At 63.4% G+C, this 229530-nt stretch carries 203 protein-coding genes, 2 other RNA genes and 3 pseudogenes (2 of these 208 only partly in view); 138 read left to right on the forward strand and 70 right to left on the reverse strand.

All coding sequences use genetic code 11. The annotated features are described in order from the left end of the window. The 3 genes in view from EJ079_RS20340 to EJ079_RS20350 are tightly spaced (at most 2 nt apart) and all read left to right on the forward strand, a layout consistent with a single transcriptional unit that may run on beyond the window. Window positions 1–463 carry the final stretch of an ABC transporter permease gene (locus tag EJ079_RS20340; RefSeq protein WP_127396019.1) on the forward strand. 518 nt of this gene lie to the left of the window's left edge, so 463 of the gene's 981 nt are visible here — the last part of the coding sequence; the start codon falls outside the window, past its left edge; it ends in the stop codon at window positions 461–463. Next, complete coding sequence (locus tag EJ079_RS20345) at window positions 460–1446, forward strand: ABC transporter permease (protein ID WP_127809939.1); 987 nt, start codon at window positions 460–462, stop codon at window positions 1444–1446. The genes EJ079_RS20340 and EJ079_RS20345 overlap by 4 nt, the downstream gene beginning before the upstream one ends. A 2-nt stretch (window positions 1447–1448) precedes the next feature. Beyond that, window positions 1449–1994 (forward strand): gluconokinase, encoded by a 546-nt coding sequence (locus EJ079_RS20350; RefSeq protein ID WP_127809940.1) that lies wholly within the window; start codon window positions 1449–1451, stop codon window positions 1992–1994. Here the strand turns inward: EJ079_RS20350 and EJ079_RS20355 are convergent. Both EJ079_RS20355 and EJ079_RS20360 read right to left on the reverse strand, forming a co-directional pair. Then, window positions 1989–3140, reverse strand: coding sequence for a hypothetical protein (locus EJ079_RS20355; protein WP_127809941.1), 1152 nt, complete (start codon window positions 3138–3140; stop codon window positions 1989–1991). The two genes, EJ079_RS20350 and EJ079_RS20355, sit on opposite strands and share 6 nt — an antisense overlap. Window positions 3141–3358: 218 nt before the next feature. Beyond that, window positions 3359–4264, reverse strand: coding sequence for a LysR family transcriptional regulator (locus EJ079_RS20360; protein WP_127809942.1), 906 nt, complete (start codon window positions 4262–4264; stop codon window positions 3359–3361). A gap of 119 nt (window positions 4265–4383) precedes the next feature. On the opposite strand from EJ079_RS20360, the gene EJ079_RS20365 reads away from it, so the two are divergent. Together EJ079_RS20365 and EJ079_RS20370 are read left to right on the forward strand one after the other, a co-directional pair. Next, window positions 4384–4806, forward strand: a complete 423-nt coding sequence (locus EJ079_RS20365) for a DoxX family protein (protein WP_127270225.1) — start codon at window positions 4384–4386, stop codon at window positions 4804–4806. A 43-nt stretch (window positions 4807–4849) separates the two neighbouring features. Continuing rightward, a complete protein-coding gene (locus EJ079_RS20370) occupies window positions 4850–5719 on the forward strand; it encodes an NmrA family NAD(P)-binding protein (protein ID WP_127809943.1) in 870 nt (289 codons plus the stop codon). A gap of 116 nt (window positions 5720–5835) precedes the next feature. Here EJ079_RS20370 and EJ079_RS20375 read toward each other — a convergent pair whose 3' ends face one another. Together EJ079_RS20375 and EJ079_RS20380 are read right to left on the reverse strand one after the other, a co-directional pair. Further along, the gene (locus EJ079_RS20375) at window positions 5836–6285 is read right to left on the reverse strand and encodes an Rrf2 family transcriptional regulator (RefSeq protein ID WP_013530871.1); all 450 of its coding nucleotides are present in this window, start codon (window positions 6283–6285) and stop codon (window positions 5836–5838) included. Window positions 6286–6542: 257 nt separating this feature from the next. Next, window positions 6543–7529, reverse strand: a complete 987-nt coding sequence (locus EJ079_RS20380; protein WP_127809944.1) for a sulfate ABC transporter substrate-binding protein — start codon at window positions 7527–7529, stop codon at window positions 6543–6545. Between the two features lie 227 nt (window positions 7530–7756). On the opposite strand from EJ079_RS20380, the gene EJ079_RS20385 reads away from it, so the two are divergent. Next, window positions 7757–8029, forward strand: coding sequence for an antitoxin (locus EJ079_RS20385; protein ID WP_127271402.1), 273 nt, complete (start codon window positions 7757–7759; stop codon window positions 8027–8029). Beyond that, complete coding sequence (locus EJ079_RS20390) at window positions 8030–8428, forward strand: type II toxin-antitoxin system VapC family toxin (protein WP_127809945.1); 399 nt, start codon at window positions 8030–8032, stop codon at window positions 8426–8428. A 15-nt stretch (window positions 8429–8443) separates the two neighbouring features. On the opposite strand, the gene EJ079_RS20395 is transcribed toward EJ079_RS20390, so the two are convergent. The 7 genes from EJ079_RS20395 to EJ079_RS20430 all read right to left on the reverse strand — a co-directional run bounded on the left by EJ079_RS20395 (window position 8444) and on the right by EJ079_RS20430 (window position 21108). Continuing rightward, window positions 8444–9484 carry a sulfate/molybdate ABC transporter ATP-binding protein gene (locus EJ079_RS20395; protein ID WP_127381770.1) on the reverse strand — a complete coding sequence of 347 codons (1041 nt, stop codon included), beginning with the start codon at window positions 9482–9484 and terminating at the stop codon, window positions 8444–8446. 13 nt (window positions 9485–9497) lie between these two features. Continuing rightward, entirely contained in the window at window positions 9498–10382 is an 885-nt protein-coding gene (cysW, locus tag EJ079_RS20400; RefSeq protein ID WP_127809946.1) for a sulfate ABC transporter permease subunit CysW, read from the reverse strand. Continuing rightward, window positions 10375–11226 (reverse strand): sulfate ABC transporter permease subunit CysT, encoded by an 852-nt coding sequence (gene cysT / locus EJ079_RS20405; RefSeq protein WP_013530875.1) that lies wholly within the window; start codon window positions 11224–11226, stop codon window positions 10375–10377. Before cysT ends, cysW begins: the two co-directional genes overlap by 8 nt. A gap of 21 nt (window positions 11227–11247) precedes the next feature. Next, complete coding sequence (locus tag EJ079_RS20410; RefSeq protein ID WP_127271865.1) at window positions 11248–12273, reverse strand: sulfate ABC transporter substrate-binding protein; 1026 nt, start codon at window positions 12271–12273, stop codon at window positions 11248–11250. 220 nt (window positions 12274–12493) lie between these two features. Next, window positions 12494–13246 (reverse strand): M15 family metallopeptidase, encoded by a 753-nt coding sequence (locus EJ079_RS20415; protein WP_127809947.1) that lies wholly within the window; start codon window positions 13244–13246, stop codon window positions 12494–12496. 60 nt (window positions 13247–13306) lie between these two features. Continuing rightward, window positions 13307–15397 carry a penicillin-binding protein 1C gene (gene pbpC, locus EJ079_RS20420; RefSeq protein ID WP_127395669.1) on the reverse strand — a complete coding sequence of 697 codons (2091 nt, stop codon included), beginning with the start codon at window positions 15395–15397 and terminating at the stop codon, window positions 13307–13309. A 212-nt stretch (window positions 15398–15609) separates the two neighbouring features. Next, window positions 15610–21108 (reverse strand): alpha-2-macroglobulin family protein, encoded by a 5499-nt coding sequence (locus EJ079_RS20430; RefSeq protein WP_127809948.1) that lies wholly within the window; start codon window positions 21106–21108, stop codon window positions 15610–15612. 272 nt (window positions 21109–21380) lie between these two features. On the opposite strand from EJ079_RS20430, the gene EJ079_RS20435 reads away from it, so the two are divergent. The 7 genes and pseudogenes from EJ079_RS20435 to EJ079_RS20465 all read left to right on the forward strand — a co-directional run bounded on the left by EJ079_RS20435 (window position 21381) and on the right by EJ079_RS20465 (window position 36421). Then, window positions 21381–23309, forward strand: a complete 1929-nt coding sequence (locus tag EJ079_RS20435; protein WP_127809949.1) for an autotransporter assembly complex family protein — start codon at window positions 21381–21383, stop codon at window positions 23307–23309. A 3-nt stretch (window positions 23310–23312) separates the two neighbouring features. Next, window positions 23313–29366 (forward strand): translocation/assembly module TamB domain-containing protein, encoded by a 6054-nt coding sequence (locus tag EJ079_RS20440; RefSeq protein WP_127809950.1) that lies wholly within the window; start codon window positions 23313–23315, stop codon window positions 29364–29366. 266 nt (window positions 29367–29632) lie between these two features. Then, window positions 29633–31285, forward strand: coding sequence for an ABC transporter substrate-binding protein (locus EJ079_RS20445; RefSeq protein WP_127331805.1), 1653 nt, complete (start codon window positions 29633–29635; stop codon window positions 31283–31285). A gap of 226 nt (window positions 31286–31511) precedes the next feature. Next, entirely contained in the window at window positions 31512–32546 is a 1035-nt protein-coding gene (locus EJ079_RS20450; RefSeq protein WP_027035014.1) for an ABC transporter permease, read from the forward strand. A 12-nt stretch (window positions 32547–32558) separates the two neighbouring features. After that, on the forward strand, window positions 32559–33716 hold the full coding sequence (locus tag EJ079_RS20455) for an ABC transporter permease (RefSeq protein ID WP_027035013.1): 1158 nt from the start codon (window positions 32559–32561) through the stop codon (window positions 33714–33716). Between the two features lie 65 nt (window positions 33717–33781). Beyond that, the gene (locus tag EJ079_RS20460; protein WP_127809951.1) at window positions 33782–36130 is read left to right on the forward strand and encodes an ABC transporter ATP-binding protein; all 2349 of its coding nucleotides are present in this window, start codon (window positions 33782–33784) and stop codon (window positions 36128–36130) included. A 71-nt stretch (window positions 36131–36201) separates the two neighbouring features. Continuing rightward, window positions 36202–36421: pseudogene (locus EJ079_RS20465) on the forward strand (CopG family transcriptional regulator). A gap of 392 nt (window positions 36422–36813) precedes the next feature. On the opposite strand, the gene EJ079_RS20470 reads toward EJ079_RS20465, so the two are convergent. Next, window positions 36814–37404, reverse strand: a complete 591-nt coding sequence (locus EJ079_RS20470; protein ID WP_127809952.1) for a transglycosylase SLT domain-containing protein — start codon at window positions 37402–37404, stop codon at window positions 36814–36816. Window positions 37405–37620: 216 nt separating this feature from the next. On the opposite strand from EJ079_RS20470, the gene EJ079_RS20475 reads away from it, so the two are divergent. Continuing rightward, window positions 37621–39159 carry a trimethylamine methyltransferase family protein gene (locus EJ079_RS20475; protein WP_164873828.1) on the forward strand — a complete coding sequence of 513 codons (1539 nt, stop codon included), beginning with the start codon at window positions 37621–37623 and terminating at the stop codon, window positions 39157–39159. A 57-nt stretch (window positions 39160–39216) separates the two neighbouring features. Then, window positions 39217–41643 (forward strand): FAD-dependent oxidoreductase, encoded by a 2427-nt coding sequence (locus tag EJ079_RS20480; RefSeq protein WP_127809954.1) that lies wholly within the window; start codon window positions 39217–39219, stop codon window positions 41641–41643. Window positions 41644–42100: 457 nt separating this feature from the next. Here EJ079_RS20480 and EJ079_RS20485 read toward each other — a convergent pair. Next, a pseudogene (locus tag EJ079_RS20485) lies at window positions 42101–42492 on the reverse strand (DoxX family protein). Window positions 42493–42689: 197 nt separating this feature from the next. On the opposite strand from EJ079_RS20485, the gene EJ079_RS20490 reads away from it, so the two are divergent. Continuing rightward, window positions 42690–43178 carry a hypothetical protein gene (locus EJ079_RS20490; RefSeq protein WP_127399239.1) on the forward strand — a complete coding sequence of 163 codons (489 nt, stop codon included), beginning with the start codon at window positions 42690–42692 and terminating at the stop codon, window positions 43176–43178. An 81-nt stretch (window positions 43179–43259) separates the two neighbouring features. Here EJ079_RS20490 and EJ079_RS20495 read toward each other — a convergent pair whose 3' ends face one another. Next, the gene (locus tag EJ079_RS20495; RefSeq protein ID WP_127809955.1) at window positions 43260–44036 is read right to left on the reverse strand and encodes a VOC family protein; all 777 of its coding nucleotides are present in this window, start codon (window positions 44034–44036) and stop codon (window positions 43260–43262) included. A 165-nt stretch (window positions 44037–44201) separates the two neighbouring features. Here EJ079_RS20495 and EJ079_RS20500 point away from each other — a divergent pair, with 165 nt between their 5' ends. The 11 genes from EJ079_RS20500 (at window position 44202) to EJ079_RS20550 (ending at window position 55917) form a co-directional block, all read left to right on the forward strand. Beyond that, on the forward strand, window positions 44202–44885 hold the full coding sequence (locus EJ079_RS20500; protein ID WP_127397545.1) for a gamma-glutamylcyclotransferase: 684 nt from the start codon (window positions 44202–44204) through the stop codon (window positions 44883–44885). Window positions 44886–45060: 175 nt separating this feature from the next. Continuing rightward, the gene (locus EJ079_RS20505) at window positions 45061–46425 is read left to right on the forward strand and encodes an NAD(P)-dependent oxidoreductase (protein ID WP_127272618.1); all 1365 of its coding nucleotides are present in this window, start codon (window positions 45061–45063) and stop codon (window positions 46423–46425) included. Between the two features lie 2 nt (window positions 46426–46427). Further along, window positions 46428–47741, forward strand: coding sequence for an NAD-dependent dihydropyrimidine dehydrogenase subunit PreA (preA, locus tag EJ079_RS20510; protein WP_027035003.1), 1314 nt, complete (start codon window positions 46428–46430; stop codon window positions 47739–47741). Between the two features lie 333 nt (window positions 47742–48074). Then, on the forward strand, window positions 48075–48578 hold the full coding sequence (locus EJ079_RS20515; protein ID WP_127809956.1) for an Rrf2 family transcriptional regulator: 504 nt from the start codon (window positions 48075–48077) through the stop codon (window positions 48576–48578). Window positions 48579–48620: 42 nt separating this feature from the next. Further along, complete coding sequence (locus EJ079_RS20520) at window positions 48621–49079, forward strand: carboxymuconolactone decarboxylase family protein (protein WP_127269912.1); 459 nt, start codon at window positions 48621–48623, stop codon at window positions 49077–49079. A 62-nt stretch (window positions 49080–49141) separates the two neighbouring features. Further along, complete coding sequence (locus EJ079_RS20525; RefSeq protein ID WP_127382848.1) at window positions 49142–49519, forward strand: DoxX family protein; 378 nt, start codon at window positions 49142–49144, stop codon at window positions 49517–49519. Between the two features lie 114 nt (window positions 49520–49633). Continuing rightward, a complete protein-coding gene (locus tag EJ079_RS20530) occupies window positions 49634–50695 on the forward strand; it encodes a glycosyltransferase family 4 protein (RefSeq protein WP_127809957.1) in 1062 nt (353 codons plus the stop codon). Between the two features lie 50 nt (window positions 50696–50745). Then, on the forward strand, window positions 50746–52908 hold the full coding sequence (locus EJ079_RS20535; RefSeq protein ID WP_127809958.1) for an amylo-alpha-1,6-glucosidase: 2163 nt from the start codon (window positions 50746–50748) through the stop codon (window positions 52906–52908). Between the two features lie 139 nt (window positions 52909–53047). Further along, window positions 53048–54829, forward strand: a complete 1782-nt coding sequence (locus tag EJ079_RS20540; RefSeq protein ID WP_127382850.1) for a trehalose-6-phosphate synthase — start codon at window positions 53048–53050, stop codon at window positions 54827–54829. Beyond that, complete coding sequence (gene otsB / locus EJ079_RS20545; RefSeq protein WP_127809959.1) at window positions 54826–55608, forward strand: trehalose-phosphatase; 783 nt, start codon at window positions 54826–54828, stop codon at window positions 55606–55608. Before EJ079_RS20540 ends, otsB begins: the two co-directional genes overlap by 4 nt. A 60-nt stretch (window positions 55609–55668) precedes the next feature. Continuing rightward, window positions 55669–55917: a hypothetical protein gene (locus EJ079_RS20550; protein ID WP_127809960.1), complete on the forward strand. Its 249-nt coding sequence runs from the start codon at window positions 55669–55671 to the stop codon at window positions 55915–55917. A 30-nt stretch (window positions 55918–55947) separates the two neighbouring features. Here the strand turns inward: EJ079_RS20550 and EJ079_RS20555 are convergent, their stop codons facing one another. Continuing rightward, the gene (locus tag EJ079_RS20555) at window positions 55948–56670 is read right to left on the reverse strand and encodes an SDR family oxidoreductase (RefSeq protein WP_127809961.1); all 723 of its coding nucleotides are present in this window, start codon (window positions 56668–56670) and stop codon (window positions 55948–55950) included. Continuing rightward, on the reverse strand, window positions 56667–57512 hold the full coding sequence (locus tag EJ079_RS20560; RefSeq protein WP_127809962.1) for an SDR family NAD(P)-dependent oxidoreductase: 846 nt from the start codon (window positions 57510–57512) through the stop codon (window positions 56667–56669). Before EJ079_RS20560 ends, EJ079_RS20555 begins: the two co-directional genes overlap by 4 nt. Window positions 57513–57615: 103 nt before the next feature. Between EJ079_RS20560 and EJ079_RS20565 the strand changes: the two genes are divergently transcribed. Further along, the gene (locus EJ079_RS20565) at window positions 57616–58503 is read left to right on the forward strand and encodes a helix-turn-helix transcriptional regulator (protein WP_127809963.1); all 888 of its coding nucleotides are present in this window, start codon (window positions 57616–57618) and stop codon (window positions 58501–58503) included. 4 nt (window positions 58504–58507) lie between these two features. Here the strand turns inward: EJ079_RS20565 and EJ079_RS20570 are convergent, their stop codons facing one another. After that, window positions 58508–59137, reverse strand: coding sequence for a TetR family transcriptional regulator C-terminal domain-containing protein (locus EJ079_RS20570; protein ID WP_127331170.1), 630 nt, complete (start codon window positions 59135–59137; stop codon window positions 58508–58510). Between the two features lie 227 nt (window positions 59138–59364). On the opposite strand from EJ079_RS20570, the gene EJ079_RS20575 reads away from it, so the two are divergent. The 4 genes from EJ079_RS20575 to hydA all read left to right on the forward strand — a co-directional run bounded on the left by EJ079_RS20575 (window position 59365) and on the right by hydA (window position 64019). Then, window positions 59365–60693, forward strand: coding sequence for an aspartate aminotransferase family protein (locus tag EJ079_RS20575; protein ID WP_127398930.1), 1329 nt, complete (start codon window positions 59365–59367; stop codon window positions 60691–60693). 112 nt (window positions 60694–60805) lie between these two features. Beyond that, complete coding sequence (locus EJ079_RS20580; RefSeq protein WP_127809964.1) at window positions 60806–61252, forward strand: endonuclease domain-containing protein; 447 nt, start codon at window positions 60806–60808, stop codon at window positions 61250–61252. Window positions 61253–61255: 3 nt separating this feature from the next. Beyond that, window positions 61256–62506, forward strand: a complete 1251-nt coding sequence (locus EJ079_RS20585; protein ID WP_127809965.1) for a Zn-dependent hydrolase — start codon at window positions 61256–61258, stop codon at window positions 62504–62506. 61 nt (window positions 62507–62567) lie between these two features. After that, window positions 62568–64019 carry a dihydropyrimidinase gene (gene hydA / locus EJ079_RS20590; RefSeq protein WP_127321629.1) on the forward strand — a complete coding sequence of 484 codons (1452 nt, stop codon included), beginning with the start codon at window positions 62568–62570 and terminating at the stop codon, window positions 64017–64019. A 326-nt stretch (window positions 64020–64345) separates the two neighbouring features. Here hydA and EJ079_RS20600 read toward each other — a convergent pair whose 3' ends face one another. Beyond that, window positions 64346–64750, reverse strand: a complete 405-nt coding sequence (locus EJ079_RS20600; RefSeq protein ID WP_127270638.1) for a cupin domain-containing protein — start codon at window positions 64748–64750, stop codon at window positions 64346–64348. A gap of 157 nt (window positions 64751–64907) precedes the next feature. Between EJ079_RS20600 and EJ079_RS20605 the strand changes: the two genes are divergently transcribed. The 4 genes from EJ079_RS20605 (at window position 64908) to EJ079_RS20630 (ending at window position 69150) form a co-directional block, all read left to right on the forward strand. Next, a complete protein-coding gene (locus tag EJ079_RS20605; RefSeq protein ID WP_127272369.1) occupies window positions 64908–65699 on the forward strand; it encodes an ABC transporter ATP-binding protein in 792 nt (263 codons plus the stop codon). 409 nt (window positions 65700–66108) lie between these two features. Continuing rightward, a complete protein-coding gene (locus EJ079_RS20620; protein ID WP_127809966.1) occupies window positions 66109–66987 on the forward strand; it encodes an ABC transporter permease in 879 nt (292 codons plus the stop codon). Continuing rightward, complete coding sequence (locus tag EJ079_RS20625) at window positions 66984–68138, forward strand: ABC transporter permease (protein ID WP_127809967.1); 1155 nt, start codon at window positions 66984–66986, stop codon at window positions 68136–68138. The genes EJ079_RS20620 and EJ079_RS20625 overlap by 4 nt, the downstream gene beginning before the upstream one ends. A gap of 40 nt (window positions 68139–68178) precedes the next feature. Next, the gene (locus EJ079_RS20630; protein ID WP_013894623.1) at window positions 68179–69150 is read left to right on the forward strand and encodes an ABC transporter substrate-binding protein; all 972 of its coding nucleotides are present in this window, start codon (window positions 68179–68181) and stop codon (window positions 69148–69150) included. A 45-nt stretch (window positions 69151–69195) separates the two neighbouring features. On the opposite strand, the gene EJ079_RS20635 is transcribed toward EJ079_RS20630, so the two are convergent. After that, entirely contained in the window at window positions 69196–69654 is a 459-nt protein-coding gene (locus EJ079_RS20635) for an Lrp/AsnC family transcriptional regulator (RefSeq protein WP_127809968.1), read from the reverse strand. A gap of 125 nt (window positions 69655–69779) precedes the next feature. Between EJ079_RS20635 and EJ079_RS20640 the strand changes: the two genes are divergently transcribed. Both EJ079_RS20640 and EJ079_RS20645 read left to right on the forward strand, forming a co-directional pair. After that, complete coding sequence (locus EJ079_RS20640) at window positions 69780–71063, forward strand: cystathionine gamma-synthase family protein (RefSeq protein WP_127809969.1); 1284 nt, start codon at window positions 69780–69782, stop codon at window positions 71061–71063. Between the two features lie 138 nt (window positions 71064–71201). Next, window positions 71202–71645 carry a CHRD domain-containing protein gene (locus EJ079_RS20645; protein WP_127809970.1) on the forward strand — a complete coding sequence of 148 codons (444 nt, stop codon included), beginning with the start codon at window positions 71202–71204 and terminating at the stop codon, window positions 71643–71645. Window positions 71646–71698: 53 nt separating this feature from the next. Here EJ079_RS20645 and EJ079_RS20650 read toward each other — a convergent pair whose 3' ends face one another. From EJ079_RS20650 to EJ079_RS20660, 3 genes are all read right to left on the reverse strand, one after another. Then, a complete protein-coding gene (locus EJ079_RS20650) occupies window positions 71699–73348 on the reverse strand; it encodes a thiamine pyrophosphate-binding protein (RefSeq protein WP_127398277.1) in 1650 nt (549 codons plus the stop codon). Then, the gene (locus tag EJ079_RS20655; RefSeq protein WP_127272545.1) at window positions 73345–74520 is read right to left on the reverse strand and encodes a CaiB/BaiF CoA-transferase family protein; all 1176 of its coding nucleotides are present in this window, start codon (window positions 74518–74520) and stop codon (window positions 73345–73347) included. The genes EJ079_RS20650 and EJ079_RS20655 overlap by 4 nt, the downstream gene beginning before the upstream one ends. A gap of 99 nt (window positions 74521–74619) precedes the next feature. After that, on the reverse strand, window positions 74620–75552 hold the full coding sequence (locus tag EJ079_RS20660; RefSeq protein WP_127809971.1) for an alpha/beta hydrolase: 933 nt from the start codon (window positions 75550–75552) through the stop codon (window positions 74620–74622). Window positions 75553–75734: 182 nt separating this feature from the next. On the opposite strand from EJ079_RS20660, the gene EJ079_RS20665 reads away from it, so the two are divergent. Then, complete coding sequence (locus EJ079_RS20665) at window positions 75735–76742, forward strand: ribonuclease (RefSeq protein WP_127809972.1); 1008 nt, start codon at window positions 75735–75737, stop codon at window positions 76740–76742. Window positions 76743–76822: 80 nt separating this feature from the next. Further along, window positions 76823–77434 carry a hypothetical protein gene (locus EJ079_RS20670; RefSeq protein WP_127809973.1) on the forward strand — a complete coding sequence of 204 codons (612 nt, stop codon included), beginning with the start codon at window positions 76823–76825 and terminating at the stop codon, window positions 77432–77434. Between the two features lie 4 nt (window positions 77435–77438). Here the strand turns inward: EJ079_RS20670 and EJ079_RS20675 are convergent, their stop codons facing one another. After that, window positions 77439–78725 carry a GGDEF domain-containing protein gene (locus EJ079_RS20675; protein ID WP_127811377.1) on the reverse strand — a complete coding sequence of 429 codons (1287 nt, stop codon included), beginning with the start codon at window positions 78723–78725 and terminating at the stop codon, window positions 77439–77441. Window positions 78726–78999: 274 nt separating this feature from the next. Between EJ079_RS20675 and ettA the strand changes: the two genes are divergently transcribed. The 4 genes from ettA to EJ079_RS20695 all read left to right on the forward strand — a co-directional run bounded on the left by ettA (window position 79000) and on the right by EJ079_RS20695 (window position 83658). Then, complete coding sequence (gene ettA / locus EJ079_RS20680; protein WP_027034974.1) at window positions 79000–80649, forward strand: energy-dependent translational throttle protein EttA; 1650 nt, start codon at window positions 79000–79002, stop codon at window positions 80647–80649. 42 nt (window positions 80650–80691) lie between these two features. After that, window positions 80692–81459, forward strand: a complete 768-nt coding sequence (tam, locus tag EJ079_RS20685; RefSeq protein ID WP_127398949.1) for a trans-aconitate 2-methyltransferase — start codon at window positions 80692–80694, stop codon at window positions 81457–81459. 186 nt (window positions 81460–81645) lie between these two features. Further along, the gene (locus EJ079_RS20690; protein WP_127272443.1) at window positions 81646–82767 is read left to right on the forward strand and encodes a beta-ketoacyl-ACP synthase III; all 1122 of its coding nucleotides are present in this window, start codon (window positions 81646–81648) and stop codon (window positions 82765–82767) included. Window positions 82768–83040: 273 nt separating this feature from the next. Beyond that, on the forward strand, window positions 83041–83658 hold the full coding sequence (locus EJ079_RS20695; RefSeq protein ID WP_127809974.1) for an MOSC domain-containing protein: 618 nt from the start codon (window positions 83041–83043) through the stop codon (window positions 83656–83658). Between the two features lie 56 nt (window positions 83659–83714). Here EJ079_RS20695 and EJ079_RS20700 read toward each other — a convergent pair whose 3' ends face one another. Both EJ079_RS20700 and EJ079_RS20705 read right to left on the reverse strand, forming a co-directional pair. Beyond that, window positions 83715–84560, reverse strand: coding sequence for an SDR family oxidoreductase (locus EJ079_RS20700; protein WP_127272444.1), 846 nt, complete (start codon window positions 84558–84560; stop codon window positions 83715–83717). A gap of 132 nt (window positions 84561–84692) precedes the next feature. Then, a complete protein-coding gene (locus EJ079_RS20705; protein WP_127809975.1) occupies window positions 84693–85655 on the reverse strand; it encodes a D-amino acid aminotransferase in 963 nt (320 codons plus the stop codon). A gap of 150 nt (window positions 85656–85805) precedes the next feature. Here EJ079_RS20705 and EJ079_RS20710 point away from each other — a divergent pair, with 150 nt between their 5' ends. Beyond that, window positions 85806–86309, forward strand: coding sequence for a hypothetical protein (locus EJ079_RS20710; protein ID WP_127809976.1), 504 nt, complete (start codon window positions 85806–85808; stop codon window positions 86307–86309). Between the two features lie 6 nt (window positions 86310–86315). Here EJ079_RS20710 and EJ079_RS20715 read toward each other — a convergent pair whose 3' ends face one another. Both EJ079_RS20715 and tsaA read right to left on the reverse strand, forming a co-directional pair. Continuing rightward, entirely contained in the window at window positions 86316–86630 is a 315-nt protein-coding gene (locus EJ079_RS20715; RefSeq protein ID WP_127322835.1) for a DUF2293 domain-containing protein, read from the reverse strand. After that, window positions 86627–87166: a tRNA (N6-threonylcarbamoyladenosine(37)-N6)-methyltransferase TrmO gene (gene tsaA, locus EJ079_RS20720; RefSeq protein ID WP_127397162.1), complete on the reverse strand. Its 540-nt coding sequence runs from the start codon at window positions 87164–87166 to the stop codon at window positions 86627–86629. Before tsaA ends, EJ079_RS20715 begins: the two co-directional genes overlap by 4 nt. Window positions 87167–87288: 122 nt before the next feature. Between tsaA and EJ079_RS20725 the strand changes: the two genes are divergently transcribed. Next, window positions 87289–88296: a metalloregulator ArsR/SmtB family transcription factor gene (locus EJ079_RS20725; protein ID WP_023813166.1), complete on the forward strand. Its 1008-nt coding sequence runs from the start codon at window positions 87289–87291 to the stop codon at window positions 88294–88296. Further along, window positions 88296–89213, forward strand: a complete 918-nt coding sequence (gene metF, locus EJ079_RS20730; RefSeq protein WP_023813165.1) for a methylenetetrahydrofolate reductase [NAD(P)H] — start codon at window positions 88296–88298, stop codon at window positions 89211–89213. Before EJ079_RS20725 ends, metF begins: the two co-directional genes overlap by 1 nt. 474 nt (window positions 89214–89687) lie before the next feature. On the opposite strand, the gene EJ079_RS20735 is transcribed toward metF, so the two are convergent. Beyond that, window positions 89688–90605: a DMT family transporter gene (locus EJ079_RS20735; protein ID WP_127809977.1), complete on the reverse strand. Its 918-nt coding sequence runs from the start codon at window positions 90603–90605 to the stop codon at window positions 89688–89690. 200 nt (window positions 90606–90805) lie between these two features. Between EJ079_RS20735 and EJ079_RS20740 the strand changes: the two genes are divergently transcribed. Then, a complete protein-coding gene (locus EJ079_RS20740; RefSeq protein WP_013530936.1) occupies window positions 90806–92026 on the forward strand; it encodes an alanine racemase in 1221 nt (406 codons plus the stop codon). Between the two features lie 164 nt (window positions 92027–92190). Here the strand turns inward: EJ079_RS20740 and EJ079_RS20745 are convergent, their stop codons facing one another. Together EJ079_RS20745 and EJ079_RS20750 are read right to left on the reverse strand one after the other, a co-directional pair. Then, window positions 92191–93372, reverse strand: a complete 1182-nt coding sequence (locus tag EJ079_RS20745; protein WP_127809978.1) for a lytic murein transglycosylase — start codon at window positions 93370–93372, stop codon at window positions 92191–92193. Between the two features lie 240 nt (window positions 93373–93612). Continuing rightward, window positions 93613–94413: a GH25 family lysozyme gene (locus EJ079_RS20750; RefSeq protein WP_127809979.1), complete on the reverse strand. Its 801-nt coding sequence runs from the start codon at window positions 94411–94413 to the stop codon at window positions 93613–93615. 228 nt (window positions 94414–94641) lie between these two features. Here EJ079_RS20750 and EJ079_RS20755 point away from each other — a divergent pair, with 228 nt between their 5' ends. After that, the gene (locus EJ079_RS20755) at window positions 94642–96021 is read left to right on the forward strand and encodes a serine hydrolase (protein ID WP_127809980.1); all 1380 of its coding nucleotides are present in this window, start codon (window positions 94642–94644) and stop codon (window positions 96019–96021) included. A gap of 17 nt (window positions 96022–96038) precedes the next feature. On the opposite strand, the gene EJ079_RS20760 is transcribed toward EJ079_RS20755, so the two are convergent. The 5 genes and pseudogenes from EJ079_RS20760 to EJ079_RS20780 all read right to left on the reverse strand — a co-directional run bounded on the left by EJ079_RS20760 (window position 96039) and on the right by EJ079_RS20780 (window position 102519). Next, window positions 96039–96347, reverse strand: a complete 309-nt coding sequence (locus EJ079_RS20760) for a HigA family addiction module antitoxin (protein WP_023813159.1) — start codon at window positions 96345–96347, stop codon at window positions 96039–96041. 9 nt (window positions 96348–96356) lie between these two features. After that, a pseudogene (locus EJ079_RS20765) lies at window positions 96357–96652 on the reverse strand (type II toxin-antitoxin system RelE/ParE family toxin). 107 nt (window positions 96653–96759) lie between these two features. Then, window positions 96760–97425, reverse strand: coding sequence for a class I SAM-dependent methyltransferase (locus EJ079_RS20770; RefSeq protein WP_127809981.1), 666 nt, complete (start codon window positions 97423–97425; stop codon window positions 96760–96762). Further along, a complete protein-coding gene (locus EJ079_RS20775; protein ID WP_127809982.1) occupies window positions 97422–98720 on the reverse strand; it encodes a DUF3419 family protein in 1299 nt (432 codons plus the stop codon). Before EJ079_RS20775 ends, EJ079_RS20770 begins: the two co-directional genes overlap by 4 nt. A gap of 31 nt (window positions 98721–98751) precedes the next feature. Beyond that, a complete protein-coding gene (locus EJ079_RS20780; protein WP_127809983.1) occupies window positions 98752–102519 on the reverse strand; it encodes a hydantoinase B/oxoprolinase family protein in 3768 nt (1255 codons plus the stop codon). A 194-nt stretch (window positions 102520–102713) separates the two neighbouring features. Between EJ079_RS20780 and EJ079_RS20785 the strand changes: the two genes are divergently transcribed. The 7 genes from EJ079_RS20785 to EJ079_RS20815 all read left to right on the forward strand — a co-directional run bounded on the left by EJ079_RS20785 (window position 102714) and on the right by EJ079_RS20815 (window position 106758). Next, a complete protein-coding gene (locus tag EJ079_RS20785) occupies window positions 102714–102974 on the forward strand; it encodes a hypothetical protein (RefSeq protein WP_127811379.1) in 261 nt (86 codons plus the stop codon). 164 nt (window positions 102975–103138) lie between these two features. Then, window positions 103139–103858: a DnaJ family molecular chaperone gene (locus EJ079_RS20790; RefSeq protein ID WP_127268668.1), complete on the forward strand. Its 720-nt coding sequence runs from the start codon at window positions 103139–103141 to the stop codon at window positions 103856–103858. Further along, entirely contained in the window at window positions 103855–104610 is a 756-nt protein-coding gene (locus EJ079_RS20795; RefSeq protein WP_127809984.1) for an N-acetylmuramoyl-L-alanine amidase, read from the forward strand. Before EJ079_RS20790 ends, EJ079_RS20795 begins: the two co-directional genes overlap by 4 nt. A 210-nt stretch (window positions 104611–104820) precedes the next feature. Beyond that, on the forward strand, window positions 104821–105549 hold the full coding sequence (locus tag EJ079_RS20800) for a transglycosylase SLT domain-containing protein (RefSeq protein WP_127809985.1): 729 nt from the start codon (window positions 104821–104823) through the stop codon (window positions 105547–105549). 50 nt (window positions 105550–105599) lie between these two features. Beyond that, window positions 105600–106009, forward strand: an RNA gene (gene rnpB / locus EJ079_RS20805) — RNase P RNA component class A. Window positions 106010–106183: 174 nt separating this feature from the next. Then, window positions 106184–106459, forward strand: coding sequence for a type II toxin-antitoxin system ParD family antitoxin (locus EJ079_RS20810; protein ID WP_027034949.1), 276 nt, complete (start codon window positions 106184–106186; stop codon window positions 106457–106459). Beyond that, window positions 106456–106758: a type II toxin-antitoxin system RelE/ParE family toxin gene (locus tag EJ079_RS20815; protein ID WP_127809986.1), complete on the forward strand. Its 303-nt coding sequence runs from the start codon at window positions 106456–106458 to the stop codon at window positions 106756–106758. Before EJ079_RS20810 ends, EJ079_RS20815 begins: the two co-directional genes overlap by 4 nt. Window positions 106759–106767: 9 nt before the next feature. On the opposite strand, the gene EJ079_RS20820 is transcribed toward EJ079_RS20815, so the two are convergent. Then, window positions 106768–107883 (reverse strand): cystathionine gamma-lyase, encoded by a 1116-nt coding sequence (locus tag EJ079_RS20820; protein ID WP_127809987.1) that lies wholly within the window; start codon window positions 107881–107883, stop codon window positions 106768–106770. A gap of 410 nt (window positions 107884–108293) precedes the next feature. Between EJ079_RS20820 and mraZ the strand changes: the two genes are divergently transcribed. The 24 genes from mraZ (at window position 108294) to EJ079_RS20940 (ending at window position 136928) form a co-directional block, all read left to right on the forward strand. Beyond that, the gene (gene mraZ, locus EJ079_RS20825) at window positions 108294–108752 is read left to right on the forward strand and encodes a division/cell wall cluster transcriptional repressor MraZ (RefSeq protein WP_013530948.1); all 459 of its coding nucleotides are present in this window, start codon (window positions 108294–108296) and stop codon (window positions 108750–108752) included. Further along, the gene (gene rsmH, locus EJ079_RS20830) at window positions 108749–109798 is read left to right on the forward strand and encodes a 16S rRNA (cytosine(1402)-N(4))-methyltransferase RsmH (protein ID WP_127809988.1); all 1050 of its coding nucleotides are present in this window, start codon (window positions 108749–108751) and stop codon (window positions 109796–109798) included. Before mraZ ends, rsmH begins: the two co-directional genes overlap by 4 nt. Before the next feature lie 4 nt (window positions 109799–109802). Then, on the forward strand, window positions 109803–110198 hold the full coding sequence (locus tag EJ079_RS20835) for a hypothetical protein (RefSeq protein ID WP_127809989.1): 396 nt from the start codon (window positions 109803–109805) through the stop codon (window positions 110196–110198). After that, window positions 110195–111904: a penicillin-binding protein 2 gene (locus EJ079_RS20840; protein WP_027034944.1), complete on the forward strand. Its 1710-nt coding sequence runs from the start codon at window positions 110195–110197 to the stop codon at window positions 111902–111904. The genes EJ079_RS20835 and EJ079_RS20840 overlap by 4 nt, the downstream gene beginning before the upstream one ends. A gap of 54 nt (window positions 111905–111958) precedes the next feature. Beyond that, window positions 111959–113413 carry a UDP-N-acetylmuramoyl-L-alanyl-D-glutamate--2,6-diaminopimelate ligase gene (locus tag EJ079_RS20845; protein ID WP_127399080.1) on the forward strand — a complete coding sequence of 485 codons (1455 nt, stop codon included), beginning with the start codon at window positions 111959–111961 and terminating at the stop codon, window positions 113411–113413. After that, on the forward strand, window positions 113410–114867 hold the full coding sequence (locus tag EJ079_RS20850) for a UDP-N-acetylmuramoylalanyl-D-glutamyl-2,6-diaminopimelate--D-alanyl-D-alanine ligase (RefSeq protein WP_127809990.1): 1458 nt from the start codon (window positions 113410–113412) through the stop codon (window positions 114865–114867). Before EJ079_RS20845 ends, EJ079_RS20850 begins: the two co-directional genes overlap by 4 nt. Window positions 114868–114886: 19 nt before the next feature. Next, window positions 114887–115969: a phospho-N-acetylmuramoyl-pentapeptide-transferase gene (gene mraY, locus EJ079_RS20855; RefSeq protein ID WP_013530954.1), complete on the forward strand. Its 1083-nt coding sequence runs from the start codon at window positions 114887–114889 to the stop codon at window positions 115967–115969. Between the two features lie 8 nt (window positions 115970–115977). After that, the gene (murD, locus tag EJ079_RS20860) at window positions 115978–117378 is read left to right on the forward strand and encodes a UDP-N-acetylmuramoyl-L-alanine--D-glutamate ligase (protein ID WP_127397483.1); all 1401 of its coding nucleotides are present in this window, start codon (window positions 115978–115980) and stop codon (window positions 117376–117378) included. Continuing rightward, complete coding sequence (gene ftsW, locus EJ079_RS20865) at window positions 117378–118529, forward strand: putative lipid II flippase FtsW (protein ID WP_127270939.1); 1152 nt, start codon at window positions 117378–117380, stop codon at window positions 118527–118529. The genes murD and ftsW overlap by 1 nt, the downstream gene beginning before the upstream one ends. Before the next feature lies 1 nt (window position 118530). Continuing rightward, window positions 118531–119658 carry an undecaprenyldiphospho-muramoylpentapeptide beta-N-acetylglucosaminyltransferase gene (gene murG / locus EJ079_RS20870; protein WP_127809991.1) on the forward strand — a complete coding sequence of 376 codons (1128 nt, stop codon included), beginning with the start codon at window positions 118531–118533 and terminating at the stop codon, window positions 119656–119658. Then, entirely contained in the window at window positions 119655–121061 is a 1407-nt protein-coding gene (gene murC / locus EJ079_RS20875; RefSeq protein ID WP_023813140.1) for a UDP-N-acetylmuramate--L-alanine ligase, read from the forward strand. The genes murG and murC overlap by 4 nt, the downstream gene beginning before the upstream one ends. Then, window positions 121058–122023: a UDP-N-acetylmuramate dehydrogenase gene (gene murB, locus EJ079_RS20880; protein WP_127809992.1), complete on the forward strand. Its 966-nt coding sequence runs from the start codon at window positions 121058–121060 to the stop codon at window positions 122021–122023. The genes murC and murB overlap by 4 nt, the downstream gene beginning before the upstream one ends. A 446-nt stretch (window positions 122024–122469) precedes the next feature. Next, on the forward strand, window positions 122470–123396 hold the full coding sequence (locus tag EJ079_RS20885) for a D-alanine--D-alanine ligase (protein WP_127809993.1): 927 nt from the start codon (window positions 122470–122472) through the stop codon (window positions 123394–123396). Beyond that, window positions 123384–124325, forward strand: coding sequence for a cell division protein FtsQ/DivIB (locus EJ079_RS20890; protein ID WP_127809994.1), 942 nt, complete (start codon window positions 123384–123386; stop codon window positions 124323–124325). Before EJ079_RS20885 ends, EJ079_RS20890 begins: the two co-directional genes overlap by 13 nt. Beyond that, window positions 124322–125629 carry a cell division protein FtsA gene (gene ftsA / locus EJ079_RS20895; RefSeq protein WP_127328878.1) on the forward strand — a complete coding sequence of 436 codons (1308 nt, stop codon included), beginning with the start codon at window positions 124322–124324 and terminating at the stop codon, window positions 125627–125629. Before EJ079_RS20890 ends, ftsA begins: the two co-directional genes overlap by 4 nt. 68 nt (window positions 125630–125697) lie before the next feature. Next, complete coding sequence (ftsZ, locus tag EJ079_RS20900) at window positions 125698–127380, forward strand: cell division protein FtsZ (RefSeq protein ID WP_127809995.1); 1683 nt, start codon at window positions 125698–125700, stop codon at window positions 127378–127380. Between the two features lie 281 nt (window positions 127381–127661). Beyond that, a complete protein-coding gene (gene lpxC, locus EJ079_RS20905; RefSeq protein WP_023813134.1) occupies window positions 127662–128612 on the forward strand; it encodes a UDP-3-O-acyl-N-acetylglucosamine deacetylase in 951 nt (316 codons plus the stop codon). Between the two features lie 264 nt (window positions 128613–128876). Then, window positions 128877–129746, forward strand: a complete 870-nt coding sequence (locus tag EJ079_RS20910; protein WP_127809996.1) for an outer membrane protein assembly factor BamD — start codon at window positions 128877–128879, stop codon at window positions 129744–129746. Between the two features lie 118 nt (window positions 129747–129864). After that, entirely contained in the window at window positions 129865–131538 is a 1674-nt protein-coding gene (gene recN / locus EJ079_RS20915) for a DNA repair protein RecN (protein WP_127809997.1), read from the forward strand. A gap of 111 nt (window positions 131539–131649) precedes the next feature. Next, the gene (gene ligA / locus EJ079_RS20920) at window positions 131650–133854 is read left to right on the forward strand and encodes an NAD-dependent DNA ligase LigA (RefSeq protein ID WP_127270946.1); all 2205 of its coding nucleotides are present in this window, start codon (window positions 131650–131652) and stop codon (window positions 133852–133854) included. Further along, the gene (locus EJ079_RS20925; protein WP_127811380.1) at window positions 133854–134546 is read left to right on the forward strand and encodes a TIGR02453 family protein; all 693 of its coding nucleotides are present in this window, start codon (window positions 133854–133856) and stop codon (window positions 134544–134546) included. Before ligA ends, EJ079_RS20925 begins: the two co-directional genes overlap by 1 nt. A 111-nt stretch (window positions 134547–134657) precedes the next feature. Further along, complete coding sequence (locus EJ079_RS20930; protein ID WP_127809998.1) at window positions 134658–135386, forward strand: AzlC family ABC transporter permease; 729 nt, start codon at window positions 134658–134660, stop codon at window positions 135384–135386. Continuing rightward, window positions 135383–135679, forward strand: coding sequence for an AzlD family protein (locus tag EJ079_RS20935; RefSeq protein ID WP_127809999.1), 297 nt, complete (start codon window positions 135383–135385; stop codon window positions 135677–135679). Before EJ079_RS20930 ends, EJ079_RS20935 begins: the two co-directional genes overlap by 4 nt. A 352-nt stretch (window positions 135680–136031) precedes the next feature. After that, window positions 136032–136928 (forward strand): LysR family transcriptional regulator, encoded by an 897-nt coding sequence (locus EJ079_RS20940; protein ID WP_127396438.1) that lies wholly within the window; start codon window positions 136032–136034, stop codon window positions 136926–136928. Here EJ079_RS20940 and EJ079_RS20945 read toward each other — a convergent pair. From EJ079_RS20945 to EJ079_RS20955, 3 genes are all read right to left on the reverse strand, one after another. Beyond that, complete coding sequence (locus EJ079_RS20945; RefSeq protein ID WP_127810000.1) at window positions 136918–138762, reverse strand: aminopeptidase P family protein; 1845 nt, start codon at window positions 138760–138762, stop codon at window positions 136918–136920. The two genes, EJ079_RS20940 and EJ079_RS20945, sit on opposite strands and share 11 nt — an antisense overlap. 138 nt (window positions 138763–138900) lie before the next feature. Then, window positions 138901–139773 carry a 50S ribosomal protein L11 methyltransferase gene (locus tag EJ079_RS20950; protein WP_127810001.1) on the reverse strand — a complete coding sequence of 291 codons (873 nt, stop codon included), beginning with the start codon at window positions 139771–139773 and terminating at the stop codon, window positions 138901–138903. A 10-nt stretch (window positions 139774–139783) separates the two neighbouring features. Further along, window positions 139784–140362, reverse strand: a complete 579-nt coding sequence (locus EJ079_RS20955) for an SCO family protein (protein ID WP_127810002.1) — start codon at window positions 140360–140362, stop codon at window positions 139784–139786. A 187-nt stretch (window positions 140363–140549) separates the two neighbouring features. Here EJ079_RS20955 and EJ079_RS20960 point away from each other — a divergent pair, with 187 nt between their 5' ends. The 3 genes from EJ079_RS20960 (at window position 140550) to EJ079_RS20970 (ending at window position 142582) form a co-directional block, all read left to right on the forward strand. Then, a complete protein-coding gene (locus EJ079_RS20960; protein ID WP_127395906.1) occupies window positions 140550–141068 on the forward strand; it encodes a CreA family protein in 519 nt (172 codons plus the stop codon). Between the two features lie 142 nt (window positions 141069–141210). After that, on the forward strand, window positions 141211–141852 hold the full coding sequence (locus EJ079_RS20965) for a DapH/DapD/GlmU-related protein (RefSeq protein ID WP_127810003.1): 642 nt from the start codon (window positions 141211–141213) through the stop codon (window positions 141850–141852). Window positions 141853–142156: 304 nt separating this feature from the next. Continuing rightward, window positions 142157–142582 carry a low affinity iron permease family protein gene (locus EJ079_RS20970; RefSeq protein ID WP_127810004.1) on the forward strand — a complete coding sequence of 142 codons (426 nt, stop codon included), beginning with the start codon at window positions 142157–142159 and terminating at the stop codon, window positions 142580–142582. Window positions 142583–142586: 4 nt separating this feature from the next. Here the strand turns inward: EJ079_RS20970 and EJ079_RS20975 are convergent, their stop codons facing one another. Then, window positions 142587–143453 carry an SDR family NAD(P)-dependent oxidoreductase gene (locus tag EJ079_RS20975; RefSeq protein ID WP_127810005.1) on the reverse strand — a complete coding sequence of 289 codons (867 nt, stop codon included), beginning with the start codon at window positions 143451–143453 and terminating at the stop codon, window positions 142587–142589. Window positions 143454–143641: 188 nt separating this feature from the next. On the opposite strand from EJ079_RS20975, the gene EJ079_RS20980 reads away from it, so the two are divergent. Further along, window positions 143642–143926 (forward strand): hypothetical protein, encoded by a 285-nt coding sequence (locus tag EJ079_RS20980; RefSeq protein WP_127320440.1) that lies wholly within the window; start codon window positions 143642–143644, stop codon window positions 143924–143926. Window positions 143927–144187: 261 nt separating this feature from the next. Next, window positions 144188–144586: an SH3 domain-containing protein gene (locus EJ079_RS20985; RefSeq protein ID WP_127382106.1), complete on the forward strand. Its 399-nt coding sequence runs from the start codon at window positions 144188–144190 to the stop codon at window positions 144584–144586. An 85-nt stretch (window positions 144587–144671) separates the two neighbouring features. Here the strand turns inward: EJ079_RS20985 and EJ079_RS20990 are convergent, their stop codons facing one another. After that, entirely contained in the window at window positions 144672–146174 is a 1503-nt protein-coding gene (locus tag EJ079_RS20990) for an MATE family efflux transporter (RefSeq protein ID WP_245481714.1), read from the reverse strand. 142 nt (window positions 146175–146316) lie between these two features. Here EJ079_RS20990 and EJ079_RS20995 point away from each other — a divergent pair, with 142 nt between their 5' ends. Continuing rightward, window positions 146317–147102, forward strand: coding sequence for a L,D-transpeptidase (locus tag EJ079_RS20995; RefSeq protein WP_127810006.1), 786 nt, complete (start codon window positions 146317–146319; stop codon window positions 147100–147102). 85 nt (window positions 147103–147187) lie between these two features. Here the strand turns inward: EJ079_RS20995 and EJ079_RS21000 are convergent, their stop codons facing one another. Then, on the reverse strand, window positions 147188–148672 hold the full coding sequence (locus EJ079_RS21000; RefSeq protein ID WP_127810007.1) for an esterase-like activity of phytase family protein: 1485 nt from the start codon (window positions 148670–148672) through the stop codon (window positions 147188–147190). Window positions 148673–148914: 242 nt separating this feature from the next. Between EJ079_RS21000 and EJ079_RS21005 the strand changes: the two genes are divergently transcribed. Further along, window positions 148915–151326, forward strand: coding sequence for an FAD-dependent oxidoreductase (locus EJ079_RS21005; protein ID WP_127810008.1), 2412 nt, complete (start codon window positions 148915–148917; stop codon window positions 151324–151326). A 12-nt stretch (window positions 151327–151338) separates the two neighbouring features. Beyond that, complete coding sequence (locus EJ079_RS21010; protein ID WP_127810009.1) at window positions 151339–152892, forward strand: trimethylamine methyltransferase family protein; 1554 nt, start codon at window positions 151339–151341, stop codon at window positions 152890–152892. A 142-nt stretch (window positions 152893–153034) separates the two neighbouring features. Here EJ079_RS21010 and EJ079_RS21015 read toward each other — a convergent pair whose 3' ends face one another. Continuing rightward, window positions 153035–154060, reverse strand: coding sequence for a LacI family DNA-binding transcriptional regulator (locus tag EJ079_RS21015; protein ID WP_127810010.1), 1026 nt, complete (start codon window positions 154058–154060; stop codon window positions 153035–153037). A gap of 197 nt (window positions 154061–154257) precedes the next feature. Between EJ079_RS21015 and EJ079_RS21020 the strand changes: the two genes are divergently transcribed. The 5 genes from EJ079_RS21020 to EJ079_RS21040 all read left to right on the forward strand — a co-directional run bounded on the left by EJ079_RS21020 (window position 154258) and on the right by EJ079_RS21040 (window position 159242). After that, a complete protein-coding gene (locus EJ079_RS21020) occupies window positions 154258–155289 on the forward strand; it encodes a Gfo/Idh/MocA family oxidoreductase (RefSeq protein WP_127810011.1) in 1032 nt (343 codons plus the stop codon). Further along, window positions 155286–156194 (forward strand): sugar phosphate isomerase/epimerase, encoded by a 909-nt coding sequence (locus EJ079_RS21025; RefSeq protein ID WP_127810012.1) that lies wholly within the window; start codon window positions 155286–155288, stop codon window positions 156192–156194. Before EJ079_RS21020 ends, EJ079_RS21025 begins: the two co-directional genes overlap by 4 nt. A gap of 103 nt (window positions 156195–156297) precedes the next feature. After that, complete coding sequence (locus EJ079_RS21030) at window positions 156298–157311, forward strand: substrate-binding domain-containing protein (protein WP_127810013.1); 1014 nt, start codon at window positions 156298–156300, stop codon at window positions 157309–157311. Window positions 157312–157398: 87 nt separating this feature from the next. Beyond that, window positions 157399–158196 (forward strand): ATP-binding cassette domain-containing protein, encoded by a 798-nt coding sequence (locus EJ079_RS21035; RefSeq protein WP_013530993.1) that lies wholly within the window; start codon window positions 157399–157401, stop codon window positions 158194–158196. Continuing rightward, window positions 158193–159242, forward strand: a complete 1050-nt coding sequence (locus EJ079_RS21040; RefSeq protein WP_127810014.1) for an ABC transporter permease — start codon at window positions 158193–158195, stop codon at window positions 159240–159242. Before EJ079_RS21035 ends, EJ079_RS21040 begins: the two co-directional genes overlap by 4 nt. Window positions 159243–159344: 102 nt before the next feature. Here EJ079_RS21040 and EJ079_RS21045 read toward each other — a convergent pair whose 3' ends face one another. Next, on the reverse strand, window positions 159345–160568 hold the full coding sequence (locus tag EJ079_RS21045; protein ID WP_210214648.1) for an SIR2 family protein: 1224 nt from the start codon (window positions 160566–160568) through the stop codon (window positions 159345–159347). Window positions 160569–160918: 350 nt separating this feature from the next. After that, window positions 160919–163624 (reverse strand): UvrD-helicase domain-containing protein, encoded by a 2706-nt coding sequence (locus tag EJ079_RS21050; RefSeq protein ID WP_127810015.1) that lies wholly within the window; start codon window positions 163622–163624, stop codon window positions 160919–160921. A 251-nt stretch (window positions 163625–163875) separates the two neighbouring features. On the opposite strand from EJ079_RS21050, the gene EJ079_RS21055 reads away from it, so the two are divergent. Further along, window positions 163876–166191 (forward strand): glucose/quinate/shikimate family membrane-bound PQQ-dependent dehydrogenase, encoded by a 2316-nt coding sequence (locus EJ079_RS21055; RefSeq protein ID WP_127810016.1) that lies wholly within the window; start codon window positions 163876–163878, stop codon window positions 166189–166191. 138 nt (window positions 166192–166329) lie between these two features. On the opposite strand, the gene EJ079_RS21060 is transcribed toward EJ079_RS21055, so the two are convergent. Both EJ079_RS21060 and EJ079_RS21065 read right to left on the reverse strand, forming a co-directional pair. Next, window positions 166330–166764 carry a hypothetical protein gene (locus tag EJ079_RS21060; RefSeq protein WP_127810017.1) on the reverse strand — a complete coding sequence of 145 codons (435 nt, stop codon included), beginning with the start codon at window positions 166762–166764 and terminating at the stop codon, window positions 166330–166332. A gap of 8 nt (window positions 166765–166772) precedes the next feature. Continuing rightward, window positions 166773–166928 carry a hypothetical protein gene (locus tag EJ079_RS21065; protein ID WP_164873690.1) on the reverse strand — a complete coding sequence of 52 codons (156 nt, stop codon included), beginning with the start codon at window positions 166926–166928 and terminating at the stop codon, window positions 166773–166775. Window positions 166929–167197: 269 nt separating this feature from the next. On the opposite strand from EJ079_RS21065, the gene EJ079_RS21070 reads away from it, so the two are divergent. After that, window positions 167198–168085 (forward strand): dienelactone hydrolase family protein, encoded by an 888-nt coding sequence (locus EJ079_RS21070; protein WP_127810018.1) that lies wholly within the window; start codon window positions 167198–167200, stop codon window positions 168083–168085. Between the two features lie 9 nt (window positions 168086–168094). Here EJ079_RS21070 and EJ079_RS21075 read toward each other — a convergent pair whose 3' ends face one another. Continuing rightward, window positions 168095–168949 carry a DMT family transporter gene (locus EJ079_RS21075; protein ID WP_164873976.1) on the reverse strand — a complete coding sequence of 285 codons (855 nt, stop codon included), beginning with the start codon at window positions 168947–168949 and terminating at the stop codon, window positions 168095–168097. Window positions 168950–169092: 143 nt separating this feature from the next. Here EJ079_RS21075 and EJ079_RS21080 point away from each other — a divergent pair, with 143 nt between their 5' ends. Further along, on the forward strand, window positions 169093–169572 hold the full coding sequence (locus EJ079_RS21080) for an Lrp/AsnC family transcriptional regulator (RefSeq protein ID WP_127810019.1): 480 nt from the start codon (window positions 169093–169095) through the stop codon (window positions 169570–169572). Window positions 169573–169588: 16 nt separating this feature from the next. Here the strand turns inward: EJ079_RS21080 and EJ079_RS21085 are convergent, their stop codons facing one another. After that, window positions 169589–169786, reverse strand: coding sequence for a hypothetical protein (locus tag EJ079_RS21085; RefSeq protein ID WP_013531006.1), 198 nt, complete (start codon window positions 169784–169786; stop codon window positions 169589–169591). Between the two features lie 236 nt (window positions 169787–170022). Next, the gene (locus EJ079_RS21090) at window positions 170023–170502 is read right to left on the reverse strand and encodes a thioesterase family protein (RefSeq protein WP_127810020.1); all 480 of its coding nucleotides are present in this window, start codon (window positions 170500–170502) and stop codon (window positions 170023–170025) included. Between the two features lie 102 nt (window positions 170503–170604). On the opposite strand from EJ079_RS21090, the gene EJ079_RS21095 reads away from it, so the two are divergent. From EJ079_RS21095 to EJ079_RS21105, 3 genes are all read left to right on the forward strand, one after another. Next, window positions 170605–172023 carry an FAD-linked oxidase C-terminal domain-containing protein gene (locus EJ079_RS21095; RefSeq protein ID WP_127810021.1) on the forward strand — a complete coding sequence of 473 codons (1419 nt, stop codon included), beginning with the start codon at window positions 170605–170607 and terminating at the stop codon, window positions 172021–172023. A gap of 4 nt (window positions 172024–172027) precedes the next feature. After that, window positions 172028–172585, forward strand: a complete 558-nt coding sequence (locus EJ079_RS21100) for a hypothetical protein (RefSeq protein ID WP_127810022.1) — start codon at window positions 172028–172030, stop codon at window positions 172583–172585. Between the two features lie 102 nt (window positions 172586–172687). Next, a complete protein-coding gene (locus EJ079_RS21105) occupies window positions 172688–173209 on the forward strand; it encodes a hypothetical protein (RefSeq protein WP_127810023.1) in 522 nt (173 codons plus the stop codon). Window positions 173210–173274: 65 nt separating this feature from the next. On the opposite strand, the gene EJ079_RS21110 is transcribed toward EJ079_RS21105, so the two are convergent. Next, window positions 173275–174237 carry a Dyp-type peroxidase gene (locus EJ079_RS21110; RefSeq protein ID WP_127810024.1) on the reverse strand — a complete coding sequence of 321 codons (963 nt, stop codon included), beginning with the start codon at window positions 174235–174237 and terminating at the stop codon, window positions 173275–173277. 131 nt (window positions 174238–174368) lie between these two features. Here EJ079_RS21110 and EJ079_RS21115 point away from each other — a divergent pair, with 131 nt between their 5' ends. Next, entirely contained in the window at window positions 174369–178337 is a 3969-nt protein-coding gene (locus EJ079_RS21115; protein WP_127810025.1) for an AsmA family protein, read from the forward strand. Between the two features lie 33 nt (window positions 178338–178370). Here EJ079_RS21115 and EJ079_RS21120 read toward each other — a convergent pair whose 3' ends face one another. The 3 genes from EJ079_RS21120 to EJ079_RS21130 form a co-directional block, all read right to left on the reverse strand. After that, complete coding sequence (locus EJ079_RS21120) at window positions 178371–179252, reverse strand: sigma-70 family RNA polymerase sigma factor (RefSeq protein ID WP_127396242.1); 882 nt, start codon at window positions 179250–179252, stop codon at window positions 178371–178373. A 16-nt stretch (window positions 179253–179268) separates the two neighbouring features. Beyond that, entirely contained in the window at window positions 179269–179574 is a 306-nt protein-coding gene (locus tag EJ079_RS21125) for a hypothetical protein (protein ID WP_127810026.1), read from the reverse strand. 120 nt (window positions 179575–179694) lie between these two features. Beyond that, window positions 179695–180126 (reverse strand): helix-turn-helix domain-containing protein, encoded by a 432-nt coding sequence (locus tag EJ079_RS21130; RefSeq protein ID WP_127396241.1) that lies wholly within the window; start codon window positions 180124–180126, stop codon window positions 179695–179697. A gap of 157 nt (window positions 180127–180283) precedes the next feature. Between EJ079_RS21130 and EJ079_RS21135 the strand changes: the two genes are divergently transcribed. Further along, window positions 180284–182086 (forward strand): chloride channel protein, encoded by a 1803-nt coding sequence (locus tag EJ079_RS21135; protein ID WP_127810027.1) that lies wholly within the window; start codon window positions 180284–180286, stop codon window positions 182084–182086. Here EJ079_RS21135 and EJ079_RS21140 read toward each other — a convergent pair. The 4 genes from EJ079_RS21140 to EJ079_RS21155 all read right to left on the reverse strand — a co-directional run bounded on the left by EJ079_RS21140 (window position 182083) and on the right by EJ079_RS21155 (window position 183855). Next, the gene (locus tag EJ079_RS21140) at window positions 182083–182307 is read right to left on the reverse strand and encodes a ribbon-helix-helix domain-containing protein (RefSeq protein WP_127328907.1); all 225 of its coding nucleotides are present in this window, start codon (window positions 182305–182307) and stop codon (window positions 182083–182085) included. The genes EJ079_RS21135 and EJ079_RS21140 overlap by 4 nt on opposite strands. Then, entirely contained in the window at window positions 182304–182501 is a 198-nt protein-coding gene (locus EJ079_RS21145) for a DUF4169 family protein (RefSeq protein ID WP_127396239.1), read from the reverse strand. The genes EJ079_RS21140 and EJ079_RS21145 overlap by 4 nt, the downstream gene beginning before the upstream one ends. A 9-nt stretch (window positions 182502–182510) precedes the next feature. Then, entirely contained in the window at window positions 182511–183047 is a 537-nt protein-coding gene (locus EJ079_RS21150; RefSeq protein WP_027160604.1) for an SspB family protein, read from the reverse strand. Between the two features lie 118 nt (window positions 183048–183165). Further along, complete coding sequence (locus EJ079_RS21155) at window positions 183166–183855, reverse strand: TetR/AcrR family transcriptional regulator (RefSeq protein ID WP_127396238.1); 690 nt, start codon at window positions 183853–183855, stop codon at window positions 183166–183168. Between the two features lie 187 nt (window positions 183856–184042). On the opposite strand from EJ079_RS21155, the gene EJ079_RS21160 reads away from it, so the two are divergent. Next, window positions 184043–185248 carry a multidrug effflux MFS transporter gene (locus tag EJ079_RS21160; protein ID WP_127810028.1) on the forward strand — a complete coding sequence of 402 codons (1206 nt, stop codon included), beginning with the start codon at window positions 184043–184045 and terminating at the stop codon, window positions 185246–185248. Between the two features lie 45 nt (window positions 185249–185293). On the opposite strand, the gene EJ079_RS21165 is transcribed toward EJ079_RS21160, so the two are convergent. Both EJ079_RS21165 and ssrA read right to left on the reverse strand, forming a co-directional pair. After that, window positions 185294–185848: an AAA family ATPase gene (locus EJ079_RS21165; protein ID WP_127810029.1), complete on the reverse strand. Its 555-nt coding sequence runs from the start codon at window positions 185846–185848 to the stop codon at window positions 185294–185296. Between the two features lie 112 nt (window positions 185849–185960). Further along, window positions 185961–186320: a transfer-messenger RNA gene (ssrA, locus tag EJ079_RS21170) on the reverse strand. A 170-nt stretch (window positions 186321–186490) separates the two neighbouring features. Here ssrA and EJ079_RS21175 point away from each other — a divergent pair. Then, entirely contained in the window at window positions 186491–186802 is a 312-nt protein-coding gene (locus EJ079_RS21175; protein ID WP_127271793.1) for a DUF2853 family protein, read from the forward strand. A gap of 158 nt (window positions 186803–186960) precedes the next feature. Next, window positions 186961–187755 carry a thymidylate synthase gene (locus EJ079_RS21180; RefSeq protein WP_027160597.1) on the forward strand — a complete coding sequence of 265 codons (795 nt, stop codon included), beginning with the start codon at window positions 186961–186963 and terminating at the stop codon, window positions 187753–187755. Between the two features lie 11 nt (window positions 187756–187766). Here the strand turns inward: EJ079_RS21180 and EJ079_RS21185 are convergent, their stop codons facing one another. Beyond that, window positions 187767–187976: a molybdopterin-binding protein gene (locus EJ079_RS21185; protein ID WP_024501417.1), complete on the reverse strand. Its 210-nt coding sequence runs from the start codon at window positions 187974–187976 to the stop codon at window positions 187767–187769. Between the two features lie 160 nt (window positions 187977–188136). Between EJ079_RS21185 and modA the strand changes: the two genes are divergently transcribed. The 4 genes from modA (at window position 188137) to EJ079_RS21205 (ending at window position 191182) form a co-directional block, all read left to right on the forward strand. Next, a complete protein-coding gene (gene modA, locus EJ079_RS21190; protein ID WP_127810030.1) occupies window positions 188137–188931 on the forward strand; it encodes a molybdate ABC transporter substrate-binding protein in 795 nt (264 codons plus the stop codon). 15 nt (window positions 188932–188946) lie between these two features. After that, window positions 188947–189651, forward strand: a complete 705-nt coding sequence (gene modB, locus EJ079_RS21195; RefSeq protein ID WP_127810031.1) for a molybdate ABC transporter permease subunit — start codon at window positions 188947–188949, stop codon at window positions 189649–189651. Then, window positions 189648–190760, forward strand: a complete 1113-nt coding sequence (gene modC, locus EJ079_RS21200; RefSeq protein WP_127810032.1) for a molybdenum ABC transporter ATP-binding protein — start codon at window positions 189648–189650, stop codon at window positions 190758–190760. The genes modB and modC overlap by 4 nt, the downstream gene beginning before the upstream one ends. An 80-nt stretch (window positions 190761–190840) precedes the next feature. Further along, window positions 190841–191182: a winged helix-turn-helix domain-containing protein gene (locus EJ079_RS21205; protein WP_127271788.1), complete on the forward strand. Its 342-nt coding sequence runs from the start codon at window positions 190841–190843 to the stop codon at window positions 191180–191182. A 52-nt stretch (window positions 191183–191234) separates the two neighbouring features. On the opposite strand, the gene cobF is transcribed toward EJ079_RS21205, so the two are convergent. Beyond that, window positions 191235–192020 (reverse strand): precorrin-6A synthase (deacetylating), encoded by a 786-nt coding sequence (cobF, locus tag EJ079_RS21210; protein WP_127810033.1) that lies wholly within the window; start codon window positions 192018–192020, stop codon window positions 191235–191237. A gap of 131 nt (window positions 192021–192151) precedes the next feature. On the opposite strand from cobF, the gene EJ079_RS21215 reads away from it, so the two are divergent. The 6 genes from EJ079_RS21215 to EJ079_RS21240 all read left to right on the forward strand — a co-directional run bounded on the left by EJ079_RS21215 (window position 192152) and on the right by EJ079_RS21240 (window position 197772). Continuing rightward, window positions 192152–193153: a DUF4424 domain-containing protein gene (locus tag EJ079_RS21215; protein WP_127398801.1), complete on the forward strand. Its 1002-nt coding sequence runs from the start codon at window positions 192152–192154 to the stop codon at window positions 193151–193153. Continuing rightward, window positions 193153–193671, forward strand: a complete 519-nt coding sequence (locus EJ079_RS21220) for a dihydrofolate reductase (protein WP_127810034.1) — start codon at window positions 193153–193155, stop codon at window positions 193669–193671. The genes EJ079_RS21215 and EJ079_RS21220 overlap by 1 nt, the downstream gene beginning before the upstream one ends. Before the next feature lie 168 nt (window positions 193672–193839). Next, the gene (hflK, locus tag EJ079_RS21225; RefSeq protein WP_023813074.1) at window positions 193840–194964 is read left to right on the forward strand and encodes an FtsH protease activity modulator HflK; all 1125 of its coding nucleotides are present in this window, start codon (window positions 193840–193842) and stop codon (window positions 194962–194964) included. Next, window positions 194964–195932 (forward strand): protease modulator HflC, encoded by a 969-nt coding sequence (locus tag EJ079_RS21230; protein WP_127810035.1) that lies wholly within the window; start codon window positions 194964–194966, stop codon window positions 195930–195932. Before hflK ends, EJ079_RS21230 begins: the two co-directional genes overlap by 1 nt. A gap of 6 nt (window positions 195933–195938) precedes the next feature. After that, window positions 195939–196127, forward strand: a complete 189-nt coding sequence (locus EJ079_RS21235) for a DUF2065 domain-containing protein (protein WP_023813072.1) — start codon at window positions 195939–195941, stop codon at window positions 196125–196127. Between the two features lie 127 nt (window positions 196128–196254). Next, window positions 196255–197772, forward strand: coding sequence for a DegQ family serine endoprotease (locus EJ079_RS21240; RefSeq protein WP_127271780.1), 1518 nt, complete (start codon window positions 196255–196257; stop codon window positions 197770–197772). A gap of 49 nt (window positions 197773–197821) precedes the next feature. Here the strand turns inward: EJ079_RS21240 and EJ079_RS21245 are convergent, their stop codons facing one another. Next, window positions 197822–198394: a GNAT family N-acetyltransferase gene (locus EJ079_RS21245; RefSeq protein WP_127810036.1), complete on the reverse strand. Its 573-nt coding sequence runs from the start codon at window positions 198392–198394 to the stop codon at window positions 197822–197824. Further along, window positions 198391–199278 carry a phosphoserine phosphatase SerB gene (gene serB / locus EJ079_RS21250; protein ID WP_127810037.1) on the reverse strand — a complete coding sequence of 296 codons (888 nt, stop codon included), beginning with the start codon at window positions 199276–199278 and terminating at the stop codon, window positions 198391–198393. Before serB ends, EJ079_RS21245 begins: the two co-directional genes overlap by 4 nt. On the opposite strand from serB, the gene miaA reads away from it, so the two are divergent. Then, the gene (miaA, locus tag EJ079_RS21255; RefSeq protein WP_127810038.1) at window positions 199268–200236 is read left to right on the forward strand and encodes a tRNA (adenosine(37)-N6)-dimethylallyltransferase MiaA; all 969 of its coding nucleotides are present in this window, start codon (window positions 199268–199270) and stop codon (window positions 200234–200236) included. The genes serB and miaA overlap by 11 nt on opposite strands. A 105-nt stretch (window positions 200237–200341) precedes the next feature. After that, window positions 200342–201133, forward strand: coding sequence for a GGDEF domain-containing protein (locus EJ079_RS21260; RefSeq protein WP_127810039.1), 792 nt, complete (start codon window positions 200342–200344; stop codon window positions 201131–201133). Window positions 201134–201352: 219 nt separating this feature from the next. Here the strand turns inward: EJ079_RS21260 and EJ079_RS21265 are convergent, their stop codons facing one another. Further along, window positions 201353–203182: an ATP-binding protein gene (locus EJ079_RS21265; protein WP_127328926.1), complete on the reverse strand. Its 1830-nt coding sequence runs from the start codon at window positions 203180–203182 to the stop codon at window positions 201353–201355. Between the two features lie 154 nt (window positions 203183–203336). Between EJ079_RS21265 and EJ079_RS21270 the strand changes: the two genes are divergently transcribed. From EJ079_RS21270 to EJ079_RS21280, 3 genes are read left to right on the forward strand one after another with little or no spacing between them, the layout of a single operon-like run. Continuing rightward, complete coding sequence (locus EJ079_RS21270) at window positions 203337–203900, forward strand: XRE family transcriptional regulator (protein ID WP_127395416.1); 564 nt, start codon at window positions 203337–203339, stop codon at window positions 203898–203900. 4 nt (window positions 203901–203904) lie between these two features. Further along, window positions 203905–204213 carry a hypothetical protein gene (locus EJ079_RS21275; protein WP_127268618.1) on the forward strand — a complete coding sequence of 103 codons (309 nt, stop codon included), beginning with the start codon at window positions 203905–203907 and terminating at the stop codon, window positions 204211–204213. A 44-nt stretch (window positions 204214–204257) separates the two neighbouring features. After that, window positions 204258–204785 (forward strand): N-acetyltransferase, encoded by a 528-nt coding sequence (locus EJ079_RS21280; protein ID WP_127810040.1) that lies wholly within the window; start codon window positions 204258–204260, stop codon window positions 204783–204785. Window positions 204786–204789: 4 nt separating this feature from the next. Here EJ079_RS21280 and EJ079_RS21285 read toward each other — a convergent pair whose 3' ends face one another. Beyond that, window positions 204790–205668 carry a LysR family transcriptional regulator gene (locus EJ079_RS21285; RefSeq protein WP_127810041.1) on the reverse strand — a complete coding sequence of 293 codons (879 nt, stop codon included), beginning with the start codon at window positions 205666–205668 and terminating at the stop codon, window positions 204790–204792. Between the two features lie 122 nt (window positions 205669–205790). On the opposite strand from EJ079_RS21285, the gene EJ079_RS21290 reads away from it, so the two are divergent. Then, window positions 205791–206942, forward strand: coding sequence for a gamma-butyrobetaine dioxygenase (locus tag EJ079_RS21290; protein WP_127395419.1), 1152 nt, complete (start codon window positions 205791–205793; stop codon window positions 206940–206942). Beyond that, on the forward strand, window positions 206939–207529 hold the full coding sequence (locus EJ079_RS21295; protein WP_127395420.1) for an HD domain-containing protein: 591 nt from the start codon (window positions 206939–206941) through the stop codon (window positions 207527–207529). Before EJ079_RS21290 ends, EJ079_RS21295 begins: the two co-directional genes overlap by 4 nt. 72 nt (window positions 207530–207601) lie before the next feature. On the opposite strand, the gene EJ079_RS21300 is transcribed toward EJ079_RS21295, so the two are convergent. Beyond that, window positions 207602–209422 carry an NAD(P)/FAD-dependent oxidoreductase gene (locus tag EJ079_RS21300; protein WP_127395421.1) on the reverse strand — a complete coding sequence of 607 codons (1821 nt, stop codon included), beginning with the start codon at window positions 209420–209422 and terminating at the stop codon, window positions 207602–207604. Between the two features lie 420 nt (window positions 209423–209842). On the opposite strand from EJ079_RS21300, the gene EJ079_RS21305 reads away from it, so the two are divergent. The 10 genes from EJ079_RS21305 (at window position 209843) to EJ079_RS21350 (ending at window position 221999) form a co-directional block, all read left to right on the forward strand. Continuing rightward, complete coding sequence (locus EJ079_RS21305) at window positions 209843–210988, forward strand: DUF6600 domain-containing protein (protein WP_127810042.1); 1146 nt, start codon at window positions 209843–209845, stop codon at window positions 210986–210988. Window positions 210989–211245: 257 nt separating this feature from the next. Then, window positions 211246–213027, forward strand: a complete 1782-nt coding sequence (locus EJ079_RS21310) for an acetolactate synthase 3 large subunit (RefSeq protein WP_127810043.1) — start codon at window positions 211246–211248, stop codon at window positions 213025–213027. A gap of 85 nt (window positions 213028–213112) precedes the next feature. Beyond that, window positions 213113–213685 carry an acetolactate synthase small subunit gene (gene ilvN, locus EJ079_RS21315; RefSeq protein ID WP_023757090.1) on the forward strand — a complete coding sequence of 191 codons (573 nt, stop codon included), beginning with the start codon at window positions 213113–213115 and terminating at the stop codon, window positions 213683–213685. A gap of 82 nt (window positions 213686–213767) precedes the next feature. Further along, on the forward strand, window positions 213768–214364 hold the full coding sequence (locus EJ079_RS21320) for a LysE family translocator (RefSeq protein ID WP_127271476.1): 597 nt from the start codon (window positions 213768–213770) through the stop codon (window positions 214362–214364). Between the two features lie 242 nt (window positions 214365–214606). Next, entirely contained in the window at window positions 214607–215863 is a 1257-nt protein-coding gene (locus tag EJ079_RS21325) for an efflux RND transporter periplasmic adaptor subunit (RefSeq protein ID WP_127811382.1), read from the forward strand. Next, entirely contained in the window at window positions 215860–219021 is a 3162-nt protein-coding gene (locus EJ079_RS21330; protein WP_127810044.1) for an efflux RND transporter permease subunit, read from the forward strand. The genes EJ079_RS21325 and EJ079_RS21330 overlap by 4 nt, the downstream gene beginning before the upstream one ends. An 80-nt stretch (window positions 219022–219101) precedes the next feature. Then, entirely contained in the window at window positions 219102–219725 is a 624-nt protein-coding gene (nthA, locus tag EJ079_RS21335; RefSeq protein WP_127810045.1) for a nitrile hydratase subunit alpha, read from the forward strand. Then, the gene (gene nthB / locus EJ079_RS21340; RefSeq protein ID WP_127810046.1) at window positions 219722–220381 is read left to right on the forward strand and encodes a nitrile hydratase subunit beta; all 660 of its coding nucleotides are present in this window, start codon (window positions 219722–219724) and stop codon (window positions 220379–220381) included. The genes nthA and nthB overlap by 4 nt, the downstream gene beginning before the upstream one ends. Continuing rightward, window positions 220368–220727, forward strand: a complete 360-nt coding sequence (locus EJ079_RS21345) for a nitrile hydratase accessory protein (RefSeq protein ID WP_127810047.1) — start codon at window positions 220368–220370, stop codon at window positions 220725–220727. The genes nthB and EJ079_RS21345 overlap by 14 nt, the downstream gene beginning before the upstream one ends. A 144-nt stretch (window positions 220728–220871) precedes the next feature. Next, a complete protein-coding gene (locus tag EJ079_RS21350) occupies window positions 220872–221999 on the forward strand; it encodes an ATP-dependent RecD-like DNA helicase (protein ID WP_027034850.1) in 1128 nt (375 codons plus the stop codon). Here EJ079_RS21350 and EJ079_RS21355 read toward each other — a convergent pair. Then, window positions 221992–222414 carry an STAS/SEC14 domain-containing protein gene (locus EJ079_RS21355; protein WP_127271116.1) on the reverse strand — a complete coding sequence of 141 codons (423 nt, stop codon included), beginning with the start codon at window positions 222412–222414 and terminating at the stop codon, window positions 221992–221994. The genes EJ079_RS21350 and EJ079_RS21355 overlap by 8 nt on opposite strands. A 135-nt stretch (window positions 222415–222549) precedes the next feature. Here EJ079_RS21355 and EJ079_RS21360 point away from each other — a divergent pair, with 135 nt between their 5' ends. After that, window positions 222550–223290 carry a pyridoxine 5'-phosphate synthase gene (locus EJ079_RS21360; protein ID WP_127811383.1) on the forward strand — a complete coding sequence of 247 codons (741 nt, stop codon included), beginning with the start codon at window positions 222550–222552 and terminating at the stop codon, window positions 223288–223290. A gap of 104 nt (window positions 223291–223394) precedes the next feature. After that, the gene (locus EJ079_RS21365; protein ID WP_127272417.1) at window positions 223395–225314 is read left to right on the forward strand and encodes a potassium transporter Kup; all 1920 of its coding nucleotides are present in this window, start codon (window positions 223395–223397) and stop codon (window positions 225312–225314) included. Between the two features lie 58 nt (window positions 225315–225372). Here EJ079_RS21365 and EJ079_RS21370 read toward each other — a convergent pair whose 3' ends face one another. Next, a complete protein-coding gene (locus EJ079_RS21370; protein WP_127810048.1) occupies window positions 225373–226266 on the reverse strand; it encodes an SDR family oxidoreductase in 894 nt (297 codons plus the stop codon). Between the two features lie 135 nt (window positions 226267–226401). Here EJ079_RS21370 and EJ079_RS21375 point away from each other — a divergent pair, with 135 nt between their 5' ends. Together EJ079_RS21375 and EJ079_RS21380 are read left to right on the forward strand one after the other, a co-directional pair. Next, window positions 226402–226812: a helix-turn-helix domain-containing protein gene (locus EJ079_RS21375; protein ID WP_127269397.1), complete on the forward strand. Its 411-nt coding sequence runs from the start codon at window positions 226402–226404 to the stop codon at window positions 226810–226812. A gap of 135 nt (window positions 226813–226947) precedes the next feature. Then, the gene (locus EJ079_RS21380) at window positions 226948–228129 is read left to right on the forward strand and encodes an NAD(P)/FAD-dependent oxidoreductase (RefSeq protein WP_245481715.1); all 1182 of its coding nucleotides are present in this window, start codon (window positions 226948–226950) and stop codon (window positions 228127–228129) included. Here the strand turns inward: EJ079_RS21380 and EJ079_RS21385 are convergent. After that, complete coding sequence (locus tag EJ079_RS21385; protein WP_127810050.1) at window positions 228077–228802, reverse strand: glutathione S-transferase family protein; 726 nt, start codon at window positions 228800–228802, stop codon at window positions 228077–228079. The two genes, EJ079_RS21380 and EJ079_RS21385, sit on opposite strands and share 53 nt — an antisense overlap. A gap of 94 nt (window positions 228803–228896) precedes the next feature. On the opposite strand from EJ079_RS21385, the gene EJ079_RS21390 reads away from it, so the two are divergent. After that, entirely contained in the window at window positions 228897–229355 is a 459-nt protein-coding gene (locus EJ079_RS21390) for a MarR family winged helix-turn-helix transcriptional regulator (RefSeq protein WP_127398663.1), read from the forward strand. A gap of 147 nt (window positions 229356–229502) precedes the next feature. After that, window positions 229503–229530: the 5' portion of a TetR/AcrR family transcriptional regulator gene (locus EJ079_RS21395; RefSeq protein WP_127810051.1), read on the forward strand. It continues 626 nt past the right edge of the window; 28 of the gene's 654 nt are visible here — the first part of the coding sequence; the start codon lies at window positions 229503–229505; its stop codon lies beyond the right edge, outside the window.

Consider the following 229530-nt stretch of genomic DNA (forward strand, 5'->3'; position numbering starts at 1 on the left):
CGTCGTGCTGGTGATCTGGGTGCCGTTCAGCCGCTCGGTGCTCGGCCGCGCCGCCTACGCGGCAGGCTCATCGGAGACGGCGGCCTACATGTCCGGCGTGCCGATCCGGCGCGGCAAGTTCGCCGCCTACACGCTGGCCGGCCTGCTGGCGGCGATCGGCGGACTGTTCCTGACTTTCTTCACCTATACGGGCGAGGCGGCCTATGCCAGCGGCAACTCCTACACGCTGTTTTCGATCGCAGCCGTGGTGCTCGGCGGCGTCTCGCTGTTCGGCGGCAAGGGCAGCGCCATCGGCGCCATCTTCGGCGCGCTGGCCTTCCGCACCATCGGCGACCTGTTGTTCGTCTTCGATTTCGATCCGCTCTGGCAGCCGCTGTTCCAGGGCGTTATCCTGCTGGTCGCCGTCAGCCTCGGCGCCTTCGCCCTGTTTCGGGTCCGCAACCGGCTGGAGTGGTTCCTGTGAGCGAAACGACGCTTGGCGGTATTGCCGGCCGCATGCCCAGATTCATCCGCCGCGCCGATCCGGCGGTGCTGACGGCCTTTGCCTGCATCGTTCTCTTGCTGTTCCTGGGCAGCCTCTATTCCAGAAGCTTCCTGTCGCCTGAATATCTTCTGCAGCAGCTCAAGGTGGCTTCGTTCCTCGGCGTCATCGCAACCGGCATGATGCTGGTCATCCTGCTCGGTCAGATCGACCTGTCGGTGCCATGGGCGGTGGCGGCGGGCGCCATGATGGCCTGCGCTGCGGCGGCGTACGGCCCGGTCGGCGTGGCGCTGGCCATTCCGTTCGGTATTTTCTGCGGCATGCTGATCGGCGTCGTCAACGGCATCGGCGTCGCCTATCTGCGCATCCCCTCGATGATCATCACATTGGCCACCAACGCTGTCGCGCAAGGGCTGATGGTGGTCTACACCGGCGGCTTCTCGCCGCAGGATTCGGCAACGGGCGCGATGCGCTACCTGGCGACCGGCTTCGCCATTCCGGGCGTGCCCAACGCGGTCATCATCTGGGCGCTGATCGGAGCCGCGATGGTGTTCGTGCTGACCCGTACCAGCTTCGGCCGCACCGTCTACGGCATCGGCAACCGCGAACGCGCGGCGTATCTCTCCGGCATCGATACGCGGCGCGTGGTGATGGTCGCCTTCGCCGTCTCCGGCGGGCTCTCGGCTTTCGGCGGCGTGCTTCTGGCTGGCTATGCCTCCAAGGCGGCGCAGTCGATGGGCGACGCTTATCTGCTGCCGTCGATCGCCGCGGTGGTGCTTGGCGGCACCTCGATCCTGGGCGGGCGCGGCTCTTATCTCGGCACTGTCGCCGGTGTCATCCTCATCACGCTGCTGCAGTCCATCCTCTCCGTCATGCAGATGCCGGAGGCGGGGCGGCAGATCATCTATGGCGTCGTCATTGTCGCCATGCTGCTGCTCTACGGCCGCGCGCCGGCAAGCCGCTGACCGTGGACGGAGCGGCAGCACAGGCGCCGACGAGCGCCCCCGGCTCGGTGCCGGCCATCGTGGTGATGGGCGTCGCCGGCTGCGGTAAGTCGGCCGTCGGTATTGCGCTGGCGGCCGCGCTGGGCGTTACCTTCATCGAGGGCGACAGGCTGCACCCGCCGGAAAACGTCGCACGCATGGCAAGCGGCGAACCGCTTACCGATCAACTGCGCGAAGGCTGGCTCGACGCGATCGGCGAGCGCATCGCGGAGTCTGTGGGCAGCGGACAGGGCGTGATTGCCGCCTGCTCGGCACTGAAGCGCAGCTACCGCGACCGGTTGAGCGGCTTCTGCCCGGAAATCGTCTTCCTCTATTTGAAGATCGACCCTGCCACGGCCAGGCAGCGTGTCGGCAGCCGCAAGGGCCATTTCATGCCGGCAAGCCTGGTCGACAGCCAGTTCGCCATCCTCGAGCCGCCGGCTGCGGAAGAGCGCGCCTCGACACTCGATGCCACACGCCCGGTCGGTGAGCTCGTCGCTGCCGCGGTCCGCCTGATACGCCGGTCATGAGCCTTCATCTGTGCCGATTTCGGTGCCGTCCTGGGCCTCGGTCAGCCGCTGCCGGCGGGACCACGTCAGCATCTGCTCGGGGTAGAGCCTCAGCGCTTCCAGCAGGCGGTCGCGCTTGAGCAGGATGTAGTGCGCCTGCACAGCCATGTTCTTGGCGCCATCCCTGGCGGTGTCCTTTGCCGGGGTGACAGACGCCTCCGGCGTCAACTCGGGGCTGAGCACGGCCTGGTACTCAATGAAGGGAACCACTTCGAAGGTCGACATGGCAAACAGGGCGGTTCGGCCCCTGGCGGCAAAATTCGCCGGCGCCGAGGCGAGATGCGTCCAGCCGCTTTCGCCCATGGCTGCCTCGGTGAAAGTCGTGCCGGCATGGACGGTGTTGGTCATCGTCACCACGCCATTCTGCTTCAGGATCTTCTGGATGCGGATGGTGACCTGATAGGCGTCGTCGCGATCAAAGACGACCCGGCTTTTCAGGAACCGGTTTTCGACATTGACTAGCGGCGGGTTGAGGAAACGCAGGCCGAACGCGCTTTCGGAAATACCGTGGGTGTTGACGCTCACCTGATGCGCCTCGACACCGGCCTCGTATAGCGCGCGCTTGCCGATGATGGTCTGGGCGGTGAATTGATCGCACCAGAGGATGGCGCCGTGGCCGCGCTGCAAGGCCGACCGCAGCCCCTCCAGCCCCTCCAGCCGGATCGTCGGCGACCAGCGGCCAGCCACCAGATGTGCGGCAAGTTGCAGGCGGCGCCGATGGCGCGCCGCCAGCAATCCCTCGAACAGCTTGCATGTATCGATGCCATCGCCAAGCACCGCGCGTGTCGCGGCCGCGTAGGCCGGGAATTCCTTGCGCATATGGCGCTTGAGGCGAACCCTCGATATGCGGCCGCAGATCGGCGCCCACCAGCGCACCGGCAGCGCCGCTGCCACCACGAGATAGAAGACGGACAGCAGGCCTTCCCGAAGGTCCTTGTTGGAAAAACGGCGAAGCCGGCCGGGGTGAACCAGCTTGCGGCTGAAGAAGCGGACGTCCTCCGCCCGTTCCGGGACGAAGACGTCGGCGATGATTTCAGTGCGGAAACTGGCTGCCGATGGCAGCTTGCGGGCGGCCTTGCGGGATTTTGCGAACCACCACAGCCTCATCGGTCCAGCCCGTTCTTCGACCCCCGCTTTACTGCGTCGGCTTGGGCCGTGCAAGGTCGTGTCCGCGCTCAAGATTTCTGCAAATTCCGGTTGCCCTATATCTGGGCCAGGCGCGTTGCTTACGTCATCGGCATCCGACACAAGAGGATTATCAGCTCTTTCGTGCAGCGCGAGCTGGCGCCCGCGACGCCGGACCGCTGATCGCTGACCGGCAGTCGCTATTCCATATACGGCGTCAGCACATCTTCGATCCATTTCATGAACGCGCGGACTCGGCGCGACAGATTGCTCCGATGTGCAACGACGAGGGATACGGCGAGCGCCCGTCGACGAAAATCGGGTATGATTTCGACAAGCGCTCCACTCTCCAAGTATCGGCCAATGCCCAAAAGTGGCGCCTGAATCACACCAAGGCCGGCGAGGGCGGCGGCTTCGTAGGTCTGCGCGCTGTTGACGTGCAGCGCACCTGGCAACTGAAGCGTCGCGTAGCTGTCGCCGTCCGGATATTCCCATCCATAGGGTCTCGCGCCCAGCACCGTCGAAAAGTGAATTGTCCTATGTTCCTGACGCTGGAGATCTTCCAGCGACCGAGGGACGCCATGGCGCGCCAGATAGGCGGGACTGGCAGCGTTGGCCATGCGCAACAGGCCCAACGGGCGGGCGATCAGCGTTTCGTCGCGAATGGGTCCAAGCCGCAATACACAATCGAACCCCTCTTGAACCAGATCGACTTGCCGGTCCGTACTCGACACCTCCAGCTCCAATTGGGGGTGCGCCGCCATGAAATCCGGCAAGGCCGGCACGATCGTTGTGCGCGCCACTTCGGTCGGAAGGTCGACTCGCAAACGCCCGCGAAGTGCCACGCGATCGCCTGCGAACATCGAGTGCAGATCATCGACTTCAGCGAGCAGATCGCGGGCACGGGCATGAAATGCACGTCCGTCTTCCGTCAACCGCACGCTGCGCGTCGTCCGGTGCAGGAGCCTGACACCGAGATCTTCTTCCAGCTTCCGGACCGCCGTTGAGGCTCTCCCCTTTTGGATGCCAAGGCTGTCGGCTGCGCGGGTGAAGCTCCCCATTTCCGCTACCGTTATGAAAATGAGGATGGGTTCGAGATTTTGTATTTTCGTGCCCCGGTATTGTTCCCCAAAAAGAGAACAGTCGGTTCATTTCCTCGGTGTTTATCACGCCTGAGAGGCACAGTAAGCTTCGAATATGGGATCTCCCCATCGGAGAATGACAAGTGTCCGAAACTGTGAACCCGCATCAGACACCTGAAACTATGACCTTGCATCGCGCCCTGTGGGCCGGCCGGATAATGAGCGCGTTTGTCGTTATCGCTTTGATGACAGACGGCACTGTTCAGCTTTTCGCGCCGGCACGGGTCGCGAGCATGTTGCAGGAAACCGGGTTCGCGATGGATCTGACGCGCGTCGTGGGTCCGATCATCCTCGCCTGCGCCATCCTCTACGCCATCCCGGTCACCGCCGTCCTCGGCGCGATCCTGGTGACGGGCTTTTTGGGAGGTGCCATCTGCGCCCATCTCCGCATCGGTGAGTTGGGATCGCCGCCGGAAATCATTTCCCTGCTTTTAGGCGCGATGACCTGGGGCGGCCTCTATCTGCGCGATCCCCGTATCCGGGCCATTCTGCCGCTCATCCATTGAACCAACAGGGGCAGTTCTGTCCCTCAACATCAGGAGAAAACACATGTTCTTAGTAATGGGAATCACGGGAAACGTGGGCGGCGCGACGGCAAGGCATTTGCTAGCGCAAGGCAAAAAGGTGCGCGCGCTGGTCCGCGACCGTGAGAAAGCGTTGAGCTGGGCGAACCGGGGCGTGGAGCTGGTTGACGGCGATTGGAATGATTCGGCAGCCATCGAGCGGGCGCTCGAAGGCGTCGAAGGCGCGTTCGTCATGCTGCCCCCTGTCTGGGCGCCGTCGCCCGATTACAAGGAAGCAAAGGGCGTGATTGCAAGCTATGTCGAGGCGCTCACCAAGGCAGCGCCGCCGCGAGTGGTTGCGCTTTCGTCGATGGGCGCGAACAGAACCAGCGGGCACGGGGTGATCGCGGCCTTGTCCCTTCTGGAGCAAGGTTTTCGCGACCTGAGATCGCCAGTTGCTTTTGTGCGCGCAGGCGGATTCTTCGAGAATTTTCTTTTCGGGTTGCAGGTCGCGCAGGGCGGAACGCTGCCGGCTTTCTACAATCCGACAAACCGGAAATCGACCATGGTCGCGACGAACGACATCGGCGCGGAATTCGCAACGCTTTTGACCGGGCCAACGTGGTCAGGGCAGCGCATCGTCGAGCTTGGTTCGATGGTCAGCGCGGATGAAGTCGCGGAGCAGTTGGGTGAAGTCCTGAACCTCGACGTGAAAGCCTTTGCAATCCCGCGTGCAGGGTGGGCGGAAGCGCTCGAACAATTCGGCATCCCGAGGGGCCACAGCGGACCTGCCGAAGAAATGTACGAGGCCGTGAATGCAGGATGGATGGACCTCGGTGTGGCGGGTACGGAGCATGTAGCGGGTACGACGTCCGCACGCGCTGTATTCGAGGCTGCGTCAAATGTGAACGGGTAGGCCAAAACTGCATGGGGTTTTCCGTGATTTCGAGCTTCGAAACCCGAGATTCGGAGAACTCCCTCCTTCAACGCACGAATCTCACATCTGTCTGAGCGCGGTCAGCTTGCAGTGGTTTATATCTGCGACGTCAGTTCAACCGGGAAATCGTCATTGTCGGCGTCGCGCATGGCGGCAAGGCTGCGATTGTCCAGCACTTCGGCGATCGCCTGCCGCACCTCCAGCATCATGTGGCGGACCTGGCAGGTCGCCTCGTCGCAATCCTCGCAGCGCTGATACTGCGTGCGGCTGGCGCAAGGGATCGGCGCCAGCGGCCCATCAAGCACGCGCACGACGTGGCCGATCTTGATTTCGGAGGCCGGCCGGGCGAGGCGATAGCCGCCTTCCTTGCCCTTGCGGCTCTGAACGAAGCCGGCATTGCGCAACTCGCCAAGGATGGCATCGAGGAATTTCTTCGGGATGTTGTTGGCCACCGCGATGTCATTGACGAAAGCCAATTGGCCGGCCGGCAGGCCGGACAGATGCACTAGGGCCTTGAGGCCGTATTTGCCTTTTTTCGTCAGCATGCCCAGATCAACCCATTGAAGCCCCAACCACTCGCATCTGGCGACTGTTTGTGTGCAAATAATGACGTTTTCGCCGCGCGATGATGTTTCGCGAAAACAAGCCGCCGGATTGCAGTTAGGCACAAACGCGTTGATTCTTTGTAACGTTTTGCACTGAGAAGGCGGATATTCCGCTGATAACCAGGTTTTCGGCGTTCAAAACGAAAAAAGCCGGCAGGGCGCCGGCTTTTCCGTCAACTGCGCAGATATCGCGGCCTTCAGCGGCTGCCGTAGGTCTGGTCGAGCAGGCCGCCAGCGGCGAAATGCGCTTTCTGCACTTTGTCCCAGCCGCCGAAGACGTCTTCCACCGTCAGCAGCCGGATATCGGGGAAATCGGCCTTGTATTTTGCCGCCACAGCGGCGTCGCGGGCTCTGAGGCCGTTGCGGGCGGCGATGTCCTGGCCCTCCGGCGTGTAGAGGAAGTCGAGATAGGTCTTGGCCAGATCGCGCGTGCCGTGCTCGTCGGCAACCTTGTCGACGATCGCGACGGGGAATTCGGCCAGCAGGCTGACCGTCGGAGTGACCTGCTCGAATTTGCCGTCGCCATACTCCTTGCGGATGCCGCGCGTCTCCGACTCGAAGGTGATCAGCACATCACCGATCTCGCGCTGCACGAAGGTGGTGGTCGCGGCGCGGCCGCCGGTGTCGAAAATCGGCACGTTGTTGAAAAGCTTGGTGATGAACTCCTTCACCTTGGCCTCGTCGCCCTTGAAGGCTTCCTTGGCGTAGGCGGTGGCCGCCAGATAGGTGTAGCGCGCATTGCCGGAGGTTTTCGGATTGGGGAAAATCACCTGCACGTCGTCGCGCACGAGATCGTTCCAGTCCTTGATATGCTTGGGATTGCCAGCGCGTACCAGGAAGGACGGCAGCGAATAGAAGGGCGAGGCGTTGTCGGGAAAATCCTTCTGCCAGTCGGCCGAGACGAGATCCTTCTTGACCAGGAAGTCGATGTCGGTGACCTGGTTGAAGGTAACGACATCGGCGCCAAGGCCCTCGGCGATGGCACGCGCCTGCGCCGAAGTGCCGGCATGCGACTGATCGACCGTGACGCCCGGATGCTGCGCGATGAAGGCCTTGTTCACCTGCACGAACAGTTCGCGGCCGACGTCATAGGACGCATTGAGCAGTTTGTCGGCCGACCAGGCTTGGGAGGATGCAAGGAACAGGCTTGCGACGGTGGCAAGCCCGAGGAAAAATCGTCTCATGAAACAGGCTCCGATGCAATTTATGGTGGGACCATAGCCGGGGTGCGTGGTGTGCGACGAGGCATGCGCCGTAGGTTCGTGGCCTCATCGTAGGAAAATATGTCGCCTAAGTCGATGAATGTTGGAATTCTGTTCCAGGAGAATGCTACCTTCGTCGGAGTTTTTCTGCGCCTTGTTTTGCGGCGCTGCATGGCATATACAAAAGGCATATACAAAAGAGCTGCAACATGCCCCAGAGCCGACATTCAACAACGCCGCCCAAGGAGGCGAAGCTGTTTCGCAACAACCGCAGCCAGGCGGTGCGCATTCCTGTCGAGTTCGAGCTTCCCGGCGAAAAAGTCCTGATCAGCCGGGAAGGCGATCGTCTTGTCATCGAGCCGGTTCGCAAACCTGGCCTCACCGCGTTGCTCGCCCAGTGGGCGAAAGAGCCGCCGCTCGATCCTGAAGATGACTTCCCCGAGATCTACGACACGCCAGTCAAATCCGAGGACATTTTCTAGATGCGGTTCATGCTGGATACGAACATTATCAGCGACATGATCCGAAACCCGGCTGGCAAGGCCGCGAGGGCAATGTCGCGCGAGGGAGATGACGCCGTTTGCACCAGCATCGTGGTCGCCTCGGAATTGCGATATGGCTGCGCCAAGAAGGGATCGGCCAAGCTGTTCAAGAAGGTTGAAGACTTGCTGGCCGAGATTCCTGTCTTGCCGCTCGATGTGCCGGTGGATGCCGAGTATGGCGGACTTCGCGCCGAGCTTGAAGCCGCGGGCCAGACCATTGGCCACAACGATCTTTTTATCGCCGCTCATGCCTGTGCATTGGGCACCACGCTGGTGACCGCCAACACGGGAGAGTTCAACCGGATCAGGGGCCTGAAGGTCGAGAACTGGCTGGCGTAGCCATAGACCAGAGGATCAAGCCGCCGGAAAAAGCTTCCAGCGTCCGGGGCGGAACGCCACCCGGCTTTTCTGCGCCGCGGGGTGATCGACCGGCAGTTCGATTTCGACCCGCTGGCGCTCTCCGCCTATCTCAAGCTCGACCCGGCGCGTGCCGGCGACGCGCCGGCTGGCGGCGACCGTGCCGGCGATGCAGCCGCTGCAGCCGTCCAGCAATTCGACATCGTGCGGGCGGAAGTAGAGCGTCGCATCGCCCGAGGGCTCGTTGGGCGCGGCAAGCCCGATCGGACGGTCGGCGAGCCAGATTTCGCCATTCTCGACCTTGACGGGAAGCGAGCTCGATTCACCGATGAAGCCGTAGACGAAGGGCGAGTTCGGCGTGTCGTAGATATCGTCGGCGGTGCCGACCTGCTCGATGCGGCCCTGGCTCATCACGACGACGCGGTCGGCAAGCTCCAGCGCCTCTTCCTGGTCGTGGGTGACGAAGACGGTGGTGTGGCCGGTGGCGTCATGGATTTCGCGCAGCCAGCGGCGCAATTCCCGGCGCACTTGCGCGTCAAGCGCGCCGAACGGCTCGTCGAGCAGCAGCACCTTGGGCTCGATCGCCATGGCGCGGGCTAGCGCCACGCGCTGCCTCTGGCCGCCGGAGAGCTGCGCCGGATAGCGCTTTTCGAGTCCTGAAAGCTGGACGAGGTCCAGAAGCTCGGAGGCGCGACGGCGGATCTCCTGCGCCGGCGGGCGCGACGGTCCGTGCCGGACCTTCAGGCCGAAGCCGATATTGTCCGCCACCGTCATGTGCCGGAACAGCGCATAGTGCTGGAAGACAAAGCCGACATTGCGCTCCTGGATGGACTTGTGCGAGGCGTCCTCGTCGCCGAAGAATATCTTTCCCCGTGTCGGCCGCTCCAGCCCGGCAATCAGCCTGAGCAGCGTCGTCTTGCCGGAACCGGACGGTCCCAGCAACGCGATCAGTTCGCCCGACTTGATGTCGAGCGACACGTCGTGAAGCGCCGGAAACCGGTCAAACTCCTTGCGCACGTTGGCAACGCGAACTTCCATAGTGGTCCCTTTGTCAGTGCCCGCGTGTCGCGGCGATCTCGGCGCCGTAGCGCATCTCGAGAAGTGTTTTCAAGACCAGCGTGACGAGCGCCAGGCCCGCAAGCAATGAAGCGACGGCGAAGGCACCGACGGCGTTGTACTCGTTGTAGAGGATTTCGACATGCAGCGGCATGGTGTTGGTCAGGCCGCGTATGTGGCCCGACACCACCGATACCGCGCCGAACTCGCCCATGGCACGCGCATTGCACAGGAGCACGCCGTAGAGCAGCCCCCATTTGACGTTGGGCAAGGTCACGTACCAGAAGGTCTGCCAGCCATTGGCGCCGAGCGAAAGCGCTGCCTCCTCGTCGCCATTGCCTTGCTCCTGCATCAGCGGGATCAACTCGCGGGCGACGAAGGGGAAGGTGACGAAGATTGTGGCCAGCACGATGCCCGGCACGGCAAACAGGATAACGATGCCATGCGCTTTCAGCCAGGTGCCGAGCAGCCCCTGGGCGCCGAACAGAAGCACATAAACGAGGCCTGATATGACCGGCGAGACCGAGAAGGGGAGGTCGATCAGCGTGGTCAGGAAGGCCTTGCCCTTGAACTCGAACTTGGCGATCGCCCAGGCGGCGGAGATGCCGAAGACGATGTTGAGCGGCACCGAGATCGCCGCCACCAGCAGCGTCAGCCGGATCGCCGAGCGCGTGTCGGCACTGCTGAGCGCTTCGGTGTAGGCACCGATGCCCTTGGCGAAGGCTTCGTTGAAGACGATGATCAGCGGCAAGAGCAGGAAAATGCCGAGGAAGGCGAAGGCGACGGCCATCAGAGCCAGGCGCGCAGGGCGGCTTTCCGTGACCGCCGCCGACTGGCTTTCATGATGCGGTTCGTAGGATTTGATCTCCGGGTCAGCCATAGCGCTTGCGGCTCCATGACTGTGCGAGATTGACGACCAAAAGCATGATGAACGACAGAGCGAGCATGATCGCCGCGATCGCTGTCGCCGCCGGATAATTGTATTCCTCCAACCGAATGACGATCAGCAGGGGTGCGATTTCTGATTTGTAGGGCAAGTTGCCGGCGATGAAGATGACCGAGCCGTATTCGCCGACGCCACGCGCGAAGGCGAGGGCGAAGCCGGTGACGATGGCCGGCGCCAGGCCCGGAAACAGGATGCGGGTGATGATCTGGAAGCGATTGGCGCCAAGCGTGGCGGCGGCTTCCTCCACTTCCTTGTCGATCTCCTCCATGATCGGCTGCACGGTGCGCACGACGAAGGGCAGCCCGATGAAGATCAGCGCGATGACGATACCGAGCGGCGTATAGGCGACCTTGATGCCGAGCGGCATCAGCAATTTGCCGATCCAGCCGTTCGGCGCGTAGAGCGTGGTCAGCGCGATGCCGGCCACAGCCGTCGGCAGGGCGAAGGGCAGGTCGACCATGGCATCGACGATGCGGCGGCCGGGGAAACGGTAGCGCACCAGCACCCATGCGACCAGCGTGCCGAAGACGACGTTGACCGCAGCCGCGACGAAGGCGGTGCCGAAGCTGATTCTCAGCGCATTGATGGTGCGGCGATCGGTGGCGATCGCCCAGAATTCAGGCCAGCCAAGGGCGGCCGAGCGCCAGAGCAGCCCGGATAGCGGGATGAGGATGATGAGGGTGAGGTAGGCAAGCGAGAAGCCGAGCGTCAATCCGAAACCCGGAATTACGCTCGGCTGCCTGAATCGCCACCCCGCCTGGGCGGGTGCTGTGGTCATGTCGTCCTGAATATCGACTGCTTACTGGGGCTTGTAGATCTGGTCGAATATACCACCATCGCCGAAATGATAAGGCTGTGCTTTTTTCCAGCCACCAAACTGTGGATCGTCGATGGTTACGAGCTTGATCGGCGGCAGCTTGGCGAGGTCCTCGGCCGGCACCAGATCGGGCTTGGCAGGACGATAATGGTTCTTGGCGATGATCGTCTGCGCTTCTTTGGAATAGAGCCAGCTCAGATAGGCCTCGGCGACCTTGCGCGTGCCCTTGGCATCGACATTGGCGTCGACCACCGCCACCGGCGGTTCTGCCAGGATGGAGGTCGGCGGGTAGACGATGTCGAAATTATCGGCACCGAACTCGTCGAGCGCCAGATAGGCCTCGTTTTCCCAGGCGATAAGCACATCGCCAAGACCCTTTTGCGCGAAGGTCACGGTCGAGCCGCGCGCGCCGGTGTCGAGCACCGGAGCATTGGCGTAGAGCTTGCCGACGAATTCCTTGGTCTTGGCCTCGTCGCCGCCGTCATTGGCGTTGGCGTAGGCCCAGGCGGCGAGATAGTTCCAGCGCGCGCCGCCGGAGGTTTTGGGATTGGGCGTAATCACCTGGACACCGTCCTTGACGAGGTCGCTCCAGTCGTGAATGCCTTTGGGATTGCCCTTGCGGACGAGGAAGATGATGGTCGAGGTGTAAGGCGCTGAATTGTTTTCGAATTTGGTGCGCCAGTCCGGATTGATCTTCTTCGCCTTCGAGACGATGGCGTTGATGTCGCCTTCAAGTGCCAGCGTCACCACATCGGCGTCGAGGCCGTCGATCACGGCGCGGGCCTGGGCGCCCGATCCGCCATGCGACTGCTGGACGGTGACGGTCTCTCCGGTCTCGGCCTTCCAATGCGCGACGAAAGCTTCGTCATAGGCCTTGTAGAGCTCGCGTGTCGGATCGTAGGACACGTTGAGAATGGTGGTATCGGCAAACGCGAAACCGAGCGTGCCGAACTGGACAGATGTGGCGACCAGTGCGCCGAGCAGTTTCCTGAAATGAGGTTTGGTCATTTCTGCCTCCGTTGAACCCGCGCCAAATCTACCGAATTGGTAGAAATTAGATGCATTCAATGTTGCCTTTTTTGCCCCTCTTGAGAAAATGTTCGACGCTATTTCGCCGTTAGGAGAAATATTTTCCTCTTGCGGCCTAAGGAAGAATCCATGGCCCGGCCACTCAGCCTATCTAGCAAGGGGCGGTGCCGAGGCAAGGTGTGGAATTTGGTCGGGTGGATCAATCTGCGGTGATGGGAAAGTCGAAACGCTGTCTGGCGAACGGTTCGCTTTTCAGCGTGAAGTGCCACCATTCCCTTGCATAGTTCTTGAAGCCGCCGGCGCGCATGGCGTCGACAAGCATCTTGCGGTTTGCCGCCGCTTCACTGGCAAGGCCGCGGTGGGCGGTTTCGCTCATCGGATCAAAGCAGTCGAAACCGGTGCCGAAATCGAGCGTGTCGGCATCGCCCGCGCCGCAGGCCTGGTTCGGGCTGGACCTGCGGTCCGTCCGGGCGACGGCGACATCGACGGTCGAGCCACGTGAATGGGTCGATAGTTCTCCGACATAACCCTTGGCGATCAGCTCACTGCGCCTGACCTTCGGATACCATTGTGGATCGGGCGACCCGCCATCGCGCGTCCATTCATTCATGTCGGCGACGGCGCGGGCAGGGCGGTAGCAATCGAACAACACCAGGGTCAGGCCTTTGGCGGCGATCGCTTTCTGGACGGCGGACAGTGCCTTTGCCGCCTGCTCGGTGAGGATGCAGGCCGGGGCGTCATAGCCGTCCACCTTGCGATGCAGAAAATTGTCCGATCCGGCGTAGCGTATGTCCTGGCGGATCGAGGGATCGACATCGGCGAGCCGGACGAAGCCGGCGGGCAGGGCATCGGCCAAAGCGGGGAGGGTGGTTGCCGTGACAAAGATTGTTGCTGCCAGTGCTGAGGCTGCCGACAAGAACGGATTGCGCGAGGGGTGCCTTGGAACAACCATGGGCAAGTGTCTGCTATCCTCTGCCTTGGAAAGCTAAGCCTATGAATCGCTTGCAGCCGTCTATTCGACAAACACCTTCACACTCGCCGCACGCCCTGCGGCGTCGATGACGGTCAGCGTCGAATAGCCGGCGCCGTCGGGCTGCCAGGTCGCGGTGCGGCGACGATCGATGCCTGCCAGCGGCTTGCCGTTGGCGAGCCAGCGGAACGGCGCACGGCCGCCTTGCAGCTTCAGCACCAGTGGCGAGGCGTCGGCCGAATTGGTGCCGAGATCGACGCGGGCGCCGTCGGGCGGGAAGATGATGGTCGGTGCGGGTTCGCTCACCGTCGCCTGCACCAGGCCATCCGACCCGGCGCCGAAGCGGGCGAGCGTCACCGGCAGGTCCTCGCGTCTGGGGCTGAACATGCCGGGCGGTTTGCCCGGCAAGGGGACGGTGGCGAGGCCCGAGCGGACAAAACCCTCGAACAGGATGGGAGCGGCCGAGACATAGCCGGAAAGGCCGGGCACCGCGCCGGCATCGGGGCGGCCGACCCAGACGCCCAGCACGTAGCGGCCGTCGAAGCCGACCGACCAGGCGTCGCGGTATCCGTAGGACGTGCCGGTCTTGTAGGCGATGCCGCGCTGCAAGGCCCCCTCGGGCGGCTTGACGCCTGACAATATGTCGATGATCTGCCAGTTGGCCTGACCGTCGAGGATGGTGGCGCTGGTGCGCTCGGCATCGGCAGGCTCGGTGCCGTCATGCAGCGTGTGCGTCTTGCCGCCATTGGCGAGCCCTGTGTAGAGCTGGACGAGGTCGCGCAATGTCACCCCGACGCCGCCCAGACCGATGGCCAGGCCCGGGGCTTCGTTGACCGGCAGTATGGGGCTGACGCCGGCCTGGCGGAAGCGCGCCATCAGCCGCGTTGGCCCGACCGCGTCGAGCACGCGGATCGCCGGCACATTGAGCGACAATTGCAGCGCTTGCCGGATGCTGACATCGCCCTGGTAGCCCATATCGAAATTCTTCGGCCGGTAGCCGGAGAAATCGACGGGGCTGTCGTCGATCAGCGTTTCCTGCGCCACCAGGCCCTGTTCGAAGGCCAGGCCGTAGATGAAGGGCTTCAGCGTCGAGCCGGGCGAGCGGACGATCTTTGTCATATCGATCCAGCCGGAGCGGCTGGCGTCGAAGAAATTGGCCGAGCCGACTTCACCAAGGATGTCGCCGGTGCGGGAGTCGGCCAGCACCATGGCGACCGAGAGGCGGGGGCCGAGCTTGGTGGCCGCGTCCCTCGCCACCTGTTCCAGCCCCTCCTGGACGCTCTTGCGGATCGTCAGCTGCAAGGGCTGGCCGGGGACGGCCTTGGGCAACATCGCATAGGCGGCGTGCGCGGCGAGCGCCGGCAGCGTGCGGCGCAGGTCCGAGACATCGTCGAGGGCGGCCCGTGCGGCCTCGCGCTCGCCGAGCAGGCGGGAGGAGACCATTCGGGTCAGCACCCGGTCGCGGGCGGCGTGGGCGATCTTCAAATTGCGGTCGGGCCGGCGCTTTTCCGGCAGTTGCGGCAGAGCGACGAGCAGGGCGGCCTCGGAAACGGTGAGCCGTTTCGGCTCCTTGCCGAAATAGGCGAGCGAGGCGGCGCGCACGCCTTCCAGATTGCCGCCATAAGGCGCCAGCGTCAGGTAGCGTTCGAGGATCTCGCGTTTCGACAGCCGCCGCTCTATCTGGATGGCGCGCAGCATCTGCTTGACCTTGGAGCCGAGGCTGCGGCTTTCGCGCGGCTCGATCAGCCGGGCAAGCTGCATCGAAAGCGTCGAGCCGCCGGAGACGATGCGGCCGCTGGTGGCGAACTGGCCGGCGGCGCGGGCCAGCGCCAGCACGTCGACACCTTCATGGTCCCAGAAACGCTTGTCTTCGTAGGTGACCAGCATGTCGACGAACTGCTTGTCGACCTGGTCGAGGCGGGTTTCGAGCCGCCAGTAGCCGTCCGGCGTGGCGAAGGCGCGCAACAATTCGCCGTCGCGGTCCTGGACTTCGGTGGAGACCGTGAGTTCGGCTGGAAGCGGGGGTGGGAAGGCACGGTCGAGCGCCCAGAGGGTGGTGGCGGCAATTGCGGTGAGTCCAATGAGGGAGGCTCCTGCAACGGCCGTGCGACGAAGGAACTTCTTGGAAAGCATGGCGCCGCCCCTCATCCGGCTGCCGCCACCTTCTCCCCGTATAGTGATGGGGAGAAGGGTGCTGTCATGGCCCTTGGCGCTTTTCCAGCAACGTTCAAAGTTGGCGAAAGCTTTGTTGCAGGCCTCTTTCTCCCCGTCACTATACGGGGAGAAATGCCCGGCAGGGCAATGAGGGGCAGCACAAGCCTCACTTTCATATTCGCCAAGGCGCCTTACGGCGCCTTGACCTCCATCATGCCGGTGGCGGTGCGGGCCGAATATTGCGGCCGGTACATGTCCTCCACCGTTGCCGCCGGGTGCGCATAGGTACCAGGCGTCACCGCGCGCACGACATAGGCGAGCGTCAGATTGTGGTCATGATCGCCGTCGGCCGGGTTGAACGCCGCGACGAAACGGTCGTCGCGGAATTCGAGATGCGCGGCATCGGTCTGCGCCAGCCACGAGAAGTTCGTCAACTGGGCGCTGGAGACCAGGCCGGGATTGTCGATCTCGAAGCCGGCCGGCAACAGGTCGGTGACCAGCAGGCGCGACGGCCATTTGTTCTGCTCGTTGACCTTGAGCACGACGACATAGCGTTCGTTCTGCGTCGCCTCGGTGACATTGGCCTCGGTGCCGTCGAGCTTGTAGTAGGTGCGGTTGATGGTGAAGCCGTCGCCGCCGGCCGGCAAGGGCTGGACCGGCGACGCCACGGTGGTGACGACGGCCTGCAGCGGGGTTTTGCCGGTGTTGGCGATGGTCAGCGGGCTGTCGGCCAGGTCAGAGCCTTCCACCTGGTTGGAGTAGCCGCCGGAATGCGCCGCGCCATTGACGGCCAGCGTGATCGTATCATTGCCCTCCTTCAGCGCGCGGGCCGCCAGCAGCATCCAGGATTCGTCCTGGGTGGTGGTCCAGCGGGCTTCCGCGCGTTCCCTGGTCACCAGCTTGATCAGTTCCGGCACGATGGTCGGCACCGGCTTCGATTCCGCCGCCAGCGCCAGCATCGCTGCGCCATCACGCAGCCCCGAACCGTAGTCGGAGCGGTAGTAGTCGTAGTCGGTGGTGGACTTTGCCAACTGCAAGGCGGTCTTGAAGGTGGCTTCGGCGCGCGGTGTATCGCCGTAGAGCGCCAGGCTTGCCGCCAGCTGGGCAACGGCCATCGGGCTTGAGAAAGCTTCGAGTTGGGTATCCGCATAGTAGCGCAGGTCGCCGATCGAGGCCTTCTTGTTGCGGGCCAGAACGTAGAGGGCGTAGGCGATCTCGCTGCCACGGTCCTGCACGCTCTGGTCGTAGCCGAGCGAGTTCTGCAAATTGCTCAGCGCCTGGTTCATGGCCAGGCTCGGCACGTCGTATTTCTGCTCGCGCGCCCTGGTCAGGAAGTCGGTGACATAGGAATCAAGCCACAGATCGCCGGAGCCCGGACCCCACAGGCCGAAGCTGCCGCCCGAGGCCTGATAGCTCAGAACCTTATAGATGGCGTCCTGGATGCGGCCATGGATATCGGGATCGCTGGCCATGCCGACGCCGGAAGCCAACTCATTGACGTAGAGAAGCGGCATGGCGCGGCTGGTGGTCTGCTCGGCGCAACCATAGGGGTAGCGGTCGAGCGTCATCAGCAGCGACGGCACGTCGAAGGCGGCGGCCTGCGAAACGCCGACACTGACGGAGGCGCCGTTGAGCAGGCTGGCTGCCAGCAGTTCCTTGTCGACGCGCAGCGCGCCGCCATTGCCCTTGAGGTCGACCACCAGCCGGGTGGTCACCGGCAATTGCGCCGGGCGCACCGGCACATAGAGCGTCTGCTCGACCCTGGTGCCGTCGGCATGGGCAAGCTTGATGGTGAGCGAGGCATTGCCGGCCGTCTGAGCGACCAGCGGCACGGTCAGCGTCTGGCGCTTGCCCTGGGCGAGCGTCAGCTTCTGGGGCAGGGGCTTGTCGCCGGTCGACAGGTCACCCGTTGTTTCGATCGAGAACGCATAGTCGCCGGCCGGACCATCGGTGTCGGCGACGTCTAGGCGCATGACGGCGGCGTCACCAGGCGCCAGGAAGCGTGGCAGGCCAGCGGTGATCACGATGGGATCGCGCACGATGACATCGGACTGGGCGTGGCCGACCGCATCCTTGGTCCAGGCGACGGCCATGACGCGCACGGTGCCGTTGAACTGCGGGATGTCGAAGTCGACGCGCGCCTTGCCGTCGGCATCGAGTTCGACGATGCCGGAGAAGAAGGCGACCAGTTTTTCGGTCGGCGGGTTGCCTTGCGCCTGCATGTTGGCGCCGTCGCCGCCGGTCCGGAGCTTGCCGGTATTGCCGAGCGAGCCATCGATCAGGCGGCCGTATATGTCGCGGATTTCCATGCCCAGCATGCGCTGGCCGAAGAACCAGTTCTCCGGATCCGGCGCCTTGTAGTTGGTCAGGTTGAGGATGCCGACATCGACGGCGGCAACCATGACGTAGGCATTGCTTCCCGGCTGCACGCCGGCGACCGAAACCGGCATCGACAGCTGCTGGCGCGGCATGGTCTTGTCCGGCGGCGTCAAGGTGATGGCGAGCTTCTTCGAGCCCGGATCGACCTTCAGCCATTTCACGCCGATGGCGCGGGCCGGCATGCGCGTTTCCTGCGCATCGCCCGGCCTGAAAAGCGTTGCCGTGACATAGGCACCGGCACCCCAATCGTCGCCGACCGGTATGTCGACCGTGCTGCCGCCGGCCGGCACGGATGCCGTGACGGTCTTCAACAGTTTGTCGGAACCGATGTTGATCAGAAGTTCGCCGGCAAAGTGCGGCGAGACTTTCAGCTTGGCCACTTCGCCGGCGGCATAATTGTCCTTGTCGAGGGCGATTTCGAGACCGTCGGGCGTTTCGGTGGTGGTCGAGGAGACATACCAGCCGGCATCGAACTCGTAGCTTGTCGCCGGTCCCTCGGGATCCGATGTCTCGACCTCGAGGCGGTACTGACCCCAATCGACCGGCACGGAGACCGTCGCGTCGCCGTCGGCGCTAAGGTCGACCTGGCCGTTGGCGATCGACTTGGTGAAGGTGACCGGCTCGTAGTTCCAGGAATTGTTGGAGCGGTACCACTGGTAATTGCGTTCGACCTTGACCAGCGTCCACTGCGCGCCTTTCAGCGCCTCGCGCTTGCCGTCGGGATCGACGGCGATCAGGCTGAACTTGGCGGTGCCGCCCTGCGGCACTTCATTGTCGGCGAAATCCGGACGGATGCCGATCATATGGCCTTGCGGGCGGATGCCGATGTTGAGCGAACGCTCGATGGCGCGGCCGCCGGTTTCGCGCATCCTCACCGTCACCTTGGCGTCGACCAGCTTGGTGGTCGAGGGCAGTTGGTCGACGGAGACCGGGAAGGTCACCTTGCCGTCATCGCCGACCACCGGCAGATCGGCGAGGGGAGTGACCGTGGGTTCGGCCGACTGCTCGTCGGCGAGACCGAAGGAAAAGCCCTGGAAGCGGTCCCAGTCGCGCGACGTCGACAGCGTCAGTTCGCCTTCCAGCGCCAGGCCCGCCGCCGGCGCGCCATAGAGGAAGCGGCCGTCAATGTCGATGTTGGCGGTTTCGCCCTGGGCGATTTCCTGCTTGTCGGCCTTCATGTCGAATTCGATGCGATCCGGCACGAAATCCTCGACCAGGAACATGTGGCTGGCCACGGCCGGCTGCTTGGGATCGGTGTATATCGACACCGACCAGGTGCCTCGCATGGCGTTGGGTTCGAGCGGCAGGTCGACGGCATGGCCACCGGCCGAAGCGCCGTCACTGACGATGCGGCGGCTTTCGACACCGTCGGGGCGCGAGAAGACGAACGTCAACGGCAGGTTCTCGACCGCCTTGGCGGCGCCGTCGCGGGCAAGCGCCGCGACATGAACATCTTCGCCGGCGCGGTAGATGCCGCGTTCGGTCCAGGCATAGACGTCCAGCGCACCTGGCGCCGCGCGCCCGGTGACGCCGCGGTCGGACAGGTCGAAGCCGGCCCGGCCCATATCTAGAAAGACGAAATCATTGTCGCCCTGCTTGGCCATCAGCACGGCCGGCACCATGCCGCCGTCGCCGCGCGTCAGGCCGGGGTTGAAGACGGCATGGCCGTCGGCATCCGATGTCGCCGTGCCGAGAACCTCATTGTTCCTGGCAACCAGCGTCAGTTCGGCGCCGGCTATCGGCTTGGCGCTGCCCAGTGAACGCGCAAAGACGTTGAGCCCGTCCTGCCCCGTATAGGTCGACAGGCCGATGTCGGAGACGACGAACCATTGCGTGGCCATCGAATTGTAGTTGTCGCTCTTGTCGTTGACGGCCTGCGCGGTCAGCACGTAGACGCCGGGCTTGCGCTGCGGCACCGCCTCGTCGACCGGGAAGGAGGTGGTGACCTCCTTGTTGAGATCATTGGCGATGTCGAGCTGGCCTTGCCAGACCGGCGCGCCCATCTGCTCGGAAATGTTGGAGATGTCGTAGCCGTCGAGCTGGTGCAGGAACTGGTAGCCCGACAGAAGCTGGGCCAGCGAACGATCGCCGACGCGGTAGAGCTTCATTTCGGCGGCATTCATGTTGACGGTGACGATCGGAATGCCGCGGCGCGCGCCGGCCGGCAGCACGAAGCTGTCACCGGTGAAGCGGGCGGACGGTGCGCGGTCCTGGACATAGATCGACAGCACCACGGGGGCCGCGGTCACTTCGCCGATTGCCGCCGGCAGGCCGGCGCGGAAGGTGACGTCGTAATGCTGACCATGCTCCAGCCCTTCGACGCAGATTTGCTTGTCCTTGGCCTCGACGCCCTTGGGTGGCGCGTTGTCGACGGTGACGAACGGCGCGTAGTCGACGCCGGTCTTGACCAGATCCTCGGAGAATTGCGCGCAGATGCGCGGCGCGCTGGTGTCGGCGTCGATGGTGTGATCGACAACGCGGAAACCCTTGCGGGCCTTGAGATCGGCATAGTCGGCCTGGACCGCCGGCGAAGGGTTCAGCGCAAGGCTGGCCTCATAGGCCTGCAGCGCCGGCCGGTAGAGATCGCGCTTGTCGAGCCCGTTGCCGAGCAGCGCCAGCACTTCGGCGCGCGTCTTGGTGGTGCGCAGCAATTTATAGGCATTGAAAGCGGCCGACGTGCCGTTCGCCGGCAAAGTGGAGGCTTCGGAGGTGCTGGCGGCGGGCTGAACGGCCAGCGTTTCACGCGCCAGGTTGAGCCAGAGCGGACCATCATCGGGCAGCACCGAGACCGCGGCCTCGTATTTCAGCATGGCGGAGCGGTGATCCCCGGTCAGCACGGCCTGTTCGGCGGCGTTCAGCAAGGCAGCCATGCCTTCGGTCGGCTTGTCATAGGCCGGGCCGAGCAGCTTGTTGCGGTATTGCTGGGCCTGATCGGCCATCCAGTTGGGGAAGAAAGCGAGTTCCGGCGGCGCGCCGATATCAGGATCGCCATCGATGTTGACGACCTTGCCCGCGACCGCGCCGTTGAAGGTTTTCAGCTGGTTGTAGTCGGATTTGAGGAAGCACCATTTGGCTTTTTTGTTGTAGGTGAAGGCGCGGCAGGCCGGGTCTCCCAGGCATGTCGTCTTGCACTGGTCGATTGTCACATTCTGGTCGGACCTGAGATCAAAGCCGAAATAATCGGAATTGTCCGTTGTCGCGATCCGCCGGGCCTCGGCCGCTTGCGCGGCGCTGCTCCAGGCCAGGACATTGGCCCAGGCGAAAAACAGAAGAATCAGGATAGACAGACCACGAGCCGCGCGCATTGCCATAACACCCCTCCAGACACAGCTGACGTCCGGGCATGATCAAGCTTCAGTCAGGCTTGTCAACACAAGGACGCGGCAGGGTTCCGCCTGCCAACGGTTTCCTTTCCGGCCGATCACCGGTAGTACCTCCATAGGACAGGGGATCACGCTTTCTTGCGGCGACGCAAAAGGTGTGAATTCCAAGCCCGCCCTATTTCAGACAATTGGATTGTGGCCCCTTTACGAGCGCTTCAGAACTTCATTCCAATTTTAGTTTTGTAAACTAGGTTGTCTTAATGCCGGCGCATGAAGAGCAGATGTCAGGAGGTCGCGCGCCAGGGCGTGCGCTTCCGCGCGCCCTGCTGTTGGCCATGATGTGCTCGACCGTGCTCGTCGCCGAATCGCGCCCGTCGGTCGCTTTCGAGCTTTTCGGCATCAAGCTGTGGGGGTCGTCCAGCGACGAGGATGCCGATATCGTCGATCCCCTGCGTTACGCCGTGACCATTTCCGCCCCCGACGCCGACAAGGATCTGGTCAAGAAGCTCGAAAATGCCTCTGCGCTGAAGAGTGACGAGGAGCGTCCGGTTTCCGGTTCGCTCGGACTGATGGCCAAGGCGCGCAGCGACCGCGAACAGCTTGTCGCCGCGCTCTATGCCGATGCCCGTTACGAAGGCGTCGTCACCGTCACCATCGACGGCAAGCCGCTCGACGATTTGCCGCCGGATGCCGAATTCAACGGGCCGCAGCCGGTTCCCGTGGTCATCGACATTGCCAGCGGGCCGAAATTCACCTTGGGCAATATCCACCTTGAGGGCGACGCAGCGGGGCTGATGAGCGCCGATTACGGCTTGATATCAGGCGGCGATGCGGGATCCGGCGCTGTGCTCAAGGCCGAGGCGCTGATCGTGCGGACGCTGAAGGAGCAAGGCAGGCCGCTGGCAGAGGTGACGGACCGGCAGATCGTCGCCGACCACGCTACTTCGACGCTGGACGTGACGCTGACGGTCGCCGCTGGGCCGGTCGCCGGCTATGGCGACACAACGGTGGAAGGCACCGAAAAGGTCGACCGCGACTTCACCGAATACATGACCGCCCTCAAGCGCGGCCGGCAGTACTCGCCGCAAGAGATCGATGACGCGCGCGACCGGCTGCTGGCGCTCGAGGTCTTCAACAGCGTGACGTTCAAGGAAGCCGACACGCTCGATGCCGACGGCAACATTCCGATCGGCGTCCAGGTCAGCGAGCGCAAGCCACGCTATTTCGGCGTCGGCGGCACCTTCTCCAACACCGAGGGGCTGGGCCTGGAAGGTTATTGGGGCCACCGAAATTTGTTCGGCCGGGCCGAGAAGCTGCGCATCGACGGCAAGATCAGCGGCATCGGCAGCAACGATCTCGGCGAGCTCAACTACAATGCCGGCATCATGTTCGAAAAGCCGGGCGTGATCGGGCCGGCATCGAAGTTCTTCGCCGGCGTCAAGACGGTACTCGAACATCCTGACGCCTATGACCATTTCTCGGTCAAGGGCAGCACCGGGCTGTCCTACGAGCTGACCAAGAAGCAGACGGTTTCCGCCGAGGTGGCGCTCGACTATTCCCGCATCCACGACGCTTTCGGCAAGCACAAATACCTGATCGCCAGCATTCCGCTGCAATATGTCTATGACAACCGGGACAACCGGCTGAACCCGACAAGCGGCTTCCGGGTGCTGGCCTATGCCGAGCCCAGCTACGACATTTTGAGCGGTGCGGCGTTCCTGAAGCTGAGGGGCGAAGGGTCGGCCTATCAGTCGCTGGACTCGGCTTCGAAGTTCGTGCTGGCCGAACGTGTCGCCCTCGGTTCGATCGTCGGCACCAGCCTCGAACATGTGCCAGCCGACCGGCGCTTTTATTCCGGGGGCGGTGGCTCGGTGCGCGGCTATGCCTATCAGGGCATCGGACCCAAGGACTTCACCGGCCAGCCGATCGGCGGCCTGTCCTTCTTCGAAACCTCGGTCGAGATGCGCATCGCCATCACCGATACGATCGGCATCGTGCCGTTCGTCGACGCCGGCACCGTATCGACCAAATCGGTTCCCGATTTCTCCGATGTCAAGGTCGGCGCCGGCGTCGGCCTGCGCTATGTCACGCCGTTCGGGCCACTGCGCATCGATGCCGCCGTGCCGCTCAACCGCGATCCGGGCGACCCGCGTTTCGGCATCTATGCCGGCATCGGGCAGGCATTCTGAGCGATGAAAACAGTCTGGCGCGTCCTCCGCATTGTTCTCTACACGCTGCTGATCGTGGTTGCGGGAGCGATCGGCGCGCTCGTGGTGCTGACCAAGACCGAGCGCGGCCGCGACAATCTCGCCGGCATCATTTCGCGGCTGGCTTCGAACGACGACCGCAAGATCACGGTCAGCGGCATAGACGGCATCTGGTCCGGAGCGCTCAGCGTCGACCATGTCGTGCTGGAGGACCGCGAGGGCGCCTGGCTGGTGGCGCGCAAGGTCGCCGTGGACTGGTCGCCGCTGGCGCTGCTGTCGAAAAACTTCAACGCCGACCGTATCGCTGCCGAGCGTATTGAACTGGCGCGATTGCCGGTGGCCAGCACGCAGCCAGCGCCGAGCGGGGGCACGACGACGCTGCCGGTTTCCATTGACATCAAGCAGATCGATCTGCCCGAGATCGCGCTTGGCCAGCAACTGGCCGGCAGCGGCATCGCCGAGCTTGCGGCCAAGGGATCGGTCAAGGCCGATGCCGCGCCACTGGCGGTCGAGACGGTGCTCAACATCACCCGCCATGACGGCAAGCAAGGGGATGTAGACGCCAAGATCCACTTTGCGCCGGCGGACAACAGGCTCGATCTCGACCTGAGGGCCTCGGAGCCGGCAGGCGGCATCATCGCCAATCTGCTCAAGCTGCCCGATACGCCACCGGTCGACATAAATGTCTCGGGCACGGGGCCGCTCGCCAATTGGAACGGCATCGGCACGTTCTCAGTCGACGGCAAGATCGTCACCCAGCTGACGGGTCGCCACCAACTGACCGACAAGGGCAATCATATCGAGGCCAAGGGCGACGGCGATTTCGCTCGCTTCCTGCCTGAGAATCTCAAGCCGCTGTTTGCCGGCAAGACCAGTTTCGACGTTGCCGGCACCGCCACATCGGCCGGTGGCGTCAGTGTCGACCGCGCGAACATCGACAGCGATGCGGTGCACGGCACCGCGACCGGCATTGTCGATCCTGCCGGCGCCAGCGACCTCTCGGTCGAACTCGCCGCCAAGGGGCCGCCCGTGGTGATCAGCGTCGGCAGCAAGGCGCAGCCGATCACGCTGGCGATCAGCAATGCCACCGCCCGGGCCTTCGGCGACGGCAAGGCGCCGATCATCGACATCGGCGCCTCCTTCGTCTCCATCGTCGCCGGCGGCACGCGGCTGGACGATCTGGCGGCCCAGATCCATTCCGACGGTTTTGACATCCAGAACCGCGCCGGGCCGGTCACCGTCAAGCTGGAGGCGGGCGGCCTCAACACCGACGTGGCGACGCTGGCGCCGCTGATCACCGGCAAGATCGATGTCGATCTGGCCGGGTCGGTCAGCAAGGACGCCATTGCCGTCGACCAGGGCACGCTGCGTTCCGACGCGCTCAACGCCTCGCTGACCGCGACGGTGGCGCTTGCCGACCTGTCGATGCAGCTGAAGATGAACGCGGATGCCGTGGCGACGGCCTTTCCGCCGCAGATCGCCTCGGTGCTCGGCGCTAGGGTGAAATTCTCGGCCAGCGCGGCCCGCGATCCGCAGGGATCCTTCGCCGCGAATTCGATCGAATTCACCTCCGGCACGCTCAGCGCCGCCGGCACGGCCAGCATGCAAGGCACCGACATCCAGGCCGACATCAAGGGCAAACTGGGCGACGTTTCCGTGCTGTCGCCGACAGTCGGCGTGCCGGTTGCGGGTGGCGTCGATTTCGCGCTGTCGGCAAGCGGCGCCATGACGGCGCCGGATTTCACGGTTACCGCCGATAGCGACAGCCTGACGGCATCGGGCCGCACGGTGAAGAGCATCAAGCTGACGGCTAGCGGCAAGGCCGATATCACCAGTCCCGCCGCCAATGTCTCGCTGACCGGCTCCGTCGACGACCAGCCGCTCGACATCAAAGCAGCGCTGGTGACGAGCGAAGGCAAGCGTTCGATCAATGGTTTTCTGGTCTCGCTCGGCGACAACAAGGTCTCGGGTGATCTCGCGCTCGACGACAAATTCATGCCGCTCGGCACGCTGACGCTCGATGCACCTGCCATTGACCAGCTGGCCGCACTTGCCGGCCAGGCGATAACGGGAGACATCGACGGAACCATCCGCTTCGCGGGGGATCGCGACGCGCCCTCCGTTGCGATCGATGCGAAGAGCACATCGATCGCGCGTGGCGAGGTGACGGCCAAGGCCATCACCGTCAATGCGCTGATCGCCAATTATCTCAAGGCGCCGGCGATCGCGGGTACGATCAAGGCCGACAGCGTCACCTCCGGGACCACGGAAATCGGCGGCATCGGCGTCGACCTGAAGCGTGATGGCGACTGGACCAATTTTACCGGCGGCGCCACCATAGCGGGCATTCCGGCGACCGCTGCCGGCCGGGTGAAGATCGCCGACGGCACGACGAGCATCGAGATTGCCTCGGGCGAGGCGACGGTTCGCGGCATCAAGGCGGCAATCGCCCAGGCGTCGACACTAAGCATCGCCAACGGCACGACCAGCATCGAAAGGCTGGCGCTCGACGTCGGCGGCGGCTCGGTGACCTTGTCCGGGACAGCTGGCCAGACGCTCGATCTCGCGGCGCAATTTTCGGCACTGCCCGCGGCGCTCGCCAATGGATTTTCGCCCGGCCTCGATGCTGTGGGCACGCTCAGCGGCACGGCTGGTGTGACCGGACCGCCGGCCGCTCCCGATGTCCGCTTCAATGCGCAACTGGCCGGTATCGAAACCAGCCAGACCCGGCAGGCCGGGCTCGGACCGCTCGCCGTCGATGCGGCCGGCAGCTACACGATTGCCGGCGGCGTGGTGCTCGATCAGGTGACGCTGACCGGCGACAAGGTTTCCGGCAAGGCAACCGGCACCCTCAACCCGAACGGCGCCAGCGATTTTGTGCTCGATCTCATCTCATCCGGCCCCAGCCTGCCCCTGACTGTCGGCAGCGCCGAGAGCCCGGTCAAGATCGAGATCCAGTCCTTGTCGGCAAAGGTGGCGGGCGAGAGCACGCGGGCCCGCCTGGATGTCTCGGCGATCCTGCCCTCGATCGTCACCAGCCCGGCGAGGGTGGAGGGGCTTGCCATGGCGTTGCATTCGGATGCGTTCGATCTCAAGAACCGTGCAGGGCCGGTTTCCGGCACGGTGTCGGTGGACAAGGTCGGTCTCAACAATCCGGTGATCGCGCCGCTGATCGCCGGCAAGGTCACGGCAGCCGTCAGCGGCCTCCTGACGGCCGACCTGTTTGCCATCGACAGCGGCTCGCTCAAGAGCGATGCGCTGAACAGCCAGGTCGCCGGCCAGGTATCGCTGCGAGACGGTGCCATAGACCTCAACCTGAAGGCGGATGCCCCATCGTCGGCCTTGCCGGCGGCGGCGCGCGGCATGCTTGGCGAACGCGCTGAGATCAGCGCCACGCTGAAGCGCGACCCCAACGGCAGCATCAACATAGGCGGATTGAAGTTGACCTCGGGTGCGCTGACCGCCGACGGGCAAGCCAGCCTTGCCGACAACAAGGTGGCCGCCGACATCAAGGGCGCGCTGAGCGACATCTCGCTGCTGTCGAAGGATGCCAAGGGCGCCATCGCCTTTGCGTTGAACGCACAGGGGCCGGCCACTGCGCCGGATCTGTCACTGACGGTCGACAGCGACCGCCTTCTCGTGGCGGCGCGAGAGATCACCGGGTTGAAGCTGACCGCCACCGGCAAGGCCGACGCCGCCAATCCGGCGGCGAATGTGCAACTGACCGGCAATGTCGCCGGCCAGGCGCTGCAAGGCAGTGCGGTGCTGGCGACGGCGGACGGCAAGAGCGCCATCAACGGCCTGCTGCTGTCGCTCGGCAAGAACAGGATTTCCGGCGATCTGGCGCTGGACGAGAAGTTCGTGCCGGTCGGCACCATCGCGCTCGACCTGCCCGATATCGGCCCGCTGGCGGCACTTGCCCTGGAAAAGGCCGAAGGCGACGTGCGCGGCACGATCGCCTTTTCGAAGAACGGCACCGCACCGCAGGTCGCCATCAAGGCGGCGACAGCGTCGATCACGCGCGGCGACCTGCAGGCGAAAGCCGTCTCGATCGATGCGCTGGTCGCCAACTATCTGGCGGCGCCCGTGATCTCCGGAAAGATCCGCGCCGACACCGTCATTTCGGGCGGCACCGTGATCAGCGGCATCGATGTCGACTTAAAGCGCGACGGCGACTGGACCGGCTTCGCCGGCGGCGCAACCGTCAAGGGCATTCCGGCGCGGGCCGCCGGCCGGGTGAAAGTGGCCAACGGCACGACAACTATCGAGCTTGCCTCCGGCCAGGCGACCGTCCAGGGCATCAAGGCGGCCATTGCCCAGGCCTCGACCGTCAGCATCGCCAATGGCACGACGACGCTGGACCGGCTGGTGCTCAACCTTGGCGGTGGCACGGCGACGGTGACCGGCAAGGTCGGCACGGCGCTCGACATCAATGCGACGCTGGCGCGGGTGCCGATGTCGCTCGCCAACAGTTTTTCGCCGGGGCTCGATGCCGCCGGCTCGATCTCAGGCACGGTCAAGGTGACGGGCGCGCCGGCAAATCCCGCCATTGCCTTCAATCTCGACGCGGCGGGCGTGCAGACCTCGCAGACCCGCGGTGCCGGTGTCGGTGCGGTCAGTGTCTCCTCGTCGGGCACCTTCGGCGCCAACAAACTGACCTTCAATGCCAATGTCAGCGATGGAGCCGGCCTTGGCGTCAAGGGCGGCGGCACCGTGACGACGGCCGGCACGCCGGCACTGGTGCTCGACTTCAATGGCGTCGTGCCGTTCGGCCTGCTCAGCCAGAAGCTTGCCGCGCAGGGCCTGTCGCTGTCCGGAACCGCCAATGTCAACGTGCAGGTGCGCGGTCCCGCGACATCGCCCGTCATCGGCGGCAGCGTCAGCACCTCGGGTGCGCGCCTTGTCGATGCGCGCTCCGGCCTCGCCGTCAACGATCTCGCCGCCGATGTCTCGATTGCCGGCGGCGTCGCCAGGATCAACCGGTTGACCGGAACGCTGTCGACGCGCGGCAGCCTGTCGGCCAGCGGCACGGTCGGCATCAACCCGGCGCAGGGTTTTCCGGCCGATTTGTCGATCAAGCTGGTCGACGGCCGCTATACGGACGGAAGGGTGGTGACCGCCAATCTCGGCGGCGACCTTACGATCAAGGGACCGCTGACCTCCGCACCGGTCATTGCCGGCACCGTCAATCTCGCCAAGACGGTGATCACTGTTCCGGACAAATTGCCGGGCTCGCTGGCGGCGCTCGACGTCAAGCACAAGAACGCGCCAGGTGCGGTAAAGGCGCAGGACAAGGCGCTGCGGCCGCCGACGACCAGCGGCAAGGGCGGCGGTAGCGGCCTTGCGCTCGATGTCACGGTCAACGCGCCGAACCAGATCTTCATCCAGGGCAGGGGCGTCGATGCCGAACTTGGCGGCTCGCTGAAGCTGACCGGCCCGGCCTCGTCGCCGCAAGCGGTCGGCACCTTCACCCTGCAGCGCGGACGGCTGTCGATTCTCGGCAAGCGGCTGACCTTCACCGAAGGCACGGTCGGATTTTCCGGCTCGCTGGTGCCCTATCTCAATTTGACGGCGACTACGACGACGACCGGCGCCACCGTCACCATCGTGGTGTCGGGCGAGGCGACCAATCCGAAGTTCACCTTCTCCTCGGTGCCGGCGCTGCCCGAGGACGAGGTGCTGGCGCAATTGATCTTCGGGCGCTCGATGTCGAACCTGTCGCCGCTGCAGATCGCCCAGTTGGCCGAGGCCGCCGGGCAACTGGCCGGCGTCGGCGGCTCGACGTCGCTGCTGGAAAACCTGCGCAGCGCCATTGGTGTCGACGACCTCGACGTCACCACCGACGACCAGGGCGGCACGGCGGTTTCGGCGGGCAAATACCTCAACGACCGCACCTATGTCACGATCCAGAAAGGCGACAAGCCGGGCTCGGGCAAGGCTACGATCGACCTCAATGTCGGACGCGGCGTCAAGCTGCGCGGCGAGGCCAACGATGCCGGCGAAGCCAAGGGCGGCATCTTCTACGAGAAGGAATACTGATAGTTCGGCAGGACTTTTGGCCTCATGATGGATCGATTCTGGCGCTGTCCGGGCTGGAGTAAATGTCTCAGTTTAATCGACTACCGAGATTCCAGAAGAATCCGTCGGACAGTAGCAAATTTGCGCCAAGACTGTCGTTATCACGCGAACCGCTCCCCTTTCAAAGTTGCACATTCCCTAACATGTTCTCAATCCACGCCGTCTTTGACATCATGGCCTGGATGCGGAATGTTAAAAGGCGGAAAGCCAACAATGGGAGTTAAGTCATGACAATTTATAAGAGTAATGGCGATCGCGTTCCGGATCACATCCTGGCCATGGCCGAAGAAGCCAAGGCAGGCAAGGTGGATCGCCGCGAATTCCTGGCCATGGCCAGCGTCTTCGGTGCATCGACGGCAATGGCTTACGGCTTGCTCGGCCTCGCCGATCCGACGCCGGCGAAGGCCGAAGAGGTAAAGGGCAAGAAGGGCGGCACGCTGAAGATCGCCCAGTGGATTAAGGATCCCAAGGACCCGCGCAAGGCCGACTGGTCGGAAATCGCCAATGCCGAGCGCCAGGCGCTCGAGCCGTTGGTCAAGTACACGTCCGAATACACGTTCCGACCTTATCTGCTGGAAAGCTGGGACGTCAACGACGATGCCACGCAGTACACGCTGCATGTGCGCAAGGGCGTCACCTGGTCGAATGGCGATGCCTTCACCTCCGCCGACGTCGTCTTCAACCTGAAGCGTTGGGCCGACAAGAAAGCCGAAGGCAATTCCATGCCAGGCCGTCTTGGCTCGCTGGTCAAGGACGACAAGCTCGACGAAAGCGCCGTGACCATGCCGGACGACCACACGGTCGTGCTGAAGCTCACCAAGCCGGACATCGCGCTGATTCCGAACATGTGCGACTATCCCGGCCTCATCGTCCACAAGACCTTCGATGAGAAGGGCGGCGACTTCAAGGCCTGCCCGATCGGCACCGGTCCGTTCGAACTCGTCTCCTACGATGTCGGTCAGAAGGTGGTCTACAAGCGCCGCACCGACGACAAGTGGTGGGACGGCGAAGTGTTCCTCGACGGCCTGGAATTCATCGACTACGGCACCGATCCGGCGGCCATGGTCAGCGCTTTCGAAGCCGGCGAAGTGCACACCAATTTCGAGACTTCGGCCGACTACGTGTCGATCCTCGACGGCATGGACCTGGTGAAGTCGGAAATCGTCACCGCGTCGACCATCGTCTGCCGCACCAACGTCAACAACAAGCCCTATGGCGACCAGAAGGTGCGCAACGCGCTGCAGCTTGCGGTCGACAACAATGTCGTCTTGCAGCTCGGCTACGGCAATGCCGGTTCGGTCGCCGAAAACCACCATGTCTGCTCGATCCATCCGGAATATTACGAGCTGCCCAAGGTTGCCCGTGATCCGGCCAAGGCAAAGGCGCTGATGGCGGAAGCCGGCCAGGCCGACTTCGAACACGAGCTGATCACCGTCGATGAAGACTGGCACAAGAATACCGGCGATGCGATCGCCGCCCAGCTGCGCGACGCCGGCATCAAGGTGAAGCGCACCGTTCTGCCGGGTTCGACGTTCTGGAACGACTGGACGAAGTATCCGCTGTCGATGACCAACTGGAACATGCGCCCGCTCGGCGTCCAGGTTCTGGCCATCGCCTATCGCACCGGCGAGGCCTGGAACGAGGCCGGCTGGTCGAATCCGGACTGGGACGCCAAGCTCAATGCGGCGCTCGCCGTTGCCGACGCCGCCAAGCGCAAGGAAATGATGAAGGACATCGAGCAGATCCTGCAGGATTCCGGCATCATGATCCAGCCGTACTGGCGCAAGCTCTACAGCCACTCGGTCAAGGCGGTGCAGAACTACAAGATGCACCCGACCTTCGAACGCGACTACGGCAAGGTCTGGCTCGAGCAGGCTTGATCGCATCGACATGGGGGAAGGGGATCGCTCCCTTCCTCGCTCTTCGCATCGTCCGTCCCTGCTGGTCCGCACTTTCTCAAAAAAGTTGCGGACTCGCGGGCAAGGCCATGCAACAAAAACAGGGTTGATCGCATCCGAAGGCCTGTTTGACAGCCAGCCCCGCCGGTTACGGCAGGGTTGGCTTTCATAGCCGGCTCAAACCCCAACCCATCGGCAGGGGGCCGCCATGCTTTCCTTCGTTATCAGGCGTCTTGGCACCATGGCATTGACGATGCTGTGCCTGACCATGGTCGTCTTCTTCCTGATCAACCTCGAACCCAATCTGAAGAAGCTGGCGATCAGCCAGACCGAAATGCATACGTCGGCCGAGCAGCTCGAGAGCTGGCTGGTCAACCATGGCTACCGGCAGAACTTCTTCGTCCGCTATGGGCAGTGGCTGGGTGTGGTGCCCAAGCAACCTGTTACAGACCCGGCGACCGGCAAGCCGGCGCAGCGTTTCTCCTTCTGCAACGATCCGCTCGTGCCGACCTTCGCCGGCGTTTTCCAGGGCGATTTCGGCTGCTCGACCAAGTTCAAGGCGACCGTCGCCTCAAAGCTGTTTCCGGCACTCGGCGCTACCGGCATCCTGATGTTCTGGGTGCTGGTGGTGATGGTGCCGATCTCGCTGCTGATCGGCATTCTGGCCGGCATGCGCGAGGGGTCGCGAACCGACCGGGTGCTCTCCGTGGCGTCGATCGCCTCGACGGCGACGCCTGAATATGTGTCGGGCGTTATCTTCACCGTCATCTTCGCCTCATGGCTAGGCTGGCTGAACGGCTCGGCGGCTTCGGCCAGCCAGGGCATCACCTTCTACAATTTCACTTTGCCGGTGATGACGCTGGCGATCTACGGCATCGGCTATATTGCGAGGATGACCCGCGCATCGATGGTCGAAGTGATGACGCAGCAATATATCCGCACTGCCAGGCTGAAGGGTCTTTCCTTCGGCAGCGTCGTGGTCAAACATGCCTTGCGCAACGCGCTGATCGCACCGTTCACCGTCATCATGCTGCAGTTCCCATGGCTGCTCACCGGCGTCGTCATCGTCGAGGTGATGTTCCGTTACCAGGGCTTCGGCTACACGCTGGTCGAGGCGGCCGGCAACAACGACATCGACCTTTTGCTCGGCTGCTCGCTGGTCTCGGTGTTCATCGTCCTGATCACGCAGCTCATTTCCGATGTCGGCTACGCATTTCTCAATCCGCGTATCAGAGTTCAGTAGGGAGCGAAGCGGATGCCGGTTCAATACATCAGTGGCTTCACCATCGTTCTCGAAGTGCTGTCGCGCTTCTGGCCGGTCTGGATCGCGCTCGTCATCGTCATGGGCGCGAGCTTCGCCTACAAGAAGAAGCTGGCGCTCTACGGCCAGCTGTTCGACAGCGGCGTCGGCATCGTCGGCGTCGGCATCTGCCTGTTCTGGCTGTTCACGGCGATCTTCGCCGCGACCATTTCTCCCTTCGACCCGCTGGCCCAGATTCCCATCATGAAGGATGTGCTGCCGGGCGCCGTCGAACCGAAATCGGGGCTGACTTATCTGTTCGGCGGCGACAAGCTGGCGCGCGACGTGTTTTCGCGCATGGTCTATGGCAGCCAGATCGTGTTGATCATCGCGCCTGCGGCAACCGGCTTCGCGCTGATGGTCGGCATCACGCTCGGCCTGCCGGCCGGCTATTATGGCGGCAAGATCGACACCGTACTGTCGTTCCTGGCCAACCTCGTGCTGGCCTTCCCGGTCATCCTGCTGTTCTACCTTTTGGTGACGCCGGGCATCATGGACACGCCGATCCCCTATGGCATGGCCGGCGTCTTCTTCCTGTTCCCGATCATCTTCTTCAGCGTGCTGTTCTGGACCCGCTACAAGAACCGGCCCGACCGGCTCTACATCCTGCTCGGCATCACCCTGATCCTCGGCGGCTGGATCTATGCCGGCCTGGTCTTCGACGCCGATCCGCTGAAGATCGTGCATATCGACCCCAACCAGCTCAATATCTTCGTGGCCGTGGTGTTCGCCTCCAGCCCCGGCGTGTTCCGCATCGTGCGTGGCCTGGTGATGGACATCAAGACGCGCGATTATGTGGCGGCGGCGCAGACGCGCGGTGAATCGCCCTGGTACATCATGCTGTGGGAGATCCTGCCCAATGCGCGCGGGCCACTGATCGTCGACGCCTGCCTGCGCATCGGCTACACCACGATCCTGCTCGGCACGCTCGGTTATTTCGGCCTTGGCCTGGCGCCGGAAAGTCCGGACTGGGGCACCGCGATCAAGGACGCCAGCCGCCTGCTGCGCTCCTTCATCCACCCGGCGTTACCGCCGACGATCGCACTGATGTCGTTCGTGCTGGGCTTGAACCTGCTCGCCGACTCGCTGCGCGAACAATCGATGAAAGACTGATCTCGGGTTTCGACCCGATGCGCCTGAGAGAAACAGGCCTAGAAGAACCAGGATTGGAGCGACCCATGAACGAGGCAGTTCGAAATCCCGCCACGCCAACCAATGGGCCGGCCAACGCGCCGATCATCGAGATCGAGAACCTGTCGATCTCCTTCTTCACCCGCAAGGGCGAGATTCCGGCGGTCATGGATTTTTCCTGCACCGTCATGCCGGGCGAGGCGATGGGCATCGTCGGCGAATCCGGCTGCGGCAAGTCGACCGTGTCGCTCGGCATCATGCGCGACCTCTCCAACATCGGGAAGATCGTCGGCGGCAAGATCAAGTTCCAGGGCAAGGACATGGGCGAGCTCTCCGACGAGGAGTTGCGCTCCATTCGCGGCAACAAGATCGCGATGATCTACCAGGAGCCGATGGCCAGCCTGAATCCGGCGATGAAAGTCGGGCAGCAGTTGATGGAAGTGCCGCTGATCCACGACAAGGTGTCGAAGGAAGAGGCCTATAAGCGCGCGATCGAAATGGTGCGCTCGGTCAAGCTGCCCGATCCCGAGCGCATGATGCGCTCCTATCCGCACCAGCTTTCGGGCGGCCAGCAGCAGCGTATCGTCATCGCCATGGCGCTGCTGTCGAAGCCGGCGCTGCTTTTGCTCGACGAACCGACGACGGCGCTCGACGTGACGGTGGAGGCCGGCATCGTCGATCTGGTCAAGGGGCTGGGCGAGAAGTTCGGCACCTCGATGATTTTCGTGTCGCACAATCTCGGCCTGATCCTCGAAACTTGCGACCGCATCACGGTGATGTATTCGGGTGAAGCGGTCGAGACGGGCAAGATCAAGGATGTGTTCGACCGGATGCGCCATCCCTATACGCAAGGGCTGTTCCGCTCGATCCCGCTGCCGGGCGCCGACAAGAACTCACGGCCGCTGATCTCGATTCCCGGCCAACTGCCGCTGCCGCACGAGCGGCCCAAGGGCTGCAATTTCGGCCCGCGCTGCCACCATTTCGTCGAGGGCGTCTGCAACGCCGCCGAAATCCCGATGATCGAGGTCGCTGGTCACGAAGGCCATTTCTCGCGCTGCGTGCGCTTCAATGAGATCGACTGGGAGGCGCTGCCGCCCGGCGCCAAGAAGGTCAATGAGCGCGTCGTGCCCGGTGCGCCGGTGCTCAAGATCGAGGACCTCAGAAAATACTACAGGGTCGGCGGCAACGAGGTGTTCGGCTCGAGCGAGGGCCGCGTCGTCAAGGCCAACGAGACGATCTCGTTCATGGCGCGCGAATCCGAGACGGTTGCCATCGTGGGCGAATCCGGCTGCGGAAAGTCGACGCTGGCCAAGGTGCTGCTCGGGCTGGAGACGGCAAGTGCCGGCACGGTGACGCTGGGCAACACGGAAATCCAGTCGACCGGCATCGAGAAACGGAGCGTCGACACGGTGTCGTCGATCCAGATGGTGTTCCAGAATCCGTTCGACACGCTCAATCCCAGCCATTCGGTCGGTTCGCAGATCATCCGCACGCTGGAGAAGTTCAACGTCGGCAAGACGGTTGCCGATCGCCGCAAGCGCATGCTGGAACTGCTCGACCTGGTGAAGCTGCCGCGGGCATTCGAAACCCGCAAGCCGCGCCAGCTATCGGGCGGCCAAAAGCAGCGCATCGGCGTGGCGCGCGCCTTTGCCGGTGACGCCAAGGTGGTGGTGGCCGACGAGCCGGTGTCGGCGCTCGACGTTTCGGTGCAGGCGGCGGTGACCGAACTGCTGATGGACATCCAGCGCAAGAACAAGACGACAATGCTGTTCATCAGCCATGATCTGTCGGTCGTGCGCTACATCGCCGACCGCGTCGTGGTCATGTATCTCGGCTATATTGTCGAGCAAGGCACGACCGACCAGATCTTCGCGCCGCCCTACCATCCCTATACCGAGGCACTGCTGTCGGCGATCCCGATCGCTGACACCAGCGTGGTCAAGCGGCACATCGTGCTGGAGGGCGACATTCCCTCGGCGATGAACCCACCGTCCGGCTGCCCGTTCCAGACCCGCTGCGGCTACAAGAAGCTGGTGCCTGACAATCTTTGCGAGACCAAGGTGCCACCGGTCAAGCATCTCGGCGGCGGCCATATGAGCCTGTGCTGGCTCTCCGACGACGTGCTGGCCAAGATGGAGCCGGTGATCAAGTTCGACAAGGAACACGCCGCGCATGAGGGTTTGCCGGAAGACGCGCCGCATGGCGACGGCCCCGGTTTTGCCGGCACGCCACCGAAGCGTCCGCGCGGCAAGACGGGCAGCGCGGCAGCCGATGCGGTGGGGCAGGCTGCCGAGGAGGCCGAAGCCGTTTCGAAAGCCCGCCGTCACGAGGTCCGCGACGAGGTTTCGGAAACCGGCCGTTCTCCAAAGCCGGGCAAGCCCAGGAAATCGAACTGACCGGCATCACGCAATTTCATATGCTGCGCCATGTGATGCGTGATGTTTGATGCTTGGAGGGAGGGCGAATTGTGAGAACGACACTTGCAATCGATGACGATGTCCTTCTTGCCGCCAAAGCTATGGCGCGGCAGCAGGATCGCAGGTGTGGGCGAAGTCATTTCCGATCTGGTTCGCCGTTCGCTGCGTCCGCCGCAGGCGGGCGGGGAGCGCAACGGCATTCCCTTGCTTTCGTCGCGGCCCGGCGGGCCGATGGTCGATCTCGAAACGGTCAATGCGCTTCGCGACTAGCCGCGCTGGAACAGAGGATTTGGCAGGGTTGGGGATCTGTCGGCAGCAAGATGTCTTCCCTCGGTGGACCATCGCTGGCATTCGGGATTGGCTGGAGCCTCCCCAAACTTCGTCATCCTAGGGCGTAGCAGGAGCGAAGCTCCGTCGCGGAGACCCCGGGATCCATGCCGCGACCTCAGCCGAGGGCGCAGCGGAGCACAATTTCTGCCCGCGGCGGCGATTTGAAGTCGCGGCATGGATCCCTTGGGCTGCGGAGCAGCTCCAGGGGTCTGCGCTGCGTCGCTGCGCTCCTTGCTCCGCCCGTGGATGACGAAGCGATGAGCGTTTACCGCTAGTCGGCAAGGCATGCCGTCCATCAGCGGGTGGTTGAAATGCTCATGCCCGGAATTAGTTCAGTTGCCGCACTCGCTCAGTTGCTGCGCGTAGTCCCGCGCCATCTTGTCGGTGGCCCGGGCATAGCCCTGGACGCCGGCATCGCCCCGGTTGCCGCGGCCATAGGCGGTCCAGCCGAGATAATAGGCGAGATAGAGGTTGTAGGTGTCGTTGCGGGCGACGCCATACGTGTCTGCCGTTTTGGAATGATACCAGCCGACAAAGTCGACGGCGTCGGCGAATTTCGACCGCCGGGCCGCCCAGTTGCCGGTCTCGCGCTGATATTGCGACCAGGTGCCGTCCAGCGCCTGCGAAAAGCCGGTGGCCGACGAGACATGCTTCCACGGAATGAAACCGAGCAGTTTGGTGCGCGGCGGCCTTGCATTGCTCTTGAAACCGGATTCCTTGCGCACCGTCGCCATCAGCACGGGAACGGGGATGCCGTATTTCTGCTGGGCGCGCTCGGCGGCCGACTGCCAGTTGTCGAACCAGCCGTCATTCTGGTCGAAGACGGCACAGACATTGTTGATGTGGCTGGGCGGCGTGGCGCAGGCCGAAAGCGCCAGCAGCACGCAAACCGCACCAATTTTACTAAAACTCGAACTACGCATTGGCGCAGCAATAGGCCGAAATCATAAAGGGAATCTTGCAGCGTCCGTTAACGCTTCGCCCAGGCAGTCGCTTGAGGGAATTTGTGTCAGTAATCCGACGTGTTTCGTCGCTTTCTCTAAATAGATATTGCAGAAATGCCGCCGTGGCTAAAATCACGCCCGCAAACGGCGTATTTCTGACAGCTTGCCCGGTTTGCCGGGGCTTTGATGCCGGGCATGAACGAACCAAGACGCAAACGCGGCGCCGAGCGCACCAGCAACAGGGGCCCGTCGGCCATCCCGCAACTGCCGCTCAGGCGGGTGACAAATCCCTATCCGCCAATGGCCATGCTGTCGCCCGACCAGATCGAGCAGATCCATCAGGCGTCGATGCACATATTGGAGAATTTCGGCATCGAGGTGATGAGCCCGCGGGCGCTGTCGCTGTTCGAGACGGCCGGCGCCAGGGTCGATCATGCCTCAGCGAATGTCCGCATCGATCGCGGCCTGATCGAAGACGTGTTGAAGACCACGCAGTCCAGCTATGTGTTGACGCCGCGCAATCCGGCCAACGCGGTTCATCTGGGCGGCAACACCATCAATTTCACGCTCGTTGCCGGGCCGCCGAATGTGCACGATATGGAGCGCGGCCGCCGCGCCGGCAATTTGCGCGACTATGCGGATCTGACCCGGCTGGCGCAGCATTTCAACTGCATCCACATGCTGGGCAACCAGGTCTGCGCACCGGTCGAACTGCCGGCCAATTCCCGCCATCTCGACACCTACTTCACCAACCTGACGCTGACCGACAAGAGTTTCCACGTCTCGGCGATCGGCCGGGGCAGGGCGCTTGACGGCATCGAGATGATGGCGATTTCGCGGGGGCTGACCCTCGACCAGTTGCGCGACGATCCCGGCATCACCACGATCATCTCGGTCAACTCGCCGCGCCGCTTCGACGAGATGATGGCCGAAGGACTGATGACCATGGCCGAGTTCGGCCAGTCGGTGGCGGTGACGCCGTTCACGCTGATGGGGGCGATGAGCCCGGTTACGCTGGCCGGCGCGCTGGCGCAGCAGAATGCCGAGGCGCTGTTCGGCGTCGTGCTGACGCAGCTTGTCCGTCCGGGCGCGCCGGTGATGTACGGCGCCTTCACCTCCAATGTCGACATGAAGTCCGGCGCGCCGGCCTTCGGCACGCCTGAGAACACCAAGGCCAACATTGCATCGGGGCAACTGGCGCGGCGCTACGGGCTGCCCTACCGCACGACGCCGGGCTCGGCTTCCAACGCCGCCGATGCACAGGGCGCCTATGAGACGCTGATGGCGCTGTGGGGCGCGGTGCTTGGCCACGGCAACCTCGTCTACCACGCCGCTGGCTGGCAGGAGGGCGGGCTGACGGCGTCGTTCGAGAAGCTGATCATCGACGTCGAGATGATCCAGCACATGATGGAGTTCTTGCGCCCGATCGAGGTCAATGAGGCGGAGCTTGCCGTCGAGGCTCTGGGCGCGGTGCCGACCGGCGGCCATTTCTTCGGCGAACCGCACACGCTGGAGCGCTACGCCACCGCCTTCTACCAGCCGATGCTGTCCAACTGGCAGAATTACGAGGCCTGGCAGGAAGCCGGTGGGCTCGACGCGACGGCGCGCGCGACGCGGCTGTGGAAGAAGGCGCTGGAAGACTATGTCGAGCCGGTGATGGATATCGCCGTGCGCGAGGCGCTGGAGGCTTACATGGCCAGGCGCAAGGAAGCGATCGGGCAGGGCGAGCCGTGATCGTTCCCAGCTTGAATCCACTCACCCATCCAACTCACTGATAACAGAGCAAAACTCATGAAATCGCATGCAAAGGTCGTGGTCATTGGCGGTGGCGTCGTCGGGTGCTCCGTGCTGTTCCATCTCGCCCGCCACGGCTGGACCGATGTTGTCCTGCTGGAGCGCGACGAATTGACGTCCGGCTCGACCTGGCACGCGGCCGGCGGCATGCACACCATCAACGGCGACCCCAACGTCGCCAAGCTGCAGAAATACACGATCAACCTCTACAAGGAGATCGAGGAGCTTTCCGGCCAGGCGACCGGCGTGCATCTGACCGGTGGCGTGCTTTTGGCGGCAACCGAGGCGCGGCTGGACTGGCTGCGCGGCGTCGTCGCCAAGGGCCGTTATCTCGGCATCGAGCTCGAGGAGATCTCGCCCAACGAAGCGGCCCAGCTGATGCCGCTGCTCGATCCCAAGCAGTTCGTCGGCGCCGTCAGGAACAAGGAGGACGGCCATCTCGATCCCTCAGGCGTTACCCATGCCTATGCCAAGGCCGCGCGGAAACTTGGGGCGGAAGTGGAGCGCTTCACCAAGGTCGAGGACATCGTGCGGCGTCCTGACGGGTTGTGGCGCGTCATCACCAACAAGGGCGAGGTGGTGGCCGAGCATGTCGTCAATGCCGGCGGCCTGTGGGCGCGCGAGGTCGGCCGCATGGTTGGTCTGGAACTGCCGGTGCTTGCCATGGAGCACATGTACCTGATCACCGAGGACATGCCTGAGGTCGCCGCCTGGAACGCCAAGACCGGCACCGAGATCATCCATGCGGTCGATTTCGACGGCGAGCTTTACCTGCGCCAGGAGCGCGGCGGCATGCTGATGGGCACCTATGAGAAGGCCAACAAGCCGTGGTCCGAATACCAGACGCCATGGAATTTCGGCCATGAATTGCTGGAGCCGGACATCGACCGCATCGCGCCGTCGCTGGAGGTCGGCTTCCGCCATTTCCCCGCCTTCCAGAACACCGGCATCAAGCAGATCATCAACGGGCCTTTCACCTTTGCGCCGGACGGCAACCCGCTGGTCGGGCCGGTGCGTGGCCTGCCGGGCTTCTGGGTCGCCTGCGGTGTCATGGCCGGGTTTTCGCAAGGCGGCGGCGTCGGCCTCGCTTTGTCGAACTGGATGATCGAGGGCGATCCCGGCGCCGACATCTGGGCGATGGATGTCGCGCGCTACGGCGACTGGGCGACGATGGCCTATACCAACGCCAAGGTGCGCGAGAATTATTCCAGGCGCTTTTCGATCCGCTTCCCCAATGAGGAGCTGCCAGCCGGGCGGCCGCTGAAGACGACGCCGATCTATGATCTGCTGTCTGCTGGGGGTGCGCAATGGGGCGTTGCCTATGGGTTGGAAGTGCCGCTGTGGTACGCACCGGAAGGCGTCAAGGACGAATTCTCGTGGCGCCGCTCGAGCGACTTTACGCAGGTCGCCAAGGAGGTCGCGACGGTACGCGACAGCGTCGGCCTGTCCGAGATTTCGAGCTTCGCCAAATACAAGGCGACGGGCGAGGGAGCGTCGGCCTGGCTCGACCGGATGCTTGCCTGCAAACTGCCGAAACCCGGCCGCATGACGCTGGCGCCGATGCTGAAGCAAGACGGCAGGCTGATCGGCGACTTCACGCTGGCCAATCTCGGGGAGGACGGCTGGTTCCTCGCCGGCTCCGGCATCGCCGAGCAATACCATATGCGCTGGTTCGAGAAGCATCTGCCTGACGACGGATCGGTCCGCATCGAGGCGCTGGGCGCGAAGCTCACCGGCCTGTCGATCGCCGGCCCGAAGGCGAGGGATGTGCTGGCAAAGGCCACGCGCTCGGATGTCTCCAATGCGGCATTTTCCTTCATGGCCATTGGCCGGATGGATATCGGCATGGCGCCGTGCCTGGTCGGCCGTGTGAGCTATACCGGCGATCTCGGCTACGAGATCTGGGTGGCGCCGGAATATCAGCGCGCCGCTTATCAAGCGCTGATGGCGGCGGGCGAGGAATTCGGCATCGGCCTGTTCGGCTCGCGCGCGCTCAATGCGCTGCGGCTGGACAAGAATTACGGCTCATGGGGGCGCGAGTACCGGCCGATCTACGGGCCGCTGGAAGCGGGGCTCGACCGCTTCGTTGCTTACGGCAAGGACGCCGATTTCATCGGCAAGGCCGCGGCGCTGGCCGAGCGCAGGCAGGGCGGCAAATTGCGCCTGCGCGCCTTTATCGTCGATGCCGACGATGCCGATGTCATTGGCGACGAGCCGATCTGGTTCGATGGCGCCGTGCGCGGCTGGGTGACGTCGGGCGGCTATGCACATCATTCGAAGAAGTCCGTCGCCGTCGGCTATGTGCCGAAGGAGATCGCAGATGAGAGCGACGGCTTCGAAATCGAACTGCTGGGCAAGCGCCATACGGCACGCATGCAGGCGGTGCCGCTTTTCGACGCCAATTTCGAACGGATACGTGCCTGACTCCCGCAGAGATGCCTGCGGCTACAGCCGCGACTAGTGGCCATCACCGGGCCTTGCATCAGCAAGGCTGCGGCCCATGTCGGCAATGCTGCGAGATCGGGAGCGTAGCTGAGACCCACAGTGCGGCCTGCCGCACACCCGGCATCTCATCTTCGGCAATAGGTCAGCTGGCATTGCCGAGGCTTCCGGTCCGTACCTGTTGCGCAACAACTCAAGATCGAGCGCTTGGGTGTAACTGCAATGGGCACAATGCATCGTGATCTTAGTGCCGCGGTCTATCAGTAATTGAAGCGTGCATCCGGCCATGAGAAACAAAAATGCCTCCCAGTCGGAAGGAGTCAACGAGATCGGACGTAGGGTTAAAACCGTACAATTGCAGGCGTGCGATCTCGCCCAGGGTCAGGCCATCAACGTGTGGCTCCAAGGGCGCGCCCGAGCGCGCATCCCTTTCAAGACGTCAGGCGCTGCGGCGGTTGTCCAGCGCGAAGGCGCCGGCGCCGGCAAACACCAGATAGAGGAAGATGAAGCAGAAAGAGATCGCCGAATCGCCGCCATTGTTGACCGGGAAGAAGTCGCGCGGCATGTGCGCCATGAAATAGGCGATCGCCATTTCGCCGGCCAGAAGGAAGGCTACGGGCCGCGTGAACAGGCCGAGCGCCAGCAGGATGCCGCCGGCGAATTCGAGGATGCCGCGGTCATGGTCAGCCCGGAAAGGGCGTGGTGATCGGCGCTGACGGGGAAGTTGAACAGTTTCTGGCTGCCATGCTCGATGAACTGCAGCGCGGTCATGATGCGCAACACGCCGAGCGCCTGCGGCTGGTATCTGGAGAGGCTTTCGAAAAGCTTCATAATGACTCCATTTTCAATCCGCCCGGCCATAGATTATCGCCCAGGAATGACCATTCACTTCGTATGGCCTGCCGTCAACAATCGGTGATTGGGATGTTCCCAATTGCCATTAAATTTTTCTCGCCAAGGTTGCATTAATATCTCTATGGTTGTATTGATGCGTGTACAACAATCCTGAATGTGTGGGGGCCTTTGCCATGAAAAAAGTCGTCATCAGCCTTTTCGCGATCCTCGCAGGCACCAGCTTCGCCATGGCCGAGGACGCCGGCTGTGAGGCGTTCAAGTGGCCGGTGACGCGGGAGCAGACCCTGTTTGCCGCAGCACCGGCAACGCCGTCCGGAGCGGCGCTGGCGGTTGGTGCGGCTGCGGACCTGGCGCTGGTGCCGGTAGAGAAAGCCGGTTTTGCGGTAGCGCCGGAACGTGCGCCGGCATCGGACACGTTTGGCGCCGTCGCCAGCGTGGAGGTGCCATCCGAGGGAGCCATCCAGATAAGTCTCTCGGGCGAGGCCTGGATCGATGTCATCCAGGACGGCCAGGCCATCAAGTCGGCGGGTTATAGTGGCGTGAAAACATGCCCTGGCATCCGCAAGAGCGTGCGCTTCAAGCTTGCACCGGGCCCGGCCACCGTCCAGTTCAGCGGCGCGAAAAAAGCTGAGCTGAAGGTCGCGGTGCTGGCGCCGGAATGAGACGGCGCCAGGCAGGGGATAGAGGCCTTCATCGGTAGTCCGATGAAAGCCCGCGCTTTGTTTCAGCGATGTTGATCGCGGTCAGCGGACCGGCGCCATCAAGGCGAAATGCGCGCCCTGCGGGTCCTGGCATTGGACGATCCAGCTGCCGCCCGGGACCTCCATCGGCCCCATCAGGATCTTGCCGCCATTGTCGGTCACCCGTTTGGCCGCCGCATCGATGGCCGGAACATTGAAATAGAACTGCCAGACCGGGACCGGAATCTGCTCGGGCTTGTTCATGATGCCGCCGCCGGATTCGGGGCCGGCTGTAAAGGTCTGGTAAGTGCCCATCGGGCCCATGTCGAAATCGCCGGCGTCGACCCAGCCGAACTGCTCGGAATAGAAATCGAACGCGGCTTTCCAGTCGCTCGTATAAAGCTCGTGCCAGCCGATGTGGCCCGGCGTGCCGGCCGGCACGACAGGCTGGTCGGGACCGTTCGGCTGCAGGAACATGAAGGTCGCGCCTTGCGGATCGGCGACGACGGCAAAGCGGCCGACGCCCGGAATGTCGTCGGGCTGGCGGTGAACGGTGCCGCCGGCTTTCTCCAGCGATGCCGTGGCAGCGTCGGCATCCCTGGTGTGGATATAGCCAAGCCAGGCGGGCGGCATACCCATCTTAGCGGCATCCTCAGGCAAGGTCATCAGGCCGCCGACGCCACGTTCGCCGACATTCATGACGACATAGCGCGGCATGCCGGGCGCCTTGTCGAAGGGCTGCGCCGTCCAGCCGATGACTTGGGTGTAGAATGCCTCGGCGGCATCGAGATCTGATGTCATCAATTCGTACCAGAAGAAGGGCATCGGGGCTTTTGGCATTTTCCGTCTCCTCACCTTTCATACGTGATCGTCGTCCATCATAGGACGATCCTCACGACGGGAATCCGACACCGCCCGGAAAACAATGGGTGTGTGTGCCAAGCGTTCCCTGGTTGCGCACCCAGCGGTTTTCGATTTCTCTACGGCTATGAAGAGTTGTCGTTCATGCGCTTGATGTCGCTCACGCCCGAGCTTGTCGCACTGTGCCATCGGGAGGAGGCCGATCCCGGCCCGGACCCGAGCTGGACAGACATGAACGACGAGGACTTTCGAGACCTTGCCTTGCGGCTGTCCAATGAAGCCGATGAGGGACCACTATGGGTGTTCGCCTATGGGTCGCTGATCTGGAAGCCGGAATTCGAGTCGGTTGAGCAACAACTCGCCACGGCCTTTGGCTGGCACCGGTCCTTCTGCCTCGACATGGTGCGGTGGCGCGGCAGCGCCGAGCAGCCTGGATTGATGATGGCGCTCGAGCGGGGCGGACGCTGCAACGGCGTGATCTATCGCTTGCCGGAGGGCGAGAAGCCGGCGCAGATCGAAAGGCTGCTGCGGCGCGAGATCAGCGACCACGAAAGCATCGAGACGGTCCGCTGGCTGCCGGTCCATACGCCGCAAGGTAAGCTGCGCGCGCTCGGCTTCTGGGTCGGCGTGAAGGGCAGGGGAACGTCGCTGAACCAGCCGTTGGACAGAGTGGCGAGCGTGCTGGCCAGAGCCTGCGGGCATATCGGATCCGGCGCCGAATATCTCTACAACACGGTCAGCCACCTCGAGGCGTTCGGCATCCATGACCGCAATCTGTGGCGACTGCAGCAGCTGGTCGCAGAGGAGGTCAAGACCATTCATGGCTGAAAGCTTGAACCCGGCCATTCGCTCGCACTGTAAAAGCAGCCTCGGCTCCGATAACATGAGTAAAAAAATCATCTTATTATCCAGCCTTTTCAGAGACTTGCGCCGAAAATTGACCAATTGATAAAAAAATAAAACGTGCTAGCCTTCCCCAAAAGAAAACATGGGGGAACTGACGATGCCAGAAGGCCAATTCAGGGAAGGCATTGCGGGCGGCAGGCTCTCGGCCGACCAGTATGCGGATAATTTTTCCGACCTGCATCCGCCGCTCGATCACCACGAGGCGCTGGTCGAATCCGACCGCTGTTATTTCTGCTACGACGCGCCGTGCATGAACGCATGCCCGACCTCGATCGACATTCCGCTGTTCATCCGCCAGATCTCGACCGGCAATCCGATCGGTTCGGCCAAGACCATCTTCGACCAGAACATATTGGGCGGCATGTGCGCCCGCGTCTGCCCGACCGAAACGCTGTGCGAAGAAGTCTGCGTGCGCGAAGTGGCGGAAGGCAAGCCGGTGCAGATCGGCCGCCTGCAGCGCTATGCCACCGATGTCGCCATGAGCGAGAACAAGCAGTTTTATCCGCGCGCCGAGCCAACCGGCAAGACTGTCGCCGTGGTCGGCGCCGGGCCGGCCGGCCTTGCCGCCGCGCACCGGCTCGCCCGCCACGGCCATGACGTGACCATTCTGGAGGCGCGCGCGAAGGCCGGTGGCCTCAACGAATACGGCATCGCCGCCTACAAGAGTGTCGACGATTTCGCCCAGGCCGAAGTCGACTACGTGACCGCGATCGGCGGCATCGACATCCAGAACGGCAAGGCCCTCGGCCGCGACTATCAGCTGTCGGATCTGATCCGCAATTACGATGCGGTGTTTCTCGGCATGGGCCTTGGCGGCGTCAATGCGCTGCGTGCCGATGGCGAGGACGCCGACGGCGTCATCAACGCGGTCGAGTTCATTGCCGAGCTGCGCCAGGCCAGCGACCTTTCCGGCCTGCCGGTTGGCCGCCGCGTCGTCGTCATCGGTGGCGGCATGACGGCCATCGACGCGGCCGTGCAGTCGAAGCTGCTCGGCGCCGAGGAGGTGACGATCTGCTACCGGCGCGGCCAGGAGCACATGAATGCGTCCGAGTTCGAGCAGGATCTGGCCGCCGCCAATGGCGTCACCATCCGCCACTGGCTGCAGCCGAAGCGGGTGATCGCCGAGGGCGGCAAAGTGTCGGGCATCGAACTCGAATACACCGCCATGAATGGCGACAGGCTTGCCGGCACCGGCGAGACGCTGACGCTCGTTGCCGACCAGGTGTTCAAGGCGATCGGACAGAGTTTTGTGCCGGCAGCCCTCAACGGCAGCGGTGCATCGATCGATCTTGAAGCCGGCCGCATCAAGGTGGATGCGGAAGGGCGCACGTCGCTTGCCAGGGTCTGGGCCGGCGGCGACTGCATCTTCGGTGGCGACGACCTCACCGTCTCGGCGGTCGCGCAGGGCCGCGACGCTGCGGAGAGCATCAATCGGGCACTGACCTCGAACGGGAGGGCATGAGCATGGCTGATATCAGAAACAATTTCGTCGGCATCAAGTCGCCCAATCCGTTCTGGCTTGCCTCGGCGCCGCCGACCGACAAGGCCTACAACGTCATCCGCGCCTTCAAGGCCGGCTGGGGCGGCGTGGTGTGGAAGACGCTGGGCGAGGAAGGCCCACCGGTGGTCAACGTCAACGGCCCGCGCTATGGCGCGATCTGGGGCGCCGACCGCCGACTGCTCGGCCTCAACAACATCGAGCTGATCACCGACCGCGACCTGCAGGTCAATTTGCGCGAGATCAAGCAGGTCAAGAAGGACTGGCCCGACCGCGCCATCGTCGTCTCGCTGATGGTGCCTTGCGTCGAGGAGGCCTGGAAGGCGATCCTGCCGGTGGTCGAGGAGACCGAGGCCGACGGTATCGAGCTGAATTTCGGCTGCCCGCACGGCATGTCGGAGCGCGGCATGGGCGCGGCTGTCGGCCAGGTGCCGGAATATATCGAAATGGTGGTGCGCTGGTGCAAGCAGAACACCCGCATGCCCGTCATCACCAAGCTGACGCCCAACATCACCGATGTGCGCAAGCCCGCACGGGCGGCACATGCCGGCGGCACCGACGCGGTGTCGCTGATCAACACCATCAACTCGATCACCGGTGTCGACCTCGACAGCTTCGCGCCGCAGCCGACAATCGACGGCAAGGGCTCGCATGGCGGCTATTGCGGCCCGGCGGTGAAGCCGATCGCCATGAACATGGTGGCCGAGATCGCGCGCGATCCCGAAACCCGCGGCCTGCCGATCTCCGGCATCGGCGGCATCACCACCTGGCGTGACGCGGCCGAATTCATGGCGCTCGGCGCCGGCAATGTGCAGGTGTGCACGGCGGCGATGACCTATGGCTTCAAGATCGTGCAGGAAATGATTGCGGGCCTCGAAAACTGGATGGACGAGAAGGGGCACGCCTCGCTCAACGACATCGTCGGCCGCGCCACGCCCAATGTGACCGATTGGCAGTATCTCAACCTGAACTACGTCGCCAAGGCGCGTATCGACCAGGATGCCTGCATCAAATGCGGCCGCTGCCACATCGCCTGCGAGGACACTTCGCACCAGGCGATCACCAGCATGGTCGACGGCGTCAGGCACTTCGAGGTGATCGAGGCCGAATGCGTCGGCTGTAATCTCTGCGTCAATGTCTGCCCGGTCGAGAACTGCATCACCATGGAGCCCCTGGCAGCCGGCGTGATGGACCAGCGCACCGGCAGGCCGGTGTCGCCTGTCTATGCCAACTGGACGACCCACCCGAACAATCCGATGGCCAAGGTGGCTGCGGAATAGGGACACGTCACGAGAAGAGCGCCGAGGGCGCAGCAGCTTCTCTTCTCCCCGTATAGTGACGGGGAGAAGGTGCCGGCAGGCGGATGAGGGGCAGCGCGACCTTTGGGATGATCTGCCCACCAGTCGCCCGCACCTCATATCAAAGTTGGCGCCGCCCCTCATTGCCCTGCCGGGCATTTCTCCCCGTATAGTGACGGGGAGAAAGACGCTGTCATCGCCGATTTCGCCAATCACCAACGTATTCCTTTTTCGAAAGCGGACGGCTCTGCATTTTCCTATTGCCGATAAGAATTATCCACGATACTATGTATCCACGATATAGGAGCCGATCCAATGAAGCTGGGCGAGGGCGTTGAGGCAGCCATCCATTGCGCTGCCACGCTGGCGAGTGTGGAGGGGAACAGCACCATGCCTGGCGCTGCTCTCGCCGAGGCCTTTGGCCTGTCGGCTAGCTATCTGCTGAAGCATCTCAACATGCTGAGCGCCGCGCGCATCCTGGAATCGGTGCCCGGGCCTTCCGGTGGCTATCGGCTGGCACGGCCGGCCGAGCGCATCACGCTGCTCGACATCGTGCTGGCCGTCGAGGGCCGCGAGCCGGCCTTCCGTTGCGGCGAGATCCGCCAGCGCAGTCCGGTGAAGCTCGATGCTTCAGCCTATGTCAAACCCTGCGGCATCAACGCGGCGATGCTGAAGGCCGAGCGCGCCTATCGCGCCGCGCTCGCCGAGACCAAGCTGTCCGATATCGTGGCCACCTATGCGGCAGAAGGCGATCCCAGGTCGCTTGCCGCGAGCTGCGCCTTCGTCGAGCGCCACCAGCGGCCGCAGAAATCCAGTTAACCCCGCCGACCCAAACCCAGGCAGATTTGAAAGGACAAGAAGATGAAACAGAGGCTGCAATTTTTCGCCAAGGCGCCGGAGATCATGAAGGCCGTGTCGGCGCTCAACAAGGCGGTGGACGAATGCGGGCTCGAGGTGAGCCTGCTGCACCTGATCAAGCTCAGAGCGTCGCAGATCAATGGCTGCTCGTACTGCGTCGAGATGCATAGCCGCGAGGCGAGGCGCGACGGCGAGACCGAGCAGCGGCTCTACCTGGTTTCAGCCTGGAAGGAATCGCCGCTGTTTTCCGAGCGCGAACGCGCCGCCTTGGCCTGGACCGAGGCCGTCACCCTGATCGCCAACAATGGCGTGCCGGACGAGCTCTATGCAAAGACGCTCGAGCATTTCTCGGAAGAGGAATTGGTCAAGCTGTCCGTTGCGCTCGGCATGATCAACACCTGGAACCGGCTGTGCATTCCGTTCCAGGCCATTCACCCGATGCCGGCGGCCAAGGCCGCCTGATTGTCCATTTATGTTGGGAGCGCCGTCGAAAGACGGCGCTCCACTTTCCAAGGGAGCGTTTGATGCCTGCCGATTTGCCTTCGACCTTGTTGTTTCTCGCTCGCCTGTTGCTCGGCGGCGCCTTCGTCTTCGCCGGCCTGCGCAACATCCAGAACGCGGCCTTCCTGACCCATATGATGGCCGCGCGCGGTGTGCCGCAGGCAAGATTGGCGCTGTGGCTCGGCATCGTGCTTCAGATCGCCGCCGGCGTGCTGGTCATCGCAGGATTGTGGACGGCACTCGCGGCCGCGGTGCTGCTGCTGTTCCTCATCGTCGCCACGCCGATGTTCCACAATTTCTGGGACCATCAGGGTCCGGACCGTGCGTCCCGCATCAATGGCTTCGTCGGCAATGTCGCCCTGAGCGGTGGCTTTCTGACCCTGATCGCGCAATCCGTTTGACGCACAGTTGCATGCCGACTGCGGCCTCTGGTGCCGACGGCTCGATCATAAAATCGGAACCAATCGAGGCGTTGACGCATTTCACACCTGCATGCCCAGCATCCAGGATGGAATATGAAAATCGCCCATGTCGCGCCGCTTTATGAATCGGTGCCGCCAAGGCTCTATGGCGGCACCGAGCGCATCGTCTCGTATCTAACCGAAGCGCTGGTCGATCTGGGCCATGAGGTGACGCTGTTCGCCAGTGGCGACAGCCAGACTTCCGCGACGCTGGTAGCCAGCCGGGAACGCGCGCTGCGCCTCGATCCGCGTCCGCTCAAATCCGAGATCGCTGCGCATCTTTCGATGCTTGCGCAGGTGAGGGACCGGGCGTCGGAGTTCGATGTCATCCACTTCCACCTCAGCCATTTCCTGCACTTTTCCTTCTTCGAGGATCTCGCCGACCGCACGGTGACGACGCCGCATGGCAGGCTGGATTATGTGGACCTGGCGCCGGCCTATGAACGGTTTCCGCGTTTTCCCCTGATTTCCATTTCGCACAGCCAGAAGGCGGGCCTTGCCAAGGCCAATTGGCTGGCGACGATCCATCACGGGCTGCCGACCACTCTCTACGAACCGACTTTCGAGACGACGGCGGAAGAACCCTACCTTGCCTTCCTCGGCCGGTTCTCACGCGACAAGCGCCCGGACCGCGCCATCGAGATCGCCTTGCGGTCGGGGCTCAAGCTGAAGCTTGCGGCAAAGATCGGCGACGACGACCGCGCCTATTTCCACGAGGTGGTCGAACCGTTGATCGACGGCGATCGCATCGTCTATGTCGGCGAGATCGAGGAGGACCAGAAGGTGGAATTTCTCGGCAAGGCGGCCGGCCTGCTGTTCCCGATCGACTGGCCGGAGCCGTTCGGGCTCGCCGCCATCGAGGCCATGGCCTGCGGTACGCCGGTGATCGCCTGGAATTGCGGTGCGCTGCCCGAGATCATCGATCAAGGCGTGACCGGTTTCATCGCTGACACGCTGGATGGCGCGGTCGCCGCGGTGCCTGCTTTGCTGCAGCTCGACAGGCGCAAGGTGAGGGCCGTTTTTGAAAAGCGTTTTTCCGCTCGAAGAATGGCCGGCGACTATCTGGCCGCCTATGCGCGCCTGATCGGCGTCCCGACCGAGGCGAAGGCGTCTTGAGCAACGACGTGCTCGAGCCACGACAACGAAACAACAGGGATCTTTGACGAATGGCCCAACTCGATGAGCGCCAGCTCGATCCCGCGGTTGCGCTTGCATCGCTCGACGCCACCGCCCCTCGCGAGCCGCATCGGCTGTTTGCGCTCAAGCAGGGCGATTGCTTCGCGGTTGCCGACGCCTATGGCGACATACGCGGAGCCGGCGACGGTTTCTTTCGCGACGACACACGGGTTCTTTCCGAGTTCCGGCTGACCGTCGGCGGCAGGCAGACATCGCTGCTTGGCGCCTCACTCAGCCAGGACAATGTGCTGTTCACCACCAATTTGACCAATCTGCCGATACAGAGCGCCGGCGGACGCGACATCCCGCAGGGAGCCATCCACATCGAACGCGTCAGGCTGCTCTGGCAGGACAGGCTGTTCGAACGCATCACCCTTTCCAATTACAGCCGGGAACATTCGACGATCAGCGTCTCCCTGCACTATTCCGCCGATTTCCGCGACATGTTCGAAGTGCGGGGGTCGACACGGCTGAAGCGCGGGCTGGCCCATGCCGCCGAGACAGACGCGACGTCGGTCCTGCTGCGCTATGACGGGCTCGACGGCCTGGCCCGCCTCTCTGCGATATCGTTCTCGCAGGCGCCGGACCAACTGACAGCCAACCGTGCCGATTTCCTGATCGCCGTGACCAAGCGCAGCAGGAAGGTGCTTTATGTCGAGGTCGGTCCCGAGGTGGCCGACAAGCCCGACCGCGACCGGTTCCGCGCCGCTGCCGCCCGCGCCCGCTTTGGCATGCGGGCCAAACGTCGTCATGGCGCGACGGTGCGCAGCTCGGGCCGTGTCTTCAACGATTGGGTCGAGCGCGCCCGCGCCGATGTCGCGCTGCTGACCACCGAACTGGCGACCGGCCCCTATCCCTATGCCGGCATCCCATGGTTCTCGACGGCGTTCGGTCGTGACGGCGTCATCTCGGCGCTGCAGATGCTGTGGCTCAATCCCGGCCTGGCGCGGGGCGTGTTGGCCTTTCTGGCCCAGCATCAGGCGACCGAGACATCGCCGTTCAGCGATTCGCAGCCGGGCAAGATCATGCACGAGACCCGCAAAGGCGAAATGGTGGCGCTGCGGGAGCTTCCCTTCGGCCGCTACTACGGTGGCGTCGATACGACACCGCTCTACATCTATCTTGCTTGCGCCTACGCCGATCGTACCGGTGACATGGCATTCATCGACGGCCTGTGGCCTTCGCTGTGCGCGGCGGCCGAATGGACGGAGGAGGCGGGCCAGGAGACCGGATTCGTGACTTACCAGCGAGCGGCCGAGTCCGGCCTCGCAAACCAGGGATGGAAGGACAGTTTCGATTCGGTCTTCCATGCCGATGGCCGCATTCCCAAGGGCCCGATAGCCCTGGTCGAAGTGCAGGGCTATGTCTTTGCCGCCTTCCGCGGGCTGGCCAAGCTTGCCCGCCGCCGTGGCGAGGACGACAAAGCCGATCACTGGGAGGACCGCGCCGAGGCGATGCGGGTGGCGGTGGAACGCGATTTCTGGCTTGACGATCTCGGCTTCTATGCCCTCGCGATCGACGGTGCCGGCGAGCCCTGCAAGGTGCGGACCTCGAATGCCGGGCATCTGCTCTTTGTCGGATTGCCTGAGCCGGCGCGGGCACAGATGGTCGCCGACCAGCTGCTTTCCGCCTCCTTCCATTCCGGCTGGGGGCTGAGGACGCTTGCCGACGATGCGGTGTTCTTTAACCCGATGTCGTACCACAATGGCGCGATCTGGCCGCACGACACCGCCATATGCGGTGCCGGCCTGGCGCATTATGGCGAGCGTGAAAGCGTGGTTCGCCTGATGAGCGGCACATTCGAATCCGCGGTCCATTTCAACATGCGGCTGCCCGAACTGTTCTGCGGGTTTACACGCGCGCCGGGCGAAGCACCCATCGCCTATCCCGTCGCTTGCCTGCCGCAAGCGTGGTCGGCGGGATCCGCCTTCATGCTGATGCAGGCCTGCCTTGGCCTGGAGATCGACGGCTGGGATGGCGAAATCCGCGTCACCCGCCCGAGACTGCCGATCGGCATCGATACGCTGACACTGCGGCACCTGGGCGTCGGCGACCGGGTCGTCGATCTCACCTTCCAGCGCGTCGGTGACCGGGTCGTCGCTTTCCTTGCCGACCGCCATGAAGGGCTGGTGCCGCTCATCGTAAGGACATGATCCGAACAAAATTGCCGGAACCGATCCGAGCTTTGTGCGTTGCAAAAATAGGTCCGAACGCTGACCACGTGGTCGGCGGACCATTTCAAACGGGAACACGAACAAACGGTCGCCGACGGCCGGGGTGAGTTGACATTCAATGACAAACTACGGTGCGGACCTGCTCTGGGTTCTGATCTTCGCGAGCCTCGGTTTTTCCGCTCTTGCCGTTTTCCTCTCCATATCGCGGCACCGTCGCCGTCATCCACCCGCGGTCGCACATACGGCAGGTGAAGATGTGGCCGCGGAAGCCGCGCGCAAGGTGATACGGGAGTTCGAAAAGAATGGCCAATCGGCCGATGCCGCGCTGGTGACCTGGTCGCCCGAAACATTGCGCAAGATCCTGGCCGACGATCTGCCCGATGCGCAGGTCATCGTGGTGTCCAATCGCGAACCGTACATCCACAATGTGAAGGGCGACGGCGTCGAGTTGCTCGTCCCGGCCAGCGGACTGGTGTCGGCGCTCGAGCCCATTACCCGCGCCTGTGCCGGCACCTGGATCGCCTATGGCGGCGGAACGGCGGACCGCCTCACCGTCGACAACCACGATCGTGTGCAGGTGCCGCCTGGCAACCCGTCCTACACGCTGCGCCGAGTCTGGCTGACGGAGGAAGAGCACCAGGGCTATTATCTCGGTTTCGCCAATGAGGGCCTTTGGCCGCTTTGCCATATCGCCTTCACCCGGCCGATTTTTCGCGCTTCGGACTGGGCTGCCTATGAAGCCGTCAACCGCAAGTTTGCCGATACGGTGGTTGCCGAGGCCCGCAACGAGCGGCCGATCGTGCTGGTCCAGGACTACCATTTCGCGCTGCTGCCGCGCATGATCCGCGAGCGCCTGCCGGAGGCGATCGTCATCACTTTCTGGCATATCCCGTGGCCGAACTCGGAAGTGTACAGCATCTGTCCCTGGCGTGAACGCATCCTCGAAGGGCTGCTCGGCAGTTCGATCATCGGCTTCCACACCCAGTTCCACGCCAACAATTTCACCGAAAGCGTCGATCGCTTCCTGGAAAGCCGCATCGAGCGGGCCGATGCGGCCATCTCCTACGGCGGACGGACCACATTGGTGCACGCCTATCCCATCTCGATAGAATGGCCGGCGGACCTGCTGGCGAAACTTCCCGATGTCGACGATTGCCGCGCTCGCATGCGCGAGAGGTTCGGCCTTAAAGCTGATGTGAAGCTGGCCGTCGGGGTCGAGCGCCTCGATTACACCAAAGGCATTCTTGATCGGTTTCACGCTTTGAACGAATTGTTCAAGCGACAGCCTGAATGGATCGGAAAACTTGTCTTCCTGCAGGTCGCGGCACCCAGCCGCGGCACGCTGCCGGCCTACAAATTGCTCCATGACGAGTGCCACCGTTATGCCGAAGAGCTCAACCGGCGTTATGGCAGCGAGGGCTACAGGCCGGTGATCATGGTGGCCGAACATCACTCGCAGGAACAGGTTTACGAGATCTATCGGGCCGCCGACATATGCATGGTCACCAGCCTGCATGACGGCATGAACCTCGTCGCAAAGGAATTCGTCGCCGCGCGCGACGACGAGCAGGGTGTTTTGATGCTCAGCACATTCGCCGGCGCCTCGCGCGAATTGCTGGAGGCGCTGATCGTCAACCCTTACGATGCCGCCATGATGAGCGGAGCGCTGTTGCAGGCATTGACCATGGCGCCCGAAGAACAGCGCGAGCGCATGCGACCCATGCGCGAGACGATCCGCAACAACAACGTCTATCGCTGGGCCGGCAGCATGCTTCTGGATGCGGCGCGTTTGCGCAAGCGCGGAGACCTCGATCGGGTAACCGGTGCCGCCGGCGACCCGCCGCCCAGCGTCGACAATGTCGTCTCCATCTTTGAGCGCAGACGGATGGCGATGTCATGAGCGATACGCTGCAGAAGATGATCGGCGAGACCCTGCAAAAGCCGCAGGCCGTCATGGAGAAACCGCAGCCTGTGCTGGCCGGCGAATGGGCATTGTTCCTCGACATCGACGGCACGTTGCTGGAACATGCCGAGCACCCGGACGCAGTCTCGGTCAGCGACGAGCTTCGCTCCTTGCTGCAAGGCCTGGACCGCAAGCTGAACGGGGCGTTGGCGTTCATCACGGGCCGGTCCGTTTCGGCCGTCGATCATCTGTTTCAGCCTTTGAAACTGCGCGCCGCCGGGCTCTATGGCCTGGAACATCGGCTCCTGCCGGACGACGACGTCGAGATCGCGGACGAGCCGGCGGATATCGCAGCCCTTGCCGACGAGATCGAGGCCGAGCTCGGTCGTGGGGCGTATATCGAGCGCAAGGGACGGGTGCTGGCCATCCACACGCGCGCCGCCCCGCATCTGCTTCCGCGCGCGACGCAGCTCGTCGAGCAGGCGCTGGCCGGCCTGCCAAAGGGCTACCGGGTGGTTGCCGGCAACGCCGGAGTGGAATTGCTGCCGCTGGAGGCGGCCAAGGGTGCCGCGATCCGGCGTTTCATGGAGATTGCGCCATTCGCAGGTCGCCGCCCGGTCTTCCTGGGCGACGACACGTCGGACGAAAACGGCTTCGAAACGATCAATGATGCCGGCGGCATATCGATACGGGTCAAACCACCGGCGCAAACGACCGCGCAGTACGGGCTGGCCGGCGTTGCCGAGACGCTGGCCTGGCTGAGAGGTCAACTCTAGGTGCAGCCGACGCAACCGTGATCGCGCCTCCTGGAAAGGACAAGGAAAGGAACGGTTTCGATGGGACGCTTTGCACAATTGGTTCGAGAGATCACCCCGAACTGGCTTCACGCTCGCTCCTCCCGCCATGAGATCGCCGACGTTTCACCGTCCGACGCGGACTACAGCTGGCAAGAGGCGATCGACAACAAGATGTATGGGGCGGATACATCTGACTATTCCCATGTGCCGGAAAAGCCTGTTTCGGCAACACCGGCAGGCGACAGGCCCGCGGACGAGAACGACCGCGTTCCAAAGAAGGCCAATTAAGGTCCCGTCGGAGCCCGATAGTCGCTGTTCCTATGCCGCAAATCTCAGGCCGCCGTCGCAGGTCAGCACCTGGCCGGTCATGAAGCCGTTGGAGACGAGGAAGGCGATTGCGTCGGCCACGTCTTCGGCCCGACCGACGCGGCCGACCGGGGTCTTGCCGGCATAGTCGGCAAAGATCGTTTGCCTCTGCTCTTCGGCCAGAAAATCCCACCAGGGCGTGTCGATGACGCCCGGCGCCACGACATTAACGCGCAGCGGCTTCAGTTCCAGGGCCAGGATCGGCACCACAGTCAACAGCATGCCGTTGATGGCGGCGATACCGGCGACGCCGGGCGTCGCGAGTTGCGCCGACACCGCCGAGATAAAGGTGACCGATCCGACCTTGTTCAGCGTCGGCAAGGCGGCCTGCAGGCAGGACAGCTGCGGGCGGACCTTTTCCTCGACGCCGCTGCCGATGTCGCTCAGGTCAAGCGTCGGGAAGGGGCCGAGGCCCTTGCCGCCGCTGGCCGCCAGCACCAGATGGTCGAAAGGACCGAGGCTCTGGAAAAACTGGCGGACCTCATCCGGCTTCGCGGTGTCGAAAGCAGCCTTCCCGGCAGCGCTGCCAAGGCTTTTCCAAGCGCTCTTCAGTTTGTCCTCGTTGCGCCCGGTGATGGTCACCTTCATGCCCGGGCCAAGCAGTTTTCGCGCCGTCGCCAGGCCGATGCCGGACGAGCCGCCGATGATGACGGTGTGTTCGATTGTCTTGGTCATGAATGGTCTTCCTTCGATGTGGGGGAGGCCGTGCCGATGAGATCAAGGCTCAAGGCTCGCAGACGTTGCCTTGCCTTGGCGTCATAGGCCTGGGTATCGGCGCGGGATTCCCGCAGGCCGTCGAAATAGAGGCCGCTTTTCCCGTCGAGCGCGGGTAAGGCGGCGAGGTTGAGGATGGCCTCGGCACCGGTCTCGACCGAGCTCCACGGCGTCACGCCTGCTTGCCGGACCATGGTGGTGTTCATATAGCTCGCCGGATGCAGCGCGTTGACGGTGACGCCGGTGCCTTTCAGCTGCTCCGCAAGGTCGACGGTGAACAGGATCTGCGCCAGCTTGCTCTGGCAATAGGCACGCACGCCGTCATAGGAGCGGGTCAGCATGACATCGCTGAAATCGATCGCCTGCTGCCCCGCAGAGGCGACATTGACGATGCGGGCCGGCGCACTCGCCTTCAGCAACGACAGAAGCTCCGATGTCAGCAGGAAACCGGCGAGGTAGTTGACCGCGAAGCGCAGTTCGTAGCCGTCGGCGCTGACCTGCCTTTTGGCACCTTGGCCCGCTGTGCCGATTCCGGCATTGTTGACGAGGATGTCGAGCCGATCCGTCCGGGCGCGCACGGCTCCGGCAAGCCGGCGCACTTCGGCCAGCGACGAGAGGTCGGCGACCAGAAGCTCCGCCCTGCCGCCGGTCGCTTCGATCCCGGTGACAACAGCCTTGCCGCGCGTCGCATCGCGGCCATGCACCAGCACACGGGCGCCCGCGGCGCCGAGCCGTTGCGCGACGACCCGGCCGACGCCATCGGTAGAGCCGGTGATGAGGATCGTCTTGTCTTTGAGTTCCATGTTCAGAGCCTCCGTTCTGTTGCTCTGAACCGAAGATGGGACAGTTGGCGCGGGCCAAACAGTTCAAACTTTATCCTGGTATCAATACTGCTATAATACTCGCATGGAGTCCCAACCCCACGCTGCCCCCACACATTCGGCTGAAGACAGCCGCCGGCGCGAACTCGGCGCCTTCCTGCGCTCGCGCCGCGAAAGGCTGACGCCCTCGGCCACCGGCATCGCCACCGGTCTCAGGCGGCGTACGCCGGGCTTGCGCCGCGAGGAGGTGGCGATGATCGCCGGTGTCGGCACCACCTGGTACACATGGCTGGAGCAGGGGCGGGAGGTCAGGCCCTCGGTCGAGGTGCTGACGGCACTTGCCGAAGCACTGCGCCTCGACGCCGCCGAAAAACAGCATCTGTTCATCCTCGCCGACCGCCAGCAGCCGGAGCGCCGTGCCGTGGCGCCGGAAAAAGTCGACGGCCCCTTGCTGCACATGCTGCAGAGCCTGGTGCTGCAGCCGGCCTATGTTGTCGGGCGGCGCTGGGATGTGCTGGCCTGGAACCCGGCTGCCGTCGCGGTGTTCGGCGACTATGGCTTGCTGGAGGGTGACGCCCGCAACATCGTCCACATGGTGTTCACGAGCCCGCACCACCGGCGCCTGCTGGTCGACTGGGAGCAACTGGCGCGCACCGTGCTGGCCTCCTTCCGGGCCGCGAGTGCGCGTTATGTCGGCGATCCGGATTTCGAGCGGCTGATCGAGTTGATGACGCGTTCGAGCCCCGAATTTCGCGCCTGGTGGCCGCAGCGCGACGTCGCGCACCGGTTGTCGGGGGTGAAGCATGTCCGGCACCCGAGCGCGGGCGCCATGATCTTCGAGCATATGAGCCTGTCGATCGGCGATGGCTCCGACATGAAGCTGATCGTCTACACGCCGCTCGCCGAGCAGAACTCGGTCGCCAAGCTGCAGACATTGCTGGACGCGCTGCCGGTTGAGCGGCGCAGCGCCTGAAGCGTCAGGTCTTCGGCTTCAGCCCATCCAAGAACAATTGTTCGAGAAACCTTGCCGCATCCTCGAAGCGGCCGTCGCCGCCGCGGTTCGGCCCGAGCACGGCCCGGACCTGGACGTCGAAATCGGCGTAGTGCTGCGTCGTCGCCCAGATCGAGAAGATCAGGTGCCACGGATCGGTCTTGGCGATCTTGCCGGCGCGCATCCAGCCCTTGATGACGGTCGCCTTCTCGTCGACCAGCGTTTTCAGTTCGCCCGCCAGCAGCGGCATGATGCGCGGCGCGCCTTGCAGGATCTCGTTGGCGAACAGCCGGCTCTCGCGCGGAAAGTCGCGTGCCATCTCCAGCTTGCGCCTGATGTAGCTGCGCAATTCGGTCAAGGGGTCGCCGATGTCATCGAGTTCACGCAGCGGCGCCAGCCAGGTGTCGAGCAGGCGCTGCATCAGCGTCTCGTGGATGTCTTCCTTGCGGCGGAAATAATAGAGCAGGTTCGGCTTCGACATGCCGGCGGCTTCGGCGATCTGGTCAATGGTCGAGCCACGAAAACCGTTGGTCGAGAAAACCTCGAGCGCCGCCTCCAGGATGAGTTCGCGCTTTTCCTGCTGGATGCGGGTGCGACGAGGGGCGTCCGTGGTCACCGTTGCCAGCCCTCGCGTTGAGGGTCATCTGGACCAATTCTCTGGACCAGTTTTTCCCTAGCCTGTGGAACGCACTTCAGGTGCCGCATTTCCGCTAGTAATCCCTTGACCGCCGACAGGGCGGTGCTAACGTTTGTCCAATCGGTCAAAAATTTGCGTAGCATGAAAACGCGGCAAAGACCAAGCGTTGGGCGCACCGAAACAGATTACAAGGGGAAGTCCTGGTCATGTCCAACCGGCTGAAAGTCACGCCGAACGATCTCAGCGCATTTTGGATGCCGTTCACGGCAAACCGGCAGTTCAAGCAGGCGCCGCGCATGATGGTGTCCGCCAAGGACATGCATTACACGACCAGCGACGGCCGCAAGGTTCTCGACGGCACCGCCGGCCTGTGGTGCGTCAATGCCGGCCACTGCCGTCCCAAGATCACCGAGGCGATCCAGCAGCAGGCCGCCGAGCTCGACTATGCGCCCGCCTTCCAGATGGGCCACCCGATCGTGTTCGAACTGGCCAACCGCCTGGTCGACCTCGCGCCCAAGGGCATGGACCATGTCTTCTTCACCAATTCCGGCTCGGAATCGGTCGAGACCGCGCTCAAGATGGCCATCGCCTATCATCGTGTGAAGGGCGAGGGCTCGCGCACCCGGCTGATCGGTCGCGAGCGCGGCTATCACGGCGTCAATTTCGGCGGCATCTCGGTCGGCGGCATCGTCACCAACCGCAAGATGTTCGGCACGCTGCTCGGCGGCGTCGACCATATGCCGCACACGCATCTGCCGGAAAAGAACGCCTTCACCAAGGGCGTACCGGAGTATGGCGCGGAACTCGCCAACGAACTGGAGCGCATCGTCGCCCTGCATGACGCTTCGACCATCGCCGCCGTCATCGTCGAGCCGGTCGCAGGCTCCACCGGCGTCATCCTGCCGCCGAAGGGCTATCTCGAGAAGCTGCGTGAAATCTGCACCAAGCATGGCATCCTGTTGATCTTCGACGAGGTCATCACCGGCTTCGGTCGTCTTGGTACGCCGTTCGCCGCCGATTATTTCGGTGTCACGCCAGACATCATGACCACCGCCAAGGGCGTCTCCAACGGCGTCATCCCGATGGGCGCGGTGTTCGTCAAGAAGGAGATCCACGACGCCTTCATGACCGGCCCCGAGCACATGATCGAGTTCTTCCACGGCTACACCTATTCGGGCAACCCGATCGCCTGCGCGGCCGCACTCGGCACGCTCGACACCTACAAGGAAGAGGGCCTGCTGACCCGCGGCGAGGAGCTGGCGCCGTACTGGGAAGACGCGCTGCATTCGCTGAAAGGCGAGCCGAACGTCATCGATATCAGGAACATCGGCCTGATCGGCGCGATCGAGCTGGCGCCGATCGCCGGCCAGCCGACCAAGCGGGCCTTCTCGGCCTTCGTCAAGGCGTTCGAGCGCGGCGCGCTGATCCGCACCACCGGCGACATCATCGCGCTGTCGCCGCCGCTGATCATCACCAAGGGCCAGATCAACGAATTGATCGACCATGTCAGAGAAGTCTTGCGAGCCATAGATTGACGAACTGGACGCGGATATCCCTCCCCCTCGAGGGGAGGGTGGCCGCGAAGCGGTCGGGTGGGGTCGGTGCGACTGGGTGCCGACCTGATCTTTTGCTGCGTGGCCGCGTCTGATGCCCCGTACCCGCGTGAGCTTCGAAATGCGCCAGAAGGCGCGCGCGCTTCGAGTTCACGCGACCAAGGGCGAATCCCTCCTGTGGTATGAACTGTGGGAGTTGAAATCGGGAGGCATCAAGTTTCGCCGTCAGTGCCCGATTGGGCCTTATATCGTTGACTTCGTTTGCTTGGCGGTGAAGCTGATCGTTGAGGTCGACGGTGATCTGCACGAACACGAGAAGGGTAAACGGCACGATGCTGTTCGTGATGCCTATCTGCGCTCTCTCGGGTTTCACGTCTTCCGTGTTGACGAGCCCGATGTCATAAACAGCGCGTGGCATGTCGCGCAGATGGTCAAGGGGAAGGTTGAGCATATGTCAGCCGACCCCACCCGACCGCTTCGCGGCCACCCTCCCCTCGAGGGGGAGGGGGACGCCGGCGCCCCGCAATCGATGAGGTTTTAGAGCATGGCCGCACCCGGCGAGAATCTGCGAATCAATTCAGATCGTTTGTGGGATTCCATCATGGAGATGGCGAAGATTGGCCCCGGCATCGCCGGCGGCAACAATCGCCAGACCGTGACCGACGAAGACGGCGAAGGGCGGCATCTGTTCAAGCGCTGGTGCGATGCGGCCGGGCTCGAAATGGGCGTCGATGGAATGGGCACGATGTTCGCCCGCCGCGAAGGCACCGATCCCAGCCTGCCGCCGGTCTATGTCGGCAGCCATCTCGATACGCAGCCGACCGGCGGCAAGTACGACGGCGTGCTCGGCGTGCTGGGCGGGCTTGAAGTGGTGCGCTCGCTCAACGATCTCGGCATCAAGACCAAACATCCGATCGTCGTCACCAACTGGACGAACGAGGAGGGCTCGCGCTTTGCGCCGGCTATGATGGCGTCCGGCGTGTTCGCCGGCGTGCTCGACCAGGCCGATGTGTACGGGCATGTCGACAAGCAGGGCAAGAAATTCGGTGAGGAGCTCGAGCGTATCGGTTGGAAAGGCACTGAGAAGGTCGGTGACCGCAAGATCCACGCCTTCTTCGAACTGCATATCGAACAGGGTCCGATCCTCGAGGACGAAGATATCGACATCGGGGTCGTCACTCATGGCCAGGGCCTTAAATGGCTGCAGGTGACGCTGACAGGCAAGGAAGCCCACACCGGCTCGACCCCGATGCCCAAGCGCCGCAATGCCGGGCTCGGCATGGCGCGGGTGATCGAACTGGTGCACGAGATCGCCATGGACTACCAGCCCGATGCCGTCGGCGCGGTCGGCCACATGGAGGTCTATCCCAACTCGCGCAACATCATCGCCGGACGCACCGTCTTCACCGTCGACATCCGCTCGCCGGAAAAGGAAGTGCTGGACGCTATGGATGGCCGCATCCGTGAAGGCATCGACACGATCTGCGACGCGCTCGACATCCGCTACGAGATCGAGCAGGTCGGCGCTTTCGATCCGGTCACCTTCGACGCGGGTTGCGTCAAGGCGATCCGCGATGCCGCCGAACGTCTCGGCTATTCCCACCGCAACATCGTCTCCGGCGCCGGCCATGACGCCTGCTGGATCAACCGCGTCGCGCCCACCGCCATGGTGATGTGCCCCTGCGTCGACGGCTTGAGCCACAACGAGGCCGAGGAGATCACCAAGGAATGGGCTTCGGCAGGTGCCGACGTTTTGTTCCACGCGGTGGTGGAGACGGCTGTCATCGTGGAGTGAGCTTAGATCTACCTTCCAAACGACGCTCGTAAGAAGCGCGGCAAGAACAAGGGAACAGCTAATGACCAAAGTCATCCGAAACGGCACCATCGTCACCGCCGACCGCACCTGGAAGGCCGATGTGCTGATGCAGCACGGCAAGATCGTCGCCATCGGCTCGGGCCTGCATGGCGACCATGAGTTCGACGCCACCGGCTGCTACATCATGCCGGGCGGCATCGACCCGCACACCCATCTCGAAATGCCGTTCATGGGCACCTATTCGGCCGATGATTTCGAATCCGGCACGCGCGCGGCGCTCTCCGGCGGCACGACGATGGTGGTCGATTTCTGCCTGCCGGCGCCGCAGCAGTCGCTGCTCGAAGCCTTGCAGATGTGGGACAACAAGACCTCGAAGGCGTCGTGCGACTATTCCTTCCACATGGCGATCACCTGGTGGGGCAAGCAGGTGTTCGACGAGATGGCCACGGTCGTCGACAAGGGCATCACCTCGTTCAAGCATTTCATGGCCTACAAGGGCGCGCTGATGGTCGACGACGACGAGATGTATGCGTCGTTCCAGCGCTGCGCCGATCTCGGCGCGCTGCCGCTGGTGCATGCCGAGAATGGCGATGTGGTTGCCGCGCTGTCGCAGAAGCTGCTGGCTGCCGGCAACAACGGCCCCGAGGGCCACGCCTATTCACGGCCGCCCGAAGTGGAAGGCGAGGCGACCAACCGCGCCATCATGATCGCCGACATGGCCGGCGTGCCGCTCTATGTCGTGCATGTCTCCTGCGAGCAGAGCCACGAAGCGATCCGTCGGGCGCGCCAGAAGGGCATGCGGGTGTTCGGCGAGCCGCTGATCCAGCACCTGACGCTGGACGAGAGCGAGTATTTCGACAAGGACTGGGACCATGCGGCGCGCCGCGTGATGAGCCCGCCCTTCCGGAACAAATTGCACCAGGATTCGCTGTGGGCGGGCCTGCAGGCGGGCTCGCTGCAGGTGGTGGCGACCGATCATTGCGCTTTCACCACCAAGCAGAAGCGTAACGGCGTCGGCGATTTCACCAAGATCCCGAACGGCACCGGCGGGCTTGAAGACCGCATGCCGGTGCTGTGGACGACGGGCGTCAACACCGGCCGGCTGACGATGAACGAGTTCGTCGCGGTGACCTCGACCAACATCGCCAAGATCCTCAACATGTATCCGAAGAAGGGCGCCATCGTAGAGGGCGCCGACGCCGACATCGTCGTCTGGGATCCCAAGCGCAAGAAAAAGATCACCTCGAAGAAGCAGCAGTCCGTCATCGACTACAACGTGTTCGAAGGGTTCGAGGTGACCGGTCTGCCGCGGTTCGTGTTCTCGCGTGGCGAACTGTCGATCCAGGAGGCCGAAATCAAGGCCAAGCCCGGGCATGGAGAATTCGTCGGCCGCGAGCCGAATGCGGCGGTCAACCGGGCGCTGTCGACGTGGAAGGAAATCTCCGCGCCGCGCAAGGTGGAACGCACCGGCATCCCGGCGACCGGGGTTTGAGCTTGCGCGGCTCGAAGAACGCCAAGAAACGGATGATTGCCGACAAACACGGCGCCGCCTTTGGGGATGTGTCGCAGTGCCTAATTGCCGAACTCGGCGTCGCCCCTCATCCGCCTGCCGGCACCTTCTCCCCGTATACTGACGGGGAGAAGGGAGATGAACGCAACCTCGCCGCCCTTTTTTGTAACGTCGGAGATTGGCGAAATCCTCCGCGAAATCGTCCTTCTCCCCGTCACTATACGGGGAGAAGTGCCCGGCAGGGCGATGAGGGGCAGCGCAAACCTCGGGCAATTGACCGGTGGGATCCTAGCCCGTCGATGCCGGCTTCAGGCGACCAGTGCATCCAGTTCCGGGAGCAGGACGACGCTTTCCTGTTCGTTGGGATCGGTGCGCGCAATGACGGCCGAAGACGGAGCGCTGCTCAGATTGGCCGGCAGATGCGGCACGCCGGCGGGAATATAGAAAAGGTCACCGGCCTTGACGACGATATGATGCTCGAGCCGGTCGCCGTACCAGGTGTGGACTTCGCCGGAGAGCACATAGATCGCCGTCTCGTGGCTCTCATGCATATGTGCCTTGGCGCGGGCGCCGGGCGGCATGGTGAGCATGTGCATGCAGATGCCGGAGGCGCCGACGGTCTCGGCGGCGATGCCGGCGAAATAGGTCAATCCCTGCTTGCCTTCATAAGTGCTTTCAGGGCGGATAAGATGACAAGTGGGTTTGGGCGACATCGGGGAAACTCCGGGCGTCGATCGAGTGGGACAAGGTCAGTGGGACAGGGCCAAATGGGACAGGGCCAAATGGGACAGGGTAAGTGGAAAACAACATCGCGATAAAAGCAATCGGATTCCAGCCGCCGCAGGGACGGAAACAGGCAGGCGGCAGCCGATGACGGGGACTTCGCCAGCCGTCGTCGCGGCAAGCAAACTCGGACTGACCTTCCAGACCAATGACGGGCCGGTGCAGGCGTTGTCAAACGTCGATCTCACCATCGGCAAGGGGGAGTTCGTCTCCTTCATCGGCCCTTCGGGCTGCGGCAAGACCACGCTGCTGCGCGTCATCGCCGATCTGGAGAAGCCAACCTCGGGGACGATTTCCGTCAATGGCATGACAGCAGAGCAGGCGCGCGAGAAACGCGCCTATGGCTATGTTTTCCAGGCCGCCGCGCTGTTTCCGTGGCGGACGATCGAGCGCAATGTCGGGCTGCCGCTGGAGATCATGGGCCTGTCCAAGGCGGAGCAAGGCGAGCGTATCAAGCGCACGCTCGAGCTCGTCAACCTCTCTGGCTTCGAGAAGAAATATCCCTGGCAGCTCTCGGGCGGCATGCAGCAGCGCGCCTCGATTGCCCGTGCGCTGGCCTTCGATGCCGACCTGCTGCTGATGGACGAGCCGTTCGGCGCGCTGGACGAGATCGTGCGCGACCATCTCAACGAGCAATTGCTGGAATTGTGGGGACGCACCAACAAGACCATCTGCTTCGTCACCCACTCCATTCCGGAGGCCGTCTATCTGTCGACGCGCATCGTCGTCATGTCACCGCGGCCGGGCCGCGTCAGCGACATCATCGAATCGACACTGCCGAGAGAGCGGCCGCTCGACATCCGCGAGACGCCGGAGTTTCTGGCAATCGCGGCGCGCGTGCGCGACGGGCTGCGGGCAGGGCACAGCTATGATGATTGAGGGAGCAAACGACGGGCTCCCTCCTCTCCCCAACGGGGAGAGGGTGGCCGGAGCGAAGCGGAGGTCGGGTGAGGAGGCGGCCCACCGTGCCTTCGTCATCCCAGGGCACCGCGAGGCGGCGTGCGCAGGGGGAGCGGCCCACCACGCCTTCGTCATCCTAGGGCGAAGCAAGCGCGAAGCAGCTTGCGCAGACCCTAGGATCCATGCCGTGACGCCGGCCGAAAGGCCAAAGCGGCTGAGAATGCGCAGGGAGGCGCAGGGAGCCTTTTTCCGCACCGTTGTGGAGCACAGAGGTAACGGCATGGATCCTAGGGTCTGCGCCGCGTCGCTTCGCTCCTTGCTCCGCCCTAGGATGACGAAAGATGGGTGTCGTCGCCCTCTCTTGTTGGCGGGAAAAGGGGCCCGCTAGATGGACACCTTCCGCGACAAACTCATCCCCGTCACCTCGATCCTCGCTGGGGTGGTCGTGCTCTGGTATGTCTTCGCTGTCATCCTCAACGCGCCGTTCCAGCGCGATCTCGACCGTCGCGCCGGTGAGACCTCCACGTTCAGCGAACTCGTCGGCAAGACGCTGTCGCAGCCGAAGCCGACATTGCCGGCGCCGCATCAGGTGGCGGTGAATTTCTTCGAGAACACCTTCCTGCGGCCTATCACCTCGAACCGCAGCCTGGTCTACAATGCCTGGGTGACGCTGTCGTCGACGCTGCTCGGCTTTGCCTTCGGCACCGCGCTCGGCATCATCATCGCTGTCGGCATTGTCCATGTGGCGACGCTCGACCGCAGCCTGATGCCGTGGATCATCGCCTCGCAGACCATTCCCATCCTGGCGGTGGCGCCGATGATCATCGTCGTGCTGGGGGCGATCGGCATCAGCGGTCTGATCCCGAAGGCGATGATCTCGACCTATCTGTCATTCTTCCCGGTGACCGTCGGCATGGTGAAGGGGCTGCGCTCACCCGAGATCATGCATCTCGACCTGATGCACACCTACAATGCCAGTCGTGCGCAAACCTTCTGGAGATTGCGCGTGCCGGCCTCGGTGCCGTTCCTGTTCACCTCGATGAAGGTGGCGGTGGCGGCAAGCCTGGTCGGCGCCATCGTCGGCGAACTGCCGACCGGTGCGGTCGCCGGCATCGGCGCCAAGCTGCTCGCCGGCGCCTATTACAGCCAGTCCATCGACATCTGGTCGGCGTTGGTTGCTGGGTCTGTGGTGGCAGCACTTCTCGTCATGGTTGTCGGCATTGCCGGGCGCCTCGTCGACCGCGCCATGGGCGGGAGGCCGGCATGAACTGGCTGAAACCCTCCTGGCAGGCGGTGTTGGCGATCGTGCTGTGCCTGATCGCGGTCGCGCTCGGCCCGATCGCCGCGCCGAAAGTCGACGCGCTGGCGCAGCCCGCAGGGACGTTGATGTATCCCTATGCGGCGACGAACTGGCTGATCTTCGGCGTGCTGCTTCTCGCTGCTTTGATCTCGATGGCCAGAATACCGTCCGTCGTCGAAGCCGTTGTGCTTTTCATCGGCGCGCATCTGGCCGCCTGGCTGCTGATTGGCGGCATCACCGGCTTCGAGGGCCTGGCACGGGCGCCCTATTTCCTGCTGCTCACGGGTGCCTGGCTGCTTGGCTGGCGCTGCGTCGCCGTCCTGTCGGGCCTTCGCCCGATGGCAAGCTGGGCTCGCACCGCGCTGCGCCTGATCATCCCGGCCATCTTCGGCGCCTGGATACTGATCATCTGGGAAGCGGTGACGCGTGGCGCCGGCATTCCCTTCATCCTGTTGCCGCCGCCAAGCGCAATCGGCGCGCGCATCGCCGGTTCGCTGCCGGTGCTCGGCGCGGATGTCCGGCAGACCATCTTCAAGGCGGTGATCTTCGGCTATGTGGTGGGCAGCGGCGCCGGCTTCATCACCGCGATCCTCGCCGACCGTGTGCCGTTCCTGCGGCGCGGCCTCTTGCCTATCGGCAACATGGTCTCGGCGCTGCCGATCATCGGCGTCGCCCCGATCATGGTGATGTGGTTCGGCTTCGACTGGCAGTCCAAGGCGGCTGTTGTCATCATCATGACTTTCTTCCCGATGCTGGTGAACACGGTCGCCGGTCTGGCCGCCTCCGGCCATATGGAGCGCGACCTGATGCGCACCTATGCGTCGGGCTACTGGCCGACGCTGCTGAAGCTTAGGCTGCCGGCCGCTGCTCCCTTCATCTTCAACGCGCTGAAGATCAACTCGACGCTGGCGCTGATCGGCGCCATCGTCGCCGAGTTCTTCGGCACGCCCGTCGTCGGCATGGGCTTCCGCATCTCGACCGAGGTCGGGCGGATGAACATCGACATGGTCTGGGCCGAAATCGCAGTTGCAGCACTTGCGGGTTCGGTCTTTTATGGCGTGGTCGCTCTTGTCGAAAGAGCCGTCACGTTTTGGCATCCCTCTGTCCGTGGTGGATAGGGGCGGTGGGTTTAGGGCACTAACTTCAGAGGGTAAAAAAATGAAAAGACTGATTATTCCCGTTCTGGCCGGCGCGATGTCGCTCGCCGCGTTCCAGGCAATGGCCGCCGACAAGGTGACGTTGCAGCTGAAATGGGTCACGCAGGCTCAGTTTGCCGGCTACTATGTCGCCAAGGCCAAGGGTTTCTATGAGGCCGAAGGTCTCGACGTCGACATCAAGCCGGGCGGTCCCGATATCGCGCCCGAGCAGGTGATCGCCGGCGGCGGCGCCGATGTCATCGTCGACTGGATGGGCGGTGCGCTGGCCGCCCGCGAAAAGGGTGTGCCGCTGGTCAACATCGCCCAGCCGTTCAAGAAGGCAGGCATGGAGCTGGTCTGCCCGAAGGACGGCCCGATCAAGACCGAAGCCGACTTCAAGGGTCACACGCTCGGTGTCTGGTTCTTCGGCAACGAATATCCGTTCTACGCCTGGATGAACAAGCTCGGCCTCAAGACCGACGGCGGCCCGGACGGCGTCACCGTCTTGAAGCAGAGCTTCGACGTGCAACCGCTGATCCAGAAGCAGGCGGATTGTATCTCGGTCATGACCTACAACGAGTACTGGCAGTTGATCGACGCCGGCTACAAGCCCGAACAGCTGACCGTGTTCAACTACTCGGCCATGGGCAACGACCTGCTTGAGGACGGGCTCTATGCGTCGGAAGACAAGCTCAAGGACCCGGCCTTCGAAGACAAGATGGTGCGGTTCGTGCGCGCCTCGATGAAGGGCTGGAAATACGCCATCGACAACAATGACGAAGCCGCTGGCATCGTCATGGACGGCGGTGGCCAGGACGAGAACCACCAGAAGCGCATGATGAGCGAAGTCGCCAAGCTGATCGACAATGCCGACGGCAAGCTCGACCCGGCTACCTACGAGCGCACCGCCAAGGCGTTGCTCGACCAGAAGATCATCACCAAGGAGCCGACTGGCGCCTACACCACCGCCATCACCGACAAGGCGGTCAAGTAAGCCTACTGCGCATGATCTTGAGACGCGGCGCCACCGGCAGAAATGTCAGAGGCGCCGTTCCTTTATGGTGTTCATGACGAGGCTGGTCTCGATCGAGGCGACGCATTTCAGCCGCGCGATCTTTTCCTTGATGAAGCGCTCGTATTGTTCGAGGCTTCCCGTCACTACTTTCAGCACATAGTCGCGCGAACCGGTGACGAGGTGGCATTCCAGCACCTCGTCCCAGCCGCGGATCGCGTCCTCGAACATGACGATCTCGTCCTCGTTCTGGCGGCTGAGCCGGATGGTGGCGATGGCGACCATGTTCCAGCCGAAGGCTGAGGGATCGACCAGCGTGGTGTAGCCCCTGATGACACCGGTTTCCTCCAGCCGCCGCACCCGCCTCAGGCAGGGCGACGGCGACAGGCCGATCCGCTCGGCAAGCTCATTGTTGGTGATGCGGGCGTCGGCCTGCAGTTCACGCAGGATTTTCAGGTCGAAATCGTCGGCTATCTTCTGCTGCACTTTCGGTCTCTCCGGGCAATTTGTTGCGGGAATGCAGCCATGCGAGCCCAAAAATATCAAGGACCGGCGGAACGGGATCGCATAAATTGCCGTTCACTATTTCACTCGAACAGGCAGGAAAGATCATGACCGCGCCACGCCCGTCGAAAACCCATATCGGCAACCACAAGCTCCACCCGGAGACGCTGATGCTGAGCTATGGCTTCGATCCGCAGCTTTCGGAGGGTGCGGTCAAGCCGCCGGTGTTCCTGACCTCGACCTTCGTGTTCAAGTCGGCGGAAGAAGGACGCGACTTCTTCGACTACACCTCCGGCCGCAAGGAGCCGCCGAGCGGCACGGCGTCGGGCCTGGTCTATTCGCGCTTCAACCATCCCAACAGCGAGATCGTCGAGGACCGGCTGGCGATCTATGAGGGGGCGGATGCCTGCATCCTGTTTTCATCCGGCATGTCGGCGATCGCCACCACGCTACTCGCCTATATCAGGCCGGGCGACGTCATCCTTCATTCGCAGCCGCTTTACGGCGGCACGGAGACGCTTCTGACGCGCACGCTCTCCGGCTTCGGTATCGGCGCGGTCGGTTTCGCGGATGGCGTCGATGAGACAGCGGTGCGCACGGCCGCCGACGCGGCCGTCGCGAAAGGCCGCGTGTCAGTCATCCTGATCGAGACGCCGTCAAATCCGACCAACAGCCTGGTCGACGTCGCGCTGATGCGCAAGATCGCCGACGAGATTGGCGCGAGCCAAGGGTCGACGCCGATCGTTATCTGCGACAACACGCTGCTCGGCCCGGTGTTCCAGCGGCCGATCGAACACGGCGCCGATGTCTCTGTTTATTCGCTGACCAAATATGTCGGCGGCCATTCCGACCTGATCGCGGGCGCCGCCATGGGCAGCAAGGCGGTCACCAAGCCGATCAAGGCGCTGCGCGGCGCGATCGGCACGCAGCTCGACCCGCATTCCTGCTGGATGCTTGGCCGCTCACTGGAGACGCTGTCGATCCGCATGGAGCGGGCCAACGACAATGCGCGCCTGGTCGCCGAATTCCTGCGCGACCATGCCAAGGTCGAGAAGGTGCATTACCTTCCGTTCCTGGGCGAGGAAACGCCGGCTGGCCGCACCTACAGGGCGCAATGCACTGGTGCCGGCTCGACCTTCTCCTTCGATATCAAGGGCGGCGAGAAGGCGGCTTTCGCCTTTCTCAACAACCTGCAGATCTTCAAGCTGGCGGTGAGCCTGGGCGGAACGGAATCCTTGGCCAGCCACCCCGCGGCCATGACCCATTCGGGCATACCGTTCGAGGTGCGCGAACGCATCGGCGTGCTGGAGACCACGGTCAGGCTGTCGATCGGCGTGGAGCACCCGGATGATCTGATCGCCGACCTGACCCAGGCGCTGGCAGCCGTCTGACGCCGCCGGTATCGCGCGGTCCATTAGTCTGCACGTAAGTGTTACTCGCGCGCAGCCATTCGCTCTTATAAGCGTTGTGCCGATGCATTCGCGCGCCGGGGAGCCGTGGCTGGATGTCATCAGCAAACGGAGATTCTCATGCGTATCCAATCCTTGGCGCCCATGCTTTCGGCACTGGCCATCTCGGCCTCCTTCCTTACGGCGGCGCCGGCCCTGGCCGAGACGGTGAAGCTGAAAGCGACGCTCGACGGCGCCCAGCAGAACCCGCCGGTGACCACAAAAGGCAAGGGCACCGCAGCTCTTACCTTCGACACGGCCACGAAGAAACTCAGCTGGAACGTCAAATATTCCGGCCTCAGCGGGCCGGCGACCGCCGGGCATATTCACGGCCCAGCCGCGATGGGTGAAAACGCCGGGGTGGCGATCCCGTTCAAGGGCAAGCTCAAGAGCCCGATCAAAGGGTCGGCCGTGCTGACCGACGCGCAGGCCGCCGACCTGATGGCCGGCAAGGACTATGTCAACGTGCACACGGCAGCCAACAAGGACGGCGAAATCCGCGGACAGATCGAGACCGCCAAGTAGCGCAAGCCGCATGACAAAAAGGGGCGGGCGACCGCCTCTTTTTTTTGTTTGGACTACGCCTTGTCGCGTATCTGCGTCATCGTCTTGGTCGGCGTGATCGCTTCGGGGTCGAGGCGGATTTCCACGATCGCCGGCTTGCCGCTGGCGCGGGCACGTTCGAAGGCGGGAGCGAAATCGGCGGTCTTGTCGACCGTTTCGCCATGGCCGCCATAGGCGCGGGCGAGAGCCGCGAAGTCGGGGTTCTTGAGATCGGTGGCGACGACGCGGCCGGGATATTCGCGCTCCTGATGCATGCGGATGGTGCCGTAGATGCCGTTGTTGACGACGACCACAATGATAGGCAGGTCATACTGCACGGCGGTGGCGAATTCCTGCCCGTTCATCAGGAAACAGCCGTCGCCGGCGAAGGCGACCACGGTGCGCTCCGGGAACAGCTCCTTGGCGGCGACGGCCGCAGGCGTGCCATAGCCCATCGAGCCTGACGTCGGCGCACCTTGAGTGGCGAAGCGGCGGAAGCGGTGGAAACGATGCACCCAGGTGGCGTAATTGCCGGCGCCGTTGGTGAGGATGGCGTCGTCGGGCAACATCTTTTCGAGGTAGTTCATGATCGGGCCCATCTGGACCGAGCCGGGGCCGCCTTCCGGTGGCGTCGACCAGTCCAGATAGGCGGCATGCAGCTTTGGCGTCTCGGCTGCCCAAGTCGGCTCCGAGGCCGGTTTGCGCCTGGCGAAAGCGTCGATGAAGGCAGAAGGCGAGGCGTTGATCGCCAGTGTCGGCCGGTAGACGCGGCCGAGTTCGCCGGCGTCGGCATGGACATGCACCAGCGTCTGGTCGGGATAGGGGCTTTTCAGCAGCGTGTAGTCGGACGAGGGCATTTCGCCCATGCGGCCGCCGATCAGCAGCACGAGATCGGCCTGCTTGATCGCTGTGGCCAGCTTCGGGTTGATGCCGATGCCGACATCGCCGGCATAGTTCGGATGCAGATGATCGAACAGCATCTGGCGGCGGAAGGAGCAGCCGACCGGCAGCGACCAGGCCTCGGCGATCGTGCGCATTTGTGCAACCGCCTCGGCGTCCCAGCGCGTGCCGCCGAGGATGACGAACGGCCGCTTGGCCTTAGCCAGCAGCTTTTCCAGCGCATCGAGCTCCGCTTCGCCCGGCCGTGTCTCAACCGGCGTGTGCGGCAAGGCGATGGGCGCTTCGACGACACTCGTCAGCATGTCTTCGGGCAGCGAGATCACCACCGGGCCGGGACGGCCCGATGTCGCCACCGCGAAGGCGCGGGTGACGAATTCGGGGATGCGCGAGGCGTCGTCGATCTCGACCACCCATTTGGCGATGTCGCCAAAAAACCTCTTGTAGTCCACCTCCTGGAACGCTTCGCGCTCCTTGGCGTGGCTGGCGACCTGGCCGATGAACAGGATGACGGGTATCGAATCCTGCATGGCGATGTGGATGCCGGCCGAGGCGTTGGTGGCGCCGGGGCCGCGGGTGACGAAGCAGATGCCGGGCTTGCCGGTCAGGCGGCCGTGGCAATCGGCCATCATCGCGGCACCGCCTTCCTGGCGGCAGACGATGGTGCGGATCGCAGAGTCGTGCAGCGCGTCGAGCACCGCCAGATAGGATTCACCGGGCACGCAATAGATGCGGTCGGTGCCGTTGGCTTCAAGCGCGTCTACGATGAGTTGTCCGCCGGTCTTCATTGTCCAGACTTCTCCAGTTCGGCAAGGATTTCTTGCGTGTGCTCGCCCAGGCGCGGCGAGGGGCGCTCATAGACCAGCGGCGTGCCGGACATCACCATCGGCGCACGCACCGAAGGCAGAAGATTGCCATGGCCGTCGTCGAGATCGAGCCGCATGCCGCGCGCGATGGTCTGCGGGTCGGCGAACATCTGGCCGATCGTGTTGATCGGGCTCGCCGGCACGCCGGCCGCTTCCAGCTTGGCCAGCAGCGGATCGCGGTCAAAAATCTTCAGCGCCTCGATCATGCGCTCGCGCAACTTGACCCGGTTGGCGACCCGGGCGGGATTGGTGGCGAAGTCGGGATTGGCAGGCAGGTCGTCCAGTCCGACAGCGGCGCAGAATTTGGCGAACTGGCCGTCATTGCCGACCGCCAGGATGATGTGCCCATCCCGGACCGGCACAACCTCATACGGGGCGATGTTCATGTGTGCGTTGCCCATCTGCACCGGCGATTGGCCGGAGACGAGATAGTTCAAATTCTGGTTGCCGAGGGCCGAGATCTGGGTGTCGAAAAGCGCCATGTCGACGTGCTGGCCTTCGCCGGTCTGCTCGGCATGGCGCAGTGCTGCCTGGATGGCGATGACCGAATAGAGGCCGGTGAAGATGTCGGAGATGGCGACGCCGGCCTTTTGCGGCTCGCGGCCGACCTCGCCGGTGATCGACATCATGCCGGCCATGGCCTGGATGATGAAGTCGTAGCCGGCGCGCGGCGCATAGGGTCCGTCCTGGCCGAAGCCGGTGATCGAGCAATAGACGAGGCGCGGGTTGATCTGGCGCAGGCTGTCATAGTCGAGGCCGTATTTCTTCAGGCCGCCGAGCTTGAAGTTCTCGATCAGCACGTCCGAGGTGGCGACCAGCCGGCGCACGGTCTCGGCGCCTTCCGGTGTCGAGAAATCGATGGCGATGGAGCGCTTGCCGCGATTGCAGGAATGATAATAGGCGGCCGACAGGTTCTCGCCGTCCTTGCCCATGACGAAGGGTGGCCCCCATTTGCGGGTGTCGTCGCCGCCATCGGGGCTTTCGACCTTGATGACATCGGCGCCGAGATCGGCAAGCAACTGCCCGGCCCATGGCCCGGCAAGGATGCGGGCGAGTTCGACGACGCGGACGCCTTTCAGCGGGGGCTCAGCCATGAATCACCGTGATTGCCGCAATCACCGTGATTGCTGCGAAACCAGAGCCTCTATCAAGCCCTGCAACGGCTGTCACGGCTCTTGCAATGGGCCAATCCGTCACGCTTTGAGGACTTCGTCGGCCCAAATGGCGAAATCATCCATGATGATGTCGCGATTCACCTCGTTCAGGCTTTCGTGGCGGGTGTCGGCGTAAACCTTTGAAACCAGATTCGAAAAGCCCATGGCGCGCATGCGGCTGGCAAGATGCGTGATCCCTTTGCCATAATCCGAGGCGGGATCCTTTTCGCCACCGACGATGCTGACGGGCAGGTCGCGTCGGATACCGGCAAAGCCGGCATCCTTGCCGCCGTTCAGCGCCATGCCGACGACGTCGCGCCACATCGATACCGAGGCATCCCAGCCGCAGAGCGGATCGGCAATGTATTTCGCCACTTCCGCCTCATCTCGCGACAGCCAGTCGAACAATGTGCGGTGATTGGGCACCGCTTTGCCCCAGGCCTGGAAGGTGAGCTTCGGCAACAGACGCGATGGCACGTCGGAGCCGAGCCGCATTCTCTCCCAGGCAAGGACGCCCAGCGCCACCTGCCCGAGCAGGCCTTGGGAGAAATTGCCGTTCCAGATCGCGGCGGCATGGACGCGTGGCGAATGACTTAAAAGGAAATTCAACGCCACGGATGCGCCCATCGAATGACCAAACAGGATGACCGGTCTGTTTGGCTGTTCGCTGGCGATGAGGTCATGGATGGCGCCGACGTCGGCGATCACCTTGGCCGGGCCGTCCCTGTCGGCGAACCTGCCGAGCGGCGTGTTGGGCGCCTTGGTCGCGCCATGGCCGCGATGATCGTGGACATAGACGTGGAAGCCGCGGGAGCCAAGATAATCGGCAAAGCGGGCATAGCGCGCTGCGTGCTCGGCCAGCCCGTGATTGATCTGGACGACGGCGCGTGCCCGGCCATCGGCCTGCCTGACGAAAAGATTGAGATCGGCACCGGTCGGCGAGGCAACCACGCGCTGCTGGCTGAATGACATGCCGCCTGGTCCCGCCCTTGCATTATCGTCGTTGGCTTTGTTTGCGCCGGCCCACATTATGCGTCAATCCGGCAAACCCGCTTTTCGCGACGATGTTTCTTGCGTTTGGCCAGCAAAATATCGCAATTCTGACATGGAGACAGCTTCAGTCTGTCGCCCACTTGTCCAGCCGGGGATTTTCCATGCGTAGTGCTGTCATTTTCGGATTGGCCATGCTGGCGGCGTCGCTGGCCGGGGCGGCGCGTGCCGACGTCAACATGAGCGGCAGCTTTGTCGCCGACGCTGCCTGTCCGGCAACGCAAGCCATCAAGAACGGCAAGAACCCCGGCAATGTCTCGACCGATGCCGGGAAGAGCTACCAGCTGCTTGCTGGCAACAAGGATGCGCCGACGCACTACCTTATCCTGGTTCCGGGCGCCGATCCGGAGCGCCGTTGGGTGAAGGTCAGTTGCGGCCACGTTTCCGGCAGCAGCGCGGCGACCGTGCCGGCCGCACCTGACGACCAAGGCAAGCCGGCGGCGTCGGGAAAACCCGAATACGTCTTCGCGCTGAGCTGGCAGCCGGCGTTTTGCGAGACAAAGTCGAACAAGACGGAATGCAAGGCGCAGAACGCCGGTGATTTCGACGCGACGCATTTCACCTTGCATGGATTGTGGCCGCAGCCGAACGGCAATTTTTATTGCCAGGCGACGGCGAGCGACAAGGCCAACGACAATCCGGCCCACTGGAAAGACCTGCCGCCGGTCAATCTGGACGCCAACACCCGCACGGAGCTCGATCAGGTGATGCCTGGAACGGCCTCCCACCTCGAGCGGCATGAATGGATCAAGCACGGCACCTGCTACGGCAAGAGCCAGCAGGACTATTTCTCCGACGCGCTCAATTTAATGCGTGCGGTGAACAGCTCGCCGGTGCGCGATCTCTTTGCCAAGAACATCGGTGGAAAGCTGACGGCGGACCAGATCCGCGGCGCTTTCGACAGCGCCTTCGGCGCGGGGGCAGGTGACCGGGTGCGCGTGTCCTGCGTCATCGATCCGTCGAGCGGCAGGCGGCTGATCGGCGAACTGACGCTCGGTCTCGCCGGTCCGATCGGCCCGAACAGCGCGCTCAAGGATCTGCTGCTGGCTTCGGTGCCGACCAACAAGGCCGGTTGCCCGACAGGCAATGTCGACGCGATCGGCTTCCAGTAACTCTCAACAGAGGTACCGGACTGTCGCCCTGCCGTGCCCTGGTGCTATGCTGCGAGCGCATCATTCTGGCGGGGGCGGCAATGGATGACATGACGAGCAGCGCGCTGGCGCGGCTGGCTTTCTGGGCCAAGGGCATGGTCTCGATAAACGATGCCCGCATGGAATGGCCGGGCTTTTCGTATACCGACGCCGAATGGGCACGCATGCGAACGCTCTCCGAACCGATCGGCGTCGGCACGTACCAGCTGTTCACGATCGTCAATGCGGTGATCTTCATCATTATCGCGGCGATCGGCATTTTCGGCGCCTTCCTGCCGCTGGCGACGTTGCTGTTTCCGGTGCCGGCGGACACCAGCGCGTTGAAATTCTCCTCGCTGCTGGCCGCTTGCGCTTTCTTGATCATCGGGCTCGGCCTGCCGATCTCGATGCGTCTTTCGGCCATGCTGGTCGGCGGCAAGACGATGCGAGCAGCATTTGTTTCCGCGCCCGGCGACGAGGCGTTGGCGTCGAAAGTCTCGTGGCAGATCAACCGCATCATGCTGATCCTATGCGGCCTGCTGGTGCCGGGCATCCTGCTGTTCATTGCCTACGATATCGAGGCCGGGCCGATTATCACGGCGCTGAAATGGCTGGCGATCGCGCTGATGGCGGTTTCAACCGTGACGGGCTTTCGACGGCAGAGGAAGTCGTAACGAACTAAATCTGTGCGGATTTGGTCCACGCAGCGGCCGTGTCGGCTTCGTGGCCGCCCGGCTCGCCGACGACGCGATCGCGGCCGGTCGACTTCGCCTTGTAGAGACGCTGGTCGGCAAGCGCGAACAGGTCGGCTAGGCAGCGCGTGGTTTCGCTGACGCTGGAAACGCCGGCGCTGACGGTGAGCTCGAAGCGGCTGGTGGCGGCCGAGCCCTTGACCGCGTGGCGAATGCTTTCGCCGAACAGCCTGGCGACCGAGTGCGGACGAGAACTGAGGATGGCGAATTCCTCGCCGCCGATGCGGAACACCTGGTCCTCAGCGCTTGCCGCCTCGCCAAGCAGGGCAGCGACCGCCTTCAACACCTTGTCGCCTTCGGCATGGCCGAAACGGTCGTTGATCGACTTGAAATGGTCGACATCGATGATCAGCAGGCTGAGCGGCCTGGCGGTGCGCAGGCTGGTCTGGACGGCGGCTTCACCGTCGGCGTCGAAGCGCCCGCGGTGCAGCAGGCCGGTCAGGCCGTCGCGGCCGACATGTTCCACCAGCGCTTCGTAGCGTTCGCGATAGGTCAGCGTATCGAAGATATCGGTCAGTCCGCGCGGCGCCGTGACCTGGCGCTCCTCGAACCATTTGAGATAGGCGACAAGCATGGTGCTGAAGGTCACCGCCGCCGCCATCTTGGCGAACCAGCCGCCGAAAAAGACGGCCATCGGCGCGCCGGCAACGAAATGCAGGGCGGTGAAAAAACCGGCCTGGTCGAAGGTCAGCACGCAAGCGACGGAAATCAGGATGCGCGCGAACGGCGCCTTGCGAAGATACCGACCAAGCTTTTCGTACAGCAGGATGATCAGGATGGCATCGACGAACAGCAGCGTCGTGCCCCATACCATCAGCCAGCCCATCTGGTCGATGAAGCCGATGTCTGGAAGCCTCCCGTCGGGAAGTGCCGCGATGGTGTGCAGGCGCAGCAGCAGCACCAGCCCGATCATCAGCGCATTGCCGAGCAGCAGGCCGTAGATCGGCTGACGCACGGTTGCAGCGTCCTCCTTCATATAGAGCAGCAAAAGCATGACCAGCTTGCCGGAAAACAGCACCGCCGAGCCAGGCGAGACCATGCCGAACGGCAGAGCGACGTAAAAGACGCTGGCGAGATAGGTCTCGAGGAAGTGCATGACACCGAGCGCGCAGACGAATACGCCGAGGCCGATACGCCGTCTGAAGCGGAAAAGCGTCACCATGACGCTGAAGTAGACGACCGCTTCGGCAAGGAGCAGGAAACTGTTCAGCAATGCCGTCGACCCGATCTCTTTCTCGAAATCGCGGATAGTGAGCGATTCCACTCCGACCCTGTTTTGACGCCGAAGAGTTAACCGGAGATTTCAGCACGCTTCGTGCTGGTGGAAAACTTCGGCGATTGGCGGACACTTCCGCGTGTGACCGGGCAGGTATGGCAAAAGCGATTGCCGTTCGCCGCCGCATCGCCTACATAGCGGCCAACCTCCACTCAATTCGACAGATCCAGTCAGTTTTCTGGGCCAGTCAGTTTTTTCAGGGAAAGCGCGCGTGGCACGCCAGTTCATCTATCACATGGCCGGCCTCAACAAGGCCTATGGCACCAAGAAGGTGCTCGAGAATGTCCATCTCTCCTTTTATCCCGACGCCAAGATCGGCATCCTCGGCCCCAACGGTTCGGGCAAGTCGACGATCCTCAAGATCATGGCCGGGCTCGACAAGGAGTGGAACGGCGAAGCCTGGCTGGCCGAAGGCGCCACTGTCGGCTACCTGGCGCAGGAGCCGGCGCTCGATCCGGACAAGACCGTGTTCGAAAATATCATGGAAGGCGTCGCCGCCAAGACCGCCGTCATCGAACGCTATAACGAATTGATGATGAACTACTCCGACGAGACGGCCGACGAGTCGGCCAAGCTCCAGGACGAAATGGACCGGCTCAACCTTTGGGATCTCGAACAGCAGGTCGAGATGGCGATGGAAGCGCTGGGCTGCCCGCCCAAGGATTCGGAGGTCACCAAGCTTTCGGGCGGCGAACGCCGCCGCGTCGCACTTTGCCAGCTTCTGCTGCGCCAGCCCGACCTTCTGCTGCTCGACGAACCGACCAACCATCTCGACGCCGAGACCACGGCGTGGCTGGAAAAGCATCTGCGTGCCTATCCGGGCGCCGTGATGATCATCACCCACGACCGCTACTTCCTCGACAATGTCACCGGCTGGATCCTCGAACTCGATCGCGGCCGCGGCATTCCCTATGAGGGCAACTACACCAAATACCTCGAAGCCAAGGCCAAGCGCCTCAAGCAGGAAGGCCGCGAGGACGATGCCCGCCAGCGCGCCATCGGCCGCGAGCGCGAATGGATCCAGTCGAGCCCGAAGGCTCGCCAGACCAAGTCCAAGGCGCGTATCCAGGCGTTCCAGGATCTTTTGGATGCAGCCGACAAGCGGCGTCCGAGCGATACGCAGATCGTCATTCCGCATGGCGAGCGGCTCGGCAATGTGGTGATCGAGGCGGAAGGCCTGTCGAAGGGCTTTGGCGACACGCTGCTCATCGACGGCCTGGAATTCAAGCTGCCGCCCGGCGGCATCGTCGGCGTCATCGGCCCGAACGGCGCCGGCAAGACGACGCTGTTTCGCATGATCACCGGCCAGGAAAAGCCGGATGCGGGCTCGGTCCGCGTCGGCGAAACGGTCAAGCTCGGCTATGTCGACCAGAGCCGCGATGCGCTCGATCCGTCAAAGACGGTGTGGGAAGAGATTTCCGGCGGCGCCGAAGTGGTCAAGCTCGGCAAGTTCGAGGCCAACACGCGCGCCTATTGCGCGTCGTTCAACTTCCGTGGCGGCGACCAGCAGCAGAAGGTCGGCAATCTGTCCGGCGGCCAGCGCAACCGCGTGCATCTGGCCAAGATGTTGAAGACCGGCGGCAATGTGCTGCTGCTCGACGAACCGACCAACGATCTCGACACCGAAACGCTGGCGGCACTCGAAGACGCGCTGGAAAACTTCGGCGGCTGCGCCGTCATCATCTCGCACGATCGTATGTTCCTTGATCGCCTGGCGACGCACATCCTCGCCTTCGAGGGCGACAGCCATGTCGAATGGTTCGAAGGCAATTTCGAGGATTACGAGCAGGACAAGATCCGTCGCCTCGGGCCTGATGCCGTCAACCCGCACCGCATGACCTACAAGAGGCTGACGCGGTAAGGGGTTTTAGGGCGGCGATCTCAACCAGCATGAGGAGCTCAAATGGCTGATTGGTCCGCCGCCCAATATCTGAAATTCGAAGACGAGCGCACGCGGCCCGCGCGGGATTTGGTCGCGCAGGTGCCGGTGGACTTCCCGCGCCGGGTCGTCGACATCGGCTGCGGGCCTGGCAACTCGACCGAACTGCTTGTCGAGCGCTGGCCGGATGCCCAGGTGAGCGGCTTCGACACTTCGCCCGACATGATCGAGAAGGCGAGGGCGCGCCTGCCCGAGGTCACCTTTGATCTCGCCGATGCCTCCGAATGGCAGCCGGCGGAGCCGGTCGACGTGATCTTCGCCAATGCTGTGTTCCAATGGCTGCCTACCCATCCGGCGGTGTTCCAGCGGCTGATGGGCTTCCTCGCCCCAGGCGGTGCGCTTGCCGTCCAGATGCCCGACAATCTGGGCGAGGACTCCCACCGCCTGATGCGGGAGACCGCCGCCGAAATGCCATTTGCCGAAAAGCTCAAGGGCGCGGCACGCGGGCCGTTGCCGCCGGTGTCGTTCTACTATGACCTGCTGTCGCCGCTCAGCGACCGGCTTGATATCTGGCACACCATCTACAACCATCCGCTTGCCGACGCGCAGGCGATCGTCGAATGGGTGAAATCGACGGGCCTGAAGCCGTTCCTCGATCCGCTGGATGCCGAGGAGAGGGCGATGTTCCTCGAATGTTACACGGCCAAGATCGCCAAGGCCTATCCAAAGACGGCTGATGGCAAGGTGCTCTTGCCCTTTCCGCGCATTTTCATTGTCGCAAAACGAGCTTGATTATCCATGTCGCGCGGCGCCTTAGGGCCGCTTGGCTTTGGCTGTGGCCATGTCGAGGGATCGGCTTCAGTCGGCCCAGATCTTTGGTTTAAGCCGGCGTAAACCGCCTCGGTGAGAAAACTGTTGCGCCGGAGCGTTCCGGCGCCCACATGAAGCCGCAGCGCCTGCGGATGGGACGGACTGGACATGCATCGCGTCATCATCAGCGGCATCGGCGTTGAAATCCCCGAACCCACAATCACCAATGAAGAACTGGTCGCCAGCTTCAATGCCTGGGTCGACCTGGAAAACGCGCGTCGCCAGGATACTGGCGAGCCGCCGCTGCCGAAATCGGACAGCGACTTCATCGTCCACGCCTCGGGCGTGCGCACCCGTCATGTGATCGAGCGCGAGGGCATCCTCGACCCGACTCGGATGGCGCCGCGCATTCCCGCACGGCCCGACGATGCGCTGTCGCTGGAGGCCGAGTTCGGCATAGCCTCGGCGAAGAAGGCCCTCGACCATGCCGGGCTGCAGCCGTCGGATATAGACCTGGTGATCTGCTCGGCCTCGCATCACCAGCGGCCCTATCCGGCGATCGCCATCGAAATGCAGGAGGCGCTGGGGACGAAGGGCGCGGGCTTTGACATGGGGCTTGGCTGTTCTTCGGCGGCGGCCGCCTTGCACATAGCCGTCAATTTGGTGCGGTCGGGCGCGCACAAGCGCATTCTGGTGACGACGCCCGAGATCATCACCGGCCATCTCAATTTTCGCGACCGGCAGACGCATTTCATCTTCGGCGACGCTTCGGTGTCGATGGTGGTCGAAGGGCTGGCCAAGGGCGACAAGCGGCCGGGGCGCTTCGAAGTGCTCGACACGCGCGTCTGGACGCAGATGTCGAACAACATCCGCACCAATCTGGGCTATCACACCCGCACCGCCCAGGATGATCCTTACATGATCAATCTGGAAGGCAATCTGATCAAGCAGGTCGGCAACAAGGTGTTCAAGGAAGTCACCGTTGCCGGGCAGAAATTCATCGTCGAATTCCTGGCCGAGCACGGGCTGACGCCGCAGGCGATCAGGCGCTTCTGGCTGCATCAGGCCAATGCACGCATGAATGCGATGATCCTGAAACTGTCGTTCGGCCACGAGGTCGACCACGACCGCGCGCCGATGGTGCTGGAGCGGCTGGGCAACACGGCGGGCGCCGGCGCCATCGTCGCGCTGTCGGAAAACCACGCCGACATGAAGCCTGGCGATTTCGGCCTGATCTGCGCCTTTGGCGCGGGGTATTCGATAGGCGGTGCGCTGCTGCGGATGCTCTAGCTATGTCGATATTCAGGTGAGGCCGCCCGGCGAATGGCTACGCTTCCCCGCGTCGCGGTAGGGCTGAACTCACGTACCCAAAAGTACGCTCCGTTCCTGTGCTCGGAATACACTTTGGCGCTCAATACGCCTTGTTGCGTTAGGCTGGTGCGAACGGCACTCGCCTGGCGATCGCCATCCCATCGGTGACGTTGATCGGACGATCAGCACTTTCGACTGGACGCCGCGAAGTCCGCCCGGCTAATTCGCTGGATGACGAGAGAAAAGAACGCCATGCTGGATCTCTTCCCCGAGGCTGAAAAGCCGATCGAAATCATCCCCGCGCGAAAGCTTGCCGCCAAGGCGGCAGCGCTTTACGTGGCGCCGGCGGATCATTTTCAGACGCGCCCGGTGGACGAATTGCTGCTGGATTTCGATGGCATAGCAGGCGATTTTCATGCCGGACCGACACGCCGCGCGGGCGGGCGCGAGCCCTGGTATCCGCGCGGCACCGAAATGCGCAACGAACGGCAATTGTCCATAGTGGCAGCGGACGAACTGGCGGTTGTTGCCCAACGCATGGGCCTGGCCGAGATCAGGCCGGAGTGGATCGGTGCCAATCTTGTGATCGAAGGGGTGCCGAACCTCTCGATGCTGCCGGCCGGCACGCTGCTGTTCTTCAAGGGCGGCGTCACCATCAAGATTGACGCACAGAACGGACCTTGCCGCATCGCCGGCCGGTCGCTCGCCGAAAACGCCGGAATGGCCGACGTCGAAGCCGGCGCGCTGTTGTTCCCAAAAGTCGCGAAACGGCTGCGCGGCGTCGTCGCCTGGGTCGAGAAGCCCGGAACGGTCAGGGTCCGCGAAGAAATCTCGGTGCGCGTGCCGGAGCAGTGGATCTATTCGGCATAGCTGTGCGGCAACCAGAGGGCAGGAGCTACGCCGCCGTGGCGGCGTAGCCAAGCTCACTAGGCGTTAGCTTTGCGGTTCTTCTTGGCGCCTTGCGCCATAACGGAAACGTGGTCCCACTTGTCCCATGTGGCGAGTCGGTTGGCGTATTCCTGGCGTATCATCGGCAGGCCGCCGTCGCCGAAGAACACCCTGAGCGGTGGCTCGGCGGCGTCGACAATGGCCAGCATCGCCGGCCCGGTGGCCTCTGGATCGCCGGCAACGGAATTGGCGCGGCGCTCTGCCATCTTCGCACGGGCGGGCGCATAGGCCTCGATCGGCTGAGAGATCTTGGCCGACGGGCCGGCCCAGTCGGTGGAGAAGCCGCCCGGTTCGACCAGCGTCACATGGATGCCGAATTCCGCGACCTCGATGCTCAGCGACTGGCTGAAGGCCTCCAGCGCCCATTTCGAGGCGTGGTAGAGGCCGAGCGAGGCAAAGGCATTGACGCCGCCGATCGACGAAATCTGGATGATGTGGCCGGAACGCTGCGCCCGCATGATCGGCAGTGCGGCCTGAGTGACCCACAGCGCGCCGAAGACATTGGTTTCGATCTGGTCGCGAGCTTCCTGTTCGCTGACCTCCTCGATGGCGCCGAAATGGCCGTAGCCGGCATTGTTGACGACGACGTCGAGCCGGCCAAAACGCTTGTGCGCCTCGGCGACTGCGGCATCGACGGCTTTCTTGTCGGTGACGTCGAGCTTTATCGCGGCAATCCTGTCGCCGTATTTCTCGACGAGATCGGCGAGCGTGCCGGCATCGCGGGCGGTGGCCGCGACGCTGTCGCCGCGCGCGAGTGCAGCCTCGGCCCAGACGCGACCAAAGCCCTTCGACGATCCGGTGATGAACCAAACCTTTGATGTCATGATCTTGGAGTCCTTGCCCCTGCGGGCGTGATTTTGCGTGAAAGCGGAGGCTTCTCCGCTTTCGGGCATATACGGTCCGTCCTCTGATTTTCCAGAGGCGACCGGAATCTTTCGAAAAAGACGCCTGAATTATCAGGGATAATTCACCTGAGACGACCACGCCGGATCCTCGTGCTTCTCCCAATAGAGCGCCATCAGCCGGCTGGTGATCGGTCCGACCTTGCCGTTGGCGATCGCCGCGCCGTCGATCTCGGTCACCGGCATGATGCCGCCCGCGGTCGAGGTGATGAAGACCTCGTCGGCCTCGCGCAATGCAGTGACGCTGACATCGGCCGCGGTGGCGGCAAGACCTTGTTCGGCGCAGAGATCGAAGACGGTGCGGCGGGTTATGCCCGGCAGCACGCCAATGGAAGGCGTCGACAGCTTGCCGTCCCTGACGCAGAAGACGTTGAAGCCCGGACCCTCGGCGACATTGCCGTTGAAGTCGAGGATCAACGCGGTCTCGGCGCCGCGATCATAGGCATCGTAGAGGCCGCGCACCAGATCGAGCCAGTGGTAGTTCTTGATCGCCGGGTCGATCGAGGCCGGCGGAATGCGCATCTTGTCGCTGATGGCGACACGCAGGCCGCGCTGCAACTGCTCGGCATTGGCGACCGAGCCGAACGGCACGGCGAACGCCATGAAGCGGTTGACCGCCTGGCGCGGGTCGCGGCTGAAAGTCGGCGAGGCGCCGCGTGTGCACAGCATTTCGACATAGGCGGCGTGATGACCGGACAGCGCCACGCAATTGTGCAGGATTTCTGTCACGCTGTCGCGATCGAAGGGAATGGTCATGCGCAGCTTTTCCAGCCCGCCGAAGAAGCGCTCGAGATGCAAATCGAGGCGGAAGAAGCGGCCATTCCAGACATGCACGGTGTCGTAGGTGGCGTCGGAATGCAGAAAACCCCAGTCCAGCACCGAGATCTTGGCCTGCGACATCGGCAGGTATTGGCCATCGAGGAAGGCGACGCCCTCGGGATAGGAGTGCGGGTCGACATGGCGGTCGCCAACCACGGGCAGTTGCTTCTCGTCCTGTGTTGCCATTGTCCGGCTCATCGGGGCCTCCTGTCACGCAGGCGAGAGGCTAGCGGCGCTGGGCAGAAGGCATAGTGCCACCCGCCCGGCGCTGTTCGGCCTCCATGACGATCTGGCCGATACATTCGATCGCGATTGCCCTATCGTTCCGGGTCTGAACGGGAGGGGAAAATGGGTAGGTTTGGGGCCGTCACAGCGGCAATGATGATGTTCGCCGCTGCGGGCGACGCCCGCGCCCAGTGCGCGCGCGAAGGCGAGGAATTGTGCCAGAGCGGCCAGACCTATCGCTGCGAGAAAACCGGCGGCGAATTGACGGCGACCTTCCAGAATGTGCCTTGCGCGGTGAACGTGCCGTCGCTGAGCGGCACCTGGGTAGGCAATGGCCACCAGAGCCCGGCCGGTGAAGCCGGCGCCGACTGGGCGATCGTCATGACCATCAACGATGGCAGCGCGTCGATCGATTATCCGTCGCTCGGCTGCGGCGGATCGCTGTCGCAGAGATCAAGGGACGACATTTCGGCGGAATACCACGAGAGCATCACCTACGGTCAGGACAAGTGCATCGACGGCGGCAACATCACCGTAAGGTTTTACAAGGGCAATCTGTCCTGGATTTGGGTCGGCCACGCCGATGGCCAGCCCTACAATGCGGTCGCCGTGCTGAAGCGGAAGTAGCCGTGGTCATTCCTCCTCGTCGTCGGCGTCGAGCAGGCGGGTTGCGCGCCAGCGGGTGAGCACGATGTTGGTCTGCTCGATGACAAAGAAACGCGCCGAGTCGCGGTCATAGCCTTCGCTCAGCAGTTTTTCGTAATCGGTGTGCATGTGGCGGATATGGGCAATCGTCGCCAACCATACGGCGATGCCCGGCGGCAAGGTCTTCATGTGGACCGCGCCGGCGTCGCCGCGGATCTTCTCCATGTCGGCATAGGGCGCCAGCGGCAGAAGAGCGGTCAGCGCCTTGGCGATGGCGCGGCGGCGGCCGGTCGGCGCTGTCATCGCCGGGTCCGATCGGGCTCGTCCCGCCCTTCGATGGTCGCTTCCGCTATGGCGTCGGTCGAGACGAAATAAGGTTTGATGTCGATGACCGGCGTGCCGTCGAGCACATCGATACCGTCGAGGTCGATGCGGCCGGTGTGTTGGTCGAGCGCGACGAGCCTGGCGATGTGCAGCCCGATGGGGTTGGGGCGGGCAGGGGAGCGCAGCGAAAATACACCTTTCGCTTCAGCGGCATGGCGCGGTTTCTGCACAATCAGGTCCCGCGGCGCATGATGCAGCCAGGATAGGATGATGACGTGGCTGGCGCGCTCCAGCCCCTGCAGGCCACTTCGGTAGGCTGTGTCGATGGTCAGCACCGCCTTCTGCCCGGTCTCGCGCGCGGCGCGCATGTTCTTCGGGCAGGTTTCGCGCGTCGTCCATGGCGAGGCAATGCGGCCGATGAAGACGATCCCGCCATCAGGCGGCATCAAGGCCGGATCGTTCTCCAGCCTCTGCTCGCCTTCGCGCGCCTCGAACATCTCACGCGTTTCAGTCATGGTCCACGTCTCTTAAAACGCCACACAAGCGGCATTTTCTTGTCCGGAAGCGACATAGCGCTTGCAAGGTCGCTAAAATCGACATAAACATATGTTTATATCTTTTCAAAGAGAATACGCTGATGCATGTCTCGCTCGACACTATGGTGGATACGTTAAAGGCGGCGGCCGAATCCAGCCGATTGCGCATACTGGCACTTCTGTCGCGCGGTGACCTCACGGTTTCCGATCTTACCGAAATTCTCGGCCAGTCGCAGCCGCGCGTTTCGCGGCACCTGAAGCTGCTTCTGGAGGCCGGACTGATCGGCCGCTATCAGGAAGGGTCGTGGGCCTTCTTTCGCCTGTCGGATGCGGATTCCGCGCGTGACTTCGTCATGGGGCTGGTTTCCGGCATTCGCGGCGCCGATCCGCAGGTCGAACGCGATCTTGAGCGCCTGGCCTCGGTCAAGCGCAAGCGGCAGGACCGGGCGGTCGCGTATTTTTCCGTGAATGCGGCAAGCTGGGACCATATCCGATCGCTGCATGTGCCGGACCGCGCCGTCGAAGCCGCAATGCTGAAACTGGTCGGCAAGCGGCCGTTCCAGTCGATGCTCGATCTCGGCACCGGCACCGGGCGGCTGCTTGAAATCTTCTCGCCGCTTTATCGGCGTGGTGTCGGCATCGACATGTCGCGCGAGATGCTGACCGTGGCGCGCGCCAATCTGGACAAGGCCGGCGTTTCGAATGCGCAGGTTCGGCAGGGCGACATCTTCGCGCCGCCGGTCGAGCGCGATGCCTTCGATCTCGTCACCATCCATCAGGTGCTGCACTACCTCGACGATCCCGCCCGTGCCATCCACGAGGCGGCGCGGCTTTTGCGTCCGGCCGGACGCCTGGTCATCGTCGATTTCGCGCCGCATGCGCTGGAATTCCTGCGTGAGGAGCACGCGCATATGCGGCTCGGCTTTTCCGACCGGCAGATCGCCGACTGGTTTTCGGAAGCCGGCCTCGATCTTGAAGACAGTCAGGAATTCGAGCCGCGCGGCGGCAACGAGGCCAGGCTCACCGTAAAACTCTGGCTTGGCCGCGACCGGCGCCTCTTGATCGCCGATCCTTCCAACGACACAAGGCAGATAAGGGAAACCGCCTGATGAACCAGTTCCGCTTTTCCCGCCGCCCCGACATTGGCGACAAGGTCAGGGTTTCCTTCGAATTCTTCCCGCCGAAGACCGACGAGATGGAAGCGAGGCTGTGGGAGACGGTGACAAGGCTGGAGCCGCTGAAGCCGAAATTCGTCTCGGTGACCTACGGCGCCGGCGGCTCGACGCGAGAGCGCACCGCGCGCACTGTAAAGCGCATCCTGACGGAAACCGGTATTCCTGCAGCGGCGCATCTGACCTGTGTCGGGGCAACGCGCGACGAGGTCGACGCGGTCATCCAGGATTACAAATCGATCGGCATCAACCGGTTCGTGGCGCTGCGCGGCGATCCGGCTTCCGGCGTCGGCGGACCGTATCGGCCGCATCCCGGTGGATACGAGAACGGCGCGGAGCTGGTCGCCGGGCTCAAAGCGATTGCTGATTTCGACATCTCCGTCGCGGCCTATCCGGAAAAACATCCGCAAAGCCCCGATTTCGCCACCGACATCGAGATGCTGAAGCGCAAGGTCGACAATGGCGCGACGCGTGCCATCACGCAGTTCTTTTTCGACAACGATCTCTACGAGCGCTATGTCGAGCGCGTCCGCCGCGCCGGCATCTACATCCCGATCGTGCCGGGTATCCAGCCGGTTCACAGTTTCAAGCAGGTCGCGAACTTTTCCGCGAGGGCGGGCGCGCATGTGCCCGGCTGGCTGGCGGAGCGTTTCGAAGGCCTCGACCGGGACCCGCAGACGCATGCGCTGGTGGCGTCGGCGGTGGCGGCCGAACAGGTGATGGACCTGGTCGAGCGCGGTGTCGGCGATTTCCACTTCTACACCATGAACCGCGCCGATCTGGTCTTTGCCATCTGTCATATGATCGGCATCCGCTCGCACGAGGCGGCGGCCGCCGGATCAGCTGCGGCATGAGAGTGGGTTGAACGACAAAAGGCCGGGAAAAACCCGGCCTTTTGAATTGGTTGGACTATTTGGGTGCTGGTCTTCCCCGCTTTGGCGGTCAGGGAAGGAAGCCCATAATAAGGGCTCCGATAAAGGCGAACGCAGCACAGATCATCAATGCGTTGATAGGCCTCGTAAGTCCCATGACATAGCCTCCTCTTAAAGAGCTATGTCACGGAGTCTAGGTTCATTTGTGCCACAGGCAAGCGGAAAATGTGCTGCATTGCGACGTGATTGTGAAATCCGCGACATGTCTTTTGCCGTTAGGCTTTGAAACTCCTAAGCAAAAACCAGCTTCAGGCCTGTGAATAAAATGTGGCCGACTCGTGTCGCTGCCGTGTCATGGCAGCGCTACCGCTGCGGAAGCCGAATTCAACTTTCGCGATGCGGGGGGCAATTGGGTGGTTAGAGCATCCTTTGCGCGTCCAGTGGACGCGCGGCGCTCTAACGTCGGCCGAACAGCCGCCCGTCAATGGTGACGAGGCCGAGCGCGATCAGCACCACGCCGCCGATTTCGAACAGCTCCAGCCGCTCGCCAAGGAACAGGAAGCCGAGCAGCATCGCGCTGGCCGGTACGACAAGCGTGACCAGCGAAGCGTTGGTCACGCCGGCCGAGGCGACGAGGTTGAAATAGATGATGTAGGCGAAGGCAGTGGACAGAAGCGCCAGCGCCAGCACCGCCGTCCAGACCGGGGGCGAGGCCGAAAACAACCCGGATGGACCGTGGGTAAAGAGCACGATCGGGATCATGATGATGGTCGATGCCGTCAACTGTCCGGTGGCGATGATCGGCGAGGGCACGCCCGTGAAGCGGCGGGCGACCATCAGCGCGACGGCATAGGACAGCGACGCCCCGATCAGCGCGAATTTGGCCCAGACCGGGCCGCCGAGCCCGGCAAGCAGGCCGGGGCCGATCATGACAGCCGTGCCGGCGATGCCGAGCGCAATGCCGGCGAGCTTGTTCCAGGACAGCTTTTCGTCCGATGTCAGCGCGTTGGCGAGGATCAACGTCCAGAACGGCGTTGTCGCGTTGAGCACCGAGGCGATCCCGGCTCCGAGCTCCGTCTGGCCGGCGAAGATCAGCGAGAAGGGCACGACATTGTTGGTGAGCGCCAGCAGGAAGAACAGGCCGGCATGCGGAAGCGCGAGGCGAAAGGACGGGCCACGCAGACCGAGATAGATCTGCAGCGCAATCGCGGCGATGGCGACGCGAAACAGCACCAGCACCAGCGGGGGGAGTTCCGCCACCGCGATGCGCGCAAAGAAGAACGAGCCGCCCCAGATCGCGCCGAGCAGCAGGAGTTGCCCCCAATCCTTGAGCACCATCGGTCCGCGTGGTGCGGATGTCGCGGCCATTGCCATGTGAGTCGCCCTCCCAGACGTATGCCAGTCAGGCAGAAGCCATATCCGGTTCGGAGACAAGGGCCACCCGAAACGTGATTGATGGCAAACGCCTGCCGCCAAGACCTAGCGCCCCAGCGTCAGCCGTACGAGACACAGAATTGTTTTCATTAGCCGCTAGCTTGGATTAATTGTGCGCAGGCTAGATCAAGGATTCGTCGATGCAGCGATTCGAGAATGCCCGCGAGGCGGCACTGGCGCTTCGCCCGGACGATCCGGTCTATTGCTTCCGCCCGCAGGTGCTGATGGCGGATGCCAGGCAGTTCATGGGCATGTTCCCGGGCAAGACCGCCTATGCGGTCAAGACCAATGGCGAGCAGATCGTGCTGAAGACGCTGGTCGAAGCCGGCGTCAAGGCTTTCGACGTCGCGTCGCCGGGCGAGTTCGCCGCCGTGCGTGCCGTCTCTCCCGATGCCGAGATGCTCTACATGCATCCGGTCAAGGCGCAGTCGGATATCAAGCTGGCGCTGGAGAAATACGCCATCCGCGTCATTTCGCTGGATCATGAGGACGAGATCACCAAGCTGACGCGAGTGGTGCGGGCGCTCGACATCGATCCGGGCTCGATCAGCGTGTTCGTGCGGGTGCAGACCAAGGGCCATGCCGCTTACGAGTTGTCGAAGAAGTTCGGCGCCGGGCCGGCCTATGCCGTCGAACTGGCCGAGCGGCTGAACCGCACCGGCTACAAGGTTGGCCTGTGTTTCCATGTCGGCAGTCAGATCGAGGATCCCGACACCTATGAGCGGGCACTGGCTTCCGCCGATTGGGTGCGCAACCGGCTGACCTTCGATATTGCCGGGCTCGACGTCGGCGGCGGTTTCCCCGCCGAATACGGCCATGACCCCAACCGCAAGCAGATCGAGATGCCGTCGCTCGGCCAGATCATGTCGCGGCTTTCGGGCGATCTGAAAGAGTATCAGTTCGACCAGATGCCGCTGGTGGCCGAGCCGGGCCGCGTAATCGTGGCGCGCTGCCTGTCGCTGATCGTGCGGGTGCTGCTGCGCAAGGGAAAGCGGCTCTACATCAATGACGGCATCTGGGCGTCGCTGTCGGATTCATGGACCGGAAAGATCACGCTGCCGGCCCGCTTCATTCCTGATCCGGCGATCCGCTCGCGCAATGGCGAGGAAAAGAACATCGTGCCGTTCAAGGTCTGCGGGGCGACCTGCGATTCCGTCGACATCCTGTCGCGGCCATTCTGGCTGCCGGAAACGGTCGACACCGGCGACTGGATCGAGATCGGCCATATCGGCGCCTATTCGCTGTCGCTGCGGACCCGCTTCAACGGCTTTTACCCCGACACCTTCGTCGAGGTGACGACGCCGTTCGACGAGGGCGACGCGCCGCAGGGGTTTGCGAGTTTGGAGACAATGGCGGACTAAGTTTCTTCCTTCTCCCCTTGCGGGAGAAGGTGGCCTCGCGAAGCGAGGTCGGATGAGGGGTGGTCCAGGGAACGCCAACGCCTCACTCCGCTGGAACACCCCTCATCCGTCTCGGCGCTACGCGCCGATCCACCTTCTCCCACAAGGGGGAGAAGGAAGAGGAGCTACAATTTCCCCAAAAGCTCCGGCGTCGGCCAGCCATCCACCGGCAGGCCTAGCCGCATCTGCTCCTTGCGGATCGCCTCGCGGGTGTTGGTACCCAAAATGCCATCGACAGTGCCGACATCGTAGCCCCTGGCTTCGAGCTTGGTCTGCAGCGCCTTCATCTGCTCGTTGTTGAGGCCAGTCTCGGGATTGCGCGGATCGAACTGTTTTTCTCCCGCCAACCTGGCGGCGAGGTTGGCCGCGGTCAGCGCATAGGTGAAGGACTGGTTCCACTCGAGGTAGACGTCGAAATTGTCATAAGCGAGGAAGGCGGGCCCCTTACGGCCCATCGGTAGCGCCAAGCCTGCCTTGAGGCCGTTGTCGACCAGCGGCGCGCCGCTGGGGTAGGTGACGCCCCATTGCGCCCACTGCGACAGCGGCAGCTTGTTGGTGCGACCGGTCTGGTCCCACGGCATGTCTTCGGGCACGCGGACTTCCTGGATCCAGGGCTGGTCGCGTTTCCAGCCGCGCGACAGCACTTTGTTGGCGGTGGTCATGATCACATCGGGCACGCTGCCGCGCAGGTCGATCTTGCCGTCGCCGTCGCCGTCGACGCCGCGTGCCAGATAATCTGAGGGCAGGATCTGCGTCTGGCCGATCTCGCCGGCCCAGGCGCCCCTGACATCGGCCGGCAACACGCCGCGATCGATCAATTGCAGAAGCGGTATCAACTGAGGCCGAAACAGTTGCGGGCGTCGGCAATCATGCGACAGCGTCACCAGGGCGCTCAACGTGTGGAAGTCGCCCTGCACGGCGCCGAAATCGGTCTCCAGCGCCCAGAAGGCGGCGATGATCGGCGCCTGAACGCCGAACTGCTGGTCGGCGCGGGCGAAGACATCCGCGTATTTCTTCATGTTCGCCGCACCTTGCTTCAGGCGATAGGCCGAGATCATGCGGTTGGAAAACTCGACAAAGGTTTGGGTGAAGACGCCCTGGGCGCGGTCTCGTGCCAACACCTTGTCGTCGAAGGTTGCCGCTTCAAGGGCGTCGAGACCGACAGTGCCGACGCCGGCCGCCTTGGCTTCCGCGGCGACGCCCTGCTTCCAGGATTCGAAGTCGCCGCCGCATTCCTGCGCCATCGCCGGCAAGGCCGTGGCGCACAGGGTCAGCGCAGCCGCGAGGACTTTGGAACGCAGTCGCATCAGCTTCCTCTCGAAACGAATAGCGGGCAGTTGTTGTGCTCCCCCGGAGGCCCAACGCCCTGAATTGCCGGCGGTTGCACTCTTCACCGCTGGCTGTGTCGAAAAGCAGGCGGCAGGCCCTGTGTCAACGGTTCTTGTGCCGCAGCCCCTTATTCCGCCGGCTTCTGTGCCGTTGCACTGGCGACAACGGTGTTCTGCGGAGCTTCTTATCTCGGACGGACTCGCTGCCGTTGAACCGGTTCAATGGGTGTTCTGCCGCAGCCACTTGTTCCAGGTGGCTTCACTGCCGTTGAAGACGTTGATGTCGGCCTTGCCGGTCATGCCCGGAATGATCCCGGTTCCTGTGTACTGCCAGAATGTGAAGGGGTGGCTGCCGTATTTCTCACGTGGATGGCCGGCGACAGAACGCAGCCAGTACGGATAGCCGCGAAACCCCGCCAGGCCGTTGTCGTCGAAGAAGTCGACCGAGGTGTAGATGATCGGCTTCTTGCCGTAGTGGCGTTCGACGATCTCGAGGAAGGTGGTCATCTCCGCGCGCACCGTGGCGGCGTCGGGACGCAGCCTGCAGGTCGGCGATTGTGGGTTCCATTCCATGTCGAGGACCGGCGGCATCGCCGAGCGATCGACGGGGACGTTGCGGATGAACCAGCGCGCCTGCACGGCAGCCGGGGTGCAGAAATAGTAGAAGTGATAGGCGGCGCGGGGAACGCCCGCAGCTTTGGTCCGGGTCCAATGCTCGTTGAAGTATTCATCGAAGCGATCGCCGCCCTCGGTCGCCTTGATGAAGGCGAAGGAGATGCCGCTGGCCTTGGCCGCCGGCCAGTCGACCGAGGTCTGGTATTTGGAAACATCGGTGCCGTGGACGGCATAGTTCCACGGCGCGCCGCTCTCCCATTCATGCGGCTTGGAATCGGCAAAGCGCGGCGCCCGGACAGTGACCGTCGGGCTGCTCGACGCCGACGGCGACAGTGGCGAGAGATCGTCTACTGTCGAGCACGCGCCAAGCAGCGCTAGCATAATGAGGCCCGCAAGACGGCGCATCGCAATTCCCGAGCCGGATTCAGCCGGTCGCTGATGGGTCTATACCTGATGGCCGGCTTGTGATTGGGCCCCCTCCGAGCGATCGCCCCACAGCATCGCTCAGCATATCCTGTGATCGCCGATCATGGTTGATAATCCGTTGATGGCGCTCGACAAGCATTGTGATTTGCGGAAGCAATGGCGGCAAATCGATGACATAAGGGGTCGCGCAGGGCCCGGAGGAAATAAATGCGGATCGTCGTCAAGATCGTCAGATGGCTGCTTGGTCTGATCGTGCTGGCGGTCGCCGCGCTGTTTGCGTGGCTATACATCGCGCCGCCCGAATTGATCCGCGTCGGTTCCGGCTATTCGGCCAAGATCGTCTGCTCGAATGTCTTCATCGCCGGCCGGGACGCCAATGAGGTGCTGGCCGTCGACGTGCAGGCGCCCGGGCATCCCCTGCTGCGGTTAATGCGTGTTTCGGTGGACAAGAACAGGGGAACGGTGTCTGCCGGCCTGTTCGGGTTCCTCGGCAAGAGCGTCGCTGTCGCCCGCGACGGGCTTGGCTGCGCTTCGGTTCCGGACGGCGATGTCGGCAAGGCGCGGCGGACCGCGACCCAGGCGGAGCCGTCGGCAGCCACCATGGGCGACCTGTGGCCGGAAGGCGAGCGGGTCGAGGCATCGCAGGATCCGGTGATTGCCAAACTGCTGGACGATGCGGCGCTGAACGGCACCGGCATGCGGGCGGTGGTGGTGGTCAAGAATGGCCGTGTCGTCGCCGAGCGCTATGGCGATGGCTTTTCCGCCAGAACGCCGCTGCTCGGCTGGTCGATGACCAAGACGGTGAACGCCGCCATCGTCGGTACGTTGGTCAAGGACGGCAAGATGGCTTTCGACGACAAAAACCTGTTCGCGCCGTGGAAGGCGGACGGCCGCGCCGCCATCAGCCTTGCCGAGATGATGGCGATGTCGAGCGGGCTGGAGTTCAACGAGGATTATGGTGACGTCGCCGACGTCACGCGCATGCTCTATCTCGAGCCGGACATGGCGGGCTTTGCCGAATCCAAGCCGCTGGCTGCAGAGGTCGGCAAACAGTTTTCCTATTCGAGCGGCACGGCGGTGATGCTGTCGCGGCTCTGGCAGGACGCGGTCGGCGACAAGGCCAAGGCGCTGACATGGCCGCGCAACGCCCTGTTCGAGCCGCTTGGCATGCATAGCGCGGTGCTCGAGACCGACGAGCAGGGCACCTTCGTCGGCTCGTCCTATCTTTACGCGACCGCGCATGACTGGGCGCGCTTCGGCCAATTCCTGCTGCAGGGCGGGGTGTGGAACGGCAACCAGATCCTGCCAACCGGTTTCGTCGACTGGATGCGCGAGCCGGCATCCGCCTCGAAGGTCTATGGCAAGGGTCAGTTGTGGATCGAGGCCCCGGGCGATGAGGAAAACCCCGGCGCCGGCGTCGCGGCAGGCCTGCCCAAGGACACGTACTGGATGGAAGGCCATGACGGGCAGACAGTTGCCATCATTCCCTCGGAGCAGTTGGTGGTGGTGCGGCTGGGGCTGACGCCGGCCAAACTCGGCTACCGGCCGCAGACGATGGTGGGGGCGTTGATCAAGGCGCTGCATTAGCGCGGCGCAAACTCTTGCTATGCAGCTGTCGCCAATGGCTTGGCGCGGTCAACTCGCGCCCGCTCGTCGGGCGAGTTCATGACCTGCCAAAGATCGCTGCGGCGCTGGACGTTCAACCAGAAGTCCGGGCTGTTGCCGAACACCCGCGCCAGAATAAGCGCGGTCGCCGCTGTCACGTTGCGGCGGTCGTTGCACAATTCGTTCACATGCTTGCGCTGGACCCCCATCGCCTCGGCCAAAGCCGCCTGCGTCAGGCCAAGCGGCTGCATGAATTCTTCCGTGAGAATTTCGCCAACCGTTGCCGGCTTGCGTGCGGTCATCAACATGTTCTCACCTCATCTATAGCTGTAGTCGTCGAGATAGATGTCCGACGCCTCACCGCGGCCGCCGTCCCAGCGGAAGATCAGCCGCCATTGCTTGTTGACGCGTATTGAATGGAAGCCTTCGAGAATACCGCGCAGCTTCTCGAAATGATTGCTGGGCGGCACACGCAAATCCTGATCGATCATCGCGTCGTCAATCATCTGGAGCTTGCGGCACAAACGGCTTTCGAGATCGGACGGAATGTTGCGAGAATGGGTGTCTTCCACGAAGAGGCCCGCAGCCATTCATCCCTGAAGCCGATGATCACCACATGCTTCCATGCATGTGAGATGTACCGCTCTCGGGGTCATAAGGCAACGTTGATCCAACGGATCGTGGCTGCTTCGCCTTTATGTGCCTTTCCCACGGCAATATTCAGGAAGTGATCTTGATAACCGCCAGCCAGGCATAGCCGCGATAAAGCGTACGGAAACGGAAGCTTGCGCTGGTTCGCCGAGATTCCGATTCCAGCACTTCGCGCAACGATTCACGCGGCGCGACGTGGAATTTTTTCAGCCAGCCGCGCAGCAAGGTCCGGAACCAGCCGGGCAGGCCTTCCTGCTGGCCGAAATCGATGATGTGCAGCGAACCGTTCGGCGACAGGGCGGCAAGCGCTGCCGACACAGTTTTTTCCCAACCGGGGATCATCGACAGCGAATAGGACACGAAGACACGGTCGATGCGTTCGACACCGAAGAGTGCACGGGCATCGAAATCGGTGGCATCGCCCCTTGCCAGCACGACGCGGCCGGACAGGCCCTCGCGGTCGATCGCCTTTCCGGCCGTTTCCAGCATTTCGGCCGAGATATCGAGGCCGTAGAAGCGGGCATCGGGGTAGCGGCGGGCAGCCAGGATGATGTTGCGGCCGGTGCCGCAGCCGAGCTCCAGCACGGTACCACCGACAGGCACGTCGAGCCCGTCGATCAGCCGGTCGCGGCCGAGAAGGTAGTATTTGCGGGTCAGGTCGTAGATGTGGCGCTGCCAGCGGTAGACGCCGTCCATCAATTCGGCATGGTTGGCAGGCAGCTCGGTGGCGCTCATGCCGCGCGCTTCACGTAGAGGTGGAAGCCACCATAGATGGCCGAGCGGTCGCGGGCTGAAAATTCGCGCGAAGCCTGGTCCCGATAATCCCACTGGTCGAGCAGCGAGCTGGAGACACGGCCCGGCAACAGGCTGGGTTCGGCGGCGGTGCGGAAGATGACGCGGGCGCCGGCCGATGCGGTGCGAGTGATTTCCGCCCACAGCGCGTTGAGCTGATCATCGGTCATCCAGTCCTGCGCATCGAGCAGGATGAAGCGGTCGACGGAGCCTGCATCCTTGCCGGCGAGGAATTCGATCAGATTGGCGTGGTGGATGGCGACGCGGCCGACATTGCCGCGGATGGTCTCGTAATTCTGTTTTTCGAGATAGGCGGGCAGGGCGGCCTCGCCGGGGTTCGGATAGCGCCGGGCGAAGGCCTGCCAGGCGAAGTAGTTGTTCTCAAGCGGAAAATCGCAAGCGAGCTTTTCCAGCCGGGCTTTCAGCACGCTGGCCATGGTGCCGTCGCCAGAAGTGATCAGCGAATCGTACTGCGCCGGCGGAATGCCGAGGCCGAACAGCGAAGCCTTGCGCGATGTCGCCCATTTCAAAAGCTTGTTGTCGAAGACCGGCGCCAACTCTTCGTTGAAGAAGCGGCGCTGCTCGCCGATGTTCCTGGCCTGCATGATGCCGGCAGGGTCGACGCCGAAGAATTTTGCCGTGCGATGGCCCATGGCGATGAATAGGCCGAGCAGGCCGGTCTGGTAAAAATTGCGGTCGAACACAGTGATGCGCCTGATACCGCGCCAGTTGCGGCGCTCCCAGTAGTGACGGCTGACAGGATCGAGATGCGGCGCGATGAAACGGTCATACGCTTTCGAATTGTGGCTGGTGTCGGCGGCGCCGAAGAAGCGGAACAGGTCGCCCTGCGATGGCAGGCGGCGCACCGCCTCCAGCTTCATGCGGTTCAGCGCGATGTGCGCGGTGTTGAGGTCGACGGCGTCGACCCGGGCCGGCGAGCGCGTGAGGTAGGCCAGAATGTTGCAGCCGCCGGAGGCGATGGTGACGACGCGGTGGCCCTGGCCAAGCTGCATCGCCTCCATGTCGACATCGGGGTCTTCCCAGATCTGGGGGTAGACGAGGCCGGAGAACAGGAAGGCGAACAGCCGCTCCGAAATGCCGGCCTTCGACAGCGGGCGGTTCTGGTAGACGGCCTTTCCAACTTCCTTGCCGCGGCGAAAAACCAGATCTGCGGAAACGTCCGTCATGGCAAGATGATTCCCCATTTGCTTTGCCGCAAGCGGGTAGCGCAGGGGCATGACAGCCCGGTGACAGCCTGTTGACGCCTTCTTACAGCTTGCCGAATCCCCCCGGCGTCGGCGTCGTCAGGATGACGGCGTCGCCGGCCTGAAGCACGGTCTGGTCGCAGGCTTTTAGCAGGTCGATCGCACCGTCCTTGCGGCGGACCTTGGTCGAGCCGACCTCGCCATCGCCACCACCGTCCAGCCCTTGCGGCGGGCGGTTGCGGTGCGAGGACAGGATCGCGCATTCCATCTTTTCGAGGAAGCGGATGGTGCGCCTGGTGCCGTCGCCGGCGCTCCATTTGCCTTTGCCGCCGGATCCTTCCCGAATGTGGAAATCCTCGAGCAGAACGGGAAAGCGCAGCTCCAGCACTTCGGGATCGGTGAGGCGCGAATTGGTCATGTGGGTGTGGACGCCGGAGGTGCCGGCAAAGCCGCGGCCGGAATTCATCTGGCCGGCCGGCGAGCCGGAGCAGATCGTCTCGTAATATTGGTAGGTCTTGTTGCCGAAGGTCAGGTTGTTCATCGTGCCTTGCGCGTTGGCCATGGCGCCCATGGCGCCGAACAGCGCGTTGGTGACGTGCTGCGAGGTCTCGACATTGCCGGCGACGACGGCGGCAGGGTAGGCGGGTTTCAGCATGCAGCCGTCGGGAATGATGATGTTGATGGGCCGCAGGCACCCGGCATTCATCGGGATCATGTCCTCGACCATGACGCGGAAGGCATAGAGCACGGCGGCGCGGGCGACGGGTTCCGGCGCGTTGAAATTGTTCTTCATGACCGGTGATGTGCCGGTGAAGTCAACGGTCGCCTCGCGCTTTTGCCGGTCGACCGTGATCTTCACCTTGATGATTTGGCCGGTGTCGGTCGGGTATTCGTACTGCGAACTGTCGGGCAGCCGCTCCAGCACGCGGCGCACGCTTTCGGCCGCATTGTCCTGGACATGGCCCATATAGGCCTCGACGACATCGAGGCCGAAATGCGCGACCATCTTGCGCAGTTCCGCGACGCCCTTTTCGTTGGCGGCGATCTGCGCCTTGAGGTCGGCGATGTTCTGGTGCGGATTGCGGGCTGGATAGCGGTGGTCGGTGAGCAGCGTTTCCAGCTCCTTCTCGCGGAATTTTCCGCGGTCGACGATGCGGAAATTGTCGAACAGCACGCCTTCCTCGTCGACCGTGGTGGCGAGCGGCGTCATCGAGCCGGGTGCCGTGCCGCCGATATCGGCATGATGGCCGCGCGAGGCGGCCCAGAACAGGATTTCCTCCCCACTCGAGGGGGAGGTGGCGGCGAAGCCGCCGGAGGGGATCGGATCGACCGGGTTCGACGCTCTTGCGGTGCCTTCTGAGAGGACCCCACCCGGCCGCTGCGCGGCCACCCTCCCCTCGAGGGGGAGGGAAAACACCGGCGTCACCACGGTGATGTCGGGCAGATGCGTGCCGCCATTGTAGGGCGCGTTGAGGGCAAAGACGTCGCCGGGGTGGATGTCGCCGGAATTCAGCCGGATGATGGTTTCGACCGAGCGGTCCATCGAGCCGAGATGTACCGGCATGTGCGGCGCATTGGCGACCAGTGCGCCGGTGCGATCGAAGACTGCACAGGAAAAATCCAGCCTTTCCTTGATGTTGACGGAATAGGCGGTGTTCTGCAGCGTCACGCCCATCTGCTCGGCGATCGACATGAACAGGTTGTTGAAGACCTCCAGCATGACCGGATCGGCCTCCGTGCCGAGCGCTGCCTGCCGGCGCTTCTTCTCGACACGGCGCAGGAGCACATGGTTCCTGGCGGTGATTTCGGCCAGCCAGCCCGGCTCGATGACGATCGTCTGGTTAGGCTCGATAATCAAGGCAGGTCCGGCAACCCTGTTTCCCGGTTTCAGCGCTTCGCGGCGGAAGATGGGTGAAGTGCGCCACTCTCCCTCGGTGAAGATTTCGCGGGTTTGCGAAGGGTTTACGGCAAGGTCTTCGGTTCGTGATTCAGTTTCGTCGCGCCCGGTACCGCCGGTGTCGGTGCCTTCGACGCCGACGGTCTCGACGATCATCGGCTTGTCGTCATAGACGAAACCGAACTGCGCCTTGTGGGCGACTTCAAAATCGCGCCTGGCCTGGAAAATCGAATCCGCCTCGAAATTCACCGGCAGTGTCGTGTCGGTGCCATCATAGCGAATGTGCAGCACCGGCTTCGTGGCGACGGTATCCTCGCCGATGCCTTGCGCCGCGAGTTCGGCCACAACGGCTTTTCTCAAAATGGCAATGAGGTTGCCGATCTCCGTTCTGGACTCTTCGGCAAGCGGTTTCAGCAGCGCTTGCTGGCGCGAGGCAAAGACCGAGGACAGGCCGATGCCATAGGCCGACAGCAGGCCAGAGAAGGGATGGATCAGCACCGCCTCCATGCCGAGCGCGTCGGCGACTAGGCAAGCGTGCTGGCCGCCGGCGCCACCGAAGCAGTTGAGGAGATACTCGGTGACGTCGTAGCCGCGCTGCACGGAGATTTTCTTGATGGCATTGGCTATGTTCTCCACGGCGATGGTGACGAACCCTTCGGCGACAGTCTCGGGCGACCGCCCATCGCCGATTTCGGCGGCGAGTGCCGCAAATTTTGCTCGCACCGTCTCGACGTCGAGCGGCTCGTCCTGGCCGGGTCCGAATATAGCCGGAAAGAAATCGGGCTGCAGCTTGCCAAGCATGACGTTGGCGTCGGTGACGGCGAGCGGGCCGCCGCGCCGGTAGGCTGCCGGGCCGGGATTGGCGCCAGCCGAATCCGGTCCGGCCCGGAAGCGACCGGCCTCGTAATGCAGGATCGAGCCGCCGCCGGCGGCGACGGTATGGATGCGCATCATCGGCGCGCGGATGCGCACGCCGGCGACCTCGGTGTCGAAGGCGCGTTCGTATTCGCCGTCATAGTGGGCGACATCGGTGGAGGTGCCGCCCATGTCGAAGCCGATGACCTTGTCGAAGCCGGCGAGCCTGGCTGTCTCGACCATGCCGACGACGCCGCCGGCCGGTCCTGACAGCAGCGCATCCTTGCCCTGGAACATGTCGGCGGCGGTGAGACCGCCCGACGACATCATGAACATCAGGCGGGGCGACTGGCCGATCTCCCCCACGAGGGGGGAGATCGGCGCCGCGCCCAACTCTCCCGCCACCCTTTGCACGTAGCGCGACAGGATTGGCGACAGATAGGCGTCGACCACCGCGGTGTCGCCGCGGCCGACCAGCTTGATCAGTGGCGAGACCTCATGGCTGACCGAGACTTGGGCGAAACCAAGTTTGCGGCAGACTTTTGCCACCGCCTTCTCGTGGTCGGGGTATTTCCAGGCGTGCATGAAGACGATGGCGACCGCATCGATGCCATCGGCCCTGGCCTGTTCGATCGCCGGCCTGCAGGCGGCGATGTCGAGCAATTGTTCGACGCGGCCATCGGCGCGCACGCGCTCGTTGATTTCGACGACGCGCTCGTAGAGCTGTTCGGGAAGGATGATCTCCTTGGCGAAGATGTCCGGACGCGCCTGGTAGGCGATCTTCAGCGCGTCGCGAAAGCCCTTGGTGATGAGCAAAAGCACGCGGTCGCCCTTGCGCTCCAGCAGCGCATTGGTGGCGACTGTGGTGCCCATCTTGATGTCGCCGATCAGGCCGCTTGGGATCGTGTCGCCGGCCGACAAGCCAAGAAGGTCCCGAATGCCCTGGATGGCAGCATCGTTATAGGCTTCGGGGTTTTCGGAGAGAAGCTTGCGCGGGTGCAGCCCGCCTTCCGGATCTCGGCCGATCACATCGGTGAATGTGCCGCCGCGGTCGATCCAGAAATCCCATTTTTCGGTCATGACAGCCCCTGGCGCTTTTACGTTCGATCGGTGGTTCGGCACATTCTGTTAGTTCGCCACGGCCTGAGCGGCAATCGCAAATGAACCAGACGATGTTACATGTCGAAACGCAACGTTACGAAACTCATGGCCGTCTGACGCATTTGTCCTTCGACCGCTCACGGCAACGTGAGCGTGTGTTGAAGGAGAGACAAATGAAAACGCTCATTCTCGCTTCCGTTTCCGCTCTGGCCTTGCTTGGCGTCGCCGCCTGCAGTGACAGCGGTACGGACAATACCACTACCCAGAGCACCAATCCGCCGGCTGCCGAGGAACCGATGAAGCCGGCTACTCCGGAAGCCACGCCGCCGGCCGCGATGCCTCCGGCAACGGATAATTCTACCACGAAGAGCATCACACCCGAGAAGCCTGCCGAGCCGGCTCCGGCAACACCAGCTCCTGCGCCCGCGCAGTAGTGAGCAAGCAGTACTTCGTGTGATGAATGAGAAAGGCCGGCTCGCGCTGGCCTTTCTCATATTGTCCGAGCGCCATGGCGTTGGAGTCCGATCGATTTGTCGCGCAAAGCCTGCGGCACTGTCCCGGCTTGATAGGAGCGGGCGGTGGCTCTAAGAAGCAGGCCATGTCCATTTGGGATCGCCTCGGCGAATTCATCACCCGCGTTTCATCCTCAGCCTCGTCGGGTGTCGCCGACGTGGTCGAGGCCGTGCGCACGGTTTTCGCCGGCGATGCGGATTTGCGCCGGCGTGTCGCCTTTTCGGTGGCGATGATCGCGCTGTCGGCCAAGATGGCCAAGGCCGATGGTATCGTCACCCAGGACGAGGTGCGCGCCTTCCAGGAAATATTCGAAGTGCCGCCGAAGGAGACGCGCAATGTGGCGCGTCTGTTCGATCTCGCCCAGCGCGACGTGGCCGGTTTCGAGACCTATGCCGAGCGGATGGCGCAGATGTGCGGTTCCGGGCATTCCAATTGTGTGATGCTGGAAGACATACTCGACGGTCTGTTCCACATCGCCAAGGCCGACGGGCTGGTGCACGAGCGCGAAGGCCATTTCCTGCACCGCATCGCCGAGATTTTCCGCATCGACGAAGCGCATTACGAGACCATCATGGCGCGACATGTCAACCTGGGCGCCGGGGATCCTTATGTCGTGCTTGGCATCGAGCGCGGCAAGCCGTTCGAAGAGGTCAGGAAGCGCTATCGCAAGCTGGTTTCCGACAATCATCCGGACCGGCTGATCGCGCGCGGCCTGCCTCAGGAATTCATCAAGATCGCGACCACCAGGGTGGCGGCGATCAACGTTGCCTACGAGATGATCGAGCGGGGCCTGCGCCACGCATGAGCGGCTTTCTGCCCGACGAGCCACGTGCCGAAGTCAGGGTATCGCCGAATTTCGGCCCGCGGCGCGAGACGCCCAGGCCTGACATGATCGTGCTGCACTACACCGGTATGGCGACCGGCGCCGGGGCCGAGGCCTGGCTTTGCGACCCGGCCAGCGAGGTCTCGTCACATTATCTCGTCCACGAGAATGGCCATATCGTGCAGATGGTCAGGGAAAGCGACCGCGCTTGGCATGCCGGCAAGAGTTCGTGGTTCGGACGGGCCGACATCAATTCCTGTTCGGTCGGCATCGAGATCGTCAATCCAGGGCATTCGCTGGGCTATCCCGGTTTTCCCCGGCGGCAGATCGATGCGGTGATCGCGCTGTGCCGTGGGATCGCCGGTCGGCATTCGATCGCCGCCGAGCGGGTACTCGCGCATTCCGATGTTGCGCCGGGGCGCAAGATCGATCCCGGCGAGAAGTTTCCGTGGCGGACGCTGTTCGAGGCCGGTGTTGGCCATCTCGTGGCGGCCGCGCCCGTCAGGCGAGGCGCAACTCTGACAACCGGCGATACCGGCGGCGATGTCGAAGCGCTGCAGTCGATGCTGGCCCTCTACGGCTATGGCGTTGAAATATCCGGCATTTTCGACCGGCAGACGGAGGCGGTGGTCGAGGCCTTCCAGCGTCATTTCCGGCCGCGCAAGGTGGACGGCGTTGCCGACGGCTCGACGCTGCGGACGCTGCAAAGGCTGCTTGCTTCCGTGAGGCGCTGACCCCCGGGAGAGCCTCTCTCAAGCAATTCTTTCCCATCCTTAAGTTACAAGCTGTCACTCAAAGTGACTTGCCTGGCCTTGTTTGACACCAATTCGGGCGTCAAACGGCTGACGTGTAGATGTCGGACCCCAAGCCCCCCGGGTTGTTCCGACGTTGGTTAGGCGTTGCTGCGCGAACATCTTCGCGCGGTTCAGACAGAACAGGATCACATGCAGAAATTTACCGTTTTAACGGCAGCTCTTGCTGCCGGTGTAATGACTTTTGCCTTCAGTGCGGCGCATGCAGCATCATTCAGCCCGCGGGCCGATCAAGGGTTTCCCGTGGTATCCGCGAAAAGCGGCAAGGCAGGCCACGACGCCAAGGCAACAAAGCGGGCTTCCGCCAAAGCGGAGACGAAGCGGGCTTCCGCGAAAATGGAAAAAGCAAGCTGGTCCAAGCCGAAGAAGTCCGCCAGAAAGCAGACGAAGCGTGGCCGAAAGACCATCGACATGACGAGAACAGCGTCGATCGGAGTCCAGAACGCGGCGGCATCGACGGCGGCGGTGGCCAGCAGTGGGCAGTATTCCGCTATCGTTGCCCGCTATGCGGCGATCGAAGGCGTGCCGGTGTCGCTCGCCACGGCGGTCATCCAGATCGAAAGCAACTACCGGCCCAACATCGTCGGCGGCGCAGGCGAGATCGGCCTGATGCAGATCAAGCCGGCCACGGCTCGGATGATGGGCTATAGCGGCTCCGCAAAGGGCCTGTTCGATCCCGACACCAACATCAAATACGGCATGAAATACCTTGCCATGGCGCGGAGCCTCGGCGGCGGCACGACCTGCGGCACGATTCTGAAATACAATGCCGGACACGCCGCAACGCGGATGAACCCGGTGTCGGCCGCCTATTGCGGCAAGGTCAAGGTGCAGATGGCTGCGCTTGGGTCGCCCGCATAAGTCTGCTTTTTCGTTTGCGTTTTCGGGCGTGAACCCCTTTATACGCTCTGCCAGCTGGCTGGGCGGCCGCACCCGCAAACGCCGAAAGGCCGCGGGTGAGGAAAGTCCGGGCTCCATGGAAACACGGTGCCGGTTAATGGCCGGCGGGGGCGACCCCAGGGAAAGTGCCACAGAAAGCAAACCGCCACGATCCGGCTTGCCGGATTCGGGGCAAGGGTGAAAGGGTGGGGTAAGAGCCCACCGCGCGACTGGCAACAGGAGCGGCACGGCAAACCCCACCGGGAGCAAGACCGAATAGGGGCGGTGCGAGGGGAAACCCTCGAGGGCTGTTTCCGGCTCACCGTCCGGGTAGGTTGCGTGAGGCGCATGGCAACATGCGCCCAAGATGAATGGCCGCCACGTTCTCGCCCCGCAAGGGGCGGGGGCCATACAGAACCCGGCTTACAGGCCAGCTGGCAATTTCTCTCCCCCGATATCAAGAGAAGTCTCTTGAATTCAGCAGGTTGCGCCCTCGGGCGCGCCTGTTGATTCAAGCCTGCCCGGCCGTTCATCCGTGCGAGCGAGAGTCGGCCATTGCTTGAAACCGGTGCGATTAAATCGTACCGTGATCGGGAAATGGTATCGGGAGCCTCTCATGGGACAGGTCGACAAACGCAGCATCACGCTGTCGCCGGAACTGGCGCAGGCGGTGGATGATGTCGTCGCCGCCGGCGAATATGCCTCCGCCAGCGAAGTGATCCGCGATGCGCTGCGGCAATGGAAGGATCGGCGCGATCTCTTCGGCTATACGCTCGATGAGTTGCGCAAGCTGGTGCAGGAAGGGATAGACAGCGGGCCGGGACGATTTGCGTCGATGGATGAAATCAAGGCCGAGGCGCGGAGGCGCTTGCGATCTGACGACGCAGCATGAATTCGCTATTCATCGTCCGGAACGCGCGCGCAGAAGACGATTTGATCGCGATCTGGCTTCATGTTGCACGCGATAGCGAGGTCGCAGCGGATAGGTTGCTCGATCGCATCGAGGCACGGTGGCAGCAACTGGAGACCTATCCCTTCTCCGGCGCGCCGCGCGATGACATCGCGCCCGGCATCCGTCATCTGCTCGTTGGCGACTATCTCACCTTGTATCGTGTAGGTGACGACGCGATCGAGATCATTCGTGTACTGCACGGCCATCGCAACATAGAAGCCGACGATCTCGGCCCGTGATCGGTCCGGTCAGCCGCCGATCTTGTCCAGCGACGTCTCGATTGCCTTACAGAGCTCTTCCACCGGCTCGCAGCCGACCGAGAGGCGAACGAAGCCGGCGGCAACGGCATCGCCTCGCTTCAAGCGCCGCTCGGCGGAGGTGTGGACGCCGCCGAAGGATGTCGCGGCCTGCATCAAGGCGCAATTGTTGATGAAATCCTCGGCCTTGTCCTCCGAGGCGAGCTCGAAAGAGATCAGAAAGCCGAAGCGCTCCATCTGGGCACGGGCAAGGTTGTGCGACGGATCGCCTTCCAGTCCGGGATAACGCAGGCCGCTGATTGCCCGGTGGCCCTGCAGCCGCCGCGCGATGACTTCCGCCGAGGAACACATGCGATCGAAGCGCACATCCAGTGTCTCCAGGCCGCGATGCACCAGCCAGGCTTCGAATGGTCCGGGAATGCTGCCGGAAACTTCGCGCCAGCCGGTCACGGCGGCGATGATCTCGGCATTGCGGCTGGCGACATGGCCGAACAGCACATCTGAATGGCCGTTGGGTGCCTTGGTGTCGGCGGCAACGACGATATCGGCGCCATGGTCGAGCGGCCGCTGGCCGAAGGGTGTCATAGTCGTGTTGTCGACCACAAGGATCGCGCCGGCTTTGTGAACAGCATCGGCAACGGCGGCGATATCGCAGATATCCAGCCCCGGATTGGCAGGGGTTTCGACAAAGGCGAGGCGATAGCCATCGAAGCCGCCGTCGAGGAAGGTCGAGGTAGGCCTGACATCGTAGACGATGCCGAGCGGCTTGAGGAAGCGATCGGCCAGCGCTCTTGTCGTGTGGTAGCCGTCCGATGGCAGCAGGATACGGTCGCCAGTCTTGAGCACGGCAAAAAACGCCGCCGAGATTGCCGCCATTCCTGAAGGGAAGGCGACGCAAGGCGCGTCCTCCAGATGGGCCAGCATATGTTCGACCGCGTCCCAGGTCGGGTTGCTGAATCGCCCGTACTGGTTGAAACCGGTGGCGTCGCCGGGCGCATGAAAGATGGCGGCCATGGTCAGTGGCAGGGGAATGGAATCGCCCATGGCAAGCCCGCTGCGACGCAGGTGAGGAAGCGCTGCAGCGCGTGACTTTGCAGTTTCGGACATCGAATTTCCAACCCTGTTTGCGACCGACGAGATGTGGCGAGACGCTATGCCCGGCAGCGGCGCTCGGCAAGGCGCGTCCGGTTGGGCCAGGCGGCTCTAAACGGTTCGTTAGGCTTAATAGACCATAAAGACGAGACGTGTCGGCGAGGCTGCTCTCATTGGTCGCGGCGCGCGTGTTTGTGAAGCCTAATCCCGTTGACGCCCATAGTGCCCCATGATATCCCATCTAGACATCAAAGCCTTCGTTCCGTGTCAGGGTAAAGCGTACGCCAATCGGGCAGCCGCGGCGGCTGCGCGTTTGCCGGTTTTTGCCCGTGCAGACGAGGCTGATACGGGGCAGGGAACGCGCCGCGGCGGCGCGGGCGACAAGATGGAGAGGGGTGCGGCGGCGCAAGCGGCTGTAGCGTTTAATGGACCGGTTTCTGTCAAACACGGTGAGCAGGATCGATGCGAAGGGACGGGTGTCCGTTCCCGCGCATTTCCGTGCGGTCGTGCAGAAGCGCGGCTATTCGGAACTCTATGCGCTGCGCTGCCTGGATCTGCCGGCGATGGATGTCGGCGGGCTCGATCTGCTCGACCGCTACGAGCAGCGCATCGCGCTCGAGGATCCTTTCCTGCAGACGGCGGACGATATGTCGTTCTTCTGCCATGGCGACGGAACCTTCTTGAAACTCGACCAGGACGGCCGCATCACGATGAGCGATTTCCTTCGCGAACACACCGGCATTTCGGCGGAAGTGGCCTTTGTCGGGCGCGGCAATTTCTTTCAGATCTGGGAGCCGGGACGGCTTGCCGCCTATGGGGCGCAGGCGCGGGCACGGCTTTTGCAGCTTCGGCAGGGGACGAAGCCTGGGGAGCGACCGGAATGACGGCAGGCCACGGCGATGACCTTCCTCACGCCGTCGATGGGCACGCCGTTGGCGGATCGGCCCGCCACATTCCGGTCCTCCTTGCCGAAGTGCTTGAAGCACTGGCGCCGGCGCAGGGCGACCTCATCATCGATGGCACGTTCGGCGCCGGCGGCTACACCAGGGCTATTCTGGCGATGGGCGCTTCCGTGGTGGCGATCGACCGCGATCCGGATGCCATTGCGGCCGGGCGCGATCTGGAAGCGCAGTCGGGCGGCCGGCTGCGGCTGGTGCAGGCGCCGTTCTCAACGCTGGACGAACGTGTCGAGAGCGCCGAGGGCGTCGTGCTCGACATTGGCGTGTCCTCGATGCAGCTCGACCAGGCGGAGCGCGGGTTTTCGTTCCGCGCCGACGGGCCGCTCGACATGCGCATGGCGCAGGCTGGTTTGAGTGCCGCCGACGTGGTCAATTCCTTCAAGCCAGGCGACCTTGCCCGTATCTTCGGCTTCCTCGGCGAGGAGCGCCACGCCGGACGCATTGCCCGCATGATCGAGGCTCGCCGCGAAAAGCGCCCGTTCGAGCGCACGCTGGAGCTGGCCGACGCCATCGAGACGCATATCGGCCGGGCGCCGAAGGACAAGATCCATCCGGCGACGCGCGTCTTCCAGGCGCTGCGCATCTTCGTCAATGACGAGCTTGGCGAACTGGCCAAGGCCCTGTTCGCGGCCGAACGCGCGCTGAAGCCGGGCGGACGGCTCGCCGTGGTCACCTTCCATTCGCTGGAAGACCGCATCGTCAAGCGTTTCATCGCCGACCGGGCCGATGTTGCGACCGGCTCGCGGCATTTGCCCGAGGCGCATGCCCGCACCGCGACGTTTCGCAAGGCGGGCGGCGGAGTGACTGCCGGCGACGCCGAGGTGGCGGCCAATCCGCGCGCCCGTTCGGCCAGGCTGCGCGCGGCAATCCGCACGGATGCGTCGGCGCGCAGCAGCGATTTTTCGATTTTCGGCCTTCCAAAGCTTCCCGGCCCAACACTTCCCGGCACAGGCCGGCCGGGGGAGAGGTAGCTAAGTGTTTCGTACCAGCGACATTGTCCTGATCGCCGTCATGGTTGCGGTCGCGGCCCTTACCTACAAGGCCAAGCGCGAGGCCGAGGAACAATTGGCCGCGGTGCAGAAGATCCATGCGCAGATACGCTATGAGGAGGATACGATCGACCTGCTCAAAGCCGACTGGAGCCTGCTTACCCAGCCGTCGCGGCTGCAGAAGCTGGCTGAACTCTACAAGTCGCAGCTCGAACTCGAGCCGGTCAGCGCCCGCCAGATAAGCGGCATCGGCGACCTGCCGGCCAAATCCCTGGACATCCAGGACATCCTGAACGGACGCCAGGGTGGTATGGCCGACAATTCCGACCAAGCGCCTTCGGACAGTAAGGATCCCGTCGTGACCGGAGGCATCGCCCAATGATCGGCAAACTGCTGAAGCGTCGCGCCAGGACGAGTGAAGATGGATCGATCGTCGTCGAGGGCGCCCGCAAGGCGACCGGCGGCAAGGGCAGGACGCGCATCGTCATGACGATGGCGGTGTTCTTCGGTATCTTCTCGACCATATCAGGGCGGCTGGTCTATCTCGGCTTCCAGACCCCCGACATGTCGGGCGGTCCGCAGAGCCGGGTGACGGCATCGCGGCCCGACATCGTCGACCGCAACGGCGAAGTGCTGGCCACGGATATCAAGACGGCGTCGCTGTTTGCAGAACCGCGCCGCATTGTCGACGCCGACGAGGCGATCGAGAAGCTGTCGACGGTGCTTCCGGACATCGACTATGAGCAGACCTACCATAAGCTGAAGAGCGGCGCCGGTTTCGTCTGGCTGCAGCGGCAGCTGACGCCCAAGCAACAGTCCGACATCATGCAGCTCGGCATTCCCGGTTTCGGCTTCCGTACCGAAAAGCGCCGCTTCTATCCGAGCGGCGAGACCTCGTCCTACATTGTCGGCCTCACCAACATCGACAACCAGGGCATCTCCGGAATGGAGAAATATGTCGACGAGCAAGGCTTGAGCGACCTGCAGGCATCGGGCCTTGCCATTGCCAAGGATCTCAAGCCGGTAAAGCTTTCGATCGATCTGCGCGTGCAGCATGTGGTGCGCGACGAGATCGCCGCCGGCCTGGAGCGCTATCGTGCCATGGGCGCCGGCGCCGTCGTGCTCAACGTCAAGACCGGCGAAGTGGTGGCCATGGCCTCGGTGCCGGATTTCGATCCGAACAATCCCTACAATGCACAGGACAAGGACCGGCTGAATCGCATGTCGGCGGGCCTCTACGAGATGGGCTCGACCTTCAAGAGCTTCACCTCAGCCATGGCGCTCGATTCCGGCAAGGCGACGATGGCGAGCCGCTTCGATGCTTCGCATCCAATCCGGGTCGGCCATCAGGCCATTCACGATTTCCACGGCAAGAACCGTGTGCTGTCGTTGCCGGAGGTGTTCCTCTATTCGTCCAACATCGGATCGGCCAGGGAAGCCGAGATGGTCGGCATCGAGGGCCATCGCGAATTCCTGCATCGCCTTGGCCTTCTGGACAGGATGCAGACCGAATTGCCGGAGACTGCCCGTCCGACTGAACCGAAGGTCTGGAAACAGGTGAATTCATTCACCATCGCCTTCGGCCATGGCGTGTCGACGACGCCGCTGCAAGCGGCTGTGGGCTGCGCCGCGTTGATGAATGGCGGCTTCCTGATGAACCCTACCTTTTTGGTACGTACGCAGGCGGAAGCGATGGCCACCGCCAAGAAAGTGGTGAGCGAAAAGACCGTCGAAGGCATGCGCTACCTCTATTCGCTCAATGCCGAGAAGGGCTCTGCCCGAAACGCCAGAGTCCCCGGCTACCGCGTTGGTGGCAAGACCGGAACGGCCGAGAAGGTCGTCAATGGCCGCTACTCCAAGGACTTGAATTTCAACACTTTCGTCGCCGCCTTCCCGATGGACGATCCGCAGTATCTGGTGTTTACCATTGCCGATGCCCCGCACCCTGAAAAGCCGGGCATGACGGATGTCGCGGCCGCAAATGCGGGGGTTATGGCCGGCAATATCATCAGGCGTTCAGCTGCCATGCTTGGCGTGAAGCCAGATTTCAGCCATGAAAATGGTGCAACGCTGGTTTCCTATCAGTGATTCTTAGGGCGCGCCGGCAACAGCGCGCTATTTTGTTGCGGTGAACGGGACTCGATGAAGCTCAGAGATCTAGCCGGTATCCTGCCCGTCGAGGGAATAGCTTCCGTCGATCTGGAGGTTACAGGGATTTCTTCGGATTCCCGCCAGGTAAAAGCGGGTGTTGTCTTCTTTGCGCTCGCGGGAACCAAGGCCGACGGTGCCGTTTATGCCGCCGACGCCGCCGCGCGCGGTGCGGCCGCGATCGTAGCGGGCAAGGGCAGCACCGTTGCCGGGCTGTCGGTCCCGGTATTGGCAGTCGACGATCCGCGCCTGGCGTTGGCGCTGAGTGCGGCCCGCTATTTCGGCAAGCAGCCTGAGATAATGGTCGCGGTGACCGGCACCAGCGGCAAGACTTCGGTCGCGGCTTTCACCAGGCAGATCTGGGAGCAGTCCGGTTATGCCGCCGCTTCGATCGGCACCACTGGCGTAGTGGCGCCTGGGCGCAACGACTATGGCTCGCTGACGACGCCCGATCCAGTCGCCCTGCATCAATTGCTGCGGGAATTGGCGGATGCCGGCGTCACCCACGCCTCGATGGAAGCCTCCAGCCATGGGCTCGACCAGCGCCGTCTCGACGGCGTGAGGCTGGCGGCCGGCGGCTTCACCAATCTCGGCCGCGACCATATGGACTATCATCCGACCATCGAGGACTATCACCGCGCCAAATTGCGCCTGTTCGACGCGCTGCTGCCGAAAGGCGCACCGGCCGTCATCTTCGCCGACGATCCATGGTCGGCACCGACTTTTCAGGCGGCGCGGGCCGCCAGGCTCGAAGTGCTGACGGTTGGCCGCCATGGCGATTTCCTCAGGCTGAAGCGGGTTGAGCATGAACGCCATCGCCAGCGGGCCGAGGTCGAGGCCGATGGCATGCTCTACGAGATCGACCTGCCGCTGGCCGGTGATTTCCAGATTTCGAACGCGCTGGTTTCGGCGGGTCTTGCCATTTCCACGGGAACACCTGTCGCCAAGGCCTTGCTGGCGTTGGAGAAATTGAAGGGCGCGCCGGGCCGGCTCGACCTCGTCGGCACCACCGGCAATGGCGCGCCGGTCTATGTCGATTATGCCCACAAGCCCGACGCGCTGGAAAACGTGCTGGCCTCGGTGCGCCCATTCACGACCGGCCGCGTCATCGTCGTGTTCGGCTGCGGCGGCGACCGCGACCGGGGAAAAAGACCGATCATGGGCGAGATTGCGACGCGGCTTGCAGATGTTGTCATCGTCACCGACGACAATCCGCGCTCCGAAGTGCCGGAAACGATCCGCGCCGCTATTTTGGCCGCCGCCCCCGGCGCCATCGAGATCGGCGACCGGCGCCAGGCGATCCACGAGGCGGTCGCCATGCTGCATGCCGGCGACACGCTGATCGTGGCCGGCAAGGGCCACGAGGAAGGCCAGACGATCGGCTCCGAAACCTTGCATTTCTCCGATCACGAGGAAGTTCGCGCGGCACTTACGGAGCGTGCCGCATGAGCTTGCTGTGGACCTGCGAGGCGCTGGTTGCCGCCATGGACGGGCGGCCGTTGGGGCCGATGCCGGAAGGCATTTCCGGCATTTCGATCGACAGCCGCAGCCTGCAGCCGGGCGACGCCTTCTTCGCCATCAAGGGCGAGGCGATGGACGGCCATGATTTCGCCACCGCCGCCATCAAGGCCGGCGCCGGCGTGCTGGTGGTGGCCGAAGGCAAGCTGCCGTCGCTCGGCCGGCTGACGGCGCCGATTATCGTCGTCGAGGACGTGCTGGTCGCACTGGAAAAGCTTGGAGTTGCGTCGCGCGCCCGCTCGAGCGCGAAAATCATCGCTGTGACCGGTTCGGCCGGCAAGACCACGACCAAGGAAGCGCTGCGCCATGTGCTGCAAGCCGTCGGCAAGGTGCACGCCTCGGCGCAGTCCTTCAACAATCACTGGGGCGTGCCGCTGACCTTGGCGCGCATGCCTGATGATTGCGACTATGCCGTATTCGAGATCGGCATGAACCATCCCGACGAAATCCGGCCGCTGGTAAAAATGGTGAGGCCGCATGTCGCCATCGTCACCATGATCGCGGCGGCGCATCTCGGCTTTTTCCGCAATCTCGACGAGATTGCCAAGGCCAAGGCCGAGATTTTCGAAGGGCTGGAGCCCGAGGGGGCCGCCATCCTCAACCGCGATGATGCGCGCTTCAAGCTGCTCGACAAGATGGCCCATGCCGCCGGTGTCGAGCACGTCTACGGCTTCGGCGAGAATGCGCGCTCTACCTTCAAGCTCACCAAATGCGAACTGCATGCGGATCATTCCGACATCATCGCCAGGATCGGCGGCCACGAAGTGGCGGCGCGGATCGGCGCGCCCGGCCGCCATATGGTGCAGAACGTGCTGGCGGTGCTGGGTGCGGCGCATCTGGTCGGCGCCGATCTCGACAAGGTGGCTTCAGCACTGGCCGATCTTTCGGCCGAACGCGGGCGCGGCAAGCGCCATGTGCTGCGCCATCCCGGCGGCTCGACTTCGAGCTACCCAGGTGGACTGATCACGCTGATCGACGAAAGCTACAACGCCAATCCGGCATCGATGGCTGCTGCCATGGCATTGCTCAACGCGACGCCTGTGACGGGCGAGGGCCGCCGCATCGCCGTGCTCGGCGACATGCTCGAACTTGGCGACCACTCGGCCAAGCTGCATGCAGCCCTTGCCGATCTCATCGTCAGCTCGGGCACGCAGACCGTCTTTCTCGGCGGCCCGGAAATGCGGGTGCTGGCAGAAGCGCTGCCGGCTGAGATCAAGACGGAATACCGCGCCGGTGTCGAGGAGTTGAAGCCGGTGCTGCTTGCCGCGCTCAAGCCGGGCGACGTGGTGATGATCAAATCGTCGAAGGGCATCGGCTTTGCAAAACTGGTCGATGCGCTGCTGGGCAAATTCCCGGCTGAATCGACAGCCAGAAAACAGACCTAGGTCGGGGGACGAAAAGCGCATGTTTACACTGCTCGTCGATTTTGCGGACAAGGTCTCGGTCTTCAATGTCTTCCGCTACATCACCTTCCGCACCGGCGGGGCGCTGATCACGTCGGCGCTGATCGTCTTCATCTTCGGGCCGACCATCATCAATTCGCTGCGGCTGCGGCAAGGCAAGGGCCAGCCGATCCGCGCCGACGGACCGCAGACGCATTTCAAGAAGGCCGGCACGCCGACCATGGGCGGACTGATGATCCTGTCGGGCATTATCGGCTCGTCGCTTTTGTGGGCCAACCTGTCGAGCATCTATGTCTGGGTGGTGCTGCTGGTGACGCTGGGCTTCGGCTCGATCGGCTTCTACGACGACTATCTGAAGGTGACCAAGCAGTCGCATCTCGGCTTTTCCGGCAAGGCAAGGCTGGCGCTTGAATTCGTCATCGCCGGCATCGCCGCCTGGGTGATCATGCACAATGGCCAGGCGCCGTTCTCTTCGTCGCTGACGTTTCCCTTCGCCAAGGAATTCATCGTCAATCTCGGCTGGTTCTTCATTCCGTTCTCCTGCTTCGTCATCGTCGGAGCAGGCAATGCTGTGAACCTCACCGACGGTCTGGACGGGCTGGCGATCGTGCCGATCATGATCGCGGCGGCCTCCTTCGGCGTCATCGCCTATCTCTCGGGCAATGCGGTATTCGCTGAATATCTACAGATCCATTTCGTGCCCGGCACCGGTGAACTGGCGGTCGTGCTCGGCGCTGTCATCGGCGCCGGCCTCGGCTTCCTCTGGTTCAACGCGCCGCCTGCGGCGATCTTCATGGGCGATACCGGCTCGCTGGCCATGGGTGGCCTGATCGGCACCGTCGCGGTCGCCACCAAGCACGAGATCGTGCTGGTCATCGTCGGCGGATTGTTCGTCGTGGAAATCCTGTCAGTCATCATCCAGGTCGGCTACTTCAAGATGACCGGCAAGCGGGTGTTCCTGATGGCGCCGATCCACCATCATTTCGAAAAGCTCGGCTGGACCGAAAGCCAGGTGGTGATCCGCTTCTGGATCATCGCCGTCATCCTGGCGCTGGTCGGCCTGTCGACCCTCAAGCTGAGATAGGAAGCCCTTTGATCCCCGCCGCATCCTTTTCAGGCAAGCGCGTTTCCCTCTTCGGGCTCGGTGGCTCGGGGATTGCGACGGCGCGCGCGCTGATCGAGGGCGGCGCGGACGTGCTGGCCTGGGACGACAATCCCGAAAGCGTTGCCAAGGCCGCTATTGCCGGTATTGCGACCGCTGATTTGCGCGGCGCCGACTGGGCGAAATTCTCGGCTTTCGTGCTGTCGCCGGGCGTCCCGCTGACGCATCCCAAGCCGCATTGGACGGTGGAGCTGGCGCGCGGTTCAGGCGTCGAGATCATCGGCGACATCGAGCTTTTCTGCCGCGAGCGGACGCTGAGCGCGCCAAATTCGCCTTTCATCGCCATCACCGGCACCAACGGCAAGTCGACGACCACCGCGCTGACCGCGCATATCCTGAAGGCCGCGGGACGCGATACCCAGATGGGCGGCAATATCGGCCGCGCGGTGATGACGCTCGATCCGCCCGAGCCCGATCGGCACTATGTGGTCGAATGCTCGTCTTACCAGATCGACCTCGCGCCCTCGATCAATCCGACGGCGGGCATCCTGCTTAACCTGACGCCCGATCATCTCGACCGCCACGGCACCATGCAGCACTACGCCGCGATCAAGGAGCGGCTGGTGGCCGGCAGCGAGACGGCGATCGTCGGCATCGACGATTCCTGGTGCGCGCAGATCGCCGAGCGGCTGGAGCGGGCGGGGCGGCATGTCACCCGCATTTCCAAGCGCCTGCCACTGACGGACGGCTATTTCGCCGATGGCACCAATCTGATGGAAGCGGTGCACGGCCGTTACAGCCGCGTCGCCTTCCTCGAAGGCATCGGCTCGCTGCGCGGCCAGCACAATGCCCAGAACGCGCTGGCGGCGGTCGCCGCTTGCCTCAAGGTCGGACTGGAGCTTGGCGAAATCCAGTCGGGGCTGGAAAGCTTTCCCGGCCTCGCTCACCGCATGGAGCAGGTCGGCCGCAAGGACCATGTGCTGTTCATCAACGATTCCAAGGCGACCAATGCCGATGCGGCAGCACCCGCGCTATCCAGCTTTACGCGCATCTACTGGATCGCCGGCGGCCTGCCCAAGGAAGGCGGCATCGAGCCGTTGCGCGGCTTCTTTCCGCGCATCGCCAAGGCCTATCTGATTGGCGAGGCGGCGCCGGCCTTTTCGGCGACGCTGGGCGAGGCAGTTCCCTACGAGATCTCAGGCACGCTGGCCGCCGCGGTCGAGCACGCCGCGCATGATGCCGCTAAGGACGACAGCGGCGAGGCGGTGGTGCTGCTGTCGCCGGCCTGCGCCAGTTTCGACCAGTTCAAGAATTTCGAAGTCCGCGGCGAAGCCTTCAGGCAAGCTGCGGATGCTATCGAGGGTGTGAAACCCATCGGAGGGGCACGATAATGCAAAGCCGTCTCGACAAAAGCCCGGTGGCAACCTGGTGGTGGACGATCGATCGCTGGTTCCTCGCGGCGTTCCTGTCGCTGATGGGGCTCGGCATCGTCTTGTCCTTCGCCGCCAGTCCGGCGGTGGCCGAACGCATCGGCCTCGACAGTTTCCACTTTGCCACCAGGCAGATCATCTTCACCGTGCCGGCGCTCGGTGTGATGCTGGCAGTTTCCTTCCTCGATTCCAGGCAGATCCGGCGCATGGCGCTGGTCATCCTGTGCCTGATGCTGGTGCTGATGGTGGCGGTGCTCTACATCGGCGTCGAGGTGAAGGGTGCGCGCCGCTGGGTGTCGCTTGCCGGCCTGTCGATCCAGCCGTCGGAATTCCTGAAGCCGGCCTTCGTCATCATGTGCGCGTGGCTTTTCGCCGAGCACAAGCGCCAGCCCGATATTCCGGGCAATCTGTTCGCCATGCTGCTGCTGGTGCTGGTCGTGTCGCTGCTGGTGGCACAACCGGACCTCGGCCAGACCATGCTGACGACCGGCACCTGGGGCATCATGTTCTTCATGGCCGGGCTGCCCTGGCTGTGGATCGTCGCGCTGGGTGCGGCCGGCGTCGGCGGCGTCTTTGCCGCCTATACGGTGTTCCCGCACGTTGCCCTGCGTATCGACAAGTTCCTCACCGGCGAGGGCGACACGTTCCAGGTCGACATGGGGCGCGAAGCGCTGATCAATGGCGGCTGGTTCGGAGTCGGACCGGGCGAGGGCACCGTCAAGCGCGTCATCCCCGACAGCCATGCCGACTTCGTCTTCTCGGTCGCGGGCGAAGAGTTCGGGCTGATCATGTGCTTCTTCATCATGTCGATCTTCGCCTTCATCGTTCTGCGCGGCCTCAACACGGCGCTGAAGGAGCATGACGATTTCACCCGCTACGCGGTCGGCGGTCTCGTCACCGTGTTCGGCCTGCAGGCGGTCATCAACATGTGCGTCAACCTCCAGCTCGTGCCGGCCAAGGGCATGACGCTGCCGTTCATCTCCTATGGCGGCTCCTCGCAGATCGCCATCGCCATCTCGATGGGCATGGTGCTGGCGCTGACACGCAAGCGGCCGGAAAAGCGCAAGCAGGTGGGCTTTGGCCTGTCGCAACGCGCCGTGCCGGCGGAGTGATATGGCCAGAGGCGTCATCCTTCTCGCGGCAGGCGGCACCGGTGGGCATCTTTTCCCGGCCGAGGCGCTGGCGCATGAGTTGAACGAGCGCGGCTGGTCGGTGCATCTGGCGACCGACGACCGTGCGGAGCGTTTCGCCGGCCATTTTCCGGCCGCCGCCGTCCACCCGATCCAGTCGGCGACGATGGGCTCGAAAAACCCTTTTGCCCTGCTTGGTGCCTTCTGGAAAATCTGGCGCGGCGTGCGCCAGGCTTCCGCCGTCATCGGCAGGATTAAGCCGGATGCCGTCGTCGGCTTCGGCGGCTATCCAACCTTGCCGCCGCTCTACGCGGCGACACGGCGCAAGGTGCCGACGCTGATCCATGAGCAGAACGCGGTGATGGGGCGCGCCAACCGGGCGCTGGCCGGCCGTGTCGATGCCATCGCCGGCGGCTTCCTGCCGCAGGACACCAGTGCTGCCGGTGTGAAGACGGTGACGACAGGCAATCCGGTCAGGCCGGCCGTGCTGGAAGCGGCCAGGATGAATTATGCGGCATCGACCGGGGAACAGCCGTTCCGCCTGCTGGTGTTCGGCGGCAGCCAGGGCGCCCAGTTCTTTTCCGATGCCGTGCCGGGAGCCATCGCGCTGCTTTCCGACGCACAGCGCAAGCGGCTGGTGATCACCCAACAAGCGCGCGCGGATGACGTGGCGCGGGTCAAGGCAGCCTATGCCGCGCTTGGCGTCGCCGTCGAGGTCTCGCCCTTCTTCACCGACATGGCGCAGCGCATGGCGGCTGCGCACCTGGTGATCTCGCGCTCCGGCGCCTCGACCGTCTCGGAGATCGCCGTCATCGGCCGGCCGGCGTTGCTGGTGCCTTACCCCTATGCGCTCGATCACGACCAGGCGGCGAACGCGGCGGCCCTTGCCGCTGCCGGCGGCGGCGAAGTGCATCCGCAATCCTCGCTCTCGTCCGAACGCATCGCAGCGCTCATCGGCGAGCTGATGGAAGACCCCGATCGGCTGACGGCGATGGCGGCGGGTGCGAAATCGGCCGGGAGGCCGGACGCGGCACGGTTGCTCGCTGATCTTACAGAGGCTATTGCGTCCAAAAAAACCGTTTCGGATTTCAGGAAGAGGACGCAAGCATGAAGATGCCGCAGACCATCGGCCTTGTGCATTTCATCGGCATTGGCGGCATCGGCATGAGCGGCATTGCCGAAGTGCTGCACAATCTCGGCTACAAGGTGCAAGGGTCCGACCAGGCCGAAAGCGCCAATGTGCAGCGGCTGCGCGACAAGGGCATCGAATGCTTCGTCGGCCATAGGGCCGAAAATCTCGGTGATGCCGAGGTGGTGGTCGTCTCGACGGCGATCAAGAAATCCAATCCAGAGCTAAAGGCCGCGCGCGAAAAGCTGCTGCCGATCGTGCGCCGGGCCGAAATGCTGGCCGAACTGATGCGCTTTCGCCAGGCGGTGGCGATCGGCGGCACGCATGGCAAGACGACGACGACCTCGATGGTGGCGACCTTGCTCGATGCCGGCGGGCTCGATCCGACCGTCATCAATGGCGGCATCATCAATGCCTATGGCACCAATGCGCGCATGGGCGACGGCGAATGGATGGTGGTCGAGGCCGACGAGAGCGACGGCACTTTCCTGAAACTACCGGCGGAGATCGCGGTCGTCACCAACATCGATCCCGAGCATCTCGATCACTATGGCAGCTTCGACAAGGTGCGCGAGGCGTTCCGCCAGTTCGTCGAGAACGTGCCGTTCTACGGTTTTGGCGTGATGTGCACCGACCACCCCGAGGTGCAGGCACTGGTCAGCCGCATCGAGGACCGCCGGGTCATCACCTATGGCGAGAATGCGCAGGCCGACGTGCGCTTTACCAATCACCGCATGGCAGGTGCCATTTCGGAATTCGACGTGGTGATCCGCGACCGCAAGACAGGCGGTCAGACTGTCATAGCAGGCCTGCGCCTGCCGATGCCCGGCCGCCACAACGTCTCCAACGCGACGGCAGCGATCGCGGTCGCGCATGAGCTCGGCCTGTCGGCCGAGGCGATCAAGAAGGGCCTGTCGTCCTTCGCCGGCGTCAAGCGCCGCTTCACCCATACCGGTTCGTGGGACGGCGTCGAAATATTCGACGATTACGGCCACCATCCGGTCGAGATCTCGGCGGTGCTGAAGGCGGCGCGCAGCGCCACCCAAGGTCGCGTCATCGCCATTGCCCAGCCGCATCGCTTCACCCGGCTGCATGATCTGTTCAACGAGTTTTCCACCTGCTTCAACGACGCCGACACAGTGATGGTGGCGCCGGTCTACGCGGCCGGCGAAGAGCCGATCGACGGCGTCAGCTCGGACGCGCTGGTGTCGCGCATCCGCGCCGGCGGCCATCGCGACGCACGCTACATCGAGGGTCCGGCGGCGATCGCGCCCGTCATCCGTGATCTGGCAAAGCCGGGTGACTTCGTCGTCTTCCTGGGCGCCGGCAACATCACCCAATGGGCCTATGCATTGCCCAAGGAGCTTGGCGGGACCGTCTCATGATGCACGGCCAGGCCCTGATCGACAGACTGGGCGACCGGCTTGCCGGCCTGCGCGGCCGCCTGACGCCGAACGCCGAGATGGACAAGATCACCTGGTTCCGTGCAGGGGGTCTGGCTGAGGTGCTGTTCCAGCCGGCCGACGAGGAAGATCTTGCGGTGTTCCTGAAAGCCGTTCCCGAAGAGATACCACTGACCGTCGTCGGCGTCGGCTCGAACCTTCTGGTCCGCGATGGCGGCATCGAGGGCTTTGTCATCCGCCTTTCGGCCAAGGGCTTCGGCGAGGCCGAGGTGATTTCGCCGATCAGGATCAAGGCGGGAGCCGCGACCCCCGATAAGCGCGTCGCAGCGGTGGCGCTCGAGGCCGGCATTGGCGGCTTTCATTTCTACCACGGCATTCCGGGTGCAATCGGCGGTGCGCTGCGGATGAACGCAGGCGCCAACGGCGTCGAGACGCGCGAGCGGGTCGTCGAAGTGCGAGCGCTCGACCGCAAGGGCAATGTGCAGACGCTGAGCAATGCCGATATGGGTTACGCCTATCGCCATTCGGCGGCGCCTGCCGGGCTGATCTTCACCTCGGCCGTGTTCGAGGGCTTTGCCGAGGACAGAGCGGCGATCAAGGCGGCGATGGAGGCCGTGCAGAGCCATCGCGAGACCGTGCAGCCGATCCGCGAGAAGACCGGCGGCTCGACCTTCAAGAATCCGGAAGGCACGTCGGCCTGGAAGGAGATCGACAGAGCGGGCTGCCGCGGCCTGATGATCGGCGGCGCCCAGATGTCGCCGATGCATTGCAACTTCATGATCAACACGGGAACCGCGACCGGCTACGACCTAGAATATCTCGGCGAGACGGTGCGCACGCGGGTGCTGGAGAATTCCGGTATCCGGCTGCAATGGGAAATCAAGCGCATCGGCAATTTCCGGCCGGGACATGCGGTTCAGGAGTTTCTCGGGCAGCTCCTTTAAGGTGTGTTGATATTCAGGTGATGCCGGCCTGCAAACGACGGCTTCCTGCGCTTCCGGTGCTCACGTACTTTGAGTACGCTCCGCTCCGGTTCTCGAAAGCCATCGTTTTCGACTCGGCCTGACCTGAATCTCAACACACCTTCGCGCGAGTTGAAGTTCATGTGATGCATGAACTTTAACACGGCCGACACGGTCCGCGACCGTTGCCGCAAAGACTCAACGACACGCTTTTCGCATCCATTTTCTCAGAAAGTGAATCTCTCGGAATCGTAAGCACTTGCCAGTGAATCAACTCTCTGATTCTCTGCTCGAAAGCGTTTCCTGATTTGAGTCGTTCGACGCGTTTTCAGCGTTTTCCGTCTGGGGGGGCAACCTGCCGGGAGACTCTGACTCAATGTTGCGGAAAATCTGGTTTTGGTCCGCCGTGAGAGAGGGGATGCCGGGGAATGAAAAACAAGCATGTGGCCGTCCTGCTGGGTGGTTTTTCGTCCGAGCGGCCCGTGTCTCTTTCGTCGGGAAAGGCTTGTGCCGATGAACTCGAGAAGGAAGGCTACCAGGTCACCCGTGTCGACGTCGGGCGCGATGTCGGCTCCGTGCTTGCCGAGCTCAAGCCCGATGTTGCCTTCAATGCGCTGCATGGCCCTTTTGGCGAGGACGGCACCATTCAGGGCATCCTTGAATATCTCGGCATTCCCTACACCCATTCCGGCGTGCTCGCTTCGGCTCTGGCCATGAACAAGGAGCAGGCCAAGCGGGTTGCCAAGTCGGTCGGCATCCTGGTCGCCGAATCGAAGGTCGCCAGCCGCTTCGCCATCCAGAGCAAGCATCCGATGAAGCCGCCCTATGTGGTCAAGCCGGTCAATGAGGGTTCGAGCTTCGGTGTCGTCATCGTGCATGAAGGCCAGTCGCATCCGCCGCAGGTGATCGGCTCGTCCGAGTGGAAATATGGCGATACCGTCATGGTCGAGCGCTACATCCACGGCAGGGAGCTGACCTGCGCGGTGATGGGCGATGTGGCGCTGGGGGTCTGCGAGATCATCCCGACCGGCCATTCCTTCTATGACTATGATTCAAAATATGTCGCCGGGGGATCAAAGCACGAATGCCCCGCAAAAGTTTCACCGAATATTTACCAAAAAATACAAACACTGGCGCTCAAGGCTCACCAAGCGATCGGCTGTCGTGGCGTTTCCCGTTCGGACTTCCGTTACGACGATCGTCATTCCGAAAACGGCGAGATTGTCTGGCTCGAGGTCAACACCCAGCCGGGTATGACGCCGACGTCCTTGGTGCCTGAAATCGCCGCCCAGGCTGGGCACTCGTTTGGCGATTTGTTGAGTTGGATGGTGGAGGACGCTTCGTGTCTGCGTTGAAATGGAGACAAGGTTGGGAGAGGGGCGCGGCGGGGCCGGCGCTGTTCGGCCTGCCATTGTCGTCGGGCCATTTCGTGCTGCCGCGCATGCTGCGCCGCCCGGTGCGCATTCTGGCGCGCCTGGGCGTCGGGGAATTCCAGGTGCCGCGCTTTTCCGCGGCCATGATGTCGGCCGTGCTGATTTTATCGAGCAGCGCCTATGGTGCCTATCTCGGCGGTCATGTCGAGGGTATCGTGCAGAGCATCACCGCCCGTACCGGCTTTGCCGTCGATCAGGTCAAGGTGGTCGGCAATCGCCAGACCTCGGAAATCGACATACTCGACAGGCTTGAACTCGACGGTTGGACGTCGCTGATCGGCTTTAATGCCGAGGCCGCGCGGGAACGAATTGCGACATTGCCGTGGATCGAGGTCGCGGCCGTCCGCAAGGTCTACCCGCATACTCTGGAAGTGCGCGTCGAGGAGCGTGAGGCTTTCGCGCTCTGGCAACAGGGTGACGCGCTTTCGGTCATCGAGCGGAATGGCGCCATGATCGCGCCGTTCTCGGGCGGCAAGCAGGCGCTCCTGCCGCTGCTGATCGGCACCGGCGCGCCGGCGAGCGCGCCCGATTTCCTGGCCAAGGTCGAGAAATATCCCGAGCTCGCGAGCCGGATCAAAGGTTATATCCGTGTTGGCGAACGGCGCTGGGACCTGAAGCTGGACAACGGCATCACCATCAAGCTTCCCGAGGATGACGAGGAACAGGCGCTCGCCGAACTCGTCAAGATGGATCATGACAATGGCTTGCTGTCGCGCGACATCGCCGCCGTCGACATGCGCCTGACGGACCGGCTGGTCGTGCAGTTGACGGCGGAAGCGGCGACGCAGCGCGAAGCCGCCCTCAACGAGAAACCCAAGAGCCTGAAGCGGAAGCCGGAGACGAAGATATGAGCTGGCTTGGCGGTCCTGGCGATGCCGCGTCGCGCCGGTCCGGCACCCTGACGGTGCTGGATGTCGGTTCGAGCAAGGTCTGCTGCATGGTGGCCAAGCTGAAGCCATGCGATGACGGCAAGCTGCTGCGCGGCCGCTCGCACCGGATCCAGGTGATCGGCATCGGCCATCAGAAGTCGCAAGGCGTGAAGTCGGGTGTCGTGGTTGACCTCGATAGGGCGGAACATGCCATCCGCCTTTCCGTCGACGCGGCCGAGCGCATGGCCGGGCTGACGGTCGATTCTCTCATCGTCAACATGACCGCCGGCCGGCTGAAGAGCGAAGCCTTCTCCGCCACCATCAATCTTGGCGGCCACGAGGCCGACGAGGCCGACATCAAGCGCGTTCTCGGTGCTGGCGCCAAGCAGGCGCTGAAGGCCGAGCGCGAGGTGATCCATTCGCTTCCCGTCGGTTTCTCGCTGGATGCCGAACGCGGCGTGCGCGATCCGCGCGGCATGGTCGGCGACGCCCTCGGCGTCGACATGCATGTGCTGACCGGCGACGCCGCGCCGATGCGCAATCTGGAGCTTTCCATCAACCGTTCGCATCTGTCGGTCGAGCGCATGGTGGCGACGCCCTATGCCAGCGGCCTGGCGGCCCTGGTCGACGACGAGCTGGAAATGGGCGCGGCCTGCATCGACATGGGCGGCGGCACGACGACGATCTCGGTGTTTTCGGAAGGCAGGTTCGTCCATGGCGACGCCATCGCCATTGGCGGCAACCATGTCACGCTGGACATGGCTAAGGGGCTGTCGACCTCGCTCGATGCCGCCGAACGGCTGAAGGTGATGCATGGCTCGGCACTGCCGGGCAGCGCCGACGACCGCGACCTGGTCTCGATCCAGCCGATCGGCGACGACGGTGACGTGCCCTTGCAGATCCCGCGCTCGGTGATGACGCGCATCGTGCGCGCCCGCATCGACGAGACGCTCGAACTGCTGCGCGACCGGCTGAACAAGTCCGGCTATGGCAATGCAGTGGGCAAGCGTGTGGTTCTTACCGGCGGTGCCAGCCAGCTTGCCGGCCTGCCGGAGGCGGCGCGCCGCATCCTGGGACGCAATGTGCGCATCGGCCGCCCGCTCGGCGTGGCCGGCCTGCCGGAAGCGGCGAAGGGGCCGGCCTTCTCGGCTGCGGTGGGGCTTCTGATCTATCCGCAGATGGCGAGCTTCGAGAGCCATCCGGCGAAAGGAATTTCCGGTCTCAAAATGACCGGAACGGGCGGAAAACTGCATCGCATGAGTCAGTGGTTGAGAGACAGTTTCTAAAATTGACGGGGACAGCCCCATAGGCGGCCGCGGCGGCGAAGCGGCGTGAAAGGCAAAGGACGGAGACAATGACCATCAATCTGCAAAAGCCGGACATCACCGAGCTTAAGCCGCGCATCACCGTGTTCGGTGTCGGCGGCGGCGGCGGCAATGCCGTCAACAACATGATCACCGCCGGTCTGCGCGGTGTCGAGTTCGTGGTGGCCAACACCGACGCGCAGGCGCTGACCATGTCGAAGGCCGGCCGCCTGATCCAGCTCGGCGCGCACGTCACCGAAGGCCTTGGCGCCGGCTCGCAGCCGGAAGTCGGCCGTGCGGCGGCGGAAGAGTGCATCGATGAAATCCTCGATCACCTGACCAACACCCATATGTGCTTCGTCACCGCCGGCATGGGCGGCGGCACCGGTACGGGTGCTGCTCCGGTCGTCGCCCGCGCAGCGCGCGAAAAGGGCATCCTCACCGTCGGCGTCGTCACCAAGCCGTTCCACTTCGAAGGCCAGCGCCGCATGAAGACGGCCGATTTCGGCATCGAGGAATTGCAGAAATGCGTCGATACGCTGATCGTCATCCCCAACCAGAACCTGTTCCGGCTGGCCAATGACAAGACCACCTTCGCCGATGCCTTCGCCATGGCCGACCAGGTGCTCTATTCCGGTGTCGCCTGCATCACCGACCTGATGGTCAAGGAAGGCCTGATCAATCTCGACTTCGCCGACGTCCGTTCCGTCATGCGCGAGATGGGCAAGGCGATGATGGGCACCGGCGAGGCTTCCGGCGAGGGCCGCGCGATGGCCGCCGCCGAAGCGGCGATCGCCAACCCGCTGCTCGACGAGACCTCGATGAAGGGCGCCAAGGGCCTGCTGATCTCGATCACCGGCGGCCGCGACCTGACGCTGTTCGAAGTCGACGAAGCGGCGACCCGTATCCGCGAGGAAGTCGACCAGGACGCCAACATCATCCTGGGTGCCACTTTCGACGAGGAACTCGAAGGCGTCATCCGCGTCTCGGTGGTTGCCACCGGCATCGACAAGTCGGCGGCTGAAATCGCCGCCGCGCCGATCTCGATCCGCACGGCGCCTCCGAAGCCGGCCAGCCGCCCGGCGGCTCAGATCGCGGAGGTTCGTCCGGCGCCTGTCCAGCAGGCGGCATACGAGCCACGTGCCCTTGACCCGGTCGCGGAAGCCATCCATCTGGCCGAAGCCAATGCCGCGGCCATGGCGCAGGCGCGCCCGGCCCCGGTCGCCCACGCTGAAGATTTCCGCCCGCAGAGCAAGATCTTCCAGGCACCGCCCGCCCAGCCGATGCCGCAGCCGGTGGTCCAGCAGATGCAGCCGGCCCCGCAGCCGCGCGAGATGCTGCAGCGCGAGGCGCCGCAGCCGGTTGCCATGGCGCCGCAGCGCATGCCGCGCGTCGAGGACTTTCCGCCGGTCGTCAAGGCCGAGGTGGATGCCAAGAGCCGCCCGGTCGACCACGAGAACAACAGCGGACCGATGGGCCTGCTGAAGCGCCTCACCAATGGCCTGACCCGCCGCGAGGAAGAACCCGCACGGCTGCAGCCAGCGCAGCCGCGCGAGCCCAAGCTGCGCCAGGCCGCGCCCGAAGTGCGCCGTCTTGCCAGCCAGGATGCGCAGCTCTATGCGCCGCGCCGCGGCCAGCTCGACGATCAGGGCCGCCTGACGCCGCAGGTGAGGACGACTCAGGAAGACGATCAGCTGGAGATTCCGGCGTTCCTGCGCCGCCAGGCCAACTGATTGGTAAACGGACTGTAACATTTGTTAACAGGCAAGCGAGGAATCGCTTGCCTGTTAATGTTTTAAATGATGTGATTTCAACGACTTACCAAGTCGCACTCATTCCATTTCGCGGTTACACAGAGTAAGAAACCGTGATTTGGAGTCTCCCTGACGGGACATTATCTTCGCTGCCTACCATCATCGGTTTGCCGGGATTTCGGGGGAAGTCACCCTGCCAGCCGATTCACACAAGAGCCGCGCCCTCGGGCTGGAGAAGCGGACCTAGGCATTACGGGCTTATGGGGATTGTCTTGCACGACTATCAGACGACATTGAAGACGCGCGCGTCGCTTACCGGCACCGGCGTCCACAGCGGCAAGGAAGTGTCCATCAGCTTCGTGCCCGCGGATGCCGACACCGGCATCGTTTTCCAGCTTTTCAACGGTGCGGAGCAGGGCCGCGAGTTTCGTGCCCTGGTTTCGGAAGTCGGCGCTACCGACCTGTGCACCATGCTTGGTGATCCCGCCGGCGAGCATATCGCCACGGTCGAGCACATCATGGCGGCGCTGTTTGGGCTCGGCATCGATAATGTCGCTGTCGAGATCGATGGTTCCGAGGTTCCTATCTTCGATGGCAGCGCCATGGCGTTCGTCGAAGCCATCGATCAGGCGGGTATCGAGACGCTCTCGGTCAAGCGGCGCTATATCAGGGTCATCAAGCCGGTCCGCATCGAGAACGGCGCCTCGTGGGCGGAGTTTCGGCCCTATGACGGGACCCGTTTCGAGATCGAGATCGACTTCGAAAGCCCGGCGATCGGTCGTCAGCTGTTTGCCTCCGACCTCAATGCCGATATTTTCCGTCGTGACATCGCGCGCGCCCGCACCTTCGGCTTCATGAAGGATGTCGAGCGGCTGTGGGCCGCAGGCTACGCGCTCGGTTCCTCGCTGGAGAACTCGCTGGTCATCGGCGACGACAACCGCGTCATCAATATGGGCGGCCTGCGCTACCCTAACGAATTCGTGCGACATAAGACGCTGGACGCCATGGGCGACCTGGCGCTGGCCGGCGCCCGCTTCATCGGCTGCTTCCGCTCCTATCGCGGCGGCCACAGGATGAATGCCGCGGCCCTGCGCCGCCTGCTGTCGGACCGCACGGCGTTCGAGATCGTCGAGACGACGCGCCGTGAGCGTGGCCGCAGCGCCGAGATGAACGCCGTCAATGCGCCACTCTACGCACCCTGGATGATCTGATTTCCCAGGGTTTTTTCGGGTTCCATGGGTGATAGCGAATGTTGCAGGAATGCACCACCCGCCAGTGAAATTGCATTGATGTCCAAGTGGCGTCCGGCCGCCACAAAAATGCGCGATTGGCCGGAGATAGCGTTGCCGGGCAAGGCGGTTATGGTTTATGGCTGCTGCCGTCGATTAATGCATGTCGTTCAAAAGTGGGGACCAGTTTTGAAACAATGGCATGCAACTGGCATTGAAATAGCGCCGAAAGGGCGAGATCCAATCATGTTCTTCAAGCGAGTTGGTCAATTGAAAGCACCGCAGAGGGCTGTTTTCCTGGTGCTTTCAGTAGTTGTTCCATCGCTCTTTCTGTCGGCCTGCATGTCGTCGGAGAAAGATATCGACCTGTCGACCTATGTCGAGCAGACCGAGCCGGCCGATGTTCTCTATAATCAGGGCCTTGCCAATCTCAATGCCGGGCGCCTGCAGGAGGCGAGCCGCAAGTTCGACGCAGTCGACCGCCAGCATCCCTATTCGGAATGGGCCCGCAAATCGATGGTTATGGGCGCTTTCGCCGACTATCGCCAGGGCAATTACGATGAGGCGATCGGCTCGGCCAAGCGCTATCTCACGCTTTACCCGTCGACCGATGACGCCGCCTATGCGCAGTACATCATCGGCTTGAGCTACTACCGTCAGATCAAGGACGTGACGCAGGACCAGAAGGAAGCGCGTCAGACCGTCCAGACGATGCAGGATCTGGTCACGCGCTGGCCAACATCGGAATATGTCGACGACGCCAAGGAAAAGATCCGCTTTGCCAACGACCAGTTGGCCGGCAAGGAAATGCAGATCGGCCGCTACTATCTTGAGCGGCGTGAATACATCGCTGCCGTGAAGCGCTTCCGCACCGTGGTCGAGAACTATTCCAACACCCGCCATGTCGAGGAGGCGCTCGCCCGCTTGACCGAAAGCTATTACGCGATGGGTCTGACCTCGGAGGCACAAACCGCCGCCGCCGTGCTCGGCACCAACTACCCCGACAGCCCATGGTACAAGGATTCCTACAAGCTCTTGCAGAGCAATGGGCTTGCACCGCGCGAGAATGCCGGGTCGTGGATATCCAAAGCCGGGAAGATGATCACCGGCGCCTGACGTATGAGCATCGACTGAAGCGCCACAGCGCTTTTCGGATTGATCCGGTGCTCAAACAAAAAGATAGTGCGGCGCTGCGACTGCAAATGGTCGCGTGCCGTTCTAGATTCGGGTTCTGATGCTTTCCAGACTGTCGATCCGCGATATCGTCCTGATCGAGAAGCTGGATATCGACTTCCAGCCGGGCCTTTCGGTGCTGACCGGCGAAACCGGTGCCGGCAAATCCATCCTGCTCGATGCCCTGTCGCTGGCGCTCGGAGCGCGCGGCGACGCGTCGCTGGTGCGCCATGGCGCGGCACAGGGCCAGGTCATCGCCGTCTTCGACGTGCCGCGCAATCATCCGGCCCGTACGCTGCTTGCCGACAATGCGATCGAGGATGATGGCGACATCATCCTGCGCCGCCTGCAGACGGCGGACGGCCGCACCCGTGTTTTCGTCAACGATCAACCTTCAAGCGTCACCCTGATGCGCGATGTCGGGCGCGCGCTGGTCGAGATCCACGGCCAGCATGACGAGCGCGCGCTGGTCGATCCCGGAGCACACCGCGAGGTGCTCGACGCTTTCGGGGGCCATCTCGGCGCCGTCCGCTCGACCGGCGAGGCATGGCGGCACTGGCGCGCCTGCGAGCAGGAGCTGTCGCGCCACCGCGCCAAGGTGGCGGCGGCCGCGCGCGAGGCCGACTATCTGCGCGCGGCGGTGGCGGAATTGACCAAGCTCGATCCGCAGCCGGGCGAGGAGACCGACCTTGCCGAATTGCGCGCGTCTATGATGCGGGCCGAAAAGATCGCTTCCGAAATCCATGACGCGCAGGATGTGCTGTCGGGCCCATCTTCGCCCCTGCCGCAACTGGCCAGCCTGTTGCGGCGGCTGCAGCGCAAGGTGACGGAGGCGCCCGGCCTGCTCGACGATGTCGTCAAATCGCTCGACGAGGCGATGCTGTCGCTCGACGCGGCGCAATCGGGCGTCGAGGCAGCATTGCGCGCCACCGAATATGATCCGCAGCGGCTGGAGAAAGCGGAGGAGCGGCTGTTTTCGCTGCGCGCCGCCTCGCGCAAGCACAGCGTCGCCGTCGACGATCTGGCGCAGCTGCGCGACACGATGTCGGCCGATCTCGCCGATCTCGATGCCGGCGAGGAGCGCCTGCGAGGGCTGGAAAAGCAGGCCACCGCTGCGCGCGAGACCTACGACATTGCCGCCGCGCAGCTGTCCTCGCTGCGTCATGCGGCGGCGGTAGGCCTGACCAAGGCCGTGATGGCCGAACTGCCGGCCCTGAAGCTCGAACGCGCCGCCTTTATCGTGGAAATGAAGAGCGAGGCCGAGAGCCGTATGGAAGAGGGGATCGACCAGATCGAATTCTGGGTGCGCACCAATCCAGGCACGCGGCCCGGGCCGATGATGAAAGTGGCCTCTGGCGGCGAGCTTTCGCGCTTCCTTCTGGCGCTGAAGGTGGCGCTGGCCGACCGCGGTTCGGCGCCGACGCTGGTGTTCGATGAAATCGACACCGGTGTGGGCGGCGCTGTCGCCGACGCCATCGGCCAGCGGCTGGCGCGACTGTCGAAGCGCGTCCAGGTGCTGTCGGTGACGCATGCGCCACAGGTGGCAGCACGCGCGGCGACGCATTTCCTGATCTCCAAATCCGGCACCACCGACCGTGTCGCCACCGGCATCGCCGAGATGGACCGGCCGGCGCGGCAGGAAGAGATCGCTCGCATGCTGGCCGGCGCCACCATCACCGATGAAGCGCGCGCGGCCGCCGAACGGTTGCTGCGCGAGAACACCACAGCTGCATAAGAACAGCTGATGTCAGGGATCGAGTCAGGATATGGCTCCATCCTGCTGTTCAGGAATGATTTTCCTAAAATCCTGATCTATTGTGTAGCGCCACCGTTCGGGGAAGAAAGCATGTCCGAAAAACCAGTTGATGCCCTGACCGAAAGCGAGGCCGAAGCCGAGCTGAAGCGGCTGGCGGAAGAGATCGCCGAGCACGACCGGCGCTACCATACCGAAGATGCGCCTGTTATCACCGATGCGGAGTATGATGCGCTGGCACGGCGCAACCTTGCCATCGAGGAGCGCTTTCCGGCGCTGGTGCGCGAGGATTCGCCATCGCTCAGGGTCGGAGCCGCTCCGGCGGAAGGCTTTACCAAGGTGCGCCATGCCGTGCCGATGCTCAGCCTTGCCAAGGCCTATACCGACGATGACGTCACGGATTTCATCGAACGCGGGCGGCGGTTCTTCGATCGCGACAAGGAGCTCGACATCGCCTTCACAGCCGAACCGAAGATCGACGGGCTGTCGGCTTCGCTGCGTTACGAAAACGGTGTGTTCGTGCAGGGCGCGACGCGTGGCAACGGCGCCGTTGGCGAAGACATCACCGCCAATTTGAAGACGATCGCCGATATTCCAGCGAAGCTGAAAGGCTCGGGCTGGCCCGAAATCATCGAGATCCGCGGTGAGGTCTACATGACCTATGCGGAATTCGAGGCGCTGAAGCAGCGATCGGCTGCGGCCGGCGGCCAGGACTACGTCAATCCGCGCAATACGGCGGCCGGATCGCTGCGCCAGAAGGATCCATCCGTCACCGCCAGCCGCAACCTCAAATTCTTCGCCTATGCCTGGGGTTACACGACGGCTGATCCCGCTCCGACCCAATATGATTCGGTGCAGAAATTCGCCGAGTGGGGGTTCAAGATCAGTCCGCTGATGGTGCGGGCGAAATCGGCCGAGGAGCTGATCGCGCATTATCATCGGATCGAGGAGCAGCGCTCGGCGCTCGGCTACGATATCGACGGCGTCGTCTACAAGGTCGACCAGCTGGAGTTGCAGCGCCGCTGGGGTTTCGTCACCGGCGAACCGCGCTGGGCGGTCGCGCATAAATTCCCGGCCGAACAGGCGATGACGACCGTGCAGAAGATCGACATCCAGGTCGGCCGTACCGGTACGCTGGCGCCGGTTGCGCGGCTGGCGCCGGTCACAGTCGGCGGCGTCGTGGTCGAGAACGTCACGCTGCACAATGAGGACTACATCAAGGGCCTGGACTCGACCGGCGAGCCGATCCGCGACGGCATCGATGTGCGCATCGGCGATACGGTCGTGATCCAGCGGGCAGGCGATGTCATTCCGCAGATCGTCAGCGTCGTCATCGACAAGCGGCCTGCTGATGCGGTGCCTTACGAGTTCCCTCACACTTGCCCGATCTGCGGCTCGCCGGCGACGCGCGAGATCAACGAAAAGACCGGCAAGGAAGATTCCCGCCGGCGCTGCACCGGCGAACTGATCTGCCCGGCGCAGGCGGTGGAAGGATTGCGCCACTTCGTGTCACGCGGCGCCCTGGACATCGAAGGCCTCGGCGCGGAGAACATAGACACGTTCTTCAATGCGGGATTGATCAAGACCGCCGCCGATATCTTCACGCTCAGGGATCGCCGTCCGGCCGTCACCAGGGCGCTGGCCGAACGCCGCGAGGAGCAGGCGAGGCAGCGCGAGGCCGCATCGGGCAAGACGCGCAAGAATGTGCGCAGCGTCGAGGATCGCAACTATGAGGGCCTCGACAAGCTGTTCGCCGCCATCGACTCGCGCCGCGAGCCGGAGCTCGACCGTTTCATCTTCGCGCTCGGCATCCGGCATATCGGCGAAACGACGGCCGCCGTGCTTGCCCGCACCTTCTCGACCATCGAGGAGATGATCCGGGTCGGCAAGGAGACAGCGGCAGCGGAGGATCCACACACGGTTTTCCCCTCGGTCAACGGCATCGGCGATACCGTGATCGATGCGTTGCGCGACTTCTTCGGCAATGAGCGCAATGACGACGTGCTTGACGCGTTGCTCCGCCAAGTCAAGCCGAAGCCGTATATCGTCAACGTCTCGGCCGACAGCGAGGTCGCCGGCAAGACGGTCGTGTTCACGGGCTCGCTGGAGAAGATGACACGCTCCGAAGCCAAGGCGATGGCGGAGCGCCTGGGCGCCAAGGTCGCGGGCTCGGTTTCGGCAAAGACGGATCTGGTGGTCGCCGGGCCGGGTGCCGGCTCCAAGCTCAAGCTTGCCAGCGAACTCGGCATCGAGGTGATCGACGAGGATGGCTGGCTGGTACGGATCGGCAAGGCGTGATGGAAGGCGCATTCAAGGGTTTCGGCCCGAAAGCCATTCCGTTCCTGAAGGCGCTGGATTTCCACCAGAGCCGAGAGTGGTTTTTAGAAAACCGCGACCTGTTCGAAAAGGAGCTGCGTGATCCGCTCAGTGATCTGGTCGACACGCTGACCGAGCGTTTCGCGGAGGCCGGACTCGGCCTGCGCGGCGATCGCAAGAAGTCGCTGTTCCGGATCAATCGCGACGTGCGCTTCGCCAAAGACAAGCGGCCCTACAACAGGCATTTGTCGGCAATCCTGTCGCCCGACGGCACCAAGATGGAGCAGGGTGTGTTCTACGTGCATATCGGGCTTGAGCGCTGTTTTGCCGACATTGCCTGGTGGCAGCCGGAGCCGGCGCTGCTGCTGGCGATGCGCAAAGCCATCGCGACCAAGCCGGACAATTTTCGCGGCCTGGTGGCGGCGTTGAAGAAGAACCGGCTTGAACTCGATACCGAAGGCCGTATGAAGCGTACGCCACGCGGCTTCGAGGAAATCAGCGATCCCGATCTGGTCGCCGCCATCCGCCACCGGCATTTCTATGTCCAGCATGTCATCGATCCGGCGGGAATCCATACGGCTGATCTGGTCGACGAGCTCGTCGATTTCACCTTGCGCGCCAAGCCGCTGCTCGACTGGGGCAGGGCGATCGAGGGCAAAGGTTCGCTTGACTAGCCTTCGGCTCCGGTAACCCGACGATCATTTCCGCTGATCGTTTGGCTCAAGCGAATTCGTGTGACAAGGCAGGCAGCGCTTCCTACATCAGGCCCTGATCAAGGAGAGGCCATGTCGGCGCAAGCAATTTCCAAGAGCGGCGATAAAAGCGATTTCTGGCAGGGCGTGCGGCTGTCGATGCCTGTCGTGGTGGCGTCGGCGCCGTTTGCGGTGCTGTTCGGCGCGCTCGCCGTCGACAATGGCTTCTCGGTCCTGGAAGCCTTCCTGATGAGCGCGCTGGTCTATGGCGGCGCCAGCCAGATGGTCGGCATCCAGCTGTTCGGTCAGCATGTGGCGCCGTGGCTGATCGTGCTGTCGATCTTCGCCGTCAATTTCCGCCACGTGCTCTATTCCGCAGGCATCGGCCGGCGCATCGCGCACTGGCCTGTCATCCAGCAGGCACTTGGTTATTTCATCCTCACCGATCCGCAATTCGCGGTAGCCGAAGCGCGGGCGCAATCGGGCCGGACAGTCGGCTTTGCCTGGTATCTGGGACTTGGCCTGCCGGTCTATCTGTTCTGGATCGTCGAAAGCGCGCTTGGCGCACTGTTCGGCAAGCTGATCCCCGACACGCATGCGCTCGGCATCGATTTCCTGCTGCCGATCTATTTCCTCGGTCTCGTGCTGGGCTTCCGCAAGCGGCCGCTGTGGCTGCCGGTGGTCATCGCCAGCGCCGCCGCCTCGATCATCGCCTATAAGACCGTGGGCTCGCCCTGGCATGTCTCGATCGGCGCTGTTGCCGGTGTGCTGCTGGCGGTCATCCTGCCTCCCCATCACAGCGGCGTAAAGGCACGGCCATGAGCACGACCTTCTGGATCATCATCGCCGGTGCGGTCGCGACCTATCTGACGCGCATCGGCGGGCATCTGGTCATCTCCCGCTTCGAAACAATCCATCCGCGCGTCGAGGCCGGTCTCAACGCCGTGCCGGCGGCGGTGCTGACGACGCTGGTGGCGCCGGAACTGTTGAATGCCGGGCCGGCGGAGTGGGCGGCACTGGTGGTCACCGCGCTGGTTTCGCTGCGCGGCGGGCTGATGGCAATGTTCTTGGCGGGTGCGGCGGTGCTGATCATCGCCCGGCAGTTCGCCGGCTGACTTTTTGTCTTGGTCAGTCCACGTATGCTCACCAACGCGGCGCCGACACATGTAGTGATCGAGGCAATAATTCCTGTCAGGCGCTTCTTGAAAATCGAAGCGATCCACACCGCGCTCAGCCGAATTGCCTCCGATCTCTCCTGATGGGCGTGACGCACAAGGTTGGTGTAAAGGGCGTCGCGCTGCATCGGAGTCAATGCGCCAAGATCGATCGGCCAGGGGCCGAGAGGTTCAGGTGACATTTCCATCTCCCGTGGACGCCCGGATCGGCGTCGATAACAGGCGATTTACGCGCCGTTGATCATCCGATAAAATGAATTATTAAGATCATTTTATTCTCCGGGAGAGATGTATGGATTTGGCCGACCTTCGCATCTTTCGCATGGTGGTGCGCGAGGGCGGTATCACCAAGGCGGCGGAAAAGCTGTTTCGCGTGCAGTCCAACGTGACCACTCGCATCCGGCAGCTTGAAGAGGATCTGGGCGTGCGGCTGTTTATCCGCGAAGGTAAGCGGCTGCAGGTGTCGCCCGCCGGCCTAAGGTTGGTTGTCTACGCGGACCGGTTGCTGGCGCTTGCCGAGGAAGCGCGAACGGCGGTCCTCGATCCGCGCCCACGCGGTAAGCTGCGACTTGGCGCTATGGAGAGCACCGCCGCGGCTCGGCTTCCTGGCCTGCTCGCCGAGTACCACGCACGCTATCCCGAGGTGGAGATTCAACTGCGCACCGGCAACCCGCAGGTTCTCGCGGCCGCCATGCTCGCCGGCGAAGTCGACGCTGCGCTCGCGGCCGAGCCGCTCGCAGACGCTCCATTCGAGAAGCAGGCTGCATTTCGTGAGGAATTGGTCATTGTCTCTGCGGCATCGCGCGGTTCGATTGAGGACCGCAGCGACATGCCCAAAACCATGATAGCCTTCGAGCATGGCTGTCCACATCGCAGGCGGCTGGAAGAATGGTATGCGCGCCGAGGCTTCATGGCCGAGCAAATCGTCGAGCTCGGTTCATATCATGCGATGCTCGGTTGCGTGGCGGCCGGCATGGGCATAGCGCTGATGCCCAAAAGCGTGCTCAAGGGCTTCCCTGAAAGTGGCAGGCTGCAGGTGCATGAACTGCCTTCGGACGAGGACAGTGCCCTGACGGTATTGTTTTGGCGCAAGGGAGCCGGCTCTCCCAACGTCCAGGCTTTGCGGGAGCTGCTTGCGGAGCAAGGCTCCCCAATACCAAGCAAGGTTTCCGCCGCGGCTACTGCTTGAGATCGTGCGGCAATGGCGCGGTGGCCTTTCCTAGCCAGGCCAGCGTCTCGCCGTCGAGCATCGGCCCGATCTCGGCCAACACGCGTGCATGATATGCGTCGAGCCAATGCAGCTCGTCGCGCGTCAGGAGGTCCGACTGCACCAGCCTGGTATCGATCGGCGCCAGCGTCAGCGTCTCGAAGCCGTGCATGGCGATGTCTCCGCCCTCGATCTCTTGCGCCGGCGTCACCAGGATCAGGTTCTCGATGCGGATGCCGTAGGCGCCTTCCTTGTAGTAGCCCGGCTCGTTGGACAGCATCATGCCTTCGAGCAGCTTTTCGGTGCCGGTGCGGGCGATGCGCTGCGGCCCTTCATGCACCGCCAGATACGAGCCGACGCCATGGCCGGTGCCGTGGGCGAAGTCGCAACCGTGCTTCCACAGCGCCATGCGCGCGACGGCATCGATCTCGGAGCCGCGCGTGCCGGAGGGAAAGCGCAAGGTGGAAGTGCCGATCATGCCTTTCAGTACCAGGGTGAAGCGTTCGCGCATCTCCTGCGTCGGCTGGCCGATCGGCACGGTGCGCGTGATGTCGGTGGTGCCGTCCTGATACTGCGCGCCGGAATCGAGCAGGAACAGTTCGCCGGCCTGCAGCTTGCGGCTGGTGGCGCGCGACACGCGGTAATGCATGATGGCACCGTTCGGACCGGCGCCCGAAATGGTGTCGAAGGAGACATCGCGCAGCGGCATCTGCGTTTCCTCGCCGGTCTGCCGCCGCGTCTCCTCCAGCCGGGTGACCACCGATATCTCATCGAGCGATCCGGGTTTTTGCCGCTCCAGCCAGCACAGAAGCTTCGCCACGGCCGCACCGTCACGCCGATGCGCGGCGCGCGAGCCGTTGATCTCGGCCTGGTTCTTGGTGGCGCGCGGGATGCGGGCGGGGTCTGCTGCTGCAACGACGGCGCCGCCATTGGCCTCGACCAGCATGCGCAGCCGGTCGGCCGCCAGCACCGGGTCGAGCGCGATTTTCGCGCCACTCTTGGCAAGGGCGACGATCGCGGCTTGGAATTCGCCGGGCCCATGCGGCTCGGCGAGTTGGGTGAGATAGGCCGCGACCTGGCGCGAGAATTTGCGCTTATCCATGAAAAGCTGGTGCGACCCATCGGCGGCAAGAATGGCGAAGCCGAGCGCCAGCGGCGTGTGCGGCACGTCGCCGCCGCGGATGTTGAAGGCCCAGGCGATGGAGGAGGGGTCGGTCAGCACCGCATGGGTGGCGCCGTCCTTTGCGATCGCCGCCGCCAACCGCGCGAGCTTGTCCTTGGCGAGTTCGCCGGCAAAGCCGATCGGGTGAAGTTCGACCGGGGCCACCGGCGCGTCGGGCTGATCCTTCCAGATGATGTCAATCGGGTTCTTGTCGAGCGGCACCAGCACGGCGCCTGATTTGTCGGCCGAGGCCTGCAGCGCCTTGACCTCGCTGATCGTGTGCAGCCATGGATCGAAGCCGAGCCGTGCGCCCTTGCCAAGATTGTCTTTCAGCCAGACAGCCGGCGGATTGTCGACCAGGCTTTCGATCGAAAAGACGTCCAGGTCGACCTCGCTGCGCACCTGCAGCGTGTAGCGCCCGTCGACAAAGACGAAGGCGCGGTCGCGCAGGACGATGGCGACACCGGCCGAGCCGCTGAAGCCGGTCAGCCATTTCAGCCGCGCCGAACGGTCGGCGACATATTCACCCTGGTGCTCGTCGGCGCGCGGCACGATGAAACCATCAAGCCCGTTGGCTTCAAGCCATTGGCGCAGGAGCGCCACGCGCGGTTTGCCGACGGCCGGGTCGCCGGCGGAATCGAAGGTCTGGAACATTGTGGGCCTCCTGATATCCGCGGGACCGTAGCCTATGGACTGGGAAATCGGAATCGATTTCCGGCTGCGCGCAACCTGCTACAGCATCGCTGGACTGACAACCGGGGGAACTTGGTCCAAGCTCGGTCGGTCCCGGGCTCAATGCTTGAGGTGGATCGTCACCCAGCCCTCGCGGTGCAAGGTTCTGACATGGCGAAAATTCTGGCCGACATAGGCCGAGATGACGGCGTCGCGCTGGCGGTCGAGGATGCCTGACAGCACGATCGAGCCGCCGAGCGCGATGTGGCCAGCCATTTGCGGCGCCAGCCGCATCAGCGGCCGTGCCAATATGTTGGCGACGATCAGATCGAAGGGCGCGCGCCTGCCGAAGATCGGGTGGTGAAAGCCCGGCGCCGTTGCCGTTTCCACCAGTGCCTTGACGTGGTTGAGCCGCGCATTGGCGGCAGCCACCCGCACCGCCACCGGATCGATGTCGGTGGCCAGCACAGGAATATGCGCCAGCTTGGCGACTGCAATCGCCAGCACCGCGCTGCCGGTGCCGAGGTCGAGCGCATTGCGCGGATGCTCGCGCCGGACCACTCTTTCCAGCATCTCCAGGCAGCCGGCGGTGGTGCCGTGATGGCCGGTGCCGAAGGCGAGGCCGGCCTCGATCTCGATGGCGAGTTCGCCGCTGTGGCGTTTCCTGCGGTCATGCGCGCCGTGGACGAAGAAACGTCCGGCACGCACCGGCTTCAGCTCTTCCAGCGAATGCGCCACCCAGTCGATGTCGGGCAGGGCCTCGCGCTCGATCGGCTTCGACAGGGAAAGGCCGGCAAGGATGTCGTTCAAGCGGGTCTCGACCGCATCGACGTCGCCATCGGCATAGAGCGACACTTCGTGGATGTCCTTGTCCTCGTCGACCTCCAGGACGGCGATCGGCAGCCCTTCTTCCTCGAAGGCTGCCTCAAGCGCCGCGAAAATGCTGACGGAATCGGTCTTTCCGGTGGTGAAGTAGAGGCGCGTCTGGGTCATGAAATGGTTATCAGCTTTTCGCCGCCAGCCGCTTCAGCTTGGCGATGGCCGTATCGGCGCTTTCGCCATAGGCGATTGTGCCGGCAAAGTCGCCATTGGCGTTGAGCAGCAGCACCGAGGCGGTGTGGTCCATCGTGTAGTCGCCGTCGCCGGTGTCGACCTTCTTCCAGTAGATGCCGAACGACTTGGCCATGGCATGGACCTTGTCGGGAGCGCCCGTGATGCCGACGATGCGGTCGGAGAAATTGCTGACATAGGCGTTCATCACTTCCGGCGTGTCGCGCTCGGGGTCGACCGAGACGAAATAGGCGTGCAGGTTCTTGCCGTCGTCGCCGAGCGTCTTCAGCCAGCCGGCCAGTTCGAACAGCGTGGTCGGGCAGACCTCGGGGCAATGGGTGAAGCCGAAGAAGACGACGCTGGGCTGACCCCTGAAGGCAGCCTCGGTGATCGGCGCGCCTTTCTGGTCGACTAGGGTGAAGGCAGCGCCGAAGGGCTCGCCGCCATAATGGCCGCGGTACCAGTCGAAGGTCAGCCAGCCGATACCGGCGGCCATCAGGACGAGAATGCCGACCAGGATAGAACGCATCATCAGAAAAGTCCGTCTGCAGAAATCATCGCGCGGCTCAATGCCGCGCCTGTGCGACAGTCTTAGCGGTTCGGCCTCGCACAGGCAAAGTGCCGCGTTGCCGCAACCGCAGTGGTGTCGACCTATCTGCTTGCAAAGCCGGGCTGCTCGCCCCACCTGTGACCGGCAACTCGAACCGCAGGAGGCTCCCTTGCCACGACTGATTGGGCACGGATCGATTGGGCGAAAACTGATCGGCGGCGCCTTGGCCGCGTGTGTTGTCGTTGGCGCCGGTGCCGCGGTCGCCGAGGAAGTCGGCAAGGTCGGAGTCGACTGGCTCGGCAACGACATCATCGTCGAGGCGATCAAGGATCCGAAAGTGGAAGGCGTGACCTGCCACGTCTCCTATTTCGATCGCGGTATCATCGATCGCCTGCACAAGGGCAACTGGTTCGAGGATCCGTCCGATTCCTCCATCTCCTGCCGCCAGACCGGCCCGATCACGATCGGCGACATCGACATGAGCGAGGGCGGCGAGGAGGTGTTCAAGCAAGGCATCAGCCTGATCTGGAAGAAGCAGGTGGTGAACCGCATCTACGACAAGCCCAATGAGACGCTGATCTATCTCTCGCATTCGCGCCAGGTGCAGAACGGCTCGGCCAAAATGTCGGTCACCACCGTGCCGCTCTACGGCCAGAACGTGGTGTGGAGCAAAGGCAAGCCGCAATAGGCTGCTCAGTTCCTTCCGGAACCGGCCGGACGAATGGTCCCGCTTGCGGGACCATTCGTCCGGCGAATCCTTGCTGGGAAACGATCTGAGGGGCGATTGGTCCCGCTTGCGGGACCAATCGCCTAGGCGTAAAGCCGCCGGCATGGACCGTTCCGAAAACCTCGTCCCGAAAGACCCTGAGCCGCGTATCCATCCGACCGCGGAGCTGAAGGCGTGTAAGCTCGGCCGCTATGCCTCGATCGGCGAGCGGGTGGTGCTGCGCGAGGTGAATGTCGGCGACTTCTCCTATTTTGAACGCCACTGTGAAGCGATCTACACGACGATCGGGAAATTCTGCTCGATCGCCGCCAACAGCCGCATCAATGCGCTGGAGCATCCCATAGAGCGGCTGACCCAGCACAAGCTCAGCTACCGGCCGAACGAGTATTTTCGCTGGCTGGGCGTCGATGCCGCCTTCCGCGAGCGGCGGCAGGCGAAAGCCGTGACCATCGGCCATGATGTCTGGATCGGCCACGGCGCGGTGATCATGCCTGGGGTCGCCATCGGCAACGGTGCCGTCATCGGCGCCAACGCCGTGGTGACACGTGATGTGCCGCCCTACGCGATCGTCGCCGGCGTGCCGGCGAAGGCTCTCCGGCCACGCTTCGCTCCGGATATCACGGCGCGGATCGAAGCTCTCGCCTGGTGGGACTGGCCGGTCGAAAAGCTGGCCAGAGCGGTTCCCGACATGCAGGCCATGCCGATCGAAACGTTCCTCGATCGCTGGGAAAACGACGCCGTCTGACCAGTTCAAGTGCGTAGCGTTGAGACGGAGTCGGGCGACGCGCTTCAAGGCCCGCCGGACTGAAACCCCTTCCGCCATGCGGGGGTGGCGCAGCGGAAGGGGCTGGAGTTAAACCGCTGTGAAGCGGAAGGAACAGGCACTCTCGCCTGCAGGGTCATTGTGACATTGGACCCATAAGGTGTGTTTTCCAGGCTATTCTCCCTATGCGTGTAGGCAATTGTACCTGGAGGTATTTGCTTGCATCGGGAACCTGAAACGGTCGCTGATTGTTCTCATCGCGCCGCAGCGTTGAGGATTTCGATAGATGGAAAAGCATTTCACCAAGGTCGCCAACTGGGTCGCCCGCATAGCCGGCCTGCCGCCGACATTCGCCCTCTGTTGCCTGATCGTCATCGTCTGGGCGGTGAGCGGCCCGTTCTTCGGCTTTTCGGACACCTGGCAACTCGTCATCAACACGGGCACGACCATCATCACTTTCCTGATGGTCTTCCTGATCCAGAACACTCAGAACCGCGATGGCGCGGCAATCCAGGCCAAGCTCGACGAACTGATCCGGGTCGGCAAGGGCCACAACCACTTCATCGGCATCGAACATCTGACCGAATCCGAAGTCGAGGAAATCCGTGCCAAATGCGAGCGTGCGGCAAAGCGGCATGACGAACAGATCGCCGACACGGCGGCGAAGAAGGCTGTGGCGAGGAAGCGCGGGTCGAAAAAGCAGGCGGCCTGAAAAATCAGCCTTTCATGAACGCCGCGAAACTGTCCTTGTGGTTCGGGTGCCAGCGCGACAGGGCTGGGCGGTTCTCGATAATGTCGCCGATCGCCCAGGCCATGCGCTTTTCATCCAGCGGGCGGGCCGCCTCATTGTCCGGGCACAGGATGTAGAAATCGCCTCTGGTCAGGGATTCCAGCATGAAATCCACAACCTGTTCGCCGGTCCAGGCGGCGGCCGGTTTTTCCGTCGCGCCCTCGGTCAGGCCGGTAAAGGTGAAGCCGGGGATCAGAAGATGGGCAGCGACATGGGCGCCGGGTTCGTTGCGCAACGCATGCGACAGGCCCTCGGTGAAGGTTTTCACCCCAGCCTTGGAGACATTGTAGGCAAGATTGCCGGGCGGCGTGGTGATGCCTTGCTTGGAGCCGGTGTTGACGATCAAACCCGGGCTGGCCGAGGCCAGCATGCGCGGCGCGAAGGCCTCGACGCCATGCACGACGCCCCAGAAATTGATGTCCAGCAGCCGTTTCCAGGCATCGCCGTTTTCCCATGGCTTTCCGGGATTGTCGCCGATACCGGCATTGTTCATCAGCAGCGACACCCCGCCGAAGGCGCCGAACGCCCTTTCGGCGAGGCGGTGTACCTCATCCGCCTTCGAAACGTCGGCGGCGACGGCAAGCACGGCATCGTCGCCGGCAATCGCAGAAACGGCGCGCGAGGCGTCGTCTAGCCGCGCGCCGCCAATGTCGGCCAGCACGATCTTCATGCCCATCAGTGCAAGCCGCTTGGCGGCCGCCAGACCGATGCCGCTGGCGGCGCCGGTGATCACGGCGGCATTGCCTGGGGCAAGCGCGGGCAGGGCGGTCTGTATCTCGGCGTCGGTGATCATGGGCGATGGGTTCCTTCTTCGATGGCGCCGAACTTAGCGCCGGAACCGGCCGGCGCAAGCCTCTGCCCGCCTTGTCGGGTTGACCAGTTCGGTCGAGGCTGCGCATGTTGCCCTTTGCCTCCGCAAAAGAGATTTTGCCCTGGGGACAAAACAAACTTTAGCCTCGGGGACAAACGGAGATTTCCTGATTGACGGACTGGGTTGCAATCCTGAAAGAACAGACCGCCATTGGCGACCAGATGGGCCGCGAGGTGCCGCAGATGCTGGCCAACCCCGACATCAGCGAAACGCAGGTGAAGACGCTCTTTTCCGCCCTGGAGAAACAAGCCGAGTTCGTCGAGAAGCTGCGTATGGCGCTGGAAAAGTTCGGCCACGATTTCTCGATCATCAAGGCCGCGGAACGGCTGGAGGAGCGCTATGCCGACCTTGCTGCATCGGTGGCGGAAAAACTGAAAGCGATGCGCCGTCGGTGAATGCCTCGACCCTGCCTTTGCCCATGGATCCACCTTTGCCCGCGGTGATTGTCGAAAGACAGTAAACGTCAGCGGGTGTTGAAGAGCAATAGGCGGCAACCGGGAAATTCCTCAACCATGTCCAAGAAAAATCCGGCATCAGTCCCGCTGGCCAGAACAGTTACGCCGCCCACCTGTTGACTTTTCTTGGCTTGGCCGTTCCCTCTTGCAGGGCAGTCTTGGCCGAAGCAGATGAACGGCCGGATTCGAATGGAGGGACTGATGAGATTTCGTTTTCTGCTTGTGTTCGCGACCATAATGGCCGCGGTCTTCGGGACGTCCGCCGCAGCCTTCGCTTACAGCGCCCACACCACGACCAATCTCAATGTCCGTAGTGGGCCGGGAGCGGGATATGCCAGGGTCGGAACGCTGCCCGGCGGCTTCAGGGTCAATGTCACCGGCTGCCAGCCGGGCTGGTGCAGAATTCATGGCGGCGGCGTGAGCGGCTGGGCCAGCTCCGGTTATCTCGAACGCTCCCAAATCGTTCGCCCGCCAATCATCATCGTGCGTCCGCCGCATCGGCCGCCACACTGGCACAAGCCGCACCGTCCTCCGCACCATCGGCCGCACAGGCCACGTCCCGGCAAGTGCAAGATCGCGCCCGGCTTCTCCTGCAAATAGGTTCATTTGCGCCGGGTCTGGCGTGACGGGCAGGGCGGCAAATCAATTGCGGCCCTGCCGCCATGTCCATGGCCTGACGGGTACTTCAGCCGTTCGGTGTTTCAGGCGAAAGATGCGCGCGTCCGCGTGGCACGCCAAGACCGGTGTCCGGCGGCTCGCCGGCTGCCGGTCTGTTCTCGATCATGTGCGTGGTGCGCCAGCGGCCGAAACGGTAGTAGGCCGCCGCCAGTACAAGCGAGCTGATCGAACCCACCGGGAAACTCCACCACAGCGCTTCCTCGCCGATCACGCCACGCATGAAATAGGCGAAGCCGGTGCGCACGACCAGCACCGAAATGACCAGGATGATCAACGGCGGCATCACGGCACCCGTGGCTCGTACGGTGGCAAACAGCACGATGGTTATGCCGAACAGAATGAACGACCACGAGGCGACATTGTTAATGTGGACGGCGATGTCGATCGCCGCGCTGTCGCTGCTCAGGAACAGGCTCAGCACCGAACGGTCGAAAACCGACAGCACTGCAACCAGTGCGCCGGTCAGGACCAGGTTGAAGCCGACACCGGAGGCGGCGATGCGGCCGATCCGGTCCCAGCGCCCGGCGCCGACATTTTGCGCCGCCATCGAGGACACCGCGGCGCCGATGGCGAGCGCCGGCATCTGGATATAGGTCCACAGCTGGGCGGCGATGCCGTAGGCGGCGGCGACCTGTGAGCCGTAGGAATTGACGATGCCCATCACCGTCAGTGCCGCCGCCGAAATGACGATCATCTGCAGACCCATCGGCACGCCCTTGACGACGACGATGCGAAGCAAGGTGGGATCGGGCCGCAGCAGGGCGAGGTTGGCGCCGGCCAGCCGCAGCGGATGCCTGCGCACATAGAGCACGATCAGGATGGCGATCACGCTTACCGTCTGGCCGATCAGCGTGGACGTGGCGGAGCCCGCGATGCCGAGTTCGGGAAACGGTCCGATGCCGCGGATGAGCAATGGGTTGAGCACGATGTCGAGGACGACGGCCAGAGCCATGAAGAAGAAGGGCGTGCGTGAATCGCCGGCACCGCGCAGCACGGTCATGACGAAGGACAGAAGGTTCATCATCGGCACGGCGACGAAGATGATGCGCAGATAGGAGCGCGCGAGCGGCAAGGCATCGGCCGGTGTGCCGAGCGTGTTGAGAATGGCGTCGACCCAGATCCAGCCGCAGACCGCGAGGATAACGGAAACGAGGAAGAAGAACGTCGCGCTGGTGCCGACGATGCGGCGCGCCTCGGGCAGGTCGCGGGCACCGACCGACTGGGCCACCAGGATGGTGGCCGCCATGCCGATGCCGAACACGGTGCCGAGGATCAGGAACAGGACGAGGTTGGCGTTGGAGGTGGCGGTCAGCGCCGATTCGCCGAGGAAACGGCCGACCCAGACGGCGTTGATCGAACCGTTGAGCGACTGCAGCACGTTGGAGCCGAGCACCGGCAGAGCGAACAGCAAGAGCGTGCGCGGGATCGGGCCGCTGGTCAGGTCGCCGGTGCGCCGGCGCGGGGGATTTTTTTCGTCCATGGCGGGCAGCTCGGCGACGGTTTGTTTCAAGTCGCGTCCGCGATGATTGCCGATACAACGGAACGCAGGTTGTGCCTTGATCTAATCATGTTCTCAAAGCTTCCGGAATGGGATATTGATCCTCGATGCGTGGGGCCGCATTCCTATCAGATCTTGGATAAGCCGGGGGGTCATGTCCGATATTCCGCTGTTTTCTGTGCGCCTGAACCGGCGCGCGTTTCTCGGTGCATCCGCTTTGGGCGCCCTGGCTGTTTCGGCGTGTACAACAACAGACGTGGCGCCGCCGCCGCCGGATGCAGCACCGCCGAGCGATCCGGCTTTCGGCGATGCCGCAAGCATGTATGCGGCGCGTGTCGACGAGGGCTATCAACTGCCGGCAATCCCGGTTGCCAAGGTCGATCCGAAATTCGTGCGCCAGATCGTGGCTGATCCGACCGGGGAGAAACCCGGCACGATCGTCGTCGATACGTCTGAGCACTTCCTTTATCTGGTGCGCGAGGGCGGCACAGCTATTCGCTATGGCGTCAGCCTTGGCAAAGCCGGTTTCGGATGGACCGGCAGCGCCGTGGTCCAGGCGAGGAAGAAGTGGCCGGTCTGGACGCCGCCGCCGGAGATGATCCAGCGCCGGCCGGAACTGGCGAAATACAAGGACGGCATGCCGCCCGGCCCGCAGAGCCCGTTGGGCGCCCGCGCGCTGTATCTGTTCCGCGACGGCAAGGACACGATGTACCGGCTGCACGGCACGCCGGAGTGGGATTCCATCGGTAAGAACGCTTCGTCGGGCTGCGTGCGCTTCATGAACCAGGACATCATCGACCTCTACAGCCGCGTCAACGGCCCCGCTCAGGTCTTCGTGCGTCCCAACCTGTCGGCCGCCGGCAAGATCATGGCCGTGTCGAGCAGAACCGCCGAGCCGATCGATGCGGGCGTCCCGAAGGACGCGGAGTTCTTGAAGTAAGCCTTCTCAATCAATCTGCCTGGAAAAACACCAGCAATAGTGCTCCGGGCGGACGCGCCAAGCGCGCCCGTCCGTGCAGTGGTCGTTACTTCTTGGCCAAACCCGGCAGCGTGACCTGATAGACCAGGAACATGGTGTCGACATTGGCGCCGTCTTCGGCCTTGTAGGGCGCGCCGACCTGAAAACCGTCCTGGGCGAGGAAGTCGTTGTCGTTGGCGACGAACAGGAAGTAGTCGTCGGGCAGCTTCGCATCGAGCACGCTGACCACCGACATCGCCTCCCACTTCTCGGACAGGTTATCCTGGTCATTGGGCGCGCCATTGTGCAGGCCGAAGCGGCCGAGCTCGGCACTGTCGTTGATGTCGATGAATGGCGTCAGCTTGGCCGGTGTCACCGATGGGTCGACGACGCCTTTGGGGGCGACCGGCCTGTCAGCGCCGTCGAAGGCGCCGCCGGCGATGTCGGTCGCGGTGGATAGGTCGACGACGTTGACCTGGCGATAGAGCGAGGCGTCGCCCTTCAGGCCCTGGCCGTTGCCGCTGTCGCGCGCCAGCATCAGGAAGCTCTTGTCGGAGAGCGCCACGATCTCGCTCTGCGCGGCGACCTTGGTCTTGCCCTTGGCATCCCTAAACACCGGCAGCGGCACGACATATTCGTGCGCCAATTTGAGATGGGCGAGGTCGGACGCGTCATAGACCAGCGCCCTGGTGTTTTGGCGGGTCGAGCCGGAATCGCCGCCGTCCTGCCTGGCCGCCGACTGCAGCACGGCGATCAGGAACTTGCCGTCGGGCGTCATCGCCATGCCTTCGAGGCCTTGATTGTTCTGGCGGCCGGTGTCGGGATCCTTCGGATCGGGCTCGGCGGCACCGGGTCCCGGATTGTCCGAGGCGAAGTTCGGCGTGCCGTGGCGCATCGGCACCAGCGCAGCCGGTGGCTGGGTTGCCGACAGCAGATGCCCGTCGGCGGAAAACCGATAGATGTTCGGGCCGTATTCGTCGGAGATGAACATCGAACCATCGGGCAGCCGCACGATCGCCTCGTTGTCGAGCGCCAGCTTGCCATTGTCGGCTTGCGGCAGGATCGGCATGTCGCCGCTTGCCGCGCGCACGCCGTTGAGCGGATCGAGGCCTGTGGCATCAGCCCCCTTGTCGTCGGTGAGAAGCATGGTGTCGGCGAGCGTTGCCTTGACGCCGGTCTGCTGCTGGCCGGCAGCAGGTGCCGCACCTGGTGCCACCGGGGTAAACTCGATGGCGACGGTGTTGAGGCGCGGCCGGTAGTCGGTGGTGCCGACGACATTGTAGCCGCGATCCGGCAGCAGCCAGAGCGAACCTTTGTAGCCGGCGGCCTCATGCGTCCAGCCTGATGTGTCGATCGACATGCCCGAGCCCGAACCAAACGTCTCGCCGAACTTGTCGCGCTGAGCGGCCGGGATGCGGCCGACGCCGACCAGCCCTTTGTTGACAAAGCTCGTGCCGCCGACGGTCGCGGTGCTGTCGGCGAGCGCCGGCGTCAAGGCGGTGAACAAGGCCAGCGCGACGCCGAGCGACGCGGTTCGATATAGGTGTTTCATGGATAATCCTCTTTGTGACGGATGTGCCGGAGCGGCCGCGGGACGAAAAACTGAAAGAGGTGCGACATCGATGATGCCGCGCAAGCCTCCCCGAAACGCGGTCTACGGCGCGAACATGATGCTTGCGTGACAGCGCGCAGTGCATGCCGGCGGTCGACGAAAAACGATGCGCGCGCGGTACTGGACACTTATGTCTAGTGCGTATATGGTCCAGCCTTCGGACTAACCGTGGAGGGGAAGCCTTGAAGTCGCACTACCGCGCAGTCGTCATCGGGGGTGGCGTGGTCGGAGCCTCCGTCCTTTATCATCTGACGCGATTTGGCTGGAGCGATGTGGCGCTGATCGAGCGCGCCGAACTGACGGCCGGTTCGACCTGGCACGCGGCGGCAGGCTTCCATGCGCTCAACGCCGACCCCAACGTGGCGGCGCTGCAGGACTACACCATCAATCTCTACCGCGAGATCGAGGCCGAATCCGGCTGGGATATCGGCCTGCATATGACCGGCGGCGTCAACATCGCCAGCGATCCCGCGCGCTGGGAGTGGCTGAAATCGGCCTGGGCGGTGTTCCAGTCGGTCGGCATCGAGACCGCTAGGTTGGTAACGCCCGACGAGATCAAGGCGATCTGCCCGATCGTCGACGTCACCGGCGTGCTTGGCGGCCTGCATGATTCCAACGAAGGCCATCTCGACCCGTACGGCACGACGCACGCCTATGCCGGCGCTGCAAAAAAGCGCGGCGCCGACATCATCCTGCGCAACCGGGTCGTCGAGCTGAAGGCGCGCGCCGACGGCCGCTGGGATGTCGTCACGGAGCAGGGCACCATCATCGCCGAGCATGTCGTCAATGCCGGCGGGCTGTGGGCAAAGCAGCTCGGCCGCATGGCCGGCGTCGATCTGCCGGTGACGCCGATGGAGCACCATTACTTCATCACTGAGGACATTCCCGAGATCGCGGCGCTGGACAGGGAAATCGGCATCGCCGTCGATCTCGACGGCTTTTCGTATCTCAGGCAGGAGCGCAAGGGCGTGCTGCTCGGCGTTTACGAGCAGAATCCAAAGCACTGGAACATGGATGGCGCGCCGTGGGACTACGGCATCGAGCTGATCCCGGAAGACATCGACCGCATCAGCCCGGAACTCGCCAAGGCGCATGAGCGCTTCCCTTGCCTGGCGACGGCCGGCATCCGCAAATGGGTCAACGGCGCCTTCACCTTCACACCGGACGGCAATCCGATCGTCGGGCCGGTGCGCGGCCTAAAGAACTACTGGGTCGCCTGCGGCGTCATGGCCGGTTTCAGCCAGGGCGGGGGCGTCGGCAAGTCGCTTGCCGAATGGATGATTTATGGCGAGCCGCAGGCCGACATTTTCGGCATGGACATCGCCCGCTATGGTGCCTTCGCCGCGAACCGGGAATATCTCAGGCAGACGACGCGCCAGTTCTACTCGCGCCGCTTCGTCATGACCTTTCCCAATGAGCGGCTGCCCGCCGGCCGGCCGCTGAAACGCCCCGGCGCCTATGACGGCATGACGGAAGCGGGATGCGAATGGACGGCTTCCTGGGGGTTGGAAATCCCGGCCTATTTCGCGCCGATGGGGTTTGCCGAGAACACGACGCTGCGGCGCTCCAACGCCTTCGACATCGTCGGCGACGAGGCGCTGCAGGTGCGGCGCGCCGCAGGTCTCGTCGATATCTCGGCCTATGCGCGCTATGCGGTCTCAGGCCCCGGTGCCGAGGCGTGGCTCGACCGGCTGCTCGCCTGCAGATTGCCGAAGCCGGGGCGGGCCGGTCTGGCGCCGATGCTCGGCCATGACGGACGGCTGAAGGGCGACCTCACCGTCTTCAACTGGGGCGGCGGCGACTATTGGCTGATGGGCTCCTACTATCTCCGGGAATTCCACATGCGCTGGTTCGAGAGCCATTCGGTTGAAGGCGTCACCGTCGCCGACCTCTCCGACACGATGAGCGGCTTTCTGCTGACGGGGCCGAATGCGCGAGAGATTCTGGAGCGTACGACGCATCAGGATGTGTCCGGCGCAGCGCTGCCGTTCATGGCCTGCGGCGCATTCGACATCGGCATGGTGCAGGCACGTGTGGCGCGGCTGTCGATATCAGGCGAACTCGGCTTCGAAATAAGTTGCCCCGCGACCATGCATGCCACTCTGCGCGACACGCTGCTGGCTGCGGGCGAGGATCTCGGCTTGGCCGAAATCGGATACTATGCCCTCAATGCGCTGCGGCTGGAGAAGAGCTTTGGCATCTGGTCGCGTGAATTCACGCAAGGCTATACGCCGGGCCAGACCGGTCTCGACCGGTTCATCGCTTTCGGCAAGAGCGACTTCATCGGCCGCGAAGCAGCGTCGAAACAGCGGGAGGCCAGCAGCGGCCAATGCCTGGTGACGCTTGAAGTCGACGCGCTCGATGCCGATGCCAGCGGCTTCGAGCCGGTCTGGCATCAGGGCCGGCGCGTCGGCTTCGTCACCTCGGGCGGTTACGGTTATACGATCGGCAAGAGCCTGGCGCTGGCGCTGGTCGACCGCGATTTCGCGGGCGAGGGCACCGCGCTCTCCGTGCATGTCGTGGGGGAGGAACGGCCGGCGCATGTCGTCGCGGCCTCGCCCTATGATCCCCTGGGCAAGGCAATGCGGCAATGAGGAGGATTTCCGATGGTCGATGACGCGGCACGGGACGGCAGGCGCGAGCGCCGGCGTGGACGCACGGGCGAGGCCGGCAGCGAAAGCAGCCGCCGTCCCAATTACCATTCGCTGAAGAACCCGTTCCTGCCGCAGCCGATCTTTTCTGATGATCAGGTGGCCGCGATTCACGAAACGGCGCTGCGGGTGCTGGAAGAGCTCGGCATCAAGGTGCTGCTGCCGCAGGCGCGTGAGCACTTCGCCAGCGCCGGCGCGCTGGTCGATCCGGACACCGACATGGTGCGCATCGGCCGCGACATGGTGACGGCGGCACTCGCCTCGGCGCCGAGATCGATCCACGCTCACGCCGGTTCGCGCGCCCGCGATCTGACGCTGGAGCTCGGCTCGATGACCTTCCTCGCCGGATGCGGGGCGCCGAACGTCACGGATCTCGAGCGCGGCCGGCGGCCGGGAACACTGGCGGATTTCGAGGATCTCATGCGGCTGGTGCAGCATTTCGACGTGCTGCATATGCTGGGGCCCTGCATCGAACCGCAGGATGTCGACAACCGCTTTCGCCACTATGCCGTCAACCGCGCGCAGCTGACGCTGTCGGACAAGCTCCCGTTCGTCTTCGCGCGCGGCACCCCGCAAGTCGAGGACGGGTTCGAGATGATTCGTCTGGCGCGCGGCCTGTCGCAGGACGAGTTTCTGGCAAATGCATATTGCTACACCGTCATCAACACCAACTCGCCGCGCCAGCTCGACATCCCGATGGCGCAAGGCATCATCGATTTCGCCCGCGCGGGCCAAATCTCCGTCATCACGCCGTTCTGCCTGGCGGGCGCCATGGCGCCGATCACGGTCGCCGGCGCGCTGACGCTGCAGCATGCCGAAGCGCTCGCCGGGCTGACGCTGGCGCAGATCGTGCGGCCGGGTGCGCCGGTCGTCTACGGTTCGTTCTCCTCCAATGTCGACATGAAGTCCGGCGCGCCGGCCTTCGGTACGCCCGAGCACGTCAAGGCGACGTTGGGCGCCGGTCAGCTGGCGCGCTTCACCGGACTGCCGTGGCGATCGGGCGGCGGCAGTGCCGCCAACATCTCAGACGCGCAGGCCGCGCACGAGACGCAGTTCGCGCTGTGGGGCTCGGTGCTGGCCGGGGCGACGATGTGCATCCATGCCGCCGGCTGGCTGGAGGGCGGCCTCAGTGTCTCCTTCGAGAAACTGATCACCGACATCGAGGCGCTGCAGACGGTGGCTGAACTTTGCGCCGCGACGCCCGGCGATACCGATACGATCGGCTTCGAGGCGATCGCCGAGGTGCAGCCGGGCGGCCACTTCTTCTCGGCCGGCCACACCATGGCGCGCTACCGCACCGCCTTCTACGAACCGCTGGTGGCCGACTGGTCGAATTTCGGCAACTGGACGCAGAGCGGCTCGAAGACAGCGAGCGAGCGCGCCACCGGCGTCTGGAGGCGGGTGCTTTCCGATTTCGCGCCGCCGGCAACGGCTGCCGCCACATCAGGCGTGCTGGATGAGTTTATCGCGCGGCGCACGGCAGAGGGCGGAGCGGCGCCGGTGTCTTAAGGCCGGCTTTCGCTGATCGCCCTGGTTGTGGCGCGATCCGGAACCTGCAGCGCCTCCCGCGCATTCAAGGTTGCGGCCGGTTCACTGCGGCACCGGTGTGCTGTTTGAGGGGAGGACGACATCGGCGGCCCTGCTGCCACCATCAATCGCTGTCGCGTGCGACCAGCTCCAGCGGCCAGACCTCGCGGATGATCCGTGGACCCTCCGGGCCGGCGAAGGCGGGAAGCGACGCCAGCAGCATTTCAGCAAGCCGTTGTCCCATTGGCTCCAGCGCCGGGCGGAAGGCGGTCAACGCCGGGGAAAAATAGCGGCAGAGCGGCGTGTCGACGATGACGGTTACCGCCATGTCCTGGCCCGGCCTGATGCCCATCTCGGCCAGCGCCTTGCAGCCGCCCAGCGCCATTGCATCATTGTTGAAGATGATGGCGGTCGGCGGGGCCTTGGAGCGCATCACCTGCGGCGTCACCTCGTAGCCGCCGGCCTCGTTGATGAAGCCGGAGGCGATCAGCTCGGGGTCGATCTCGATGCCGTGCCGCTTCAGGGCCTTGCGGTAGCCGGCCAGGAACAGATAGCCGAAGTTGAGGTCGAGCGACGGACGGATAGCGGCGATGCGGCGGTGACCGCGCGCCACAAGGCGGTCGACGGCGTCGGCGCCGGCCTTCTCGAAATCGAGGTCGAGGGAAGGATAGGACTTGGCCCCGGAGCGACTGCGGCCGAGCGTGGCGAAGGGAAAGCCGGCTTGGGTGAGATAGTCGATGCGCTCGTCCTCGCGCCGCGTCCAGGCCAGCAGCACTGCATCGGCGCGGCGCGTTTCGACGACACGGCGCAGGCGCTCCTGCTGGTAGTCGCCCGGCGCCCCCATGACCACGGTCAGGTCGAGCCCGCTTTCGGCAAGCCTGGCCTGCAGCCCGATCAGAAACGGAATGAAGAACGGCTCGCCATATTGCTGGTCGCCGGGATGCGGCTGCAGCATGAAGGCGATCGAACGGGTGGCGCCTTGCCTCAGGCTGCGGCCGGACTGGTTCGGCGAATAGTTCAGCGTCCTGGCCGCCTCGAGCACGCGCTGGCGCGTGTCGGCATTGACGTCGGCGCGGCCGTTCAGCGCCCGCGACACCGTGCCGATCGATATGTTCAAGTGACGGGCAAGGTCGTGAATGCTGGACGCCAAGAGACTGTTCTCCCCCTTGCTTGGCTAGCACCGGTAGCCGCTCAGGCCAAGGCGGTAAGACGAATTTCGCCAAGGGCCGATTGACATTCTACGCCTTCGGGTGTGTTCTCGTAAACGTTTACGGAAAAACGTTTACGGTCCTGCCGTGGATGCCGTGACGATCGGTCTGGAGGGACCGAGCGGAGGAGGAGCGCTGGATGATCGATGTCGTCCTGGTCGGCTGCGGAGCGATGAGCAAGGCCTGGCTCGATGCCATCAGGCAGATCCACGGGCTCACCCTTGTCGGCCTCGTGGATCTCGATGCCGACAGGGCACGGGCGAGGGCACGCGAATACGACCTCACCAATGCCGTCATCGGCAGCAATCTCGACGCCGTGCTCGACCAGACCAAACCGCAAGCAGTGTTCGACGTGGTGGTTCCAGCCGCCCGGCACGAAGTCGCTTTTTCCGCTTTTGCCCACAATTGCCATCTGCTGACGGAAAAGCCGCTCGCCGACAGTCCGGAAAATGCGCGCGCCATCGTCGAGGCCGCTCGCCGCGCCGGGCGCATTCACGCCGTCGTGCAGAACCGCCGCTATGTCGCCAATGTGAGGCGCATCCGCAGGTTCCTGGATTCCGGCGCCATTGGTACGCCGACCAGCATCCACGCCGACTTCTTCGTCGCGCCGCATTTCGGCGGCTTTCGCGAGGAGATGGCGCATGTGCTGTTGCTCGACATGGCGATCCACACATTCGACGCCGCCCGCTATATGGTCGCCGGCGAGCCGGCCGGCGTCTATTGCCAGGAATGGGAGCCGGCCAATTCCTGGTACCGGCAGGGATCGTCGGCCAGCGCCGTCTTCGATCTCGGCCGCGGCAAGGTCTTCACCTATGCCGGGAGCTGGTGCGCCGCCGGCTTCCGCACCAGTTGGGAAAGTACATGGCGCATCGTAGCCGAGCGCGGCAGCCTGCTCTGGGACGGCAATGACGAGCTGAGGGCAGAAGCAGTGATGCCGGGCCGCGACGGAATGTTCGACAAAACCCAGCCGATCGAGGTGCCGCCGCTCGATGCGTCCGATCGCGTCGGCGGCCATCTCGGCATTCTCCTGGATTTCATGCACGCCATCGAGACCGGCACCGAGCCGGAAACGCGCGGCGCCGACAACATCAAGAGCCTGGCCATGGTTTTCGGTGCCATCGAGAGCGCCGAGACCGGACGCCGCGTGGCGATCGCAGAGGACACACAATGACGCCGAACCCGCTTCTCGACATCCGGATCGGCACCATGGTGCGGGCCAATCTCGACGACCCGGCGGCTTACATCAAACAGATCCTGCCGCTCGGCTTCGAAAGCATCCAGCCCTTCTTCTGGCAGACGCTTGGCGGCAAGGACCTGCCGCTTCTCGCCAGCCAGATCCGCGAGGCGATCGGCGATGCCGACGTCACCGTGTCCTCGCTCGGCGTGTTCGGCAATCCGCTGGAAGACGGCGAGGTCGATCGCGGCGTGCTCAAGGCCTGGGAGACGGTGATCGACAATGCGCATCTGTTCGGCACCTCGATGGTCAGCGGCTTCACCGGCCGTTTGCGCGGCAAGAAGCTGACGGACAGCCTGCCGCGCTTCAAGGAAGTCTGGGGTCCGCTGGCCAGGCGCGCCGCCGACAAGGGCGTGCGCATCGCCTTCGAGAACTGCGCCATGGACGGCAACTGGGCCGCCGGCGACTGGAACATTGCCCACAATCCGGACGCCTGGGAGCTGATGTTCAACGAAGTGCCGGACGACAATCTCGGACTGGAATGGGAGCCCTGCCACCAGCTCGTCTATCTGATCGACCCGATACCGCAGATCCGCAAATGGGCGCCCCGCATCTTCCATGTGCACGGCAAGGACGCGACGGTGCGCTGGGATGTCATCCGCGAGCATGGCGTGTTCGGCCGGCTGCCCTTCGTGCAGATGCGCACGCCCGGTTTCGGCGACAGCGACTGGACGCGGGTGATCAGCGAATTGCGGCTGGCCGGCTACAAGGCGGCCATCGATATCGAAGGCTGGCACGACCCGGTCTATCGCGGCGACCTCGAGATCACCGGCCAGGTGCGGGCGCTGGAATATCTCAAGCAATGCCGGGGAGGGGCCAGCTACCTGCCGAACCCGATGTGAGGATCGGCCAGCGGGAGGAGCCGGCCGGGATGTCTGCAACGCACATTGCCGAAGCGAATGTCGAAACCCCTCGCTTGCGAGGACAAAAAGGGAGGATAAGTGCATGAGCATGACGATGAGAAGGACAGTTCTGCGCTCGACCGTCGTGGCCGCCGCCACGGTACTTGCCGCTGCGATCTCCACCTTGCCCGCGCGGGCGCTCGACGCCAAATGGTGCAAGGACGTCCACATCCGCTTCTTCGTCGGCGGCGCCGAGGGCGACGCTTTCGGCACCATCGTCTACAATGGCGCCAAGCAGGCAGAGGCCGATCTCGGGCCGAAGGTCGACTACATCTTCTCCCAGTGGGACATCGAAAAGATGGTGCAGCAACTGCGTGAGGCCGTCGCGGTCAAGCCCAACGGCATCGCCATGATGGGCCATCCGGGCGACGCGTCGATCATGCCGCTCGCCGAACAGGCGCACAAGGACGGCATCAAGATGATGTACCAGAACGTGCCGGTGCCGAAGGTGATGGCGGCATTCGGCGGCGGCTATGTCGGCGCCCAGCAGGAACAGCAGGGCCGCGCGCTCGGCGCCGAGGCGTTCAAGCTTGGCAAGCTGAAGGCCGGCGACAAGGCGATCATGATCGGTCCGTTCGAGAATGAGAGCCGTGGTGCGCGCGAGCGCGGTACGGTCGCCGCACTGAAGGAAGCCGGCGTCGAGGTCATCCAGTTGTCCTCGCCGCCGAGTGGCGAATGGGCGTCCGATCCCAATCTGGCCATTCCAGTGATCACCGCGGCGCTGCTCAACAATCCCGACGTCAAGGCGGTCGGCTATCCCGGCGGGCAGATGCTCGGCAATGTCTCGACCTATATGCAGGCGGCCGGACGCAAGGCTGGCGAGATCTTCAATTTCGGCTTCGACACCAGCCCGCAGATCGTCGAGGGCTTCAAGGGCGGCTGGGTGCAATTGACCGCCGACCAGCAGCCGTTCCTGCAGGGCTATCTGCCGATCCTCAGCCTCTGCCAGCAGGTTGTGCTGGGGCTGGCGCCGATGAATGTCGACACCGGCGCCGGCTTCGTCACGCCCGAGAATTACGAGATCGTCGCCGAGCTCGCCAAGCAGGCGCTGCGCTGACCTCCCAAGCCGCCGGCCGGGATCAGGCCCCGGCCGGCGGGACCGCTGGCGACGCAGCCGGCACGAGACAATCAAAGCGAGGATCCGATGGCAGAACGCCTCATCGAACTGCGCGACATCAGCAAATCCTATGGCCAGGTCTATGCGCTGGGCGGGGTCAATCTCAGCGTCGACCGCGGCGAGGTCGTCGGCCTGCTCGGCGACAATGGCGCCGGCAAGTCGACGCTGATCAAGATCCTGTCCGGCGTGGTCAAGCCGACCAGCGGCGAAATCCTCGTGCGCGGCAAGCCGGTGACCGGGTGGAGTGCGGCGCGTTCGCGCGAGGCCGGCATCGAGACGGTGTTCCAGGACCGGGCGCTGGCCGTGCAGCAGACCATCGTTCGCAACATCTTCATGGGCCGCGAGCTGACCGGCTTCATGGGCTTTCTCAGGGTCAACAAGGAGATCGAGGAGGCGAGCCGGCTGATGCGCGAGATCGGCTTCACCTCGAAAGTGTTCACGCCGCAGTCGATCGTCGGCCAGCTTTCGGGCGGCGAACGCCAGGGCGTGGCGATCGCCCGCGCCATCTACAAGCAGGCCGAGCTGATCGTCCTCGACGAGCCGACGACGGCGCTGTCGCTGACCGAAACCGCCAAGGTGTTCCATTTCGTGCGCCAGGTGCGGGCGAGCGGCCGCTCGATCCTGTTCATCGGCCACAACATCCATCATGTCTTCGACATCGCCGACCGCTTCGTCGTGCTCGACCGCGGCAAGGTCGCACTGACGACCGACCGCAGCGAGGTCAAGTCGGCCGAAGATCTTATCAACTTCATGGAAGAGGTCGCGCATCCCGGCGGATTGGCCGGGCTGCACGATGCCGGCGACGCGGAGCAGAGAGCACGATGAGCAAGACCATGGAGCCCGACCTGCACGAGCCGTCCGCCGGTATTCCCCGTCCCGGTTCTCAGAAGGAATGGAGGCACCCGTCCGATCACTGGATGCGTGGCTTCATCCTCGACAACCGTGCCGCGCTCGGCACGCTCGCCGTGTTCATCGTCATGATGACGGTGTTCATGATCGCCAACCCGACCGTCTTCACTACCTGGTATCTCTACCGCTCGGTGCTGACGACGCTGCCGGTGGCGCTGTTCGTGGTGGTGCCGCTGGTCTTCGTCGTCACCTGCGGCGAGATCGATCTGTCATTTCCGGCAACGATGGGCTTTGCCTCATGGGTCTTCGCGCTGGTCGTGCAGGCCGGCTACGATCCGTTCCTCGGCATCGCCGCGGCACTCGTCACCGGCATGCTGCTCGGCTTCCTGGTGGGCTCGCTGGTCGTCTATGGCGGGCTGTCGTCGCTGATCGCCACACTCGGCATGAATTTCCTGCTGCGCGGCCTGATCCAGATCATCAACGAGGGCAAGTCGATGGCGCTGACCAGCCTCAGCGACAGCTGGGCCTACACGATCTTCTCAAGCCAGCTCCTGGGCATTCCGGTGCAGATCTTCTGGGCCATCGGCTTCGTCGTGCTGTCGGCGATGCTCTACAACAGGCATCGCTTCGGCGCGCAGGTGAGGGTGGTCGGCGACAACCCCGACAGCGCCCAGCAGATGGGCATCGACGTCAAGCGCGTGCGGGTGAAAGTGTTCGTCTTCGTCGGCATCGGTGCGGCGCTCGCCGGCACCTTCTCGGTGATGATCAACTTCACCTGGTGGCCGACGGCTGGCGACGGCTATCTCCTGCCGGTGCTGGCCTCGGTTTTCGTCGGCGGCACGCCGACCTGGGGCGGCATCGGCACCGTAGTCGGCGGCGCCATCGGCGCGGTCACCGTGTCGTTCATCCAGACCGGCGTCGTCGCGGCAGGATTGAGCGGCTTCTACGTGCAGTTCTTCAACGGGCTGATCATCATCCTGTCGCTGCTGGGGCATAAATGGAACCAGGCGCGGTATCGGTAAGCGGCAGGACATTTCGACTAGCCGTCATCAACTGGCCGAAGCGAGTACTCGCCAGAAGGAGCGAATCGTGGCCGCCTAGCTAGGAATGACCGTAGGGAGGCCTCAAAACCCCCATTTCAACCTATCATAGAAAGACGCCAATTTACGAAAATAGCTCGCGTAATTTGACTTCAGATAGTCAGTCTTTTCGAAATTTTCTCTAAGAAAATCACTTAGGCAGCCCAAGTCGATCTCGTCCGGTTTTAGGAACGGGATGTATATCGTCGCGTTCTCCGGCGTGCATCTCCCTATAATTTCATCAATTTTGCAGTCTTTGTATTTCGAAAGAAAGGGTTTGGCATACATCCCTAGCCTAAAGTCTTTGGCTGGCCGGTTCACCCATTTATCCAGATTGTTCCCCATCTTTGTGTAATCATCCTTGTTCGCAATTCCGGATGCGCGCAAGTATTTGAAAACAGGGACGTTTTTCGTATTGCGTCCTGCCGTCTTTATCGATTGGTCGAGGACCTGTTGCGGGTCATACCCTCGATTTTCGAAAATCAGATCAGCGATCAGATCTCTGGCGTCGATACCGGCATAACCTACGCCCGAAATAGGAGCCAGTTGTTGCGATACAACACCCACGCCTACCAAGAATTCGACGTCCTCTTTCCTGTCGATCTCATCAATGTCTACGACACAAATCTTCTTTTCTGGTTCTGCCGACTTTACCAATTCATAAAGTTGCTCCTTGCAATATCTGAGAACTCTAGCTGGTATCTTCCTCTTTGTGGCCTCAAGAGATCGGTAAATTTGAGAAAAATCATTCGTCTTAACAAGAACGAGCGGGATTTGCACGCCATCAATTGAAATATAGGTATCAGATATACCGTCACCCTCCTTATCGGCGGGCCTTTGCACAAATATCAGATTCTTTCTAAGTTTCTCCACGTTTTCCTTTCCGATGCACAATGAAATTGACCTAAGCATCATGCTGATATTCTGGTCGGATATTGAGTATCCAATAAATACCACAGGATGCTCGACGAATATCGTGATCAATTTAGCGGCGAGATAGGCGTTTTTATTGTTAAAATCGTGGTAGTCGTCGGAGGTTAGAGTGAGAGATTCGGGGCGCGATGCGCATCCGTGGATTTTGTATATTTCTCCAATTTCTTGCGGGTTTGAGAATAAAAGCTCCTCCTGTCCGACGTATATTTTATAATCTGGAAATACCTGTTCAAGAAATGGATCCCAATTAGTTGTTATAATCCCATCAACGTTCAAAGAAGATAGGAGCTCAACCTCTTTTTGATATTCTGACTTCTTTGCTATGTTCTGATCCAATTTTAGTAGGTAATTAGCAATTTCGATCCTCAGCGCGGATGTTATCCCCTTCGCCTTCGTTTTATTCTTCGAGACGCTCTCTTTAATTCATCAGAGGTCCACCAAAAATCATTGAACTGTTCCGCAATTAACTTGGCCGCTAATGGCAAATTTCCATCTGCCGATGCCAGATAGAATTCAAACGGCTGGGATCCACGACAGAAACGCCGTAGCAACCCAGACCAATCTTCGAGCCCTAGATATCTTCTGGAAAATCCTGATCCAACAAACAGGAATGGACCGGCCGCCTTTGCTTTAAATATTTTTGTTAGATCTTCCTCAACTGACATGTGTCCCCGACCTTCTTTGGCCTATTTTGTTGCCCCGGTTACAAACCCGTCCAGCACGCGTTTTTGGCCGGCCTTGTCAAAGTCGATGGTCAGCTTGTTGCCTTCGATGTTGGATATGTTGCCGTTGCCGAATTTCTGGTGGAACACCCGATCGCCGACATTGAAGGGCGATGGCATGTCGGAGACGGATTTGGCGACCAGTTCGCCGTCGATGGTGCGGCCCTTGACCGAGGTGCGGCCGGCGCCGTAGCCGCTGTCCGTCTCGCCATAGCCGATGCGCTCGACCTGATGGCCGGAGCGCGAGCCCCAATTGCGGTCGGTCGCCTCGGTGCGGTTGGCCTGCGCGCGCTGCCAGCCCGGCGTCGCATAGGTGTTGGAGAAGGCGCCGGATTTTTCGCTGTCGGCGCCGACATTGTCGAAGCGCGAGGCGCCATAGGGGTTTTGCCGTCCCGCGCCCTGGCCGCCACGGCCGGAGGCAAAGGAACCGCCGCCATAGGAATTGCCGTAGCCACCGTAGGAGTTGCCGCTTTCGGCGACCTCGACATGGGCTTCCGGTAGTTCGTCGAGGAAGCGCGACGGAATGGTCGACTGCCACAGGCCGTGGATGCGGCGGTTGGAGACGAACCACAGATGCAGGTTCTTCTTGGCGCGGGTCAGGCCGACATAGGCAAGGCGGCGCTCTTCCTCCAGCCCGGAGCGGCCGCCTTCATCGAGCGCGCGCTGATGCGGGAACAGGCCTTCCTCCCAGCCGGGCAGGAAGACGGTCTCGAATTCGAGGCCCTTAGCCGAATGCAGCGTCATGATCGAGACGGCGTCGAGCCCGGCGTTCTGCTCGGCATCCATGACCAGTGCGACATGTTCGAGGAAGGAGCGCAGCGACTCATACTCCTCCATCGAGCGGATCAGTTCTTTCAGGTTCTCCAGCCGGCCGGGCGCTTCGACCGAGCGGTCGTTCTTCCACATGTCGGTGTAGCCGCTCTCTTCGAGAATGGTCTCGGCGAGTTCGGTATGCGGCGTGGTTTCCAGGGCCTTTTGCCAGCGTTCGAAATTGGCCGCCACCTCGCGCAAGGCAGCGCGCGGCTTCGGCTTCAGCTCGTCGCTTTCGGCGAGCTTGGCGGCGGCTTCCAGCATCGGGATGCGCAGCGCACGCGCGGTGTCGTGGATCTGGCGGATGGTGGCTTCACCCAGGCCGCGCTTGGGTACATTGACGATGCGCTCGAAGGCAAGGTCATCGGCGCCTTGCGCGACGACGCGGAAGAAGGCCAGCGCATCGCGGATCTCCATGCGCTCGTAGAAGCGCGGGCCGCCGATGACGCGGTAATTGAGGCCGAGCGTGACGAAACGGTCCTCGAATTCGCGCATCTGGAAGGAAGCGCGGACCAGGATCGCCATGTCGTTGAGATTGTGCTTTTGCCGCTGGTAGGTCTCGATGGTCTCGCCGACGGCGCGCGCTTCTTCCTCGGAATCCCAGGCGGCGTGGACATGCACCTTGCCGTCTTCGGGATCGTTGCGGTCCGTGAACAGCGTCTTGCCGAAGCGGCCCTCATTGTGGGCGATGAGGTGGGAGGCAGCGCCAAGGATGTGCGCGGTCGAGCGGTAGTTGCGCTCCAGCCGGATGATGGTGGCGCCGGGAAAATCCTTGTCGAAGCGCAGGATGTTGTCGATCTCGGCACCGCGCCAGCCATAGATCGACTGATCGTCGTCGCCGACGCAGCAGATGTTTACGGTGGCGCGGGTTTCGGCCGAAGAGCGCCCAATCTCCCCCCTAGAGGGGGAGATGTCGCCGGAGGCGACAGAGGGGGGCGCTGTCCCTCCAGCCTGTCGGCGCGAGGCGCCCCCCTCTGTCCTGCCGGACATCTCCCCCTCAAGGGGGGAGATCGGCTTGCCTTGAGGCCGCTGCGCCAGGAGGCGCAGCCACATGTACTGCGCGGTATTGGTGTCCTGATACTCGTCGACGAGGATGTATTTGAAGCGCCTGTGGTATTCCTTCAGCACGTCCGGATTGGCGCGGAAGATGCGGATCGGGTGGCACAGCAGGTCGCCGAAATCGCAGGCGTTCAGCGTCTTCAGCCGCTCCTGATAGGCCTTGTAGAGTTCGCGGCCCTTGCCGTTGGCGAAGGCGCGGGCGTCGCCCTCGGCGATGTCGGCCGGGCCTTGCCCCTTGTTCTTCCAGCCGTCGATCATCTGGGCGAACTGCTTGGCCGGCCAGCGCTTGTCGTCCAGACCTTCGGCTTGGATCAACTGCTTGATCAGCCGCACGACGTCGTCGGTGTCGAGGATGGTGAAGTCGGAGCGCAAACCGGCGAGTTCGGCATGTCTGCGAAGCAGCTTCACGCCGATCGAGTGGAAGGTGCCGAGCCATGGCATGCCCTCGACATTGCCTTCGCCGATCAGCACGCCAATGCGGATCTTCATCTCGCGCGCGGCCTTGTTGGTGAAGGTCACCGCGAGGATCTGCGACGGGAACGCCTTGCCGGTGGCGAGGATGTGGGCGATGCGGGTGGTGAGCACGCGGGTCTTGCCGGTGCCCGCTCCGGCCAGCACCAGAACCGGACCTTCGGTGGTTTCAACAGCTAGCCGCTGCTCCGGGTTGAGGCCCTTCAGGTAGTCGGGTGCGTTGTTTTGACCGCTGCGGGCAGCCATGGCGCGCGCGGCGATGCCCGACGGGGCCGTGGGCCGCGCATTGGGTTCGTCGAAAAAGGGCATGTCTTCGGAAAAGCCGGACATTGCCCCGAATGTAGTGATTCGGTGGGGAAAGACCAGAACTGTCTACGTTTTGTTCCGCTAAAGTGCCCGATTGCTGCCCACGCTCCCAGTGCGGTCGATGTTATCCCAATGGCGATGGACCATTACCGCCTGCGCTTGAGGCCCATGCTTGACAGGCGGGACCGTCGGGAGAAAGTTGTGCTTCGGGCAGCGACGCAATGCCGGGTTGCCATGGCAGCGCCGCAAAGCGCAACAGTCGAAGGAGTATCATCTTGGCTGTCACCATCACCTCCCTCATTCTTTTCCTCATCGGCCTGGCACTCGGCGGCGGCGGTATCCGCCTGGCGATGCTGGGCGGCAGCTGGTACTATGTCGTTGCTGGCCTTGCCTTCCTGATCGCCGCCTGGCTGCTTTACCGGCGCAGGTCGACTGCTTTGTGGCTCTACGCGGTGATCGTGCTCGGCACGTTGGCCTGGGCGGTCTGGGAAACCGGCTTCGACTGGTGGGAACTCGGGCCTCGCGGCGGCATCATCGTGCTTCTCGCTTTGTGGCTGCTGATGCCGTGGGCGAGGCGGGGTCTTGTCGGTCCTGACGCACGCGCGCCGCTGATCCTTGCCGTGCTGGCATCATTAGCCGTCGCCGGTTATTCGATGACTTCGGATCCGAAGGATATTGCCGGCGAACTCGGCACCGACAAGGTGGTCGCCAACGCCAATCTCGGCAATGATGTGCCGGCCGGCGAATGGCACTATTACGGCCGCACGCAGTTCGGCCAGCGCTATTCGCCGCTCGACCAGATCACACCGGACAATGTCGCCAAGCTGCAGCCCGCCTGGACCTACCAGACCGGCGACGTGAAGGGTCCCGACGATGTCGGCGAGACCACCTATCAGGTGACGCCGCTGAAGATCGGCGACACGCTCTACATCTGCACGCCGCATAATTTCGCCATCGCAATCGATGCCGCGAGCGGCAAGGAGAAATGGCGCTTCGATCCCAAGGTCAAGCTCGACAAGGACCGCCAGCACCAGACCTGCCGCGGCGTGGCCTATTACGCCGATGCCGCCGGCGCCGCCGGGCAGCCCTGTGCGACCCGCGTCTACCTGCCGACCTCGGACGCGCGGCTGATCGCGCTCGATGCCGCCAACGGGCAGATCTGCCCGGCTTTTGCCGAGGGCGGCACGCTGAACCTTCTGACCAACATGCCCTATCCGAAGTCGGGCTATTATTACTCGACCTCGGCACCGCTGATCTCAGGCGGCAAGATCATTGTCGGCGGCGCGGTCAACGACAATTATTCGACGCAGGAGCCGTCCGGCGTCATCCGCGCCTACGACGCCGCCACCGGCGCGCTGGTGTGGAACTGGGATTCCGGCAATCCGGACCAGACGACGCCGCTGCCGGCCGGCCAGACCTATACCGCCAACTCGCCCAACATGTGGTCGACGCCGAGCGCCGACGAGAAGCTCGGCCTGCTCTACGTGCCGCTCGGCAACCAGACGCCGGACCAGCTCGGCGCCGGGCGCAGTGCCAATGTCGAGAAGTTCTCGTCGTCGATCACCGCGCTCGACCTCAACACCGGGCAGGTGCGCTGGGTGCGGCAGACCGTGCACCACGATCTCTGGGACATGGACGTGCCGGCGCAGCCGAGCCTGATCGACATCACCAAACCCGACGGCACGGTGGTGCCGGCGCTGGTCGGGCCGACCAAGCAGGGCGACCTCTATGTGCTCGACCGCCGCACCGGCGAGCCGGTCATTGCGGTCAACGAAGTGCCGGCGCCCGGCGGCGCGATCGAAGGTGACCACACATCGCCAACGCAGCCGGTCTCCGACCTTACCTTCATGCCGAAGCCGCTCACCGGCGCCGACATGTGGGGCCTAACCATGTTCGACCAGTTGGCCTGCCGGATCGAATTCCAGGGCCTGCGCTATGAGGGGCGCTATACGCCGCCTTCCGTCCAGGGCTCGCTGATCTATCCCGGCAATTTCGGCACCTTCAACTGGGGCGGCATTGCCGTCGACCCGGTCCGGCAGGTGCTGTTCGGCATGCCGACCTATCTGGCGTTCAAGTCGGAGCTCATTCCGCGCGATCAGGTGCCGCCGCCGGACGAAGGGCGCGGCAGCGAGCAGGGGCTGAACCGCAACGAGGGTGCGCCCTATGCGGTGGTGATGGGGCCGTTCCTGTCGCCGCTCGGCATTCCTTGCCAGGCGCCGCCCTGGGGCTATGTCGCCGGCGCCGATCTCAGGACCGGCAAGATCGCCTACAAGCACCGCAACGGCACCGTCTACGACATGACGCCGCTGCCGCTGCCGCTGAAGGTCGGCGTGCCCGGCATCGGCGGGCCGATGATCACCGCCGGTGGCGTCGCCTTCCTCGGGGCCGCGGTCGACGACTATCTGCGCGCCTACGACCTGACGTCGGGCAAGCAGCTGTGGCAGGCGCGGCTGCCGGCCGGCGGGCAATCGACGCCGATGACCTATACGGTCGCCGACGGCCGCCAGTTCGTGGTCATCGTCGCCGGTGGCCACGGTTCGGTCGGCACCAAGCCTGGGGACTATGTGATGGCCTACGCGCTGCCGAAGTAGGGGCGCAGGGGGGCGCGATCTCTCAGAGGTCGCGCCGACCATCATCTGTGCCGGTATCTTTCCCCCGCATAGTGACGGGGAAACGTGCCCGACTGGGCGATGAGGGGCGGCAAACCTTCCGATCGGCCCGATTGTCGATCAGCCAATCCCCAGATGGCCCTTCAGGCTGGGCACCGAGCCGAGCACCTTGTTGGTCAGGTCGGGGCCGGCGGCGGCTTCGGCCTGCTGGATCAGCGTCGCGCCGGCCTTCTGGATCTGCGCCATGTCGAGCCCGGATGCCTTGAGTGCGGCGACGCCGTTGATCAGCGCGCCGGCCTTCTCGCCGAGAACGCCGCCAAGCGCGCCCTGCAGCGACGACAGAAAACCGCCACCGCCGGCCGGAGCGGCGGCCATGACGTCATATTGATGGGCGAGGTCGTCGGCGCCGGGGATCCTGGCGAAGAACGCCGAGGCGCTTGTGCCCTCCGCCTCGTGTTCGAGCACCGAGAAAATGGTGCCGACGACTTTCTGCGTCGTCACCTGGTCGAGGCCCGCCTTCTGCGAGACGGTGTTGACGATATCCTGGACGTTCATGGCGTCACTCAGCCCTGGGTTTTCGTGTTGCGGTTCCGCTCAGTGCGGACCCTGATCAACGATCGTCTGCCTGCGTTCAGAACCATCGAGCACAGGGCCAAAGCGGCGGTCGCCGCAAGGACGAGCGCGCTGGCGAGGATCGGGGAAGGCATGGTCATGGTCATCGCTTCCTTCTGGGTCTGACGTGTGGGCACACGGCCAGATACTGGTCGATAGCCACCTTCCCTCACGATTGTGGCAGCGCCAGCAGGATTTATCGCCAATGACCAAAAAGTGATGACATGGCCGCGCATGGCGCCGGCTTTACTGCTCGGGCGCGGCCGGCGCCCTGCGCCCTGAGGCAATCGGCGGCCGCGATGAGTGCTCGACTGGATCATGCCGGCTTGGTCCCTATGTAGCTGGGAACTAAAGCCCGAAGCAGAGGACCCCATCCATGACGAAACCCGACGCCAAGCCCGCCATCACCCAGGCGATGATCGACGCCTATGACGAATATACGCATCTGACGCTCGATCGCCGCCGGTTCATGGAGCAGTTGACCCGGCTTGCCGGATCGGGTGCGGCGGCCGCCGCGATCGCGCCGCTTCTGGCGGCAAATTCGGCGCAAGCGGCTGTTGTCGCCGACAACGATCCGCGGGTGAAGGGCGAGGACATCAGCTATCCCGGCAGCAGCGGCGAGATGAAGGGCTACCTGGTCAAGCCGGCGGACAAGGCGGGCAAGCTTGGGACGGTGATCGTCGTGCATGAGAACAGGGGGCTCAACCCGCATATCCGCGATGTGACGCGACGCGTGGCGCTGGAGGGGTTCGTGGCGCTGGCGCCGGATTTCCTGTCGCCGCTCGGCGGAACGCCAACCGATGAAGACAAGGCGCGCGACATGTTCGCCAAGCTCGATCCGGCGCAGACCATCGCCAACGGTGTCGCGACCGTCGCTTTCCTCAAGAGCGACAAGGACGGCAACGGCAAGGTCGGCGCCATCGGCTTCTGCTGGGGTGGCGGCACGGTCAACATGCTGGCCATCAACGCGCCCGATCTCAGTGCCGGCGTTGCCTATTACGGCATGCAGCCGAAGGCCGCCGATGTATCCAAGATCAAGGCGGCCTTGCTGTTGCACTATGGCGGACTGGACGAGCGCATCAATGCCGGCATCGACGCCTTCAAGAAGGAACTCGACGCGGCGCATGTCGAATACACGGTCTATGTCTATGAAGGCGCCAACCATGCCTTCAACAACGACACGTCGGCAGCGCGCTACGACAAGAAGGCAGCGGACCTCGCCTGGGGCAGAACGATCGCCTTCCTCAAGCAGAAACTGGCATAGGGCGTTCGTCTAATCCGTGTTCGCCGGCTTGTGGAAGGCGACGCCGGCGACCACCAGCGCAATGCCGAGGCAATCGGTAAAACTTGGAATCTGGCGCAGCACGACGACGCCGATCAGCGTCGCGGTGACGGGCAGCAGCGACAGCATCAGCGCGAAGCTGGCGCGTGGCAGCCGCGACATGGCGAGCTGGTCGCAGATGTAGGGAATGACAGAGGAACAGATGCCGACGCCGATGGCGGCGAACAGCAGCGGCAGTGAGAAAAAGGCCGGCAGCGCATCGGTGAGGCCGATCGGCAGCACGACGATGAAGGCGATCGCCATGGCAGCACCCAGGCCGGCGATGCCGGCGCCTACGCCAGACGCGGCAACGCGGTGGCCGAGCACGATGTAGCCGACAAACAGCGCGCCGTTGAGGAAGGCCCAGCACAGCCCGATGGGATTGTCGGACCATCTGACGTCGATGAGCAGCAAGGTGCCAGCGACGGCGACGACAAGGGCGGCAAGATTGCGCGGGCTCCTGAGGCCGATCGCCGCGACGCCGATGGTGCCGACGAATTCGATCGCCGCCACCAGCGAGATCGGCAGGCGGTCGAGCGCCAGGTAGAACGAACAGTTCATCACCGCCAGACAGGTGCCGAAGGCCAGCAACAGCAGTCTTGTCGAGCGATCGGCGCGGGCGAAGCTTCGCCATGGACGGGTCAGCGGCGCGAAGATGAGTGCTGCCGTGGCGATGCGCAGCCACGCCATGCCGAGCACGCCGACATGCGGGAAAAGCAGCACGGCGAAGGCCGGCCCGAGATAGTGGAAGACGGCGCTGACGGCGAACCAGACATGCGGCGGCAATTTTGCCGTCGGCCTGGCCAGGGTGGGGTTGCCCGGGGCAGGATCTGCCGTAAGAGCTTGCGTTTGATCATCCACCGGATCAGTATCGCAGGCATATTTGCCGGTTTATATGAGTGATGATGGGCTCGTCTGGCGAGATTTCTCTCAGAAGCAAGGAATTTCCCATGAAGCGCCTTCGAACTGAAAGTGCCGACCTCGATGTCTCTGACATGAAGATCCTGCGTCTGCTGGAGAAGGACGCGCGCACCAGCACGGCGGAGCTGGCACGCTCAGTCGGTCTGTCGGCGCCGAGCGTGGCCGAGCGCATCAAGCGGCTGCAGGAAAGCGGCGTCATCGAGGCCTATTCGGTCAGGATCAACCCGGCGGCACTCGGCCTGCCGCTGTCGGCATGGCTGCGCATCCGGCCGGTGCCGGGGCAACTGGCCGTCGTGGCCGAGATCATCCGCGAACTGCCGGAGATCGTGCAATGCGACCGGGTGACCGGAGAGGATTGTTTCATCGCGCTGGCGCATGTCGGCTCGGTGGCCGAACTCGAGCGGGTGATCGACCGCATCATTCCTTATGCGATGACCAATACGGCGATCATCCAGTCGTCGCCGGTGGTGGCGCGCTCGGCGCTGGGAGCGTTGAGGCGCCAGGCTTGACCTACGGGAGAGGAACCTATGCGTGGCCGCGCTTCATGCGCGCCTGCTTCAGGATGGCGCGCCAGCGGATCATGTCGAACGGGATCGGCTCGTTGTTGTTGGCGATGTGGAAGATCTCGTTGTTGACGTTCTTGAGCGAGCGCCAGAAATCATAGTCGGTGATGCGCGGATCGGCGGCCAGCCTGTCCACTTCGACCTTGATGTCGGTTTTCATGCACTTTCCTCGAACCGGCGCCGCGCCGCCCGTGTCGCTACCTCGATGCGGATCGTTTTCGACCGACCCGCTGAGTCGCGCAACGGCTCAGATGGCTTGTTCCCGTTAAAACCTTGGTAAGGTTAACGAGGGCGCCGCGCCGCTTCAAGCATTGCTGCCGGCCGACGGCAGGGTTCTGCGATTTTAGATTGCGGGTGTGGCTTTGAAGCCGGGAACGAGAAGGTGTCGGCTTCGCCCTATTTGCGTTTGATGCTGATCGAACGGCCGGCCCGTTCCGGCATCGGCAGTGCCGAATGGGCGGCGCGCATGGCTTCGACCCTGGCCAGCACATCGGCGGGGAAGGGCGCCACCTTCGGCCCGGACATGTCGACATGCAGCGACAGCGATTCGGAAGTCGCGGCCAGCCAGCCGTCGACATGGCGGATTTCCTGGTAGGCCCGCAGCCGCTTGTCGTCGTGGTCGATGAGCTGGAAGGAGACCGTGACCTTGTGCTCGAGATGCAGCTCCTGCACGTAGCAGACATGGACTTCGGCCGTGTAGATGGTCAGGCGACGATCCTTGGCATAGTTCGGTCCCATGCCCATTGCCTCGAAGGCACCGTCCGAGCAGCGGTCGAACAGCACGTTGTAATAGGCCATGTTGAGATGGCCGTTGTAGTCGATCCAGTCCTTCTCGATGTCCATGGGTTTCGAGACGAAGGGAGTGGGGATGGGCATCGAAACTTCCTTGTTCTGGCGCTGGACAGAGCGTGGCGGGTAAGACTACGCATCCATAATCGCATAACAAGCGTGGACACTGGTCCATTCGCGGAGGAATTCATGGCTCTGAGCGACCTCAACCCGGTCGAACGCAACGAGGAAGGCATCGCTGCGGTGCTCGGCATTCTCAAGCAACAGCTTGGCGAGCGATTCCAGACCGGTCAGGCGATCCGCTCGCAGCACGCGCATACCACCACCTATATTCCGACGCAGGCGCCTGACGGCGTCGCGTTTCCGGAGACGACCGCCGAGGTGCAGGAGATCGTGCGCGCCTGCGCTGCGCACCGCGTGCCGGTGATCGCCTTCGGCGTCGGCTCCTCGCTGGAAGGCCATACCAACGCACCGGGCGGCGGCATATCGGTCGACACATCGCGCATGAACCGTATCCTGGCGGTCAATCCACAGGATCTCGACTGCACGGTCGAACCCGGCGTCACCCGCGAGGATTTGAACCGGCATCTGCGCGACACCGGACTGTTCTTTCCGATCGACCCCGGCGCCAATGCCTCGCTCGGCGGCATGGCCGCAACGCGGGCCTCCGGCACCAACGCGGTGCGCTACGGCACGATGCGCGAGAACGTGCTGTCGTTGACCGCCGTCATGGCCGACGGCGAGACGGTGACGACCGGCAAGCGGGCGAAAAAGAGCTCGGCCGGCTATGATCTGACGCGGCTGCTGGTCGGCTCGGAAGGCACGCTCGGCATCATCACCTCGCTGACCTTGAAGCTGCAAGGCATCCCGCAGGCGATCTCCGGCGGCGTCTGCCCGTTTCCGAGCGTCGAGGCGGCCTGCAACGCTGTCATCGCGACGATCCAGATGGGCATCCCGGTGGCGCGCATCGAACTGGTCAACGCGCTGCAGATGCGGGCGATGAAGAATTATTCCAAGCTCGACTATCCCGAGAGCCCGTGCCTGTTCGTCGAGTTTCATGGTAGCGATGCCGGTGTTGCCGAACAGGCCGAGACCTTTGGCATGATCGCGGAAGAGAATGGCGGCGGGCCGTTCCTGTGGACCAGCGTCGCCGAGGAGCGCACCAAACTGTGGAAGGCCAGGCATGACGCCTACTGGTCGTCGCTGACACTGCGGCCGGGCGCCAAGGGGCTGTCGACCGATGTCTGCGTGCCGATCTCGCGCTTTGCCGAATGTGTGCTGGAAACCGAGGCCGACATAGAAGAGATGGGTCTGATCGCGCCGATCGTCGGCCACGCCGGCGACGGCAATTTTCACGTGCTGGTGCTGATGGATGTCAACGATCCCAGGGAGATCGCGTTGTCGGAAAAGTTCGTCGCGCGGCTCAACATGCGGGCGATCGCCATGGACGGCACCTGCACCGGCGAGCACGGCATCGGCCAAGGCAAGATCGGCTTCCTGCGCCATGAGCTAGGCCACGGCGTCGACATCATGCGCACCATCAAGCAGGCGCTGGATCCGCTTGATATCATGAACCCTGGCAAGATCTTGCCGATGGCGTGGAAATAGAGGAGTGGCCTCAAGCGAGACACTGCTGCCGATCGACGTGCCGCCATCGTCCGCCGGCGCGCCTTTGCCTCATGTCTTCGCCGATGAGCGCAGGCTGCTCGTTGCTTACGTCGCCCACAGACCGGATCCAAAATTCGACGGCACGAATCCACGCTCGATCTCGTCTGTGACCGGCGATCAATCGATCGTAATCCTAACGGCAGAACCCTATCTGGCGTTGCAATTCGGCCCGTCGAACGACGAAGCCATCAGCGGGCACCGTCTCTATGGACTTGGGCTGCAGCCTTATTCCGCGTTCGAAGTTCTCAATTCTACCTGGATCTCCTCCTTCGAAAAGGCAAATCGGGTTCATACATCCCATACACCGGAGCTGTTTTCCGGTTATCAGCACTTTGTACTCACGTTCCACGATTCGACGCTGGAATTCATCACCGAGAACTTTTCGGCCAGCCTTCATCAGGGGGCGGTACTGCCGGCGCTGATGGAAAGTGTCGGTCATGCTGTTCCCACGCGCCGTGTCAAGCCAACGGGATTTTTCTCACGGCTTTTGGGGCGTGGTTGATCACCGGGATTTCCCTGTACCTTGATCGGACCGTCGTTTGGACGCAGACTTCGGCCTGGGACGAGCGGAAGAGGCAAGCTCCACCAACGGAGGAACGACTTCATGGCGATTTCACGCAAGGAAGCGGCGCGTGCGCTGAGCGCGGACGAACAGGAACTGGTGGAGAAATCGCACCACCCGGCGGTGCAGGAGCTTTCCGACGCCGATCTTGCCGGCCTGGTCAAGCTGTTGCGGGAGCGGCGCGACAAGGCGCAGACCCAAGCACACCGCCGCCGGCGTGAGATACGCGGCAAGGGAGCGCCGAAAGGCGCCGCGCCCTCAAAGTCCGATGGCGGTTCGCAGACAAAGCTTGCGGTGCTGGCCATGACCATGCGGCGGCTGAATGGCGAGGCCGAGCGGCGCCGGCAGCTGGCGGCCAGCGTTTCGCTGATCGAAAACGCGCGCAAGGCATTTGTCATGAAGCAAGGGGCGACGCCGGAAGGCCCTGCTTTCAATTCGCGCACCGCGCGCAAGGGGATGCGGTCGGTGGCAAACCAGAGGGCGCAAGACCTCGTCCGACCGATGGAGCTTGGCCGGCAGCGCAAGGCGGCCAAGGTGGCGCAAGCAAAGCGCGACGCACGCTGAGGGTTCTGACAATCGCCGGGTGAAATCGTTGGGACGCCGGCCTGCCGTGCGGTCGCAGGCGTCTTCTATGCGCCCTCAACAAGGGTTTGCAGCATGGGGCGGGTTGGCGCGAAGAACGTCGTGCCGGTGTGCGGCGTCGAGAAATCGAGCAGCCGGTCGTAAGCGCCCGGCGGCTCACCGATGTACATTCGCTGCAGCATCCTCTCGATCACCCAGAGATACCTGCTGTAGCCGATAAAGTAGGTGCCGAACTCCTTTTGCCCCGGCCTGCCGAACGGCATGTTGTCGCGCAATATGTCGTACTCATTGCCATCGGCATCCTCGATGGTGGCCAGCGACTTGTGTGATTTGCGAGGTGCGTCGTCATCATCGATTTCGATGTTGTCGATCTTGGTGCGGCCGATGATTTCTTCCTGGAGAGGCGTTGGCGTCCGCCCCCATGCCTGGAGATCGTGCAGGTACTTCTGGACGACGACATAGCTGCCGCCGGCGAAGTCGGCGTCCTCATCACCGACGAGTGCCGAGGCGGGCAAATCGAGGCCTGTCGGGTTGGCGGTGCCGTCGACGAAGCCGAGCAGGTCACGGGCATCGAAATAGCGAAAACCGGAGACCTCGTCGACGACGCTCACGGCATCACCGAGATTGTCGAGCAGAATGCGCTCGAACTCGAAGCACATATCGGGCCGCTCGGAGCGGATGTGGAAGAGAAGATCGCCGGCGGTCGAAGGCGCCGAATGAACGGCACCCTTGATCGGCGCAAACGGTTTCAGTTCCAGCGGCCGCCGATCTGGAGAAAGACGATCCCAGAGATCGCGGCCGATGCCGGAAATGCACGAAAGCCGCCCGGAAAGATCGCGAAATCCAACGGTTTTGACGAGATCGTCGATCCCGCCAAGCACGGAGGCAACCTTGGCGAGCGCGGTCTGGCCGCTGGCGACGGTGACGACAAGAAAGACCGCCGAAAGCGACAGCGGGGCGTCGACACTTTGCGCATCGATCGGCACGCGATCCCAGTTCTTTCCAGACATCCGAATTCTCCGCTTCGCCGGGATTTGTTTCAGATCATCCGGGATCGCGCAACACTGGATGAATTGCCTCTTTATCGACACGCGGATGCGGGTAGAGTGCGGCAGAATTTCAATCAACCCGTTCGGAGCTGATGCTCGCACGCCTGTTCGTGATCTTTGGTGGCCTTTTTGTGCTGGTGCTGTGTGCGGCGCTGGTGGTGCCGTATTTTGTCGACTGGACAGGCTATCGCGCCCAATTCGAGCGCGAGGCGAGCGCCATTCTCGGCCGCAAGGTGACCGTGCAGGGCGACGCCACGGCAAGGCTGTTGCCGTTCCCCTCGGTGACCTTCTCCAACGTCGCCGTCGCCGGCGGCCCCAATGGCCAGCCGGCCATGACCGTCGAGACGTTTTCGATGGATGCGGAACTGGCGCCCTTCCTGCGCGGCGAAGTGCTGATCTTCGATATGCGGCTGGTGCGGCCGAAAGCGACCATCGATATCGCCAATGACGGCACTGTCGACTGGGCGATGCGGCCGTCCTCTCCCTTCGACCTCAATCAGATCTCGATCGAGAAGCTGACGGTGACGGAAGGGCAGATCGAACTGCGCCATGCCGCCGGCGGGCGCAGCCACCTGTTTTCCGAGATCAATTCGACCATCTCGGCCAAGTCTCTGGCCGGGCCATGGCGCATGGACGGCACGCTGCGGCTCGACGGTCTTCGCACCACGGTCACTGCCTCCACCGGCAAGGCCGAAGGCAACGGGCAGATGCGGCTTCGGCTGAAGGCCGATCCCGACGCCTATCCGCTGGTCATCGAAGCCGACGGCAATGCTGGCATCGTCAACGGTGCCGCCGTCTATTCCGGCCAGTTCAAGATCTCCGGCGCCGACAAGAACAGCGCCGAACTCCGCGGCACCGACGGCGAGACGGTGAAGGTCTCGGCCGGTAAGCCCGATCCGGGCTTTCGGCTGAACGGCAAGTTTTCGCTCGACCACGAGAAGCTCGGTGTCGACGAGTTCCGCTTCGAGACCGGGCCGCTCGACAACCCCTACATCGCCGATGGCAAGGCTTCTGTCGATCTCGGGCTGAAACCGAGTTTCGCCATCGAGGCCAATGGCGCGCAGGTGCAGTTCGACGAGGCGGTGGGCGCCGAGGCCGGCGCCGGCCTGACGCTGGACCAGCGCATTGCGGCGTTTGAGCAGGCGCTGCTCGACATGCCGAAGCCGACCATTCCCGGCACCGTCGAGGTCAAGCTGCCGGCGGTGGTGGTCGGCGACACCACGGTGCGCGACGTGCATCTTTCCGCCGAGCCGGTCGATGGCGGCTGGTCGGTGAAATCGCTTGCCGCGACCTTGCCCGGCCGCACCAAGCTGGAAGCCGATGGCATGCTCGTGCTCAATTTGGAGGGTCATTTCGGCTTCAACGGTTCGCTGCTGCTGGCCGTGGCGCAACCCTCCGGCTTTGCCGCCTGGCTGTCGAAGGATGTCGACGAGGCGATCCGCCGTCTCCCTGCCGCCGGCTTCAAGGCCAAGGTCGACCTCTCGCAGAAGCGCCAGGCCTTCAGCGATCTCGAATTGATCCTGGGCAAGGCGAAGTTTTCCGGCCGCATCGATTCCAGCCAGCCCGACGATGCCAAGCCCTCAGTGCTGATGCGTCTCGAAGGGGGCGACCTCGATGTCGACGGGCTGGCGGCCTTCGCCTCGATCTTCGTCAGCGACAAGGGCGCCAATCGCTTTGCCGACCGCGACCTCGATTTCCAGATCAAGGCAGGGCCGGTCAACGCTGGCGGGTTGACCGCGGATACCGTCGACACGGCGCTCAGGCTGCGCGACGGACTGCTCGAAATCGACCGGCTGTCGGTGGGCGGGCTGGCCGGCGCCTCGATCAGCGCCACCGGCAGGATCAAGGATTTCCCGGCGAGCCCGACCGGCAAGCTCGATGCATCGGTGGTTGCCGTCGATCTGAAGCCGCTGATCGACGTCGCCGCCCGGCATTATCCCGACAGCGCCGTGCTCAAGGGACTGGCGAGCCGTGCCGCAGCCTATCCCGAGCTGTTCCAGGATGCGCGTGTCGACCTCGTGGCGAGTGCGGCCGACAATGGCGACGGCACCACGGGCCTGGCGGTGAGCGGACAAGGCAAGGCCGGCGGCTCGGCCTTTTCCGCATCGCTGTCGGGAAAGGGGGCGGTGGACAAGCTTCTCGAAGCGCCGGTGGCGCTTACCTTCAATGCCAAAAACCCTGATGCCACCACGCTGCTGGCCCTCTACGGCCTGCCGGCACTGCCGCTCGGCATGCTGGGCGAGGCAAGCACCGACATTCAGGCCAAGGGAACGCTTGGTGGCGGCCTGACGACGAATTTCAGCCTTGCCGGCAACGACTTCAAGGCGGGTTTCGAGGGGACGATCGCCGATACGCCGCAAGGCTTCGCCGCCAAGGGCAAGCTCAGCCTCGATGCCGCCGACATCGAGCCATGGCTGATGACGACAGGTATCGGCCTGCCGGGCATGGGGGCGGGCATGTCGACGTCGTTTTCGGCACAGGGCGACTATGGCAACGGCCTGCTGGTGCTGGACGAACTCAACGGCGCCATCAACGAAGCGGCGGTGTCCGGCGACGTCAATATCGATGTAAAGGAGGGGGTCGACGGCAAGGCCGGCGTGCCGCATCTGGCCGGGGCGCTGATGCTCGACGAACTCGACCTCGATCCGATGGCGGTGGCGCTGTTCGGCGATTCCGCCTTTCTTGCCGACAAGGAAGAAACCAATAAGGGTGGCGTGTGGCCGGCGACACCGTTCAGCCAGAAATCCAACCTGCCGTTCACCGCCGACCTAGACCTGACGACGGCAGCGCTCGCCGCCGGTCGGTTCGCCACCGCCTATGATGCCGCCTTTTCGCTCAGGCTCGACCAGGAAGGCATCCGCGTTTCGGATTTGAAGGCGAAATTGCTGGGCGGGGCGCTCACCGGCCTGTTCGAACTGAAGAACAATGACGGCACCGGCCTGTTCTCTGGCCAGATGAAACTGGCGGGCGCCGATCTGGCGACCGTGCTGCCGGATGCCGGCATCAGCGGCATCGGCGATTTCTCGACGGCGCTGTCAAGCAGCGGCAAATCGGTCGAAGGGATGGTGGCCGCCTTGTCGGGCTCCGGCACGGCGGCGTTGAAGGGCGTGAAAGTTGCTGGTGTCAATCCAGATGCGTTCAGCGCGTTCCTCGCCAAGGCGGATGCGATCGGGCGCGACATCGACGCGGCCAAGACCGCCGGCTTTGCGCCTGACATCGCCGCTAATGGCAGCTTCGCCGCTGGCGATACCGACGTCGCCTTCACGGTCGCCGGCGGCACGCTGCGGGCGCCGCCTGTCAGCCTGGAAAATCCAGCGGCGACCTTGTCCGCCGACGTCACGGCGGATCTCAACGCGGCCACGGTGTCGGCCAAGGGTGCGATCACCTATCGGCCTGGCGACGAGGCACTGGTCGGCTCCGAGCCTGTCGTGAATTTCACCGCCGAGGGGCCGTTCGGCGCTGTCAAACGAGCATTCGACAGTGAGCCGCTGGCGCAGTTCCTGACCCAGCGCGCGCTGGAGAAAGAGCAGCAGCGCGTCGAGGCGATGCAGGCCGCGTTGCTGGAAAAGCAGCGGCTTCGGCGCGAGGTGCGCTACTACGCGGCGTTGAAGACCGAACGGGATAAGGCCGCCGAGGAATTGCGCAAGCAGGAGGAAGCAGCACGGCTGAAAGCCGAGGCTGACGCCAAGGCCAAGGCCGAAGCGGATGCCCAGGCGAAAGCCGATGCCGATGCCAAGGCTCAGGCCGACGCGGAGGCGAAAGCAAAGGCGGACGCCGATGCCAAAGCCAAGGCGGACGCCGACGCCAAGGCCGCTGCCGAACAGCAAGCCGCCGACGAGGCGGCCAAGGCGCAGGTCGACAAGCAGGAGCGGCAGAAGGCGGAAGAGGCTGTGCGCATCGCGGCGCAGGAAAAGGCAAGGCTCGAGGCCGAACGCAAGGCCGCGCAGCAGGCTCCGAAGGTGGAGCGGGCGCCGCTGCCGGAAGCCAACGACAATCCGCCGCCGGCCAAGCCGAAGTCCAATCCGTTCACGATCGACAATCTGCTGAAGTCGCTGCAGTAGGCCAAACGCCTTCCTGATCGGCGATCCGCAGATTCAGAGGACGAGCAGTTGCGCGCTCTCTGCCGCATAGCGGGCATGGCGGAAATCCCGGATGGTCAAGAGTTTGCCATCCTGCCACGCCAGCAGGATGAAATAGGCAGGGGGCGCCTTCGGATCATTGGGATCGCGAACGAGGATTGCCGGCCTGTCTTCGACGAAGCCGGGCACGAAACGCCAGTCCTGCACCCGGGAATAGTTGCCGAAATAGGTACCCACTTCCTTGCGGCCGTTCAGCCGTGTCCGGGCAACCAGTTCCAGTCGTACTTCTTCGGCCAGCATGTCGCGCACCGCATCGAAATCGCGTGCGTTGAAGCGGTCGATATAAGCGTTGAGCAGCAGGCGCTCCGCGGCACTCAGTTTCGGAACAGGACGGTCGTCCGGTTCGTCAGCAAGATGGCGGAGCCGGCCGCGACCGCGATGCAGCGCCGCCTTGATGGCAGGGATGCTGGTGTCGAGCATGTCGCTGATCTCCTGCAGCGAATAGCCTAGAACGTCCATCATGATCACGCTGCTTCGCTGCGCGACGGGAAGGCGCATGAAGGTGTGCAGGCTGGCCGCCGCGGCCTGACGATCGGCGGTGGGATTGGCTGGGTCGACGATCATGTCCGGGTCCTCATCGGAAAAAGCCCTTTCGCGGGCTCGCCGGCGCAGAAAATCGAGCGCCGCATTGTGGGCTATGCGGAACAGCCAGCCCTCCGGATTGGCGATCGGGCCGGCATCCGGCAGCGCCTCGAACCCCTTGGCCAGGGCTTCCTGCAGCACGTCCTCGCCGTCGATGGCCGAGCCGGTCATGCGGGCGCAATAGCGATGCAGTTTTGGACGCATTTCGCCGAACAGGCGGGCAAAAGGTTCGCGGATCTCGCCGGGGATAGTCATGCGCCTCTGTTCGCCGTTATTGGTCCAGCATCCGGTAGTGGCCCACCACGGTCATTTCCTCGCGCTGCGGACGCTCGATCAAGCGATCCCTGATGCCGCTCTGAAAGGCCTCGAATGCCGCCAGCCCGGTGATAATGTCGGCATGGGCCTCGGTTTTCGTCTCTACCATATGGATAAAGGTCCCGTCGTCGGACCGCCATGTCATGTAGCGAACGCCGTCCGGCGATTTTTCCCGCAGCTCCTGGAACACGGCCTTGACCAACCGTTCATTCTCATCGGTCCGTTCCGGTTTCGTCTTGTAGCGTATCAGGTGTCGTTTCATCGCAGTTGTCCTCTTGGTTGCCCTGGTCTTTGAGAGTGTTCATCCTCAAGACGTTGTCGGGGGGCGAAAGGATTCGGGCGCCGAAAAATAATTCGTGTCGCCCGCAAGACGCCGGAGCGCTCACTCGCGATCGAGCAGACGCCGCAGCATCGGTTCGATACGCGACAGTTCGTCGAGATGCGCCGCCGACAGCTCGGCCAGACAATCGTCGGCGCGCTCGGTCAGCTGCAGCAGCACACGGCGGTGGTCATCCTTGTCCTGATCCCTTGTGACCAGCCCAGCTTCGCCGAGGCGGTTGACCAGTTCGACGGCGCTGTGGTGGCGGATGCGCAGGCGCTCCGCGAGATCGCCAACCGTCACCGGGCCGCCGCCGGGGAATCCCTTGATCGCCAGCAGCGCCTGATGCTGGCGCGGGGTCAGGCCGGCGTCTTCCGCCTGGACCTGGCTGAATTCGAGGAACCGGCGGATCAGGTAGCGAAACTCCGACAGCCGCTGGTAATCGGCCTGGCTGATGGCGGGGCGTGGTTTTTGTGGCTGCGACATATCAGACATGTGTTCGTTTTCCGGCGAAAGCTCAAACGGATTTCGGGCGAAACCGGCTTGAATATTTATATCGTGTTACGATACATAGCAACCGATAAACCCGGCTGGCCGCTTCGACCGTGCCGCATCTCAGACACACGGCCCGCCGCCAGGAAGCAATTTTGCCATGAAGACCCCTCATTCGAATCCGGAGCACCTGCGCGATTTCACCACGGATGCCAGGGTGCTGCTCGTCGCCGCTATTGCCGTGGTGGTGGCGACAGCCGGGTTGTTTGCCGGCATCGCGCTTTTGAAGCTGATCCGGCTGGCCACCAACATCGCCTATTTCGGCCAGTTCTCGCTTGCCGACCTGAAGCTTGAGGACACACCGCTTGGGCTTGCCGCCGTCATCGTCCCGGTGATTGGTGCGCTGATCATCGGCCTGATGGCGCGCTTCGGCAGCGAGAAGATCCGCGGCCATGGCATTCCCGAGGCCATCGAGGCGATCCTGCTCGGGCGCTCAAAACTCGACGCCAAGGTGGCGATCCTGAAGCCGCTGTCGTCGGCGATCTCGATCGGCTCCGGTGGACCGTTCGGCGCCGAAGGGCCGATCATCATGACAGGCGGCGCGATCGGCTCGCTGATCGCGCAGATGCTGCCGGTCAGCGACAACGAGCGCAAGACGCTGTTGGTGGCTGGTGCGGCAGCAGGCATGACCACGGTGTTCGGAACCCCGATCGCCGCCATCATGCTGGCCGTCGAACTGCTGCTATTCGAATGGACCCCGCGCAGCTTCATTCCGGTGGCGGTCGCGGCTGTTATCGCCGAGGTCGAGCGCACCATGCTGCATCTGCCCGGGCCGATCTTCCCGTTTCAGGGCGGCATGGCGGTTTCGTTCACCGGGCTTGGCGGCTGGGTTCTGGTTGGCATCTGCGCCGGCCTGCTATCGGGGCTTTTGACGCAGATGGTCTATGCCTGCGAGGACGGTTTTCAGAAGCTGCCGATCCACTGGATGTGGTGGCCTATGATCGGCGGTCTGGTGGTCGGCATAGGCGGGCTGATCGAACCGCAGGCGCTCGGCGTCGGCTATGACAACATCACCGACATGCTGGATGGCCGCACCGTCGCGACGGCGGCCCTCCTGCTGCTGGTGGTGAAGGCGATCATCTGGTCGGTAGCGCTCGGCTCGGGAACGTCGGGAGGTGTGCTGGCGCCGCTGTTGATCATGGGCGGGGCTATGGGCGCTGTGCTCGCCGGCGTTCTGCCTGCCGCGGATCCCGGTTTCTGGGCGCTGCTGGCGATGGCCGCCACGATGGGCGGCACGATGCGTGCGCCGCTGACCGCCACGTTTTTCGCCGTCGAACTGACCGGCAACACACATATGCTGGTGCCGCTGATTGCTGCCTGCGCTGCGGCGCACGCCGTCACCGTGCTTCTGATGAAGCGGTCGATCCTGACCGAAAAGATCGCCAGAAGGGGACATCATCTGGTTCGCGAATACCGCGTCGACCCTTTCGCCCTGACCAGGGTGCGCGAGGTGATGACCTCACAGGTTGAAAGCGTGCCGGCGACGATGACGCTGCATGGCGCTGCGGCATTCCTGACAGCGCCGGAAACACGGCATCCGAGTTTCCCGGTGGTCGATGAGCACGGCCATGTGCTGGGCCTCATCGATCCGCCGGCTATATTGCGCTGGAGACGCGCCGGCACGCACCGCACCACCACGCTTGGCGAACTGCTGGCCGGCAGCAAGGTGACGCTGGCCTATCCGGACGAATATCTCGAAGGCCTCTCCGACAAGCTGCTGACGGCCAACGTCTCTCATCTGCCCGTCGTCACTCGCGAAGGCTCCTTGCTGGTCGGCTATGTCGGCTGGAAGGATTTGATGCGCGTGCGGTCCAGGAAACAGGCCGAGGAGCGCGAGCGTTCGACCTTGCTTGGCTTCGGCACCAGACGCAGGAAGAAGGAAGCGGCGGTCGAAGGCCTCTAGAAATCCGTTCCGCGCTTCGCCCACTCCAGGACATGGAGCCTCAACGCAGAGGACAGGTTGGTGTCGCGGGGCCTTGTCTCGTCGACTTCGGCAACAAGCGCGGCAAGCGTCAGCTTTCTGGTCGCCGCGATCGCGACGAGGTCGTCATAGAAGGGTTTTTCGAGCGAGTAGCTGGTGCGGTGACCGCGAATGGTCACAGAACGCTTTTCGACCGGGCTCATTGACGGTCGGGGTCGCCGGGCTTTTCACGACGATGCCCGGCAACGAATTTTTCGCTCTTGTCGGCGGCGATGCGGTCGCGTTCTTTTTCGGCCTTGGAGCGGCCGTGCAGCGCGCGATTCTGTTCGGCGGCGCGCAGCTTTTCGTCCCGCGCCTTCTGCTTGCGGGCCTGGCGGAGATTGACGATCTCGGCCATGCCGTCGGCCTATTTCTTGCGGAAGGCGTCGAGCGAAACCACTTCGGCGCCCTTGGTGGCGGCGTCCGCGGCAGCGGGCTTCTTCTCCGCCTCGGCGGCGGCCTTCTTCTCGGCCTTCGGCTTTTTCTCGGAGACGATGGTCAACGGCTCCGGAGTTGGCGCAGCCGGTTCCTCGGCTGCCGCGCCATCCGTCTTGACGTCGAATTCGAGCTCGAAATTGACCGAGGGATCATAGAAGCCGCGCACGGCCGAGAACGGGATTTCGAGTTTTTCCGGCACATCGGAAAAGGACAGGCCGACCTCGAAGCCGGTGTCGGTCACCTTCAGGTCCCAATACTGGAACTGGATGACGATGGTCATCTGCTCGGGATAGCGCTCGCGCAGCCGCGAAGACACGCGTACGCCCGGCGCGCCGGTCAGGAAGGTGATGAAGAAGTGGTGGTTGCCGGGGAGGCCGGTGCGCGCGACCTCGGCCAGGACCTTGCGCATGACGCCGCGCAACGCCTCCTGGGCCAGAATGTCGTAGCGGATGTGGTCGTCGGCCATGTGGCGGTCGGGTTCCGTTGAATCGTCCGCATAGCTGTAATCAAGCTTGAGGGCGGCGTAAACCGCATATAGATCACCCGCGCGCGGAAGCGAAGACTATTGCCAGCGATTTGATCGCTCAGGCGCTGGCGAGCGCGCTTTGCTTTTCGGACGATGCCGCGGACCGGCGCTTGCCGAAGGCGCGCAGGAAGGTGCGCACGCCATTGGTCGCGGATTGCAGCACCTCGTCCTCGCGCGGCGAGCCGCCAAGCATGAAGGTGGTCTGCAGTTCGGCATTGACGAGACCGAGGAACTGACGTGCCGCCACGTCGGGATCCTCGATCGTGAGATAGCCGCCATAGGCGAGGCGGGCGAAGCGGGCCGCGATTGCCGGCCATGTCCTGCCCGGACCCTGTTCGCGCCATTCGGCAAACAGTTCGGGATAGCGCTCGCCTTCGGTCTGGATCAGCTTGCGCAGGAATTTTCCGTCGCGGTTGCAGATGCAGTTCTGGTTCAGGCGCACGGCAAAGCCGATCAGGTCGGCTTCGAGATCCCCCGGCTGGTCGGGGAAGGTGGCAATGGTGGCGAAGATGCCGGCATTGCAGCGTTCGGTGAGGTCGCGGACCACAGCGACGAACAGTCTCTCCTTGTCGCCATGATGGTTGTAGATCGTCTGACGCGAAACGCCGGCTTCGGCCGCGATCAGATCGATGTTGGCGCCGGCGAAACCTTCGCGGCAAAACACGGTGGCGGCGGAGTCGACGATCGAGAGGCGCTTGGCCTCATGGCCGCGTGGCGGGAAAATGTCAGGAGAAACGTGCAGCTTCATAAAAAACTATATAGGGGTGATTGACGATTTAGACAAGAGTGTCTAAATTTGTGGACACAGGATAAAGAGATTTCGCGCGAGAGAGACGAATGGAATTCGCTCTTGAGGTGTCGGAATCTCACGGGATGGAACGTCCTAGGTTAGACGTCGCCTGCGGCGGCAACCAGATTTGAAAGAAGCCTTTATCATGAGTCCCAAATTCCTCCGCATCGCGGTCGTGCTCGGCTTGTTGTCCGCCATCGGCCCGTTCGCCATCGACATGTATCTGCCCGCGCTGCCGTCGATCGGCGCGGATCTGCATGCCAGCACCGCTGCCGTGCAGATGAGCCTGTTGATCTTCTTCCTGTCGATGGGTTTCGGCCAGATCGTCGTCGGGCCGATCTCCGACATGGTCGGCCGCAAGCTGCCGCTTTATGGCGGCCTTGCGCTGTTCATGGTTGGCGGCATCGGTTCGGCAATGGCGCCGACCATCGAATGGCTGATCGCTTTCCGTTTCCTGCAAGGGCTTGGCGCCAGCGCCGGCATGGCCGTTCCGCGCGCCATCGTGCGTGACCTGCACACCGGCAATGAGGCCGCCAAGCTGATGTCCTTGCTGATGCTGGTGTTCTCGGTGTCGCCTATCCTGGCGCCGCTGACCGGCAGCGTGATCATCGAGAGTTTCGGCTGGCGCGCCGTGTTCTGGACGGTGACGGGTGCGGCTCTGCTGGCCACCATCCTTCTGGCGACATCGCTCAAGGAGACGCGGCCGGTGGAAGACCGCGCCGGTTCCTCCTTCGGCACCGCGCTGTCGGCCTACCGCTTCCTGATGGGCGACCGCAATTTCCTTGGCCTGACGGCGATCGCCGGCTTCGGCATTGCCAGCTTCTTCGTCTATCTGTCGAGTTCGTCGTTCATCCTGATCGACCATTACGGGCTGTCGCCTTCGGTCTACAGCGTGTTCTTCTCGATCAACGCGGTCGCCTTCATCGGCATGTCGCAGATGACGGGGCTGCTGGCCGAGCGCTTCGGCCTGAGGCGCGTGGTGCGTGCCGCGGTGACCGGCTATGCGACGACGATGGTGGTGCTGTTGGCGGTGATGGCGACGGGGATCGATCGGCTCGACGTGATGGCGGCGCTGCTGTTCGTCGGCTACGGCTTCCTTGGCCTGATCATTCCGACCACCTCGGTGCTGGCCATGGAAGAGCATGGCGAGATCGCCGGCACGGCGTCGGCGCTGATGGGCACGCTGCATTTCGCCATCGGCGCACTCGCCATGGGTGTTGCCGGCGTGTTCTTCGACGGCACGCCGCTGCCGATGGTGGCCGGCATCACGCTCTGTGCGGTGATTTCCTTCACGCTGGCCAAGGTCACGCTCGGCCGCTCGCGCGAGGCCGTCGAGGCGCCGGCGGAATAAGCAACCAAAACAAATGAAAAAGGCCGGGGTTCATCCCGGCCTTTTTCACGCCAATCCTGTCTCGGCCAGCACGAAGCGCAGCCGCGCCTCGACGGGTGCCAGCGGCAACGGAATCATCTCATAGCCCAGTTCCGTGTAGATGCCGACCAGCGCATGGTGGGTACGCTCGGCCTCGTCGAGCGTCTGCTTGCGCTCTTCGTCCTGCGCGAAGATCTCCGGCCAAAGCGGGGCGACGAAGATGCGGGGGTTGTAGCGGAAACGCTTGGCGGCGGCGTTGATGTGTTCGGGTAGCGGCAGGCCGCTCAGCCTGAGGTAGCCAAGCGTGTCCGGAACGCCCCGATCGAAGAAAACAGGACGCCCGGTCTGTTCTTGCGCGATTTGATACGAGCGCATCTCCCATGACAGCATCAACTCCGCAAACAGCGCGCGATCGCGCCAGGGCAAAGCGGGTCCGCCTATATCGGACTGGTGGCGGATGATGCCGCGGCCGGCTTCGATCGAGGTGGCAAAGCCTGCCCGGCGCAGGGCTTCGATCAGGGTGGTCTTGCCGGAGCCGGGACCGCCGGTCAGCACGAAGAATCGATCGGAATCGTTTTGCATGTTTGTCCGTGGAGAGGTGGCACGCGGCAGGGCGGCTTCGCGGCCGAGGGCGTGCGAAGTTGGCCGGCGGGAGCTGCCGTTGTGCGTAACGCATGTTGAGGAGGAGGGGAGAAGTGGAGGTTTCTGTTGCCAGGTACCTCCGAACCCCGCCTAGAAGTGCGAACCTCTAGGGCTTGATTTGAAGCTATCGCACCGCTTACGCGGCGAGACGTGCTTCCGCATAGTTGTCATTTGCAACTACAGGTTTAGCCCGATGACGGTGGTACCATGCCGGGCAAAAGTACGATCTTTACACCTTCGTCGATCCTATTTCGCCCCCAGCAAAAACCGCTCTGTCATCAGCAGCGGCTTTTGGTGGAGGCGCCGGGTACCGCCCCCGGGTCCGAACGGCTTATTTCATCGCCCATTTATCGCCATAGTCGGTCAAGCCGACAAACCGAATATAGGGGGCCATCGCAAGAAATGGAAGGCCGCAATGGCACTTTGTCCCCCTGACAAAACCGCAAGTCCAAAGGGTTGACTTGGGCGCGGTCTCAACCGAAGCTTTGCCCCGGTGAGGAGTTACCGACCTAGCGCACATGTTGCAGCAGCGCGCCACAGCCCTCATCGATCGGATCCGTGGCGCCGACGAGGGGAATTTTGATGGCCGACTATCTTGCAGACGTGAAGAAATACGATGCCTCGGCGAGTGCCGACGTGGTCGACAAAATCGTGAAGCATCTTGGCATTGCGCTCCGGAACCGCGATTCCTCGCTGGTGTCCTGCACCGATCCGAAGGAGCTAGAGCGCGTCAAGGCTGGCTGGGTTGCGAAGAAGCTCGGCATATCGGACGACAACAAGGCCGACGCTTCGATCGAGAAGGTCTGCAAGGCGATGGCCGCCGACAGTACCAAGAACCGGGTTACCTTCTACTATCTGGTTGCCAAGGACCTGGGTAAACTCGGCTCCCTCTGACGACCGCACGTCAATTTGCAGGGGCTGGCGCGGTCCATGCGTTAGCCCTGATGTTGTTGGGGACTGGCAGCCTTCGGGCAGGGCTTGCGCTGCTTTGTGGTGTTCGATTGCCTGTCCGTCAGCTATGATGGCTGGACAACCGAATCGAGCCGGAACCGATGCGCCAGTATCTCGACCTCCTGCAGCACGTACTGGACAACGGCGCCGATCGCGGCGACCGCACCGGCACCGGAACGCGCTCCGTCTTCGGCTACCAGATGCGTTTCGACCTGGCGCGCGGCTTTCCCGTCACCACGACCAAGAAGCTGCATCTCAAGTCGATCATCCATGAGCTTCTGTGGTTCCTGGCCGGCGACACCAACATCAAATACCTCACCGATAACGGCGTTTCGATCTGGGACGAATGGGCCGACGAGAATGGCGATCTCGGCCCGGTCTACGGCAAGCAATGGCGCTCCTGGCCGGATGGCCATGGCGGCTCGATCGACCAGATCGCGAATCTTCTCAAGGAGATACGCAAAAATCCTCAATCGCGGCGGCTGATCGTTTCGGCGTGGAATCCGGCCGAAGTGGAAGCGATGGCGCTGCCGCCCTGCCACTGCCTGTTCCAATTCTATGTTTCGGAAGGGCGGCTTTCCTGCCAACTCTACCAGCGTTCCGCCGATATCTTCCTTGGCGTGCCGTTCAACATCGCGTCCTATGCCCTGCTGACCTTGATGGTGGCGCAGGTCACCGGGCTGAAACCCGGCGATTTCGTCCACACGCTCGGTGATGCGCATCTCTACTCGAACCATTTCGAGCAAGCACGCGAACAACTGCGGCGCACGCCGAAGGTGCTGCCGACGATGTGGATCAATCCGGAGGTGAAGGATCTGTTCGCCTTCCGCTTCGAGGATTTCCGGCTGGAAAACTACGTCGCCGATGCGTCGATCAAGGCGCCGATCGCGGTCTAAGGCCGCAAATTTCAGTCGATGCCGACCATCACGTCCGAGGCCTTGACCACGGCATAGGCCTGCTTGCCCTTTTCGAGCTTGAGATCGGCGACGGCCTCGTTGGTGATCGAGGCGGTGACGATGGCGCCGCCACCGATGTCGATCCTGACATGCGAGGTGGTGGCTCCCTTGACGATCTCGGCGATCGTTCCCTTGAGGACGTTGCGGGCGCTGATCTTCATCGGAGTTTCCTTTCCAGGGTTTCTTTGCCGGTCTCACCATAACAATCGGTGTCGTACAGACGCTTTCATGGGGCGCCGGGCCTTCCCTTGTTATATTCATACGGATATATCGGTTAGCGGGCTTCGAGCCGGCCGGATTTCAAACCAGGGAGAGTCTTCCATGACGCGCATAGGTTTTGGATCGAGGGCGATCACCATTGGGGGTTTTGCGGCGATGTTGATGGCGGCGGTGCCGGCAGCACATGCGGAAGACAAGGTGGTGGTGTTTGCCGCGGCCAGCCTCAAGGATGCGCTCGACGCCGTGAACAAGGCCTGCGAGGCCGATGTCGGCGAGGCGGCGACCGTCTCTTATGCCGCGAGCTCGGCGCTGGCCAAACAGATCGAGGGCGGGGCGCCTGCCGACGTCTTCATCTCGGCCGACCTCGACTGGATGAAATATCTCTCCGACAAGAAGCTGACCAAGCCGGACACCGAAGTGAAGCTGCTCGGCAATGAGATCGTGCTGGTGGCGCCGAAGGACTCGGCGGTCGACACCAGGATCGAGAAGGGTTTTGACCTCGCCAAGCTGATCGGCGACGGCAAGCTCGCCATGGGCGATTTCAAGGCGGTGCCGGCCGGCAAATACGGCAAGGCCGCACTTGAATCGCTCGGCGTCTGGTCCTCGGTCGAGGGCAAGGTGGCGCAGGCCGAAAACGTGCGCGCGGCGCTGAAGCTGGTTTCGACGGGCGAAGCCGCCCTGGGCATTGTCTATGCCACCGACGCGCATGCCGAAAAGGGCGTCAAGGTGGTCGGCACCTTCCCGGAGGATTCGCATCCGCCGATCATCTATCCGGTTGCCCAGACCGCCGATTCGAAGGACAAGGATACGCGGGCTTTCCTGAAATGCCTGCAGTCGGCCAAGGCGGCCGTGCTGTTCAAGGATCAGGGATTTACCGTACTCGCGCCGAGCAACTGAGTTCCAAGGGGCACAATGAACTGGCTGCTGGACCTCACTCCCGACGAATGGAATGCGGTTCGGCTGTCCATCAAGGTGGCAATGGTGGCGATGCTCGCCAGCCTGCCGCCGGGCATCTTGATTGCGCTGCTGCTTGCCCGGGGACAGTTCTGGGGCAAGACCGTTCTCAACGGGCTGGTGCATCTGCCGCTGATCTTGCCGCCCGTGGTGACCGGCTACCTGCTGCTGCTGACCTTCGGCCGGCGCGGCCCGGCCGGCGCCTTCCTGGCCGAGCATTTCGGCATTGTCTTCTCCTTCCGCTGGACAGGTGCGGCGCTGGCCTGCGGCGTCATGGGCTTTCCCCTGATGGTGCGGGCGATCCGGCTGTCGATCGAGGCGGTGGACCGCAAGATGGAAGCGGCGGCGGGAACGCTCGGCGCCAATCCGCTCTGGGTGTTCGCCACCATCACGCTGCCCCTGATCCTGCCCGGGCTGATCGCCGGCGCCATCCTGGCCTTCGCCAAGGCGATGGGCGAGTTCGGCGCCACCATCACCTTCGTCTCCAACATTCCCAATGAGACGCAGACATTGCCGTCGGCGATCTACACCTTCACGCAGATGCCGGGTGGCGATGAAGGGGCGCTCCGCCTGACGCTGATCTCGATCGTCATCTCCATGGCAGCACTTGTGGCTTCGGAGGTGCTGGCGCGGCGTGTCGGCCGGCGACTGGACATCGAATGAGCGTTCTCGTCGACATCAGTCATCGGCTGGGTGGTTTCGCCATCGACGCCCGCTTCGAAAGCGCCGGGCGGCTGACGGCGCTGTTCGGCGCGTCTGGGTCGGGCAAGACGACACTGATCAACATGATTGCCGGGCTGATCCGGCCCGACAGGGGACGCATCGAGGTCGACGGCCGTGTGCTGGTCGATACCGGTGCCGGCATTTTCGTGCCGAAGCACAAGCGCCGCATCGGCATGGTGTTCCAGGACGCACGGCTGTTTCCGCATTTGAGCGTTTCCGGCAATCTTCGTTACGGCCGCTGGTTCACGCCGCCGGCGGAGCGCTACGCCGATATCGATGCCGTCGTCGACCTGCTCGGCATCGGGCCGCTCATGAACAGGCGGCCGGCAAAGCTCTCGGGCGGCGAGAAACAGCGCGTGGCGATCGGCCGGGCATTGCTTGCCAGCCCCAGACTGCTGCTCATGGACGAACCGCTGGCCTCGCTCGACGAAGCGCGCAAGGCCGAAATCCTGCCCTATGTCGAAAGGCTGCGCGACGAGACGAAAATCCCGATCGTCTATGTCAGTCATTCGGTCGCCGAAGTGGCGAGGCTGGCCAGCGATGTGGTGATGCTGGCGCAGGGCAATGTCGTTGCCAGCGGGCCGACCGAGGCGGTGATGCAAAGGCTCGACCTGTTGCCGGCGGAGGAGCGCGGCGAGGGCGGCGCCGTGCTGGACACCAGGGTGCTGCGTCACGACGAGACTTTCGGCATGACCGTGCTCGGCTCGGCCGCGGGCGAGCTCCGGGTGCCACAGCTGGCGATGAAGACAGGTACGCCGGTGCGCATCCGTATTCGCGCCCGCGATGTGATGATCGCCACCGAAAAGCCGACGGGTCTCAGCGCGCTCAACATCCTACCGGGGACCATTACCGCGATGAGCCCCGGCGAAGGGCCCGCGGTCGAGGTCGGTATCGACTGCAATGGCGCAACCGTGCTTGCCCGCATCACCGAACAGTCGCGGCAGGCGCTGAGGCTTCATCTTGGCGGCAAGGTTTTCGCGGTGATCAAGACGGTGAGCTTCGATCGGGCGAACACCGGTGCCGGCCTGCCCGCCGAGGCGGATGGATGATCCCGCTATGCCTTTTTGGAATAGCGGTTTCGCCAGGGAGCTTCTAGTATGGGGTTGGGTTGTGACCGCGGAGAGCAAAGATGCCGTCGCTGAGCTTGCGGATAAATCTCGATCCCGACGGGCGCGTCGGGCCGGGCAAGATCGAACTCCTGGAACAGATCGCCGCCTTCGGCTCCATCTCGGCCGCCGCTCGCGGCATGGAGATGTCCTATAAGCACGCCTGGGACCTGGTCGAGGACATGAACCGGGTGTTCGGCAAGCCGCTGGTGGCGGCACAGACCGGCGGCCGCAAGGGCGGCGGCGCACAGTTGACGGCGGTCGGCCTGGCAGTGGTCAGCCGCTTCCGCGCCATCGAGCGCGCAGCCTCGGCCGCGGCGGCGGCGCATATGGAGGCATTGCAGGCGGAGATTGATGCTGGGTGAGGGCAGTAGGGCAGTAGGGCAGTAGGGCAGTAGGGCAGTAGGGCAGTAGGGCCTAATCCTCTGCGCTTGGCTTGCGAAGCAGGTAAGTGTCCATGATCCAGCCCTTTTTCCGGCGCGCTTCTTCACGGGTTCTCTCGATCTCGGCGCCGACATCACTGAGACGGCCAGAGATGAGAATCTCGTCTTCCGTGCCGAGATAGGCGCCCCAGTGGATGACGACATCCTTGTCGACAAGCGTGTTGAAGGCGCATTTGCCGTCCAGCAGCACGACCGCGCTGCCGGCATTGTCCGGCATGCCTTCCTCGGTGAGGCGGCGGCCGGTGGTGATGAGGACGGAATCGCCGATGCGGTTCAGCGCCATCTTGTGGCTGGCGGCAAGCGCCTGGACAGCGGTGATGCCGGGGATCACCTCAAGCTCGAACGCCACATTTCCTCGCAGGCGCACGCGCTCGAGGATGCGTAACGCGCTGTCATAGAGCGAAGGATCGCCCCAGATCAGGAAGGCGCCGCAGCCGTCGCCTGCAATCTCATCGCGGATCAGGCCTTCGTAAATGGCGGCGATGGCTTCGTGCCAGTCATCGACGGTCGCGCGGTAGGAGGGCTCCGGCCCATCTTCTACTGGCATGTCGCGCACCGGCACGTCGAATTCGACGCGGCGCGACTTCGGATTGGTGACGAAGCGGTCGCATATCCGGCGGCGCAGTTCGGCTAGTTCATTTTTTTTCGCACCCTTGTCGGGAATGAACAGCACATCCGCCTGGTTCAGGCCTGATATGGCCTGGACGGTCATGTGGTCGGGATTGCCGGCGCCGATGCCGATGACGAGAAGCTTGCGCATGGGCGAACTCCTGCCCGATCGGAACCTGTTAGTCCAGACCGCGCTGGCGCGCGTCCGCGGATGCGGAAGGGCTTTGAACGCCACATTGAAACCGCTAGGGTCCTGCAAGCATTCTGGCCGAGGTTGTTTCCATGTTGCGATATATTCTGACCGCCGTGCTGGCCCTGTCGTCCGCGCCCGCCTTCGCCAATGATTCGGTTGCCGAACTTGGCACCGGCGGCCTGATCCTGTCGCGCAGCGACGCCGTGTCGATGCAAAGCGAGGACCTCTTCATCTCGCCGGAAAAGGTGACGGTCGACTATGTCTTCCATAACAACACCGACAAGGATGTCGACGCAATCGTCGCCTTCCCGATGCCCGAAATATCGGGCAATCCCGAAGAAATCCCGGCGATTCCCGAAAACCAGAGCGACAATTTCCTCGGCTTCGAGGTGACGATCGACGGTGTTGCCGTCAAGCCGCAGTTGGAGCAGAAGGTGTTTGCGCTCGGCATCGACATCAGCGCCGAGTTGAAGGCGCAAAACGTGCCGTTCTATCCATTCGGCGATGCGGCGAAGGCGGCGCTGGCCAAGCTGCCGCAAGCGGTTGTCGATGACTGGGTCAACCGCGGCATCATCATCGAGGACACCGGCAGCGACGGCACCGAGACCACCAAGGTCTACACGCCGTTCTGGCAACTGCGTTCGACCTACTGGTGGCGCTCGACCTTTCCGGCCAACAAGGACGTCCATGTTTCCCACCACTATAAGCCGAGCGTCGGCGGCACGTCTTCAGTCAGCTTCTTCTACGACGGCAAATTCCAGGGACAGTATGCGGCCTACAAGGCCCGCTATTGCATGGATGGCACATTCGAAAATGCGGTGCGCAAGGCTGCCAAGGACGACCCTGACGGCTACCCCAAATATTTCGAGAACCGCATCGCCTATATCCTGACCACCGGCGGCAACTGGGCCACTGGCACGATCGGCAAGTTCAAGCTGACGATCGACAAGGGCAATCCGAAAGCCCTGGTCTCGTTCTGCGGCGACAATGTCAAAAAGACCGGACCGACGACATTCGAGATGACGGCGGATGATTTATACCCCGAGCGCGACATCGACATCCTGATCCTCGAGCCAACGGACGGCAATTGATGCACGTCGCAATCTACGTTGCCATCGCCGAGAACGGCGTGATCGGGCGGGACGGCGGGCTCCCGTGGCGGCTCTCCACCGATCTCAAGCGCTTCAGAGCCGATACGATGGGCAAGCCCATCATCATGGGCCGCAAGACCTATGAGGGCATCGGCCGGCCGCTGCCGGGCAGGTTGAACATCGTCGTCACCCGCGACAAGACCTGGCGCGCCGAGGGCGTCGAGGCGGCACATTCGCTCGAGGCCGCGATCCAACTGGCGACGGAGCGCGGGCGCCGCATGGCCGATGTGGACGAGGTGTGCGTCATCGGCGGCGGCGAAATCTATGCTCAGGCCATGCTGCTGGCCGATCGCCTGCATGTCACCCATGTGCTGGCAGCGGTCGACGGCGACGCGTATTTCCCGCCGATCGATCCTGATTCCTGGCACATTGTCAGCTCGCACGACGTCCCAGCCGGGGAAAAGGACAGCCACCCGACGCGTTATTCGGTCTACGAGCGGCGTCGAGAGAGACATTGAATGAAAAAAGGGGCATTGAAGGAAGACAAAGGGTCGCGACCGGACAAATCGGACGAAGTCGGCAGCGCATCGCGTTGAAAGCGCCTCGTGGCGTCCCTATAGAAGAACAATACTGGATTTTGCGCCGTAATACCGGCGCTTGAGGGAATTCCAAGCGAAAGGACATTCATGCCCTGGAACGACAAAAGCGGCGGTGGCGGCGGCCCATGGGGTGGCGGCGGCAACAATCAAGGACCCTGGGGGCAGGGTCCAAAGGGACCCAGCGGGCCACAGGGCTCGCCTCCCGATCTCGAAGACATCATCCGCCGCGGCCAGGACCGGCTGCGGCGCGCTCTTCCGGGTGGCGGCGGCGCGAGCCCGGCTATCTTCGCGCTGATCGCGGCTGCACTTGTCGTGCTGTGGGCGTTCAAGGCGGTTTATACCGTGCAGCCCGACGAGGTCGCGGTCGAATTGCGCTTCGGCAAGCCGAAGACCGAACTGTCGCAGCCTGGCCTGCATTTCCATTGGTGGCCGCTCGAAACCGTCGAGACGGCCAAGATTTCCGAGCAGCTCGTCGATATCGGCGGCGGCGGCGCGACGAGTGGCAACACGTCCGGGCTGATGCTTACCGGCGACCAGAACATCGTCAACGTCCAGTTCTCGGTGGCCTATCAAGTCTCCGACCCGAGCGCGTATCTGTTCGATGTGTCCGATCCCGACGGTATGCTGCGGCAGGTAGCCGAAAGCGCCATGCGTGAAGCCGTCGGCCGCCGGCCGGCGCAGGACATCTTCCGCGACGACCGCCAGGGCATTGCCGCCTCGGTGCGTGAAATCATCCAGACGACGCTGGACGGCTACAAGGCCGGTCTCAACGTCAACGCCGTCTCGATTGAGGATGCGGCACCGCCACGCGAAGTGGCCGATGCGTTCGACGAAGTGCAGCGCGCCGAGCAGGACGAGGACAAGTTCGTCGAGCAGGCCAACCAGTACTCCAACCAGAAGCTCGGGCAGGCGCGCGGCGAGGCCGCACAGATCCGCGAAGACGCGGCCGCCTACAAGAACCGGGTCGTGCAGGAAGCCGAGGGTGAGGCGCAGCGCTTCATCTCGGTCTATGACGAATATGCCAAGGCGCCCGATGTAACGCGCAAGCGCCTCTACCTGGAAACCATGGAGAAGGTTCTGAAGGATTCGAGCAAGGTCATCGTCGAGCAGGGCAACGGGCAAGGGGTCGTTCCCTATCTGCCGCTGCCGGCATTGCAACCGAAAGCGCCGGCACCCGCTGCGCCCAGTGGCGTTACGGGAGGTAACCAGTGATGGCCAACCGTCTTCCCATCATCGTCGTCGCAGCAGCGGTTATCCTGTTCCTGCTCTATTCGTCGGTCTTCGTGGTCAATGCGCGCCAGCAGGCGCTGGTGCTCAGGTTCGGTGAGATCGTCGACGTCAAGAGCGAACCCGGCATCTACTTCAAGGCGCCGTTCTCGTTCTTCGACGCCGACACCGTGCAGTTGATCGAGAACCGGGTGCTGCGCTTCGACCTCGACAACATCCGCGTCCAGGTGTCAGGCGGCAAGTTCTATGAGGTCGACGCCTTCATCGCCTACCGCATCTCGGATCCGCGGGTCTTCCGCTCCACCGTGTCGGGTCAGATCGAACTGGCAGAAGCCCGGCTCAGGACGCGTCTCGACGCTGCCTTGCGCCGTGTCTACGGTCTGCGTGATTTCGAGGCCGCACTTTCCGAACAGCGCACCGTGATGATGCGCGAAGTCCGCGACCAGCTCAGGCCCGACGCCACATCGCTCGGCCTGCAGATCGAGGATGTCCGTATCCGCCGCACGGATCTCACGGCCGAAGTCTCGCAGCAGACCTTCGACCGCATGAAGGCGGAACGCCTGGCGGAAGCTGCGCGGCTGAGGGCGCGCGGCAATGAAGCGGCACAGCGCATCACCGCCCGCGCCGATCGCGAAGTGGTCGAGATCGTCGCCGAAGCGCAGAAAGAGTCGGAAATCCTGCGCGGCGAGGGCGAAGCCCAGCGCAGCGCCACCTTCGCGGGAGCCTATCAGCGCGATCCGGCCTTCTTCGACTTCTACCGGTCGATGAATGCCTATGGCACGGCGCTGGACAACACCGGAACGACGATGGTGCTGTCGCCGAACTCGGAGTTCTTCCGCTTCTTCCGCAATCCTGACGGCGGCGAGGGGCCGGCAAAGCCGGCTTCGCCTGCGCCAAACGCTCCGGCGCGGCGGGTGCCGTCGCCGGCGGCACAGCCCAGCACCGGCCAGTAGCGGCCGGTGCAGGATTTTCTTGCCGCCATGGGCCTGGTCCTTGTCATAGAGGGTCTGGTCTATGGCGGTTTTCCCGGCCTGGCCAGGAAACTTGCCACCGAAGTGCTGTCTCTGCCCGAGAACGCGCTGCGGATCGCCGGACTGGCGGCGATCGTGATCGGCGTGGGCATCGTCTGGCTGGTACGGGGCGCATGACGGCGGCGATGATTTATCCTCTGCCGATAGTCATAGCCGCAAACGTGCCGTATTTTTTGCCAACATGGCGTGACGCGGCGTTTTCGTCGAAGCGCTTTTCTTTTCAAGGATACCGGGAGGCTTCTCGATGACATCCAATACAATTCTGTGCGCGGCTCGGCGGACATTCATCGCCGGCGCGGCGGCACTTCTTGTCAGCGCAGTCGCTGTCCCGTCCTTCGTGACGCCGACATTTGCCGCCGATGGACCCGCTTCGGTCGCCGATCTGGCGCAAGGCCTGCTCGGCGCAGTGGTCAACATATCGACCTCGCAGACGGTCAAGGGCACCGAAGGCCCGGGCGCGGTGCCGATGCCGCAATTGCCCGAGGGGTCGCCCTTCCAGGATTTCTTCGACGATTTCTTCAAGAACCGCGGCGGTGACAAGGACAACGGCTCGCAGAAGGTGCAGTCGCTGGGCTCCGGCTTCGTCATCGATGCCGAGCAAGGCATCGTCGTCACCAACAACCATGTCATTGCCGATGCCGACGACATCGAGGTCAATTTCTCCGATGGTGTCACCTTGAAGGCGACGCTGGTCGGCACCGACACCAAGACCGATGTCGCCGTGCTCAAGGTCGATCCGAAAGGCCACAAGCTGACGGCGGTGAAGTTCGGCGATTCCACCAAGATGCGCGTCGGCGACTGGGTGATGGCGATCGGCAATCCGTTCGGCCTCGGCGGCACGGTCACGGTCGGCATCGTCTCTGCCCGCAACCGCGACATCAATTCCGGCCCCTATGATGACTTCATCCAGACCGATGCCGCGATCAACCGTGGCAATTCCGGCGGACCGCTGTTCAACAGCGCCGGCGAAGTCATCGGCATCAACACGGCGATCATTTCGCCTTCCGGCGGTTCGATCGGCATCGGCTTTTCCATCCCCGCCCAGCTCGCGTCCGGCGTCGTCGACCAGTTGCGCCAGTTCGGCGAGACGCGGCGCGGCTGGCTCGGCGTGCGCATCCAGCCGGTGACCGACGACATCGCCGAAAGCCTCGGCATGGCGACCGCCAGGGGCGCGCTGGTCGCCGGCGTGATCAAGGGTGGCCCGGTCGACAATGGCACCATCCAGGCGGGCGACGTCGTCATCAAGTTCGACGGCAAGGACATCCATGAGATGCGCGATCTGCCGCGCGTCGTCGCCGAAAGCCCGGTTGGCAAGGCGGTCGATGTGCTCATCGTGCGCAAGGGTGTCGAGCAGACCGTGAAAGTGACGCTCGGCCGGCTCGAGGATGGCGAGAAGCTCGCCAGCAGCGAGGAGGGCAGCAACACCGATCAGGACAAGGGCGACAAGGCTCCGGCCGTTTCCACTGCTTCGGTGCTCGGCATGACGGTCGGCGAACTGAACGACGAGACACGCAAGAAGTTCAGCATTGCGGCCGATGTTTCGGGCGTCGTCATCACCGACGTCACCAAGGACTCGGCAGCCGCCGAACGCGGCATCCAGCCCGGCGAGGTGATCACCGAGATCGCACAGGAATCGGTTGCCACGCCCAAGGATGTCATGGACCGCATCGGCGCCTTGAAGGAACAGGGGCGCAAGAATGCGCTGCTGATGCTGGCCTCGAAGACCGGCGAGCTCAGGTTCGTGACGATCCGGATGGACTGATATCCGGAAGATCCGGCGAAAAAATCCTCATCTTGAATGGAAAGGGCGGCTAGCGGGCCGCCCTTTTTCTTGCCTGCCAGTCTTGGCGCGACAGTCTGTACAGGACATGGCGCTTGAGCGCGGGATGGCTGTCGGGAATGCTGGGGTGGTCGAAATCGCCGGACGGATCCGCGCTCATGCCGAGGCGTTGCATGACGGCGGTGGAGCGGCGGTTGGCCGCGACGGCGAATGATACGATTTCATCGAGGCCAAGCGTCTCGAAGCAGTAGGCCAGCCACGCTTCGGCTGCCTCGGTGACATAGCCCTTGCCCCAGAACTCAGGTGCCAGCCGCCAGCCGATCTCGATGGTGCCGGCTGGCAGGGATGGCACATGATCGGTGTCGAGGAGACCGATGAAGCCGATGCATTCACCGGTGGCGGTGATCTCGGCGGCCGCAAAACCGTATCCGTCCTTCGTGGTCCAGGCCCTGAGCTCGTCCATCTTGGCATCCGCCTCGGCGCGGTCGCGGCGGAATGGAAAGAACTCCATGACCCGGTCGTCGGAGTTGATGCGGTGGAACAGGTCGCGGTCGCGATCTTCCCAGTTGCGCAGGATCAGGCGCTCGGTACGCATTGGTTTCATTGCATAAACTCCTCCTGCCTGTAGCCCTGCACATAGAGCAGCGCGGTCAGGTCGCCATGATCGATGCGGACCTTGGCCTGTGCCGCCACCGTCGGCTTGGCGTGGAGCGCGACACCGGTACCGGCAAGGCGGATCATGTCGAGATCATTGGCGCCGTCACCGACGGCGATGGCGTCGGCGGGCGTCAGACCAAGGCGCGCTGAAATTTCGATCAGCGCGTCGGCCTTGGCGGCGCGGCCGAGGATCGGTTCGCCGACCAGCCCGGTGAAGCGGCCGTCCTGCTCGAGCAGGCGATTGGCGCGGTTCTCCTGGAAACCGAGCATGGCGGCGATGCGCGTCGTGAAGACCTCGAAGCCGCCAGACACGAGTGCCGTCCAGGCGCCGTTGGCGCGCATGGTCCGGACCAGAACACGGCCGCCCGCTGCCAGCGTCAGGCGATTGGCGACGATGCGATCGACCACGGCGGCGTCGAGGCCCTTGAGCAACGCCACCCGTTCACGCAAAGCCGGTTCGAAGGCGATCTCACCATTCATGGATCGCGCGGTGATGGCCGCAACATGATCCTTGACGCCGATCTCGTCGGCCAGCTCGTCGATGCATTCCTGGTCGATCATGGTTGAATCCATGTCGGCGATCAGGATTTTCTTGCGGCGGGTTTCCGCCTGCTGGACGATCACGTCGACGGCCTCGCTGGCAAGTGCCGTGCGCAAGACGGCACTCGTGACGGCGTCGTCGGCTGCCTCAGGCAGGACGAGATCGCAGGCAATACCTTCGGCCAGCCAGACAACAGCGCTTGCGCCGACCGACCGTGAGGCCATATTCGCAAGCGACAGCGACAAAGCGCGCTCAGTGGGACGGGAAACAAGCGTGGCGATGAGCGGCATGAAACATTCCGGCGGGAAGGCGGGCGAGGGCCGCGTGAAGAACGCGATCCTGATAGCCGGGCCGACCGCCAGCGGCAAGTCGGCGCTTGCGCTCGATCTGGCCGAGCGCAGGGGTGGCGTGGTCGTCAACACCGATTCCATGCAGGGCTATTCGGTGCTCGACGTGCTGACCGCCCGGCCGGAGGCGGCCGACCTCGCCCGCGCACCGCATTATCTTTATGGCCATGTCCACCCGGCCACCGCCTATTCCACCGGCGCCTGGCTGCGCGACGTGATGAAGCTGATCGAGGACGGCACATTCTCCGAACGGCCAGTGATTTTTGTCGGCGGCACCGGGCTCTACTTTCGCGCGCTGGCCGAGGGCATTTCGGAAATGCCCGACATTCCGCAGCGGGTCCGCGACCGCTGGCGCTATGAGTTGAAGGAGCAGGGCGCCGTCAAGCTGCACAGCCTGCTGCTGCGCGAGGATTCGGCGGCGGCCATGATGCTCAAGCCAACCGACAGCCAGCGCGTCGTGCGGGCATTGGAGGTTCTCGATGCGTCTGGCCGTTCGATCCTGGAATGGCAGGCAGAACGCGGCCAGCCGCTCATCGACAGGGAAAGCGCACGTTTCTTCGTGATCGAGCCGGATCGGGCGGCGTTGGTCGCTCGGATCGACAAACGCTTCGACCAGATGCTGGACAAGGGCGCGCTGGACGAGGTCAAGCGGCTTGCAGCACTTGGCCTCGATCCCGAATTGCCGGCGATGAAAGCGATCGGCGTTCGCGAACTGCAGGCAGCGATGGCCGGAGAGATTGGCTTTCCCGAGGCAATCGAACGCGCCAAGATCGCGACCAGGCAATATTCCAAGCGGCAAACCACCTGGTTCAGGCATCAATTGGGGCCGGAATGGCTGAGATTGCGCCCCGGTGATGATCTGGAAACCACGATCTCAGCGCTTGCTTCCGATACAACCTGAAAAGGTTACATGCAAGGAAAGGTTCCCGTGGTGGTTGTCCAAATTAACCCTCCGTAAGCCCGCCCGTGCCATAAGATCAGTGGGCACTTTTCCAACGGGGAGCAGATGCGTTTCCACAAGGCGGAATCAGCATTTTTCGTCTTTATATTCGTGATCCTGGCCGCCGGCCTGGTGACGCTGCATGCTTACGGACTTCTGCAATCCTTCGCCGACGAGTTGCATACGGTTTCGGGTCTGGACAAGGTCATCTATCTCAACAAGCTCTTGTTCGCGACCGGCGTGCTCCTGGCCACCGCGCTGTTCTTCGGCATCTTCTTCATCTATCCGCTGATCCGCAAACAGGCGATGGAGGAAGGCAAGCTACGCGCCATGACGGTCTCGCTCAGCGCGCGCTCGGAAACATTCGAGCATGCGGCGCTGACCGATGGCCTGACCGGCATGCAGAACCGGCGCTATTTCGATGATGCGCTGAAGGAGTATCTCGAGGAATTCCGGCGCATCGAAAAGCCCGTCGGGCTGATGATCCTCGATCTCGACCATTTCAAGCAGGTCAACGACACCCACGGCCATGACGTCGGCGACGAAGTGCTCAAGGCCGTCGCGAACTGTCTCAAGGACATGACGCGCTACCACGATGTGGTGGCGCGATTGGGCGGCGAGGAGTTCGCCGTGGTCACGCCCAACATGGACGCCGAGCTTCTGGGCAAGTTTGCCGAGCGCATCCGCAAGGCGATTGCCAACATGTCGGTGCTGTCGGGCAATGTCCGCCTCAAGATCACCACCAGCGTCGGGCTCGCCGTCTGGGACCGCAAGGAAACAGCGGAAGAGTTCTATCGCCGCGCCGACCGCCAGCTTTACGAGGCGAAGAGGCAGGGCCGTAACCGCGTCTGCGCCTGAAATCGCATCACTGAATTCGTGAGGCTGGCCGTCTGGCGCCGTTTTCTGCGCTTCCGGTGCTCACGGACTCAAACGTCCGCTCCGCTTCGGTTCTCGAAAACAGCACCACCCGACTCAGCCTGACGAATTCCCTGACGGGATTTATCCGAGCGGGCTGGGCAAGGGCGCAAGCTTGGCGCGGCTTCTCGGTCAGAAGGCAGAGGATTTGGCGCTGCTGACCTAATCGTTTTGCGGGCGCAGGCCGAAGGTTGCGGGCTTTAGGCCGTAGCGCATGTCGAAATCGTCGTCCGATGGCGCGCGTGCGGCGGGTGGCTTGCGGTAGTCGGGGTCGCCGGCCTGGCGGCCCGAATCGACGACCTCGGCGAAGGCCATCGCCTGCTGCGTTGATTTAGGCACATTGCGCAGTCGTTCCACGATCGCCACCAGATCGACATCGTCGCCTGGCTTCGACGTGGCCTCTTCGCGTTTTGCGGTGCCGGGGAGCAGGTCGCTCGGCAGTTTTTCGAACTTCAGCCGCATGGTCGTCGCCACGCCTTCGCCGAAGGCGATGGCTTCGCGCTGGCCCATGGAGGACAGGAAGGCAAGCGTCGAGGCGGAAGAGTCGGCAATCGCGGAGCGGATGATCGCCTGGTCCTGCTCATTGGCAAGCCGCATGGCGAAGAAGGTCGAGCATTGCGAAAGGATGGTCGGGTCGAGCTCGCCCGGGCGCTGGGTGACGACGCCGAGATAGCAGCCATATTTGCGGCCTTCCTTGGCAATGCGCGACAGCGCGTGCCTTGTCGGCGCGAAGCCGAGGCGCGGATCGGCCGGCATATAGCGGTGCGCTTCTTCGCATAAAAACAGGAGCTGCAGCTTGCCCTCGCTCCACAGAGCGAGGTCGAAGGCCAGGCGCGCCAGCACCGAGCAGACCGAATTGACCACTTCCGACGGCATGCCGGCCATCTCGAAGCAGGTTACCGGGCGGCCATGATGCGGCACGCGGAAGATGTTGCCGATCGTCTCGTGGATGGTGTCCTCGATCAGGCGCGAGTTGAACATGAAGCGGTAGCGTGGATCGGCGGCCGCCGATTCGATGCGCGTCTTCAGCGATTTGAGTGTCGGGCGATCGGTCTTGCTTTCGAGCATGCCCATGCGCTCATCGATCTGCTTGAGCAGGTCGGCGATGCGGTAAGGCACCGGCGTATCGGCGGTCAACGCATCGCTGCCGCGCCTGATATAGGAGCCCGAATTCGGGTTGCGGTAGAGATTCTTGGCGGCCGGGATAAGGTCGCGCAAGGCGTCGATTTCTTCCGGCTCGGTCTCGCGGCCCCGGAACAGCACCTCGGCGAATTCCTCGAGCTTGAACATCCAGAACGGCAGATCCAAGGTTTTGGAATCGACCCTGACGCAGTATTCGGGCAGCGATGCAGCGAACTCGTTGTGCGGATCGAGGATCAAGATGCGCAGATCCGGCCGTGCCGCTATCGACTTGCGCAGCAGCAGCGAGACGGCGGTGGATTTGCCGACGCCGGTCGTGCCGACAATGGCGAAGTGACGCGCCAGCGTATCGTCGATGGCGATGTTGGCGGCGATCGTCTCGTCCTGCGCGAGCGTGCCGATCGTGATCGAATGACGCCCGGCGAGGTCATAGACCGCCTGCAGGTCGCGGGTGCGGATCCGATGCGCAACGGCGCCGATATGCGGATAGGTGGTGATGCCCCGATCGAAGACCGGTTTGGCGCCGGGCTCTGCTCCGTCACGGACTTCGCCGATCAGCTCGATGCTGACCTCGATGGCGTTCTGGCCCTCATTGCTCCAGGCGCGGTCCGACTTGCCGATTGCGTAGACCAGGCCGACGGTTCGCGTCGATCCGAGATTGATGGAAATCATCTTGCCGACCGTCCACAGGCCGGTCACCGCGCCGTCGGCGTCATTCGCATAGGCGCTGATGGTGGCGCGTGCGCCATCGCATTGCACGACATTGCCGAGGATGCGCTTGTCGTTCTGCTCTGCGTCGCGGCGCTCCTGCGATGTCGGTTCTCCAACGGAGGCTTCGCGTTCGACATACATGGACAGGCCAATCCCCATTTCCCTGGAGCATCGATCCTACCCGAATGGGGTTAAAGCCCGATGAGGTCGGATGGTGTAGAGAGCGTTAAGGGGCTCGTGAAAATTGTCGCAAGGCGGCTCTTCTCCGGCGTCTATTTTTCGCTATAATAGACATATGGATGATATAGCGAACGACATTTCCTCGACGATCGGCCGCAGGATACACGCCGAAAGAATCGTGCGCGACTGGTCCCTGGCCGAACTCGCGGAGCGTTCCGGCGTCTCGAAGGCGATGCTCAGCACGATCGAGCGTGGCAAGACCAGCCCGACGGCGGCGCTTCTGGTGCGCATCGCGTCGGCCTTCGGCATGACGCTGTCGACCTTGATCGCACGCGCGGAGCTGCAGGGCGGCGGGATATTGCGCGAGGCCGACCAGCCGGTGTGGCGCGATCCCGACACCGGCTATGTCAGGCGGCATCTTTCGCCGGCTGGCGATATGCCGCTGGAACTGATCAAGGTGCATCTGCCGGCGGGCGCCAAGGTCAGTTTTCCGGCCGCTTCATACGCCTTCATCAAGCAGCAGATATGGCTGATTTCCGGGCGGCTCGAATTCGTCGAAGGTGAGACAGTGCACAGGCTTGTATCAGGCGACTGCCTGGCGCTCGGGGCGCCGTCGGACTGCACCTTCCATGCCCTGGAGCCTGGCGCCGACTATCTCGTCGCGCTGGTCAGGGGCTGACACAATGGCAAGAAGACCAAAGCGCTCCCACAATGGGGGGCCGCCTCTCGATGAGTACAAGGGTCCGCCATGGGGCAAGGGCGATCCCTACATCTTCCTTGCCTGGCAGGCCGCCCATGCCAAGGCGTGGAAGGCGCCCAGCCACGAGGTGATGCTGCTGCGCATGGACAGAGCCGAGCGGCTTGGCCTGACCTATGAGGAGTACACGCTCGAGATCCTCGAGCGCGGGCGGCATCTCGGGCACGAAGACGCCGACCGCATCAGCGCCATCAAGGCGGCGCGAAAGCGACGCCGCGCGCACCGTCTGGACTGACAGCAATGCGCCCGCTTCTATTGCAATCACAGGATATCCTGCACATGAACTCGATCGAGATCGCACCCCTGAACCCGACTGCCGAGACGCAGGACATGTTGGCCGAATTGCTGGTCGCAACGGTGGCGACCGGCGGTTCGGTCAGCTTCATGCATCCGTTGGCGCCGCAGGCGGCAAGGACGTTCTGGGAGAAATCGCTGGCCGCGGCGGCAAGGGGCGAAAGAGCGGTGCTTGGCGCCTGGGACGGCAAAAACCTGGTCGGCACAGTGACCTTGCTGCTCGATTGTCCGCCCAACCAGCCGCACCGGGCCGAGATCGCCAAGCTGATGACATCAGTCGATTGCCGGGGCAGGGGTGTGGGAACGCGCCTGATGCGAGCCGCCGAGAGCCTCGCCGTTGAGAAGGGCCGCACGCTGCTGGTTCTGGACACGGCGACCGAGGAGGGCGCCTCAGGCCTCTATGAGCGGTTGGGCTTCACGCTGGCCGGAGAGATACCGGACTATGCCCTGAAGCCGCATGGCGGGCTGACCGGCACGTTGATCTACTGGAAGCGGATCGGGCCAATCTCATAACCAGTCATGCCGGCGCGGAGAGGCGCAGGAGCAGCCATTGGCGGAAATCCTGTTCGGCTCCGGTCAGGCGTGCTGTCGACGCCTTGGTCAGGAAATGCCCCGATGTGCTGGAAAGTTCATAGTCGGAAAGCCTGACCAGCGTCTTGCTGTCGAGCGCCGCATCGACCAGCGGCCGCGAGCCCAAGAGCACGCCGGCGCCGGCGCTCGCCGCCTCCATGGCGGTGACGAAACTATCGAAGCGGTGTGATCGTCTGGGATGGCCAGCCAGTCCAGCGGCGGCGAACCATTCCGCCCACATCTCGCGCGCGCCGGCGACCAGAAGCAGCGGCAGGGAAGGCCAGTCGTCGTCGCCGGCGAGCGCAGGTGCGGCCACCGGCACGAGCCGCTCGGCGGTCAGCCTGTCGGCTTCGCGTCCGGGGAAGGATCCGCTGCCGAAGCGGATGTCGAGCACCGAGCCCGGCAGATCGTAGTCGGCAGGGCGATGGATCGTCACCAGATCGAGTTGGATGCGCGGCAGTGCCTTGGCGAGATCTGGCAGCGCCGGAACCAGCATGAGCAAGGCAAAGGAGATCGGCGCCCGGATGGTCACGGTCTGGACGGCACGCGGCTCGAACAGTTCCGCGGTGCTGTTGCCGATGGTGGCGAAGGCCGACTGGATGTGAGGCAGGTAGGCTGCCCCCTCCGGCGACAGTGCAACGCCCCGCGCCAGCCGCGAAAACAAACGTGTCTTGAGCCGCTCCTCGAGAAACCGGATGTGCTGGCTGACGGCTGCCTGGGTGAGACCGAGCTCGGCTGCCGCCGCGGTGAAATTCGACAGCCGCGCCGCCGCCTCGAAACTGCGCAGCCAGTCCAGAGGCGGCACGGGTGTATTTGTACGAGCCATAAGTATTCTGCGGCCATTGGCTAAAAAATGATAATTTGAGTTATGCCTGTCGCGCGATCAACATGCAATCGAAACCCTGCGGATCAGGCTGCGGGGGACGCAACGAACAGGAACGGATCTCCATGCTCACCCACGCGCTGATCGGCGACGAAGGCAGAACAATCGACCTTGGCTGGCAGGACGGGTCGCGCAGCCGTTTTCATGCCATGTGGCTGCGCGACAATGCGCTGGACGACAAGACGCGCAGCGCCGGCAATGGTCAACGGCTCATCACCATTCTCGACATTCCCGCCAACACCAGGATCGGCGCCGCGTCGATCAAAGGCGGCGCCCTGGAAGTCAGCTTCGTGCCCGAGCAGAAGACGGTCAGCTTTCCCGCGGCATGGCTGAGCGCCAATGCCTATGATCGTGACGCAGGCCGCCAGCCGGGCTGGACAGGCGAGGCCACCGTGCGATGGACCAAGGCCTCGATGCAGAATTCGGTACCGCGCGCCGGCTATGTTGCGGCCAGCCGCGATCGTGCTGTGCTGGGGCAATGGCTGTCGGCGGTGAAAACCTATGGCTTCGCGGTGATGGACGATCTGCCGTCCGAATCCGGGGCGCTGTGCAAAGTGTCCGATCTGTTCGGCTACATCAGGGAGACCAATTACGGGCGCTGGTTCGAAGTGCGCGCCGAGGTCAATCCGAACAATCTCGCCTACACGAATCTCGGCCTCCAGGCGCACACCGACAACCCCTATCGCGACCCTGTGCCGACGCTGCAGATTCTGTCCTGCATCGAAAATACGGTTGAGGGCGGCGAGTCCAGTGTCGTCGATGGGTTTGCCGTCGCGGCTGCGCTGCAGGCTGAGAACCCGGAAGGCTTCCGGCTGCTGAGCTCATGCCCGGCGCGCTTCGAATATGCCGGCTCTTCCGGCGTGCGGCTGCAGGCGAAGCGGCCGATGATCGAGCTCGGGCCCGATGGCGAGCTGATTTGCATCCGCTTCAACAACCGCTCCCTGGCGCCGACGGTCGACGTGCCGTTCAGCGATATGGAAGCGTACTACGCCGCCTATCGCCGGTTTGCGGAACTGATCGAGAATCCATCCTTCGAGGTGACGTTCAAGCTCGAAGCGGGGCAGGCGTTCATCGTCGACAACACGCGCGTCATGCATGCCCGCAAAGCGTTTTCCGGTACCGGCAAGCGCTGGCTGCAGGGCTGTTACGCAGACAAGGACGGTCTGCTGTCGACGCTGGCCGCAATCGAGCATGGGTTCAAGGAGGCGGCGGAATGAGCGGCCAGGATTTGAACGCGGACACCATCGTCGAGTTCATCGCCGACATCTTCGAGCGCCGGGGTGCCGAATCCTATCTCGGCGAACCAGTCACCATGTCTGAGCACATGCTGCAGGGCGCCTGGTTCGCCGAAAAGGACGGTGCGCCCGACGAACTGGTGGCGGCGGCGCTGCTGCACGACATCGGCCATTACACCAGCGAGTTCGGCACCTATTCGCCCGAGGATGTCGAGGACAAGCATCATGACGAAGCCGGCGGCGAGGTGCTGGCGCCGTTCTTTCCGCCGGTCATCGTCGAATGCGTGAGGCTGCATGTCGCGGCCAAGCGCTATCTCTGCGCCACCGACCCGACCTATTTCGGCAGGCTTTCGCAGGCCTCAGTGCATACGCTGTCGCTGCAGGGCGGGCCGATGAGCGCCGATGAAGTGGCCGAGTTCCGCAAGAACCCGTTCCACGAGGAAGCGGTCCGGGTCCGCATCTGGGACGAGAGCGGCAAGATCGCCAACATGAAGACACGGGCGTTTCGCGATTACGTGCCGCTGCTGCAGCGGGTGGTGACGCAGTTCGCCGCGGGTAAGCCGGCGTAATTCCCTCGAAGGAAGGAGGCAGGGTGCAAGCCATGCCTCCTTCCGTTTTTTCTCCGCAGGAATGGCGCTCGCCTATCCCTTGTGGTGCACCTGCTGCAGCCCGTAGACCGGCGTCGCCAAGCCGGCCTGCCTGGCTTTCAACTGCAGCGCCAGGAACTGCGAATAGTGTCGTGACTGGTGCAGATTGCCGCCGTGGAACCACAGCGCCTCCTGTTGCGTCGGCTTCCACATGTTGCGCAACTCGCCTTCCCAGGGGCCGGGATCCTTGGTGGTGTTCGAGCCGAGGCCCCAGCATTTGCCGACCTTGTCTGCGGTTTCGCGGGATATCAGATCGGCGGCCCAGCCGTTCATCGAGCCGTAGCCCGTGGCATAGACGATGAGATCCGCAGGCAGTTCCGACCCGTCGCCGAGCAGAACAGAGTGCTGCTTGATCTCTTCGACGTCGACGCCGCTCTTCAGCTTGATCGAACCATCGATAACCAGCTGCGAGGCGCCAACATCGATGTAATAGCCAGAGCCGCGCCTGAGGTACTTCATGAACAGGCCGGACTCGTCGTCGCCCCAGTCGAGCATGAAACCCGCCTTTTCCAATCCCTTGTAGAACGCCGCATCGCGTTTCTTCATCTCGGCATAGGCCGGGATCTGGAACTCGTGCAGGATCTTGTAAGGCAGCGAAGCGAAGATGAGATCGGCCTTGGCGGTGGTGATGCCATTCTGCAGCGCCTGCTCCGAATAGAGCGAACCCAGTCCGATTTCCATCAACGTGTCGGACCTGGAGATATGGGTACTCGAGCGCTGCACCATGGTCACGTCGGCACCAGCTTCCCAAAGTGCGGCAGCGATGTCATGGGCGGAATTGTTGGATCCGATGACAACGGCCTTTTTGCCGGCATAGGCGTCGGGACCCGGATGCTTCGACGAGTGGTGCTGGTCACCCTTGAAGGTTTCCATGCCCTTGAATTTCGGCAGATTGGCCTTGCCGGACTGTCCGGTCGCCAGCACCAGCTGCTTGGGCTTCAGCGTAATGTCCCTGCCGTCGCGGTGGACGACAACCGTCCATTCCTTGGTCTTGTCGTCATAGGAGGCGCTTTTGGCCTCGGTCGAGGACCAGTAATTCAGCTCCATCACCTTGGTGTACATTTCCAGCCAGTCGCCGATCTTGTCCTTGGGCGAGAAGACCGGCCAGTTCTTGGGGAAATCGATGTAGGGCAGATGGTCGTACCAGACCGGGTCATGCAGGCAGAGCGACTTGTAGCGCTTGCGCCAGCTGTCGCCGGCCCGCTCGTTTTTCTCGATGATGATCGTCGGCACGCCAAGCTGCCGCAGCCGCGCGCCGAGCGCGATGCCGCCCTGGCCGCCGCCGATGATGACCGTATAGGGCTGGGTCTTGAAGCCGAGCTCGGCGGCTTCCCTCTCGCGTTCTTCCTTCCATGTCGGACGGTTCTTGCCCGAGCCGTGCCTGGCGCCCATCGGCCGCGCAAAGCCTGCCGGCTCCTCGTGGCCTTTCAGTTCGGCCATGGTGGTCAGCAGCGTCCAGATCTTGCCGTTCTTCAGCCTGACATGGCCGAAGCCGCGTGCCACCTCCGTCTCGAAGCTGATCCAGCCCTCGATCAGTTCGCCGCTCTCGGTCGCGTCCTCGCCCTTGGCGATGGCGAAGTGCGACGGCCTGGTGTTCGACAATTGGCTTTTCAGCATGTCGCGGACCTGGTCGCGGCCTTCCATGGTCTTGATGTTCCAGGTGAAGGTAACGAGGTCGCGCCAGTAGCAATCCTCTTGAAAGCAATCGACCGCCTTCTCGATGTCATTGGCAGCCAGCGCGGCGCCGAATTGATCGAGCAGGTCAGACAGTTTCTTGCTAGGGGCCGTGTTCTTGCTAGAGGGCTTGTCGAGCATCAGGTTTCCTCCCGTGAAATCCAGATCGTCATGGTGGTGGCTCCGCCGGGCTTGCCGCCGGACGATCAAGTATCGTCAGAGATGGCGGCCCTCGTCACGCCCCACCATAGTTTCCAGCGATTTCAATGGTCTATCCTAGAAATGAGATCGCCAGGCGGTTTCGGAATCGCTCCGGCGCCGGAAACGAACGTTCCATTTGTGAATGCCGCGCCGGTCGCGCAAAATTGATGGTCAAATGCCGCAATGCGGTCACCGGGGCCGATGACAACCGATCGGTGAGAAGCCGGGAAGCGGTGGCGGGCAACAGGGCGGTTCCCGGGATTTTCTGGATGCGGAACTCTGGAGCCCGTTATGATCATCATACCTTTTATCCAAGCGTCTTCATGTCGCTCCCTTGGCCGGCGTGGACGCGCAGCAGCAATGGCCGCGGTCATGGCCTTGAGCGCGACCCTGACCGGCCCGCTGGTGCTGCCCGGAACGCAGGCGCATGCGGCGGAAATTGCCGTCACCGTCCGCGAAAGGCTTTCGAATTATGGCGGATGGCGAACCTCGGCCCGATTCGGCGATGTCTGGGTTCCCTCGGTCCGTACCGAATGGCGGCCGTACACCGAAGGCAGGTGGGTCTGGACCGACGATGGCTGGTACTGGCAGTCCACCGAGCCATTCGGCGATGTCGTCTATCACTATGGCCGCTGGGCGTATGATCCCGATTTCGGCTGGGTGTGGATCGCCGGCGATCAATGGGCGCCAGCCTGGGTGGTGTGGCGTCAGGGCGGCAATGATGTCGGCTGGGCTCCAGCGCCGCCCGACGTCGGTGTCGCCTTCGACGACGCCTGGTGGTGTTTCGTGCCTGTGGCGGCGATCGGCGCGGTCGATCTGGTCAGGGTGGTGCGGCCGGTGCAGGAGAACGTCGTCATCATGCGCAACACGACGATCATCAACCAGACGGTCGTGGTCAACAATGCGCCGCGCGTGCGACTTGGCAATCAGGTCGTTGCAATCAATGCCGGACCCCGGCTGCAGCAACTCCCGAAGCCCGTCATCGAATCGATCAAGGCGGCAAAACTGGTTCCTCCGCGCAAAGGCGTGTTTGCCAGTGCACGGCTCGATGCTTCCAGGGGCGCCGAGATCAAGAGGCTTGCCGGTAATGCAAAGGGGAACGGGCAAATCGTGGCGGGATCCAAGACTGCGATCGGCGGCAAGGCCATTTCCCCCGGCGCGGTGGCTGCCAGCAATCCGGCGGTCGTGAAGCCGGTGAGCAAGCGGATGGCCGCCGGCAGCGGCGCGAAGGCCGATGCGCTCAAGCTGCATGCCGACAGGACTGCGGGCGACGGACGCATCGTTGTCAAATCGTCGCTCAACCGGGGGTCGCCCAAGCCGGTTTCGGGGCAGCGTCTTGCACGCGGAGCCGGGCAACAAAAGCAGCATCAGCAAGCGTTGGCAATGCGCATGCCCCAGCACCATGCCCCGGCAAGGGTGGCACCCCACCATCCGCCAGCGAAGATGCAGGCCAGGAAGGCGTCCAAATGCGATCCGCGCGTTTCCCGCTGCAAGGCGCCGGGCTGACACCGCAGTCGCGTCGGCACGCTGCGCGCGCCGGCGCGATTTTTCCCGTTGACAGGCCGCCTTTCCCGCCCTTAGTGTCCGCCACCATGAAAACGGCACTCATTCTCGTAGGAAAGCGCGTGGGCAAGGCGGTGTAACCGCCGGGCGAAAACCCCCCCATGCGCAAGACACAGGCTCCCTCGGGGGCCTTTTTTATTGCCTGAAACACGACTAAACGACCAGCAAACGCCCAATGGCGACAGTACGGGACCAGACCGATGAGCAACGGACAGAACGAGCGGCGCGAGATGACAGGTGCCGAAATGGTGGTGCAGGCGCTGAAGGACAATGGCGTCAAGCATGTCTTCGGCTATCCCGGCGGCGCTGTCCTTCCGATCTATGACGAGATCTTCCAGCAGGACGATGTCGAGCACATATTGGTGCGCCACGAGCAGGGCGCCGGCCATGCGGCCGAAGGCTATGCGCGCTCGACCGGCAAGGCCGGCGTCATGCTGGTGACCTCCGGCCCCGGCGCCACCAATGCGGTGACGCCGCTGCAGGACGCGCTGATGGATTCGATCCCGCTGGTCTGCCTGACGGGGCAGGTGCCGACCTCGCTGATCGGCTCCGACGCTTTTCAGGAATGCGATACGGTCGGCATCACGCGCCCCTGCACCAAGCACAATTGGCTGGTGAAGGACGTCAACGAGCTCGCCGCCACCATCCACGAGGCTTTCCATGTCGCGACCACCGGCCGCCCCGGTCCGGTCGTCGTCGATATTCCGAAGGACGTGCAGTTCGCCAGGGGATTCTACGTCCCGCCGCAGATCGCGCCGCGCACCAGCTACCAGCCCAAGGTCCAGGGCGACCTGGAAAAGGTCAAGGCGGCGGTCGAGCTGATGGCCAGCGCCAAGAAGCCGATCATCTATAGCGGCGGCGGCGTCATCAATTCCGGCCCGGAAGCGAGCCATCTGCTGCGCGAACTGGTCGATCTTACCGGTTTCCCGATTACCTCGACGCTGATGGGCCTCGGTGCCTATCCGGCATCGGGCAAGAACTGGATGGGCATGCTCGGCATGCACGGCACCTATGAAGCCAACATGGCCATGCATGATTGCGACGTGATGATCTGCATCGGCGCGCGTTTCGACGACCGCATCACCGGCCGGCTGACCGCCTTCTCGCCGAACTCGAAGAAGATCCACATCGACATCGATCCATCGTCGATCAACAAGAACGTCCACACCGAGGTGCCGATCATCGGCGATGTCGGCCGGGTGCTGGAGGATATGGTGCGGCTGTGGCGCGCGAGCGCCAAGGCTGACAAGAAGGCGCTCTACCCCTGGTGGGAGCAGATCGCCAAATGGCGTGCGCGCGACTCGCTCGCCTACAAGATGAACAACGACGTGATCATGCCGCAATACGCCATCGAGCGGCTCTACGAACTGACCAAGGGCATGGACACCTACATCACCACCGAGGTCGGCCAGCACCAGATGTGGGCGGCGCAGCACTATCATTTCGAGAAGCCGAACCGCTGGATGACGTCAGGCGGGCTGGGCACGATGGGTTACGGCCTGCCGGCGGCGCTCGGCGTGCAGATCGCGCATCCCGACGCGCTGGTCATCGACATCGCCGGCGACGCCTCCGTGCAGATGACGATGCAGGAGATGAGCGCTGCCGTGCAGCACGACGCGCCGATCAAGATCTTCATCCTGAACAACCAGTATATGGGCATGGTGCGGCAGTGGCAGCAGCTGCTGCACGGCAACCGGCTGTCGCATTCCTACACCGAGGCGATGCCCGACTTCGTCATGCTCGCCGAGGCCTATGGCGGACACGGCATTCGCTGCGAGAAGCCGGACGAACTGGACGACGCGATCAAGGAGATGATCTCGGTCAGGAAGCCGGTGCTGTTCGACTGCCGCGTGGCGACGCTCGCCAACTGCTTCCCGATGATCCCATCGGGCAAGGCGCACAATGAGATGCTCTTGCCCGACGAGGCGACCGACGAGGCGGTGGCCAACGCCATCGACGCCAAGGGCAGGGAACTGGTGTAGCCGGCAGAACCAAGGCAGGGCTGTCGCCAGAAAGCCCTGCGCAAACAAAGAATTAGCTCAAGAGCTTGAAATCGAGATTCATGTCATGAACGCACAGCTACAACCGACCGGCTCCGCCTATTTCATCGCCAAGGAGACGGAAAAGCCGGAAAACCACACGCTTTCCGTGCTGGTCGACAATGAGCCGGGCGTGCTTGCCAGGGTCATCGGCCTGTTTTCCGGGCGTGGCTACAACATCGAGAGCCTGACCGTCTCCGAGACCGAGCATGAAAAGCATTTGTCGCGCATAACCATCGTGACGCGCGGCACGCCGCATGTGCTGGAGCAGATCAAGCACCAGCTCGAGCGCATCGTGCCGGTGCACCGCGTCGTCGACCTGACCGTGCGTTCGCATGAATCCGGGCAGGAGCGGCCGCTGGAGCGCGAACTGGCGCTGGTCAAAGTCGCCGGCACCGGCGAGGCCCGGGTCGAGGCGTTGCGGCTGGCCGATGCGTTCCGCGCCAGCGTCATCGACGCCAACACCGAGCATTTCATCTTCGAGATCACCGGCAAAGGCTCCAAGATCGACCAGTTCATCGCCATCATGAAACCGCTCGGCCTGGTCGAAATCTGCCGCACCGGCGTGGCAGCGTTGAACCGCGGCCCGCAGGCGATGTAGGACTTCGGCGGGGCTGGCGCCGAACGCGTCAGCCAGCTTCCATAGTGAGGCTTCCGGTGCTGACTTGTCAGGGAGGATATCCATGTCGCTCGACGCATTCCTTGCCCTGCTTGTCTACGCCTTCGTGACGTCGATCACGCCGGGGCCAAACAATCTCATGCTTCTGGCATCGGGCGTGAATTTCGGCCTCGTCAGAACCGTTCCGCACATGCTGGGCATCAGCATGGGTTTCCTCGTGCTGCTGCTTGCCGTCGGTCTTGGCCTCGGCGCTGTGTTGACGGCGTTTCCGGCGCTGCATACCGCGCTCAAGATCGCCGGCGGCGCCTATCTTTTGTACCTCGCCTGGAAGATCGCCATGTCGCGCACGCTGACCGGCAAGGGCGAGACGAACGCGCGGCCTATGCGCTTCATCGAGGCGGCCGCATTCCAGTGGGTCAATCCCAAGGCGTGGGTGATGGCGATCACCGCCATGGCCGTCTATGCCAATGCCGAGCACCCGTTCCTGTCGGTGGTGTTGATCGCCGTGGCCTTCACCATCGTCAACTTGCCGAGCGTCTCGGTATGGGCAGGGTTCGGCACCGCACTGCGCGGTTTCCTGTCGGACCCGGTGCGGCTGAAATGGTTCAACATCGCCATGGGCGTGCTGCTGGCGGCGACGCTTTGGCCGATGCTTAAATAGGCCGTGGGGCGCACCAGCCGATCGTAGGGGGACGGGATTCGCACTCTCGGCGGACCGTCCGGATCGGGAGCCTCCCCGTGTTGCACATCCATTGTGCAGTGCACATTAAATCTTCGTAATGCCGCCTTTTGGCCCTTTTCCGACAAAGGCGTGTCCTATCTATTCGGCGAAATCGCGGCAACGGGCCGCGCTGGAATAGAACCATCAGACCACGACGTGTCGGGTGGAGAGGGCCTGTGACCATGCGTGGAAAAGTCGTTCTTTCGTTGCTGGCCGTCGCCTGCCTGGGTGCGGCCGGGTGGCTCTATCTTTCGCCTGACGCGCTTGGCAGGGTCCAGCAGGTCATCGGCGCAAAGCAGGTTGCCGCGCCGGACAAACAGGCTGCGGCTTCGGACAAGAAGGCCGACAATGCCGGGCGCTCGGCCTCCATCCTCTCGGCCGTCGCCTCGACAGCCGATTTCCCGATCCGGCGTTATGCGATCGGCTTCGTCTCCTCTCCCGCCGTCGTCAACATCAACGCGCGGGTGTCCAGCCAGATCGTGTCCATCGACGTCAAGGACGGGCAGATGGTCAAGACCGGCGATCTGCTGTTTTCGCTCGATGACCGGGCGCTGAAGGCGCAGCTTGCCAAGGACCAGGCGGCGCTGGCCAAGGATCAGGCGATGCTCGCCAGCTCGCAGTCCGATCTCCAGCGCGCCAAGGATCTGGTCGCCAAGCAGGCCGGAACGCAGCAGACCTACGACCAGGCCGTCGCCGCGCAGAAGGCTGCCGCGGCGACTGTCGATGCCGACAAGGCGACAATCGACGCCGACAATGTCCAGCTTGGCTTCGCCACGATCACGGCGCCGATTTCCGGCAGGCTGGGTGCTGTCAGCGTCGCCGTCGGCGATCTCGTCACCGTCAGCAATGGCAACAGCAGCACGGCGACCCCGCTGGTGACCATCACCCAGATGGACCCGCTGCAGGTCAACTTCAATCTTCCCGAGAGTAACCTGGCCCTGCTGCACAAGGCGCTCGCCAACCCGCAGCAGGGCGCGGTGACACTGACCAAGGATGGTGACCCGACGCCGATCGGCAAGGGTACGCTCGATTTCGTCGACTCCAGCGTCGACACCGCGTCGGGCACGATTGCCACGCGGGCAAGCATTCCCAATGCCGATCTTTCGCTATGGCCCGGCCAGTATGTGAATGTCGTGCTCGACGCCGGCATCCTGCCGCAGATGACATCGGTTCCCACGGTCGCGGTGCAGCCAAGCCAGAAGGGGCCGTTCGTCTATGTCGTCAAACCGGACAACACGGTCGAGATGCGGCCGGTGCAGGTGGCGCTGACCGAAGGCGACAACAGCGCCATCAGCCAGGGGCTGAAAAGCGGCGAGAAAGTTGTCACTGAGGGCCAGACGAGGCTGAAGGACGGCGCCGCGGTGCATGAGGGCAAGGCCACGGCGAATGCTGCTCCCAAGGTGGCCGAGGCGAGCAACGCCGGCGAGGCAGCCCAATGATCTCCGAATTCTGCATACGCAGGCCTGTCGCCACCCTTCTGATGTCGTTCGCCCTCGTGCTGGGCGGACTGTTCGCCTACAAGTTCCTGCCGGTGGCGGCACTGCCCAGCGCCGAATTCCCGGTGGTCAACGTCTCGGCTTCGCTGCCCGGCGCCTCGCCGGAAACCATGGCGACATCGGTGGCGACGCCGCTGATCAAGCAGTTCGCCACCATCGCCGGCATCGATTCCATTTCGACGACGAACTCGCTTGGCCAGACCTCGATCGCCATCCAGTTCGTGCTCAACCGCGACATCGACGCGGCAGCAGCCGACGTACAGGCGGCGATCGCGCGCACGCAGAAATCATTGCCGCCGCAGATGACGGCGCCGCCGAGCTATCGCAAGGTCAATCCGGCCGACGCGCCGATCCTTTTGATGTCGCTGGTCAGCGACACGGTTCCGCTGACCGATCTCGATGCTTTCGCGGAAAATGTCATCTCGCCGTCGCTGTCGACCATAGACGGCGTGGCGCAGGTCTCGATCTTCGGCCAACAGAAATACGCGGTGCGCATCCAGATCGACCCGACCGCGCTTGCCGCGCGCGGCATCTCGATCGATCAGCTGCAGGCGGCGGTCGCCTCGGCCAACAGCAACACGCCGCTCGGCGTGCTGCAGAACGACAAGCAGCAGCTTACCATCACCGCCAACACGCAGCTGACCGACGCCGCCGGCTTCTCCAACATCATCATCGCCACCAAAAACGGTCACCCCGTGCGGTTGGGCGAGGTGACCCGTGTGGTCGATTCGGTGCAGACGACGACCACGGCGAGCTGGTATGACGGTACGCGCGCGATCATCATGGCGGTGCAGCGCCAGCCCGACGCCAACACCGTCGACGTCGTCGACAAGGTCAAGGCCATGCTGCCGTCCTTCAAGGACCAGATGCCGGCCGCCGCCGACATCAAGCTGCTTAACGACCGCTCCAGTTCGATCCGTCAGGCCGTCGATGACGTCCAGTTCACGCTGCTGTTGACCATCGCGCTGGTGGTCATGGTGATCTTCGTGTTCCTGCGCCGGGTGACGGCGACCATCATCCCGGCCGTGGCGGTGCCGATCTCGCTGATCGCCACGCTCGGCGCGATGTTCCTGTTCGGCTTTTCCATCGACAACATATCGCTGATGGGCCTGACGCTGGCGGTCGGCCTCGTCGTCGACGATGCCATCGTGATGCTCGAAAACATCTTCCGCCATATGGAGGAGGACGGGCTGTCGGCCTTCGACGCATCGCTGAAGGGCGCGCGCGAAATCGGCTTCACCATCATTTCGATCTCGATCTCTCTGGTGGCGGTGTTCATCCCCGTGCTGCTGATGGGTGGCGTCATCGGGCGCATCTTCAACGAGTTCGCCGTCGTGGTGACGGTCGCCATCCTGGCGTCGATGTTCGTGTCGCTGACGCTGACGCCGATGCTGTGCTCGCGGCTGCTGTCGGTGACCAAAGCCGACCGCGACAAGCATGGCCCCGGCCACAAGCCGGACCTCGTCACCCGCGGCTACGACAGGGTCTTGAGCTTCTGCCTGCGGCACACCTTCCTGGTGTTCCTCGTCTTCGTCGGCACCGCGGCAGCGTCGGTGTGGCTGATCCAGACTTCGCCGAAGGGTTTCTTCCCGCAGGAGGACATCGGCCAGATATCGGTGACCACCATCGCACGTCAGGACATCTCTTTCGACGCCATGTCCAGGCTGCAAGGACAGGTCGCCAGTGTCTTCTCGCATTCGCCCTATGTCGACCATGTGGCGTGGTCGGCGGGCAGCGGCAACAATGCGCTCAACCAGGGGCAGCTTTTCGTCCAGCTCAAGGGCAAGGACCAGCGCCCCGATATCGAGAAGGTGCTTTCGGATCTGCGCAAGCAACTGGCCGGCGTGGCGGGCATCGAGACCTATATGCAGCCGGTGCAGAATTTGAGGCTGGGCTCGCGGTCGTCGGCCAGCGCCTACCAGCTCGTGGTTCAGGGCCTTGATACCGGCCTGACCGATATCTGGGCGCAGAAACTGAACGACGCGATGGCCGCAGATCATGCGAACTTCACCGACGTCACCAGCGACCTGCAGAACAATGCGCTGCAGGCTACGCTGGTGGTGGATCGCGACAAGGCCGCCCAGCTCGGTATCGACACCGACACGTTGCGCTCCGCCCTCTATGGCGGGTTCGGCACCGACCAGGTTTCGACAATCTTCGGTTCGGCCGACAGCTACGAAGTCATCACCGAGCTCGACCCCAAAATCGAGTGGTCGCCCGAGCGGATGCTGGCCATCCAGATGAGGACGGCGAGCGGCAGTCTTGTTCCGCTCGGCGCCTTCGCCCGGGTCGATCGCACTGCCGGCGCCCTGACGGTCAACCAACTCGGCCAGCTTCCAGCCGTGACCATCTCCTACAATCTGCCGCAGGGCGTGGCGCTGGGCGACAGCGTGACGCGCATCAATGCGCTCAAGGAGCAGATCGGCATGCCGACGGTGATCTCGACGACCTTCGCCGGCACGGCCAAGACCTTCCAGGATTCTCTTGCCAACCAGGGTTTTCTGGTCGGCGGCGCAATCCTGACCATCTATATCGTGCTCGGCATCCTCTACGAGAGCTTCATCCACCCGCTGACCATCCTTACCGGCCTGCCATCGGCCGTGCTGGGAGCGGTCGTTGCGCTGCGCTTCGCCGGCATGGATCTGTCTGTTATCGCGGTGATCGGCATCCTGATGCTGATCGGCATCGTCAAGAAGAACGGCATCATGATGGTCGACGTCGCGCTTGAACTGCGACGAGAAGGCATGTCCGCGACCGAGTCGATCCACAAGGCCTGCCTGATGCGGTTCAGGCCGATCATGATGACGACGCTGGCGGCACTGATGGGCACGTTCCCGATTGCGCTCGGCACCGGGGCCAGCGCCGAACTGCGCCAGCCGCTGGGCGTTGCCGTTGTCGGCGGCCTGCTTGCCTCGCAGGCTCTGACCCTGTTCGTGACGCCGGTGATCTATGTCTACATGGAGAATTTCTCGGGCTGGCTGGTCGGGCTCTGGTCGAAGCGCAAGGGCGAGACGGGCCCGGTCGAAGCGGGGGATCAGCCCTCGCTGTTCAAGCCTAGGGAAGACATGCTGCCAGAACCGCAGCAGGCGGCGGCCGAATGATGTGACAGGGCCAGCGCCATGTGCCGTTGGCCCAAGCCGCTGCGCTTGCGGCGGCATCACTGGAAACGTAGTTTGCGGCCATGTCACACGATCATGACCACGACAACGAACTCGATCCGTTTGCCGCCCGCGTGCGCGCGCTGGAAACCATCCTCACTCAGAAGGGGCTGATCGATCCGGCCGCGATCGACATCATCGTCGACACCTACGAGACGAAGATCGGCCCGCGCAATGGCGCCAGGGTGGTGGCGAAAGCCTGGAGCGATCCTGGCTTTGCCGACTGGCTGAAGCTCGACGCGACGGCGGCGATCGAATCGCTGGGCTATACCGGCCGCCAAGGCGAGCACATGCAGGCGGTGTTCAACACCGAGGAGACGCACAATCTCGTCGTCTGCACGCTGTGCTCCTGCTATCCGTGGTCGGTGCTCGGCCTGCCGCCGGTCTGGTACAAGGCGCCGCCCTATCGTTCGCGCGCGGTGATCGATCCGCGCGGCGTGCTGGAAGAATTTGGACTGACGCTGCCGGCCGGGACAAAAATACGCGTCTGGGATTCGACCGCGGAGCTGCGCTATCTCGTCGTGCCGATGCGGCCTGAGGGCACCGAGGGCTGGAGCGAGGAGCGGCTGGCGGAGCTGGTCAGCCGTGACGCGATGATCGGGACCGGCCTGGCCCAAAGACCTGAAATAAAGGGGCAGCCGGCATGAACGGGCCGCACGATCTCGGCGGGCAGATGGGGTTCGGCCCCGTCGCGCCCGAAAAGGACGAGCCGTATTTCCATGCCGCATGGGAAAGGCGGGCGCTCGGCGTGACGCTGACTGCCGGCGCCATGGGCGCGTGGAACATCGACGAGAGCCGGCACGCACGGGAATCGCTGCATCCGGCTGTCTACTATTCATCGAGCTACTACCAGATATGGATCAAGGCGCTGGAGGTGCTGTTGAACCGCCATGGCTTCGTCAGCGAGCGCGATCTCGAAGCGGGCAAGGCAGTCGATCCGGCAGCGACGCCCAAGAGGGTGCTGAAGGCGGAAAACGTGCCCGCAGTGCTGGCCAAGGGTGGTCCTTGCGACCGGCCGGTGGCGCAGCCGGCGCGGTTCAAGGCCGGCGATCCCGTGCGGACCAAGAACTTCAACCCGACCGGCCACACGCGGCTGCCGCGCTATGCGCGCGCCAAGCAGGGGGTGATTGAGACGGTGCACGACGGTTTCGTGTTGCCTGACAGCAACGCGCATGGACACGGCGAAAATCCGCAATGGGTCTACACCGTGGTTTTCGAAGGGCCGGAAATCTGGGGCGAGGGCGCCGACCCGACGCTGAGCGTCTCGATAGACGCCTGGGAGAGCTATCTTGAACCGGCGTGATACGGATCTGCCCGAGCTGCCGCCGGGCGTCGATGCGCCGGTGTTTGCCGAGCCGTGGCAAGCCGAAGCGTTCGCCATGACGGTGGCGTTGCACGACAAGGGCCTGTTTTCGTGGAGCGAGTGGGCGCAGGCGCTGTCGATCGAAGTGAAGAAGCCAGGCGCCGCGGCTGACGGCCATGACTATTACGAACATTGGCTGGCGGCGCTGGAAAGCCTGCTTGCCACCAAAGGGCTGGCCGCGAAGTCGGATGTCGACGCCATGGCTGAAGCCTGGGAGCGCGCCGCGCATGCCACGCCGCACGGCAAGCCGATCCTGCTGGAAAACGATCCCCAGCCGATTCGATAAGGTGTGGGGTGAGCTTGTATGTTCTCTTTACGTTCTTGTCTGCGCCTGATAGCCTGACCCGTCGGCGGCATTGAAGCGTCCCGGCGCATCGATGATGGTGGCGGCTGTCTTGTCTTTCCCTTGCGAATCCGGTCTCTCGCGCTGATGGAATTCTCTCCCCAACAGGACGACGCGCTGAAGGCGGTCGCCCAATGGCTGAAGACCGGCCAGCCGCAGCTGTTCCGGCTGTTCGGCTATGCCGGCACCGGCAAGACGACGCTGGCGCGCTATTTCGCCGAACATGTCGACGGCCAGGTGCAGTTCGCCGCCTTCACCGGCAAGGCGGCGCAGGTGCTGCGCTCCAAGGGCGCGGTCAATGCGCGTACCATCCATTCGCTGATCTATCGGCCGAAGGGCGAGGAATCGGTATCGGACGAGGTCACCGGCAAGACCTCGATGTCGCCGACCTTCTCGCTTAACCGCCAGAGCCCGATTACGCGGGCGAAACTGGTCGTCATCGACGAATGCTCGATGGTCGACGAGCAGCTCGGCCGCGACCTGATGAGTTTCGGCACGCCGATCCTGGTGCTGGGCGACCCCGGCCAGCTGCCGCCGATCTCGGGTGGCGGCTTCTTCACCGACCACGAGCCGGATTTTTTGCTGACCGAAATCCACCGGCAGGCGCGCGACAACCCGATCCTGCGGCTGGCGCTCGATGTGCGCGAGGGCCGTGAATTCATGCGTGGCGACTATGGCACGGCGCAGGTGATCGGCAAGGAAGACGTTACCCAGGAGCTGGTGCTGAAGGCGGACCAGGTGCTGGTCGGCACCAACCGCACGCGTCGCCGCTACAATCAGCGGCTGCGCGAGCTCAAGGGCTTCAACGCCGATTATCCGCAGGCCGGCGACAAGCTCGTCTGCCTGCGCAACGATCCGGCCAAGGGCCTGCTCAACGGCTCGCTGTGGAAGGTGATGACCTCGTCGCGCGAGACGGTGAAGCCCGGCATCAACCTTCTGGTGTCGCCGGAAGAGGACGATCCGGATCGCGGCGTCGCCAAGATCAAGCTGCTCAAGGCGGCGTTCGAGGATCCCGATGCCGACATCCCGTGGCAGCAGAAGAAGCGCTTCGACGATTTCGACTATGGCTACGCGCTGACCGTGCACAAGGCGCAGGGCTCGCAGTGGAACGAGATCGTGCTGTTCGATGAAAGCTGGGCCTTCAAGGAAACCCGCCAGCGATGGCTCTACACCGCCATCACGCGGGCGGCCGAGCGGCTGACGATCGTCAGGTAGGGGCGCCGGATGCTGTTGCTCCGATAGGCTGCGCGGCAAGCCATTGCCAGGCGGCGGCCTCGTCCTCCGCCTTGAAGTGCCTGATTTCAACGGGCGGGGAGGACGGCAGAAAGCGTTGTGCGTCCGCTATCCAGTCCGGTTCGCCGATGGTTGCGCAACGGCCGACATGTTTCAATGCATGGATCGCGCCCTGCTTCAGGGTCTCGTCCGCGATGTCGGCCCAGTCGACGCCATCGTGGTCGACGAGGCGCACCAGCACATCGATGCGCGGATGCAGGGCATAGGCTGCCTCCAGCAGCCCGAAAAGATTTTCACCGTCGGCCGCGGAAACGTGCCCGACGACATCGATGGCGAAAAGGTCGTCGCGGCTGGTCTCGATACGGCGAATTGCCGGAACCTCATCGAGAAAATTCATCGGCGCTTTCCTTTCCCGGCTCGTTCATCAGGCTTGGAACACCCGAAACCCCCAGTCTGTTCCCACCAAAGGCATTACTGTTCCCGTCAAAGGCATTATAGGTGGGCGCGTTGAATGATTTCCGAGGCCGCCCGCATGCCTGCAAAGCTCTCCGTCAACCTCAATGCCATCGCCATGCTGCGCAACCGGCGCGACCTGCCGTGGCCAAGCGTGACCGGCCTCGGCCGCATTGCGCTGGCGGCCGGGGCGCATGGGCTGACGGTGCATCCGCGTCCCGACGAGCGGCACACAAGACACTCCGATCTGCCTGAGATTCGGTTGCTGATCGACGACGAGTTTCCGCGCGCGGAATTCAACATCGAAGGCTATCCGACCGAGGATTTCCTGTTGCTTGTGGAAAAGCATCAGCCTGAGCAGGTGACTTTGGTGCCGGACGATCCGGCCCAGGCGACATCGGACCATGGCTGGAACTTCGCCACCCAGGCCGCGTTCCTTACACCGATCGTCAAACGCTTGAAAAAAGGGGGCTTTCGCGTGTCGCTGTTTTCCGATCCGGATCCCGATTGGGTGGCGGCCGCACGCGACACCGGTGCCGATCGCATCGAGCTCTATACTGGTCCATATGGCAGCTATCACACAGATTCCGCCAAAGAGGCCAAAGAGCTGGAAAGATTGGGAAAAACCGCTGACGCGGCGCTTGCCGCCGGGCTGCAGGTCAATGCCGGGCACGATCTCGTGGTCGGCAATCTGCCGGCGCTGGTCAAGCGCATTCCGGCATTGGCCGAAGTGTCGATCGGACATGGGTTGACAGCCGACGCGTTGGAGTATGGCATGGCCGGCACGGTGGGTCGGTTCCTCAAGGCCTGCGGATGGTAGCGATGGGCAGCCTGGCGCGGCAGGCATGGCAGCCATTACGCGACGGCACTTGATATTGCATCGCAGCAAGCGTAGAGCACCGCGCGCTTATCGGAGTGTCGTCCATGGCCCTTACCAACACTGGTAGTGAGGCAGAACCCGTCGAACAATCGAGCCATTCGGAAGTCGAACAGCACAGCACCAAGGTTCTGATGCTGGGCGCGCTCGGTGTCGTCTATGGGGATATCGGCACCAGCCCGATCTACGCCTTTCGCGAGGCGCTGGTGGCGTCCTCGGGCGGCAATGTCGCCCAGCGCGGCGATATTCTCGGCGTGTTGTCGCTGATCATCTGGTCGCTGACGATCATCGTCACCATCAAATACATCATGTTCGTGCTGCGCGCCGACAACCGCGGCGAGGGCGGCGTGCTGTCGCTGATGGCGCTGGCGCGCGGCAGTTTCCCCAAGCGTTCAGCATTGATGCTCGCTATCGGCATCGTCGGGGCATCGCTTTTCTTCGGCGACGCCGTCATCACGCCGGCGATTTCGGTGCTGTCGGCGGTCGAGGGCATGAATGTCGTCACGCCGACCTTCCAGCCCTACGTCGTGCCGCTGACATTGGTCATCCTTGCCATGGTGTTCGCGGTGCAGCGCTTTGGCACGGGCGGGGTGGGATTGGTGTTCGGTCCGGTGACCGCGGTATGGTTCCTGGCCATCGGCCTTTCCGGCCTCAACCACATCATCGCCGACCCGGAAATCCTGTGGGCGGTGAGTCCGCACTATATCGTCGCCTTCCTGATCAATTCGCCCGATGTCGCCTTCGTGACCATCGGCGCCATCTTTCTCGCCGTGACCGGCGCCGAAGCGCTCTATGCCGATCTCGGCCATTTCGGCCGCAAGCCGATCGTGCTGGCCTGGCTGGCGATCGTGTTTCCCTGCCTGCTGCTCAATTATGCCGGGCAGGGTGCCTTCGTGCTGGCCAAGAATGGCGTCGTCGGCCATCCGTTCTTCGAGATGAACGAAGGCTGGACGCTGATCCCGATGGTCGTGCTGGCGACCGCCGCCACCGTCATCGCCAGCCAGGCGGTGATATCAGGCGCGTTCTCGCTGACCAGGCAGGCGGTGCAGCTCAACATGCTGCCGCGGCTCGAAATCCTGCACACGTCGGAGAAACAGTCCGGCCAGATCTACATGCCGCGCGTCAATCTTCTGCTGGCGCTGGTGGTGATGATGCTGGTGGTCGGCTTCGGCGAGTCCAGCAGGCTGGCGTCGGCCTACGGTATTTCGGTGACCGGCAACATGCTGGTGACGACGGTGCTGCTCTATGTCGTCATGACGCGCATCTGGAAATGGCGGCTGTGGGTGGCAATCTCGCTTACGGCGCTGTTCGGCTTCATCGATGTCGGCTTCTTTGCTTCCAACATCGTCAAGGTGTTCGAGGGCGGCTGGGCCTCGCTGGCCGTGGCCTTCACCGTCGTGCTGGCCATGTGGACCTGGGTGCGCGGCAGCCGCTATCTGTTCGACAAGACCCGACGCAACGAGATCCCGCTGGATTTCCTCGCCGGCAATCTGTTGAAGAAGAAGCCTCAGCTGGTGTCAGGCACCGCCGTGTTCCTGACCAGCGATCCGCTCAGTGCGCCAACCGCACTGATGCACAGCCTGAAGCACTACAAGGTGCTGCATGAGCAGAACGTCATCCTTTCGGTGGTGACCGCGCCGCAGCCGGTGGTGCCCGACAGCGACCGGGTCAAGATGGAGACCGTCAACGAGCTGTTCATGCGCGTGACGCTGACCTTCGGCTACATGGAGCAGCCCAACATCCCGCGCGCACTGGCGATCTGCCGCAAGCAGGGCTGGAAGTTCGACATCATGACGACCTCGTTCTTCCTGTCGCGGCGTTCGCTCAAGGCCTCGCCCAATTCCGGCATGCCGGTGTGGCAGGACCGGCTGTTCATCGGCCTGGCCCGCACGGCGGCCGACGCGACGGAGTACTTTCAGATCCCGACCGGGCGCGTGGTCGAGATCGGCACGCAGGTGGCGATCTAGGCACATGCCGGATCGGCGAATGGACTGTGCCTCACGGCACAGTCCATGTCACTCCGCTTCAACCGGCCAGGGCGACCTTGTTCGCCTCGAGGAATTGCTTCAACGTCTTTGGCGTCCTGCCCGAAAGCGACTCGATTGCGTCGGTCACCATGGCGATACGGCCGGCGCGCGTGTTGGCGTCGAAGGACACGATGACCTCAGCGAAATCCTCGGGAACGCCTGATGCCTTCACGCCTTCGGTCAAGGCTTCATCCGAAACCTGGACGACATCGAGCGGCTTGCCGGTGACCTCGCTTACCAGGGCGGCGATCTCGGCCGTCGTGTAGGCCTGCGGGCCGGTCAAGGTGTAGGTCTTGCTTTCGTTCGAAACGGCAGCGAGACCGGCGGCGATCGCTGCCGCCATGTCGTCGCGCGCACCAAGCGCAACGCGGCCCTCGCCGGCGGACGTGTACCATTTTCCCGAAGCGATCGCGTGCGGCAGGGCCATGAACAGGTTCTCCTGGTACCAGCCGTTGCGGAAGATCGTATAGGGGATGCCGCTCGCTTTGATCGCCTGCTCGGTGCCGTAGTGATCATTGGCAAACAGCACCGGCGAAACCGGTTCCGGGTTGGGCATCGAGGTGTAGAGAAGGTGGGAAACACCGGCCTTTTTAGCGGCGGCAACCGCGTTCTGGTGCTGCCTCAGGCGCTTGCCGTGTAGCAGGTCGATCTCGCCGGTCGAGATGATCAGCACCCTGTCGGCGCCCTTGAAAGCAGCCTCCAACGATAGTGTGTCGTCGAAGTCAGCCGCCCTTGTGATGACGCCTCGCGCCGCCAACTCGGCAAGGTTTTCCGGATTGCGGGTGGTGGCGATGATCCGGCCCGCGGGGACCTTGAACGTGTCCAGCAGGTGGTTGATGACGCCGCGGCCGAGCTGGCCGGAAGCGCCGGTGACGAGAAGGGTTTGGGTCATGGAAGATCCTGACATTGCGCCGCTAAGGCGGTTCGAGTGGCGGTCTCAAAAAGAGACCAGCACTAAAATAGGAATTGACCCAGAGCCGTAAAGAAGGCAGTTTTTCGGGAGGTAGGCACGCGCAGGGAACCAGCGGTGGACAGCAAGATCGTCAATCTGAGATCGAAGTTGGAGGTCTACAAGGCGGTCTCCGGCGGCGGCAACTTCGCCAATTGTCCGGTCCGCGAGGTCATCCAGGGCGTGAGCGGCAAATGGAGCTCGCTGCTGATGATGGCTTTGGCCGAGCAGCCCTATCGATTCGGCGAGTTGCGGCGGCTGGTGCCTGACATTTCACAGCGCATGCTGACGCAGACGCTCTACGATTTGCAGCGCGACGGCTATGTGCATCGTGAGGTGTTCCCGACCAAGCCGCCGAGCGTCGAGTACAGCCTGACCGATCTCGGGCATTCGATGTTCGGCGCCTTGCATCAGCTGATCCTGTGGGCCGAGCTCAATCATGATGCGGTGCGCGGCGCACGCGCCGATTTTGACGCCGCCCAAGGCTGACCAGCGGCGCAAAGCCGTTGGTGACGGCTTGATTTCGTCCCGCCGCTGAAGGATTGTCCCGGCCAATCCGGCTTTGGGGGCACTGGCATTTCCTATGATATCGCAATTGCAGGCGCCGGGCCGGCGGGACTGGCCGTGGCGCTCTATCTCAAGCGTGCCGGGCATCGGGTCACGGTCTTCGAGCGCTTCGATGAACCGAAGCCGGTCGGCTCCGGGCTGATCCTGCAGCCGACAGGGCTGACGGTGCTGGCCGATCTTGGCCTGCTTCCCGACATACTGGCGCTGGGCAGCCGCATCGACCGCCTGCATGGCGCGGATGCTTCCACTGGCCGTACCGTGCTCGATGTCCGCTACGATGCGCAACGCGGTGGCCGCTTCGGGCTGGCGGTGCACCGGGCGGCTTTGTTCGGCGTGCTTTTCCGCGCCGCGCAGAGCGAGGCGATCGCCATCGAGATCGGCGTCGAGATCGAGGCCCTGGAGACCGGCGAACGGGCGACGCTGATCTGTGGCAACGCGCGGAGGGCAGGGCCGTTCGATCTGGTCGTCGACGCCAGCGGTTCGCGCTCGAAACTGCGCCGCGAAAGCGCTCCAGGCGAGCCGCGGCCACTCACCTATGGCGCGTTCTGGGCCTCGCTCGGCTGGCGCGGCGATGGTTTCGACGAGCACGCGCTGCTGCAACGCTACGACAAAGCGAGCGTGATGATCGGCGTGCTGCCGATCGGCCGGCCGCAGCCGGGCGCTGAAAAGATGGCGGCCTTCTTCTGGAGCCTGAAGCCGTCGGATGCCGATGAGGTGCGCGTTCGCGGCCTGAACGCCTGGAAGGAGAGGGTGGTCCGGCTGTGGCCGCAGAGCGAGGCATACACCAGCCAGATCGACAGTTTCGACCAGCTCTCGCTGGCCCGCTACGGCCACCACACGATGAAGCTTCCGGCCGGTAGGCGAGTGGCCGTCATCGGCGACGCGGCGCATTCCACCAGTCCGCAACTCGGGCAAGGGGGCAACATGGCGCTGCTCGACGCGGCGGCGCTCAGCCATGCGCTGGTGCGGGCGTCAAACGTCGAGGCAGCACTGGAGGCCTATGCGAAGGCGCGGCGCTGGCATGTCCGCATCTTCCAGGCGCTGTCGCTGGCATTCACGCCGTTCTACCAGTCGGATTCGGTGGCGCTGCCCTTCATCCGCGACAGGCTGGTGGCGACGGTGGCAAAAATCCCGCCGGCGCCGCAGTTTCTCGCCTCAATGGTGGCGGGAACAGTGATCGACCCGTTCAAGCGAATTGGGCTGACGGAGGCGAAGTGGCTGGATCGTTTTGGCCAATGAGGCCTGAAAGGTGCGATCCCTTCGCTTGCAGGAAAGCATGCAGGCGCTGCGGATAGTCCGGCGCCACGGCTTGCCTGATCGACGGGCGCTCACTCAACGTTTTGCGCCAGGCTCGGACGAGCGGTTTGCCGTCCAGAATGCCGAAATCACCGATGCGGTCGAAGACATCGAGGTAGCGGAAGACCGGACCGTAAACGGCGTCGACCAGCGAAAAGTGCTTGCTGGCGAACCAGGGTCCGCCGGGCTCGTCCGCCAGCTCGGCTTCGAGGCGATCGAACATGGCGGACAGCGCGCTGGATTCGGCCAGGAAGCCAGCTTCGGTCGAGGCTGAATAGAACCGGCGGATGGCGTTGAGGGTTGCCGAACCGAACTCGATCCAGGCGCGATGACGGGCGCGGGCATAGGGGTCGGCAGGGTGGAGGGGATTGGCTTGCGTCTCTTCAAGGAATTCGAGGATGACGGCCGATTCGAAGATGACCGTTTCCTCGCCATTTCGCTGTACGCGCAGCAGCGGCACCTTGCCGAGCGGCGAGATCGCTTTGAACCAATCCGGTTTGTTGGCCAGGTCGATATCGATGCGCTCGAACGGCACGCCCTTTTCGGCCAGCGAAATCGCGGCGCGCTGCACATAGGGGCAGAGGTGATGGCTGACGAGGATGAGCTTGTGTGCCATGAGGTTTCCAAGGTTAATGCATTTGCATCTATATAGATGCACATGCATCGATCGTCAAGCTTGATGCAAATGCATCTACTGCCTATGCTTGGCCATGACCGAGAAAGCCACGCCTTCGCCAGAAGCCATCAAGGCCTGGGCTCGCCTGATGCGCGTTTCGCGCCAGCTGATGGAAAGCGCTGAAGAAGCGTTGAAGGCCGCCGGCCTGCCGCCGCTTGCCTGGTACGACGTGCTGCATGAGCTCGCTGAGGCGGGCGAGGGCGGGCTGCGGCCGTTCCAGCTCATCGAGCGCACTCTGTTCGCGCAATACAACATTTCGCGCCTGCTGGCCCGGCTCGAGGCCGATGGGCTCGTCGAGAAACTGACGGTGGCCGATGATGGTCGTGGCCAGACCATCCGCATCACCGCCAAGGGCCGCGAGACACGCCGCCAGATGTGGGCTGTCTACGGACGGTCGATCACCGAACTGGTTGGCGCCAAACTGTCGGCGGATGAATTGACCAGGGTCTCCGCACTGCTTGGACGATTGCGCCATCCGCCAGCCTCCGATTAGCGAGGCTTGTCGCGCGGCAACGCATCACTTGCAGATATTTTGCGCCCGCCCTCTTGCGCGCGGCCTCGGATTGCGCAATATGCCGAACCGTAACGTACGGTACGGCATATCGGAATGACCGGTGGCCCGACCTTTCGAGAGAAGAGCGTGTTGCACAGCGTGCCCGAGATCGACA

Source organism: Mesorhizobium sp. M7A.F.Ce.TU.012.03.2.1 (assembly GCF_004006095.1).
In the GTDB taxonomy this organism is placed as follows: Bacteria; Pseudomonadota; Alphaproteobacteria; order Rhizobiales; family Rhizobiaceae; genus Mesorhizobium.

Coding starts and splice junctions, on each gene's coding strand:
- EJ079_RS20500 (WP_127397545.1), top strand. CDS start 44,202: ATGCGCTTGATGTCGCTCACGCCCGAGCTTGTCGCACTGTGCCATCGG.
- EJ079_RS21370 (WP_127810048.1), bottom strand. CDS start 226,266: ATGACCCAAACCCTTCTCGTCACCGGCGCTTCCGGCCAGCTCGGCCGC.
- EJ079_RS20850 (WP_127809990.1), top strand. CDS start 113,410: ATGAGCTTGCTGTGGACCTGCGAGGCGCTGGTTGCCGCCATGGACGGG.
- modB (WP_127810031.1), top strand. CDS start 188,947: ATGAACTGGCTGCTGGACCTCACTCCCGACGAATGGAATGCGGTTCGG.
- EJ079_RS21295 (WP_127395420.1), top strand. CDS start 206,939: ATGAGCGGCCAGGATTTGAACGCGGACACCATCGTCGAGTTCATCGCC.
- preA (WP_027035003.1), top strand. CDS start 46,428: ATGGCTGATATCAGAAACAATTTCGTCGGCATCAAGTCGCCCAATCCG.
- EJ079_RS21035 (WP_013530993.1), top strand. CDS start 157,399: ATGGCAGAACGCCTCATCGAACTGCGCGACATCAGCAAATCCTATGGC.
- EJ079_RS21390 (WP_127398663.1), top strand. CDS start 228,897: ATGACCGAGAAAGCCACGCCTTCGCCAGAAGCCATCAAGGCCTGGGCT.
- EJ079_RS21270 (WP_127395416.1), top strand. CDS start 203,337: ATGGATGATATAGCGAACGACATTTCCTCGACGATCGGCCGCAGGATA.
- EJ079_RS20790 (WP_127268668.1), top strand. CDS start 103,139: ATGTCCATTTGGGATCGCCTCGGCGAATTCATCACCCGCGTTTCATCC.
- cysW (WP_127809946.1), bottom strand. CDS start 10,382: ATGGCTGACCCGGAGATCAAATCCTACGAACCGCATCATGAAAGCCAG.
- EJ079_RS21020 (WP_127810011.1), top strand. CDS start 154,258: ATGATCGATGTCGTCCTGGTCGGCTGCGGAGCGATGAGCAAGGCCTGG.
- tam (WP_127398949.1), top strand. CDS start 80,692: ATGGCTGATTGGTCCGCCGCCCAATATCTGAAATTCGAAGACGAGCGC.
- EJ079_RS20475 (WP_164873828.1), top strand. CDS start 37,621: ATGAACGAACCAAGACGCAAACGCGGCGCCGAGCGCACCAGCAACAGG.
- EJ079_RS20410 (WP_127271865.1), bottom strand. CDS start 12,273: ATGACCAAACCTCATTTCAGGAAACTGCTCGGCGCACTGGTCGCCACA.
- EJ079_RS21065 (WP_164873690.1), bottom strand. CDS start 166,928: ATGACCATGACCATGCCTTCCCCGATCCTCGCCAGCGCGCTCGTCCTT.
- recN (WP_127809997.1), top strand. CDS start 129,865: ATGCTTTCCAGACTGTCGATCCGCGATATCGTCCTGATCGAGAAGCTG.
- EJ079_RS21260 (WP_127810039.1), top strand. CDS start 200,342: ATGCGTTTCCACAAGGCGGAATCAGCATTTTTCGTCTTTATATTCGTG.
- EJ079_RS21360 (WP_127811383.1), top strand. CDS start 222,550: ATGCCTGCAAAGCTCTCCGTCAACCTCAATGCCATCGCCATGCTGCGC.
- EJ079_RS21325 (WP_127811382.1), top strand. CDS start 214,607: ATGCGTGGAAAAGTCGTTCTTTCGTTGCTGGCCGTCGCCTGCCTGGGT.
- EJ079_RS20840 (WP_027034944.1), top strand. CDS start 110,195: ATGATCGGCAAACTGCTGAAGCGTCGCGCCAGGACGAGTGAAGATGGA.
- EJ079_RS20930 (WP_127809998.1), top strand. CDS start 134,658: ATGTCGGCGCAAGCAATTTCCAAGAGCGGCGATAAAAGCGATTTCTGG.
- EJ079_RS20625 (WP_127809967.1), top strand. CDS start 66,984: ATGAACTGGCTGAAACCCTCCTGGCAGGCGGTGTTGGCGATCGTGCTG.
- EJ079_RS20800 (WP_127809985.1), top strand. CDS start 104,821: ATGCAGAAATTTACCGTTTTAACGGCAGCTCTTGCTGCCGGTGTAATG.
- pbpC (WP_127395669.1), bottom strand. CDS start 15,397: ATGCTTTCCAAGAAGTTCCTTCGTCGCACGGCCGTTGCAGGAGCCTCC.
- EJ079_RS21050 (WP_127810015.1), bottom strand. CDS start 163,624: ATGTCCGGCTTTTCCGAAGACATGCCCTTTTTCGACGAACCCAATGCG.
- EJ079_RS20715 (WP_127322835.1), bottom strand. CDS start 86,630: ATGACAGCGCCGACCGGCCGCCGCCGCGCCATCGCCAAGGCGCTGACC.
- EJ079_RS21165 (WP_127810029.1), bottom strand. CDS start 185,848: ATGCAAAACGATTCCGATCGATTCTTCGTGCTGACCGGCGGTCCCGGC.
- EJ079_RS21150 (WP_027160604.1), bottom strand. CDS start 183,047: ATGGCCGACGACCACATCCGCTACGACATTCTGGCCCAGGAGGCGTTG.
- EJ079_RS21120 (WP_127396242.1), bottom strand. CDS start 179,252: ATGACTATCCCCGGCGAGATCCGCGAACCTTTTGCCCGCCTGTTCGGC.
- EJ079_RS20845 (WP_127399080.1), top strand. CDS start 111,959: ATGAAGCTCAGAGATCTAGCCGGTATCCTGCCCGTCGAGGGAATAGCT.
- EJ079_RS21280 (WP_127810040.1), top strand. CDS start 204,258: ATGAACTCGATCGAGATCGCACCCCTGAACCCGACTGCCGAGACGCAG.
- EJ079_RS20945 (WP_127810000.1), bottom strand. CDS start 138,762: ATGTTCCAGACCTTCGATTCCGCCGGCGACCCGGCCGTCGGCAAACCG.
- EJ079_RS20575 (WP_127398930.1), top strand. CDS start 59,365: ATGTCCAACCGGCTGAAAGTCACGCCGAACGATCTCAGCGCATTTTGG.
- EJ079_RS20775 (WP_127809982.1), bottom strand. CDS start 98,720: ATGCCCCTGCGCTACCCGCTTGCGGCAAAGCAAATGGGGAATCATCTT.
- EJ079_RS20375 (WP_013530871.1), bottom strand. CDS start 6,285: ATGCTGACGAAAAAAGGCAAATACGGCCTCAAGGCCCTAGTGCATCTG.
- EJ079_RS20925 (WP_127811380.1), top strand. CDS start 133,854: ATGGAAGGCGCATTCAAGGGTTTCGGCCCGAAAGCCATTCCGTTCCTG.
- ftsZ (WP_127809995.1), top strand. CDS start 125,698: ATGACCATCAATCTGCAAAAGCCGGACATCACCGAGCTTAAGCCGCGC.
- modC (WP_127810032.1), top strand. CDS start 189,648: ATGAGCGTTCTCGTCGACATCAGTCATCGGCTGGGTGGTTTCGCCATC.
- EJ079_RS20435 (WP_127809949.1), top strand. CDS start 21,381: ATGCCGGCGCATGAAGAGCAGATGTCAGGAGGTCGCGCGCCAGGGCGT.
- EJ079_RS20740 (WP_013530936.1), top strand. CDS start 90,806: ATGCAGCGATTCGAGAATGCCCGCGAGGCGGCACTGGCGCTTCGCCCG.
- EJ079_RS20540 (WP_127382850.1), top strand. CDS start 53,048: ATGACAAACTACGGTGCGGACCTGCTCTGGGTTCTGATCTTCGCGAGC.
- serB (WP_127810037.1), bottom strand. CDS start 199,278: ATGCCGCTCATCGCCACGCTTGTTTCCCGTCCCACTGAGCGCGCTTTG.
- EJ079_RS21135 (WP_127810027.1), top strand. CDS start 180,284: ATGAAGACCCCTCATTCGAATCCGGAGCACCTGCGCGATTTCACCACG.
- EJ079_RS20735 (WP_127809977.1), bottom strand. CDS start 90,605: ATGGCAATGGCCGCGACATCCGCACCACGCGGACCGATGGTGCTCAAG.
- EJ079_RS20605 (WP_127272369.1), top strand. CDS start 64,908: ATGACGGGGACTTCGCCAGCCGTCGTCGCGGCAAGCAAACTCGGACTG.
- EJ079_RS20815 (WP_127809986.1), top strand. CDS start 106,456: ATGAATTCGCTATTCATCGTCCGGAACGCGCGCGCAGAAGACGATTTG.
- EJ079_RS20460 (WP_127809951.1), top strand. CDS start 33,782: ATGAACGAGGCAGTTCGAAATCCCGCCACGCCAACCAATGGGCCGGCC.
- EJ079_RS21220 (WP_127810034.1), top strand. CDS start 193,153: ATGCACGTCGCAATCTACGTTGCCATCGCCGAGAACGGCGTGATCGGG.
- hflK (WP_023813074.1), top strand. CDS start 193,840: ATGCCCTGGAACGACAAAAGCGGCGGTGGCGGCGGCCCATGGGGTGGC.
- EJ079_RS21180 (WP_027160597.1), top strand. CDS start 186,961: ATGCGCCAGTATCTCGACCTCCTGCAGCACGTACTGGACAACGGCGCC.
- EJ079_RS20480 (WP_127809954.1), top strand. CDS start 39,217: ATGAAATCGCATGCAAAGGTCGTGGTCATTGGCGGTGGCGTCGTCGGG.
- modA (WP_127810030.1), top strand. CDS start 188,137: ATGACGCGCATAGGTTTTGGATCGAGGGCGATCACCATTGGGGGTTTT.
- EJ079_RS21040 (WP_127810014.1), top strand. CDS start 158,193: ATGAGCAAGACCATGGAGCCCGACCTGCACGAGCCGTCCGCCGGTATT.
- EJ079_RS20820 (WP_127809987.1), bottom strand. CDS start 107,883: ATGTCCGAAACTGCAAAGTCACGCGCTGCAGCGCTTCCTCACCTGCGT.
- EJ079_RS20810 (WP_027034949.1), top strand. CDS start 106,184: ATGGGACAGGTCGACAAACGCAGCATCACGCTGTCGCCGGAACTGGCG.
- EJ079_RS20555 (WP_127809961.1), bottom strand. CDS start 56,670: ATGACCAAGACAATCGAACACACCGTCATCATCGGCGGCTCGTCCGGC.
- EJ079_RS21025 (WP_127810012.1), top strand. CDS start 155,286: ATGACGCCGAACCCGCTTCTCGACATCCGGATCGGCACCATGGTGCGG.
- EJ079_RS20445 (WP_127331805.1), top strand. CDS start 29,633: ATGACAATTTATAAGAGTAATGGCGATCGCGTTCCGGATCACATCCTG.
- EJ079_RS20975 (WP_127810005.1), bottom strand. CDS start 143,453: ATGATCACCGACGCCGAGATACAGACCGCCCTGCCCGCGCTTGCCCCA.
- EJ079_RS21110 (WP_127810024.1), bottom strand. CDS start 174,237: ATGTCTGGAAAGAACTGGGATCGCGTGCCGATCGATGCGCAAAGTGTC.
- EJ079_RS20770 (WP_127809981.1), bottom strand. CDS start 97,425: ATGAGCGCCACCGAGCTGCCTGCCAACCATGCCGAATTGATGGACGGC.
- EJ079_RS21070 (WP_127810018.1), top strand. CDS start 167,198: ATGACGAAACCCGACGCCAAGCCCGCCATCACCCAGGCGATGATCGAC.
- EJ079_RS20750 (WP_127809979.1), bottom strand. CDS start 94,413: ATGCGCCGTCTTGCGGGCCTCATTATGCTAGCGCTGCTTGGCGCGTGC.
- mraY (WP_013530954.1), top strand. CDS start 114,887: ATGTTTACACTGCTCGTCGATTTTGCGGACAAGGTCTCGGTCTTCAAT.
- ligA (WP_127270946.1), top strand. CDS start 131,650: ATGTCCGAAAAACCAGTTGATGCCCTGACCGAAAGCGAGGCCGAAGCC.
- EJ079_RS20885 (WP_127809993.1), top strand. CDS start 122,470: ATGAAAAACAAGCATGTGGCCGTCCTGCTGGGTGGTTTTTCGTCCGAG.
- EJ079_RS20415 (WP_127809947.1), bottom strand. CDS start 13,246: ATGGTTGTTCCAAGGCACCCCTCGCGCAATCCGTTCTTGTCGGCAGCC.
- EJ079_RS20565 (WP_127809963.1), top strand. CDS start 57,616: ATGGAGTCCCAACCCCACGCTGCCCCCACACATTCGGCTGAAGACAGC.
- murG (WP_127809991.1), top strand. CDS start 118,531: ATGGCCAGAGGCGTCATCCTTCTCGCGGCAGGCGGCACCGGTGGGCAT.
- EJ079_RS20490 (WP_127399239.1), top strand. CDS start 42,690: ATGAAAAAAGTCGTCATCAGCCTTTTCGCGATCCTCGCAGGCACCAGC.
- EJ079_RS20955 (WP_127810002.1), bottom strand. CDS start 140,362: ATGATGCGTTCTATCCTGGTCGGCATTCTCGTCCTGATGGCCGCCGGT.
- EJ079_RS20970 (WP_127810004.1), top strand. CDS start 142,157: ATGGAAAAGCATTTCACCAAGGTCGCCAACTGGGTCGCCCGCATAGCC.
- EJ079_RS20695 (WP_127809974.1), top strand. CDS start 83,041: ATGCTGGATCTCTTCCCCGAGGCTGAAAAGCCGATCGAAATCATCCCC.
- metF (WP_023813165.1), top strand. CDS start 88,296: ATGAACCAGTTCCGCTTTTCCCGCCGCCCCGACATTGGCGACAAGGTC.
- EJ079_RS20640 (WP_127809969.1), top strand. CDS start 69,780: ATGACCGCGCCACGCCCGTCGAAAACCCATATCGGCAACCACAAGCTC.
- murC (WP_023813140.1), top strand. CDS start 119,655: ATGAAGATGCCGCAGACCATCGGCCTTGTGCATTTCATCGGCATTGGC.
- EJ079_RS20725 (WP_023813166.1), top strand. CDS start 87,289: ATGCATGTCTCGCTCGACACTATGGTGGATACGTTAAAGGCGGCGGCC.
- EJ079_RS21320 (WP_127271476.1), top strand. CDS start 213,768: ATGTCGCTCGACGCATTCCTTGCCCTGCTTGTCTACGCCTTCGTGACG.
- EJ079_RS20495 (WP_127809955.1), bottom strand. CDS start 44,036: ATGCCAAAAGCCCCGATGCCCTTCTTCTGGTACGAATTGATGACATCA.
- EJ079_RS20355 (WP_127809941.1), bottom strand. CDS start 3,140: ATGAGGCTGTGGTGGTTCGCAAAATCCCGCAAGGCCGCCCGCAAGCTG.
- ilvN (WP_023757090.1), top strand. CDS start 213,113: ATGAACGCACAGCTACAACCGACCGGCTCCGCCTATTTCATCGCCAAG.
- rsmH (WP_127809988.1), top strand. CDS start 108,749: ATGACGGCAGGCCACGGCGATGACCTTCCTCACGCCGTCGATGGGCAC.
- EJ079_RS21185 (WP_024501417.1), bottom strand. CDS start 187,976: ATGAAGATCAGCGCCCGCAACGTCCTCAAGGGAACGATCGCCGAGATC.
- EJ079_RS20670 (WP_127809973.1), top strand. CDS start 76,823: ATGGATGACATGACGAGCAGCGCGCTGGCGCGGCTGGCTTTCTGGGCC.
- EJ079_RS21140 (WP_127328907.1), bottom strand. CDS start 182,307: ATGAGCCCGGTCGAAAAGCGTTCTGTGACCATTCGCGGTCACCGCACC.
- EJ079_RS21300 (WP_127395421.1), bottom strand. CDS start 209,422: ATGCTCGACAAGCCCTCTAGCAAGAACACGGCCCCTAGCAAGAAACTG.
- EJ079_RS20745 (WP_127809978.1), bottom strand. CDS start 93,372: ATGCGACTGCGTTCCAAAGTCCTCGCGGCTGCGCTGACCCTGTGCGCC.
- EJ079_RS21230 (WP_127810035.1), top strand. CDS start 194,964: ATGGCCAACCGTCTTCCCATCATCGTCGTCGCAGCAGCGGTTATCCTG.
- EJ079_RS20655 (WP_127272545.1), bottom strand. CDS start 74,520: ATGGCTGAGCCCCCGCTGAAAGGCGTCCGCGTCGTCGAACTCGCCCGC.
- EJ079_RS20630 (WP_013894623.1), top strand. CDS start 68,179: ATGAAAAGACTGATTATTCCCGTTCTGGCCGGCGCGATGTCGCTCGCC.
- EJ079_RS20710 (WP_127809976.1), top strand. CDS start 85,806: ATGGGTAGGTTTGGGGCCGTCACAGCGGCAATGATGATGTTCGCCGCT.
- EJ079_RS20390 (WP_127809945.1), top strand. CDS start 8,030: ATGCGGTTCATGCTGGATACGAACATTATCAGCGACATGATCCGAAAC.
- EJ079_RS21130 (WP_127396241.1), bottom strand. CDS start 180,126: ATGTCTGATATGTCGCAGCCACAAAAACCACGCCCCGCCATCAGCCAG.
- EJ079_RS20380 (WP_127809944.1), bottom strand. CDS start 7,529: ATGAGACGATTTTTCCTCGGGCTTGCCACCGTCGCAAGCCTGTTCCTT.
- EJ079_RS21265 (WP_127328926.1), bottom strand. CDS start 203,182: ATGTATGTCGAACGCGAAGCCTCCGTTGGAGAACCGACATCGCAGGAG.
- EJ079_RS20525 (WP_127382848.1), top strand. CDS start 49,142: ATGCCTGCCGATTTGCCTTCGACCTTGTTGTTTCTCGCTCGCCTGTTG.
- nthB (WP_127810046.1), top strand. CDS start 219,722: ATGAACGGGCCGCACGATCTCGGCGGGCAGATGGGGTTCGGCCCCGTC.
- EJ079_RS20535 (WP_127809958.1), top strand. CDS start 50,746: ATGGCCCAACTCGATGAGCGCCAGCTCGATCCCGCGGTTGCGCTTGCA.
- EJ079_RS20700 (WP_127272444.1), bottom strand. CDS start 84,560: ATGACATCAAAGGTTTGGTTCATCACCGGATCGTCGAAGGGCTTTGGT.
- EJ079_RS20940 (WP_127396438.1), top strand. CDS start 136,032: ATGGATTTGGCCGACCTTCGCATCTTTCGCATGGTGGTGCGCGAGGGC.
- EJ079_RS20660 (WP_127809971.1), bottom strand. CDS start 75,552: ATGTCATTCAGCCAGCAGCGCGTGGTTGCCTCGCCGACCGGTGCCGAT.
- EJ079_RS20910 (WP_127809996.1), top strand. CDS start 128,877: ATGTTCTTCAAGCGAGTTGGTCAATTGAAAGCACCGCAGAGGGCTGTT.
- EJ079_RS20395 (WP_127381770.1), bottom strand. CDS start 9,484: ATGGAAGTTCGCGTTGCCAACGTGCGCAAGGAGTTTGACCGGTTTCCG.
- EJ079_RS21115 (WP_127810025.1), top strand. CDS start 174,369: ATGCTCGCACGCCTGTTCGTGATCTTTGGTGGCCTTTTTGTGCTGGTG.
- EJ079_RS21105 (WP_127810023.1), top strand. CDS start 172,688: ATGGCGATTTCACGCAAGGAAGCGGCGCGTGCGCTGAGCGCGGACGAA.
- EJ079_RS20995 (WP_127810006.1), top strand. CDS start 146,317: ATGTCCGATATTCCGCTGTTTTCTGTGCGCCTGAACCGGCGCGCGTTT.
- EJ079_RS20620 (WP_127809966.1), top strand. CDS start 66,109: ATGGACACCTTCCGCGACAAACTCATCCCCGTCACCTCGATCCTCGCT.
- lpxC (WP_023813134.1), top strand. CDS start 127,662: ATGGGGATTGTCTTGCACGACTATCAGACGACATTGAAGACGCGCGCG.
- EJ079_RS20440 (WP_127809950.1), top strand. CDS start 23,313: ATGAAAACAGTCTGGCGCGTCCTCCGCATTGTTCTCTACACGCTGCTG.
- EJ079_RS21275 (WP_127268618.1), top strand. CDS start 203,905: ATGGCAAGAAGACCAAAGCGCTCCCACAATGGGGGGCCGCCTCTCGAT.
- EJ079_RS20690 (WP_127272443.1), top strand. CDS start 81,646: ATGCATCGCGTCATCATCAGCGGCATCGGCGTTGAAATCCCCGAACCC.
- cysT (WP_013530875.1), bottom strand. CDS start 11,226: ATGACCACAGCACCCGCCCAGGCGGGGTGGCGATTCAGGCAGCCGAGC.
- ftsA (WP_127328878.1), top strand. CDS start 124,322: ATGAGCTGGCTTGGCGGTCCTGGCGATGCCGCGTCGCGCCGGTCCGGC.
- EJ079_RS21330 (WP_127810044.1), top strand. CDS start 215,860: ATGATCTCCGAATTCTGCATACGCAGGCCTGTCGCCACCCTTCTGATG.
- EJ079_RS21205 (WP_127271788.1), top strand. CDS start 190,841: ATGCCGTCGCTGAGCTTGCGGATAAATCTCGATCCCGACGGGCGCGTC.
- EJ079_RS20515 (WP_127809956.1), top strand. CDS start 48,075: ATGAAGCTGGGCGAGGGCGTTGAGGCAGCCATCCATTGCGCTGCCACG.
- EJ079_RS20560 (WP_127809962.1), bottom strand. CDS start 57,512: ATGGAACTCAAAGACAAGACGATCCTCATCACCGGCTCTACCGATGGC.
- EJ079_RS20795 (WP_127809984.1), top strand. CDS start 103,855: ATGAGCGGCTTTCTGCCCGACGAGCCACGTGCCGAAGTCAGGGTATCG.
- EJ079_RS21350 (WP_027034850.1), top strand. CDS start 220,872: ATGGAATTCTCTCCCCAACAGGACGACGCGCTGAAGGCGGTCGCCCAA.
- EJ079_RS21085 (WP_013531006.1), bottom strand. CDS start 169,786: ATGAAAACCGACATCAAGGTCGAAGTGGACAGGCTGGCCGCCGATCCG.
- EJ079_RS20785 (WP_127811379.1), top strand. CDS start 102,714: ATGAAAACGCTCATTCTCGCTTCCGTTTCCGCTCTGGCCTTGCTTGGC.
- EJ079_RS20650 (WP_127398277.1), bottom strand. CDS start 73,348: ATGAAGACCGGCGGACAACTCATCGTAGACGCGCTTGAAGCCAACGGC.
- EJ079_RS21240 (WP_127271780.1), top strand. CDS start 196,255: ATGACATCCAATACAATTCTGTGCGCGGCTCGGCGGACATTCATCGCC.
- murB (WP_127809992.1), top strand. CDS start 121,058: ATGATGCACGGCCAGGCCCTGATCGACAGACTGGGCGACCGGCTTGCC.
- EJ079_RS20580 (WP_127809964.1), top strand. CDS start 60,806: ATGCCCCGTACCCGCGTGAGCTTCGAAATGCGCCAGAAGGCGCGCGCG.
- EJ079_RS20600 (WP_127270638.1), bottom strand. CDS start 64,750: ATGTCGCCCAAACCCACTTGTCATCTTATCCGCCCTGAAAGCACTTAT.
- EJ079_RS21310 (WP_127810043.1), top strand. CDS start 211,246: ATGAGCAACGGACAGAACGAGCGGCGCGAGATGACAGGTGCCGAAATG.
- EJ079_RS21010 (WP_127810009.1), top strand. CDS start 151,339: ATGGTCGATGACGCGGCACGGGACGGCAGGCGCGAGCGCCGGCGTGGA.
- EJ079_RS21090 (WP_127810020.1), bottom strand. CDS start 170,502: ATGCCCATCCCCACTCCCTTCGTCTCGAAACCCATGGACATCGAGAAG.
- EJ079_RS21175 (WP_127271793.1), top strand. CDS start 186,491: ATGGCCGACTATCTTGCAGACGTGAAGAAATACGATGCCTCGGCGAGT.
- EJ079_RS21290 (WP_127395419.1), top strand. CDS start 205,791: ATGCTCACCCACGCGCTGATCGGCGACGAAGGCAGAACAATCGACCTT.
- EJ079_RS20520 (WP_127269912.1), top strand. CDS start 48,621: ATGAAACAGAGGCTGCAATTTTTCGCCAAGGCGCCGGAGATCATGAAG.
- EJ079_RS21285 (WP_127810041.1), bottom strand. CDS start 205,668: ATGGCTCGTACAAATACACCCGTGCCGCCTCTGGACTGGCTGCGCAGT.
- EJ079_RS20965 (WP_127810003.1), top strand. CDS start 141,211: ATGGACCGTTCCGAAAACCTCGTCCCGAAAGACCCTGAGCCGCGTATC.
- EJ079_RS21155 (WP_127396238.1), bottom strand. CDS start 183,855: ATGAAGCTGCACGTTTCTCCTGACATTTTCCCGCCACGCGGCCATGAG.
- otsB (WP_127809959.1), top strand. CDS start 54,826: ATGAGCGATACGCTGCAGAAGATGATCGGCGAGACCCTGCAAAAGCCG.
- EJ079_RS20780 (WP_127809983.1), bottom strand. CDS start 102,519: ATGACCGAAAAATGGGATTTCTGGATCGACCGCGGCGGCACATTCACC.
- EJ079_RS21215 (WP_127398801.1), top strand. CDS start 192,152: ATGTTGCGATATATTCTGACCGCCGTGCTGGCCCTGTCGTCCGCGCCC.
- EJ079_RS21245 (WP_127810036.1), bottom strand. CDS start 198,394: ATGAAACCAATGCGTACCGAGCGCCTGATCCTGCGCAACTGGGAAGAT.
- EJ079_RS20760 (WP_023813159.1), bottom strand. CDS start 96,347: ATGTTGATGACCGCACGCAAGCCGGCAACGGTTGGCGAAATTCTCACG.
- EJ079_RS21000 (WP_127810007.1), bottom strand. CDS start 148,672: ATGAAACACCTATATCGAACCGCGTCGCTCGGCGTCGCGCTGGCCTTG.
- EJ079_RS20550 (WP_127809960.1), top strand. CDS start 55,669: ATGGGACGCTTTGCACAATTGGTTCGAGAGATCACCCCGAACTGGCTT.
- EJ079_RS20665 (WP_127809972.1), top strand. CDS start 75,735: ATGCGTAGTGCTGTCATTTTCGGATTGGCCATGCTGGCGGCGTCGCTG.
- nthA (WP_127810045.1), top strand. CDS start 219,102: ATGTCACACGATCATGACCACGACAACGAACTCGATCCGTTTGCCGCC.
- EJ079_RS21030 (WP_127810013.1), top strand. CDS start 156,298: ATGAGCATGACGATGAGAAGGACAGTTCTGCGCTCGACCGTCGTGGCC.
- EJ079_RS20370 (WP_127809943.1), top strand. CDS start 4,850: ATGTTCTTAGTAATGGGAATCACGGGAAACGTGGGCGGCGCGACGGCA.
- EJ079_RS20755 (WP_127809980.1), top strand. CDS start 94,642: ATGCGGATCGTCGTCAAGATCGTCAGATGGCTGCTTGGTCTGATCGTG.
- EJ079_RS21080 (WP_127810019.1), top strand. CDS start 169,093: ATGAAGCGCCTTCGAACTGAAAGTGCCGACCTCGATGTCTCTGACATG.
- ftsW (WP_127270939.1), top strand. CDS start 117,378: ATGCAAAGCCGTCTCGACAAAAGCCCGGTGGCAACCTGGTGGTGGACG.
- EJ079_RS20935 (WP_127809999.1), top strand. CDS start 135,383: ATGAGCACGACCTTCTGGATCATCATCGCCGGTGCGGTCGCGACCTAT.
- EJ079_RS21125 (WP_127810026.1), bottom strand. CDS start 179,574: ATGAAACGACACCTGATACGCTACAAGACGAAACCGGAACGGACCGAT.
- EJ079_RS21060 (WP_127810017.1), bottom strand. CDS start 166,764: ATGAACGTCCAGGATATCGTCAACACCGTCTCGCAGAAGGCGGGCCTC.
- EJ079_RS20450 (WP_027035014.1), top strand. CDS start 31,512: ATGCTTTCCTTCGTTATCAGGCGTCTTGGCACCATGGCATTGACGATG.
- EJ079_RS21145 (WP_127396239.1), bottom strand. CDS start 182,501: ATGGCCGAGATCGTCAATCTCCGCCAGGCCCGCAAGCAGAAGGCGCGG.
- EJ079_RS20950 (WP_127810001.1), bottom strand. CDS start 139,773: ATGACCCAGACGCGCCTCTACTTCACCACCGGAAAGACCGATTCCGTC.
- EJ079_RS20470 (WP_127809952.1), bottom strand. CDS start 37,404: ATGCGTAGTTCGAGTTTTAGTAAAATTGGTGCGGTTTGCGTGCTGCTG.
- EJ079_RS20505 (WP_127272618.1), top strand. CDS start 45,061: ATGCCAGAAGGCCAATTCAGGGAAGGCATTGCGGGCGGCAGGCTCTCG.
- EJ079_RS20385 (WP_127271402.1), top strand. CDS start 7,757: ATGCCCCAGAGCCGACATTCAACAACGCCGCCCAAGGAGGCGAAGCTG.
- EJ079_RS20705 (WP_127809975.1), bottom strand. CDS start 85,655: ATGAGCCGGACAATGGCAACACAGGACGAGAAGCAACTGCCCGTGGTT.
- EJ079_RS20455 (WP_027035013.1), top strand. CDS start 32,559: ATGCCGGTTCAATACATCAGTGGCTTCACCATCGTTCTCGAAGTGCTG.
- EJ079_RS21160 (WP_127810028.1), top strand. CDS start 184,043: ATGAGTCCCAAATTCCTCCGCATCGCGGTCGTGCTCGGCTTGTTGTCC.
- EJ079_RS20430 (WP_127809948.1), bottom strand. CDS start 21,108: ATGGCAATGCGCGCGGCTCGTGGTCTGTCTATCCTGATTCTTCTGTTT.
- EJ079_RS20530 (WP_127809957.1), top strand. CDS start 49,634: ATGAAAATCGCCCATGTCGCGCCGCTTTATGAATCGGTGCCGCCAAGG.
- EJ079_RS21305 (WP_127810042.1), top strand. CDS start 209,843: ATGGCCGCGGTCATGGCCTTGAGCGCGACCCTGACCGGCCCGCTGGTG.
- cobF (WP_127810033.1), bottom strand. CDS start 192,020: ATGCGCAAGCTTCTCGTCATCGGCATCGGCGCCGGCAATCCCGACCAC.
- EJ079_RS20645 (WP_127809970.1), top strand. CDS start 71,202: ATGCGTATCCAATCCTTGGCGCCCATGCTTTCGGCACTGGCCATCTCG.
- mraZ (WP_013530948.1), top strand. CDS start 108,294: ATGGACCGGTTTCTGTCAAACACGGTGAGCAGGATCGATGCGAAGGGA.
- EJ079_RS21095 (WP_127810021.1), top strand. CDS start 170,605: ATGGCTCTGAGCGACCTCAACCCGGTCGAACGCAACGAGGAAGGCATC.
- EJ079_RS21355 (WP_127271116.1), bottom strand. CDS start 222,414: ATGAATTTTCTCGATGAGGTTCCGGCAATTCGCCGTATCGAGACCAGC.
- tsaA (WP_127397162.1), bottom strand. CDS start 87,166: ATGACTGAAACGCGTGAGATGTTCGAGGCGCGCGAAGGCGAGCAGAGG.
- EJ079_RS20985 (WP_127382106.1), top strand. CDS start 144,188: ATGAGATTTCGTTTTCTGCTTGTGTTCGCGACCATAATGGCCGCGGTC.
- EJ079_RS21365 (WP_127272417.1), top strand. CDS start 223,395: ATGGCCCTTACCAACACTGGTAGTGAGGCAGAACCCGTCGAACAATCG.
- miaA (WP_127810038.1), top strand. CDS start 199,268: ATGAGCGGCATGAAACATTCCGGCGGGAAGGCGGGCGAGGGCCGCGTG.
- hydA (WP_127321629.1), top strand. CDS start 62,568: ATGACCAAAGTCATCCGAAACGGCACCATCGTCACCGCCGACCGCACC.
- EJ079_RS20585 (WP_127809965.1), top strand. CDS start 61,256: ATGGCCGCACCCGGCGAGAATCTGCGAATCAATTCAGATCGTTTGTGG.
- EJ079_RS21385 (WP_127810050.1), bottom strand. CDS start 228,802: ATGGCACACAAGCTCATCCTCGTCAGCCATCACCTCTGCCCCTATGTG.